This window comes from Ruegeria sp. BK1 (assembly GCF_056535645.1).
The window spans coordinates 340933-564031 of record NZ_JBQFIS010000001.1; the positions used below are offsets into that span (position 1 = coordinate 340933).

Annotated in this window: 221 protein-coding genes, 4 tRNA genes and 1 other RNA gene (2 of these 226 running past the window's edge); 145 read left to right on the top strand and 81 right to left on the bottom strand. The window is 59.1% G+C overall.

Translation table 11 applies throughout. From position 1 onward, the window contains the following. Window positions 1-605 carry the 5' portion of a metal-dependent hydrolase gene (locus tag ACR3E7_RS01650; RefSeq protein WP_480503235.1) on the bottom strand. It extends 88 nt beyond the left edge of the window, so the window shows 605 of its 693 coding nt (coding positions 1-605); its start codon is at window positions 603-605; its stop codon lies off the left edge, out of view. Between the two features lie 59 nt (window positions 606-664). Between ACR3E7_RS01650 and ACR3E7_RS01655 the strand changes: the two genes are divergently transcribed. Then, on the top strand, window positions 665-1315 hold the full coding sequence (locus tag ACR3E7_RS01655) for a ceramidase domain-containing protein (RefSeq protein WP_480503234.1): 651 nt from the start codon (window positions 665-667) through the stop codon (window positions 1313-1315). Here ACR3E7_RS01655 and ACR3E7_RS01660 read toward each other — a convergent pair. Both ACR3E7_RS01660 and ACR3E7_RS01665 read right to left on the bottom strand, forming a co-directional pair. After that, window positions 1312-1875, bottom strand: a complete 564-nt coding sequence (locus tag ACR3E7_RS01660) for a DUF4202 domain-containing protein (protein ID WP_170769113.1) — start codon at window positions 1873-1875, stop codon at window positions 1312-1314. The genes ACR3E7_RS01655 and ACR3E7_RS01660 overlap by 4 nt on opposite strands. Window positions 1876-1998: 123 nt before the next feature. Continuing rightward, window positions 1999-2157 (bottom strand): hypothetical protein, encoded by a 159-nt coding sequence (locus tag ACR3E7_RS01665; RefSeq protein WP_170769114.1) that lies wholly within the window; start codon window positions 2155-2157, stop codon window positions 1999-2001. A gap of 226 nt (window positions 2158-2383) precedes the next feature. Here ACR3E7_RS01665 and gatC point away from each other — a divergent pair, with 226 nt between their 5' ends. The 5 genes from gatC (at window position 2384) to rnpB (ending at window position 6118) form a co-directional block, all read left to right on the top strand. Continuing rightward, window positions 2384-2671 carry an Asp-tRNA(Asn)/Glu-tRNA(Gln) amidotransferase subunit GatC gene (gene gatC, locus ACR3E7_RS01670; protein ID WP_170325838.1) on the top strand — a complete coding sequence of 96 codons (288 nt, stop codon included), beginning with the start codon at window positions 2384-2386 and terminating at the stop codon, window positions 2669-2671. A gap of 3 nt (window positions 2672-2674) precedes the next feature. After that, a complete protein-coding gene (gene gatA, locus ACR3E7_RS01675) occupies window positions 2675-4162 on the top strand; it encodes an Asp-tRNA(Asn)/Glu-tRNA(Gln) amidotransferase subunit GatA (protein ID WP_480503233.1) in 1488 nt (495 codons plus the stop codon). A 40-nt stretch (window positions 4163-4202) separates the two neighbouring features. Then, window positions 4203-4931: a hypothetical protein gene (locus tag ACR3E7_RS01680; protein ID WP_480503232.1), complete on the top strand. Its 729-nt coding sequence runs from the start codon at window positions 4203-4205 to the stop codon at window positions 4929-4931. Further along, window positions 4882-5598 carry an N-acetylmuramoyl-L-alanine amidase gene (locus ACR3E7_RS01685; RefSeq protein ID WP_480503231.1) on the top strand — a complete coding sequence of 239 codons (717 nt, stop codon included), beginning with the start codon at window positions 4882-4884 and terminating at the stop codon, window positions 5596-5598. The genes ACR3E7_RS01680 and ACR3E7_RS01685 overlap by 50 nt, the downstream gene beginning before the upstream one ends. 126 nt (window positions 5599-5724) lie before the next feature. Beyond that, an RNA gene (gene rnpB / locus ACR3E7_RS01690) (RNase P RNA component class A) lies at window positions 5725-6118 on the top strand. 8 nt (window positions 6119-6126) lie between these two features. On the opposite strand, the gene ACR3E7_RS01695 is transcribed toward rnpB, so the two are convergent. After that, complete coding sequence (locus tag ACR3E7_RS01695; RefSeq protein ID WP_480503229.1) at window positions 6127-6969, bottom strand: DUF2182 domain-containing protein; 843 nt, start codon at window positions 6967-6969, stop codon at window positions 6127-6129. Next, window positions 6970-7605, bottom strand: a complete 636-nt coding sequence (locus tag ACR3E7_RS01700; RefSeq protein WP_170769119.1) for a DUF1326 domain-containing protein — start codon at window positions 7603-7605, stop codon at window positions 6970-6972. It abuts the gene before it with no gap. A 294-nt stretch (window positions 7606-7899) separates the two neighbouring features. Here ACR3E7_RS01700 and rpmG point away from each other — a divergent pair, with 294 nt between their 5' ends. Further along, the gene (gene rpmG, locus ACR3E7_RS01705; RefSeq protein ID WP_010441901.1) at window positions 7900-8067 is read left to right on the top strand and encodes a 50S ribosomal protein L33; all 168 of its coding nucleotides are present in this window, start codon (window positions 7900-7902) and stop codon (window positions 8065-8067) included. A 205-nt stretch (window positions 8068-8272) separates the two neighbouring features. Continuing rightward, window positions 8273-8779 (top strand): hypothetical protein, encoded by a 507-nt coding sequence (locus tag ACR3E7_RS01710; RefSeq protein WP_170769120.1) that lies wholly within the window; start codon window positions 8273-8275, stop codon window positions 8777-8779. A gap of 139 nt (window positions 8780-8918) precedes the next feature. On the opposite strand, the gene ACR3E7_RS01715 is transcribed toward ACR3E7_RS01710, so the two are convergent. Both ACR3E7_RS01715 and ACR3E7_RS01720 read right to left on the bottom strand, forming a co-directional pair. Then, window positions 8919-9689 carry a Bax inhibitor-1/YccA family protein gene (locus tag ACR3E7_RS01715; RefSeq protein WP_170769121.1) on the bottom strand — a complete coding sequence of 257 codons (771 nt, stop codon included), beginning with the start codon at window positions 9687-9689 and terminating at the stop codon, window positions 8919-8921. A 181-nt stretch (window positions 9690-9870) separates the two neighbouring features. Next, window positions 9871-10080, bottom strand: a complete 210-nt coding sequence (locus ACR3E7_RS01720) for a DUF1127 domain-containing protein (RefSeq protein ID WP_480503228.1) — start codon at window positions 10078-10080, stop codon at window positions 9871-9873. 127 nt (window positions 10081-10207) lie between these two features. On the opposite strand from ACR3E7_RS01720, the gene ACR3E7_RS01725 reads away from it, so the two are divergent. Next, on the top strand, window positions 10208-11089 hold the full coding sequence (locus tag ACR3E7_RS01725) for a LysR family transcriptional regulator (protein ID WP_170769123.1): 882 nt from the start codon (window positions 10208-10210) through the stop codon (window positions 11087-11089). On the opposite strand, the gene ACR3E7_RS01730 is transcribed toward ACR3E7_RS01725, so the two are convergent. Continuing rightward, on the bottom strand, window positions 11086-12042 hold the full coding sequence (locus ACR3E7_RS01730) for an NADPH:quinone oxidoreductase family protein (RefSeq protein ID WP_170783976.1): 957 nt from the start codon (window positions 12040-12042) through the stop codon (window positions 11086-11088). The genes ACR3E7_RS01725 and ACR3E7_RS01730 overlap by 4 nt on opposite strands. 334 nt (window positions 12043-12376) lie before the next feature. On the opposite strand from ACR3E7_RS01730, the gene ACR3E7_RS01735 reads away from it, so the two are divergent. The 3 genes from ACR3E7_RS01735 to ACR3E7_RS01745 all read left to right on the top strand — a co-directional run bounded on the left by ACR3E7_RS01735 (window position 12377) and on the right by ACR3E7_RS01745 (window position 15036). Beyond that, entirely contained in the window at window positions 12377-12748 is a 372-nt protein-coding gene (locus ACR3E7_RS01735) for a helix-turn-helix domain-containing protein (RefSeq protein WP_170769125.1), read from the top strand. Window positions 12749-12792: 44 nt separating this feature from the next. Next, a complete protein-coding gene (gene hisN, locus ACR3E7_RS01740) occupies window positions 12793-13584 on the top strand; it encodes a histidinol-phosphatase (RefSeq protein ID WP_170788252.1) in 792 nt (263 codons plus the stop codon). A gap of 117 nt (window positions 13585-13701) precedes the next feature. Next, the gene (locus tag ACR3E7_RS01745; RefSeq protein ID WP_480503227.1) at window positions 13702-15036 is read left to right on the top strand and encodes an 8-oxoguanine deaminase; all 1335 of its coding nucleotides are present in this window, start codon (window positions 13702-13704) and stop codon (window positions 15034-15036) included. 59 nt (window positions 15037-15095) lie between these two features. Here ACR3E7_RS01745 and guaD read toward each other — a convergent pair whose 3' ends face one another. Beyond that, a complete protein-coding gene (gene guaD / locus ACR3E7_RS01750; RefSeq protein ID WP_480503226.1) occupies window positions 15096-16382 on the bottom strand; it encodes a guanine deaminase in 1287 nt (428 codons plus the stop codon). A gap of 141 nt (window positions 16383-16523) precedes the next feature. Here guaD and mgtE point away from each other — a divergent pair, with 141 nt between their 5' ends. Further along, complete coding sequence (gene mgtE, locus ACR3E7_RS01755) at window positions 16524-17918, top strand: magnesium transporter (protein ID WP_480503225.1); 1395 nt, start codon at window positions 16524-16526, stop codon at window positions 17916-17918. Continuing rightward, window positions 17915-18472, top strand: coding sequence for a 5-formyltetrahydrofolate cyclo-ligase (locus ACR3E7_RS01760; protein WP_170783987.1), 558 nt, complete (start codon window positions 17915-17917; stop codon window positions 18470-18472). The genes mgtE and ACR3E7_RS01760 overlap by 4 nt, the downstream gene beginning before the upstream one ends. Before the next feature lie 6 nt (window positions 18473-18478). Here ACR3E7_RS01760 and ACR3E7_RS01765 read toward each other — a convergent pair whose 3' ends face one another. Then, complete coding sequence (locus ACR3E7_RS01765) at window positions 18479-18706, bottom strand: putative hemolysin (protein ID WP_170788257.1); 228 nt, start codon at window positions 18704-18706, stop codon at window positions 18479-18481. Between the two features lie 86 nt (window positions 18707-18792). Here ACR3E7_RS01765 and ACR3E7_RS01770 point away from each other — a divergent pair, with 86 nt between their 5' ends. From ACR3E7_RS01770 to ACR3E7_RS01780, 3 genes are all read left to right on the top strand, one after another. Then, window positions 18793-19608, top strand: a complete 816-nt coding sequence (locus tag ACR3E7_RS01770) for a TIGR00282 family metallophosphoesterase (RefSeq protein ID WP_480503224.1) — start codon at window positions 18793-18795, stop codon at window positions 19606-19608. 79 nt (window positions 19609-19687) lie between these two features. Further along, window positions 19688-21466 carry an SLC13 family permease gene (locus ACR3E7_RS01775; protein WP_480503223.1) on the top strand — a complete coding sequence of 593 codons (1779 nt, stop codon included), beginning with the start codon at window positions 19688-19690 and terminating at the stop codon, window positions 21464-21466. 96 nt (window positions 21467-21562) lie between these two features. Next, window positions 21563-22309 carry a YbaY family lipoprotein gene (locus ACR3E7_RS01780; RefSeq protein ID WP_480503222.1) on the top strand — a complete coding sequence of 249 codons (747 nt, stop codon included), beginning with the start codon at window positions 21563-21565 and terminating at the stop codon, window positions 22307-22309. On the opposite strand, the gene ACR3E7_RS01785 is transcribed toward ACR3E7_RS01780, so the two are convergent. The 4 genes from ACR3E7_RS01785 to ACR3E7_RS01800 all read right to left on the bottom strand — a co-directional run bounded on the left by ACR3E7_RS01785 (window position 22310) and on the right by ACR3E7_RS01800 (window position 27436). Then, on the bottom strand, window positions 22310-23971 hold the full coding sequence (locus ACR3E7_RS01785; RefSeq protein ID WP_480503221.1) for an FAD-binding dehydrogenase: 1662 nt from the start codon (window positions 23969-23971) through the stop codon (window positions 22310-22312). It lies immediately after the preceding gene. Window positions 23972-23982: 11 nt separating this feature from the next. Next, on the bottom strand, window positions 23983-24840 hold the full coding sequence (locus tag ACR3E7_RS01790; RefSeq protein WP_480503220.1) for a bile acid:sodium symporter family protein: 858 nt from the start codon (window positions 24838-24840) through the stop codon (window positions 23983-23985). Between the two features lie 72 nt (window positions 24841-24912). Continuing rightward, window positions 24913-25647 (bottom strand): glutamine amidotransferase, encoded by a 735-nt coding sequence (locus ACR3E7_RS01795; RefSeq protein WP_170784001.1) that lies wholly within the window; start codon window positions 25645-25647, stop codon window positions 24913-24915. Between the two features lie 16 nt (window positions 25648-25663). Beyond that, on the bottom strand, window positions 25664-27436 hold the full coding sequence (locus ACR3E7_RS01800; RefSeq protein WP_480503219.1) for an SLC13 family permease: 1773 nt from the start codon (window positions 27434-27436) through the stop codon (window positions 25664-25666). A gap of 110 nt (window positions 27437-27546) precedes the next feature. On the opposite strand from ACR3E7_RS01800, the gene ACR3E7_RS01805 reads away from it, so the two are divergent. Both ACR3E7_RS01805 and ACR3E7_RS01810 read left to right on the top strand, forming a co-directional pair. After that, on the top strand, window positions 27547-28287 hold the full coding sequence (locus tag ACR3E7_RS01805; protein WP_170352472.1) for a YebC/PmpR family DNA-binding transcriptional regulator: 741 nt from the start codon (window positions 27547-27549) through the stop codon (window positions 28285-28287). Between the two features lie 121 nt (window positions 28288-28408). Further along, the gene (locus ACR3E7_RS01810) at window positions 28409-29683 is read left to right on the top strand and encodes an MFS transporter (RefSeq protein ID WP_480503218.1); all 1275 of its coding nucleotides are present in this window, start codon (window positions 28409-28411) and stop codon (window positions 29681-29683) included. A 1-nt stretch (window position 29684) separates the two neighbouring features. Here ACR3E7_RS01810 and ACR3E7_RS01815 read toward each other — a convergent pair whose 3' ends face one another. Beyond that, window positions 29685-30569 (bottom strand): LysR family transcriptional regulator ArgP, encoded by an 885-nt coding sequence (locus ACR3E7_RS01815; protein ID WP_170784005.1) that lies wholly within the window; start codon window positions 30567-30569, stop codon window positions 29685-29687. A gap of 87 nt (window positions 30570-30656) precedes the next feature. On the opposite strand from ACR3E7_RS01815, the gene ACR3E7_RS01820 reads away from it, so the two are divergent. The 6 genes from ACR3E7_RS01820 to ACR3E7_RS01845 all read left to right on the top strand — a co-directional run bounded on the left by ACR3E7_RS01820 (window position 30657) and on the right by ACR3E7_RS01845 (window position 36439). Further along, complete coding sequence (locus tag ACR3E7_RS01820) at window positions 30657-31256, top strand: LysE/ArgO family amino acid transporter (protein ID WP_170784007.1); 600 nt, start codon at window positions 30657-30659, stop codon at window positions 31254-31256. Window positions 31257-31297: 41 nt separating this feature from the next. After that, the gene (locus tag ACR3E7_RS01825) at window positions 31298-32206 is read left to right on the top strand and encodes a DMT family transporter (RefSeq protein ID WP_480503217.1); all 909 of its coding nucleotides are present in this window, start codon (window positions 31298-31300) and stop codon (window positions 32204-32206) included. A 90-nt stretch (window positions 32207-32296) separates the two neighbouring features. Next, on the top strand, window positions 32297-32869 hold the full coding sequence (betI, locus tag ACR3E7_RS01830; protein WP_480503216.1) for a choline-binding transcriptional repressor BetI: 573 nt from the start codon (window positions 32297-32299) through the stop codon (window positions 32867-32869). Further along, on the top strand, window positions 32866-34374 hold the full coding sequence (gene betC, locus ACR3E7_RS01835; RefSeq protein WP_480503215.1) for a choline-sulfatase: 1509 nt from the start codon (window positions 32866-32868) through the stop codon (window positions 34372-34374). Before betI ends, betC begins: the two co-directional genes overlap by 4 nt. Before the next feature lie 88 nt (window positions 34375-34462). Next, complete coding sequence (gene betA, locus ACR3E7_RS01840; protein ID WP_480503214.1) at window positions 34463-36121, top strand: choline dehydrogenase; 1659 nt, start codon at window positions 34463-34465, stop codon at window positions 36119-36121. A 78-nt stretch (window positions 36122-36199) separates the two neighbouring features. Next, window positions 36200-36439: an HP1242/YdcH family protein gene (locus ACR3E7_RS01845; RefSeq protein ID WP_170769146.1), complete on the top strand. Its 240-nt coding sequence runs from the start codon at window positions 36200-36202 to the stop codon at window positions 36437-36439. A 70-nt stretch (window positions 36440-36509) separates the two neighbouring features. Here ACR3E7_RS01845 and ACR3E7_RS01850 read toward each other — a convergent pair whose 3' ends face one another. Further along, window positions 36510-37910, bottom strand: a complete 1401-nt coding sequence (locus ACR3E7_RS01850; RefSeq protein WP_480503213.1) for a helix-turn-helix domain-containing protein — start codon at window positions 37908-37910, stop codon at window positions 36510-36512. Between the two features lie 65 nt (window positions 37911-37975). Continuing rightward, a complete protein-coding gene (locus ACR3E7_RS01855) occupies window positions 37976-39181 on the bottom strand; it encodes a multidrug effflux MFS transporter (protein ID WP_480503212.1) in 1206 nt (401 codons plus the stop codon). A 183-nt stretch (window positions 39182-39364) separates the two neighbouring features. Here ACR3E7_RS01855 and ACR3E7_RS01860 point away from each other — a divergent pair, with 183 nt between their 5' ends. From ACR3E7_RS01860 to ACR3E7_RS01870, 3 genes are all read left to right on the top strand, one after another. Next, window positions 39365-40897 (top strand): acyl-CoA carboxylase subunit beta, encoded by a 1533-nt coding sequence (locus tag ACR3E7_RS01860; RefSeq protein WP_480503211.1) that lies wholly within the window; start codon window positions 39365-39367, stop codon window positions 40895-40897. 238 nt (window positions 40898-41135) lie between these two features. Beyond that, the gene (locus tag ACR3E7_RS01865) at window positions 41136-41495 is read left to right on the top strand and encodes a DUF6497 family protein (RefSeq protein WP_174819314.1); all 360 of its coding nucleotides are present in this window, start codon (window positions 41136-41138) and stop codon (window positions 41493-41495) included. A gap of 136 nt (window positions 41496-41631) precedes the next feature. Beyond that, on the top strand, window positions 41632-41985 hold the full coding sequence (locus ACR3E7_RS01870) for a hypothetical protein (protein WP_170769150.1): 354 nt from the start codon (window positions 41632-41634) through the stop codon (window positions 41983-41985). An 89-nt stretch (window positions 41986-42074) separates the two neighbouring features. On the opposite strand, the gene ACR3E7_RS01875 is transcribed toward ACR3E7_RS01870, so the two are convergent. Further along, entirely contained in the window at window positions 42075-43232 is a 1158-nt protein-coding gene (locus tag ACR3E7_RS01875) for a DcaP family trimeric outer membrane transporter (protein ID WP_170769151.1), read from the bottom strand. A 650-nt stretch (window positions 43233-43882) separates the two neighbouring features. Between ACR3E7_RS01875 and ACR3E7_RS01880 the strand changes: the two genes are divergently transcribed. Together ACR3E7_RS01880 and ACR3E7_RS01885 are read left to right on the top strand one after the other, a co-directional pair. Further along, window positions 43883-44086, top strand: a complete 204-nt coding sequence (locus tag ACR3E7_RS01880; protein ID WP_170769152.1) for a hypothetical protein — start codon at window positions 43883-43885, stop codon at window positions 44084-44086. Between the two features lie 114 nt (window positions 44087-44200). Then, window positions 44201-46246: an acetyl-CoA carboxylase biotin carboxylase subunit gene (locus ACR3E7_RS01885; RefSeq protein WP_480503210.1), complete on the top strand. Its 2046-nt coding sequence runs from the start codon at window positions 44201-44203 to the stop codon at window positions 46244-46246. Window positions 46247-46322: 76 nt separating this feature from the next. Here ACR3E7_RS01885 and ACR3E7_RS01890 read toward each other — a convergent pair whose 3' ends face one another. After that, window positions 46323-46769: a DUF4174 domain-containing protein gene (locus tag ACR3E7_RS01890; protein ID WP_170769154.1), complete on the bottom strand. Its 447-nt coding sequence runs from the start codon at window positions 46767-46769 to the stop codon at window positions 46323-46325. 168 nt (window positions 46770-46937) lie between these two features. Here ACR3E7_RS01890 and scpA point away from each other — a divergent pair, with 168 nt between their 5' ends. The 6 genes from scpA (at window position 46938) to ACR3E7_RS01920 (ending at window position 52352) form a co-directional block, all read left to right on the top strand. Next, window positions 46938-49064, top strand: a complete 2127-nt coding sequence (gene scpA, locus ACR3E7_RS01895) for a methylmalonyl-CoA mutase (RefSeq protein WP_170788276.1) — start codon at window positions 46938-46940, stop codon at window positions 49062-49064. A 70-nt stretch (window positions 49065-49134) separates the two neighbouring features. Continuing rightward, on the top strand, window positions 49135-49737 hold the full coding sequence (locus tag ACR3E7_RS01900) for a VOC family protein (protein ID WP_480503208.1): 603 nt from the start codon (window positions 49135-49137) through the stop codon (window positions 49735-49737). Beyond that, window positions 49734-50222 carry an N-acetyltransferase family protein gene (locus tag ACR3E7_RS01905; protein ID WP_480503207.1) on the top strand — a complete coding sequence of 163 codons (489 nt, stop codon included), beginning with the start codon at window positions 49734-49736 and terminating at the stop codon, window positions 50220-50222. Before ACR3E7_RS01900 ends, ACR3E7_RS01905 begins: the two co-directional genes overlap by 4 nt. Before the next feature lie 45 nt (window positions 50223-50267). After that, window positions 50268-50948, top strand: a complete 681-nt coding sequence (locus tag ACR3E7_RS01910) for a molecular chaperone DjiA (protein WP_170769158.1) — start codon at window positions 50268-50270, stop codon at window positions 50946-50948. 5 nt (window positions 50949-50953) lie between these two features. Then, window positions 50954-51943: an endonuclease/exonuclease/phosphatase family protein gene (locus tag ACR3E7_RS01915; RefSeq protein ID WP_480503206.1), complete on the top strand. Its 990-nt coding sequence runs from the start codon at window positions 50954-50956 to the stop codon at window positions 51941-51943. A 37-nt stretch (window positions 51944-51980) separates the two neighbouring features. Beyond that, window positions 51981-52352, top strand: a complete 372-nt coding sequence (locus ACR3E7_RS01920) for a hypothetical protein (RefSeq protein WP_170788281.1) — start codon at window positions 51981-51983, stop codon at window positions 52350-52352. 3 nt (window positions 52353-52355) lie between these two features. Here the strand turns inward: ACR3E7_RS01920 and ACR3E7_RS01925 are convergent, their stop codons facing one another. The 5 genes from ACR3E7_RS01925 to ACR3E7_RS01945 all read right to left on the bottom strand — a co-directional run bounded on the left by ACR3E7_RS01925 (window position 52356) and on the right by ACR3E7_RS01945 (window position 58142). Continuing rightward, on the bottom strand, window positions 52356-53900 hold the full coding sequence (locus tag ACR3E7_RS01925; protein ID WP_480503205.1) for a Ppx/GppA family phosphatase: 1545 nt from the start codon (window positions 53898-53900) through the stop codon (window positions 52356-52358). A gap of 49 nt (window positions 53901-53949) precedes the next feature. Continuing rightward, window positions 53950-54639: a P-loop NTPase family protein gene (locus tag ACR3E7_RS01930; protein ID WP_170784037.1), complete on the bottom strand. Its 690-nt coding sequence runs from the start codon at window positions 54637-54639 to the stop codon at window positions 53950-53952. Continuing rightward, window positions 54640-55713: an AI-2E family transporter gene (locus ACR3E7_RS01935; protein WP_480503204.1), complete on the bottom strand. Its 1074-nt coding sequence runs from the start codon at window positions 55711-55713 to the stop codon at window positions 54640-54642. 90 nt (window positions 55714-55803) lie between these two features. Then, entirely contained in the window at window positions 55804-56778 is a 975-nt protein-coding gene (locus tag ACR3E7_RS01940; protein WP_480503203.1) for an isopenicillin N synthase family dioxygenase, read from the bottom strand. Continuing rightward, entirely contained in the window at window positions 56778-58142 is a 1365-nt protein-coding gene (locus tag ACR3E7_RS01945; RefSeq protein WP_480503201.1) for an FAD-dependent oxidoreductase, read from the bottom strand. Before ACR3E7_RS01945 ends, ACR3E7_RS01940 begins: the two co-directional genes overlap by 1 nt. 167 nt (window positions 58143-58309) lie before the next feature. Between ACR3E7_RS01945 and proS the strand changes: the two genes are divergently transcribed. Beyond that, complete coding sequence (proS, locus tag ACR3E7_RS01950) at window positions 58310-59650, top strand: proline--tRNA ligase (protein WP_480503200.1); 1341 nt, start codon at window positions 58310-58312, stop codon at window positions 59648-59650. After that, window positions 59634-60524: a glycosyltransferase family 2 protein gene (locus ACR3E7_RS01955; RefSeq protein WP_480503199.1), complete on the top strand. Its 891-nt coding sequence runs from the start codon at window positions 59634-59636 to the stop codon at window positions 60522-60524. Before proS ends, ACR3E7_RS01955 begins: the two co-directional genes overlap by 17 nt. Here the strand turns inward: ACR3E7_RS01955 and ACR3E7_RS01960 are convergent. After that, window positions 60521-60877 carry a hypothetical protein gene (locus ACR3E7_RS01960; RefSeq protein ID WP_170769168.1) on the bottom strand — a complete coding sequence of 119 codons (357 nt, stop codon included), beginning with the start codon at window positions 60875-60877 and terminating at the stop codon, window positions 60521-60523. The genes ACR3E7_RS01955 and ACR3E7_RS01960 overlap by 4 nt on opposite strands. 324 nt (window positions 60878-61201) lie before the next feature. Between ACR3E7_RS01960 and ACR3E7_RS01965 the strand changes: the two genes are divergently transcribed. The 3 genes from ACR3E7_RS01965 (at window position 61202) to ACR3E7_RS01975 (ending at window position 64228) form a co-directional block, all read left to right on the top strand. Beyond that, entirely contained in the window at window positions 61202-62188 is a 987-nt protein-coding gene (locus tag ACR3E7_RS01965) for a DUF6492 family protein (RefSeq protein ID WP_480503198.1), read from the top strand. A 65-nt stretch (window positions 62189-62253) separates the two neighbouring features. Continuing rightward, window positions 62254-63549 carry a lipoprotein-releasing ABC transporter permease subunit gene (locus tag ACR3E7_RS01970; protein ID WP_480503197.1) on the top strand — a complete coding sequence of 432 codons (1296 nt, stop codon included), beginning with the start codon at window positions 62254-62256 and terminating at the stop codon, window positions 63547-63549. Then, window positions 63542-64228, top strand: coding sequence for an ABC transporter ATP-binding protein (locus tag ACR3E7_RS01975; RefSeq protein WP_480503196.1), 687 nt, complete (start codon window positions 63542-63544; stop codon window positions 64226-64228). The genes ACR3E7_RS01970 and ACR3E7_RS01975 overlap by 8 nt, the downstream gene beginning before the upstream one ends. On the opposite strand, the gene ACR3E7_RS01980 is transcribed toward ACR3E7_RS01975, so the two are convergent. Further along, window positions 64212-64649, bottom strand: coding sequence for a DMT family transporter (locus tag ACR3E7_RS01980; RefSeq protein ID WP_480503195.1), 438 nt, complete (start codon window positions 64647-64649; stop codon window positions 64212-64214). The two genes, ACR3E7_RS01975 and ACR3E7_RS01980, sit on opposite strands and share 17 nt — an antisense overlap. 92 nt (window positions 64650-64741) lie before the next feature. Between ACR3E7_RS01980 and ACR3E7_RS01985 the strand changes: the two genes are divergently transcribed. Then, window positions 64742-65146 (top strand): c-type cytochrome, encoded by a 405-nt coding sequence (locus tag ACR3E7_RS01985; protein ID WP_480503194.1) that lies wholly within the window; start codon window positions 64742-64744, stop codon window positions 65144-65146. A gap of 2 nt (window positions 65147-65148) precedes the next feature. Here ACR3E7_RS01985 and ACR3E7_RS01990 read toward each other — a convergent pair whose 3' ends face one another. Then, on the bottom strand, window positions 65149-65835 hold the full coding sequence (locus ACR3E7_RS01990) for a hypothetical protein (protein ID WP_480503193.1): 687 nt from the start codon (window positions 65833-65835) through the stop codon (window positions 65149-65151). A gap of 41 nt (window positions 65836-65876) precedes the next feature. Continuing rightward, the gene (locus tag ACR3E7_RS01995) at window positions 65877-66539 is read right to left on the bottom strand and encodes a DNA-3-methyladenine glycosylase I (protein ID WP_480503192.1); all 663 of its coding nucleotides are present in this window, start codon (window positions 66537-66539) and stop codon (window positions 65877-65879) included. A gap of 388 nt (window positions 66540-66927) precedes the next feature. On the opposite strand from ACR3E7_RS01995, the gene ACR3E7_RS02000 reads away from it, so the two are divergent. From ACR3E7_RS02000 to ACR3E7_RS02020, 5 genes are all read left to right on the top strand, one after another. Then, a complete protein-coding gene (locus ACR3E7_RS02000; protein ID WP_480503190.1) occupies window positions 66928-67878 on the top strand; it encodes an ABC transporter substrate-binding protein in 951 nt (316 codons plus the stop codon). A 10-nt stretch (window positions 67879-67888) separates the two neighbouring features. After that, the gene (locus tag ACR3E7_RS02005; RefSeq protein ID WP_480503189.1) at window positions 67889-68938 is read left to right on the top strand and encodes a quaternary amine ABC transporter ATP-binding protein; all 1050 of its coding nucleotides are present in this window, start codon (window positions 67889-67891) and stop codon (window positions 68936-68938) included. Further along, on the top strand, window positions 68935-70995 hold the full coding sequence (locus tag ACR3E7_RS02010; RefSeq protein ID WP_480503188.1) for an ABC transporter permease: 2061 nt from the start codon (window positions 68935-68937) through the stop codon (window positions 70993-70995). Before ACR3E7_RS02005 ends, ACR3E7_RS02010 begins: the two co-directional genes overlap by 4 nt. Before the next feature lie 105 nt (window positions 70996-71100). Further along, entirely contained in the window at window positions 71101-71766 is a 666-nt protein-coding gene (locus ACR3E7_RS02015) for an NnrU family protein (RefSeq protein ID WP_480503187.1), read from the top strand. A gap of 71 nt (window positions 71767-71837) precedes the next feature. Beyond that, window positions 71838-72359 (top strand): DUF2478 domain-containing protein, encoded by a 522-nt coding sequence (locus ACR3E7_RS02020; RefSeq protein WP_170784067.1) that lies wholly within the window; start codon window positions 71838-71840, stop codon window positions 72357-72359. 137 nt (window positions 72360-72496) lie between these two features. On the opposite strand, the gene ACR3E7_RS02025 is transcribed toward ACR3E7_RS02020, so the two are convergent. After that, window positions 72497-72580, bottom strand: a tRNA-Tyr gene (locus ACR3E7_RS02025). 116 nt (window positions 72581-72696) lie between these two features. Here ACR3E7_RS02025 and rlmB point away from each other — a divergent pair. The 4 genes from rlmB to ACR3E7_RS02045 all read left to right on the top strand — a co-directional run bounded on the left by rlmB (window position 72697) and on the right by ACR3E7_RS02045 (window position 74980). Then, on the top strand, window positions 72697-73470 hold the full coding sequence (gene rlmB / locus ACR3E7_RS02030) for a 23S rRNA (guanosine(2251)-2'-O)-methyltransferase RlmB (protein WP_480503186.1): 774 nt from the start codon (window positions 72697-72699) through the stop codon (window positions 73468-73470). Further along, window positions 73451-73753 carry a hypothetical protein gene (locus tag ACR3E7_RS02035; RefSeq protein ID WP_480503185.1) on the top strand — a complete coding sequence of 101 codons (303 nt, stop codon included), beginning with the start codon at window positions 73451-73453 and terminating at the stop codon, window positions 73751-73753. Before rlmB ends, ACR3E7_RS02035 begins: the two co-directional genes overlap by 20 nt. Window positions 73754-73860: 107 nt before the next feature. Beyond that, on the top strand, window positions 73861-74310 hold the full coding sequence (locus tag ACR3E7_RS02040) for a YHS domain-containing (seleno)protein (RefSeq protein ID WP_480503184.1): 450 nt from the start codon (window positions 73861-73863) through the stop codon (window positions 74308-74310). 199 nt (window positions 74311-74509) lie between these two features. Further along, complete coding sequence (locus ACR3E7_RS02045) at window positions 74510-74980, top strand: CoA-binding protein (protein ID WP_480503183.1); 471 nt, start codon at window positions 74510-74512, stop codon at window positions 74978-74980. Window position 74981: 1 nt separating this feature from the next. On the opposite strand, the gene ACR3E7_RS02050 is transcribed toward ACR3E7_RS02045, so the two are convergent. From ACR3E7_RS02050 to hisF, 3 genes are read right to left on the bottom strand one after another with little or no spacing between them, the layout of a single operon-like run. Further along, window positions 74982-75575 (bottom strand): hypothetical protein, encoded by a 594-nt coding sequence (locus ACR3E7_RS02050; protein WP_237217130.1) that lies wholly within the window; start codon window positions 75573-75575, stop codon window positions 74982-74984. Window positions 75576-75607: 32 nt separating this feature from the next. Next, a complete protein-coding gene (locus ACR3E7_RS02055) occupies window positions 75608-75925 on the bottom strand; it encodes a phosphoribosyl-ATP diphosphatase (protein ID WP_170788310.1) in 318 nt (105 codons plus the stop codon). Then, window positions 75922-76683, bottom strand: a complete 762-nt coding sequence (gene hisF / locus ACR3E7_RS02060; protein WP_170784078.1) for an imidazole glycerol phosphate synthase subunit HisF — start codon at window positions 76681-76683, stop codon at window positions 75922-75924. The genes ACR3E7_RS02055 and hisF overlap by 4 nt, the downstream gene beginning before the upstream one ends. A gap of 174 nt (window positions 76684-76857) precedes the next feature. On the opposite strand from hisF, the gene ACR3E7_RS02065 reads away from it, so the two are divergent. Further along, window positions 76858-77250, top strand: coding sequence for a DUF302 domain-containing protein (locus tag ACR3E7_RS02065; protein WP_170769827.1), 393 nt, complete (start codon window positions 76858-76860; stop codon window positions 77248-77250). Window position 77251: 1 nt separating this feature from the next. Here the strand turns inward: ACR3E7_RS02065 and hisA are convergent, their stop codons facing one another. Next, window positions 77252-77971 carry a 1-(5-phosphoribosyl)-5-[(5-phosphoribosylamino)methylideneamino]imidazole-4-carboxamide isomerase gene (hisA, locus tag ACR3E7_RS02070; RefSeq protein ID WP_480503182.1) on the bottom strand — a complete coding sequence of 240 codons (720 nt, stop codon included), beginning with the start codon at window positions 77969-77971 and terminating at the stop codon, window positions 77252-77254. Window positions 77972-78103: 132 nt separating this feature from the next. Here hisA and ACR3E7_RS02075 point away from each other — a divergent pair, with 132 nt between their 5' ends. Next, the gene (locus ACR3E7_RS02075) at window positions 78104-78502 is read left to right on the top strand and encodes a DUF2147 domain-containing protein (protein WP_480503181.1); all 399 of its coding nucleotides are present in this window, start codon (window positions 78104-78106) and stop codon (window positions 78500-78502) included. A gap of 4 nt (window positions 78503-78506) precedes the next feature. Here the strand turns inward: ACR3E7_RS02075 and hisH are convergent, their stop codons facing one another. Continuing rightward, on the bottom strand, window positions 78507-79145 hold the full coding sequence (gene hisH, locus ACR3E7_RS02080; protein WP_480503180.1) for an imidazole glycerol phosphate synthase subunit HisH: 639 nt from the start codon (window positions 79143-79145) through the stop codon (window positions 78507-78509). Then, window positions 79146-79733 (bottom strand): imidazoleglycerol-phosphate dehydratase HisB, encoded by a 588-nt coding sequence (gene hisB / locus ACR3E7_RS02085; protein WP_170769190.1) that lies wholly within the window; start codon window positions 79731-79733, stop codon window positions 79146-79148. A gap of 155 nt (window positions 79734-79888) precedes the next feature. On the opposite strand from hisB, the gene ACR3E7_RS02090 reads away from it, so the two are divergent. Beyond that, window positions 79889-80128 (top strand): Lrp/AsnC family transcriptional regulator, encoded by a 240-nt coding sequence (locus tag ACR3E7_RS02090; protein ID WP_170769191.1) that lies wholly within the window; start codon window positions 79889-79891, stop codon window positions 80126-80128. Here the strand turns inward: ACR3E7_RS02090 and ACR3E7_RS02095 are convergent. The 3 genes from ACR3E7_RS02095 to ACR3E7_RS02105 all read right to left on the bottom strand — a co-directional run bounded on the left by ACR3E7_RS02095 (window position 80125) and on the right by ACR3E7_RS02105 (window position 81260). Beyond that, window positions 80125-80991, bottom strand: a complete 867-nt coding sequence (locus tag ACR3E7_RS02095; RefSeq protein WP_170784086.1) for a GNAT family N-acetyltransferase — start codon at window positions 80989-80991, stop codon at window positions 80125-80127. The two genes, ACR3E7_RS02090 and ACR3E7_RS02095, sit on opposite strands and share 4 nt — an antisense overlap. Before the next feature lie 83 nt (window positions 80992-81074). Beyond that, window positions 81075-81149: transfer RNA gene (locus ACR3E7_RS02100), tRNA-Gly, on the bottom strand. Between the two features lie 36 nt (window positions 81150-81185). Next, window positions 81186-81260: transfer RNA gene (locus tag ACR3E7_RS02105), tRNA-Gly, on the bottom strand. 4 nt (window positions 81261-81264) lie between these two features. Here ACR3E7_RS02105 and ACR3E7_RS02110 point away from each other — a divergent pair. Further along, window positions 81265-81561 carry a hypothetical protein gene (locus tag ACR3E7_RS02110; RefSeq protein WP_480503179.1) on the top strand — a complete coding sequence of 99 codons (297 nt, stop codon included), beginning with the start codon at window positions 81265-81267 and terminating at the stop codon, window positions 81559-81561. 15 nt (window positions 81562-81576) lie between these two features. On the opposite strand, the gene ACR3E7_RS02115 is transcribed toward ACR3E7_RS02110, so the two are convergent. From ACR3E7_RS02115 to ACR3E7_RS02130, 4 genes are all read right to left on the bottom strand, one after another. Then, window positions 81577-81960 carry an MAPEG family protein gene (locus ACR3E7_RS02115; protein WP_480503178.1) on the bottom strand — a complete coding sequence of 128 codons (384 nt, stop codon included), beginning with the start codon at window positions 81958-81960 and terminating at the stop codon, window positions 81577-81579. 76 nt (window positions 81961-82036) lie between these two features. After that, window positions 82037-85474 (bottom strand): pyruvate carboxylase, encoded by a 3438-nt coding sequence (locus ACR3E7_RS02120; protein WP_480503177.1) that lies wholly within the window; start codon window positions 85472-85474, stop codon window positions 82037-82039. Window positions 85475-85620: 146 nt separating this feature from the next. Further along, window positions 85621-86757, bottom strand: a complete 1137-nt coding sequence (locus tag ACR3E7_RS02125) for an alpha-hydroxy acid oxidase (RefSeq protein WP_170769196.1) — start codon at window positions 86755-86757, stop codon at window positions 85621-85623. Window positions 86758-86796: 39 nt separating this feature from the next. After that, entirely contained in the window at window positions 86797-88572 is a 1776-nt protein-coding gene (locus tag ACR3E7_RS02130; protein ID WP_480503175.1) for a sensor domain-containing diguanylate cyclase, read from the bottom strand. 180 nt (window positions 88573-88752) lie between these two features. Here ACR3E7_RS02130 and ACR3E7_RS02135 point away from each other — a divergent pair, with 180 nt between their 5' ends. Further along, window positions 88753-91278 carry an ATP-dependent helicase gene (locus tag ACR3E7_RS02135; protein ID WP_480503174.1) on the top strand — a complete coding sequence of 842 codons (2526 nt, stop codon included), beginning with the start codon at window positions 88753-88755 and terminating at the stop codon, window positions 91276-91278. A 3-nt stretch (window positions 91279-91281) separates the two neighbouring features. Here the strand turns inward: ACR3E7_RS02135 and ACR3E7_RS02140 are convergent, their stop codons facing one another. The 3 genes from ACR3E7_RS02140 to ACR3E7_RS02150 form a co-directional block, all read right to left on the bottom strand. Next, window positions 91282-91572 carry a DUF1330 domain-containing protein gene (locus ACR3E7_RS02140; protein ID WP_480503173.1) on the bottom strand — a complete coding sequence of 97 codons (291 nt, stop codon included), beginning with the start codon at window positions 91570-91572 and terminating at the stop codon, window positions 91282-91284. A 487-nt stretch (window positions 91573-92059) separates the two neighbouring features. Continuing rightward, window positions 92060-92287 (bottom strand): DUF1127 domain-containing protein, encoded by a 228-nt coding sequence (locus ACR3E7_RS02145; protein ID WP_170769200.1) that lies wholly within the window; start codon window positions 92285-92287, stop codon window positions 92060-92062. A gap of 304 nt (window positions 92288-92591) precedes the next feature. Next, window positions 92592-92927, bottom strand: a complete 336-nt coding sequence (locus tag ACR3E7_RS02150; RefSeq protein WP_480503172.1) for a hypothetical protein — start codon at window positions 92925-92927, stop codon at window positions 92592-92594. Between the two features lie 270 nt (window positions 92928-93197). On the opposite strand from ACR3E7_RS02150, the gene mraZ reads away from it, so the two are divergent. The 9 genes from mraZ (at window position 93198) to ACR3E7_RS02195 (ending at window position 102880) form a co-directional block, all read left to right on the top strand. Beyond that, on the top strand, window positions 93198-93701 hold the full coding sequence (gene mraZ, locus ACR3E7_RS02155) for a division/cell wall cluster transcriptional repressor MraZ (protein WP_170769201.1): 504 nt from the start codon (window positions 93198-93200) through the stop codon (window positions 93699-93701). Between the two features lie 4 nt (window positions 93702-93705). Next, window positions 93706-94698, top strand: a complete 993-nt coding sequence (rsmH, locus tag ACR3E7_RS02160) for a 16S rRNA (cytosine(1402)-N(4))-methyltransferase RsmH (protein ID WP_480503171.1) — start codon at window positions 93706-93708, stop codon at window positions 94696-94698. Continuing rightward, entirely contained in the window at window positions 94695-95063 is a 369-nt protein-coding gene (gene ftsL, locus ACR3E7_RS02165) for a cell division protein FtsL (protein WP_170769203.1), read from the top strand. Before rsmH ends, ftsL begins: the two co-directional genes overlap by 4 nt. Then, entirely contained in the window at window positions 95060-96847 is a 1788-nt protein-coding gene (locus ACR3E7_RS02170) for a peptidoglycan D,D-transpeptidase FtsI family protein (RefSeq protein WP_480503169.1), read from the top strand. Before ftsL ends, ACR3E7_RS02170 begins: the two co-directional genes overlap by 4 nt. Before the next feature lie 22 nt (window positions 96848-96869). Continuing rightward, on the top strand, window positions 96870-98351 hold the full coding sequence (locus ACR3E7_RS02175; RefSeq protein WP_480503168.1) for a UDP-N-acetylmuramoyl-L-alanyl-D-glutamate--2,6-diaminopimelate ligase: 1482 nt from the start codon (window positions 96870-96872) through the stop codon (window positions 98349-98351). Beyond that, entirely contained in the window at window positions 98348-99742 is a 1395-nt protein-coding gene (locus ACR3E7_RS02180; protein ID WP_480503167.1) for a UDP-N-acetylmuramoyl-tripeptide--D-alanyl-D-alanine ligase, read from the top strand. The genes ACR3E7_RS02175 and ACR3E7_RS02180 overlap by 4 nt, the downstream gene beginning before the upstream one ends. Window positions 99743-99766: 24 nt before the next feature. Continuing rightward, window positions 99767-100849, top strand: coding sequence for a phospho-N-acetylmuramoyl-pentapeptide-transferase (gene mraY, locus ACR3E7_RS02185; RefSeq protein WP_480503166.1), 1083 nt, complete (start codon window positions 99767-99769; stop codon window positions 100847-100849). Between the two features lie 150 nt (window positions 100850-100999). Further along, window positions 101000-102400 carry a UDP-N-acetylmuramoyl-L-alanine--D-glutamate ligase gene (murD, locus tag ACR3E7_RS02190; protein ID WP_480503165.1) on the top strand — a complete coding sequence of 467 codons (1401 nt, stop codon included), beginning with the start codon at window positions 101000-101002 and terminating at the stop codon, window positions 102398-102400. A 105-nt stretch (window positions 102401-102505) separates the two neighbouring features. Next, the gene (locus ACR3E7_RS02195; protein ID WP_170769209.1) at window positions 102506-102880 is read left to right on the top strand and encodes a glycine zipper family protein; all 375 of its coding nucleotides are present in this window, start codon (window positions 102506-102508) and stop codon (window positions 102878-102880) included. A 23-nt stretch (window positions 102881-102903) separates the two neighbouring features. On the opposite strand, the gene ACR3E7_RS02200 is transcribed toward ACR3E7_RS02195, so the two are convergent. Then, window positions 102904-104082, bottom strand: coding sequence for a BaiN/RdsA family NAD(P)/FAD-dependent oxidoreductase (locus tag ACR3E7_RS02200; RefSeq protein ID WP_170788326.1), 1179 nt, complete (start codon window positions 104080-104082; stop codon window positions 102904-102906). A gap of 137 nt (window positions 104083-104219) precedes the next feature. On the opposite strand from ACR3E7_RS02200, the gene ACR3E7_RS02205 reads away from it, so the two are divergent. The 16 genes from ACR3E7_RS02205 (at window position 104220) to ACR3E7_RS02280 (ending at window position 121199) form a co-directional block, all read left to right on the top strand. After that, a complete protein-coding gene (locus ACR3E7_RS02205) occupies window positions 104220-104576 on the top strand; it encodes a cupin domain-containing protein (RefSeq protein WP_170784119.1) in 357 nt (118 codons plus the stop codon). Between the two features lie 155 nt (window positions 104577-104731). Beyond that, window positions 104732-105895 carry a putative lipid II flippase FtsW gene (ftsW, locus tag ACR3E7_RS02210; protein ID WP_170788327.1) on the top strand — a complete coding sequence of 388 codons (1164 nt, stop codon included), beginning with the start codon at window positions 104732-104734 and terminating at the stop codon, window positions 105893-105895. Continuing rightward, window positions 105895-106986, top strand: coding sequence for a UDP-N-acetylglucosamine--N-acetylmuramyl-(pentapeptide) pyrophosphoryl-undecaprenol N-acetylglucosamine transferase (locus ACR3E7_RS02215; RefSeq protein ID WP_480503164.1), 1092 nt, complete (start codon window positions 105895-105897; stop codon window positions 106984-106986). The genes ftsW and ACR3E7_RS02215 overlap by 1 nt, the downstream gene beginning before the upstream one ends. Further along, window positions 106983-108392 carry a UDP-N-acetylmuramate--L-alanine ligase gene (gene murC / locus ACR3E7_RS02220; protein ID WP_480503163.1) on the top strand — a complete coding sequence of 470 codons (1410 nt, stop codon included), beginning with the start codon at window positions 106983-106985 and terminating at the stop codon, window positions 108390-108392. Before ACR3E7_RS02215 ends, murC begins: the two co-directional genes overlap by 4 nt. Window positions 108393-108464: 72 nt before the next feature. Continuing rightward, a complete protein-coding gene (locus ACR3E7_RS02225; protein WP_170769215.1) occupies window positions 108465-108713 on the top strand; it encodes a DUF2484 family protein in 249 nt (82 codons plus the stop codon). Continuing rightward, window positions 108710-108964: a DUF2484 family protein gene (locus tag ACR3E7_RS02230; protein ID WP_480503162.1), complete on the top strand. Its 255-nt coding sequence runs from the start codon at window positions 108710-108712 to the stop codon at window positions 108962-108964. The genes ACR3E7_RS02225 and ACR3E7_RS02230 overlap by 4 nt, the downstream gene beginning before the upstream one ends. Window positions 108965-109009: 45 nt before the next feature. After that, the gene (gene murB, locus ACR3E7_RS02235) at window positions 109010-109936 is read left to right on the top strand and encodes a UDP-N-acetylmuramate dehydrogenase (RefSeq protein WP_170788330.1); all 927 of its coding nucleotides are present in this window, start codon (window positions 109010-109012) and stop codon (window positions 109934-109936) included. 102 nt (window positions 109937-110038) lie between these two features. Next, the gene (locus ACR3E7_RS02240) at window positions 110039-110962 is read left to right on the top strand and encodes a D-alanine--D-alanine ligase (RefSeq protein WP_480503161.1); all 924 of its coding nucleotides are present in this window, start codon (window positions 110039-110041) and stop codon (window positions 110960-110962) included. Next, window positions 110950-111951 carry a cell division protein FtsQ/DivIB gene (locus tag ACR3E7_RS02245; RefSeq protein WP_480503160.1) on the top strand — a complete coding sequence of 334 codons (1002 nt, stop codon included), beginning with the start codon at window positions 110950-110952 and terminating at the stop codon, window positions 111949-111951. The genes ACR3E7_RS02240 and ACR3E7_RS02245 overlap by 13 nt, the downstream gene beginning before the upstream one ends. An 8-nt stretch (window positions 111952-111959) precedes the next feature. Beyond that, on the top strand, window positions 111960-113294 hold the full coding sequence (gene ftsA / locus ACR3E7_RS02250; RefSeq protein ID WP_170769828.1) for a cell division protein FtsA: 1335 nt from the start codon (window positions 111960-111962) through the stop codon (window positions 113292-113294). Beyond that, window positions 113281-113694 carry a hypothetical protein gene (locus ACR3E7_RS02255; RefSeq protein ID WP_331252066.1) on the top strand — a complete coding sequence of 138 codons (414 nt, stop codon included), beginning with the start codon at window positions 113281-113283 and terminating at the stop codon, window positions 113692-113694. The genes ftsA and ACR3E7_RS02255 overlap by 14 nt, the downstream gene beginning before the upstream one ends. A 350-nt stretch (window positions 113695-114044) precedes the next feature. Further along, complete coding sequence (ftsZ, locus tag ACR3E7_RS02260) at window positions 114045-115643, top strand: cell division protein FtsZ (RefSeq protein WP_480503158.1); 1599 nt, start codon at window positions 114045-114047, stop codon at window positions 115641-115643. 213 nt (window positions 115644-115856) lie between these two features. Next, window positions 115857-116777, top strand: a complete 921-nt coding sequence (lpxC, locus tag ACR3E7_RS02265; protein ID WP_170769222.1) for a UDP-3-O-acyl-N-acetylglucosamine deacetylase — start codon at window positions 115857-115859, stop codon at window positions 116775-116777. Window positions 116778-116904: 127 nt separating this feature from the next. Next, window positions 116905-117747, top strand: coding sequence for an outer membrane protein assembly factor BamD (locus ACR3E7_RS02270; RefSeq protein ID WP_170769223.1), 843 nt, complete (start codon window positions 116905-116907; stop codon window positions 117745-117747). A gap of 35 nt (window positions 117748-117782) precedes the next feature. Further along, window positions 117783-119432 (top strand): DNA repair protein RecN, encoded by a 1650-nt coding sequence (recN, locus tag ACR3E7_RS02275; protein ID WP_480503157.1) that lies wholly within the window; start codon window positions 117783-117785, stop codon window positions 119430-119432. A gap of 81 nt (window positions 119433-119513) precedes the next feature. Next, complete coding sequence (locus tag ACR3E7_RS02280; RefSeq protein ID WP_170788335.1) at window positions 119514-121199, top strand: chloride channel protein; 1686 nt, start codon at window positions 119514-119516, stop codon at window positions 121197-121199. On the opposite strand, the gene ACR3E7_RS02285 is transcribed toward ACR3E7_RS02280, so the two are convergent. Next, window positions 121196-122563 carry a DUF3179 domain-containing protein gene (locus ACR3E7_RS02285; protein ID WP_480503156.1) on the bottom strand — a complete coding sequence of 456 codons (1368 nt, stop codon included), beginning with the start codon at window positions 122561-122563 and terminating at the stop codon, window positions 121196-121198. The genes ACR3E7_RS02280 and ACR3E7_RS02285 overlap by 4 nt on opposite strands. A 501-nt stretch (window positions 122564-123064) precedes the next feature. On the opposite strand from ACR3E7_RS02285, the gene ACR3E7_RS02290 reads away from it, so the two are divergent. Further along, window positions 123065-124390 (top strand): hypothetical protein, encoded by a 1326-nt coding sequence (locus tag ACR3E7_RS02290; protein ID WP_480503154.1) that lies wholly within the window; start codon window positions 123065-123067, stop codon window positions 124388-124390. A gap of 10 nt (window positions 124391-124400) precedes the next feature. Here ACR3E7_RS02290 and ACR3E7_RS02295 read toward each other — a convergent pair whose 3' ends face one another. The 4 genes from ACR3E7_RS02295 to cobS form a co-directional block, all read right to left on the bottom strand. After that, complete coding sequence (locus ACR3E7_RS02295; protein ID WP_170784145.1) at window positions 124401-124742, bottom strand: DUF427 domain-containing protein; 342 nt, start codon at window positions 124740-124742, stop codon at window positions 124401-124403. A 65-nt stretch (window positions 124743-124807) separates the two neighbouring features. After that, window positions 124808-126589 carry an aminopeptidase P family protein gene (locus tag ACR3E7_RS02300; protein ID WP_480503153.1) on the bottom strand — a complete coding sequence of 594 codons (1782 nt, stop codon included), beginning with the start codon at window positions 126587-126589 and terminating at the stop codon, window positions 124808-124810. Window positions 126590-126653: 64 nt separating this feature from the next. After that, window positions 126654-128531 (bottom strand): cobaltochelatase subunit CobT, encoded by a 1878-nt coding sequence (cobT, locus tag ACR3E7_RS02305; protein ID WP_480503152.1) that lies wholly within the window; start codon window positions 128529-128531, stop codon window positions 126654-126656. A 120-nt stretch (window positions 128532-128651) separates the two neighbouring features. After that, window positions 128652-129635, bottom strand: coding sequence for a cobaltochelatase subunit CobS (gene cobS / locus ACR3E7_RS02310; protein ID WP_170769231.1), 984 nt, complete (start codon window positions 129633-129635; stop codon window positions 128652-128654). A gap of 343 nt (window positions 129636-129978) precedes the next feature. Between cobS and ACR3E7_RS02315 the strand changes: the two genes are divergently transcribed. Further along, on the top strand, window positions 129979-130884 hold the full coding sequence (locus ACR3E7_RS02315) for a Hint domain-containing protein (protein WP_480506594.1): 906 nt from the start codon (window positions 129979-129981) through the stop codon (window positions 130882-130884). Window positions 130885-130889: 5 nt separating this feature from the next. Here ACR3E7_RS02315 and ACR3E7_RS02320 read toward each other — a convergent pair whose 3' ends face one another. After that, window positions 130890-131516, bottom strand: coding sequence for a J domain-containing protein (locus ACR3E7_RS02320; RefSeq protein ID WP_170769233.1), 627 nt, complete (start codon window positions 131514-131516; stop codon window positions 130890-130892). 108 nt (window positions 131517-131624) lie between these two features. Between ACR3E7_RS02320 and ACR3E7_RS02325 the strand changes: the two genes are divergently transcribed. Together ACR3E7_RS02325 and ACR3E7_RS02330 are read left to right on the top strand one after the other, a co-directional pair. Further along, the gene (locus tag ACR3E7_RS02325; protein WP_170753030.1) at window positions 131625-131879 is read left to right on the top strand and encodes a BolA family protein; all 255 of its coding nucleotides are present in this window, start codon (window positions 131625-131627) and stop codon (window positions 131877-131879) included. A gap of 31 nt (window positions 131880-131910) precedes the next feature. Further along, entirely contained in the window at window positions 131911-132135 is a 225-nt protein-coding gene (locus tag ACR3E7_RS02330; RefSeq protein WP_214646773.1) for a GDCCVxC domain-containing (seleno)protein, read from the top strand. 7 nt (window positions 132136-132142) lie between these two features. Here the strand turns inward: ACR3E7_RS02330 and ACR3E7_RS02335 are convergent, their stop codons facing one another. From ACR3E7_RS02335 to pepN, 5 genes are all read right to left on the bottom strand, one after another. After that, entirely contained in the window at window positions 132143-132553 is a 411-nt protein-coding gene (locus ACR3E7_RS02335; protein WP_170784154.1) for a DUF4177 domain-containing protein, read from the bottom strand. 158 nt (window positions 132554-132711) lie between these two features. After that, window positions 132712-134223: an Asp-tRNA(Asn)/Glu-tRNA(Gln) amidotransferase subunit GatB gene (gene gatB, locus ACR3E7_RS02340; RefSeq protein WP_480503149.1), complete on the bottom strand. Its 1512-nt coding sequence runs from the start codon at window positions 134221-134223 to the stop codon at window positions 132712-132714. 71 nt (window positions 134224-134294) lie between these two features. After that, window positions 134295-135545, bottom strand: a complete 1251-nt coding sequence (locus ACR3E7_RS02345; protein ID WP_480503148.1) for a hypothetical protein — start codon at window positions 135543-135545, stop codon at window positions 134295-134297. 128 nt (window positions 135546-135673) lie between these two features. Continuing rightward, window positions 135674-136102, bottom strand: coding sequence for a hypothetical protein (locus ACR3E7_RS02350; RefSeq protein WP_170784158.1), 429 nt, complete (start codon window positions 136100-136102; stop codon window positions 135674-135676). After that, a complete protein-coding gene (gene pepN / locus ACR3E7_RS02355) occupies window positions 136099-138651 on the bottom strand; it encodes an aminopeptidase N (RefSeq protein WP_480503145.1) in 2553 nt (850 codons plus the stop codon). Before pepN ends, ACR3E7_RS02350 begins: the two co-directional genes overlap by 4 nt. 205 nt (window positions 138652-138856) lie before the next feature. Here pepN and ACR3E7_RS02360 point away from each other — a divergent pair, with 205 nt between their 5' ends. From ACR3E7_RS02360 to ACR3E7_RS02370, 3 genes are all read left to right on the top strand, one after another. After that, window positions 138857-140992: a malate synthase G gene (locus ACR3E7_RS02360; protein ID WP_480503144.1), complete on the top strand. Its 2136-nt coding sequence runs from the start codon at window positions 138857-138859 to the stop codon at window positions 140990-140992. A gap of 82 nt (window positions 140993-141074) precedes the next feature. After that, entirely contained in the window at window positions 141075-141500 is a 426-nt protein-coding gene (locus tag ACR3E7_RS02365; RefSeq protein WP_170410912.1) for a GlcG/HbpS family heme-binding protein, read from the top strand. A gap of 199 nt (window positions 141501-141699) precedes the next feature. Then, entirely contained in the window at window positions 141700-142479 is a 780-nt protein-coding gene (locus ACR3E7_RS02370) for a gamma-glutamyl-gamma-aminobutyrate hydrolase family protein (RefSeq protein WP_480503143.1), read from the top strand. A gap of 46 nt (window positions 142480-142525) precedes the next feature. Here ACR3E7_RS02370 and ACR3E7_RS02375 read toward each other — a convergent pair whose 3' ends face one another. Then, window positions 142526-144766, bottom strand: a complete 2241-nt coding sequence (locus ACR3E7_RS02375) for a xanthine dehydrogenase family protein molybdopterin-binding subunit (RefSeq protein ID WP_480503142.1) — start codon at window positions 144764-144766, stop codon at window positions 142526-142528. Window positions 144767-144769: 3 nt separating this feature from the next. Beyond that, the gene (locus ACR3E7_RS02380; protein ID WP_170784166.1) at window positions 144770-145234 is read right to left on the bottom strand and encodes a (2Fe-2S)-binding protein; all 465 of its coding nucleotides are present in this window, start codon (window positions 145232-145234) and stop codon (window positions 144770-144772) included. A gap of 88 nt (window positions 145235-145322) precedes the next feature. Between ACR3E7_RS02380 and ACR3E7_RS02385 the strand changes: the two genes are divergently transcribed. Then, on the top strand, window positions 145323-145916 hold the full coding sequence (locus tag ACR3E7_RS02385; RefSeq protein ID WP_480503141.1) for a TetR/AcrR family transcriptional regulator: 594 nt from the start codon (window positions 145323-145325) through the stop codon (window positions 145914-145916). Here the strand turns inward: ACR3E7_RS02385 and kynU are convergent. Then, on the bottom strand, window positions 145909-147102 hold the full coding sequence (gene kynU / locus ACR3E7_RS02390) for a kynureninase (RefSeq protein ID WP_480503140.1): 1194 nt from the start codon (window positions 147100-147102) through the stop codon (window positions 145909-145911). The genes ACR3E7_RS02385 and kynU overlap by 8 nt on opposite strands. 204 nt (window positions 147103-147306) lie before the next feature. Here kynU and ACR3E7_RS02395 point away from each other — a divergent pair, with 204 nt between their 5' ends. The 6 genes from ACR3E7_RS02395 (at window position 147307) to ACR3E7_RS02420 (ending at window position 154871) form a co-directional block, all read left to right on the top strand. Next, window positions 147307-147756, top strand: coding sequence for a methyltransferase family protein (locus ACR3E7_RS02395; protein ID WP_170784172.1), 450 nt, complete (start codon window positions 147307-147309; stop codon window positions 147754-147756). A gap of 132 nt (window positions 147757-147888) precedes the next feature. After that, window positions 147889-149460: a Re/Si-specific NAD(P)(+) transhydrogenase subunit alpha gene (locus ACR3E7_RS02400; protein ID WP_170769245.1), complete on the top strand. Its 1572-nt coding sequence runs from the start codon at window positions 147889-147891 to the stop codon at window positions 149458-149460. Between the two features lie 13 nt (window positions 149461-149473). Then, window positions 149474-150925, top strand: coding sequence for an NAD(P)(+) transhydrogenase (Re/Si-specific) subunit beta (locus ACR3E7_RS02405; RefSeq protein ID WP_480503139.1), 1452 nt, complete (start codon window positions 149474-149476; stop codon window positions 150923-150925). Between the two features lie 284 nt (window positions 150926-151209). After that, the gene (locus ACR3E7_RS02410; RefSeq protein ID WP_480503138.1) at window positions 151210-152487 is read left to right on the top strand and encodes a DUF3422 family protein; all 1278 of its coding nucleotides are present in this window, start codon (window positions 151210-151212) and stop codon (window positions 152485-152487) included. 68 nt (window positions 152488-152555) lie between these two features. Continuing rightward, window positions 152556-153692 (top strand): MFS transporter, encoded by a 1137-nt coding sequence (locus tag ACR3E7_RS02415; protein WP_480503137.1) that lies wholly within the window; start codon window positions 152556-152558, stop codon window positions 153690-153692. Window positions 153693-153707: 15 nt separating this feature from the next. Further along, window positions 153708-154871 (top strand): M20 aminoacylase family protein, encoded by a 1164-nt coding sequence (locus tag ACR3E7_RS02420; RefSeq protein ID WP_170788354.1) that lies wholly within the window; start codon window positions 153708-153710, stop codon window positions 154869-154871. Between the two features lie 46 nt (window positions 154872-154917). Here ACR3E7_RS02420 and ACR3E7_RS02425 read toward each other — a convergent pair whose 3' ends face one another. Continuing rightward, window positions 154918-156240, bottom strand: coding sequence for a 3-deoxy-D-manno-octulosonic acid transferase (locus ACR3E7_RS02425; RefSeq protein WP_480503136.1), 1323 nt, complete (start codon window positions 156238-156240; stop codon window positions 154918-154920). Window position 156241: 1 nt separating this feature from the next. After that, window positions 156242-157249, bottom strand: coding sequence for a GTP 3',8-cyclase MoaA (gene moaA / locus ACR3E7_RS02430; RefSeq protein ID WP_480503135.1), 1008 nt, complete (start codon window positions 157247-157249; stop codon window positions 156242-156244). Between the two features lie 90 nt (window positions 157250-157339). Here moaA and ACR3E7_RS02435 point away from each other — a divergent pair, with 90 nt between their 5' ends. Continuing rightward, window positions 157340-157762: a hypothetical protein gene (locus ACR3E7_RS02435; protein WP_170788357.1), complete on the top strand. Its 423-nt coding sequence runs from the start codon at window positions 157340-157342 to the stop codon at window positions 157760-157762. Here ACR3E7_RS02435 and ACR3E7_RS02440 read toward each other — a convergent pair. From ACR3E7_RS02440 to glmU, 3 genes are read right to left on the bottom strand one after another with little or no spacing between them, the layout of a single operon-like run. After that, window positions 157750-158442, bottom strand: coding sequence for a DNA alkylation repair protein (locus tag ACR3E7_RS02440; RefSeq protein WP_480503134.1), 693 nt, complete (start codon window positions 158440-158442; stop codon window positions 157750-157752). The genes ACR3E7_RS02435 and ACR3E7_RS02440 overlap by 13 nt on opposite strands. Next, a complete protein-coding gene (glmS, locus tag ACR3E7_RS02445; protein ID WP_480503133.1) occupies window positions 158439-160259 on the bottom strand; it encodes a glutamine--fructose-6-phosphate transaminase (isomerizing) in 1821 nt (606 codons plus the stop codon). Before glmS ends, ACR3E7_RS02440 begins: the two co-directional genes overlap by 4 nt. A 3-nt stretch (window positions 160260-160262) precedes the next feature. Beyond that, entirely contained in the window at window positions 160263-161615 is a 1353-nt protein-coding gene (gene glmU, locus ACR3E7_RS02450; protein ID WP_480503132.1) for a bifunctional UDP-N-acetylglucosamine diphosphorylase/glucosamine-1-phosphate N-acetyltransferase GlmU, read from the bottom strand. Window positions 161616-161749: 134 nt separating this feature from the next. Between glmU and ACR3E7_RS02455 the strand changes: the two genes are divergently transcribed. Then, window positions 161750-162421 (top strand): HAD-IA family hydrolase, encoded by a 672-nt coding sequence (locus ACR3E7_RS02455; RefSeq protein WP_170352600.1) that lies wholly within the window; start codon window positions 161750-161752, stop codon window positions 162419-162421. A gap of 39 nt (window positions 162422-162460) precedes the next feature. Then, the gene (locus ACR3E7_RS02460; RefSeq protein ID WP_170788361.1) at window positions 162461-163651 is read left to right on the top strand and encodes a DegT/DnrJ/EryC1/StrS family aminotransferase; all 1191 of its coding nucleotides are present in this window, start codon (window positions 162461-162463) and stop codon (window positions 163649-163651) included. A gap of 6 nt (window positions 163652-163657) precedes the next feature. Here the strand turns inward: ACR3E7_RS02460 and ACR3E7_RS02465 are convergent, their stop codons facing one another. Then, window positions 163658-164725 carry a Hint domain-containing protein gene (locus ACR3E7_RS02465; protein ID WP_480503131.1) on the bottom strand — a complete coding sequence of 356 codons (1068 nt, stop codon included), beginning with the start codon at window positions 164723-164725 and terminating at the stop codon, window positions 163658-163660. A 207-nt stretch (window positions 164726-164932) separates the two neighbouring features. Between ACR3E7_RS02465 and ACR3E7_RS02470 the strand changes: the two genes are divergently transcribed. Beyond that, window positions 164933-166096 (top strand): isovaleryl-CoA dehydrogenase, encoded by a 1164-nt coding sequence (locus ACR3E7_RS02470; RefSeq protein WP_170769257.1) that lies wholly within the window; start codon window positions 164933-164935, stop codon window positions 166094-166096. 44 nt (window positions 166097-166140) lie between these two features. Here ACR3E7_RS02470 and ACR3E7_RS02475 read toward each other — a convergent pair whose 3' ends face one another. Next, window positions 166141-166746: an OmpW/AlkL family protein gene (locus ACR3E7_RS02475; protein WP_170769258.1), complete on the bottom strand. Its 606-nt coding sequence runs from the start codon at window positions 166744-166746 to the stop codon at window positions 166141-166143. Between the two features lie 137 nt (window positions 166747-166883). On the opposite strand from ACR3E7_RS02475, the gene ACR3E7_RS02480 reads away from it, so the two are divergent. The 32 genes from ACR3E7_RS02480 to ACR3E7_RS02635 all read left to right on the top strand — a co-directional run bounded on the left by ACR3E7_RS02480 (window position 166884) and on the right by ACR3E7_RS02635 (window position 195645). Further along, window positions 166884-168410, top strand: coding sequence for an AMP-binding protein (locus ACR3E7_RS02480; protein WP_480503130.1), 1527 nt, complete (start codon window positions 166884-166886; stop codon window positions 168408-168410). Further along, complete coding sequence (locus tag ACR3E7_RS02485) at window positions 168407-168883, top strand: hypothetical protein (RefSeq protein ID WP_480503129.1); 477 nt, start codon at window positions 168407-168409, stop codon at window positions 168881-168883. The genes ACR3E7_RS02480 and ACR3E7_RS02485 overlap by 4 nt, the downstream gene beginning before the upstream one ends. After that, entirely contained in the window at window positions 168880-170484 is a 1605-nt protein-coding gene (locus ACR3E7_RS02490) for a carboxyl transferase domain-containing protein (RefSeq protein WP_480503128.1), read from the top strand. The genes ACR3E7_RS02485 and ACR3E7_RS02490 overlap by 4 nt, the downstream gene beginning before the upstream one ends. A gap of 1 nt (window position 170485) precedes the next feature. After that, entirely contained in the window at window positions 170486-170908 is a 423-nt protein-coding gene (locus ACR3E7_RS02495) for an ASCH domain-containing protein (protein ID WP_480503127.1), read from the top strand. A gap of 3 nt (window positions 170909-170911) precedes the next feature. Beyond that, window positions 170912-172840, top strand: coding sequence for an acetyl/propionyl/methylcrotonyl-CoA carboxylase subunit alpha (locus ACR3E7_RS02500; RefSeq protein WP_480503126.1), 1929 nt, complete (start codon window positions 170912-170914; stop codon window positions 172838-172840). A gap of 59 nt (window positions 172841-172899) precedes the next feature. Beyond that, complete coding sequence (locus ACR3E7_RS02505; protein WP_480503124.1) at window positions 172900-173754, top strand: hydroxymethylglutaryl-CoA lyase; 855 nt, start codon at window positions 172900-172902, stop codon at window positions 173752-173754. A gap of 3 nt (window positions 173755-173757) precedes the next feature. Next, window positions 173758-174546, top strand: a complete 789-nt coding sequence (locus ACR3E7_RS02510; protein WP_480503123.1) for a crotonase/enoyl-CoA hydratase family protein — start codon at window positions 173758-173760, stop codon at window positions 174544-174546. Window positions 174547-174734: 188 nt separating this feature from the next. Next, on the top strand, window positions 174735-175100 hold the full coding sequence (locus ACR3E7_RS02515; protein ID WP_050602775.1) for an NADH-quinone oxidoreductase subunit A: 366 nt from the start codon (window positions 174735-174737) through the stop codon (window positions 175098-175100). Beyond that, the gene (locus tag ACR3E7_RS02520) at window positions 175091-175624 is read left to right on the top strand and encodes a NuoB/complex I 20 kDa subunit family protein (protein WP_037307875.1); all 534 of its coding nucleotides are present in this window, start codon (window positions 175091-175093) and stop codon (window positions 175622-175624) included. The genes ACR3E7_RS02515 and ACR3E7_RS02520 overlap by 10 nt, the downstream gene beginning before the upstream one ends. Then, on the top strand, window positions 175621-175947 hold the full coding sequence (locus tag ACR3E7_RS02525; RefSeq protein ID WP_480503121.1) for an antibiotic biosynthesis monooxygenase: 327 nt from the start codon (window positions 175621-175623) through the stop codon (window positions 175945-175947). Before ACR3E7_RS02520 ends, ACR3E7_RS02525 begins: the two co-directional genes overlap by 4 nt. Next, entirely contained in the window at window positions 175940-176539 is a 600-nt protein-coding gene (locus ACR3E7_RS02530) for an NADH-quinone oxidoreductase subunit C (protein ID WP_170769267.1), read from the top strand. Before ACR3E7_RS02525 ends, ACR3E7_RS02530 begins: the two co-directional genes overlap by 8 nt. Window positions 176540-176544: 5 nt before the next feature. Beyond that, window positions 176545-176721: a hypothetical protein gene (locus tag ACR3E7_RS02535; RefSeq protein WP_170784206.1), complete on the top strand. Its 177-nt coding sequence runs from the start codon at window positions 176545-176547 to the stop codon at window positions 176719-176721. A gap of 1 nt (window position 176722) precedes the next feature. After that, window positions 176723-176845, top strand: a complete 123-nt coding sequence (locus tag ACR3E7_RS02540; RefSeq protein WP_257599041.1) for a hypothetical protein — start codon at window positions 176723-176725, stop codon at window positions 176843-176845. Next, window positions 176845-178068, top strand: a complete 1224-nt coding sequence (locus tag ACR3E7_RS02545) for an NADH-quinone oxidoreductase subunit D (protein ID WP_170352614.1) — start codon at window positions 176845-176847, stop codon at window positions 178066-178068. Before ACR3E7_RS02540 ends, ACR3E7_RS02545 begins: the two co-directional genes overlap by 1 nt. Then, a complete protein-coding gene (gene nuoE / locus ACR3E7_RS02550; protein WP_480503120.1) occupies window positions 178068-179174 on the top strand; it encodes an NADH-quinone oxidoreductase subunit NuoE in 1107 nt (368 codons plus the stop codon). The genes ACR3E7_RS02545 and nuoE overlap by 1 nt, the downstream gene beginning before the upstream one ends. Window positions 179175-179204: 30 nt before the next feature. Further along, window positions 179205-179423, top strand: a complete 219-nt coding sequence (locus tag ACR3E7_RS02555) for a DUF5337 domain-containing protein (RefSeq protein ID WP_480503119.1) — start codon at window positions 179205-179207, stop codon at window positions 179421-179423. A 12-nt stretch (window positions 179424-179435) separates the two neighbouring features. Continuing rightward, window positions 179436-180734 (top strand): NADH-quinone oxidoreductase subunit NuoF, encoded by a 1299-nt coding sequence (gene nuoF, locus ACR3E7_RS02560; protein WP_480503118.1) that lies wholly within the window; start codon window positions 179436-179438, stop codon window positions 180732-180734. A gap of 2 nt (window positions 180735-180736) precedes the next feature. Further along, window positions 180737-181153: an MAPEG family protein gene (locus ACR3E7_RS02565; RefSeq protein ID WP_480503117.1), complete on the top strand. Its 417-nt coding sequence runs from the start codon at window positions 180737-180739 to the stop codon at window positions 181151-181153. Next, the gene (locus ACR3E7_RS02570) at window positions 181153-181536 is read left to right on the top strand and encodes a hypothetical protein (RefSeq protein WP_480503116.1); all 384 of its coding nucleotides are present in this window, start codon (window positions 181153-181155) and stop codon (window positions 181534-181536) included. Before ACR3E7_RS02565 ends, ACR3E7_RS02570 begins: the two co-directional genes overlap by 1 nt. A 98-nt stretch (window positions 181537-181634) precedes the next feature. Then, window positions 181635-182039, top strand: a complete 405-nt coding sequence (locus tag ACR3E7_RS02575; RefSeq protein ID WP_170769274.1) for a DUF5333 domain-containing protein — start codon at window positions 181635-181637, stop codon at window positions 182037-182039. A gap of 3 nt (window positions 182040-182042) precedes the next feature. Then, the gene (gene nuoG, locus ACR3E7_RS02580) at window positions 182043-184064 is read left to right on the top strand and encodes an NADH-quinone oxidoreductase subunit NuoG (protein WP_480503115.1); all 2022 of its coding nucleotides are present in this window, start codon (window positions 182043-182045) and stop codon (window positions 184062-184064) included. Window positions 184065-184268: 204 nt separating this feature from the next. Next, window positions 184269-185306 (top strand): NADH-quinone oxidoreductase subunit NuoH, encoded by a 1038-nt coding sequence (nuoH, locus tag ACR3E7_RS02585; RefSeq protein ID WP_170769277.1) that lies wholly within the window; start codon window positions 184269-184271, stop codon window positions 185304-185306. Window position 185307: 1 nt separating this feature from the next. Beyond that, window positions 185308-185802: an NADH-quinone oxidoreductase subunit NuoI gene (gene nuoI / locus ACR3E7_RS02590; RefSeq protein WP_170769278.1), complete on the top strand. Its 495-nt coding sequence runs from the start codon at window positions 185308-185310 to the stop codon at window positions 185800-185802. Further along, the gene (locus tag ACR3E7_RS02595; RefSeq protein WP_170769279.1) at window positions 185799-186209 is read left to right on the top strand and encodes a carboxymuconolactone decarboxylase family protein; all 411 of its coding nucleotides are present in this window, start codon (window positions 185799-185801) and stop codon (window positions 186207-186209) included. The genes nuoI and ACR3E7_RS02595 overlap by 4 nt, the downstream gene beginning before the upstream one ends. Beyond that, on the top strand, window positions 186206-186808 hold the full coding sequence (locus ACR3E7_RS02600; protein WP_170752153.1) for an NADH-quinone oxidoreductase subunit J: 603 nt from the start codon (window positions 186206-186208) through the stop codon (window positions 186806-186808). The genes ACR3E7_RS02595 and ACR3E7_RS02600 overlap by 4 nt, the downstream gene beginning before the upstream one ends. A gap of 123 nt (window positions 186809-186931) precedes the next feature. Further along, the gene (gene nuoK, locus ACR3E7_RS02605) at window positions 186932-187237 is read left to right on the top strand and encodes an NADH-quinone oxidoreductase subunit NuoK (RefSeq protein ID WP_005984024.1); all 306 of its coding nucleotides are present in this window, start codon (window positions 186932-186934) and stop codon (window positions 187235-187237) included. Between the two features lie 7 nt (window positions 187238-187244). Continuing rightward, window positions 187245-189386 carry an NADH-quinone oxidoreductase subunit L gene (gene nuoL / locus ACR3E7_RS02610; RefSeq protein ID WP_480503114.1) on the top strand — a complete coding sequence of 714 codons (2142 nt, stop codon included), beginning with the start codon at window positions 187245-187247 and terminating at the stop codon, window positions 189384-189386. Beyond that, window positions 189386-190930 carry an NADH-quinone oxidoreductase subunit M gene (locus tag ACR3E7_RS02615; protein ID WP_480503113.1) on the top strand — a complete coding sequence of 515 codons (1545 nt, stop codon included), beginning with the start codon at window positions 189386-189388 and terminating at the stop codon, window positions 190928-190930. The genes nuoL and ACR3E7_RS02615 overlap by 1 nt, the downstream gene beginning before the upstream one ends. 13 nt (window positions 190931-190943) lie before the next feature. Further along, window positions 190944-192386: an NADH-quinone oxidoreductase subunit NuoN gene (gene nuoN / locus ACR3E7_RS02620; RefSeq protein WP_480503112.1), complete on the top strand. Its 1443-nt coding sequence runs from the start codon at window positions 190944-190946 to the stop codon at window positions 192384-192386. A gap of 54 nt (window positions 192387-192440) precedes the next feature. Then, window positions 192441-193190, top strand: coding sequence for a biotin--[acetyl-CoA-carboxylase] ligase (locus tag ACR3E7_RS02625; RefSeq protein ID WP_480503111.1), 750 nt, complete (start codon window positions 192441-192443; stop codon window positions 193188-193190). A gap of 11 nt (window positions 193191-193201) precedes the next feature. Further along, window positions 193202-193981, top strand: coding sequence for a type III pantothenate kinase (locus tag ACR3E7_RS02630; protein WP_170769285.1), 780 nt, complete (start codon window positions 193202-193204; stop codon window positions 193979-193981). Then, on the top strand, window positions 193978-195645 hold the full coding sequence (locus tag ACR3E7_RS02635) for a ribonuclease J (protein ID WP_480503110.1): 1668 nt from the start codon (window positions 193978-193980) through the stop codon (window positions 195643-195645). Before ACR3E7_RS02630 ends, ACR3E7_RS02635 begins: the two co-directional genes overlap by 4 nt. Before the next feature lie 8 nt (window positions 195646-195653). On the opposite strand, the gene ACR3E7_RS02640 is transcribed toward ACR3E7_RS02635, so the two are convergent. Beyond that, entirely contained in the window at window positions 195654-196355 is a 702-nt protein-coding gene (locus ACR3E7_RS02640) for an NUDIX hydrolase (RefSeq protein ID WP_170788384.1), read from the bottom strand. Between the two features lie 28 nt (window positions 196356-196383). Continuing rightward, entirely contained in the window at window positions 196384-196779 is a 396-nt protein-coding gene (locus ACR3E7_RS02645) for a DUF983 domain-containing protein (protein WP_170769288.1), read from the bottom strand. A gap of 190 nt (window positions 196780-196969) precedes the next feature. On the opposite strand from ACR3E7_RS02645, the gene ACR3E7_RS02650 reads away from it, so the two are divergent. From ACR3E7_RS02650 to ACR3E7_RS02665, 4 genes are read left to right on the top strand one after another with little or no spacing between them, the layout of a single operon-like run. Further along, entirely contained in the window at window positions 196970-197437 is a 468-nt protein-coding gene (locus tag ACR3E7_RS02650) for an EF-hand domain-containing protein (protein WP_170784237.1), read from the top strand. 6 nt (window positions 197438-197443) lie between these two features. Next, window positions 197444-198058, top strand: coding sequence for an RNA polymerase sigma factor (locus tag ACR3E7_RS02655; RefSeq protein WP_480503109.1), 615 nt, complete (start codon window positions 197444-197446; stop codon window positions 198056-198058). Then, window positions 198051-198398 carry a hypothetical protein gene (locus ACR3E7_RS02660; protein ID WP_170788387.1) on the top strand — a complete coding sequence of 116 codons (348 nt, stop codon included), beginning with the start codon at window positions 198051-198053 and terminating at the stop codon, window positions 198396-198398. Before ACR3E7_RS02655 ends, ACR3E7_RS02660 begins: the two co-directional genes overlap by 8 nt. Continuing rightward, entirely contained in the window at window positions 198395-198868 is a 474-nt protein-coding gene (locus ACR3E7_RS02665; RefSeq protein ID WP_170788388.1) for a periplasmic heavy metal sensor, read from the top strand. The genes ACR3E7_RS02660 and ACR3E7_RS02665 overlap by 4 nt, the downstream gene beginning before the upstream one ends. Window positions 198869-198872: 4 nt before the next feature. Here the strand turns inward: ACR3E7_RS02665 and ACR3E7_RS02670 are convergent, their stop codons facing one another. Continuing rightward, window positions 198873-200258, bottom strand: coding sequence for a diguanylate cyclase (locus tag ACR3E7_RS02670; RefSeq protein WP_480503108.1), 1386 nt, complete (start codon window positions 200256-200258; stop codon window positions 198873-198875). Window positions 200259-200345: 87 nt separating this feature from the next. Here ACR3E7_RS02670 and ACR3E7_RS02675 point away from each other — a divergent pair, with 87 nt between their 5' ends. From ACR3E7_RS02675 to ACR3E7_RS02695, 5 genes are all read left to right on the top strand, one after another. Beyond that, complete coding sequence (locus ACR3E7_RS02675; RefSeq protein ID WP_480503107.1) at window positions 200346-200630, top strand: DUF3572 domain-containing protein; 285 nt, start codon at window positions 200346-200348, stop codon at window positions 200628-200630. Between the two features lie 18 nt (window positions 200631-200648). After that, the gene (locus ACR3E7_RS02680; RefSeq protein ID WP_480503106.1) at window positions 200649-201341 is read left to right on the top strand and encodes an HAD family hydrolase; all 693 of its coding nucleotides are present in this window, start codon (window positions 200649-200651) and stop codon (window positions 201339-201341) included. 123 nt (window positions 201342-201464) lie between these two features. Beyond that, window positions 201465-203024 (top strand): trimethylamine methyltransferase family protein, encoded by a 1560-nt coding sequence (locus tag ACR3E7_RS02685; protein ID WP_480503104.1) that lies wholly within the window; start codon window positions 201465-201467, stop codon window positions 203022-203024. A gap of 122 nt (window positions 203025-203146) precedes the next feature. Continuing rightward, a complete protein-coding gene (locus ACR3E7_RS02690) occupies window positions 203147-203734 on the top strand; it encodes a heme NO-binding domain-containing protein (RefSeq protein WP_170784251.1) in 588 nt (195 codons plus the stop codon). Next, the gene (locus ACR3E7_RS02695; RefSeq protein WP_170788392.1) at window positions 203731-204732 is read left to right on the top strand and encodes a GGDEF domain-containing protein; all 1002 of its coding nucleotides are present in this window, start codon (window positions 203731-203733) and stop codon (window positions 204730-204732) included. The genes ACR3E7_RS02690 and ACR3E7_RS02695 overlap by 4 nt, the downstream gene beginning before the upstream one ends. A gap of 6 nt (window positions 204733-204738) precedes the next feature. Here the strand turns inward: ACR3E7_RS02695 and ACR3E7_RS02700 are convergent, their stop codons facing one another. The 8 genes from ACR3E7_RS02700 to ACR3E7_RS02735 all read right to left on the bottom strand — a co-directional run bounded on the left by ACR3E7_RS02700 (window position 204739) and on the right by ACR3E7_RS02735 (window position 212193). Continuing rightward, complete coding sequence (locus ACR3E7_RS02700) at window positions 204739-205437, bottom strand: CbiX/SirB N-terminal domain-containing protein (protein ID WP_170769299.1); 699 nt, start codon at window positions 205435-205437, stop codon at window positions 204739-204741. A 71-nt stretch (window positions 205438-205508) separates the two neighbouring features. After that, complete coding sequence (locus ACR3E7_RS02705; protein WP_170788393.1) at window positions 205509-206441, bottom strand: AEC family transporter; 933 nt, start codon at window positions 206439-206441, stop codon at window positions 205509-205511. 42 nt (window positions 206442-206483) lie between these two features. Next, window positions 206484-207281, bottom strand: a complete 798-nt coding sequence (locus tag ACR3E7_RS02710) for an MBL fold metallo-hydrolase (RefSeq protein WP_480503102.1) — start codon at window positions 207279-207281, stop codon at window positions 206484-206486. Next, window positions 207278-208084 (bottom strand): TatD family hydrolase, encoded by an 807-nt coding sequence (locus ACR3E7_RS02715; RefSeq protein WP_170784261.1) that lies wholly within the window; start codon window positions 208082-208084, stop codon window positions 207278-207280. The genes ACR3E7_RS02710 and ACR3E7_RS02715 overlap by 4 nt, the downstream gene beginning before the upstream one ends. Beyond that, window positions 208081-209202 carry a DNA polymerase III subunit delta' gene (locus tag ACR3E7_RS02720; protein WP_480503100.1) on the bottom strand — a complete coding sequence of 374 codons (1122 nt, stop codon included), beginning with the start codon at window positions 209200-209202 and terminating at the stop codon, window positions 208081-208083. The genes ACR3E7_RS02715 and ACR3E7_RS02720 overlap by 4 nt, the downstream gene beginning before the upstream one ends. Window positions 209203-209212: 10 nt before the next feature. Further along, complete coding sequence (gene tmk, locus ACR3E7_RS02725; RefSeq protein ID WP_480503099.1) at window positions 209213-209821, bottom strand: dTMP kinase; 609 nt, start codon at window positions 209819-209821, stop codon at window positions 209213-209215. A gap of 12 nt (window positions 209822-209833) precedes the next feature. Beyond that, a complete protein-coding gene (locus ACR3E7_RS02730) occupies window positions 209834-211000 on the bottom strand; it encodes a D-alanyl-D-alanine carboxypeptidase family protein (protein WP_480503097.1) in 1167 nt (388 codons plus the stop codon). A gap of 20 nt (window positions 211001-211020) precedes the next feature. Next, window positions 211021-212193, bottom strand: coding sequence for an SPOR domain-containing protein (locus ACR3E7_RS02735; RefSeq protein ID WP_480503096.1), 1173 nt, complete (start codon window positions 212191-212193; stop codon window positions 211021-211023). Between the two features lie 204 nt (window positions 212194-212397). Here ACR3E7_RS02735 and ACR3E7_RS02740 point away from each other — a divergent pair. Then, window positions 212398-212487, top strand: a tRNA-Ser gene (locus tag ACR3E7_RS02740). Between the two features lie 96 nt (window positions 212488-212583). Here the strand turns inward: ACR3E7_RS02740 and ACR3E7_RS02745 are convergent. Continuing rightward, window positions 212584-213525 (bottom strand): response regulator, encoded by a 942-nt coding sequence (locus ACR3E7_RS02745; RefSeq protein WP_480503094.1) that lies wholly within the window; start codon window positions 213523-213525, stop codon window positions 212584-212586. A 559-nt stretch (window positions 213526-214084) separates the two neighbouring features. On the opposite strand from ACR3E7_RS02745, the gene ACR3E7_RS02750 reads away from it, so the two are divergent. Continuing rightward, entirely contained in the window at window positions 214085-214834 is a 750-nt protein-coding gene (locus ACR3E7_RS02750; protein ID WP_170769308.1) for an acyl-homoserine-lactone synthase, read from the top strand. A gap of 209 nt (window positions 214835-215043) precedes the next feature. Beyond that, window positions 215044-216177 carry a response regulator gene (locus ACR3E7_RS02755; RefSeq protein WP_480503092.1) on the top strand — a complete coding sequence of 378 codons (1134 nt, stop codon included), beginning with the start codon at window positions 215044-215046 and terminating at the stop codon, window positions 216175-216177. 10 nt (window positions 216178-216187) lie between these two features. On the opposite strand, the gene ACR3E7_RS02760 is transcribed toward ACR3E7_RS02755, so the two are convergent. Continuing rightward, entirely contained in the window at window positions 216188-217546 is a 1359-nt protein-coding gene (locus ACR3E7_RS02760; protein ID WP_480503090.1) for a cytochrome P450, read from the bottom strand. A 271-nt stretch (window positions 217547-217817) separates the two neighbouring features. Here ACR3E7_RS02760 and ACR3E7_RS02765 point away from each other — a divergent pair, with 271 nt between their 5' ends. Next, window positions 217818-219245 carry a sensor histidine kinase gene (locus ACR3E7_RS02765; protein WP_170769311.1) on the top strand — a complete coding sequence of 476 codons (1428 nt, stop codon included), beginning with the start codon at window positions 217818-217820 and terminating at the stop codon, window positions 219243-219245. A 36-nt stretch (window positions 219246-219281) separates the two neighbouring features. On the opposite strand, the gene ACR3E7_RS02770 is transcribed toward ACR3E7_RS02765, so the two are convergent. Beyond that, a complete protein-coding gene (locus ACR3E7_RS02770) occupies window positions 219282-221783 on the bottom strand; it encodes a cadherin repeat domain-containing protein (protein WP_480503088.1) in 2502 nt (833 codons plus the stop codon). Window positions 221784-221963: 180 nt separating this feature from the next. On the opposite strand from ACR3E7_RS02770, the gene ACR3E7_RS02775 reads away from it, so the two are divergent. Continuing rightward, window positions 221964-223099 carry the 5' portion of an ABC transporter transmembrane domain-containing protein gene (locus ACR3E7_RS02775; protein WP_480503086.1) on the top strand. Its footprint extends 571 nt past the window's final position, so 1136 of the gene's 1707 nt are visible here — the first part of the coding sequence; it begins with the start codon at window positions 221964-221966; its stop codon lies off the right edge, out of view.

The window sequence follows — 223099 nt, forward strand, 5'->3', positions numbered from 1 at the left end:
ATCGGGAAGGTCTTGTAGTGGCAGGGAATCACGGTTTTGAAGTTGAAATACCGCTGCGCGGCATAAGCAGCGCCTTTCATATCCATAGTGAAATGCCCACCCGCTGACAGGATCCCAATATCGGGTTTATAATAATCGCCCATCCAGTCCATATCGGCCATGATGTCCGTGTCCCCCGACACATAGAGCATGTGACCATCGCCCGCGATCATGAACCCAACTTCGCTGCCACCGGTACGCAGGCCGTCGGGAGTGGAAAAGGTCGAGCTGTGTGAGGCCGGAACCATAGACACCATCACGCCGTTCAGGTTGACCGTGCCACCTTTGTTGAAGCCAACGGTCTCGATCTCTTCAGCTTCGCTCCAATACCCCATCAGATCGTATTGGCCGACTACCGGAATCTTGAGGCGCTTTGCCAGCGAGACAACATCAACCACATGGTCGAAATGCGTATGCGTCAGAAGGATATGTGTCGCACCATCCAGCGCCGCGTCGTGCTGGTCTTCGGGCAGAACCGGATTACCGGTCAGCCACGGGTCGATCAACAGCACTTGTCCTCCGGTTTCGATGCGGAAACTGCCGTGGCCCAGCCAAATGATATTCATGAATAATTCCTCCCAATCAGACTGTTGGCTTTACCCTAGCATCGGCTATGTAAAATTCTATGGACTGGTTTCAGGAAATTGACAGCTATTGCGAGCGCTTGTCGCCCGCCTATTGGGCCGAGCCCATAAACGCCGTGACCAACGCAGCCTTTCTGATTGCCGCTTTCATCATGTGGCGTCGGGTGCGTGGGCAGGGGATGGCGCTGGCAATGGTGCTGGTGGCGATTTTGGCGGCGATCGGCGTGGGTAGCTATCTGTTTCACACTCATGCGCAGGTCTGGGCCGCCATGGCGGACGTGCTGCCGATCGTGCTGTATATCCTGGTCTATATCTTTGCCATCAACCGTGATGTCTGGCAGATGCGACCTGCTTATGCCGGAGCCGTAACCGCGCTCTTTATTCCCTACGCTGCCGCGACGGTGCCACTGTTTCAACTGGTGCCGGGACTGGGCGCGTCATCGGCCTACGCACCGGTACCTTTACTGATTCTGATCTATGCTTATCTGCTGCGCGATCGCGCACCGGGTGCGGCCCAAGGGTTAGCGATTGGGGCGGTGATCCTGATCGCCTCGATCACGTTCCGCGCGCTGGATGAACCGATTTGCGGCCACCTGCCGTTGGGCACGCATTTCATGTGGCATATCCTGAACGCCACCATGCTGGGCTGGATGATCGAGGTCTACAGCAGGCACATGACCCGCACGGCTTAACCCCGAAAGGCGTCGGCAAGGTCAGCGGGCAGGTCGAATTCGCCCAATACCCGCGCGCGACCCTCAGCCGACATCTTGCGGGCAGTCTTTTCGACTATGCTCTGGATTTTCTCGGCAGAGTGTTTTTCGGCAAAAGGCGCGAAGTACCACTTTAGGAAGACGAAACAGATCACATCTTCCAGCGCTTGAACCTCGGCATCGCGCTTGATGCCTTGTTTGCGCAGCATCCGCCGGGCCGCGTCGATGTCGTCTGCACCATATTCGCTAAGCTCCATGAGACCGGCCACCACCTCGGCATGATGTTCGGCTTGTGCCTTGCGCCAGGTCAGATAACCCGTGCGCCCTTCAGGGTATTCACTGCGCGCCAGTTTCCACCGCTCGACATGCTGTCCACGCGCGGCGATCTGCAACGGGTCTGATGCGTCAGGGAACAGCCGGTCCAGCTCGGCGCTCATCCGCTGGCCATAAAGCAATGCGGCCGGCTGACCGTCTTCAAGGGTGGGGTCTTGGGTATTGGCCGCGTCGATTGCGTCCAGAACGGCTTGCTTGCGGGTGGTCATCGGGGGCTCCGTCGGATGAGACATCTTTCGAGCATCGTAACGCGTCATCACGCTAAGCGCAGCACATGATTGTAAAAACCCGGGTCGGGAGGAGGAGTTCCCGACCCGGACGAAGGGGTCATATCACTTACCAACCTTCGTTTTGTCTTGCGAGACAGGCTCTGCGACCGTTTCGGGGAAGTTCAGGTCGCGAGTCAGGCTGTCCATGGTCGGCCCGAATGCCTGTGCTTGGGCGGCCAGAACGGTCGAGGCCAGTACAAGGGCGGTCATGAACGTTTTCATCGTCTTTCTCCGATATTGCGTTTCCGTGTAAATGAAATGAACAGTACAGTTTAGTTTTTCAAGAGTAAAAATGAACTAATTGGTTTACTTTTATGCATGACAGCTATGCGGAATTGATGGCGCAAGGGCGCCGTCTGGACCGGGACAGGGGAAAACAGGCCTCTGCCGCTCTTGCGACCGGGGCATCAGACGGGTAAATGCCCCCTAACGCACAAGAGGTTTTCCGATGTCGATTGACCAAAGCACCGCCGCCAAGGTGGCCAAACTGGCCCGGATCAAGGTCGAGGATGACGCGCTGCCCGCGCTGGCGTCCGAGTTCAACACCATCCTTGGGTTCATCGAACAGTTGAACGAAGTGGATGTCGAAGGCGTCGAGCCCATGGTCTCGGTCGAGCCGATGCGCCTGAAACGGCGCGAAGATGTGGTCACCGACGGAAACCAGCAGGACAAGGTTCTGGCCAATGCCCCCGACGCGCGCGAGGGCTTTTTCGCAGTCCCCAAAGTGGTGGAGTAAGACATGAGCGATCTGAACAAACTGGGCCTGGCCGAGGCCCGCGACGCGCTGCGCAAGGGTGACGTAACCTCGGTCGAGCTGACCGAATCCTGCCTGAAAGCGATTGATGACGCCGACGCGCTGAACGCTTTTGTCCACAAAACGCCCGAGATCGCGCTGGAGCGCGCCAAGGCCGCGGACGCACGCATCAAGGAAGGCGACGCGCCTTCCATGTGTGGTCTGCCGATCGGCATCAAGGATCTGTTCTGCACCAAGGGCGTGCCCTCGCAGGCGGCCTCGAAGATTCTGGAAGGCTTCAAGCCGGAATACGAATCCACTGTGTCTCAGCAACTGGCCGATGCCGGTGCCGTGATGCTGGGCAAGCTGAACATGGACGAATTCGCCATGGGCTCGTCCAACGAAACCTCGGTCTACGGAAACGCGGTCAGCCCGTGGCGGCGCGGCAATGACGACGCGCAACTGACACCTGGCGGCTCGTCGGGAGGTTCGGCGTCTGCTGTGGCTGCCGACCTTTGTCTGGCGGCAACCGGCACCGATACCGGCGGCTCGATCCGTCAGCCTGCCGCTTTTGTTGGCATCACCGGCATCAAACCCACATATGGCCGCTGCTCGCGCTGGGGCATCGTGGCCTTTGCCTCCTCGCTGGATCAGGCCGGTCCGATGACCAAGAACGTGCGCGATGCGGCGATCATGCTGGAAACCATGTGTGGCCATGACCCCAAGGATTCAACCAGCGCCGAGCTGGCCGTACCCAACTTCGAAGCGATGCTGACCGGCGATATCAAAGGTAAAAAGATCGGTATTCCGAAAGAATACCGCATGGACGGAATGCCCGCCGAGATCGAAAAGCTTTGGGCCGATGGCGCCGAGATGCTCAAGGCCGCGGGGGCCGAGATCGCTGACATCTCGCTGCCGCACACGAAATACGCGCTGCCAGCCTATTACGTGATTGCTCCGGCCGAGGCGTCCTCGAACCTCGCCCGTTATGACGGTGTCCGCTATGGCCGCCGCGCGCATCTGGCGCAAGGCGATGGCATCACCGAGATGTACGAGAAAACCCGCGCCGAGGGTTTTGGCCACGAAGTACAGCGCCGCGTGATGATCGGCACTTATGTGCTGTCGGCTGGTTTCTACGACGCCTATTACAACCGCGCACGTCGTGTTCGCACCCTGATCAAGAAAGACTTTGAAGACGTCTTCGCCGCAGGTGTCGATGCGATCTTGACCCCAGCCACCCCTTCGGCCTCGTTTGGTCTTGGCGAGATGACCGAGGCCGATCCGGTCCAGATGTATCTGAACGACGTCTTCACCGTCACCGTGAATCTCGCCGGTCTTCCGGGTGTTTCAGTCCCCGCCGGACTGGATGCGCAAGGGTTGCCGCTGGGTCTGCAACTGATCGGTCGCCCTTGGGAAGAGGGTGATCTGCTTAATACGGCCTACGCGCTGGAAAACGCGGCAGGCTTTGTGGCCAAGCCGGGCAAATGGTGGTAGGTCTGGGCCAAGGCAAGACATCGCAACACGGAGCAGCAGGATGCGCATCACGCTTCTGATCCCCGCACTCGGGCTTGTAACCGCCTGCAATACGGTGGCCCCCATTCAGGGCGCCGGGTTCAACACACCCTCCTATCAAGCACAGCGCGAGGCCGCGCTGACGGGGCAGGGATATACGGGCAACCCGCTGACCGGTCCCGTAGATGTGTCTGAACAGGCTCTGGGAGCACCGGGCTCCGCGCTGCCCCCGATAGGTGAAAATGCCGACTTGGCCTCGGCCACGGCGGCAGCCTTGGCCAGTACGTCCAATGCGCAGCCAGTGGGCGGCTTTGATCCGGCCACGACGGCCCCGGTTCAAACCGCGATCCCAAGCAATAACACCATCTCTGACGAACAGGATTTCGCCGCTGTATCCGACCGACGCACGATCGAATCGGACGCGGCCCGGATCGAGCAAAACCGCCAGACCTACGAAGTGGTCGCCCCCACCGCGGTCCCGCAGCGTGGCACCGACGGACAGCCTAATATCGTCCAATATGCGCTGAATACATCCAACCCGGTCGGAACACAGCTCTACAGCCGGGCGGGGTTCAACCTGCAAGCCAAAGCGCAGCGCAACTGCGCCAAGTTCCCCTCGGCGGATCAAGCGCAGATCGAGTTCTTGGCCAACGGCGGCCCGCAACGCGACCGCAAGGGTCTGGACCCGGATGGGGATGGCTATGCATGCAGCTGGGACCCAAGCCCGTTCCGCAGTGCCGTCGCAAACTGAGCTGAGCCCGATCTGGCATCCGTCGCCCAACTTTGGTCCGCGACGGGATAGCCTGAAACCCAGCCTGATCGTCCTGCACTATACAGCGATGAGCAGCGCGCAAGCCGCGCTGACCCGCCTGTGCGATCCGCAATACGAGGTCTCGGCCCACTACCTGATCGGCGCAGACGGAACGCTCTGGCACATGGTGCAGGAAACAGACCGTGCGTGGCATGCGGGCGCGGGGGAGTGGATGGGGCAAAGCGACATAAACTCGCGCTCCATTGGGATCGAATTGGACAATCGCGGCGATCACCCTTTTTCCGATCCGCTGATGACCTCGCTTGAGGCCCTGTTACCTGCCATCATGACCCGCTGGAATATCCCCGAAACCGGCATTATTGGTCATTCCGACATGGCTCCGGGCCGCAAAATCGACCCCGGCCCCCGGTTCGACTGGCTAAGGTTGGAACGCCAAGCGCTTGCCGCCAGCCGCGGCAACAGCGCACCCCCGCAAGACACCTCGCCGGCGTCCTTTCGCGCCTGCGCGCAAGCGGCCGGATACACCGCAGACGCGGATGACAAAACTATCCTGTCAACAATCCGCCTCAGATACCGCCCCTGGGCGACCGGACCCCTGACCTCCGAAGACTTCATTCCGTTGATGCCGCCTGCCGCTAGCGCATGATCCGCCCTTCATCTGGCCAAAAATATCCCGGGGTTGAATTGGCCGCAGGCCAAGAAGGGGCTGGCCCCTTCTACCTACCGATCAACTCTTGACGCCGCTGGGCCCAACGCCTAACCCATCCCATGCGCGGAGGGCCGGATGGCCGCTGGGGCCCAAGGGCCCGAGAGGAAAGTCCGGACTCCACAAGACAGCGGTGCCGGGTAACGCCCGGGCGGGGCAACCCGACGGAAAGCGCCACAGAAATCAGACCGCCACACGCGTGTGGTAAGGGTGAAACGGTGGGGTAAGAGCCCACCGCGCCGCTGGCAACAGGGGCGGCACGGCAAGCCCCACCGGGAGCAATGCCAAATAGGGTCCCCGCGCGGGCCGGTCGGCGTCCGCCGATACCGCCGCTAAGCCTGTCTTGGCCCAGAGGGACCGGGTTGGCAGCTTGAGCCGCGCAGCAATGCACGGCCCAGAGGAATGGTCATCGAAGGGGGCAACCCCGGAACAAGATCCGGCTTACAGGCCCTCCGCGCATATTCCGCTCTAAGCAAGCGGCAAGACCCCACGCCCGATCACCCAGATACCGGCGACGATCAGCGCAACCCCGGTTGCCGGGACCAACCACCGCGCCTGGGGAAGTAGTTTCTCCAACCCGACATAAAGCGCGATACCGGCGATCCAATAGAGGTTCATCACGCCGCCAACGAACAGCAGCAGCATCAACGCCCAGCAACACCCCAGACAGTAAAGCCCATGCAACACGCCGACCCGAAACGCGCCATAGAGGCCTGGGCGGTTGTGGTCGGCCAGAAACCGCGCCGGACTGCGGCAATGGCGCAGACAGGCCGTCTTGAGGCTGGAAAGCTGATAGAGACCAGCGGCCAGCAAAACAGTACCTGCAAAGACCTCGGACCGGATCGTCATCATCGGCCCGTCCGACAGGTCGATCTGCTCCAACCCCCATTGGCTGCCGGTTGCGAGCATACTGAAGGCGGCCCATGCGACGAGATACCCACTTAGAAACAAAAGGCTCAGCCGGGTTGAGCGCGCCTGCTCAGATCCCATTCGTTTGATCGCCGTATACAGCAGCACCGTTGGTGCCGCGCTGGGTGTCATCATGGCAACCATCATGACCCACCACATCAGGAAGATCAGAATGCCATAGCTTAGGGACCAATGAACCTCGCCGCCCATTTGCATCGGAGTGCCGATCGGTCCGGCCATCGCGGTCATATCAACCGCTGTCATGTTCATGCCGATGCCCGCAACCGTATACCAACAGGCAAACAGCACGATCATCAGAACGCAGAACAGCACGATACTGCCGTCACGACGCAGCACTTGCTCGACCACCCCAGGCGTGGGTGCAGATGGATTGGGTTTCATCTAAGCGCCCAGAACGCCATGGCCCGAGATATTCAGATGCGCCAGATGGGCATGGGTCGCATCAAAGCTCAGGCTGATCTCACCCCCATGGGTGGTGGTCGTGCCCGAGGCTGATTCTGCGTGTCGGTATTCGAACCCGTTGGGCAGCTGGATCGCCGCACGGTGCGGTTGACCTGAAACGATATGGGGGATCGGCCTGACATTCAGGTCGAAAATACCTTTCACCTTAGCATAGCCTGTGCGGTCCTCACGCGACCAGTCCAGTTCGATGGGCAGATACAGCGTCTCATGTTTGGTCGGTGCCATGGCGCTGTAAACATACCAGAAGGTCGCCATTTCGTCCGTGTCTTGACCGGTCATGATGGCTTGTAAAGCCGCACGTTGCGCGTCGCTGGCGCTTTCGTCGATGATCAACTGCATCTGACCGTTGCCTTCGTGAATCGGGCCGGGCCAGTAGTACACGCCAGCGGCGCGGACCCCGGCAAGGTCAGTGTCGCCGTAATGGCCGGACTCAATGTCATAGACGACAACAGCTTCACAGTTGCCATGGGTGGGAAGAACGCTGAACTGGCACGGGCAGCCGAAATTGCAGTTGCAATTGGCCAGCTCTTCAGCCTGAATTGTCCATTCTGTCATGATTGCCCCCAAGTAAATTTGCACAAAAAAAGAACTACTCGGTCAGGGGTTGCCGTCAGATCTGTGCCTCAACTGTCGCGTCGATTTCCGACGTCTTGGTTTGACAAACTGGATGCACACTATCACGGAACCGTGATCTCGCCAAACGAGGGCAGGCTTGTTGTCGGAAACTCGATTGGAAAACTGCGCAAATCAGCCCGATTCCGGTTGACTCGGCTGCGCGACCGGGTAAAAGCGCACGCTCATAGGAATTCAACCGAAAGGCCCCTGCCTTTCCGGACGCAGGAGATAACCATGGCGAAGCCGACGACAATCAAGATCCGTCTGAACTCGACCGCGGGCACGGGCCACTTCTACGTGACCAAAAAGAACGCGCGCACCATGACCGAGAAAATGACCATTCGTAAATACGATCCGGTCGCTCGGAAGCATGTCGAGTACAAGGAAGGCAAGATCAAGTAATCTGCCGATCCGCTTGGACAGTTTAAAAGGGTTGCGCCACGGCGCAGCCCTTTTTCATGTTCGATCGGCATCCAGTTGCGCTGAGGTCAGCACCAGTCCGTTGCAGCGGCGCATCAGCCACCTGCGCATTCGAGTGAGGTGCGGGTTGCTTTTTGGGACACCTTGCCCATACGCTTCAGCTAACCGTTCCAAAATGTTGGCCGTCATGAAAAAAATCTTGTTATCCACAATCACCGTTCTGGCCCTTGCGGGCTGCGAAGATCTCTATAACCGTCAGGGCGTCGGCTTTGCTGGCCTTAGCGGAGAGCCCCGGACATCCTCGGACGTGCCGGGCACTGTCGCATTTGTTCCCGAGTCGCGGAACATCCCAGCTGATCTGGCGGAATTGACGCCGGTCTCGGTGTCGACAGGCGAGACCGAAGCCCAGAAAGTCGCGCGCGTCGCAATCGACAATGGCGGGCGCGGAGATAGCAACGCGGTTGTTCTGAATGGCTCGGGTACCAACTTGTTCCTAAGCACGGTCAATGTGAATGGCACGCCCTATGGCGTGCTGCGTACAGCTAACAACAGCACTCGCGTGGACAACGAAATCGGTGCCGCCTTTGGGCGGAACGCCGAACAGTTCACCGGATGCCTACCCGCCGGAGACGTATTCCGCAAAGGTTCGTCCTCGCGCAGCTCGGGCTTCGCGGTTGCGTTGAACTGTAGCTGATCCCGGTCTGAGAGAACTCCAAAGCCCTCGCCCATCTGGGTGGGGGCTTTTTCTTTTGCCCGATAGGCCTTGGATCTTCAGGCGCAAATGAAAAAGGGCGGGTCAATAACCCGCCCTTTGTTTGATGTGTATCGGTTGCTTATTCGCGGTTGCCGAACAGTTGCAGCAGGAACATGAACATATTGATGAAGTCCAGATACAGGCTCAGCGCGCCCATGATTGCGGCCTTGCCCAACCATTCCTGATCGCCCGAATGGGCCATTTGCAGGTAGGTTGTCTTGATGTTTTGCGTGTCATACGCGGTCAGGCCTGCGAAGATCAGGACACCCAGAACGGAAACTGCAAACGCGATGGCCGACGAGGCGATGAAGATGTTCACAACGGACGCAACGATCAGGCCGATCACGCCCATGATCAGGAATGTGCCCATGGCCGACAGGTCTTTTTTGGTCGTATAGCCATACAGCGACAGGCCGGCAAAGGCGATCGAGGTGATTAGGAAGACTTGGATGATCGACTGACCGGTGAAGACCAGGAAAATCCAGCTGATCGAAATACCCATCACTGCGGCGAAGGTGTAGAACACCAGCTGAGCCGCTGCTGCCGACAGACGGTTGATTGCTGCGCCAAAGCCGAACACAAAAGCCAGCGGGGCAAACATGATCACCCATTTCAGGGGCGATGTGAACAAGGTCGCGCCGAATTGGGTCAGATACGTGTTCGCGCTGATCTGGTATTCGGTCGGAACGCTGGATACAGCCATGCCGGCAATCGCCCATGCAGCAGCAAAAGTAATCAGCATGCCCACGGACATGGTGCCGTAGACTTTGTTCATATGGGCGCGCAGGCCCTCGTCAATCTGGGCAGCGCGCGCGCCGGCCGCCGTCCGGATCGTGTCAAATTGTGCCATAAAAGGGTCTCCCTTCGTTAATTCTTTGGTGCGTCTGCAAGCGAGACGCCTTCCCCGCAAATATCGGCAAGTGGGGGCTGTGTTTCAAGAGTTTAACGCTGGAAACTGGCTAAAACACGCAACAAAAATGGCGACCTGCTGACGCGGGTCGCCATTGATGAGAAAAAGATACATTCAGAAATCACTTTTGCCAGAAATCCGGCGCATCCCAAATGGGGCGAGCAGCCTCGGCTTCGGCTTGTTCGCGGGTGATACCGATGTCTTTCAATGCGCGGTCGTCCAATCGGGCCAGCTTGTGGCGCTGGCGATGCAGGGACAAGGCGTCCAACAGAGTCAAAACGGAATACCGGCGATGCGGTTTGCAGCGGGATGTCAGCGCAATCTGGGTCATAGGTATTGTCCTTTCTTTCGTTTCCGATGGTTTTTAGAATTTCCATCAACTTCCTTGATCTATATGTCCCGATATGACACATTTTAAAAATGAATATTTTTGACGGAATGCATAAGGGATCGTGAAGATGAGAAATCTGGACATCACCACTCTGCGCTCATTCGTGGCGGTTGCCGATCAAGGCGGCGTAACGCGGGCAGCCGGTTTTTTGCACCTGACGCAATCTGCGGTTTCGATGCAGTTGAAACGGCTGGAGGAACTGCTGGGGCTTGAGTTGCTGGACCGCAGCGGACGCACAATTGCGCTGACGGCATCGGGGGAGCAACTGCTGGCTTATGCACGCCGCATGATTGCGTTGAATGACGAGGTGATCTCGAAGCTCACCGATCAGGCGTTCGAGGGCGAGGTCGTTCTGGGTGTGCCGCACGACATCGTTTACCCCGCGATTCCAAGGGTTCTGAAGCGATTCAACGCTGATTTCCCACGCGTGAAGGTACAGTTGTTCTCGTCTTTTTCGATGCAGTTGAAAGAGATGTATAGGAAAGGCGAATGCGATCTGATCCTGACGACGGAATCAAACGCCGCGGAAGGGGCAGAAACGATTGCCGAATTGCCTCTGCGCTGGGTTGGCGCGCCGGGTGGGTCGGCATGGCGCAAGCGACCGATCCCCTTGGCTGAGGGGCGACGCTGTCTGTTTCGGCCCAAGGTCATCAGCGCACTGGACGGAGCCGATATTCCCTGGGAACTGGCCGTTGATTCCGAAGATGACCGCACCATCGAGGCCACGGTCAGCGCCGATCTGGCTGTCTCGGCCATGCTGGAAGGCACTGAGGCCGCCCATCTTGAGCTGATCGAATCGGGCGGCGCTCTTCCCGATCTACCGGTTCAAATGATCAACCTTTACGGCGGCGACTCGGGTCGCGGGGAAATCATCGAAGCCCTGGCGGCGCTGGTACGACAGAATTTCCGCATCATGGCGGGGACACCGTTGAAGGCTGTCGCGGGCTAGGGTGTGATGACGACCTTGCCTGTGGCCGCACGGTCCCTCAGCAGTTGCAGGCCTTGCGCGGCCTCGGTCAGGGGCAGGGTATGGCTGATATGGGGTTTGATTTTCCCCTCCGAATGCCAGCGAAATAGGGTGGCGAAGCTGTCCTGCACGATCTGAGGGCGGAATCTCAGATAGCCGCCGATGTAAAAGCCGATGACAGTCAAGTTCTTGACCAGAAGGTGATTGGCGGGGATTTGTGGCACGTCGCCGCCCGCGAACCCGATGGGCAGCAGACGGCCCTCGGGATTAGTGGCACGAAAGGCGGCCTGGAACACGTCGCCGCCGATGGCGTCATAGACCACATCGGCGCCACCCAATTCCTTCACGCGCGACCGAAGATCTTCGGAGGCGTCAATCAGGTGATCGGCTCCTGCGGTGCGCGCGACCTCCAGCTTTTCCGCCCCGCGCGCCTGCGCAATCACCGTGGCCCCCATCAACTTGCCGATTTCGACAGCCGTCAATCCGACGCCACCAGCAGCCCCTGTGACCAGCAAGGTTTCACCCGGCTGCAATCGGGCGCGGTGATCCAGCGCAATGTGACTGGTTCCATATGCAATTTGGATGGCGGCGGCGTCCTCAAAGCTCGTCGAAGCGGGTAGGGGGATCGCACGATCTGCGTCGAACACCCCAAATTCCGCCAAACCGCCCTGACCTGAATAGACAGCCACACGATCCCCTACGGACAAGGTTGTCACATCCGGGCCAAGCTGATCGACAACACCAGAAATTTCCATCCCTTGCGTGAAGGGGGCTGAGGGGGTGTCCTGATAGGTGCCCTTCTGCATCAGCAGATCCGCGAAGTTCAGACCGCAGGCCTTGATGGCGACGCGAATCTGCCCCGGACCGGGGTCAGGGAGCGCGATATCGCACAGCTGAGCGTCCGCGCCTTTCGATGAGATTCTGTAGGCCAGCATAAAGGTGCTCCGTGATTTTGGGCGGAGTAGATTCGTTTTCTGGTTGAATTGTCAATCAGTGACCTTGCGCGCAAAAAACTGGCACGAACGCTAATATATACATAATGCAATAAACATAGAGGTATTATGTGTGCGCATCGCACAACCACAAATCCTTACCCTTGAAATCTTACTCAACCTTCTTGAAAAAAAACGCAAATAGGGCAATAGTGCGCTATGGTGCTGATTTGGGGGCATGTTCCAACTTAGTGAGCGGTTAAGAACTGCTCGTTAGTTATGCGATGATGAAATATATCGCACGTCCCCGGTAGTTGTGTAGTAGAGGAGAATACCAATGACCCATCACGTCGATGTCCATGTGGGCAAGCGCGTCCGGCATCGCCGCTGGCTGATTGGAATGACCCAGCAGCAACTGGCGCAGCAAGTTGGTATCAAGTTCCAGCAGATTCAGAAATACGAAACGGGTGCGAACCGCATCAGTGCGTCGCGTTTGTGGGACATCGCCGAAGCGCTGGATGTTCCGGTCAGCTTTTTCTTCGAAGGTTTGGAAGAGGCTGAGAAGGAAACCTCAAGCAAGAAATCGGTGCCTGCTGATCTGATGGGAGACAAAGAGGCGTTGGATCTGGTTCGGTCCTACTATGCGATCCCGGAAAACCAGCGCCGTCGACTGTTCGAACTGGCGCGTGTTCTCAGCGACGTTGCCTGATTAAGCGGGTTGACTTTGATGCGTGTGCCCCGCACGGGTAGCGCATGACACAGCCTATTCTGACCGATCTGGACGTAGCAGAAGAAATGGCCGACGCAGCGCGCGCGGCCATTCTTCCGTTTTTCCGCCAAGCAAATCTGGAAACCTCGAACAAGCTGTCACAGGGGTTCGATCCGGTGACGATCGCCGATCGTGAGGCCGAGCGTGTAATGCGCGACATTCTGGCCAAACATCGCCCTGATGACGGGATTTTGGGGGAAGAATTCGGTCAGGTGCCGGGCAGCAGCGGCCGAACCTGGGTCTTGGACCCGATCGACGGCACGCGCGGGTTCATCAGCGGGACGCCCACATGGGGTGTTCTGATTGCGCTCAGCAGCGCTGACGGGCCGATCATGGGGGTCATTGATCAGCCATATATTGGTGAACGGTTCGTGGGCTCGGTCGATATTGCGCAGGTCAGCGGACCCACGGGAACCCGGCCTTTGGACACGCGGGCGACAACCTCGCTGGCTCAGGCCATCGTGTTTACCACTTTCCCCGAGGTCGGCACCCCGGAAGAACGCGCCGGGTTCGAGGCCGTGGCGCGGCACGCGCGCCTCACGCGATATGGCATGGATTGCTACGCCTATGCCTTGCTGGCCGCCGGGCAGGTGGATCTGGTGATCGAGGCCGGTTTGCAAGCCTATGACATCCAGGCACCCATAGCCGTGATCGAGGCGGCTGGCGGCATCGTCACCGACTGGCAGGGTGGTCCCGCCCACAACGGCGGTCGCGCTCTGGCAGCGGCCAATGCCGATCTGCACGCCGCTGCGCTGGATATCTTGCGCCAATACTGAATCCGGTTGCCCGGACCGGCCCGGTCGGTTATTTTCTGACCGGTTGGTTCTTACGCCCGTTTTCCGCCAGCCCGCATTCTCCAAGCATGAGACGGGTTGATGCGACGGAGGGGCGAGATGACCGAAATCCTTTTCAAACACGCAGATACCATCCTCACAATGGATGACACGCGACGCGAATTGCGCGGGGCCGATATTCTGATCCAAAATGGCCAGATTGCGCAGATCGGGCAGGGCCTGACCACGACCGGAGAAATCCATGACGCGACAGGATGCGTGGTGACACCTGGTTTGGTGAACACACATCACCATCTTTACCAAACCCTTACCCGCGCCGTACCCGGTGGGCAGGATGCGCTGCTCTTTGGTTGGCTGAAAACGCTCTACCCCATCTGGGCACGGTTCGGACCGGATGAAATGTTCACCTCAGCTCAGATTGGGCTGGCCGAATTGGCGCTGTCGGGCTGTACGCTTAGTTCGGATCACTTGTACCTCTACCCCAACGGCGCACGGCTGGACGACACCATCGCCGCCGCTGCCGAGGTCGGCCTGCGTTTCCACCCGACCCGTGGCGCGATGAGCATCGGTGAAAGCGATGGTGGCCTGCCCCCGGATGCGCTGGTTGAAACCGAGGATGCAATCCTCAACGATATGATCCGCGTCGTCGACGCCTTTCATGACGCGTCCGAGGGCGCAATGTGTCGGGTCGGCCTGGCTCCATGCTCTCCGTTTTCGGTTAGCCGTGACCTGATGCGCGACACAGCCGTACTGGCGCGAGACAAGGGCGTGATGCTGCACACTCATCTTGCCGAAAACGATGAGGATATCGCCTACTCCCAAGCGCAATTCGGCTGCCGCCCCGGTCAATACGCCGAAGATCTGGGCTGGACTGGCCCGGATGTGTGGCACGCTCATTGCGTCAAGCTGGACGGCGCCGAGATCGACCTCTTCGCCCGCACACAGACCGGCGTTGCCCATTGCCCCTGTTCGAACTGTCGGCTGGGCTCAGGGATCGCGCCGGTTCGGAAAATGCGCGATTGCGGCGTGCCAGTTGGGCTGGGCGCGGATGGCTCGGCCAGCAATGACAATGGCAGCCTGGTGCTCGAGGCGCGACAGGCCATGCTCCTCCAACGGGTCGCCAATGGCGCGGATGCGATGTCCTCCCGCGAGGCGCTTGAACTCGCAACCCGAGGCGGTGCTGATGTCCTCAACCGCCCCGATTGCGGCCGGTTAGCGCCGGGCAAGCGCGCAGATATTGCCATCTGGGACATAGGCGGTATCGAAAGCGCAGGCAGTTGGGACCCGGCGGCGCTGTTGCTATCCGGGCCGATGAAGGTGAAACATTTGTTCGTCGAAGGTCGCCAAATCGTGCGCGGCGGGGCTATCACCACTCTGGACCTGCCACGTGTGATCGAACGGCAGAACGCGCTGGCGCGAGCCCTGCAAAGCTGAAACTCTTCTTCTGTTCAATAATACCTCCGCCGGAGGCATGCGCCGCAAGGCGCATTCCCTCACGCGACAGCGGCCCCACCGATCCAAACCTCGGCAATGGCGCGATCATCCCCCATCATGATGGTCGGGAAGATCGCCTCCCATATATCATCCGCACAAGCCTCGCGCTGCGCGATGGCCGGGGTCGAGGCCAGATCAAGCACGACCAGATCCGCCTCCATCCCCAGTGCGATATTGCCAATCCGATCGTCCAACCGCAGCGACCGCGCCGATCCGACCGTGCCCAACCACAACAGTTGCGCCGCATGCAGAGGCGCGCCGCGCAGTTGTCCGATCTCATAGGCCGAGGCCATTGTATGCAGCATCGAGAAACTCGACCCGCCGCCCGTATCCGTGGCCAACCCGACCCGATGCCCGTCATGCATCAATCCGGTCATATCGAACAGGCCCGAGCCAATGAAGGTGTTCGAGGTCGGGCAATGGATCAGCGCCGCGTCCACCTCGCGCAGGCGGTCGCGCTCGCGCGCTTCCAGATGGATGACGTGGCCATAGACCCCATGCGAACCCAGAAGACCGAATTTCTCGTAAGTATCCAGATAGTCGCGCGCCTCGGGAAACAACTCGCGGACCCAGGCGATTTCATCCGTTTGTTCACTCAGATGGGTCTGCATTAGACAATGAGGGTGCTCGGCCCACAGCGCGCCCATCGCCTCAAGCTGTTCAGGCGTGGATGTCGGTGAAAACCGCGGTGTGATAGCATAGGTTAAACGGTCAACACGATGCCATTTCTCTAGCAATGCCTCCGATTGGTCATAGGCCGTTTTCGCAGTGTCCCGCAGCCCCTCGGGCGCGTTGCGGTCCATGCAGGTCTTGCCTGCCACCACACGCTGGTTGCGCGCTTGTGCAGCCGCAAAGAACGCATCGACGCTTTCGGGGTGAATGGTGCAAAAGCTGCACATCGTCGTGGTGCCATGGGCCGCTGTTAGGTCCAGATAGCGGTTTGCAATTTCGGCGGCGTAGGTCGGGTCGCCGAACTTCATCTCTTCGGGGAAGGTATAGGTGTTCAACCAGTCGATCAGACGTTTGCCCCAGCTGGCAATCATCGCGGTCTGTGGATAGTGCACATGCGCGTCCACAAATCCGGCCATGATCACGTGCTGGCCGTGATCGACCACCTGCGCGTCGGGATGCGCAGAGCGCAGCGTATCGGCATGACCCACCGCGGCGATATGGCCACCCTCGACCACCACTGCTTCGCTGAACTCAACGGCGTCGGTTGGCTCGCCCTCGAACGGGGAACCGGTAAAGCTGAGCACACGCCCTTTCAGCAGCGTTTTCTGCGCCATTTTCATTCATCTCCGCCTGTATGGGACCGTCAAATAGCATAGGCGCGGGAAACTTCTGGGTAAATCGGCGCATTGTCATTGTTTTCCGGTAGCTGCTTCTTCTATTTAAAGGGCAATGACCGAAGGATAGCGGGGGCAGACATGACCACAGGCATTGACGAACCCCAAGTCGAGTCGACCAGTGACGACGACGTTTATGCGCTGGACCCGAAGGCTATCACGGCAATTCTTTATGCTGTCGATGTGGATGACCGCGACAAGCTGGTTGAGCTTATGGAGCCGCTGCACGCCGCTGACATCGCCGACCTTCTGGAACAGATCAATCCGTACGACCGCGCCCAGCTGATCCGGCTGTATGACAAAGAGTTTGACGGCGACATCTTGTCCGAACTTGACGAGGCCGTGCGGGAAGAGATCATCGGCATTCTCAAGCCCGACGTTCTCGCCGACGCCGTGCGCGAGATGGAAAGCGACGATGTCGTCGACCTGCTGGAGGACCTCGAAGAGCCGCAGCAAGAGGCCATTCTGGACGCGCTGGAGGATTCCGAGCGGATCGCGGCAGAGCAAGCGCTGTCTTACCCCGAGAACTCGGCCGGTCGCCTCATGCAGCGCGAAGTGGTCATGTCGCCCGAACATTGGACGGTGGGTCAGGCCATCGATTTCATGCGCGCCAATGACGATCTGCCCGAGCAATTCTACTATGTCGTCATGGTCGATCCGCGCCTGAAACCTGTGGCGCAGGTGACACTGGGCAAGCTTATGGCGGCGCGCCGCGAAGTGCGGCTGGCCGATCTGGCCGATGAAGAGCTGCACATTATTCCGGTCGATCAGGATGAAGAGGACGTGGCCTATGCGTTCAACCAGTACCACCTGATCTCGGCCCCGGTGGTGGATGCTGATGGGCGGTTGGTTGGAGTCATTACCATCGACGACGCCATGGTGGTTCTGGATGAAGAGCACGAGGAAGATATCCTGCGTTTGGCTGGGGTTAGCGACGAAAGCTCAATCGCGGACAGTGTGGCGGATACCAGCAAGCGACGGCTGCCGTGGTTGGCGGTGAATCTGTGCACGGCGATCTGTGCCTCGCTGGTGATTTCGCAATTCGAGGCAGCAATTGATCAGCTGGTGGCGCTGGCGATCCTGATGCCGATCGTGGCTTCGATGGGGGGCAATGCAGGTACGCAGTCGCTTACAGTCGCGGTGCGAGCGCTGGCGACGCGCGACCTGACCAACGCCAACGTGATGAGGGTGATCCGGCGGGAATTGCTGGTGGGACTTCTGAACGGGCTGTGTTTTGCCATCGTGCTGGGCACGGTTGGGATGATGTGGTTTGATTCTCCGATGCTGGGTGTCGTGATCGGGTCGGCCTTGGTCGTGAACATGGTGATCGCGGGGTTTGCGGGTACGGTAGTACCGGTGGTGCTGGATCGTCTGGGCGTTGACCCGGCGCTGGCGTCGGGGACCTTTGTGACGACGACAACGGATGTCATGGGGTTTTTCATCTTTCTGGGACTTGCCAGCGTGGTGCTACTGTGACCGATCTGACCGAAATCAAAGCCGCCGCGCGCAAGGCGGCCTTTGCGCGTCGAAAGGCTGCCTTTGACGCGCGACTTCCCGGTGCGGCAGGGCGTTTGTCCGAAGTGTTGGCCGGGCACCGGGGCGTGCCGATCTCGGGCTACATGCCCATCCGCACCGAGATTGATCCGCTGCCCGCCATGGCCGAGGCTTCGGCCTATGGTCCGGTCGGCGTGCCCGTGATCCAAGCTGCCGCGCAGCCGCTGAAGTTTTCGCACTGGACCCCCGAAGGCGCTCTAAAAGACGGCCCTTTCGGGGCCAAGGTGCCGGAGGTCGACGATTATTTTGACCCGGAAATCCTGATCGTGCCGCTGGTGGCCTTTGATGCGCAGGGTGGACGGCTGGGCTATGGCGGTGGTTTCTATGACCGCACGCTGGAGGGACTGCGCGCCAAACGCCCGACACTGGCCATTGGTTTCGCCTTTGACGCACAAGAGGCCGAGGGCTTGCCGCTGGAGCCAACCGATCAGCCCTTGGACATGGTGATCACGGAAAGCCGGGTTCTGACGTTTTAACGCCGCTCACCCCGCATGGTTTTCGCGGAAATACTCCCACGCATCCAGATCGCGCCCATCGGGTAGGGTACACCGCCCTGTTTGGCCGTCGGCCCCGTCGACAATGCGATAATCGCCGCCGCTTTCGACACAGAACGTCGCCGCAGGGTTGGCGAGTTGTGCCGAGTTATCAGACGCAGGTTCGCATGCAGCGAGGGGGATCAGCAGAAGGGCAGGCAGGTATAGGCGGGTCATGAAACGCTCCGATGAATGGTATTGGCAGTTTATGACCTGAGTTTAACCACTTGTGCTTGGTCATTGCCACACTTAGGACGGTTCGTATGAGGATACTATTTCTGGGTGACGTCATGGGCCGCGCCGGGCGTGCGGCGATCCAACAACATCTGCCGCGTCTGCGCGACGAATGGCGGCTGGATTTTGTTGTGGTAAATGGCGAGAACGCCTCGAACGGGATGGGGCTGACCGGCGATCACGCCAAGCTGCTGCTGGATGCCGGCGCCGATTGCCTGACGCTGGGCGATCACGCGTTCGACCAGAAAGATATGCTTCAATTCGTCGAGAAAGAGTCCCGCATCGTGCGGCCGGTAAATTTCGCCAAAGGCGCGCCGGGGCGGGGGCATCGCCTGTATACCGCGCCGGGCGGGCGCAAGGTTCTGGTGGTGCAGGTGCTGGGGCAGGTCTTCATGAAACGGCCCTTTGATGATCCGTTCTCGGCCATCGAGCCGATCCTGAAATCCCACCCGCGCGGTGGTCAGGCGCAAGCAATCATTGTCGACATGCATTGTGAGGCCACATCCGAGAAGATGGCCATGGGTCATTATTGCGATAAACGCGCCAGCCTTGTGGTCGGCACGCATACCCATGTGCCAACGGCAGATGCGCAGATTCTGCCCAATGGAACCGCCTATCTGACCGATGCTGGGATGTGTGGCGATTACGACTCGGTCATCGGCATGGACAAGGTCGAACCGATGCGTCGCTTTATCACCGGAATGCCCAAAGCCCGATTTACCCCCGCCGATGGCGAGGCCACGCTCAGCGGCGTGTTTGTCGAGACTGATGACCGCACCGGAGAGGCAAAATCTGTGCAAATGGTGCGCGTTGGCGGGCGTTTGCAGCAAGCAGGGCCGCAGTAAAGCTTGCTCTGCCCATCCCAATGCGTGAAACTGCCTGACGAGCGCGCAGCTCGGGTCAGGGTTCGGACATAAACCAAGAATGCAACTCCTTCAGCTTTCAGAAACAGGCAGCGCGATACTGGCGCTCTTGGTTGTCGCGGGCATGTTCATCATGTTCCTGCGTGAGGTTTACCCGACCGAGGTAGTCGCCATCGGCGGCGTGGCCGTGATGCTGGTAACGGGCATTCTGCCCTATCAAAGCGCGCTGGCCGTGCTGTCCAACCCCGCACCTTGGACCATTGCCGCGATGTTCATCATCATGGGGGCTTTGGTGCGCACGGGTGCGCTGGATGCGTTCACCTCAACCGCGCAGAAACAGGCGCAGGTCAACCCAAGGATTGCCATTGGTCTGTTGATGGGGTTTGTGGTGCTGGCCTCGGCCGTGGTGTCGAATACGCCGGTTGTCGTTGTGATGATCCCGGTCTTTGTCCAGATCGCCCGCACGCTGAACGTGCCTGCGTCGAAATTGCTGATCCCGCTCAGCTATGCGGCGATTCTTGGGGGTACGCTGACGCTGATCGGCACCTCGACCAACCTGCTGGTGGACGGTGTAGCCCGGTCGCAGGGTATGGCTCCCTTCACCATTTTCGAGGTCACTCCGCTGGGTGTTGCGCTGGTGATCTATGGCATGGTCTACCTGCGGTTCATCGCGCCACGTCTGCTGCCGGATCGTGACAGTATGGCGACGCTTCTGTCCGACCGCTCAAAGATGAAATTCTTTACCGAGGCCGTCATCCCTCCCGAAAGCAACCTGATCGGGCGCGAAGTAACGGGCGTACAGCTCTTCAAACGCCCCGGCGTCCGACTGATCGACGTGATCCGAGGCGACGAGTCATTGCGCCGCAACCTTAAAGGCGTCGAGCTGAAACTGGGCGACCGCGTGGTTCTGCGCACCGAAATGACGGAACTGCTGAGTCTGCAAAGCAACAAGGAACTCAAGCGCGTCGACCAAGTTTCGGCGGTCGAGACCAAGACAGTCGAGGTTCTGATCACCCCCGGCTGCCGCATGGTTGGCCGGACACTGGGCGCAATGCGTCTGCGGCGGCGTTATGGTGTCTATGTGCTGGCGGTGCATCGCAGGAACCAGAATATCGGGCGCCAACTGGATGATCTGGTGGTGCGCGTAGGCGATACGCTGCTGCTGGAGGGCGCACCCGAAGACATCCAGAGGCTGGCCGCTGATATGGATATGGTCGACGTCTCACAGCCCTCAGCCCGCGCGTTCCGACGCAGTCATGCGCCGATTGCCATCGGTGCGCTGGTCGGGATCGTGGCTCTGGCCGCGCTGGGCGTTGCACCGATCCTTCTGCTTTCCATTCTGGCGGTCGCGGTGGTGCTGCTGACTCGCTGTATCGACGCGGATGAGGCGTTTTCCTTTGTCGAAGGTCGCCTGCTGGCGCTGATCTTCTCGATGCTGGCGATTGGCGCAGCGTTAGACAAATCCGGCGCAGTGTCGCTGATTGTCGAAGCGGTCGCACCGGGCCTCAGCGCCCTGCCGCCTTTCCTGATCATCTGGGCCGTGTATCTGTTGACCTCGGTGCTGACCGAGCTGGTCTCGAACAACGCGGTGGCCGTGGTGGTGACCCCGATTGCCATCGGGCTGGCGCAAGCGGTGGGCATCGACCCGCGTCCGTTGGTGGTGGCAGTTATGGTGGCGGCCTCGGCCTCATTTGCGACGCCCATCGGATACCAGACCAACATGATGGTTTATGGCCCCGGTGGGTACCGTTTCACCGATTTCCTTAAGGTCGGGGTGCCATTGAACCTGACAGTGGGCTTGCTGGCATCGCTGCTGATTCCGTTGATCTGGCCGCTTTAAAGACGGCGCGATTTTGCCGACAAGGGTTTGCGCCACTTGTAAATACAGTTACCGTAACAATCTTTTCATCAAATGCGAATGTGAAAGGATTGGATCATGCCTTTTCCAAAACTCGGCCAAGCCATCGTCGTAGGCGCAGTGGCGCTAACCATTTTAGGTAGTCAGAGCCATGCAGGTACCATCACAGGAACTGCAACCTACCGCGAGCGGATCGCGGTGACACCGGATGCGACGCTATATGTTGAGTTGCAAGATATTTCCCTCGCGGATGCCCCCGCTGTCACGCTGGCGTCGCAGCGCTATGCCTTGACAGGTGTACCGGCTGAATACGCGCTGAACTATGATGATGCGCTGATCCAGGACGGCAAGACTTATGCGGTCCGAGGTTCAATCTATCACGGCAACAAATTGCTGTTCACGACGGATACGGTGAACCCTGTCCTGACACGGGGTGGTGGAGATACCGCTGATCTTGTGCTGGTGAAGGTTTCTCCGAAAGCAACCGTCAGTCTGGACAACACCAACTGGACGGCAATCGGCATCAACGGTGATGTGGTCGAAGCGCAACGCCCGCCGCAAATCACCTTCGAACAAGACGGTGCATTCGGCGGTACAGGCGGGTGCAACAGATTTTCGGGTCAGGCTGAAATCAGCGGTGACAGCCTGAGCTTTCCCGACAACATGGCCGCCACCCTGATGGCATGCCCGCCCGAGCTTGAAGAAGTCGAAGATCAATTCTTGGCCGCTCTTCAGACCGTAACCCGCTATGCGGTCGCAGGGGACAGCCTGGTGATGCTGGATGCGGGCGGTGAGCCCGTTTTGAAATTCGTCCGGGCCGAGTAATCAGGCCACAGCGCGCGACCGTCCGGCATTGCGGCCCGAGAAGATGCAGCCGCCTAGAAACGTGCCTTCAAGCGCGTTGTAGCCGTGATAGCCGCCACCGCCAAAGCCTGCGACTTCTCCGGCCGCGAACAGGCCGGGAACGACCTGACCATCTGCCCCGATCATCTGGCTGTCGAGGTTGGTCTGCAACCCACCTAACGTCTTGCGCGTCAGAACGTGGAGCTTGACCGCGATTAAAGGACCGTTGTTCGGGTCAAGGAACTTGTGCGGCTTGGCCGTGCGGATCAGCCGGTCGCCACGATAGTTACGCGCGGCCAGAACGGCGGCCATCTGGGCATCTTTGGTGAAGGGGTTATCAACCTGTGAATCCCGCGCTTCTATCTGGGCGCGCAGATGAGCCTCATCGATCGGGGCGTCGCCCATCTGGTTCATGCCGCTGACCAGTTCGGTCAAAGTGTTGGCGACGATGAAGTCTTCACCATGCTGTTTGAACGCTTCGACCGGCGCGGTGGCCTTTGAACCGGTCAGCACGCGCCGAAACAGCACTTCGCGCCAACCACCTTCGGTCATGTCGGGGTTCTGTTCGGACCCTGACAGGGCGAATTCCTTTTTGATCACCTTCTGAGTGAGCACGAACCAGCTGTATTCATAGCCGGTTTTTAGGATTTCCTTTAGTGTGCCCAAGGTATCAAACCCCGGTAGGCAAGGCGGTTTCAACCGGTTGCCGCGCGCGTCAAACCACATCGAACTAGGGCCGGGCAGGATGCGAATGCCGTGCGAAGGCCAGATCGGATTCCAGTTCCGCACGCCTTCGGTGTAATGCCACATCCGGTCGCCATTGATCACATGACCGCCCGCCTTCTCGCTGATGGCAATCATACGGCCATCGACGTGAAAGGGGACACCTGCGACCATATCCTTGGGCGGCTCCCCCAGCCGATCACGTGGCCAGTTCTTGCGCACCATCTCGAAATTGCCACCAATGCCGCCAGAGCTGACAATGACCGACGGCGCGTAGACCTCAAACTCACCCACTTCGTCGCGGTTGGTCTTGGCCCCGTGCTGGGCGGTGTCGTCGGCCAGAACCTCGCCTGAGACCCCCTTGGCGCAGCCGTTCTGCATGATGATATGGCTGACCTGATGGCGGAATTTTAGCTCGACCAGTCCACTATCTACATGTTCGCGTACGCGGCGGATGAAATGTTCCAGCACGCCTGGCCCGGTGCCCCATGTGATGTGGAACCGAGGGACCGAGTTGCCGTGACCATCCGCATAGGACCCGCCGCGTTCAGCCCAGCCGACCACCGGAAACCAGCGCAGGCCCATGTCATGCAGCCAAGGACGCATCTCGCCAGCGGCGAATTCCACATAGGCCTCGGCCCATTTGCGCGGCCATGCGTCCTCATCCCGGTGGAACTGTGCACTGCCCATCCAGTCCCGCAAGGCCAGATCATGACTGTCGCGAATGCCCATGCGGCGCTGTTCTGGAGTGTCGATCATGAACAAGCCACCAAGGCTCCAAAATGCTTGCCCGCCCAAAAAATGCGCGGGTTCCTGATCGACGATAATCACCTTTTTGCCCCGGTCGCCCAACTCTGCAGCGGCAGCCAGCCCCGCCAGACCGGCCCCAACGACGATGGCATCTGCTGTGTTCTTGGTCATGTAGCGTCCTTTCAGCGGCGGCGGAACCAGAGGATGAAGGGCAGTGCCAACGCATACATGGTGATCCCGTAGACGGCGGAAGGCAGGGCCAATGGGCTGAACCCGCTTTCCGTCCCGGTGATCAGCGCAGCCAGCGTGATGCCCAGGGTCGAGTTCTGAATGCCAGTTTCGATTGAGACAGTCTTAGCCTCATTCCAAGACAGGTTCGCGACCCGCGCCAGCCCCAGCCCGATGAGCAGCAGGCCAAGGTTCAGAGTGATCAGCCCCGCCCCCATGGTCCCAAGGTTATCGACAAAGAGTTGCCAATTCCCTGCCAGCGCCGCGAGCACGACCAGAACAAACAGCGTGGTCGCCAGCTTGGACAATCCGGGTTCGATCCGATTGGCAAATTCGATTGCAAAATGGCGGATGCTGACGCCGATGGCGACGGGAAGGGTGGTGATCAGGAACATGGCGATGGCCAGGCCGGTGATCGAGACCTCGGGAGCGTCGTCGCCCATGAAGTAGTTGATCGACCATGCCGCTAGAAAGGGTACGGTCAGCATCGACAATAGGCTGATCACCGCCGTCAGGCTGACCGACAGCGCCACGTCGCCCTTGGCCAGTTTGGAGAGAATGTTGCTGGTCACTCCGCCGGGGCAGAAGCTGAGGATCATGAACCCCACGGCAATCTCGGGCGGCAGCGCGAACAGCGCAACGGTCGCAAAAGCCGCGACCGGCAGTAACACGACCTGACATAGCGCGCCGATGGCAAAGGGGTAGCCGCGCGTCAGGACGCGGCGGAAATCGGCGAACTCAAGCCCGATGCCCAACGACAGCATGATGATGGCCAGCGACAGGGGCAAGCCGACAGATATGAGTAGATCCAAGAACAACTCCTCCCAAAGCCGTTCTGGACAGCCTATGCGAGCGGTCCGCAATTGCGCAACCGCGCCGTTGGGTCAGCCATAGCGTTCCGCAAAACGGCGCAGGATCAGTGCCGGCTGGGTGACGTCGGCCGCGTGGCAAATGTCGATCAGGCGCTGGGCGTCTTCGGGCGGGAAATAGCCGTGATGCTTGTAGATGTTTATACGTTCCTCGAAGTCCTTTGCCTCGGCCTCGGGGTGGAACTGCGTGGCATAAACGTTGTGGCCAAAGCGGATCATCTGAAACGGGCAGGGGTCCGAGGCTAGCAGATGCACGCAGCCATCGGGCAAGGCCTGCACAGCCTCTTTATGGCCGACAAAGGCGTCGAACGTATCGGCCAACCCGTTGGTGAGCGGGTCCTGGGCGCCATCCTCAGTCATGTGACAGGTCGAGGGGCCAACGGGTTCGCCGTACTGCGCCTTGCTGACCGAACCGCCCAGATGCGCGGCCAGTATTCCCAGACCATAACAGCAGCCCATGAACGGATGGTCCTGTGCGGTAATCTGCGGCATCAGGCCCATGATCGCTGCTTCGACCCGCGCATCGACCGCCGATTTTGTTGCCGGATCATCGCTGACACATCCGGGACCACCGCCGACTATCACACCGGCATAGTCGGTCACGTCCAGCCCCTCGGGCAGGTTCTCGCAATCCAGCCGGATGCGGTGCGTTCGCTCGGGCGTCAATCCGGTTTTGTCCAGGATCGAGGCATATTCGGCATCCGAGGCATCGGTTTCGGGACGCAGTTGCAGGATCAGAAATCGTTTCATACGCAGCCTTTACCCGTCACAACGGCCAGAACACAAGGATCGAGGGGACCGAGACCGCGATGATCAAAATCTCAAGCGGCAGCCCCATGCGCCAGTAGTCGCCGAAATGATAGCCGCCGGGGCCCAGAACCAGCGTGTTGTTCTTGTGGCCAATCGGCGTCAGAAACGCAGCCGAGGCCGCAACCGCGACCGTCATCAGGAACGGATCCGGCGAGACCTCCAGCGTGCGGGCCATCTGGATGCCAACTGGGGCGGCGACAATGGCTGTGGCGGTGTTGTTCAGCACATCCGACAGGGTCATGGTGACGACCATCAACACAGTCAGGATCGCCCAGGCGGGCAGGCCATCGGTCAGTTGGATCAGCGCATTTGCGATCAATTCAGTCCCGCCAGAAGTCTCCAATGCACTGCCGAGTGGGATCATCGACCCCAGCAGTACCACGACGGGCCATTCGATATGGTTGTAGATCTCGCTAATAGGCATGATCTTGGTCAGCACATAGGCCACCACGACCAGACCCAGCGCAATCGGCAGGTAGATCAGCCCGATACTGGCCGCCAGCACGGCCGCCCCGAACAGACCAATCGCCAGCCAAGACTTGTCATTGGTGGTCACGTTGAGGCCGCGCTCGGCCAGAGGCAGACAGCCTAGCCACTCGGTCACGTCCACGCTGCGGTCACGCGGACAGAGCAGCAACAGGATATCGCCCGCCTCAACCTCGGTCTTGCGGACTTGCTGGGTGATCTGGCGGCCTTGGCGCGAGATGCCCATAAGCACTGTGCTTTGTCGCCATGCCAACCCCAACCCTTGGGCGGTGCGCCCGGTGATACGGGCGTTCTCGGTGGCGACGACCTCGATCACCTCTAGCCCGTCGCCCTCGGCGGTCAGCAATTCCTGCCGCCGCGTGTCCGAGAAATCGAGGTTCAGCGCCGCGCGGAATTCGTCCAGCGCCTCGGGTCTGGCCTCCAGCACCAGCGCGTCGCCCGCGTGCAGTGTGGCATGGGCGGACCGCCCATAGCGGCGCTTGCCGTCACGGATCAGGCCGATAATGGCGACGTCAGATTTCTCGGCGGTTTCGTATAATTCGCTGACACGCTTACCGATTTGGGGCGACTCGGGCGGGATGGTCAGTTCAGCGATATATTCGGCCAGCGCCTCGGTGCTTTCGGTCTGTAGGCCTCGATTTGGGATCAACCGCCAACCTATCAGAGCGACAAAGGCCAGACCGGCAATGGCCGCAATCCCGCCTACGGGGGCGAAATCGAACATTTGGAACGGCTCACCCAGCGTCTCTGCTCGGATCGAGGCGATGATAATGTTGGGCGGAGTCCCGATCAGCGTGACCATGCCACCCAGAATGGTAGCGAAACTCAGCGGCATGAGTGACAGGCCCACAGACCGTCCGGCCTTGCGCGCCGTCTGGATATCGACCGGCATCAAAAGCGCAAGTGCCGCCACGTTGTTCATGAAGGCCGATAGAACCGCGCCGATCCCGCCAATCAGCGCGATGTGCGCGCCAAGCCCGCGCGAGGCATCGACGAGCGAGCGCGTGATCAGAAACACCGCGCCCGAGCGGACCAGCCCGGCGGATACGACCAGAACCAGCGCCACGATGATGGTCGCGGGATGGCCAAACCCGGCGAATGCGTTGTCCACGGGCACGACGCCCAGCACAACACCAATCATCAGCGCCGAAAAGGCAACCAGATCATATCGGAACCGCCCCCATAGCAGCATTCCAAAAACCGTGGCGAAAAGGGCAAAAAGAATAATTTGATCACTTGTCATGTCGCCACCATACCTGCGACGGGATATCGGGCAAGCCGCTCTCTTGATCCTGCCCCCCGCAAACGTCTATATGAGCGCCGAACACGCAAACATGATGACGAGGACGCACTATGGCAGGCCACTCCAAATGGGCCAACATCCAGCACCGCAAGGGACGTCAGGACGCCGCGCGGTCCAAACTGTTTTCCAAACTGTCGAAAGAGATCACCGTGGCCGCCAAGATGGGCGACCCCGATCCAGACAAGAACCCGCGCCTGCGTCTGGCGGTGAAAGAGGCCAAGTCGAACTCGGTCCCCAAGGACGTGATCGACCGCGCGATCAAGAAATCGGTGGCTGGTGAAGGCGACGAATACGAAGAAATCCGGTACGAGGGCTATGGCCCCAACGGCGTGGCGGTGATCGTCGAGACGATGACCGACAACCGCAACCGGACTGCCTCGACCGTGCGGTCCACGTTCTCGAAGAATGGCGGCAATCTGGGCGAGACCGGCTCGGTCGGGTTCATGTTCGACCGAAAGGGAGAGGTTGTCTATCAGGCGGACGCGGGCGACGCGGACACGATCTTTGAAGCCGCAATCGAGGCAGGTGCCGAAGATGTCGAAAGCTCGGAAGACGGTCACATCATCTGGTGCGCCGATACCGATCTGAACGACGTATCCAACGCGCTGGAAGAGGCCTTGGGCGAGTCCGAATCCACCAAGCTGGTGTGGAAACCCACGACCACGACCGAGCTGGGTCTGGAAGATATGCAAAAGCTGATGAAGCTGGTCGATGCGCTGGAAGATGATGACGATGTGCAGCGCGTAACGACCAATTTCGAAGCGACGGATGAGGTCATGGCTCAGCTGTGATCCTGTCGTTAATCGATCAGGAAAACCCGGCCTCTGGCCGGGTTTTTTTTATGCGCCTTTTCAGTGTGCTTGGCGGAACACGTTAAACTCGGTAAGCTGTTCGCAAAACAGCAATGAGAGCATGACGGACAGTCCCCCGATCCCCGCAAAACGAAACCTGCCTGTGTTGACCGGGCAAAGCATCCTGTCGCAAATCGCTTGGACGCTTGGCAGCCCCTCTATCGTGCTGCCGTTTCTTGCTGTCTCGCTGGAATTGCCGATGTTCATAGCGGGCGCGCTGGTCTCGGTTCGCATGGTGGGCAGCGTGATTGCGGATGTGTTCTTGGCGCGTTCGATTTCGGCTCACGACCGCAAGAAACGCGGCATTGCGCTGACCGAAGTCGCGGTTGGCCTCTGCCTTCTGATCGCACTGGGGGTGGCGACGACGGGCTATGTGCCACTGATCGCGGCGGCGTTTGTCCTTGTTTTCTTCATCATCGGGTTGGTCGATGAGATGCAGATGCTGATGTATACGGATTTATTGGGCGATCACGTTCAACCCAAATCCCGCATGATCATGCGTTATCTGCAACTAGGCGTCGGGGGACTTGGCGCCATCGGTCTGGCGCTTTTGGTGCATGAGATCGTCAAAGAAAACCCGCCTTTCTCGCGCCATTCAGCAATCATCTTTGTGTCCGTAGGCTTTTTCGTCCTGTCTGGGCTGGCCATTCTGGCGATGTTCGAAGGCGCGCGCAGTGGTGAAAGCACCCGCGATACCGCGCCTGAGACGAAACGCAAGTTCATCACCTATTTCACCGACATCATCGCGATGTTCAACGAGCCGTGGTTCCGGCGTTACTTGATCATGCGATTGCCTCTGGTCGCGGCCACGCTTTCAGTGCCCTTTTTCGCCCTAATCGCGGCTGAGGCGCACCATGCCTCGGCCAAGGGTCTGACGGCCATGATCGTTTCCTCGGCGTCTGGCTATCTGGTTTCCGCGCCATTGTGGCAGGCGGTGAACATGAAGTCCCACCGGGCAGTCATGGTGACGGGGAACCTGATGGTCGCCATCACCGGGTCGGTGCTTTTGGTCTTTCATTTCTTGCACTTGGATCATGATGTTCATCTACACGCCATCGCGTTGTTCATCGTGACAGTGGCCGTGACCGGTATCAGCAGCGCACGAAAACTGTACTATCTGGACGTGGCCCCCAAGGATCAGCGCGTCAAGGGCGCGGCAGCGATCAAAAGCGTCAGCCGCCTAGTCGCAGTCATCCTTTCCGCCGCGCTGGCCGCGGTGGCGCACATGCACGAGGTCGCCTGGGCCATTGCCTTTATCGTTGTGGTGGCCGTTTTTGCGGCCTTTGCCTGCTATCGTCTTGTTTTGCCGATGCCGGAAAGCTCGGCTTCAGCCTGACCTATAGCGGCCGCAACGTGCGGCTTGCACTGCGTTTCACAGCTTGGGTCAACGGTTGCAGGGCCGGGGCCAGAATGCGCCCGACCTGCCATGTCAGTGGCACGTCAAACGGGGCATCGGGTTTTAGTACAGTCAGTCGGCCATCCTCCAGCGCTGATTTCGCCAGATTTTCCGGGTTCATACCCCATCCCAATCCGGCAATGGCCGCATCGACAAAGCCATGCGACGACGCGAGAAAATGCGACGGCGGTGAGATGCGTCGCCCGAATTCCTGAGCGATCCAAGCCTTTTGCAAGCCGTCCTTGCGGTTAAAGGTCAGGCAAGGCGCACGGCCAAGACTGGCGGTATCGACGCTATTTGAGAACCACTTTTGCATAAAGGCAGGGCTGGCCGTCGCGAGATAGCGAAACGACCCCAAAGCAAAGGCATCGCATCCCGCTACAGGTTGCCCGCCAATGGTGACAGCGGCGCTGACCTCGCCCCGGCGCAACCAGTCGGCGGAATGGTCTTGATCGTCCAGTACAAGGTCGAACAACAACCCATCCACCTGCGCCATGGCTTGAATGAACCATGTCGCCAGAACATCGGCGGGTACAGCGATGCGCACGCGGGTCAAGGGGGCCTCTCGGTCCAGCGTCAGTTCACGCGCCAGTTGGGCTTCAAGCAGTCCAATATCCTCGGCATGTTGCGCAATGCGCAGCCCGGCGGGGGTGGCCGTGCACGGGGTGCCGCGCAGGATCAAGGCTGCGCCGACCCGATCCTCCAGCGCTTTGATCCGCTGGGAAATGGCCGAAGGCGTGACGGACAACTCGGACGCGGCGGCCTCGAAACTGCCGTGGCGCAGAATGGCTGACAAAGCCGACAGGTGGTTGGGATCGAGCAGCATTAGCTTAGCTTAATCAAGATCAACATCTTTAATTTGATAGGGCGGCAGGATCGTCGTAGTCAACGGGGCATCGCGTAAGGAGGTCCCATGTCCACATCCCTGATCGCCGGTTTTGCGCTTGGCTTCAGCCTGATCCTTGCCATCGGGGCCCAGAATGCCTTTGTCCTGCGACAGGGGCTGCGGCGCGAGCATGTGTTTCCCCTGTGTCTGACCTGCGCCGTCTCGGACGCGATTCTGATTGCGGCGGGCGTGGCCGGGTTCGGAACGCTGGCGCAGGCGGTCCCGTGGTTTGAGACCGCGATGCGCTATGGTGGTGCGATTTTCCTGACATGGTACGGGTTACGCAGCCTGCGATCCGCGTGGCGCGGCGGCGCGGTGATGCATGTCACGGGCGGCCAGCGTGCCAGCCTGCGCTCGGTCCTGCTGACGGTGCTGGCTTTCACCTGGCTGAATCCGCATGTCTATCTGGATACCGTGGTTCTGATCGGATCAATCTCGGCGCAATATGAGGATCGTCTGGCATTTGCCGCCGGCGCAATGATTTCCAGCTTTGTCTTCTTTTTTTCGCTGGGCTACGGGGCTGGGGTCTTGTCCCCGATCTTCGCGCGCCCCAGGGCATGGCAGGTGCTGGACGCGATTATCGGTGTGGTGATGCTGTCGATTGCGGTCAAGCTTGTCTCACTCTGAGGGTCTTGCTCTTGGGCGGTATTCGGTGTTGAACCGTTAACATGACAACCCTCACCGCGCCCTCCCGGCCTGTCGCCGGCATGTTCTGGATGTTCTCGGCCGGGGTATCGTTCGTGGCCATGACGGCGCTGGTAAAGTCGCTGGGATCCAGTATGGACCCGATACAGGCCGCGTTTTTCCGGTTTGTGTTCGGGTTGGTCTTTCTGCTGCCTGCTTTGCGACTAATCGTGTCCACGCCGCTGACGCGCAAGCATCTGACCCTGTTCGGGATACGCGGGATAGTGCATGCGGTGTCGGTGATGTTCTGGTTCTATGCAATGACCCAGATCCCCTTGGCCGAGGTTACGGCGATGAACTACATGACCCCGGTCTATGTCACGCTTGGTGCGGCGCTGTTTCTGGGCGAACCGCTGGCGTTTCGGCGTATCGCGGCCATCGGCGTGGCCCTGATCGGGGTTGCCATAATCCTCAGGCCGGGGTTTCGAGAGGTTTCGCCAGGTCATATCGCCATGCTGATGACCTCGCTGACATTGGGGGCGTCTTATCTGCTGGCCAAGCGGCTGGTGCAGGACTTGCCGCCCTCGGTCGTGGTGGCGCATATGTCCATCTGGGTAACAATCGCGCTGATCCCCTTTGCGATTGCGGTCTGGACGCCGCCCAGTTGGTACGATCTGGGCATCCTGTTCCTGATCGCCAGCTTCGCCACGCTGGGGCACTATTTGATGACGCTGGCCTTGCAGGCAGCCCCTGTGGCCGTCACACAACCGGTGACCTTCCTGCAGCTGATCTGGGCGACGCTTATGGGGGCGTTGGTCTTTCATGAAAGCGTCGACTTTTGGGTTGTCGCCGGTGGCACACTGATTCTGGCCGCCGTCAGTTTCATCGCCTGGCGCGAGGCGGTTTTGAACCGCAGCAGCCTGACCACGCCCAGCATTGCCCCCAAGCTCTAGTCGATTTCCAGGTGGCAGAGGTGTTATTGATTGACGAGTCAATAAAAACACCCTAGCGTTTTTCCATCCTGCGCAGTGAAAGGGGGAGAGATGCCAAAACTCGGAATGGAGCCGATCCGTCGGGATGCGATCGTCAAGGCGACGATTGCCGAGCTTGGCGCAAAGAAATCCCTCGACGTCACTGTGAGTCAGATTGCCAAGCGAGCCGGTATGTCCAGCGCACTGGCGCATCATTATTTCGGGGGCAAGGATCAGATTTTCCTGGCGGCCATGCGCCGTATCCTGTCCGACTTCGGGGCTGAGGCCCGACAAGAGCTGAGCTCCGCCGCACCTGATGAACGCCCGCAGGCGATTATCCGGTCCTGCTTTGCGCCCTCGTGCTTTACGCCCGATGTGATCGCTGCATGGATGACCTTTTATGTGCTGGCACAAACCAACGAGGAGGCCCTGCGCCTTTGGAAAATATACCAGGCGCGCATCCGTTCTAATCTGATCAACGCGCTGCGCCCATTACTGTCGGACCCTGTCGAGGTCGCGGATGACATGGTGGCGCTGATTGACGGCCTTTATATCCACGCCGCCCTGAACGCCCCGGAGGAACCGGAACTGGCAGTTAACCACGCAATGCGCGTGCTCGACACGTTTCTTGAGGCTGAAAAATGATACAACCCAACATTCTGATCCTGATGGTGGATCAGTTGAACGGGACCCTTTTTCCGGATGGTCCCGCAGATTGGCTGCATGCACCGAACCTGAAAAAACTGGCCGCCCGGTCCACGCGGTTTGCCAATGCCTACACAGCCTCACCTTTGTGTGCGCCTGGCCGGGCCAGTTTCATGTCCGGGCAGTTGCCTTCGCGCACCGGCGTCTATGACAACGCGGCCGAGTTCCGCAGCGACATCCCCACCTATGCGCACCACTTGCGCCGGGCTGGGTACTATACCTGCTTGTCAGGCAAGATGCATTTCGTCGGCCCCGATCAATTGCACGGGTTCGAGGACCGCTTGACCACTGACATCTACCCCGCAGATTTCGGCTGGACGCCCGATTATCGCAAACCGGGCGAGCGGATCGACTGGTGGTATCACAACATGGGTTCGGTGACGGGTGCCGGCGTGGCCGAGATTTCCAACCAGATGGAATATGACGACGAGGTCGCATATAACACCAAGGCCAAGCTCTATGATCTGGCGCGCGGCAAGGACGATCGCCCATGGTGCGTGACCGTCAGCTTTACCCATCCGCATGATCCCTACGTGGCGCGTCGGAAATATTGGGATCTGTACGAGGATTGCGAGCATCTGCTGCCCGAAGTTTCGGACCTTGGCTATGACAATCAGGACGCGCATTCCAAACGGATTTTCGACGCGAATGACTGGCGTAGCTTTGACATCTCTGAGGACGATATCCGCAAGTCCCGCCGGGCCTATTTCGCCAATATCTCGTATCTGGACGATAAGATCGGCGAAATCCTCGAAGTGTTGGAAACCACGCGGCAAGAGGCAACCATCCTGTTTGTCTCGGACCACGGCGACATGCTGGGTGAGCGGGGCCTGTGGTTCAAGATGACCTTCTTCGAGGGCTCGTCGCGGGTGCCGCTGATGATCTCTTCGCCCGATTTACCAGCAGGTCGGATTGAGCCACCGGTCTCGACCATCGACGTCACGCCGACGCTTGGCGCGCTTGCAGGTGTCGACATGGCCGAAATCGCACCATGGACCGATGGCGAAGACCTCGTGCCGCTGGCTAAAGGCGCCGAGCGGACTGCGCCCGTGGCGATGGAATATGCGGCCGAGGCGTCATACGCGCCGCTGGTTTCGCTGCGGTATGGCAAGTGGAAATACAACCGTTGCGCGTTGGACCCCGACCAGTTGTTCGACCTTGAGGCCGATCCGCATGAGTTGGAAAATCTCGCCGAAAAACCTGAACATGCAGGCACCTTGCAAACCCTGCGTGCCAAGTCCGAGGCGCGTTGGGATCTAAACCGGTTCGACGAAGATGTACGTGCCAGTCAAGCCCGCAGATGGGTGGTGTATGAGGCGCTGCGGCAGGGGGGGTACTACCCTTGGGATTATCAGCCCCTGCAAAAGGCATCCGAGCGTTACATGCGCAACCACATGGACCTGAATGTCGTCGAGGAAAGCCAACGCTTTCCCCGCGGAGAATAACAGACTGATTTAGTAATACCCCCTTCGGTTCGGCCAAGGTTTTTCGATGGAAAATCTTGGTGCACCGGTGGGAAACGGAGACCCGAAAATGGAAGCAGATTTCGTCATCGTCGGCGCAGGTTCCGCAGGCTGCGCGATGGCATACCGGCTAAGCGAGGCGGGGGCCTCGGTTCTGGTGATCGAGCATGGCGGAACGGATGCTGGACCGTTCATCCAGATGCCGGCTGCACTGAGCTATCCGATGAATATGTCGCGCTACGACTGGGGCTATCATTCCGAGCCCGAGCCGCATCTGAACAACCGTCGTTTGGCCTGTCCACGCGGTAAGGTGATCGGAGGGTCTTCCTCGATCAACGGCATGGTCTATGTGCGCGGCCATGCGCGGGACTTTGATACCTGGGCCGAGATGGGGGCGGATGGGTGGTCCTATTCGGACGTGCTGCCCTATTACAAACGCATGGAGACCTGGCACGACGGTGGGCACGGGGGCGACACGGCGTGGCGCGGCACCGATGGTCCGCTGCATGTGTCGCGTGGGCCGCGCGAGAATCCGCTGTTCAAAGCGTTCGTCGATGCGGGCCAGCAGGCAGGGTACGAGGTCACGGGCGACTATAACGGCGAAAAACAGGAAGGCTTTGGCCCAATGGAGCAAACCGTCTGGAAGGGGCGGCGCTGGTCGGCGGCGAATGCGTATCTGAAGCCTGCGCTCAAGCGTGACAATTGCGATATTGTGCGGGGTCTGGCGTCGAAGGTCGTAATCGAGAATGGCCGTGCGACCGGAGTTGAACTTGTGCGCGGTGGCAAGACTGAGGTCATTCGCGCCCGGCGCGAGGTGGTGCTGGCGGCGTCGTCCATCAACTCGCCCAAACTGTTGATGTTGTCAGGGATTGGCCCGTCGGCGCATCTGGCCGAGCATGGGATTGAGGTGGTCGCCGATCGTCCGGGTGTGGGTGCGAACCTTCAGGACCATCTTGAGCTGTACATCCAGCAGGCATCGCTGCAGCCGATCACGCTGTATAAACACTGGAACCTGATCAGCAAGGGCTTGATCGGCGCGCAGTGGCTGTTTACCAAAACCGGGCTTGGCGCATCGAACCAGTTTGAAAGCGCGGCGTTCATTCGCTCGCAGCCGGGTGTCGAATATCCTGACATTCAGTACCACTTCCTACCGATTGCCGTACGCTATGACGGGCAGGCGGCGGCCGAGGGGCATGGGTTCCAGGCGCATGTTGGGCCGATGCGGTCGCCGTCGCGGGGTGCTGTGACATTGCGATCCAAAAGGGCCGAGGATGCCCCTGTGATCCAGTTCAACTACATGAGTCATGAGACGGATTGGGAAGACTTCCGCACCTGTATCCGCCTGACCCGCGAGATTTTCGGGCAGCAGGCGTTCAAACCTTATGCCGGCAAGGAAATTCAGCCCGGTGCTGACGTTCAAACAGATGATGAATTGAACGCTTTCATCGCCGAACATGCCGAAAGTGCCTATCACCCGTGTGGTACCTGCCGGATGGGGCGGGCGGAAGACAAACACGCTGTCGTGGACCCTGAAGGGCGCGTGATTGGTGTGGGCGGGTTGCGCGTCGCCGACAGCTCGATCTTTCCGCAGATTACCAATGGCAACCTCAATGCACCTTCGATCATGGTGGGCGAGAAGATGTCGGACCATCTGCTGGGGAAAGACGCCTTGCCCAAGGCCAATGATCGCCCGTGGATACATCCGCAATGGGCTACCGCGCAACGGTGATTTGATCCGCGTCAAAGCGGGTTTTGGAAGACATCTATAGACTTGACTCGCAACGATATATTTTAGGAGCGAACAGGAATGTCCCACACCCCGCATGAGCTGGCCGAAGAATTTCCGGACAAAGTTGAATTGATGAGCCAGCTCAAGCAATCAGACGCGCATTTTGCGCGGTTGGCGGATGAGTATCATGAAATCAACCGTGTCGTTCATCGCGCTGAAACCAATGTCGAGCCGATGGAAGATCTGGCTGAGGGCGAGCTGCGCAAGAAGCGTGCGGCGCTGAAGGACGAGATCTGGTCGATCTTATCCAAGGGTTGAACATCAGGGGCGGGGGCTCCGCCCCCGTCGCCTTCGGCGACTCCCCCGAGGTATTCTGAACAGAAGAAGGTCAGGTCACTTCGTAGGGGAGGGTGCCGCGTGTGTGCGCGTCAATCGTGAGGCGTCTTTCCAGAGGCGGGACTGAGCGTTGGTGGCAGTTTTGCCGCTCGCAGATTCGGCACGAGATGCCGATAGGCTCGTAAGCGCTGGCATTGTTGATATCGAGATTGTCGGCGTAGACCAACGCTTCAGCGTGACGGATTTCGCAACCCAGAGCGATGGCATAACGACGTACGGGGGCCCCGAATGAGCCGCCGGATTTCGAGACATCCCGCGCCAGCGAGATATATTGAATCCCGTCTGGTGTCTCCGCCAATTGGCGCAGGAAATGGCCCGGTGTTTCGAACGCGCGGTGGACGTTCCACAGGGGGCAGGCGCCTCCGAAACGGGCAAATTGCAGCCGCGTTGCAGAATGGCGCTTGGTGATGGTGCCCGCTTGATCGACGCGGACAAAGAAGAAAGGGATACCTTTGGCGCCGGGCCGCTGCATGGTAGACAATCGGTGCGCTACCTGTTCAATCGACGCCCCAAACCGGTTGCTGAGCAGCTCGAGATCGTGACGACAGTCCTGCGCCGCCTCCAAAAATGTGCCATAGGGCATTAGCGACGCACCCGCGAAATAGTTCGCCAGACCGATTTTCGCGATCGCGCGGGCCTCTTCCGTCTGGAACTTGGCAAAGTCCAATGTGGCCTCGAGCAGCTTGTTTTGCTGAATCAGCGCTACTTGCAGCAAGAGTTGGAAAACCTGCGTTTGCGGCGCAATGCGGGAGGACAGCAGAAGCGTTTTGCTGTCAGCGTCATATTTGCGCGTTTCTTCGATATCGGAAAACTGAACGCGTATGTCACGCTCAGCCAAGCTGTTGATCGCGGCGGCACGCACGCCGCCAGTGTCTTGTGCGCGGGTTGCGAATCGCTCGGCCGCGCGGTCGACGGCGTCGATATAGTTGTCGCAATAATGGAAGAAATCCCGAACCTCCTCCCAGGGGCTGGCTTGAATCTGCGCGTCTTCGCGCCCCAGCGCTTCGTCCAGTGAGGCCAGCCGTTCATGGGTTTGGCGGTAGGTTTGATGCAGTGCGATGAAGGCGCGGGCCAATGCCGGTGCGTTTGAGGCCGCCAGCCGCAGATCGGCAAGAGGTGGCGTGGCATCATCAAAGACGGGGTCGGCCAGGGCCTCGCGCATATCCGACACCAACCGTTCGCTGTCACCAGTGCTAAGCTCGGTCACGTCCATGCCGAATTCCTGCGCCAAGGCCAGAACCACGGTGGTGGAAATCGGACGGTTGTTGTTCTCCATCTGGTTCAAATAGGGCAGGGAAACCCCAAGTTTGGCAGCGAATTCTTTTTGCGTCAGGGTCAGGCGCGTGCGCATTTCGCGCAGTTTCGCACCGGCATAGAGTTTCTGGGTCGCCATAGCGGGCCTTTGCAACTTTTCTGTTGCGGCAAGCTAACTTTGCAAAAATAACTGTGCAAGTACCGCTATAGACTCAGCCGTCTTTCTCGCCGAATAACAGAGACTATCGCGCCTACGGCAAGCAGAGCGGTTATCAGCATCAGCCAAAGCAACGGCATCGCTCCTGTTTCATGGGTTAGCAGGAACCCGGCCAGTGCACTCAGACCAGCTCCGCCTGCCAGCATGATGGCACCACTTAGACCCGCCGCCGTTGCCGCCAGATGCGGGCGCACCGACAGGGCACCGGATGTGGCATTGGGAATTGTCATGCCATTTCCGATTCCCACAATCGTCATCAAGCCGAAAAAGCTGAGCGGTGTCCCAAGTCCAATCAGGAACAACAGTGCGGAAATCAGCACGCCGCACGCGTTCAGAATGCAGCCGCGCAGGACCATCCGGTTCACACCGAATTTGACGGAAAACCGCCCGCTGATGAAGTTCCCGGCAAAATAGCCCAGAGCGGGTGCACCGAAATAAACGCCGACCTCGGCTGCGGACATGCCGAAGATCTCGGTTCCGATGAAAGGCGCGCCGCCGAGATAGGCAAAAAACGCGCCGGATGACAGGGCGGACGACATCGAATAACCCCAGAAGCGGGGTGAGGTGAGGAGTTCGGGGTATTCGCGGAACTGTTGCAGCAGCGTCTTGCCGCTTTTGGCCGAGGTTTCACCGAAATCCTTGAAACACAGGATCAGTGTCAGAGTGCCCAATACGAAAGGCAGCCAGAAATTTGCCTTCCAGCCGAAGGATTCCTCCAACAGCCCTCCGATTGCCGGGGCGATCATCGGAACGACGGCCATGCCCATGGTCACATAGCCGATCATCGACGCCGCCTGATCCTGATCATACAGGTCTCTCACAGCTGCCCGGCTGAGAACCATACCTACGACAATAATCGCCTGCGACATGCGAAAAGCCAGAAAGACCTCGGCAGTAGGCGCGTAGATGCAGCCAAGTGTTACGATCAGGAACAGGGCCATGCCCCACAGCAAAACGGGTCTGCGACCGGCCTTGTCCGCAATCGGGCCGATGAGAATCTGCAAGATCGCACTGACCATCAGGTACAGAGCGATGGACAACTGCATAACCCTGTAGTCGGTTTGGAAATGCACGGCCATGTTGGGCAGGCTGGGCAAATAAAGATTCAGGCTGAGCGCCGACAGGCCCGATAAGAGTACCAGCGTGGCGATAGACGGAGGCGAACGCCGTGCGGGAGGTGGTCCGAACTGCATGGTTCAATGGTATAATCTGGGATTTCGGGAATGCCACCTACCATTTGACATGAGTATGTAACTTTTCAATTTTGCATTATTCTTTAGCTGTGTAGTCAAAACTTTGCAAATTTGCCGAAAGTTGCTTTGGAATGGCGCGTTGTCCGTATAGTGTCCCGCCAAATTACATAGGGGATTATCGTCATGAAAGACATCCTGACCGAGCTTGAAGACCGCCGCAACAATGCCCGCTTGGGGGGTGGTCAAAAGCGGATCGACGCGCAGCATGGGCGCGGCAAGCTGACTGCGCGCGAGCGCATAGAGCTGCTGCTCGACGAAGACAGCTTTGAAGAGTTCGACATGTTTGTCAGTCATCGCTGCACCGATTTCGGGATGGAAAGCCAAAAGCCTGCGGGCGATGGGGTGGTCACCGGTTGGGGCACGATCAATGGTCGTATGGTCTATGTGTTCAGCCAGGATTTTACCGTGTTTGGCGGGTCTTTGTCTGAAACCCATGCGCAGAAGATCTGCAAGATCATGGATATGGCGACTCAAAACGGTGCACCGGTGATCGGGATCAACGACTCGGGTGGGGCGCGTATTCAGGAAGGTGTCGCCTCGTTGGCGGGTTATGCCGAGGTGTTCCAGCGCAATGTTATGGCTTCGGGTGTGGTGCCGCAGATCAGTGTCATCATGGGTCCGTGCGCGGGTGGCGCAGTGTACAGCCCGGCGATGACCGACTTCATCTTTATGGTCAAAGACACGTCCTACATGTTCGTAACTGGCCCTGACGTGGTGAAGACTGTCACCAATGAGGTCGTTACCGCCGAAGAACTGGGCGGCGCATCGACCCACACCAAGAAATCCTCGGTCGCTGATGGAGCATTTGAAAACGACGTTGAGGCGCTGGCCGAAGTGCGCCGTCTGGTCGATTTCCTGCCGCTCAACAACCAGGAGAAACCTCCGGTCCGCCCGTTCTTTGATGAACCCGACCGGATCGAGACCTCGCTGGATACCTTGATCCCGGACAATCCGAACACGCCTTACGACATGAAGGAACTGATCACCAAGGTGGCGGATGAGGGCGACTTCTACGAAATTCAGGAAGACTACGCCAAAAACATCATCACCGGTTTCATTCGCCTCGAAGGGCAGACCGTAGGTGTAGTCGCCAACCAGCCGATGGTTCTGGCCGGGTGTCTGGACATCGACAGCTCGCGCAAGGCGGCGCGGTTCGTGCGGTTCTGCGATTGCTTTGAAATTCCGATCCTGACACTGGTCGATGTTCCGGGCTTCTTGCCGGGTACCAGCCAGGAATATGGTGGCGTGATTAAGCACGGTGCAAAGCTGTTGTTTGCCTATGGCGAGGCCACCGTTCCAAAAGTCACGGTGATTACCCGCAAAGCCTATGGCGGGGCCTATGACGTTATGGCATCCAAACACCTGCGCGGCGACTTCAACTATGCTTGGCCCACAGCCGAGATCGCGGTGATGGGTGCCAAGGGCGCGACCGAGATCATTCACCGCGCCGATCTGGGTGATGCCGAGAAAATCGCGCAACACACGCAGGATTACGAAGATCGTTTCGCCAATCCCTTTGTCGCAGCCGAGCGGGGCTTCATCGACGAGGTGATCATGCCGCAATCGACGCGACGTCGTGTTTCGCGCGCCTTTGCAAGCCTGCGGAACAAGAAGCTTAAGAACCCGTGGAAAAAGCACGACAATATCCCTCTGTAACAGAGGGCTGGTTTCGGTATGCGCGATGAATCGCAGAAATTCACGCGCTGCCGGCCAATGTCACATAACTTTTACAATGGGCCAAGTTTGACTCTGAGTGCAAAGCTGATACATGGATACCCTTATCAGAAATAGAAAAGCGCGGGCCAAAAGCCATGCGCGCGCAATCCCGGAGAGAGGAGCTCACCTTTGGTGGGTCCGGGATTGCGCCTTAACTCTGTTTTTCCTGAATATTACTTTGCCTGCGGTTGCTGAAACGCCCCCTCAGCTGCCCGTGCCGTCCGGTCAACCCGTTCATCTGACTCAAGTTCTGTTGGATGAAAATCCGGGCGAACTGTGGCTGCGCTTTCGCTTTGTGGCGCCCAAGATCGGATCAGATGTTGGTCGTATTGGGTATGACGTCGCCTCGGTGGACATGCAACATCTGTGCCAAACGCTGGCTGTCGCCTATGTCGCCGAATACGATTTGAATCCTGCGCGCGTGGTGATTTCGCTGTCGGACCGGCCGACCGAGTTTGGGCAGACCGAGCCCGATGCCACGCAGTTTTTCGAAGCCTACCGGTTGGAGCAATCGCAGTGTATCTGGGAGGGGCTCTGACCATGAATGCTGATTTTAAGACGGACAGAGCGTTTCTGACCAGCCATGCAGCTTTGGAGGCGTGCGATATGACCTCGTCCATCAACGGATGTGATTTTCTTTTCCCGGAAGGCACTAATGCCAGCGGGGTGGCGATATGCTGAAGCATCGCGGATTTCCGGGGCGCCTTGCCGGAACAGATTTTCAATTCACCATTCGCCGCGCCAACCCCAAGGGGGTAACGCCCCTGACCCGGCGCGAGCGCTTTCGGGATCGTAAACCAGCCGACCGGCGCGCCGATGCGGGTTTTATGGAGGCGCTATGGCAGCACTTCGGGGATCAACCATTTGAGCGTGGCAATCTGGATGCCGGCCGCCTGAGCTGGTTGTTCGAACGCGAGGTCGTTCCGGCCGAGGACCCGTTTGATCCTGCCAGCTATGATGCGCTTTTGGTGATTGATCTGGATGTGGCCAAGATGTCCTTTCCCGACATCTTTGACGGACTGCGCTAAGCGTGCTTGCTGAGGTCGCATATCCTTCACGGGTGTTTCCCAATGGGAAAACCCTGCCCCGCAGTGGGGGGCAGGGTCGTGATATGCGATCAGAAGTTCAACTGCGCCGCAACCTGAACGCGGCTACCGTCAAAGTCCTCACCCGAGATTACGTCGTTCCGCTCGCCGTAGATGTATTCAGCGCTCAGAGTCAGAGTCTCGGTTGCCTGATAGAATGCATTGACGTGGATCGTCTCCAGTTCGGTGAAGGCCAGATCGCCAGTCGAGGTGGCAAGGTCATAGTCTTCGTAACCGTAGGCGATACCAACGTTCCACTTGTCGTTGACTTGCTGACGCAGTTCAACGGTGAAACCGTCGACATCGTTGGCTTCACCGCCAACGACCGGATCACCCAAGCCGATCAGCCACGGACCCAGCGCCTGACCAGTCACGTAGTTGACCTGGAACAGACCGCCTTCCCACAAACGAGCAGAACCAGACAGGGTCACGCCCCACTGGTCGACTTCGTTGAGGCCGCCGCCGTCTTGCGCGCGACCGTAAAGGCCGGCAATGCGTCCGATGTATTTGCCGTCATTGTATTCAGCCGACGCGGTGAAGACCGGATCATCAGAATTCGATCCGCCGACGTTTTCTTCGATTGCGAAAGCGATATCGGTGTTTTCGACCGAGGTGACAGTATAACGGATCTGCGGAACACGGGCAAAGGCGATACCGACGGGACCGTTAAATTCGACCGAGGTCGGATAGGTGTCCAGCGGCTGGAAGTTGGTCCAGAACTGGCCAATCAACCATGCGTCACCAATGCGGATGTTGGCGTGACGCAGGCGCAGTTCAGCAGCACCGCCGCCTGCAAACAGGTCAAGTTCCAACTGCCCGCCAATGTCTCCAATGGCGCTGGGCGTGCTGGTCAGCAGTCCAATCCGCGACTGGCGAACAGTCGCACCAAAAGTGCCGCTGGTTGCCGTCGAAGGTTCACCGATGACGTTCACGAAAGCGGTGTCGCCTTGATCAAAGTCGAAGTCATAAAAGAAGTCGGCTTTGACATAGCCGTAGACGTCCAGCGTCGTATTCCCGATCCTGAATTCACCGGGGGTCGCGTTCGGTCCCTGAGATTCCAAGGCTTCGATCCGAAGGCGCAGTTCCTCCAGTTCGGCCTGCGTATTCGCATCCTGGGCATAAGCAAGCGTGCCAGTCACACTGAGCGCAGTGGCAGCGAGCAGAGATGCCGTTTTTCTCTTTGTAATCATTTGGATGTTTCCTTGTGTGCGAGTGTGCACGCGCAACCTTCCACGGCTGCGAAATTCTTGGAAATCACGAGATCGGGACTGCAGAGCGTAAATTTCTCAAGAAAAAGTGCTCCGAAAAACGCTCGATTTCACACGCGTGTGAAGCCTGTATTTAAAACGTCGAATACAAGGGGTTTTGACGTTCACATTGCGGTGGCGAAAAGTGATGCTGCACTTGCAAAGTATCTCATTTCGATAGTAAATCGTAACGAATTTGTGACGCTTTTGGGCCCAGTTCCTCATGAAGGCGTGAGAATCGGTATAGGCGCTTATTTGCGCGGCGTTTTCGGGAATGGGCAGATTCCAGCCGGAAACCGTGTGCCTCGTGGATCGCAGTTTTCACGTGCAACTTCACCGTGCATGTTGAGCGGGCCGTGCGGCTCTACTTTGCCTGCGTCGCACATGCACCTACTATTCCGTACCCCTTCCTACCGCGGGCAGGCTTGTGAGTTACACAAAACCCTGCCCGCGTTTTTCTTTGTCCATGAATCGGTTCTAGGACGGCAAAAAGCTGCGCATATTCTGCAATTTCCCCTGGTGTTATTGAATATCACTCCGCAAATCCGACATCAGCGTTCGAATGCAGTAATAATTCTGAAGGGGCAGACATCATGCAATTCTCGAAACTGGCACTGGCGCTGGCCGTCTGCGGGGGCCTGTCGGCCTGCGGCGACAACTTTGGCGAACAGGCGCTGTTCGGCGGCGGCGCGGGGGCGCTGGGTGCCGCCGTTCTCAACGCGGACCCCATCGTGGGCGCAGCCGTCGGGGCCGCTGGCAACGTATTGTATTGCAAAACGCAAAACAACTGTAGGTAAAGAAATCAACGGGGCGCGTGTCGCCTCGACCGTCATCGCGCGAAACGCCGTCGTGGGGTCTATGCCCCGCGGCGGCGTTTTGCGTTTCTCAAACATCAAGACAAAGGACGTTCCATGTTCAACAAGATCCTGATCGCCAACCGGGGCGAGATCGCATGTCGGGTCATCAAGACCGCGCGCAAAATGGGAATTGGCACCGTCGCCATCTACTCGGACGCGGACCGCAACGCGCTTCATGTGTCGATGGCGGATGAGGCCGTACATATCGGCCCGCCCCCCGCGAACCAGTCCTATATCGTGATTGACAAGGTGATGGACGCGATCCGTCAAAGCGGTGCTCAGGCGGTGCACCCCGGTTACGGCTTCCTGTCTGAAAACGCCAAGTTCGCCGAGGCGCTTGAGGCCGAGGGCGTAGCCTTTGTTGGCCCTCCGGTGGGTGCGATCGAAAGCATGGGCGACAAGATCACCTCGAAGAAGATTGCGCAGGACGCAGGCGTGTCGACGGTGCCGGGTTATATGGGCCTGATCGAGGACGCCGATGAGGCCGTGAAGATTTCCAACGACATAGGTTATCCAGTAATGATCAAGGCCAGCGCTGGGGGCGGCGGCAAAGGCATGCGCATCGCGTGGAATGATGAAGAAGCGCGTGAGGGTTTTCAATCGTCCAAGAACGAGGCCGCGAATTCCTTTGGCGATGACCGGATTTTCATTGAAAAATTCGTGACCCAGCCGCGGCATATCGAGATTCAGGTTCTGTGCGACAGCCACGGCAACGGTATCTACTTGGGCGAACGTGAATGCTCGATCCAACGCCGGAACCAGAAGGTTGTGGAAGAAGCTCCGTCGCCGTTCCTTGACCCGGAAACGCGTAAGGCGATGGGTGAACAAGCTGTCGCGCTGGCCAAGGCCGTGAACTATGCCAGCGCCGGAACCGTCGAGTTCATCGTGGATGGGGAAAAGAACTTCTACTTCCTGGAGATGAACACCCGCCTTCAGGTGGAACACCCTGTGACCGAGTTGATCACCGGCGTCGATCTGGTCGAACAGATGATCCGCGTGGCGGCAGGTGAAAAGCTGTCGATTACCCAAGATGACGTGACCCTGACCGGCTGGGCGATTGAAAACCGCCTTTATGCCGAGGACCCATATCGTGGGTTCCTGCCGTCGATTGGCCGTCTGACCCGCTATCGCCCACCACAGGAAACTGCGGCTGGTCCGATGTTGGTGAACGGTAAGTGGCAAGGCGACGCGCCTGAAGGACCCGCCGCTGTCCGCAACGATACCGGCGTCTATGAAGGTGGCGAGATCAGCATGTATTACGACCCGATGATCGCCAAACTGTGCACCTGGGCCCCGACTCGTGATCAAGCGATCGAGGCGATGCGTGTGGCGCTCGACAGTTTCGAGGTCGAGGGCATTGGTCACAACCTGCCATTCCTGTCAGCGGTGATGGATCATCCCAAATTCATCAGTGGCGACATGACCACCGCTTTCATCGCCGAAGAATATCCCGACGGTTTTGAAGGCGTCACCCTGCCAGAAAAAGACCTGCGCCGTATCGCAGCGTCTTGCGCGGCCATGTACCGTGTCGCTGAAATTCGTCGCACCCGCGTCTCGGGCCGTATGGACAACCACGAGCGCAAGGTCGGCGCGCATTGGAATGTTGCGCTGCAGGGTCAGGAGTTCGACGTCAGGATCGAAGCGGATAAAGAGGGCGCGACGGTTGCCTTCTCGGACGGCACGAGCCTGCGGATTGCCTCGGATTGGACACCGGGCGACCAACTGGCTGTTTTGGATGTCGACGGAGAGTCGCTGGTCATGAAGGTCGGCAAAATTTCGGGTGGGTTCCGTATCCGCAACCGGGGTGCAGACCTGAAGGTGCATATCCGCCGTCCGCGTCAGGCGGAACTGGCCAAGTTGATGCCCGAGAAACTGCCGCCAGATACTTCGAAAATGCTGCTCTGCCCGATGCCCGGCCTGATCGTGAAGATCGACGTCGAAGTGGGGCAAGAAGTACAGGAAGGTCAGGCGCTGTGCACCGTCGAGGCGATGAAGATGGAAAACATTCTGCGCGCCGAGAAAAAAGGCGTGGTCGCCAAGATCAACGCGGGCCCTGGTGACAGCCTTGCCGTGGACGATGTGATCATCGAGTTCGAATGATCATGAGCGTGCTATTGTCATATCCCTATGACGTCACGGCGTTCTGCGCCGGGAACTTGGGGCGTGGCGAAGGCGCTCAACCGCCCTCGCGCCGTTCGCGAATCTCGCGTTCGCGCAGGGGGGTTTTGTCGATGGATCGGCCAATCTCACGCACGCTCCAAGGGGACGGTTTGCGCAGTTTTACCACGCCGTCCTTGTCGACAAACACCATCTGGAACCCGCGCGGGCGCAATTGCGAGCGGATCGGGGAGCGGTCAGACGGGTCCGTGTCGGTGATGACAATCACATCGCGATCACGCATCGCGGCTTCGCCTTCGACCAGCATGTCGATCTGTTGCTGGAATCGCGGATCGGCGGGGGTATCGGCAAAGACGATGATGGGCCGGTTGACCCACAGAAACTCGGACAGTTCGCTGTCGCCTGCGGGTCGAACAAACTCATCTTCCGCAGGTGCGGACCCATCGGCCGCCATCGCAGCCAGCGGGATTAGTGCCGAGAAAACAAGGGCAAGCGTGCGTGTCATGGGGCCTCCTGTTCCATTGAATATAGCTGCTGCTTTGACGAATGCGACCGGCGATTTGCCCGGATCGCTCAAAATTTCGCGCTTTGACCGGGTTGGCGGGGCAGGGTGCAGCACAACACCGCGGTGGCCTCAGCCCGCCGTGATCCGAATTGACGAGAGGAAATCGACATGACCAACACCAAGGACTGGCAGGCGCTGGCGGAAAAAGAGCTGCGCGGACGGCCGTTGGATGATCTGACCAAAGAGACGCTGGAAGGCATCGACGTCAAACCGCTTTACACGGCTGAAGATACCGCAGATCTGCCGCATATGGGCAATTTGCCGGGGTTCGGCCCGTTCACGCGCGGGGTGAAGGCCACGATGTATGCGGGGCGCCCCTGGACGATCCGCCAATATGCCGGGTTTTCAACGGCTGAGGAATCGAACGCCTTTTACCGCCGCAATCTGGCCGCCGGGCAGCAGGGCGTGTCTGTGGCCTTCGATCTGGCCACGCACCGCGGCTATGACAGCGACCACCCGCGTGTTGTCGGCGATGTGGGTAAGGCTGGTGTAGCAATCGACTCTGTCGAGGACATGAAAATCCTGTTCGATGGCATCCCGTTGGACAAGGTCTCGGTCTCGATGACCATGAACGGCGCTGTGGTTCCGATTCTGGCCAGTTTCATCGTGGCAGGCGAAGAGCAGGGGCATGACAAATCCGTCCTGTCCGGCACCATTCAGAATGACATTCTGAAAGAGTTCATGGTGCGCAACACCTATATCTACCCGCCTGAGCCGTCGATGAAGATCATCTCGGATATCATCGACTACACCTCGAACGAGATGCCCAAGTTCAACTCGATTTCGATCTCGGGCTACCACATGCAGGAGGCCGGTGCGAACTTGGTGCAAGAGCTGGCCTATACGCTGGCCGATGGGCGCGAGTATGTGCGTGCGGCGACGCAAGCCGGGATGGATGTCGACAAGTTCGCAGGCCGTTTGTCGTTCTTCTTTGCGATTGGTATGAACTTCTTCATGGAAATCGCAAAACTGCGCGCTGCCCGCACCCTGTGGCACCGCGTGATGACCGATTTCGGGGCGAAATCAGAGCGGTCCAAGATGTTGCGCACTCACTGTCAGACCTCTGGCGTTTCGCTGCAGGAACAGGACCCATACAACAACGTGATCCGCACGGCGTATGAGGCGATGAGCGCGGTTCTGGGTGGAACGCAAAGCTTGCACACCAACGCGCTGGACGAGGCAATCGCGTTGCCCACTGATTTCTCAGCCCGCATCGCGCGCAACACACAGTTAGTGCTGCAGGAAGAGACCGGTGTAACCGATGTGGTCGATCCTCTGGCGGGCTCATATTATATCGAAAGCCTGACCAATGAGCTGGTCGAAAAAGCCTGGGCCCTGATGGAAGAGGTCGAAGAGATGGGCGGCATGACCAAGGCTGTTGCCTCGGGCATGCCCAAGCTGCGGATCGAGGAAAGCGCCGCGCGCCGTCAGGCGATGATCGACCGGGGCGAAGAGGTCATCGTCGGCGTCAACAAGTACCGCAAGGAGCAGGAAGACCCGATCGACATTCTGGACGTTGACAACGTCGCTGTGCGCGAAGCGCAGGTGGCGCGTTTGGAAAATATCCGGGCCACGCGCGATGAGGCCGCGTGCCAACAGGCGCTGGACGCCCTGACCAAAGCTGCCCAAGAGGGCGGAAACCTGCTGGCCGCCGCCGTTGAGGCCGCCCGCGCCCGTGCATCCGTAGGAGAGATCAGTATGGCTATGGAGAAAGAATTCGGTCGCCACCGCGCCGAGGTGAAAACGCTGGCCGGTGTCTATGGCGCGGCCTATGAAGGTGATGAAGGCTTCGCCGCCATTCAAAAATCCATCGAAGATTTTGCCGAGGCCGAAGGCCGCCGTCCGCGTTTGCTGGTGGTCAAGATGGGGCAGGACGGGCACGACCGGGGAGCCAAAGTGATCGCAACCGCTTTTGCCGACATCGGGTTTGACGTGGATGTGGGTCCTCTGTTCCAGACGCCGGCCGAAGCTGCGCAGGACGCGGTGGACAATGACGTTCATGTGGTCGGTATCTCGTCGCAGGCGGCAGGGCATAAGACGCTTGCACCGCAACTGGTCGAGGAACTGAAGAAAGCCGGGGCTGAGGACATCATCGTTATTTGTGGCGGCGTGATCCCGCAGCAGGACTATCAATTCCTCTATGACAACGGTGTTAAGGCGATCTTTGGCCCGGGCACGAATATCCCCGAGGCGGCGCAAGACATCTTGAGTCTGATCGGCGATACCCGTGCATAGTCTGAGATTCTTCGTCGAAAAATCTTATGCTAGAAAGTCTTCGACGAAGACTTTCTAGCAGGGGGCACCAATGCAACTGGATCATCTGGCCGTGGCGGGCGAGAATTTGGAAGAGGCCACGGCCCATATTGAACAGGCGCTTGGCGTCGCCTTGCAGGAAGGTGGCAAACACGAGGCGTTCGGAACGCATAACCGGCTACTAGGCTTGGCCGACGGGCTGTATCTGGAAGCAATCGCTATCGATCCCGATGCTCCCAACCTTGAACGTACACGTTGGTTCGATCTGGACCGGTTTCAGGGAACTCCGCGCCTGTCCAACTGGATTTGCCGCGTCCCCAATATCGCAGCGGCGCTGGATATGTTCCCCGATGGTGTCGGGCAACCCATTGATCTGGCCCGAGGCGCCCTGCGGTGGCAGATGGCGGTTCCGCCCAGCGGGCGTTTGCCGTTCGACAATCTGTTTCCTGCGCTTATCCAGTGGCAGGGAGACCTGCACCCAGCCCGGATGTTGCAACATAGCGGTTGTCAGCTAAGGCGGCTGGTGGTCACGCATCCCGAAGGGTTGGAACTGGCAAAGCTGGTGGGCCAAATGGATCACGTGGTGTTCGATACCGGCCCCGGCGCGCTGAGGGCCGAGTTTGAGACGCCGCATGGCCTGCGCGTGCTGGAATGATCATTCGCCCGGCGCAGGTTTTGGACGCACCGGCCATCGCTGACATCACCAATGCGATCATCCGAGACACTTTGATCACCTTCACAACAGATCAAAGGAACGTCGAGAGCATCACAGATGATATCTCCGCGCGTGGCCCTGCTTTCCTGGTGGCCGAGCAACACGACAAGGTGCTGGGTTTTGCCACTTACGCTCCGTTTCGGTCCGGTCCCGGATACGCGCAGTGCCGCGAGCATTCCATTCAACTGACCTCTGCCGCGCGCGGGCAGGGTGTCGGGCGCGCGCTGATGAATGCCTTGGAAAAGGTGGCAACGGCAGAACAGGTGCATGTTCTGGTCGCGGGGATTTCCTCGGCCAATCCTGATGCGATTGCATTCCATACGGCGATGGGGTTCGCCGAGACCGGTCGGATGCCCGAGGTGGGTTTCAAATGGGGAAAACGACTGGATCTTGTGCTGATGCAGAAAATTCTGACACCGCAGTGAATGGTCGCACCTGACACGGGCGAATTCAGAGGGTAGGGTGCCCTCATGTCAATCTGGACCCGCATATCCGACGCGCTCAGCGCGCTTGCCCAAGGCGAAAGCTTGACGGCTGTTTTCGAAAAGCTGCGCACGCCGCCAGAGCGTTCGGTCGCGTTTACGATCGCTGTTATCGCGCTCGGGGCCAAGATGGCCAAGGCTGATGGTCAGGTAACGCGGGATGAGGTCACGGCCTTTCGCGACGTCTTTCAAATCGCACGCGAGGACGAAGCCGACGCGGCCCGCGTTTTCGACATGGCCCGGACCGATGTTGCCGGCTATCAGGAATACGCCCGCAAGATCGCCGGGATGTTCGCCGATGACAGCACCACCTTCTGCGACCTGATGGAGGGACTGTTTCACATCGCCATGGCCGACGGGTTCTATCACCCCAACGAAAACGAGTTCCTGGAGGAGGTCAGCCGGATTTTCGGCCAGACCGAAGCTCAGTTTCTGGCCCTGCGCGCGCGGTTTGTGCCGGATGCGCCGAATGACCCTTACACGGTGCTGGGGGTGCCTCGGGATATGCCTTTGCCAGATATCCGCAAGATTTGGCGTCAATTGGTGCGCGAAACACATCCCGATGCAATGATGGCGCGCGGTGTCCCGGAAGAGGCGATCCGGTTGGCGGAGAAAAAGATGATCGACATCAACCGCGCCTGGGATGAGATCAACGGCGCGCGAGCCTGACCGCGATGCGGCTGGCGACCTACAATATCGAATGGTTCGCCAATCTGTTTGACCGCAAGGACAGGCTGATTGTTGATGACAGTTGGTCTGGCAGGCAAAATATTACCAAAGCTCAACAGGTCGAAGCCATCGCTAAGGTCCTGACTGCGGTCGACGCGGATGCGATGTTGATTGTCGAGGCGCCAAATACCGGCAAAACTCAGAACAGCGTGCGCGCCCTGCAAGGGTTTGCAGAGGCGTTTAATCTACGCACCAGCCATGCGGTGATGGGATTTGCCAACGATACGCATCAGGAACTGGCGCTGCTCTATGATCCTGCGGTGCTGACGGTTCGTCATGACCCAAAAGGGACCGGGTCAAATGATGCTCCTCGTTTTGATGGGGCGTTCCGAATTGATCTCGACATTGACGCCACCGAAGACCTTGTCGAGTTCTCAAAACCGCCGATGGAGCTTGCGGTGACGACGTCCGATGGAGCCAGTTTTCGCCTTATTGGCGCGCATCTCAAGTCCAAAGCCCCCCACGGAGCAAGTAGCCGGGACGAAGCGATCCGCATATCGATTGCCAACCGGCGCAAACAGCTGGCGCAGGCAGTGTGGCTGTCGCGGCGCGTTCGGGCGCATCTTGAGGCGAATGAGCCGGTCATTCTGTTGGGCGATCTCAACGACGGGCCGGGACTGGACGAATTCGAAAACCTATTCGGGCGATCCTCGGTCGAGATTCTGGTGCAAACGGGATTGTTCGATCCCCATGCGGTTTCGAGCCACACAGACACGCCACCGTCAACGGCCCGTTTCGCGCGTCCGGCCGATGGCGGCTATCTTGAGGCCCTGCTGGACTACATCATGATCTGCGATGGTTTGCGGGCGCTCAACCCGCGCTGGCGGATTTGGCATCCGTTCCATGACCCGGCATGTTTGGCCGCAAAGGAGTTACACGACGCGCTTCTTACGGCCTCTGACCACTTTCCGGTCACGTTGGATATCGACCTGTGACCTTACATGCGCGGTATTTTCGCCTTATATTCTCACCATGAGACATTTCATCACGATCTGCGCAATTTCCACGGCGCTCAGCACGCCTGTTCTTGCCGAGGACGAGCCCGGCCCATCACTGATGGAGCAGGGCGCTGAATTGTTCTTTGAGGGATTGCGGAAGGAAATGGAACCGGCGTTGGATGAATTGCTAGGGCTGGCCGACCAGTTTGGACCGGCAATGCAGTCCTTTATGGCCGAAATGGGTCCGGCTTTGGCCGATCTGGCTGCCGAGATTGAGGATTGGAGCGCCTATGAGGTGCCTGAAATCCTGCCCAATGGGGACATCATCATCCGCAAAAAACCGGAACCCCCGGAAGTTGCGCCGCAGACGCCACCCGAGGCACCCGAAGGTGAGATTGATATCTGAGGTTCAGCCTTTAAGCACGATCCGGGTTTCGGATTTCAACGCAGTTGCCAGAGAATTCAGCCGCGCCTCGGCCACTTCGCTGAACAAGGCGGCAGCAGTTTCGGGCAGGAACAGCTCAAGCTGGCGTTTCTTGGGGTAAAAGCGCAGCTTGCCCATGGTAGCGTCATTCTGCATCCACAACATTGCACCAAAGCGCATGGCTTTGCCCAGAATCTCGGCCTGTTTCTGGCCGTTTTCGTCCAGCAACTCGTATAGCGGCGCAAAGCGGGTGTCCTCGCGCTTGTTGCGATAGCGGTGCTGCAAAGCCAGCCCGATAAATACCCGTTCCGAGTGTTTCAGCCCGCCCAGATTGGCGCGGGTGACATAGTCGAAGCAGGTCTCCGCCCGGTAGTCGGGATGGGCGCGCCAGCTAACGTCATGCAGCAGACAGGCCGCCTTGATTAGCCGCACCCGCGCTGGCGGGGCAGATTTGAACAGGGGCATCACGAAGTCGAACAGGTGCTTGCCGAAACCGGGCAGGCGCGCATCCTTGGCCTCGGAAAACCGGCTGGCTTCGATCAGCGGATCACGGTCGCGCAGAATTTGAGGCATCTGTTCGTACAGTAGTCCCTCGCGGATACCGTAGCTTGAGATCGCAATATCCTTTGGCTTGAAGGTGCGCAGCAACCGCGCGAGCACGTCCATCGCGTAAGGGATCAGCGCCATGCGCGAGCTTGAGACGCCGGCGCGGTTGCGCAGTTTTTCGGGGTCGCTTTTTTCGATGAACTTGATCGTTTCATGTACCTGCTTGGTGGTCATGCGGTATTCATGCAAAACGTTCAGGGGATAGCCCCGACGCAACATGTCCAGACGTGCAAAGGCCCGCCAACTGCCGCCGACCAGAAACAAACGATCCCGCTGCGGACCAAGCCGGTCGCGCAGGTCCTCCATCGTTTCCTTGATATGCGCCTTGCGTGCCCGGCGACCACCTTTGATATCGCGCAGTTTCAGCGGACCAAGGGCTGATGTCAGGCGGCGGCCTACGTCTCCCTCCCCGATTTCGGCCAGTTCCATCGAGGACCCGCCGATGTCGCAGATCAACCCATAGGCACCGGGCCAGCCTAGCAGGACGCCTTGGGCAGACAGGCGCGCCTCTTCCCCGCCATCGATGACCGAGACGATCAGGCCGGTCTCGGCATGGACGTCCTTGCAGAAGGCTGGGCCATCCTTGGCTTCGCGCACGGCGGCGGTGGCGACTACGTGCAGGCCGGGCAGACCCAGATCATCTGCCAGTTGGGCAAAGCGGCGCAGGGCGGCCAGGGCGCGCTCTCGTCCGCGCGGATTGAGCCGCCCGGTCTCGGACAGACCTGCGCCCAGCTCACACATGACTTTTTCGTTGTAGAAATAGGCGGGCGAGCGCGCCGCGCCGTCAAAGATCACCATCCGGACCGAGTTCGACCCGACATCAACAACGCCGACGCGCGACAGAGCGCGGGCCTCGGGGTTGTCGAACAGCGGCTTTCCGAAAGGCCCCCAGTCGGGGATGTCGGTCTCGACGGTCTGATCCATGTCTCTTCCAGATATTCCGTGCTTAGAATGCGAAATCGTTCGTTGCGGGTCAATCGCCGGATGCGACTTCGGCGGGGTCCGAATTGAGAACCCGCACAGCCAACGCGCGGGTAATGTCGCGTTTCTCGGTCAGGGCCAGCATATCAAGCTGGGCGACCACGTCGGCAGCTGTTTCAAACCGACGGTCCATATGTTTGACGAGGTACGAGATCACCTCGGGGCCGGGGTTCAACTGCCGGTCCACGAATAGTTTGGCCAGTACCGCGCCCAGTAAGGCATCATCGGGCGGGTCCAGCGAAACGTGATGCGCGCCTTCGATCCTGCTTTGCAGATCGGGCAGGGGCAGTTCCCAGAATTTCGGAGCCAGACGCCCGGTCATAAGCAGGGCATTACCCTCGGCCAAAGTCAGGTTGTGCAGGTGAAACAGCGTTTTTTGTCGTTCGGCATCGTCGGCGATCATCGGCACATCTTCGATGGCAATCGGAGTTTGGGCCAGTGCGGGAACATCTTCGTGGCGCAGATCGGTGGCATGCAGAATACGCCCGCCGGTTTCCGCCGCCCAAACATGGGCCAGATGCGTCTTGCCTGAACCGGCGGGGCCGCTCAGGACCAGCTTGTTACCCGGCCAGGACGTTGCCGAGATCATGGCGACCGCCAGCGCGTTTGCGGGCGAGACGAAAAAATCCTCGCGCCCCAGCGCAGTTTTGGCTGGAAGATCGAAGTTCAGTTGGCGAGCCATTCAGTCGTCTTTCTGGTTCAAGCCTTCCAGGCCGGTATACAGTCGGCTGTCCAGATAGACCGAGGTGCAGAACCGTGCAAGAACCCCCAGCGCCGCTGCGACCGGAACTGCCACCAGCATTCCGACAAAGCCAAACAGCGCTCCAAACACTGACAGGGCCAACAACAGCCAGACCGGATGCAGCCCGACCGAGCTGCCGACCAGCTTTGGAGTCAGGAAATTGCCCTCGGTCACCTGACCGACCGCAAAAATACCCGCGACAAGCGCGATATGCGCCCAATCGCCCCAGAACTGGAACAGCGCCAGACCGATGGCCAGCGATCCTCCGATCAGGGCGCCCAGATAGGGGATGAACGTAACCAGCCCGGCGATGAACCCAACGATTAGTCCGAACTGCAGACCGACAGCCATCAGCGCGACCGCGTAGTAGGTGCCCAATATCAGGCAGACCGTGCCCATGCCGCGCACAAATGAGGCCAGAACATCGTCGATTTCACCCGCCAGCCGTTTGATGGTCGGGGCGTGGTCACGGGGCAGCAGCTCTCCGATCCGGGCGATCATGCGATCCCAGTCCAGCAGAAGGTAGACGGCCACAACGGGCACGATCACCAGCAGGACAACGACGTTGATCGCCGACCCGAGCGAGGCGGCGACGGATTGAAGAACATCCCCGGTTTTGGATTGCAACGTTTCACCCAGCGACACCAGGAACTGATGCGAACTGGATTGGGTATCAAGGAGGGAAGGGAATTTTTGTTCGACAAAGCCGCGCAGCTGTTTGACGAGGCTTGGCATGAACTCGATCAGATCAATCAGCTGCGTCACTAGCGCAGGAACCACCATCAGGATCAGCAGGACAAAACCCAAAATGCCAACCACGGTGATAAGCCCGGTGGCGGCCATCCGGGACAGGCCAAAGTTTTCAAGACGGTCGGCGACCGGATCAAGGAAATAGGCAATGGCCCCGCCGATCACAAATGGAAGCAAGTCATCGCCAAGGGCCCATAACATCAGCACAAATACGGCTGCGGCGATGCCCCAATACCTAAGCTGATCCTTCACCGGCAAAGCCATGGCTGTCCCCTTTTTGCGGCGCTTGCCATCGTTCTTGGCGTATGCAGCACGGTGATGCAAGTGCTTCATGCAAGGGATATTTTCAGCCTGTCAGTCTTGCAACGTTCCCAGTTCCGGCGTCGCCTCATCCGCAATTTCATCGGGCCAGTTGGTTCGCCATATTTCGGCCGACCAGTGACCGCAGTGAACAGCCGGGCGGTCAAAACCGGGTTGCGGCTCCAACAAGGGCGAGACAACAACGTTATGGCGTGGCACCGCGAAATAGGGAAACGAGTACCGTTCTTGTCCAGATCGGTTCACGACCCGGTGTGGCGTGGATTTCAAGCGCCCACCGGACCATAGTTCCAGCATGTCACCGATATTCACGACAAACCCGCCCGGCGGGCAGTCCGGCGTGATCCAGCCACCTTCGCGGTTCTGAACCTCTAGCCCTCCAACTGGGTCTGGGGCGATGATGGTCAGCGCGTCGGTGTCCTTGTGCGGGTGGATGCCATAGCCGCCTTCATCCGGAGCCTGCGGCGGGTAATGCAGCAGAGTCATGTTGGTCATTGGATCGACAAAGGTATCGCGAAGAGCGCACGCAGGCAGGGACAGGCCGACCTCTAGCGCGCCCAGCAGATGATCGGCCACCGCATCCAGTTTCGACCAATAGCCAAGTATCGTGTCGCGCGCGCTATCCACGCCCTTTGGCCAGAGGTTAGGGCCATAAAGTGCGCAGTCCTGCCGGATCGGTGCATCGGGGGCCACGTCATAGTGTAGCTTGTAGCCTTCGTATTTGTCGGCATTGCCTGATCCGTCATTGGGGGTGAAGAATCCCATGGGGATGTATCCACGATAATTCTCGCGCGTGATGGCCTGATCCCATTTGGTGCTTTCCTCGACCGCAAAGATATCGCGCACGCAGGCGCGCACGGCGTCTACCGTATCGGGGGAAATGCCGGTGCCGGTGATCGACAGAAAGCCGATCCCAGTGCAGGCGTCCATGATTTGCTGAACGGTTCGGGCATAGTCCGGGTGCGCAGGGTCACGCAGAGGCGAAATGTCGATGGTCGGGATATGCTGCATCAGTGAATCCGCACGCCCTGACGGTCGAGTTCTTTGTGGACGGGGGCGAGGTTCATCGTGTCGACCTCCTGATTGCTTTTTAACGATAGCGCAGCGGCGATGCCCGCGCCCTGTCCCATCACAGCACAGCACGCCATGTTGCGCGTGGCCGCATGGGCCACCTTGTCTGCGCCATGGGAACGACCCGCGACCAGCAAGCCCTTGATCCCTTTGGGCAACATCGAACGATAGGGCACCTGCATGTAACGCCCGGTAGTCGGCAGGATCAGGATGCCATAGCCGTCGATGAACTCGGGGTAGATGCCGATCGTATCCTCGAACCGGCCCTGATGTCGGGCGTCATCCTCGGTCATGTTGTAAATCGCGTCGATCTTGCGGGTGTCGCGGATGCCAATGGTCATGCCGAAATTCCGCAGCCGCGCGTTTTCGCACCCGGGCATGAAGCGCCGCAGTGCCTCGATGGCCAGCATCGATTGACGACGGCCCTCGATCTCGCCCTGTGTTAGGCTGTCGGGATCTGTTCCGTCGATTTCGGCCAGATGGATGAGGTTCATATAAGTCAGCTCACCAGTGTCATGCATCGCGCCCCACGTGCCAGCGATGGTGTTCAGGTGCGGCGGGATCATCCCTGCATCTATCGCCTGTTGGAAGGGTTTGTGAACGAAGGGCGAGAACATGTCGTCCTCTTTGCCTGAGGTCTCGATGTTCCATTCACCGCCGCCGCCCCAGTCCTTGTAGGTCTGCGGATCGGCCTTGACGCCTTCCATAAAGGCGCGCTTGTCGACACCGGCCAGATGGAACATGACCGAGGCCGCCATCATATCCTCGCGCGCGGTTTTGTGGGTGGGCGCACCGGCGCGGTGGGCGACATCGGCGTCGCCGGTGGCGTCGATCACTACGCGGGCCAGAATCGCCTCGCGACCCGCTTTGGATTCGGTGATGATGCCGGTGATCCGGTTGCCGTCCATGATCGGGGCCACGAACTGACGGTGCAGCATGGGATGCACGCCGACCTCTTCGACCAGCTTGTCGGCCACCAGCTTGAACCCTTCGCTGTCCAACTCATAGCTGAGCGATTGGCTTTCGGGCACCGCCGCGCCCATCTCTTTGGCGCGGGTCTCGAACTCCATCCCGATGCCGCCTGCCTCGACCGTTTGTTCATGGCGATACCAGGCGAACCCTTCGACCCCCACGGCGGTGATGTTGCCACCCATACAGCCGAAGCGATCGACCAGTGACACCTCGGCCCCGGCGCGTGCGGCGGCCAAAGCGGCGGCCAGCCCGGCGGGGCCAGAGCCCACGACCAGAACATCTGTCTGGTGAACAACAGGAATTTGACGGGCGGGTTCCGAGATTGTCTGCATCGAAGCCTCATGGTTTTACATTCCTGTTACACTTGAGGTTCCTGACTGGCGGGTCAATAAAAAATGCGACGGGCCGGGGGTCGCAAAAACGCCATTGCGTGATTGCCCCCGGCGAGGCTTTGGCATAATCACCTTGCAGCGAAATTTTCACCTTTGAAGGTCCTCCCATGCGCCTGAGCCGTTACTTTCTGCCCGTTCTCAAGGAAAACCCGTCTGAGGCCCAGATCGTCAGCCACCGGCTGATGCTGCGCGCGGGCATGATCAAACAGGCATCCGCCGGGATTTACTCGTGGCTGCCGATGGGCTTCAAAGTGCTGCGCAAGCTGGAAAACATCATCCATGAAGAGCAGGCGCGCGCGGGCCACATTGCGATCCAGATGCCGATCATCCAATCGGCGGACCTGTGGCGCGAATCCGGGCGCTATGATGACTACGGTCAGGAAATGCTGCGGATGAAGGACCGGCATGACCGGGATATGCTGTTCACGCCCACGGCTGAGGAACTGGTAACCGATATCTTCCGCGGCCACGTCAACAGCTACAAAGACCTGCCGCTGACCCTGTACCAGATCCAGTGGAAGTTCCGCGACGAAATCCGCCCGCGTTTCGGCGTTATGCGGGGGCGTGAGTTCTACATGAAGGACGGATACAATTTCGACCTGACCAAAGAGGAGGCGCTGCACGCTTATAACCGCCATCTGGTCAGCTACCTGCGCACCTATGAGCGTATGGGCCTGCAAGCCATCCCGATGCGCGCCGATTCCGGCCCCATCGGTGGCGATGACACGCATGAATTCCTTGTGCTGGCCGATACGGGTGAATCCGAGGTCTTCTATGACAGCGCCGTCACCGACCTGAGCTTTGGCGACCGTCAGATCGACTATGACGACCGCGCGCAATGTCAGGCGATCCTCGAGGAGTTTACTTCGAGATATGCCCGCACCGATGAAACTCATGACGAGGCGCTGTTCAATCAAGTGCCCGAGGATCGTCGCCGCGTGGCGCGCGGGATCGAAGTGGGGCAGATCTTCTATTTCGGTACCAAATATTCCGAGGCGATGGGCGCAACTGTCCAAGGCCCCGATGGCAAGCCGACGCCCGTGCATATGGGCAGCCACGGCATCGGCGTCAGCCGCCTGATCGGCGCCATCATAGAAGCCAGCCATGACGATAAGGGCATTATCTGGCCCGAAGGCGTAACCCCGTTCCATTGCGGCATCGTGAACCTGAAGCAGGGCGATGAAGAGGCAGATGCGGCCTGTGACAAGCTCTACGGTGCGCTGACCGCGCTGGGGCTGGAGCCGCTCTATGATGACCGCAACGAACGGGCCGGGGGCAAGTTCGCCACCATGGACCTGATCGGTCTGCCATGGCGCATCACCGTTGGCCCGCGCGGGTTGAAAAACGGTGTGGTTGAACTGACCTGCCGCCGCTCGGGCGAGAGCGAGGAACTCAGCCCCGAGGCCGCCGTCACCAAGATCGCCGAGATCTATGAGCAAATCGGCTGACACCGACGCGCCGCTGATCTCGGTCATCACGGCGACGCATAACCTGCTGTCCCAAGGGCGGCAGGATAGCTTTCGCGAAGTGATCACCTGTATGGCTCGCCAGAAATGTGGGCGGGCCGAACATGTCATTCAGGACGGGGCCTCGACCGACGGCACAGTTGCCTTTCTGCAGGATGTCACTGCAGACGCGCAGCGAACCCGCATGATCAGCGAACCGGACCGCAACCTCTATGACGCGATGAACAAGGGGGCAGGGGCCGCGCGCGGCCAGTATTTGCTGTTCCTGAACTCGGATGACTCGCTCGCTTCGGATGACATCCTGAACACAGTCGCTGACCGTTTGACCGCGACCCGGCCCGACTTCCTGTACGGGTCTACCCTACGTCGGTTCGAGGATGGGACAGAAAGCCGCGAAAAGCGCATGTCGCTGACTGCGATCCTGCAACGGATGCCGTTCTGCCATAACTCAGTCCTGATCCGGCGCGACGTGTTTGCGGCGCTGGGCGGCCATGATCCGCAATTCCGCGTGGCGGCCGACTATGACCTGATGCTGCGCATGATCACGGCCGGGTATCGGGGCGAACGGATGGATGAGCCGATCTCGATGTTTTGGGGGCGTGGGGCCAGCAGTGACACGGGTGTGACGGCCCGAGATTATGCGCGGGTTTGGATGAAGTATTACGACGGGCGTAAAGCCGCGCGTGACTTGACTGAGGAAGATTTCTGCCGGTTCTACCATCGCGGCCACATGCCCGCGAAACTGGTCCTTGGGCGCTTGATCGAACCGGGAACATGCGCCGGTATCAAAGCGGCGGCGCGCCACAGCCTGTGGAAGACCACGCGGCGTTCAGTCCAGTTCTGGCGCAGCTTCTAAGCGCCGTTCACCGAAGGTCGGGCGGCTAGCAGGTCTCCGGTTTCACTGTCGCGGGCAACAACGATGGGGCGTCCCATCCGTTGCACCAGATCGCGAAACTCCAACCCCAGAAACCGCAGCCCGCAAATCCGTTTTGCCGTGGCGATCTCGGTGACACACAGCCGACCCTGTCGGAAGGCCAGTTGATACCCCTTGTCTTTCAGAATATCGGTGAGGCTGTTCCAACTTGCAGCACTTGCAAATAAAGGTCGGATCGCGGCCCTCAGCAATGCGGCCGTTTCACAATCCAGTTCTGTTGATGCCTGCCGGGCTGAAATGACGCCCGCTTCTTCTTTGTTTAGTCGAATACTCATGAGCGACCCCCGCTCCTACAAATGTATTCCCCCACAGTCAGGGTGACAAAGTTTCGCAAAATAATCAAAAATCGAAATTTTGTTCCGCGCGATATGTTGCATTTTGAGTTCAGTCGATCACGCAAACCTAGCATTGACTACATAGCTGAAACAGTTGCGCGATGTCTGTGAACGGCGTCACAACCCTTGGTGTGTCTGACGGATGTCCACTTGCGCTCTGATTGATCGAGCCCTTCAGCAGGCAGAGCTGATTCGGGCGTTGGGTTGGTTGGAACCAAACGGGATTGCTGATAGAGGGGCGAAAACCTTGAAAGGGTCCACCTGGTGCTGAGTTTCGCGACGGTCGTATATTCCAAGGACTTCCCTCTGCTGGAACTTCAGGCGCGATCCTTCGCCCGGTTTGTTGATCCGGCGCAGATCGGGTCGATCCATGTGATCATGAACGACGTTGATGAAGATACGTTGCGGCAGCAGATCGAGCCGATCCTGCCTGCCTACGGAGCGCTGCAAGACAAGGTACGCGTCCTCAGTGGAGACGATGTTCTACTGGGGGAGGGTCATTGTGCGCGACGCCCGGTGCTTGATCGTGTGCTGATCGAGAACCGCTTTCGCATTCCGCTGATCCGCAAGGGCGGTTGGCGTGGCAACAATGGCTACCGCAATCAACAGGTTCTGAAACTGGGCGCGGCGCGGGTCGCGGCGTCCGAGAATATGGTAATTCTGGACACCAAGAACCTGTTTCTGCGCCAGTTTGATGAGGCAGAGTTCTTTGCGCCCGGCGGCGCGGCGCGCATCCCGTTCATAGACATTGAAAGCGATTTTCACCGGAACTGGCTGCTGCAAAGTCTGGATGCCCTTGATGCGTCTCGGCCTGATCCTGGGAAGACTAAGACGACGACCTTTGCCACGCCGTACCCGGTGCGCCGGTCACTTGCCCTGTCTCTGCTGGATGAAATCAACGCGCGCTACGGCTCGGTTCAGGCCTTGTTCGCGTCGCACAGGCGGCCGTCAGAGTTCATGCTGATGAACGCGTTTTGCCTGAAATCCCCCGACGGATACCCGCCCTGGTTCGAAGAGGCCGAGTCCACAGCCATCGGGCTCTGGCCCACCTATTCGACCGAGGTGTTAACGCAGTTGCTGGGACGGCTGGATGACCCGCGGAGTTTGACGCTTGGGTTGCACAACCGTGCCATCGCGAACCTGCCCCAGGATTTGCGCGACCGTGTCTTTCACGAGCTTGAGGCGCGCGGCATTTGTGACCGGAGCCGGGCCAAGGCCGTTTTGCAGCAAACCGCAGCCCTGTCGGGATAACGCGCGGCTTGACCATTCGGCCAAATGCCGAAAGGGTCACGTCCAACAAAAACACCGGAGCAGGCATGGCCAAGACACCCCCGCCCTTTGCACCTTTTGAATGGAAAATCGCCTGGCGATACCTACGCGCGCGCCGCGCCGAGGGGGGCGTCAGCGTGATGACCTGGATCTCGCTGATCGGGATCACCTTGGCCGTGTTCGCTCTGATCGCCACGTTGGCTGTTCGATCGGGTTTCCGTGCCGAGTTTGTCGGCACCATTCTGGGTGCCAACGCGCATGTGACTGTTTATTCGGCTGGGAATTTTGATGCGCAGGGGCGCGTAGATCGGACCATTGAAAACTTCGATCAGGTGGCTGACAGGATCGGGCAAGTGCCGGGCGTTCAACGGGCGGCACCTTTGGTCAAGGGGCAAGTGCTGATCACCAATCGCGACCGCAGCAGCGGTGTAGAAGTTTTTGGGATACAGCCGGACGACTTGTTGGACCTGCCGGGCATCGCTGAAAGCGATCAGGCGGTGGGGGATCTGTCGGAATTCCAGAACGAGGAATTCGTCATCGCCATCGGCTCAGGCGTGGCGCGCAGTATCGGCGCAACAGTAGGGGACACAGTCAAGCTGACCTCGCCCAATGGGGTAAAAACGGCCTTTGGCACTTCGCCCCGCGTCAGCGCCTATCGGGTGGTTTATGTGTTTTCAGCCGGGCGCTATGACATCGACCGCACCCGTGTCTACATGCCGTTCGAACAGGCGCAGACCTTCTTTAACCGTGAAGGCGTGGCCGATGAGATCGAGGTTATGGTGGATGATCCCGAGAATCTGACACCCATTCTGATCCCCATCCTGGAAGCAGCAGGCGAACGCAGTCAGATATGGACCTGGCAGGACGCCTCGGGCGGGTTCCTGCGCGCGCTTGAGGTCGAGGACAATGTGATGTTCATCATCCTGTCGATCCTTGTACTGATTGCGGCGATGAACATCGTCTCGGGTCTGATCATGCTGGTCAAGAACAAGGGGCGAGATATCGGCATCCTACGCACCATTGGCCTCAGCGAAGGCTCGGTCTTGCGCGTATTCTTCATTTGCGGGTCATTTACAGGCATTATCGGCACCACGATGGGTGTGGTGCTGGGTTGCCTGTTTGCGATCTATATTGACCCGATCTTCAGCTTTGTGAATTTTGTCATGGGCGGCGGGGTCTGGGATCCGTCGATCCGGGGCATCTATGCGTTGCCTGCTGAATTGCACCTGTCCGATGTGCTCAAGGCGGTCGGGCTGTCGCTGGGCCTGTCCTTCTTTGTCACCTATTTCCCGGCCCGTCGCGCGGCGCGGCTGAACCCGGTTGAGGCGCTGCGCTATGAGTGATGTGACATTGCGGCTGAACGGCCTGACCAAAACCTATCTGCAAGGCACACCGGGCGAGGTGCAGGTGCTGCGCGGCGTCGATCTGGACCTACGCGCGGGCGAGGCGGTGGCACTGGTGGCGCCCTCTGGGGCGGGCAAGTCGACGCTGCTGCATATTGCCGGTCTGCTGGATACGCCCGACAGCGGCACCGTTGAGATCGCGGGGCAGAGCATCGCAGGCAAAGGCGACCGCACCCGCACCGCGCTGCGGCGGCAGGATGTGGGCTTTGTCTATCAGTTCCACCATCTGCTGCCCGAGTTCACAGCGCTGGAGAACATCACCCTGCCGCAACTGGCCAATGGTGTCTCCGAGAAAGCCGCACAGGACAGGGCGATGGCGCTGCTGGATCGCGTCGGTGTTGCCGCGCGCGCGGATCACCGCCCCGCAGCCCTGTCTGGCGGCGAGCAACAGCGGGTCGCCTTTTGCCGCGCGCTGGCCAACGCGCCGCGCGTGTTGTTGGCGGATGAACCGACGGGCAATCTGGACCCCGAGACCTCGGATCAGGTGTTCGATGCGCTGATGGCATTGGTGCGGGACGAGGGGCTCTCGGCCCTGATCGCCACGCACAATATGGATCTGGCCGCGCGGATGGATCGCAAGCTGCGGTTGGATGGGGGCATTCTCAAGCCAGTTGCGTGATCGCCACCCCGGCGGCCATCACAGCGATGCCGCCTGCGCGGATCCATGTCAGCGGCGTGACCTGGGCACCGAACAGGCCGAAATGGTCAATGGCGGCGGCGCTGATCAACTGCCCGATCAGCACGAAGAACACTGCGTTGCCCACGCCAAAATGCGGGGCGACATGGGTGATCGACAGGACGTAGAAGGCGATTAGCACACCGGCCAGTAGCAGGTGTTTCGGGGCTTCGGCGATTTTGGACACGGCCCCAAAGCCGGGAAAAACCACCATGCCCGCTGCTGAGGCCGCAAAGGCGATGGCAAATAGAACCACCGCCGCAGTGGTGGGTGAGCCGATCATCTTGCCCAAAGCCGCGTTGAGCGCGGCTAGAATGGGCACTCCGACCCCGGCGGCCAACATGATGACTGCATATTGTGTCATGGCCCGTATCCTTTGGTTGCGTTGATCTGGATCATTGCGCCAAGCCGCGCCTCGGGCAAGCCTGCAAATGTCAATCGGGACAGGAGGATGCGATGATCAGAGCGATAGTTGGGGGTGTTTTCGTTGCGGCCGGGATGATGGCGTCGCAGGCCGGTGCGCAGGATGTCGAAGAGGGCGCAAAGCTCTACCAGCATTATTGCGCAACATGTCACGGGATCGATGCCACCGGGCATGGTCCGATGGCCGGAGTTTTAGTTATTCAACCCGCAGACCTGACAAGACTTGCCAGCGATGATGGCACGTTCCCGGTCGCTCGTGTCGTTTCACGGATCGACGGGCGCGACCCGCTGGTCAGCCATGGCAGCCCGATGCCGGTCTATGGGCCGTATTTCGACGGGCAGGACACCTCGATGAAAACGCCACAGGGGCAGCCGATCCTGACAAGCCAACCGATCGTGGATCTTGTGGCCTATCTTGAGACATTGCAGGGCAACTGAGCCTAGCGGCATATTCCTTCGATTTTGGCCTCGGACCACGGGATGACAACCGCCCGCTCGGCCCGCTCACTGGGCAGAGGGGCCAGATCGAAATGCGCGCCCAGCATTTCATGCAGTCGCTCGGTGCGGGGCGCAGTTGGGTCCAAGGCGCGGCAGCAGACATATTCCTCGACAATGGCACCTTGCTGTTCGAACCCGTAGGACAGGAAATCGGACGAGGTCGCCAGATCGAATAGGTAGGGGTCTTTGTTGCCGCCATGTTCCGCCGCTGCGCGCAGGGGATGGTAGCCCGTGGTCTTGCGGTTCTGCCACTGCCAGACATGGGTCAGTTCATGCGCCAGAAGCATGGCAGCGATCAGGTTCATCTCTTCGGGGAAATCGGACATGTAGTCCTCAAGATACCAATCCTGTGTGAAATAAACCTTGTTGAACAGGGCTACGGCGGCCGGTTTTGCCGTCACCACGCCTTCTTCCTGCGGGGGCAGGATACGCTCGCGACATGCCAATCGCGGACGTTCCTTGCGGTAAAAGGTGATCGGGGCAACCGGTGCCCCTTTGACCAGACGGACTGTGCCCACATCCAGCGTATCGCCCTGAATGGCGCTGGCGAATGCGACCTCCTGATCGGTCAAAGGACGACCGCATGAGGTCAAAAATAATGCAGACGTCATCAAAATAAGGCGCAACATGTTCGCAGCTTAGTCCTCAGCTTCTGCTCTGTAATCTGTTTTCAAACGCTCATTGCCAATACGCGGCTGATTTCGGTCAGCGACCGGCCTGATTGATCCATCCATGTGTTAAAAGCCTCTTGCACTGCTGCCATCGCTTTCTTCGAGGTGGGTGATTTGTCGATCACCCCTTCGGCAATCAGGCGCGCAGTGACGTCCTGCGACAGGATGAAACTGTCCCGCCCGGCAAATCGCATCGCATATTGTGCCGAGGCCCCGCCCAACCGCGATCCCCGTTTGGCCAACATCGCAAGCAACCCCACATAATCCGTCGAGGGCCACCCCCCAAGCACATGCCCGGCTCCGCCTTCCTGCCGAAGTTCCAGCAGAAACGCCGCGTTGTCCCGGACGGTTGCGATTTTGGTGCCGTTTCGGACGATTCGGGTGTCGGTCAGCAGGGCGTCGAATTTCTCATCATCCATGAAGGCGCATCTGCCCACGTCGAACCCGTCAAAGGCGGTCTCGAACCCGCCCCATTTGTTTTCAATGACTTTCCAGTTAAACCCGGCTTGAAAGATACACTTGGTGATCACTGCAAGCCAGCGGTCTTCGGCCGTCGCTTTCAGTTCCTCCAACGGCTTGGGCTTGGTGAGTTTTCCGCCCAGGGCGTGCGCGCCGCCATGACGGTCTGCGGCGATTTGAAAGAGTTCGTCGAAATGGCGCATCAGGGTCCTCCGACTCAAAGGTCGCGCTTTGATGGATGGGTTTCAAGCCCTCACAAACGCAGTGTGAAAACGGGCAAAGGCAAAAAAGTTGCGTTTGAGCAAAAGAAATACTCGACAAAGTGTTTGGATTGGGTTTGTGATTGACTGATCAATCAATATCCGGCTCGAAAAAGTGTGATAGACAGGAAGGGCGAGGGTATCCTGCACGTATCAGCAGGGGGGACAGGCAGATGGACCTTACGCGTGATTTCCGCGCCGGGCCCAACTGTTCGCTTCCCTTTTCCGGCTGATTTTGTGCATGTTGCGGCATGGCAATGTCGTGAATCAAACGCTCTGGCCCGTTTTCAGGTGCGGCCGGACGAACACAAAGAAGACAGGGAGAATGTCGATGAAGAAACTGAGTGTAAGCCTTTTGGCCATGACCGTCGCCGGATCGGCCTATGCCGCCGATATGGGCGCCGTGGATGAGCCGATCAAACTGGCCATCAACGAATGGACCGGTCAGCACGTGACGACGCATGTGGCCGGCGAGATGCTGAAAGCTGCAGGCTATAACGTTGAATACGTTACCGCGGGCATGATGAACCAGTTCCAGGCGCTGGCCGATGGCGATATCGACGCAACGCTAGAGATCTGGTCTTCGAACGTATCGGATGAATACGCCAAGAAAGTCTCCGAAGGCACCGTGGTTGAGATCGGTGATCTGGGTCTGGATGCCAAGGAAGGCATCGCATATCCTGCTCATGTGGCAGATTTGTGCCCCGGTTTGCCTGCATGGGAAGCTCTAAAAGACTGCGCGCAGGTCTTTGCGACGGCAGAAACACTGCCTGGTGGCCGTCTGGTAGACTATCCGGCTGATTGGGGTACGCCGGGTGCTGACCGCATGACCGGTTTGGAACTGCCGTTCAAAGCTGTTCCTGCCGGGTCGGAAGGCGCTTTGATTGCCGAACTGCGTGCCTCGACCGAGCGGAAATCGCCGTTGCTGATCACCTTCTGGCAACCGCATTGGGCGATGTCCGCCTATGACGTGCAATTCGTTGAGCTGCCTGCCGGTGAAGAAGCCTGTTTCAACGATCCCGCATGGGGTCCGAACCCCAACGCGGTGAATGATTGTGACTTCTCGCCCTCGCGTATCTTCAAGGCCAGCTGGAGCGGCATGGAAGACAAGTGGCCCGCAGCTTATGAAATTCTGACCAACTATCAGTTGGCAGTCGAAGATCAGCAGCCGATGATGGGCGCGATTGACGTCGACGGCGGTAAGGTCGAGGAAGTCGTCGCCGCATGGATGGCAGAAAACGAAGGCAAGTGGCGTCCGGTTGTTGACGCGGCAACTCAGTGAGCCTGCCTAAGTGACTGACGCACAAACACCAGCCATTGCCTGCCAGAATCTCTGGCAGGTCTTTGGCCCCGGTGCAGACAAGGCCCTGACCGACGCGCTGTCTCGGTCAGGGAATGACGCCGACAAAGCCGCCACAGACTTGCGCGAACGCGGGTTCATCCCCGCCGTGCAGGATGCCAATTTCGAGGTCAAAGAGGGCGAGCTTTTCGTTATCATGGGCCTGTCGGGCTCGGGCAAATCGACGCTGATCCGATGCATCTCGCAACTGCTACCCGGTACGGGCGGTGAAATCCGCGTGGATGGCGAGAACGTCATTGGAGCCTCCAAAAAGGTACTGACCGACCTGCGCCGTAAGAAGCTGGGCATGGTGTTCCAGCATTTTGGTCTTTTCCCCCATATGACCGTCGCCGAAAACGTGGCCTATCCGCTGCGCGTTCAGGGCGTCGGTAAAAAGGAACGTCTGGCCCGCGCGCAAGAGGTGATCTCATTGGTCGGTCTTGAGGGGCGCGAAGACAGCTTCCCACGGCAGCTATCGGGCGGTCAGAGGCAACGTGTGGGCATCGCCCGCAGTCTTGCCGTGAACCCCGACATTTGGTTTTTGGATGAGCCGTTCTCGGCCCTCGATCCCCTGATCCGTCGTCAGTTGCAGGACGAATTCCTGCGCATACAGGCGACGTTGAAGAAATCCATCGTCTTTATCACTCACGATATCCAAGAGGCGCTGAAACTGGCCGACCGCATCGCGATCATGCGCGATGGCAAGATCGTGCAGATCGGCACGCCCACCGATATCGTGCTGCGCCCGGTCGATGACTACGTGCGCGAATTCTCGAAAGACGTCGCCAAGGGCCAGCACGCCAAGGTCGCCTCAGTCATGCGCGACGACTCCGAGCGTGGCCCGGATGATCCCGGCTTGACGACCAGCATGACCCTGGACGCCGCATTGGCGCATTGTATGGAGCTGTATGAACCCGTGCCCGTGCGGGATGACGCGGGCAATATCGTCGGTACGGTTCACCCGTCCGATCTGGCTGCAGCGCTGCAGGTGGATGAGACATGACGGTGATCACGGACATCCCTGCGCAGGCACGCCTGACGATCGGGGCCAAAGCGGCACTGATCACCGTTATCGTCGGCGCGCTGTGTTTGGCGCTTGAGGGCATTGCCCCGTGGTTGGTCAAATGGCCCGCCGCTTGGGAGTTGCCGGCGACGCAGTGGGTCGGAGCCTTCCTGGACTGGTTCCTGAACGGCATCAAACCGGCGATGCGGTTGTTTTCCGACCTGATGACCTATCCGATGGACGCGGCCAATTTCGTACTTGCGAACACGCCATGGCCAATCCTGATCGGGCTTGTCACCGCGCTGGGCTGGTATCTGGGCGGGCTGCCAATGGCTGCGCTGGGGTTCTTTGGCCTCAGCTTCGTGCTGGCCTCGGGCTATTGGGCTGAAAGCATGAACACTCTGGCGCTGGTGGCCGTTTCGGTTCCCGTGGCGCTGGTTGTGGGTGGAGGGATCGGCATTCTGGCCAATGAGATCCCCCGCGTGAAAAACTTTGTTCAAGCCGTGCTGGACGTCATGCAGACCGTGCCGACCTTCGCTTATCTGACGCCTTTGCTGCTGCTCTTTGGTTTTGGCCCGGTGGTGGGTTTGATCGCGTCGGCCATCTACGCGGCACCGCCCATGGCGCGCAACGTGATGTTGGGCTTGGAACGGGTCGAGCCCGAGATCAAAGAGGCCGCCATCATGTCCGGTGGCACACGGTTCCAGCAGCTGTTTCAGGTGGAAATCCCGGCAGCGGCAACGCAGATCATGGTCGGTGTGAACCAATGCCTGATGGCGGCCTTGTCGATGGTGATCATCGCGGCCGTGATCGGTGGCTTCAACGATATCGGCTGGGAGGTTCTGCTGACCATGCGCAAGGCGCAGTTCGGCGAATCCTTGATGGCCGGTCTGGTTATCGTGGTGTTTGCCGTCGTCATTGACCGGATGAGCGGAACGCTGGCCACCGAGCGCAAACGCTATGACCAGCGAGTCGTCTGGGCGGTTCTGGGCTTTACTGTGCTGTTCACTGCGGCCTTCTGGCTGTGGCTGCCGAACCCCTCTGAACTCACCCTGCTGGACCCGCTAGCCGGGGCCATCGACAGTGGCTTGACCACCTTCACTCAGGCCAACGGCCCTTGGCTGGATGCGCTCAAGAACAACTCGCTGTTCTATGTGCTGCTGCCACTGCGGATTGGTCTCGACCAAGCGGTGCTGCCGTTCACATGGGGCTTTCAGTGGACACCGGGCATGAGCTACGGCCTGTTCGCTGCGGCTGCTGTCATCGCTGCGCTGATGGCGTGGCGTGGGCACCTGACCGGAGGGCTGGTTGTGCTGATCCTGATCGGCATGTTGGAAACCGGCATTGCGAACCTGCCATGGCCCTTTGTCCTAACCGGTGCCGCTGCCCTCAGCTATGTGGCGGGGGGCTGGCGACTGGCGGCGCTGTCCGTGGGGCTGCTTTGCACCATCCTTGTTTCGGGCCTTTGGGAGCGCGCCTTGCTGTCGCTTTACCTCAGCGGTGCGGCGGTGTTTTCCTGTGCCGTGGTCGGCGGGCTGATCGGTCTGGCCAGCGCGGTTTGGGAACCCGTTTGGAAAATCGTGCGTCCGATCTGTGACATGCTGCAGACGATCCCTCTGTTCGTGTTCCTGATCCCGGTGCTGATGGTGTTTCAGATCGGTGAGTTCTCTGCCTTTCTGGCGATCTGCGCTTATGCGATCGTGCCGATGATCCGCTACACGCGGCACGGCTTGGTCAACACCCCAGCCGAGATGATGGAGGCCGCCATTTCCAGCGGCGCGACCGAGTGGCAGATCATGCGCGATGTCCGCGCGCCCTATGCCGCGCCGACCATCCTGCTGGGGCTGAACCAGACCATCCTGTATGCCTTTGCGATGCTGGTGATCGCGGCGCTGATCGGCACCACCGGTCTTGGCCAATCTATCTATCTGGCACTGGGTCAAGCAGATGTGGGGCTTGGCATCTCGGCAGGCGCGGCCATGGCCATACTTGCGCTGATTGCAGACCGTATGGTGCAGGGCTTTGCCGAGGAACGCCGCAAGGCGCTGGGCCTGTAACAAAGGGCAGGCGGCGGCGCGACCGCCCCGCCTGCCACTTGATTTCGGACAAAGACGGCCCCATCCAACGGGGCTAAACCGGACGCAACAGGTTCGGAGCATCTTATGACCGGTTGGGTTCTTTTCCTTGCAGCGCTGATCACCTTTCTGCTGACACATGCCATCCCGGCGCGTCCCGCCGTACGCGGGCATTTGATCACGGCGCTGGGGCGCAAGGGGTACTTCGCGGCTTATTCTGTGCTGTCACTTCTGGTTTTGGGCTGGTTGATTATCGCTGCCGCCCGGGCGCCGTATGTCGAGGTAATCCCGCCTTGGGCGCTTTTCCGCTGGGTGCCTTTGCTGGTCATGCCGGTGGTTTGCTGGCTGGCCGTCTCCGGGATGGCGATCCAGAACCCGTTCTCGTTCGGCGGGCTGGGTCAGCGCGCGTTTGATCCGGAAAACCCGGGCATCCTGAGCAGCACGCGCCATCCGGTGCTGGTGGCGCTGATGCTTTGGGCACTGGCGCATCTGCTGGCCAATGGCAGCCTGTCGCATGTGATCTTGTTCGGTCTGTTTGGGGGCTTTGCCGCAATGGGTATGGCTCTGATCGACCAGCGCAAATCCCGCGAGATGGGCATCGAATGGATTCGCCTGTCCCGTAACACCGCGCGCTTTTCCCTACGCGCCCCGCATCCCTGGCCACCCCTTTGGGTCTGGCTAGCATCACTTGCCGCTTTTGCGGTTCTGCTTCACCTGCACGCAGCTGTGATCGGGCTTTCTCCGCTGCCGTAGCGCAGAAGAGTGGCCGGACCGTATCTTGCGTGCTATCTGGAATGTCACAGTTTTACGACGAGGGTCCCTGAATGTACCTGGCCTATGTAACCACCACCGATCGCGGCGCGACCGACCGCTTGTTAAGTGCGGCCGCAGAACAGCTTTTGAAATCCGGTGCCCGGCTGTCGGGTGTGGTGCAAACCAACACCGAATGCGCCGACAACACCAAGTGCGATATGGACGTGCGTGTCCTGCCCGAAGGTGAGACTATCCGCATCTCGCAATCGCTGGGAACGCAGTCTCGCGGCTGCCGTCTGGACCCTGCCGCGCTGGAGCAAGCCGTGGGCTATGTCACGGCCTCGCTAGAGGATGCGCCGCAGTTGCTGATCGTCAACAAATTCGGGAAGCACGAAGCCGACGGGCGCGGCTTTCGTCCCGTCATCGCCGAGGCACTGGCACAGGACATCCCGGTTCTGGTCGGCGTGAATGGCCTGAACAAAGAGAAATTTCAGGACTTTACCGGCGGTGCCGCGGAAGAAATTGCACCAGATCTGGATGCGATCATCGACTGGTTCAACCGCGTTTCCGCACAAAGGGCTGATGCTGCCTAAGCCAAGTCCTTCGCAGGTAAGTCGACAAAACGTCTTTGGTCCGCCAAGGGCTTTTTTTGCAAAAAGGCGATCGGGAAAGCCAGAAAACGCGACGCACCGAATGCAGCATGTTGCGCTTTGTCACCATCTGGGGAAGATGGTGGGCGACCCTGGAATCGAACCAGGCGTGCGTCTCCGCGAGGGAGTTACAGTCCCCTGCCACACCTTGCGGCCTGTCGCCCACTGTCAGGCGTTGCACCTGACGTGGAGGCGTGATTACTAGCGCCTTAAACGAGCGTCAACAGGAAAATACCGCTTTGGCGCAGGAAACCGAATTCCCGGCCCGGAGGCCCAAGAAATGAAGAAACCCAAGTGGGTCGTTGAAAAGGAACATGCGCGCAAGGCGGCGGCTTCTGAAACCGTGTGGCTGTTCGGCCTGCACGCTGTGCGCGATGCCCTGATGAACCCGAAACGACAGAAACTGCGCCTGATCGTAACCCGGAATGCCCGTGACAAGTTGAACGAAGCCATTGAATTTGCAGGGGTCGAGGCCGAAATGGTCGATCCGCGAAAATTTACGGCTCCAATCGATCTCGGCTCGGTACATCAGGGCGCGGCGCTTGAGGTCAAGCCGCTGGACTGGGGCGGATTGGCCGAGAACTGTATCGGGCGTGAACACCCGCGTGTCATCCTGCTGGACCGTGTAACCGACCCACATAACGTGGGGGCGATTCTGCGCTCGGCCGAGGTCCTGGGGGCCAGTGCGGTCATCGGCACGCGGCATCACTCGGCCCCGGAAACTGGCGCTTTGGCCAAAACGGCCAGCGGCGCGTTGGAGCGGCAACCTTACCTGCGCATGCGCAATTTGGCCGATACCATTGTCGAGTTGCAGAATATGGGTTTTCTGGTCCTGGGCATGGACGGAGAGGCCGAGCAAACAATTGAAGAGACGCTAGATGGCCGGTTCGACCAGCCGGTCGCCTTGGTGCTGGGGGCTGAGGGGCCGGGATTGCGGCAAAAGACCAAGGAAACCGTGGATCATCTGGTGAAAATCGACGCGGCGGGCGGTTTTGGGTCTCTGAACGTCTCAAATGCGGCGGCGATTGCCCTATATGCATCGAGACACAGATAGACAGGAGCGCGCCATTTCCACCCCTTCGAAAATTGCCACCTGCTGCTATTGCGGCACGCGGGCCGCATTGGTGCTGAAAGGCAAGCAGCGCCATGAGCTTAGTTGCTCAAGCTGCGGCGCCCCCTTGCACGACCTGAAAATGGTGCCCAAGCGTAAACTGTCCGAGCCCAAACCGGATCGCAGATACGAAAAGCCACGGAAAGCCAAAAAGAAGAAGAAAAAGGGCGTATTCTCGCGCGTGTTCGATGAGGCGTGGGATGTGATAGAGGATATTTTCGACTAACTCAGTTTATTCGGGCACGACCGTTCACATCCGCGTTAATTGGGGTTTCAGATGCGTTAAAGAATTGCATCTTGATACCCTGACTTTCTAATGAAAGCGCTATGATGATGAACCGACGTTTTCTCTTTGGTGCAATTTGTGCCGCTATGATTGCTCCTGCCGCGTTTGCGCAGGAATTGCCCGTTTTCTACAAAACGGACGGTGCAGCTCTGGCCGGCTATGATGTGGTGTCCTATTTCGGGGATGGTGCACCTGTTCGCGGTTTGCCAGAGTATTCGGTCGTGTGGAAAGGGGCTGAATGGCACTTTGCAAGCGCCGAAAACCAAGCCGCTTTTGAGATGAACCCACGGGCCTACGCCCCGCAATTCGGCGGCTATTGCGCCTATGCGATGGCACAGGGTGAGCTGGTCAGTACCGACCCAGCCCTGTGGCGTGTGATTGACGGGCGGCTCTATCTGACTCACTCGCGCGAGATTGAGCGTATTTGGATACAGGATACTGCCGGTTACATCGAAATGGCCGAGGCGCATTGGCCCGTTGTCCTTTACGAAAACTAGGCGAAGTTCCGCTTTTCGTGATCTGTCATCACAAAAATGCGTACCCCCTCTTTTTTTTAACCAAGACATGCTTAAATGTCACAGTGACCGCGGAACGGAACTGCCGCGGGTCATTTCACTGTCCCTCGTTCCAACACCTTGCGCCCAGGTCTTTACCTGGGCGCTTTTTTCTTTGGTCCTTGGCGCATAAGGTGGCCGCATGACCGACTATACCGATGCTTTCCTGACTGACATCCTGAAACGTACCAAGACAGTGGCCGTTGTTGGTGTGTCGATGAATCCTGTGCGCCCCAGCTACTACGTGGCGCGCTACCTTTCGTTGAAGGGCTACATGGTCATTCCGGTCAATCCCGGACATGCGGGTAAAGACTTGTTCGGCAATACGGTGCGGGCGTCCCTGTCTGAAATCGACGAACCGGTCGATATGGTCGATATCTTTCGCCGGTCCGAGGCGGTTCCCCCGATCGTCGACGCGGCGTTGGACGCCTTCCCGAACCTGCGCACGATCTGGATGCAGATCGGCGTAGAACATCCCGAAGCGGCCGCCAAGGCGCAGGCGCGCGGGGTTGATGTTGTGATGAACCGTTGCCCCAAGATCGAATACCAACGCCTGTTCGGAGAACTGCGTATGGGTGGGTTCGCCACCGGAGTGATCTCATCCAAGCTTTGAGCTATTCGCCTGCATAGGGCAGCAGTGCACCGTATTGTTCGGCGCGTCGTTTTTCCAGAACGGTCTCGCGCGGGACCCAGTCATATCGGGTGTCCTCGGGCAGGGGGGACCAAAACAGGACGCCACCATACCGCCAGGGGTCCAGAATCACGCCGTCATACATCGTCTCGCCCTTGCGGCTGATGATCGCTGTGCTGTGGTCGATTCGAAATGGGTTGTCGGCATTCGCAATGGCGCGGTGCATCTCAAGCGTTCGGAACTGTTCCTGATCCAGGCGGCGTTCGATGTCCTCGGCCCAGTGCCAGCACAGCCCGCGGGGACGCAGGCCCTTGTTGACCTTGGCATTATGGATCAACGGAGGATCGGTGATCTGATATTCCTGCGCCAACTGTGCGGTATAGGCATAGGCGATCTGGGCCGCCCGGTCAGCCTCTTCAGGGTCGATGCCCGGCCCGAGGCTTCGTATTTCAGTGGCCAAACGCTGCACATCCTCCGGCGTCGACCGAGGAGCGGTCGCGCAAGCGCCCAGTACAACAAGGGCCAGCATGAACAAAATCGGCCTGATCAACGCCAAGATTCCTAAGCGAAGGGTCATGCAGCCATCTTAAAGCGCGATTGTGACGGTCGTCACCCCTTTGAACGCGCAGCTTTTTCTGCGATGCCACTGATGCCTTGACGGCGAGCCAGTTCAGTCAGCACATCGTCTAGCGCCACGTCGCGGGCCGCCAGCATGACAAGCAGATGATACAGTACGTCCGCAGCCTCTGACGTCAACTTTTTCACGTCGCCTTTGGTGGCTTCGATAATCGCCTCGATGGCCTCTTCTCCGAACTTCTCGGCGCATTTTTCGGGGCCCTTCGCCAACAACTTGGCGGTCCAGCTGCTGTCGGGGTCAGCGTCTTTGCGGGACTCAATCGTGGCGGCCAGATCGTGCAGTATGCTCATGTCAGCCTCATCGGGATGCCTGCGGCGGCCATGTGTTCCTTGGCCTCGCGGATGGTGTATTCGCCGAAATGGAAGATCGAGGCTGCCAGGACGGCGCTGGCCCCGCCTTCGGTCACGCCTTCGACAAGATGGTCCAGATTGCCGACCCCGCCCGAGGCGATCACCGGCACGTCCACCGCATCGGAAATCGCGCGGGTCAGGGGCAGGTTGAACCCCGCCTTGGTGCCGTCGCGGTCCATCGAAGTCAGCAGAATCTCACCCGCGCCCTTGGCGACAACGGTTTTGGCAAACTCGACAGCGTCAATACCAGTGGGCTTGCGACCGCCATGCGTGAAAATCTCCCACTTGCCGGGGCTGACGGTTTTGGCGTCGATGGCGCAGACAATGCACTGGCTGCCGAACTGGTCCGCTGCTTCGGCGATGACAGCGGGGTTGGCCACGGCGGCCGAGTTGAAGCTGACCTTGTCCGCCCCCGCTAGCAGCAGCGCCCGAACGTCATCCTTGGTGCGCACGCCGCCGCCCACGGTCAGTGGGACAAAACACTGTTCCGCGGTGCGCTGCACTACATCGAACATGGTGCCTCGGTTTTCATGGGTGGCGTGGATGTCCAGAAAACAGATCTCATCCGCACCAGCCTCATCATAGGCTTTGGCCGATTCCACCGGATCGCCGGCATCGCGCAGACCCACGAAGTTTACGCCTTTGACTACGCGGCCATCAGCGACGTCCAGGCAGGGAATGATGCGGGTTTTCAGCATGGCGATGTCCTTTGTTGGCGCACCTGTAACGGCAAAGCCCCGCCGATGCCAGACTTGTGATTGTGATCTGCCGCGAAGCCGTGGAAATTAAGGATGAAATTCATGAAAAGGATTATCGAGATGCGACATCTTATTCTGGCTTCAATACTCACATTCGGAGGGGCACTGTCCGCCATGGCAGACGACATCATCAAAGTTGAAACAGACAAATCCGTGACCGAGGCGCTGGACGCGCTCGAGGCTGCCGTTGGCAATGCAGGCGCAACGGTCTTTGCCCGCGTTGACCACGCCGCAGGGGCCGAGAAGGTGGGCACGCCAATTCCAGCCAATCAGGTGCTGATCTTCGGCAACCCTGCGCTGGGCACGCCCGCCATGCAGATCGATCCGCGCGCCGGGCTGTTCCTGCCGCTGAAGGTTCAGGCTTATGAGGACGCCGAGGGGCAGGTCTGGCTGGCCTATGAGGACCCGAAAGAGACCTTGGACGATTTGAATGGCGTCTCTAACGCGCCCGTCGTCGAAAAGATGCGCGGCGCGCTGGCCAAGCTGACCGCCGCTGCCGCACAGTAAGTCACTTTAGAGCGCGAATGGCCTCGTTCAGGTCAATCGCGCCATCATAGAGTGCACGGCCCGAGATGGCGCCATTCAGCTCTACGCCACAATCGCGCAGGGCGATCAGATCGTCCAACGAACTGACACCACCCGAAGCGATCACCGGGATCGATACGGCGCGGGCGAGGGCGGCGGTGGCCTCGATATTCGGGCCCTGCATCGCGCCGTCGCGGTTGATATCGGTATAGATGATGGCCGCGACGCCTGCGTCTTCAAAACTGCGGGCAAGGTCTGTGACCTGCACGTCTGTTTCCTCGGCCCAACCTTTGGTGGCGACCACGCCGTTGCGTGCGTCGATTCCCACGGCGACCTTGCCGGGGAATTCGCGCGCCGCTTCGCGGACCAGATCGGGGTTTTCGACCGCCACGGTGCCCAGAATCACGCGAGCGAGCCCCTTGCTGATCCAGGTTTCGATCGTTTTCAGGTCACGAATCCCACCGCCCAGCTGCGCAGGAACTTTACAGGCGGCCAGAATCGCCTCGACCGGAGCAGCATTGACCGGCTCACCGGCAAAAGCACCGTTCAGATCAACCAGATGTAGCCATTCGCACCCGGCATCGACAAAGGCTTTAGCCTGCGCCGCGGGGTCGTCATTGAACACTGTTGCCTTGTCCATTTCACCGCGCAACAGGCGCACGGCCTGGCCGTCTTTGAGGTCGATGGCGGGGTAAAGGATCATATCGGGCCTTCTTTCACTGTCGTTGTGGCGGGATATCGCACAAGGCAGGTAGGGGATGCAACGCGACGCGGGGTCATAGTTGCTCACAGACCGATATTCGGGACAGACTATGGGGGTAAAAGGGAGATTTCTATGAAACACACGATCCTTGCGGCAGCAGCCCTGACGGCACTGGCAACCGCCGCGTCCGCCGATCCTGTAGATGGCATCTGGAAAACAGAGCCCGGTGATGACGGCGAATATCTGCACGTGTCGATTGCCGAGTGCGGCAGCGCAATCTGCGGCACCATCGATAGCGCTTTTGATGCGTCAGGCAACCAGGTATTGAACTACGAGCATGACGGCAAACAGATGATCTGGGACATGATTCCCGAAGGTGGCGGAGCCTATGACAACGGTAAGATCTGGGCACCGGACCGCGACAAGACGTATAACTCGAAAATGGCGCTGAGCGGCAACTCGTTGACCGTCAAAGGCTGTGTCGCGGGTGGTCTGATCTGCCGCGGCCAGACCTGGTCGCGCGTTCAGTAAGCCCTTATGGGGCCCAGGTTAGGAAGTTTCCGATCATGCGCAGCCCCACATCCTGACTTTTTTCAGGGTGGAACTGCATTCCAACCATTGTGTCACGGCCGATCACGGCCGTGACCTCCTGCCCATAGTCCACATAAGCCAGACGCTGCGCCGGGTCGGTGACCCTGAAGTGGTAGGAATGGACGAAATAGGTGTGATCGCCGGATTCCACTCCGTCAAACACCGGGTGATCGCTTTCCAGCACCAGATCGTTCCAGCCCATATGCGGCACTTTCAGCGCGCTGTCTGACGGCTCAATCCGCACAACATCGCCCGCAACCCAGCCCAGTCCGTCGGTGTCAGTGTATTCGTGGCCCGTTGACGCCATCAGCTGCATCCCGACGCAAATGCCCAGAAACGGGCGACCTTTTTGCTCCACCGCTTCAACCATAGCGTCGTGGATACCCTTGTGCCCACGCAGTTCGGCCGCACAGGCCGGAAAGGCTCCGTCACCGGGCAAGACTAACCTGTCGGCGCGCGCTACGACATCTGCATCCGAGGTCACAACAACCTCACCCGCATCCAATTCCCGCGCCATGCGCTGAAACGCCTTTTCGGCCGAGTGGAGGTTGCCGCTTTCGTAGTCGATGATCGCTGTCAGCATTTACAGCGCGCCTTTCGTGGACGGAATCGCATCCGCCTTACGCGGGTCGGTCTCGACCGCCAGGCGGAGGGCGCGGGCGACGGCCTTGAAGGCGGCCTCGGCGATGTGGTGGCTGTTGAAACCGTGCAGCTGGTCAATATGCAGCGTGACGCCGCCATGGGTGCTGAGCGCTTGAAAGAATTCGCGCACCAACTCGGTGTCGAACGTGCCGATCTTGGCTGTCGGCAGGTCCACGTTCCAGATCAGGAACGGACGGCCCGATAGATCCAGCGCGCAACGCACCTGTGCGTCATCCATAGGCAGATGGCATTCGCCGTACCGACGGATGCCTTTCTTGTCGCCCAGTGCTTGCGTCAGCGCCTGACCCAGCGCGATGCCGGTATCCTCGACCGTGTGGTGGTCGTCGATGTGATAGTCACCCTTGGCGCGGATGGTCATGTCGATCAGCGAGTGACGCGCCAGCTGATCCAGCATGTGATCGAAGAACCCCACACCGGTCTGATTGTCATAGGTGCCGGTGCCATCCAGATTGACCTCGACGGTGATCTCGGTCTCGGCGGTCTGACGGCTGATCTTTGCGCTGCGCATGGGCGAATTCCTTTTGCTACAGGCGCGCTTATAGACGGGGTAGGGCGGCCATATCCAGAGCGCATGCAGCATTCGCCGCAATCTGTTGCAGGGGATTGCACCCCGGCCCGCCCCGTGCCAGCTTGCGAGCAACTCAAACCAACAAGGTCCGGCCCATGTCCACCTGCGTTTTCATCCAGATCCGCTGCAAACCCGGCACCACTTACAAAGTGGCCGAAGAAATCGCTCTGCGCGAAATCCACTCCGAGCTGTACTCGACCAGCGGCGAATACGATCTGTTGCTGAAGCTTTACATCCCCGAGGCAGAGGATGTGGGCCATTTCATCAACGAAAATCTGCTGGTGATTCCCGGCATCGAACGATCACTGACTACAATGACGTTCAAGGCGTTCTAACCCAGTTCAAACGTTGTCACGCCGAAGATCCGGCTGAGGTCGATATCCGGTTCGTGATCGGAATACATCCGCGCGGTTTCGAACACTTTGTCCAATCCCAGTTGATCGGCCATGGCGAATGCTGCCACATTGGGTTGCGGCATGTCGACAAAGACATCGTGATCGCGATGATCCACGGGAATGGCTGCCAAGAGGCTTGCCAGCAGCGCCTGCGCTATTGCAGCGTCGTCGGCAAACAGCGGGCCAACCTTGTAGCCCGTCTTGCAGGGGCGCAGGGTGGCATAGCCCCTGATCTGGCCACTCTCGGTATAAACCCGAGAGATATGGCTGGTGGCTCCAAGCCAGCTTTGCAGGAAGTTGTCGCGCGCCGCTGGAAACAGTTGGCGGTCATAGGCTTTGAGAGCGTCGCTGGCGGTTGACAGCGAGGCTACACCATTGCCCAGAACTTGCCCCAGCTTGGGCAGCACATCCCGAACCCGCGCGCCGAAGCGGTAGTTGTTGTAGGCAAATGTGAAGCCGGATTTGCGATAGTTGTCCTGCTGTTCGACCACTCCATCCAGCCCCATATTGCGGCCTTCGCAATGGGCCAGCGCGTGGCCTGCGATTTCAAGCCCGTGACCATGGCTGCGATATTCCGGTCGGACAATGTAGAATCCCAGAAAGGAAAACGCATCGTCGTAATTCACGGCTGAGACCGAAGCGACCATCTCCCCATCCAGAAAACCGCCCATAAATCCGTCGGGGTCTGTGGGCCTGAAACACTCGGCATCGTGGACCCCGGGGTTCCAGCCTTCGCGGCCAGCCCAGTCCACGGCTTGTTTGACTTCCGCCTCGGTCAGAGGGCGGATGGTGTAGTTGGACATAATAACATCCTGCAATCGTTAACGACCTCAGAATGACGCAACATCCCGCAAGACACCAGTAAAGTTTGAAAAAATGCTGTATCTGGAGCGGGCGAGGCGATTCGAACGCCCGACCCTAACCTTGGCAAGGTTATGCTCTACCCCTGAGCTACGCCCGCATCAGATACATATGTTTTGGTCCGGAGACCTCTCAATGGAGCGGGCGAGGCGATTCGAACGCCCGACCCTAACCTTGGCAAGGTTATGCTCTACCCCTGAGCTACGCCCGCGCCGTTGAGTGAGGAGGGATGTATAAATTCCCACGCGGGGCTGCAAGCGGAAAAATACAAAAAAAAGGAAAAATCTTTCGACGGAAATGCCGGTCTGACGTGTTCAAGTCATAGAGCGTTGCAAAACCAACAGGATGGAGCAGAGGATATGACGCGTATAGCAGACATGAAAATGGCGTTGTTAGCCGCATTGATTGTTTTGACATCTGCATTTTGCGTGCAGGACGGTGACCGGTTGGGCGAGGCGGAACCGGAGCTTATGAAAGCTCCGAAGATTGAAACACGCGTTCTGATGGGATGATCCCGGCAACAGCGGCTAAAGCGCCAGAACAAGGTTCGCGAGAGCGGCGACCAGAAGAGCGGTGAATGTCAGCACCATACCAAGCTGTCGAAAGATAACGATCTGCGGGGTTTTGCCGAACCCATAGGCATGCAGGACGCGCCCGGCCAGCAAACTCAGCCCCAGCAGATTGACGAGCAGGCCGCTTGCGCCCTGAAGCTCGACCATGGCGATCAGCAGCAGCGCGAACGGGGTGTATTCGACGAAGTTGGAATGGGTTCGGATCGCCTTGAGCATCTCGCTATTGCCGGAATCACCGTAAGAGATCTTGTGGCCACGGCGTTTAGTGATGACCCAACCGCCGAGAGCGATGTAGATGAGCGCCAGGACGGCGGCGTAGATAGGTGTGATGGACAGCATGTTTTTCTCCCTGACGCATGAAAAGGGCCGTCCGGATTTCCGGGCGGCCCTCCAGTTGGAAGCTAAACTAGGTCGTTCATTCCAGTTCGACCAGTAGGTCCTTAGCGTCAATCTGACCGCCTGGCTGGACATGGACGGCCTTCACCACAGCGTCGCGTTCGGCATGGATGCCGGTTTCCATCTTCATCGCTTCGATGGTGAGCAGTAGATCGCCTTCTTTTACCTCCTGACCTGAAGTCACGCTGACAGTGGCCACAACACCGGGCATCGGAGCGCCCACGTGGTTTGGGTTGCCCGCTTCGGCCTTGGGGCGAGCCTGTGTGGACGCGGTCACCAATCGGTTTGGCACGCGGATGACGCGGGGTTGCCCGTTGAGTTCGAAGAAGACTTTGACCTCGCCGTTCTCATCTGTCTCGCCAATGGCCTGACACCGGATTTCCAGCGTCTTTCCGGGGTCGATCTCGGCTGTGATTTCTTCACCCGGATTCATACCATAGAAGAAGGTGCGGGTAGGCAGAGTACGGACTGGACCATATGTGCGGTGGCGGCCCATGTAATCCAGGAAGACCTTGGGATACATCAGGTAGCCGTTCAGGTCCTCGTCGTCGACCTCTTTGCCATCCAACTGCTTGGACAGATCTGCACGGGTGGCTTCCAGATCGACCGCAGGCACGTCCTTGCCGGGGCGCTGGGTGTTGGGCGATTCGTCCTTTAGCACCTTCTTGATGATCGTGTCCGGGAACCCGCCCGGAGGCTGGCCCAGATTGCCGCGCATCATGTCCACGACCGAGTCGGGGAAGGCCACATCCGTATCCGCGCTTTCCACGTCAGCACGGGTCAGGCCCTGGCTGACCATCATCAGCGCCATGTCGCCAACCACCTTGGACGAGGGCGTCACCTTGACGATATCGCCGAACATCTGGTTCACGTCGGCATACATTTGGGCGACCTCGTGCCAGCGTTCCTCCAGCCCCAAGCTGCGCGCCTGCGCTTTGAGGTTGGTGAACTGACCGCCGGGCATTTCGTGCAGGTAGACCTCGGAGGCTGGGGCCTGCAGGCTGGATTCGAAGGCGGCGTATTGGCCGCGCACCGCCTCGAAGTAATCGCTGATTTCGCGGATGGCTTTGATGTCCAGACCGGTATCACGCTCGGTATGGCGCAGCGCTTCGACCACGGTACCCAGCGTCGCTTGCGAGGTGTTGCCCGAGAAACTGTCCATCGCGCAATCCACCGCGTCCACGCCCGCCTCGGACGCGGCCAGAATGGTGGCGCTTGCGATGCCAGCAGTGTCGTGCGTGTGGAAGTGGATCGGCAGACCGACCTCTTCTTTCAGCGCGCGGATCAGGATTTTGGCCGAGGCCGGTTTCAGCAGACCCGCCATATCTTTCAGGCCAAGGATATGAGCACCTGCATCGCGCAGCTCTTTCGCCATGCCGACATAGTATTTCAGGTCATACTTCGAGCGATCCGGGTCTAGAATATCACCGGTATAACAAACGGTGCCCTCACAGATCTTTCCGTTCTCAACGACTGCATCCATCGCCACGCGCATATTCTCGACCCAGTTCAGCGAGTCGAACACGCGGAACACGTCGATATTCTGCGACGCCTGACGGACGAATTCCTGCACCACGTTGTCGGGGTAGTTGGTGTAGCCAACACCGTTCGCGCCGCGCAGCAGCATCTGGGTCATCAGGTTCGGCATCGCTTCGCGCAGGTCGCGCAAGCGCTGCCACGGGCATTCCTGCAAGAAGCGGTAGGCTACATCAAAGGTCGCACCGCCCCAGCATTCGACTGAGAACAACTGCGGCAGGTTCGCAGCATAGGTCGGGGCCACTTTGATCATATCGATCGAGCGCATCCGGGTGGCCAACAGCGACTGATGCCCGTCACGCATGGTGGTGTCGGTGATCAGCAGCTGGCGCTGCGCTTTCATCCAGTCGGCAACAGCCTGCGGACCTTTCTGTTCCAGCAGGTTGCGGGTGCCCATCTTGGGCTCACCCTTCAACGCAGGTGGGCGCGCGTCTTTCAGATCGGCGCGTGGCATTGGGCGGTCTTTGGTTTCGGGATGCCCGTTAACGGTGATATCCGCGATATAGGTCAGAACCTTGGTGCCCCGGTCACGGCGTTTCTTGAAGGTGAACAGGTCTGGTGTTTCGTCGATGAATTTGGTGGTGTATTCATTCGACAGGAAGGTCGGGTGTTTCAGCAGATTCTCGACAAACGCAATATTGGTCGAAACACCGCGCACCCGGAATTCGCGCAGCGCGCGGTCCATCCGCGCAATTGCTTTCTCGGGCGTTGGCGCCCAGGCAGTAACCTTGGTCAGCAGCGAGTCATAATACCGCGTGATCACCCCGCCCGCATAGGCCGTGCCGCCATCCAGCCGGATGCCCATACCAGTGGCCGAGCGATAGGCAGTGATGCGGCCATAATCCGGGATAAAGTTGTTCAGCGGATCTTCGGTCGTTACGCGCGTTTGCAGGGCGTGACCGTTCAGTTGTACCTCATCTTGGTTGGCTTTGCCGGTGGCTTCGGCCAGTGTCTTGCCCTCTGCGATCAGGATCTGAGCCTGGACGATGTCGATGCCGGTGACTTCTTCGGTGACAGTGTGTTCGACCTGTACGCGCGGATTCACCTCGATGAAGTAGAACTTGCCGGTATTCATATCCATCAGGAATTCAACCGTGCCCGCGCATTCATAGTTTACATGAGCGCAGATGCGGCGACCCAGCTCGCAGATTTCCGCACGTTGTTCTTCACTCAGATACGGGGCAGGGGCGCGTTCCACGACCTTCTGGTTGCGGCGCTGAACTGAACAGTCACGTTCGTATAGGTGATAAATCTCGCCATGCTTGTCGCCCAGTATCTGAACTTCGACGTGGCGGGCGCGGGTGATCATCTTTTCCAGATACCCCTCGCCATTGCCAAAGGCGGCTTCGGCTTCGCGGCGGCCTTCCAGAACCTTTTCTTCCAACTCGTCTTCCGAGTTGATGGGGCGCATCCCGCGTCCACCGCCGCCCCAGCTGGCTTTCAGCATCAACGGGTACCCGATCTCGGCGGCTTCGGCTTTGATCGCGGCCATATCGTCGCCCAGAACTTCCGTGGCGGGGATAACCGGCACGTCAGCGGCGATGGCAACCTTGCGGGCACTCGCTTTGTCACCAAGGGCGCGCATGGTTTCAGCCTTGGGGCCGATGAAAGTGATGCCGTTCTGCACGCAGGCATCCACGAAGTCCGGATTTTCCGACAGAAGCCCATAGCCGGGGTGGATCGCGTCTGCACCGCATTCCTTGGCAACGCGGATGATTTCGTCAATGCTGAGGTAAGCAGCAACCGGGCCCAGCCCCTCGCCAATGCGATAGGCCTCATCCGCCTTGAAGCGATGCAAGCCCAGCTTGTCTTCTTCTGCAAAGACGGCAACGGTGCGTTTGCCCATCTCATTGGCTGCGCGCATTACGCGAATGGCAATCTCGCCCCTGTTGGCAATCAGGATCTTTTTGAAGTCGGTCATTGTCTGTCCCGGTCTTTGTGGTTTGGCCGTGTTGATAGGCGGACAATACGTGCGCGTATATCAGTCGTTCTGGGTAGAACCGGCATGTTAACGCTCGCAAACGCCCTTTTGTGGCGCTTTCTTCATACACATGCTGCGGTGCAGCATCAATCCAACGTTAAAATTGGTGGGATTTCTTCCAGCGTTCGGGCTCCTAGTTGTCCCATATTGGCCTTCAGATCCTGTCGTAATATGTCGATGACATGCGCTGGTCCCGCAGCACCCAGCGCGGCCAGGGCATACATAAAGCCCCGTCCCAACATGACAAAATCCGCTCCGGAGGCGCGCGCACGCAAGATATCGAGGCCGCCTTCAACGCCGCTGTCGAAGATTAGCGGCAGGTCGGTTGCCGCGCGGATGGTGGGCAGCACGTCTATTCCGGCTGGCGCGCCATCAAATTGCCGCCCCCCGTGATTCGAGACCCACAACGCGTCCACCCCCGCTTGCTTCAACGGCTCGGCATCTTCGGGGCGCATCACGCCCTTGACGATCAGCGGCCCGTCCCACGCATCGCGCAGCCAGTGCACATATTCCATGTCCGGCGAAGTTCTGAGTAGGTAACCCACATGCGCCGTCGGAGGCAGGTTGCTTGAGTTGTCGGTATATTTGTCCAAAGTCCGCATACGCGGAGGCCCGCTGCGTGCCATGGCCATGGCCCAAGCCGGGCGTTGTGCGATCTGAGCCAGTAGCTTTGGTGTAAGCTTCGGCGGATTGGTCAGCCCGGAGCGTGTCTGCCGTTCGCGTCTGGACGCAACCGGAACATCTGCGGTCAGTACAAGGGTTGAGAACCCGGCTTGCCGAACCCGGTCCAACAGGTCGCGCCGGATATCCGGGTCTTTTGGCGGATACAGTTGAAACCACGCGTCATTGCCCAGATGCGGGGCGACATCCTCGGGGCTTTGGGCGGCGACATTCGACAGCGTGAAGGGCAGTCTGGCTGCTGCGGCTGCACGGGCCAGCAGCCCCTCGGCGTCCGGCCAGATCAATCCCGCCATCCCGATAGGCGCGACGCCAACAGGCATAGGATAGGTGCGACCCAGAAATTCCACCTGTGTGTCGCATTCGATTGGGCCGTGCAGGATCGAAGGTGCGAACCCCAGGCGATCTAATCCGACACGATTCCTGCGCAGGGTCGCTTCGACTCCCGTGCCACTGTCCAGATATTCCCATACGAAATGAGGGATACGACGCTGCGCACGGCGTTTCAGGTCGGCTATGCCGGGGTAGAGGCTGTGTAGATCCATGCCGTTTGATCTGACCAAACGGGCGATTCGGCAAGGATTTTAAGGTTTTGCTTTGCCCAAAGCGGTTTTCACGGGACGAAGAGCTTCTGGTGCGTTCTGCGCATCGCCGGCCACCTGCACCTGATTGCGCCCTTTGTCCTTGGCCGCATATAGGGCGTCGTCCGCCGCGCGCATCAGGTCCTGCGGCATTGCCCCATGGGCCGGATAATGGGCCACGCCAACCGAAATCGTGATGCGCGGCAACGCCTTTTCACCGTAGCGAACCGTGACCGCCTCGACCGCCTGACGCAAGTGTTCTGCGCGGGTTACCGCATCCTCTGGGCGATTGTCCGGCAGGATCAACATGAATTCCTCTCCTCCGATCCGGCAAGCGACCTCGTCCCGGTCGCATCCTTGCTCCAGCGCCGAGCCAACCGCCCGTAAAACCATGTCACCCGCATCATGCCCATGGGTGTCGTTAAACTTCTTGAAATGGTCCACATCCACTGCAATCAAGCTCAGCGGGGCACCGGTCTGTTGGCTGCGGTTGATGGACTTGCGCAAAGTCTCTGTCATGTGTCTGCGATTGAAAAGCCCGGTCAGCGGGTCGCGGACAGATTGGTCATGCAGTTGATCACGCATCCGCACGTTGGCAATCGCCATACTGATCTGTTCGGCGCAAAGTTGAGCCAGTTTTTTGCTGGAATGGAAGCAATCTTTACGCCCCTCCAACGCTCGCAAGTGCAGCAATCCGACAGTTTCGCCATGTGCGAGGATCGGAAAGCAGAAATACGGGCGACCATCATGCGGTTCGGCGTGCTCGCAGACGAAATCAATTTCGGACGCGCCGAACTCATAGGTGCGGCCGCGCCGCAGGCCCCAACAGCCTTCAGGATGAATATGCGCCTTATGCTCTGCCCCGTTCCAACTGGCGCAGCCATCCAGCACATCGCGGGAGTTCGAATAAACATAGACGCTCCCCTCGGCCTCGGGCAGGATATGCGTCATAAACCGTGAAACCATGTCGAAAAGCTCATCTAGAGACTGGCTGGATTGCAGCCACTCGTTCAATTCGCCCAGTAACCGAACTTCGCGGGCCAGGCGGAGTTGTTCATCCATCAATTGGCGCTCTTTCACCGCACGCCCGCGTAGGCTACGCATCTGTCGGCGGTTGCTGCGATAGACAACCAGCGTCACGATACTGAAGGCCAGAAGCGCAACGGCACTTAGAATGAAAAGCGACAAGCGAACGCGATCAATGAACAGATTTCGAACATCGGTGATGTCGGAATAGAATTCGATCGCGCCAAGAAACTCACCGTCGCGGATGATTGGCGTATAGATTTCGGCCACATGACGGGTTTCAGGACCAGAGGCGTGAATGGCCGTTCCTTCATAGTCGTCGACTTCGGTCAGAGGTTTTTCTTCGTGTTTGTAATAGATATTTCCCTGCCGGATAACAGATTGAAAATAGGGCTTGGAATTCACGGTTCCCACGTCCGCAGACCGGGTCGACCAGAACACGCCGCCATCCGCATTGAACAGTTTAAATCGGTAGATGTCCGAAGTCGCCGGCAACAGTTCCAGAAACTCCTGGTCATGAATTCCAATAGATCCCGTCTGGAACGTGGCTTCTACATCATTAAGATGAGAGGTGACTTGTTTGCCCAGTTGCGTTGCTTCTTTACGCAGGTCTGCTTCCAGCATCCGGTCTACGACCGGCGTTGGTACCGCATAGATTCCCCAGCCGGACACCGCAGTCAGAGCCATCAAAGTCAATATGATGGCGGCCATTTTCAAGCGGGATGCCCCGGTTGTTTCTGTATTGGTTTCCATTTTCGCGCTCCCACTTCTTTGGCTGGAAGCATCAGGTGCAAGCTTTGACGGAAGGTTAACTTTTGTCTGCGCAAATCAGAGGAGTTGATTAGAATTGATTGGAACCTTCTACAAAACTCTTTGCGAACAAGGGGTGAACAAACTCTTTCCCTCGGGACTGATCCGGCGTAGTTTGCGGGTATGAGCAGTTCCGACGAAATGGACGCCTTCGAGGGCGCATCCCTGTCCGCGCGCGCGATGGCTGCGCGACCTTCCCCCTATCTGGACGATTTGAACCCCGCGCAGCGCGAGGCGGTGGAGCGTTTGGACGGTCCAGTTCTGATGTTGGCCGGGGCGGGAACGGGTAAAACCAAAGCGCTGACAGCGCGGATCGCGCATCTGCTCAGCACCGGGCGAGCCCGCCCGAATGAGATTCTGTCGGTGACATTCACGAACAAGGCCGCGCGCGAAATGAAAAACCGTGTGGGTCGATTGTTGGGCCAGCCGGCCGAGGGAATGCCTTGGCTGGGTACCTTCCACTCAATTTGCGTCAAGCTGCTGCGCCGACATGCGGAATTGGTTGGAGATGGTCAGGTGCTTCCGGCCGCAGACAAATCTGATGGGCTTGTCGATCCATTGGGGATGCAAGAAGCCTCAAACTATGATGTTGGACCAGTTCCTCGTCCACAAGAGCAAGTTTCCGATCGAGCGCTTCACTTGAAATCGAACTTCACCATTCTGGACACCGACGACCAGTTGCGTCTTCTCAAGCAATTGATTCAGGCAGCCAATATTGACGACAAGCGCTGGCCGGCGCGTATGTTGGCCGGAATTATCGACGATTGGAAGAACCGCGCATTGACGCCCGACAAAGTGCCCGCTGCAGATGCCGGAGCGTATAACAACAAAGGCATTGAGCTCTACGCCGCGTATCAGCGCCGACTGCTGGAGCTGAACGCCGTCGACTTCGGCGACCTGTTGCTGCACATGGTCACGATCTTTCAGCAGCACGAGGATGTGTTGAAACAGTACCAACGCTGGTTCCGATACATCCTCGTGGACGAATATCAGGACACCAACGTCGCTCAATATCTGTGGCTACGACTGCTGGCCGGGGGGCACAAGAATATCTGTTGCGTGGGCGATGATGACCAGTCGATCTATGGCTGGCGCGGGGCCGAGGTGGGTAACATCTTGCGGTTCGAAAAGGACTTTCCCGGCGCGTTTGTGGTGCGGCTAGAGCAGAATTACCGCTCGACCCCGCATATTCTGGCTGCCGCCTCGAACGTCATTCGCGGCAATGAAAACCGTTTGGGTAAAGAGCTTTGGACGGATGCAGAAGACGGTCACAAGGTCAACCTGATCGGCCATTGGGATGGCGAGGAAGAGGCGCGCTGGATTGGTGAGGAAATCGACGCGCTGCAGGGTGGCACGCGTGGGATTCGTCCGATGAATCTGGATGAAATCGCCATCCTTGTTCGCGCCTCGCACCAGATGCGCGCGTTCGAGGATCGGTTTCTGACCATCGGGTTGCCTTACAAGGTGATCGGTGGCCCTCGGTTCTATGAGCGGATGGAGATACGCGATGCCATGGCCTATTTCCGGCTTGTGGTCAGCCCCGGCGACGATCTGGCGTTCGAGCGGATCGTGAACACGCCCAAACGTGGTTTGGGCGACAAGGCGCAGCAGACGATCCAGATGACCGCGCGCGAAAATGGCGTGTCGCTGGTCGATGGGGCGCGGATTGCGGTCGACAATGGGCTGATCAAGGGCAAAGGCGGCAAGGCGCTGCGCGAATTGATCGAGGGGCTGGCGCGTTGGAATGCGATGACGCGCGGGCCGCGGATCGAGGTCGAGGATGACTCGGTCATCGACGACGGTGCTCCGCTGCGGTTTGGTGAGCCCGAGGTCTCGCATATCGAACTGGCGCAGATCGTGTTGGACGAATCCGGCTATACGGCCCATTGGCAGAATGAAAAGACGCCCGAGGCACCGGGGCGGTTGGAAAACCTCAAGGAACTGGTCAACCAGTTGGACAATTTCGAGAACCTGCAGGGGTTCTTGGAGCATGTCAGTCTGGTCATGGACAATGAGCAGGACGGCGACGGGGCCAAAGTCTCGATCATGACGCTGCACGCGGCCAAGGGTTTGGAGTTTCCAGCCGTGTTCCTGCCGGGGTGGGAGGATGGTCTGTTCCCCTCGCAGCGATCGATGGACGAATCCGGCCTAAAGGGTTTGGAGGAAGAGCGACGTCTGGCCTATGTGGGCATCACGCGCGCTGAAGAGGTCTGTACGATTTCCTTCGCGGCCAATAGGCGGGTGTTCGGGCAGTGGCAGAATGCGATGCCATCGCGCTTCATCGACGAATTGCCCGAGGATCATGTGGAAGTGTTGACGCCTCCGGGGCTTTATGGCGGCGCTCAACCGGCGGCGACTATTGAAACCCGCGCGGTAAAGGCGGATGTCTACAACTCACCGGGGTGGAAGCGGATGCAGGCGCGTCAGGGGCAATATGGGATGTCTCAGCCCCGCGAAAGCCGAAATACGGTGATTGATGCGACCGCAGTGGCCAGTTTCACTCTGGGTGAGCGGGTTTTTCACCAGAAGTTCGGCTACGGCGCGGTGATCGGTATCGAGGGCGACAAGGTAGAGGTCGATTTCGACAAGGCAGGCGTCAAAAAGGTGGTTGCGCGTTTCCTGACCGCCAAGGACGACGTGCCGTTTTAGCGGTCACAATCCGTCAACCAGAACTAAATTGGCTGAGGCTGTATTCTGCCTGATTTTGGCCAGCTCGATATAGTCGGGGTCGTCTTTCCATGCCTTTGCGGCTTCGAGGCTGGGGAACTCCATCAGAACGATCCCATCTTTTTCCCAAACGCCTTCGATCACTTCGACCGGTTTTGACGAGACCGTCAGCAGGCGCCCTCCGTGTCGATCAAAGATGGGCGTGAAGCCTTCCAGATATTTCTGATACCCGTCGCGATCGTGGATCGATATCTGAGCGATGAAATACGCGGCCATGGAATGCTCCAGAACTAAGCCAACACTCCATCACCATACAAAATGGGCCGAAGAAAGAAAAACGGCGGTTCCCAGGGAGGAGGAGGGGAACCGCCGTTCTTTGCAACATCAGGGCAGGGAGGAGGAGAGCCCTGATGTATCTGAACCCGGGTCTGATCCCGGTATGTCTAAGTCGCGGCGACACCAGGGAGGAGGAGAGGTGTCGCCGCGCTCTTTCAACATCAGGGCAGGGAGGAGGAGAGCCCTGATGTATCTGAACCCGGGTCTGATCCCGGTATGTTTAAGTCGCGGCGACGTCAGGGAGGAAGAGAGACGTCGCCGCGCGCTTTCAACACCGGGAAAGGGAGGAGGAGAACCCGGTGTATCGCGTTCCGGCGTTCAGGGCCGGTATAATCTGCGGCGACATCAGGGAGGAGGAGAGATGCCGCCGCTGAAATACAGGTCCTAAAGGGAGGAGGAAGGACCTGATCTCGGTATATGGTTGCGCTTAAGTGCGCGCGAATTGCTCTTCGGCCGCTTGCAGCGCAAGGCGCCGGATCATCGAGCGGTGCAGGCCCAAATCAGCCAGCTCTCGGTTCGACAATTCGGACAGTTCATTCACTGTCCGACGGTAGACGCGATAGCGCGCGAACCGGATCTTTGCCGCGTCGATCAATGAAGCCATGCCGGTTGCCGGTGAACTTTTGAGCGCGGTTTGATGTGTTGCTGCGGCCATGAGTAAAACCTGTGTGTTTCCGTGTTGCCGGGCGTTCCGGCGTTTGCTTGAGATTGAAAATAGGCAAATGCTGCGATTGCACAATGGTTCGCGTCGTCAATGCCGCTATGCAGCAAATGCATGGATATCAACCGGTTGGCGTTTTAGGGAAGAAAGTGCCTTAAAAATAAAGGTTTTCAGCTTTTACACTTTTCGGAAGAAATGTCAGCTTGATCCTTGATGCGGGTTTTCTGCGAAATCTTTGTGCGGAGTTTCCGAAATTTGTGCATCCGTTTAGCGATGCTTTTGTAGTCGCGCTGCTGAACTATTGCCCCAGAAGGGCATGGGAATTCATGGGCGAAGCGTTGATTGCCCAACGGATCTTATGGAAAGCCTGCGATTCATCGCCATCGATTCGTCCCGAAAATCTGTTGCCTAAATGCCGATTTCCTTGAATTCCTGCTTGATAGGAAAGTTTTTTGGGAATTAATGGGAATTCAGGGAAATGCGCTGGAATGTATATATATTGGCGTTTCATGGGTAATTCTAACAACATATTGTGGTTACATCTTTTGTTTGATCTCGAATTTTGAGGTTTGACTTTAGAATCACCAATATTACAGAGAAATTTTTCATTGCTTTCCATAAATTCCCATGGCATCCCTTATTCATCCGATGAGGACGAGGCATATGGGGCACCAAACGACCCCGAACCAATAAAATACAGGTTTCATACAGGCATCTCGCTTTCATCATTCAAGAGATCCGGCGCGCGGGCGAGCAGACATCCCCCCAGGTGGCGCGCGCAGCTGGACTTCCCGCTCAGCGGGCCAATGCGGCGGGTTGATCAGTGGCAGCAGATCAACCCGCCGTTTTTCATCCGGGGGGGACGCGAAGTTCAAGTGGGGCGCAAGCGAAAGGGACAGTCGTCTTGGCGCGCAGGTTTAGAGGTGAAAGCCACCACAAGGTGGATACGAAAGGCAGGGTCTCGATCCCGGCCTCGTTTCGCCGCGTGCTTGAATCCTCTGATCCGAACTGGCAGCCCGGTGACACACCTGAACTGGTGATCGTCTACGGCGACCATCGCCGCAAATTTCTGGAATGCTATACAATGCAGGCGATCGACGAGGTCGATGCCAAGATCGACGCTTTGCCGCGCGGGTCGATGCAGCGGAAGATGTTGCAGCGCATGTTCCACGGGCAGTCCTTTCCAACAACCGTGGATGAAACCGGACGTCTGGTGCTGCCGGCCAAGCTGCGCAGCAAAATCGGTCTCGAGGGCGAGGCCTTCTTTATCGCCGCGGGCGATACATTCCAAATCTGGAAGCCGGAAACATACGAATCCGAGGAACTCGCCGCCGCCGAAGAGTGGTTGGATGATCAGCCGGACGATTTCGATCCGCTGGAATTCCTAGACGGCGCCGGGGACGCGTAACGGCATGGCCGGCGCTACTCCCTCGTCCGAGAAGCCTCATATCCCTGTTCTGTTGCGCCCATTGCTGGCGGCTGTGGCTCCTGTTTCGGGCGTCTGGCTGGATGGGACGTTCGGTGCGGGTGGCTATACGCGCGGTCTGCTGGACGCCGGGGCTGACAAGGTCATCGGCGTTGATCGTGATTCGCTGGCCTTTGAGATGGCAGCCGAATGGGCGGGCGACTATGGTGACCGGCTGGTGATGCAGGCCGGTGTATTCTCGCGCATGGACGAATATGCGCAGGATCTGGATGGCGTCGTGCTGGATTTGGGCGTGTCTTCCATGCAGTTGGATATGGCCGAGCGGGGCTTTTCCTTCATGAAGGACGGCCCTCTGGACATGCGGATGAGCCAGGAGGGCGAAAGCGCTGCAGATCTGGTCAATACCGCAACCGAAGCGCAACTGGCCGATATTCTGTTCCATTATGGCGAAGAACGCGCCAGCCGCCGCATTGCCAAGGCCATTGTCAAGGCGCGTACGGAGGAGGCGATCACGACGACCCTTCGTTTGGCCGAGATCATCGAATCCTGCCTGCCGCGCCCCAAACCGGGGCAGTCGCACCCGGCGACCCGCAGCTTTCAGGGGCTGCGGATCGCGGTGAATGCAGAATATGAGGAACTGTTTCAAGGCCTCATGGCTGCCGAGCGGGCGTTAAAGCCCGGCGGGCAACTGGCCGTGGTGACGTTTCACTCCATCGAAGATCGCATGGTCAAACGGTTCTTTCAGTCGCGGGCGGGTAAAACCGGGCGCGCCAACCGCTATGCGCCCGAGATGGAACAGGAGCTGCCGCAATTCACGCTGAAAACGCGCAAGGCGGTGGGGCCGGACGAGCAGGAATTGCAAGAAAATCCGCGCGCGCGCTCGGCCAAGCTGCGCGTGGCGGTACGGACTGAGGCTCCGGCGGGGGAAATTGAAGCCCGCGCCATTGGGATGCCGCAACTTGGGGGAAAGGCAAAATGAAAAGCATATTGTATGTATTGACCGCACTTTCGGTTTTTGGGCTGGCCTTGTGGGCATATCAGGAAAATTACCGCACCCAGCAGGTGGTGAAGGAAACGCAGAAATTGCAGCGTGAAATCGGTATGGCGCAGGTACGTCTGGCGGTGTTGAACGCCGAATGGGCCTATCTAAACCGTCCGGACCGCCTTCGCGAACTGGCTGACTTGAACTTTGAGCGCTTGGGCCTGTTGCCCTTGCGTGCCGAGCAGTTTGGGCGCGCCGACCAGGTTTCCTACGCCGAAGACCCGGACTTGCCGGGTGTTGATCCTTTTGAGTTGGAAGCGATCACCAATATTCAGGCGCTGGGCGAGGTGCAGATTCCATGACACGTACGCCCCTCCGTCCTCTGGCCCGTATTCTCGACGCCCGCGCCAAGGGTGAGAACCCCAAAGCCATCGAACGCGAGAATATCCGCCAGCGTCACGAAGACATGAAAGACCGCGCCCGTGCGCGGGCCGAAGGGCGCCTTTTGGTGCTGGGTCTGTTCTTTTTCTGCGCCTTTTCGGTCGTTGGTTTTCGCATGGGGATGCTCGCCACCTCCGAGGCGCAGGAACCGCTGGCCAGTGCCCCCGGTGCTGCAATTGCTATGCAGCGCGCCAATATCGTTGACCGTGAAGGGCGCATTCTGGCGACCAATCTGGACACCTATTCTGTCTATGCCCAGCCGCCTTTGATGATTGACCCGGTGGCGGCTGCGGACCAGTTAGTGGCGATTTTTCCTGATCTGGAAAAAGAACGCCTGATCAAGGACTTCACAGGCGACCGTAAATTCCTGTGGATTAAGAAACGGATCTCGCCCGAGCAGAAACAGGCTGTGCATGACATCGGCGATCCTGGTATCCTGTTCGGCCCGCGTGAGATGCGGCTTTATCCAAACGGTAAGCTGGCCGCGCATATTCTGGGTGGCTCGGGCTTTGGGCGCGAAGGCGTAAGCGCCGCCGAGGTGATCGGTGTGGCTGGTGTCGAGAAACAATTCGACGACTATCTGCGCAACCCTGCCAATGGCAACAAGCCGCTGCAACTGTCGCTGGACCTGACGGTACAGGCGGCGGTCGAACAGGTTCTGTATGGCGGCATGAAGATCATGAACGCCAAGGGCGCGTCCGCCGTTCTGATGAACGCTCATACGGGCGAGGTCGTCTCAGCTGCATCGCTACCGTCTTTTGATCCCAATGACCGACCGCGCCCGCCGACCTCGGGGTTCGATCCTTCGGACAGTCCGCTGTTCAACCGCTATGTGCAGGGCGTGTACGAACTGGGCTCGGTCTTCAAGATTTTCACGGCGGCTCAGGCGGTGCAGCTTGGCTTGGTGAATTCCAACACGATCATCGACACGTCCGGACCAATGCGGATCGGGCGGTTCCCGATTGGCGAGTTCAACGGCAAGAACTATGGGGAGATCAGCGTTGCGGATGTGATCGTCCACAGCTCGAACCGGGGCACGGGACGGCTGGCTTTGCAGATCGGCGCGCAGCGGCAGCAACAGTTCCTCAAGGCGCTGGGCATGTTCGAGCCCACCCCGTTTGAGATTGTCGAGGCCGCAGGTGGCGAACCGCTGAAACCCAAGAAATGGGGCGAACTTAGCACTGTGACCATTTCCTATGGCCACGGGTTGTCGACGAGCCCGATGCATCTGGCGGCGGGTTATGCGGCAATTGCCAATGGCGGGCACTATGTCAGCCCGACGATCTTGCGGCGCAATGGGCCTCAGTACGGTCCGCGCATTATGTCTGACAGTGCGGCGCGCCAGGCGCAGCAGATGTTGCGCAAGGTGGTCACAGATGGCACCGCCAGCTTTGGCGATGTGGCTGGTTATGACGTTGCGGGTAAGACAGGCACCGCCGATAAGCCCAAACCGCGCGGTGGGTACTACGATGACAAAGTGATCTCGACCTTTGCGACGATCTTTCCAGCTTATGATCCGAAATACGTGCTGATCGTCACGCTGGATGAACCTTCAATCGTGGCATACGGCGAGAAGCGCCGTACGGCAGGGTGGACAGCCGTTCCGGTTGCTGCGGAACTGATCGGACGTGTCGCCCCCTTGCTGGGCCTTCGTCCCCGGCTTGAGCCTGAGGCGCGCGCTGCTATAACGCTCACCTCAAATTAGACCGTCCGGCAAAGGGTAGGGCATGGGCACAAGAACAAAAACACTCAGCCAACTGGCCCTGACCGCACGCGGAGGCGCGAATCCCGAAATCACCGGTCTGGCCGTAGACAGCCGCGAGGTGCAGGAGGGCTTTCTGTTCGCTGCCTTGCCGGGCACGCGGGTCCATGGCGGAGAGTTCATCCAATACGCCCTGCGCATGGGCGCGGCAGCGATCCTGACGGATGCCGAAGGGGCCGAGATTGCAGCCGATGAACTGGCCCCATCAGATGCGGCTTTGGTTGTGGTTGAAGACCCGCGCCAGGCGCTGGCTGGATGTGCGGCGCTGTGGTTCGGCGCGCAGCCGCAGACCATTGTGGCCGTAACTGGAACCAATGGGAAAACCTCGGTCGCCACATTCGTGCGCCAAATCTGGATGGAACTGGGCCACGCCGCCGTCAACTTGGGCACCACCGGGGTCGAGGGCGCATGGACCGCCCCGCTAGCCCATACCACGCCCGAGCCGATCACCCTGCATCGCTGTCTAGCTGAGGCGGCCGCAAATGGCGTGACCCACGCCGCGATGGAGGCGTCCTCGCACGGGTTAGAACAGCGCCGTCTGGACGGAGTGCATCTAGTGGCTGCAGGGTTCTCGAACTTCACGCAGGACCATCTGGACTATCACGAAACGTTCGAGGCGTATTTCGCCGCCAAGGCTGGTCTCTTCGACCGGGTGCTGCCGCAAGACGGCACAGTCGTGATCAATATGAGTGACCCCAAGGGGGCCGAAGTTCGCAAGATCGCCAAGGCGCGCGGACAGGAGGTTCTGACCGTTGGGCTGGGCAATGCAGATCTGTGCCTGATGAACCAGCGTTTTGACGCGACCGGGCAGGATTTGCGGTTCTCATGGCAAGGCAAAGTGTTCCAAACTCGCTTGAACCTGATCGGAGGGTTCCAGGCTGAAAATATCCTGCTGGCCTGTGGTCTGGTGATCGCGGGCGGCGAGGACCCTGAGCGCGTTTTTGAAACTTTGCCGCATCTGACAACCGTGCGGGGCCGGATGCAACTTGCGGCGACACGCCACAATGGAGCGGCGGTGTTCGTCGACTATGCCCATACGCCTGACGCTGTGGCCACTGCGCTCAAGGCATTGCGCCCGCATGTGATGGGGCGGTTGATTGCCATCGTTGGCGCAGGCGGCGATCGCGATGCGACCAAGCGGCCTTTGATGGGGCAAGCGGCCGCAAACCATGCCGACGTGGTTTTTGTCACCGATGACAACCCCCGCAGCGAGGATCCGGCCACCGTACGCGCCGCCGTTTTGTTGGGCGCGCCTGAGGCGGCTGAGGTGGGCGACCGGGCCGAGGCAATTTTGCGCGGCGTAGACGCGTTGCAACCGGGGGATGCTTTGTTGATTGCGGGCAAAGGGCATGAAACCGGCCAGATTGTCGGCGATCAGGTTCTGCCCTTTGACGATGTGGAACAGGCCAGCATCAGCGTGGCCGCGCTGGACGGGAGGGTGGCATGACGCTCTGGACTGCGGCTGAGGCCGCTGATGCTACAGACGGGCGCGTCACCTGTGACTGGTCTGTGAACGGCGTGTCGATTGACACCCGAACCTTGCAACCCGGCGACCTGTTCGTGGCGCTAAAGGCGGCACGGGACGGGCATGACTTCGTGGCTCAGGCGTTGGAAAAGGGGGCAGGGGCGGCTTTGGTGTCCCGCATCCCCGATGGCGTGGCCGAGGATGCGCCGTTGCTGATCGTCGACGATGTACAGGCCGGGTTGGAGGCGTTGGGCCGGGCAGGCCGCGCACGCACCGATGCGCGCGTGGTGGGTGTGACGGGCAGTGTGGGCAAGACTTCGACCAAGGAAATGCTGGCCAATATTTTGGAAACGCAGGGCAAAACCCACGCCAGCGTCGCCAGCTACAACAACCATTGGGGCGTGCCGCTGACCTTGGCGCGGATGCCGCGCGACACCGAATTTGCAGTGATTGAGATCGGCATGAACCATCCCGGAGAGATTGCGCCTCTGGCCCAACAGGCCCGCCCGCATGTGGCGCTGGTGACGACCGTAGCGGCCGTGCATCTTGAAGCGTTCGACTCGGTGGCCGGTATCGCTCGTGAAAAAGCTGCGATCTTCGAAGGGCTGGAACCCGGTGGGGCGGCCATCGTGAATGCTGATATTGAACATGCGGGTATCTTGCGTGAGACAGCGCAAAGCTGTGGTGCCGGCATTGTGGAATTTGGGCGCGCGGCGGCAGACTACACTCTGAAGGATGTTGAGCAGAGCGCAGACTCCGTTCACGCGACGGCTCAGGTGGGCGGTGACGCCGTCCGTTTCGACGTGCAATCGGCGGGCACGCATTTTGCGATGAATGCCCTGGGTGCTCTGGCGGCCTGCGTCGAGATGGGGGTCGATCTGGACAAGGCGATTGCCGGTCTGCGCCGCTGGTCCCCAGTCAAAGGCCGTGGCGTGCGCGAGCAAATCGCGTTGGCTGGTGGTGGTCAGATTGAGCTGCTGGACGACAGCTACAACGCCAACCCGACCTCGATGGCAGCGGCGTTGGACGTTTTGGCAGCCGCCGAAGGTTCCCGCCGCATCGCGTTTCTGGGTGACATGAAAGAGCTGGGTGCGCAGGAATTGCCAATGCACGCGGCTATGGCAGATGTTGCGGCGATGGCCAAGGTCGATCAAGTGCATTGCATTGGTCCGCTGATGAAATCGTTGCACGACGCGCTGCCCGACGACAAGCGCGGGCTTTGGACGGAAACAAGCGCCGAGATGGCCAACAAGCTGCCTGACCTGATCCGGTCGGGGGATGTAGTTCTGGCCAAGGGCTCGCTGAGTATGGCATTGGCACGGATTGTTGACGGGCTGCGTGAAATGGGGCAAGGGAGCGCGCTTGAGCCATGATCGCCGCATCAGAAAGGTACTAGGATGCTCTATTGGTTGACCGGCCTATCGGATGGCGGGGATTTCTTTAACCTCTTTCGCTATATCACCTTCCGTGCGGGTGGTGCCTTTATGACAGCGCTGATCTTTGGGTTTATCTTCGGCAAACCGCTGATCAATGTGCTGCGGCGCAAGCAGGGCAAGGGTCAGCCGATCCGGGACGACGGCCCCGAGGGGCATTTTTCCAAGGCGGGTACGCCGACGATGGGGGGCTTGCTGATCGTGGGTGCTCTGGTCACGTCGACGCTGGTCTGGGCGCGGTGGGACAACCCCTATGTTTGGATGGTTTTGTTCGTGACTTTGGCATATGCGGTGATTGGCTTTGCGGATGATTACGCCAAGGTCTCCAAACAGAACACCAAGGGCGTATCAGGGAAGATGCGCTTGGCTTTGGGCGTGTTGATTGCAGTGCTGGCCTCGGTCTGGGCAACGCTGCACCACCCAGAGGCGTTACAGAACCAATTGGCGGTGCCGGTGTTCAAGGATACGCTGGTTAATCTGGGTATTTTCTATATCCCGTTTGCGATTGTTGTGATCGTGGGGGCTGCGAATGCGGTGAACCTAACCGACGGGCTGGACGGGTTGGCGATTATGCCTGCGATGATTGCAGCCTCGACTTTGGGTGTGATTGCCTATGCGGTTGGGCGGGTCGACTTTACCGAATATCTGGACGTGCATTATGTGCCGGGGACTGGCGAGATTTTTATCTTTACCTCGGCGCTCTTCGGCGCGGGACTTGGGTTCCTGTGGTACAATGCACCCCCGGCGGCGGTGTTCATGGGCGACACGGGGTCGTTGGCCTTGGGCGGTGCTTTGGGGGCGATAGCAGTGGCCACGAAGCACGAACTGGTGCTGGCTGTTGTTGGCGGCCTGTTCGTGGTCGAGGCGCTGAGTGTTATCATTCAGGTGCTGTATTTCAAACGGACTGGGCGACGGGTGTTCCTGATGGCGCCGATCCATCATCACTATGAGAAAAAAGGCTGGGCTGAGCCGACGATTGTGATCCGGTTCTGGATCATCTCGCTGATCCTGGCGATGATCGGGTTGGCGACGCTGAAGGTCCGGTAACGCTCCCGCCTGGTTCGGAGGGCCTGCGGCCCGCCTGCCACCAGTTGGGCCCGGCTCGCGCTGACGCGCGAGCCTTTTGCGTCTCTTGCCAATGCTGGTTTCTTCTGCGCAGTGTGGCGGCGCATTTGGCGGCAGAAGAAGGTGGGCGGCATGATCCCGGTCAAAGGGTGTTCAGGACAAAAAATTGCAGTTCTGGGGCTAGGGCGATCCGGGTTGGCGACCGCGCGGGCCCTGCTGGCCGGCAAGGCTGAACCGATCTGTTGGGATGACAACCCAGCAGCCCGAGAAAAGGCCGAAGCCGAGGGGTTCACTTGCGCTGATCTGCGGCGGCAAGGTGCGTTTGACGATATCGTGAGCCTGATCGTTTCCCCCGGCATTCCGCATCTCTACCCTGAGCCGAACCCGGTTGTTGCGGCGGCATTGGAGGCCGGAGTGCCGGTGGACAATGATATCGGTCTGTTTTTTCGGTCTTTCGCCGGGCCGGAGTGGAACAATTACGACATCCCTCCGCGGGTCATAGCGGTCACCGGGTCGAACGGTAAATCAACGACCGCCGCGCTGATCCATCATATTCTGACTGCGGCCGGGCGAGAAACGCAACTGGCGGGCAATATCGGGCGCGGTGTGCTGGATATCGAGCCGGGGGACGATGGCTCGGTCGTCGTGCTGGAACTGTCGAGCTATCAGACCGAACTGGCGCGTGCGCTGACGCCGGATGTGGCGGTTTTTACCAACCTGTCGCCCGATCATCTTGATCGGCATGGCGGGATGGGCGGCTATTTCGCGGCCAAGCGCCGCCTGTTCGCCGAAGGCGGGCCCGACCGCGCGGTGATCGGAGTGGATGAGAAAGAAGGTGCGTTTCTGGCAGGCCAACTGGCCGAGGGGCCCGCGGATGACCGGGTCATGCGGATTTCGGTCACGCGCAAGCTGACGGGGCCGGGGTGGCAGGTTTTTGCGCGCAAGGGGTTTCTTTCGGAATACCGCAAAGGCCGCCAAACCGGCGCGATTGACCTGCGTGAGATCAAGGGTCTGCCGGGTGCCCATAACCATCAAAACGCCTGTGCCGCCTATGCAGCGTGCCGCGCGTTGGGGCTGGCCCCGCGCGTGATCGAAGATGCGCTACACAGCTATCCGGGCTTGCCGCATCGTAGTCAGATCATCGCCGAAGCGAATGGTGTGACCTATGTGAACGACTCGAAGGCCACCAATGTGGACAGTGCGCTCAAGGCGTTGCGCGCGTTCAAGAAGATTCGCTGGATTTGCGGCGGGCTTGAGAAGGAGGGCGGGCTCGATGCCCTGAACGGCGCGAAAGACCATGTTGTCAAAGCCTACGTCATCGGGCGTGAGGCTGCTGGTTTTGCCATGCAGCTTGAGACTGTGGCGCAGGTTTGCACCACCATGGGCGCAGCCGTGGCGCAGGCCTTCGCCGATGCCCAACCGGGTGAGACGGTCTTGTTGGCCCCGGCGGCGGCCAGCTTCGACCAATATGACAATTTTGAACAACGAGGCGACGACTTCACGGCAGAGGTGCAGAAGCGGCTGGCGGACTAAGGATTTGCAATAGACCGCCGGTTGCGCCAAGCTGCGGTGCCATCTGCTTGACGCACCAGCATTTTTGGTTTTGCGTGCCACCAAATTCAATGTGAGGTTAAGATTATGTCCTACCGTAAAGTCTCTTTGATCCTGCCCGCTCTGCTTGTTGCGGGGGCCTGCACCAATGTGGGGGCCAATTACCAGCCCGTGGTCGATGGGCCTGTGGGTCCGAACTACAACGCGGATCTGGCCCAATGTCAGGCGTTGGCCCGGTCTCAGCCAGTAGTGGATGGTAACACGGCAGGGGCTGCGGCGATCGGTGCGGCGGGTGTCGCTGGCACCAAGGCTATCATCGACGACAGCGCCAGTGATCTTGGCCGCGCGGCAGTTGCTGGTGCCATTGTCGGTGCAGGGGCTAGTGCGATCAGCAATACTCAGAACCAGGAAGTCATCGTGCGCAACTGCATGCGTGGACGCGGGTACAACGTCGTCGGCTAGGGCCGCGCCATGGGATGTGTTGGCTAACGCGCCGCAATGGCGGTTCCGGCAGCATGGCCCGAGGACCACGCCCACTGGAAGTTATAGCCGCCCAGCCACCCCGTGACATCCACTGCTTCACCAATCGCATAGAGGCCGGGGACATCCCTGGCCTCCATCGTTTTGGACGACAGATCATCAGTGTCGATCCCGCCCAAAGTGACCTCGGCGGTGCGATAGCCTTCGGTGCCTGAGGGGGTCAATTGCCAGTCGGACAGAGCTGCTGATAGATCGGTCAGGGCGACGTCGGATTGATCGGCCAGATTTCCATTCATCGGAAGGTGGTGTTTCAGGTACTCCACCAATCGCGCGGGCAGGTGGCGTGCCAGTTCGGTGGTCAGGGCCTTGCGCCCTCCGACCTGACGCTGATCGCGTAGCAGGTCGAACAGGGGCAAGCCCGGGATCAGGTTGACGCAGATCGCCTCGCCTTCACGCCAATAGGACGACAGTTGCAGCACTGACGGTCCGCTGAGGCCACGATGGGTGAACAACAACGCCTCATCAAAGCTGGTGCGCACGTTCGACAGGCGCGCAGGTACGGACACGCCTGACAGCTCTTTGAACCGGCCATCCGAGAAGGTGAAGGGCACCAGCGCCGCGCGGGTATCCGTGACCCGCAGGCCGAATTGTCGCGCGATGTCATAGGCCAGCCCGGTCGCGCCCATCTTGGGGATGGACTTGCCACCGGTAGCCAGCACCAGATTGCGGCAGGTCAGGTCGTGACGCTGGCCTTCCCGCTCGACCTCCAACGCGAACCCAGCTTCGGTCTTGCGCAGATCGCGAAGACTAGTTTGCACCCACAGCTCGGCCCCGGCGCGCGCCATCTCATCCAGCAACATCTGGATGATCTGCTTCGACGAGCCGTCGCAAAACAACTGCCCCAGCGTTTTCTCGTGCCATGCGATGCCATGGCGACCAACCAGATCAACGAAATCCCACTGCGTGTACCGTGCCAGCGCGGATTTGCAGAAATGAGGGTTCTGCGACAGGAAATTGCCCGGCCCCGCATGCATATTGGTGAAATTGCATCGCCCACCGCCCGAGATGCGGATCTTCTCACCCGGCGCTTTGGCGTGGTCGATCACCAGAACCCGCCCGCCACAATTGGCCGCGCACATCATGCCAGCAGCACCGGCACCCAGGATGATCGTGTCATAGCTCATGCGCGGGGGATGGCTTGGATCAGGGCGAAAGACAAGGCCCCATACGCTGTGTTGATCCGTGCAGGCTTGCAAATCGCCTGCGAGTTCTCGAATGATATGGGATATTTCCCTGTCACCGCACACCCGATGGAACCGAAATGAACCCGATCAACCTGCAAGAAAAGCTGGCGCAATTCTCAACACATTGGGACCCGCATGTCGTCGCCGACTACAACCAGAATGACGTCATGGTGGTGAAATTTCAGGGCGAGTTTCCGTTCCACAAACATGACACCACCGATGATTTCTTTCTGGTGCTCGAGGGTGAGATGATCATGGATATCGAAGGCCAGCCCTCGCAAACCGTGCGGGCCGGAGAGATCTTTGTGGTTCCCACAGGTGTCGTGCACCGTCCGCGTGCAGAGCGCGAGGTCAAGGTGCTGCTGATCGAACCGAAGGGAGAGCCGAATTCGGGCGATTCCGACCAGCCCGCGGCACCCAAGCCAAGGCTGTGACACTGGTCGTTTTGCCGATCTGCTGGCGTCTCCGCGCTAAGCGGAGATTTTCCTATCTTTCCCTTATTTCCCTAGCCCAAACGGCAAAACCGCTGTAGAGTCTCAATCAGACCCCGAAAACGGGGCGTGAACGAGGCAGAGAGTGGCGGTATCTCATGACTGAGATGGTGTATGGCGCGGTCCAGGACACGCGCGGCGAACCGATTCTACCAAAGTGGTGGCGCACGATTGATCGCTGGACCATGTCCTGCGTTTTGATCCTGTTTGTCATTGGCTTGTTGCTGGGGCTGGCTTCATCGCCGCCGCTGGCTGGGCGCAACGGGTTCGATCCGTTCCACTATGTCGAACGGCAGGCGCTCTTTGGCGGGTTGGCGCTGGTGGCGATGCTGTTGACCTCGATGATGTCGCCCACACTGGTGCGACGTTTGGCGGTACTGGGTTTTCTGGGCGCGTTTGTGGCGCTGGCTTTCCTGCCGGTCTTCGGGACCGATTTCGGCAAGGGCGCGGTGCGCTGGTATTCGCTGGGATTTGCCTCGTTGCAACCTTCTGAGTTTCTGAAGCCCGGCTTCATCGTTGTCGCCGCGTGGCTGCTTGCGGCTTCGCAAGAGATTAACGGCCCTCCGGGGCGATTGTGGTCCTTTGCGCTCTGTATGGCGATTGTGGCTATGCTGGTGCTGCAACCGGATTTCGGGCAGGCCTGCCTTATCCTGTTTGGCTGGGGCGTGATGTATTTCGTCGCCGGTGCGCCGATGCTGTTGCTGGTCGGCATGGCGGGGGCCGTCGTGTTGGGCGGCATGTTCGCCTATTCGAATTCCGAACACTTTGCCCGCCGCATTGACGGTTTCCTGAACCAAGAGGTCGATCCGACCACGCAGCTTGGCTATGCCACCAACGCGATCCGCGAAGGCGGTCTGTTCGGCGTTGGCGTGGGGGAGGGGCAGGTGAAGTGGTCCTTGCCCGATGCGCATACCGATTTCATCATCGCTGTCGCGGCCGAGGAGTATGGGCTGATCCTGGTGCTGATCATCATCGCGCTTTATTCGCTGATCGTCGTGCGCTCGCTGCTGCGGTTGATGCGCGAGCGTGACATGTTCATCCGTCTGGCAGGCACCGGTCTGGCCTGCATGTTCGGCGTTCAGGCGATGATCAACATGGGCGTGGCGGTGCGCTTGTTGCCCGCCAAGGGCATGACGCTGCCGTTCGTCAGCTATGGCGGCTCGTCCCTGATTGCGGGCGGCATCGCCGTGGGCATGTTGCTGGCCTTCACCCGAACCCGCCCGCAGGGTGAGCTGGGTGACATTCTACGCGGTCGCGGCTGATGCCTTATCTTCTGATCGCGGCAGGCGGCACCGGGGGGCACATGTTCCCCGCGCAGGCGCTGGCCGAGGCGATGCTGCAGAAAGGCTGGCGCGTGCGCCTGTCCACTGATGCGCGCGGTGCGCGCTATACCGGCGGCTTTCCGCATTCGACCGAGATTGTTGAGGCGACTTCGGCCACTTTCGCGCGTGGCGGGCTGGCGGCCAAGGCGCTGGTCGGGCCAAAGATCGCGGGCGGCGTGACCAGCATGGCGATGCAAATGATGCGCGACCGCCCGGACGTGGTGGTTGGCTTCGGTGGCTATCCTTCGATCCCGGCGCTGGGGGCCGCGATGCTGCTGAACATTCCGCGCATGATCCATGAGCAGAACGGCGTGTTGGGTCGGGTGAACCAGCTGTTTGCCAAGCGCGTGGCGCAGGTGGCCTGCGGGGTCTGGCCCACGGATTTGCCCGACGGCGCAAAGGGCGTCCATACCGGCAACCCGGTGCGCGGCGCGGTGCTGGAACGTGCCGCGGCAGGCTATATCCCGCCCGGAGACTACCCGATGTCAGTTCTGGTGATGGGTGGCAGCCAGGGTGCGCGTATCCTCAGTGATGTGGTGCCCGGCGCGCTTGCGGCGCTGCCGGAAGACTTGCGTGCCTATATCCGCGTGGCGCATCAGGCCCGCGACGAAGACGGCGAACGCGTCACCGCGTTTTACGCCGACCACGGCATCCGGGCCGAGGTTCTGCCCTTTTTCGATGATGTACCTCGGCGCATGTCCGATGCGCAGCTGGTGATCAGCCGCTCGGGCGCGTCCAGTGTGGCCGATATCTCGGTCATCGGGAGACCCTCGATCCTTGTCCCCTTTGCCGCCGCTGCGGGCGACCATCAAACCGCCAATGCGCGCGGGCTGGTGCAGGCTGGTGGCGCGATCATGATCCCCGAAAACCTGCTTGACGTTGCCGCGCTGACCGAGCAAATCACCGCCGTTCTGACAAACCCCGAGGCCGCACAAAAGATGGCCCGTGCCGCCCTATCGACCGGAGCCCCGGACGCGACCGAGCGTCTGGTTCACCTTGTCGAAGAGCTGGCGCAGAAGGAGACCCCATGAACCCAGCCACCAAACTGCCGCAAGACGTAGGGCCGATCCACTTCGTTGGCATCGGCGGAATTGGGATGTCGGGCATTGCCGAGGTGCTGCTGAATCTGGGCTACCGGGTGCAAGGCTCGGACCTGAAAGCTTCCAAGATCACCGACCGTCTGGCCGGTTTGGGGGCCGAGATTTTCGTGGGCCAGCGCGCCGAAAACCTTGAAAACGCAGCCGTCGTTGTGGTCTCCACCGCGATCAAGCCGGGTAACCCTGAATTGGACGGCGCCCGCGCGCAGGGCCTGCCGGTGGTGCGCCGCGCCGATATGCTGGCCGAGTTGATGCGCCTGAAATCCAACATCGCCATCGCCGGAACTCATGGCAAGACCACCACGACCACCATGATGGCTGAGCTTATGGTGGCGGGCGATTTCGACCCCACCGTGATCAATGGCGGCATCATCCATGCCTACGGGTCCAACGCGCGGATGGGACAGGGTGAATGGATGGTGGTCGAGGCCGACGAATCCGACGGCTCGTTCAACCGCCTGCCTGCGACTATTGCCATCGTCACCAATATCGACCCCGAGCATATGGAGCATTGGGGTGATTTCGACCGGCTGCGGGACGGCTTTTACGAGTTCGTCTCGAACCTGCCCTTCTATGGTCTGGCTGTGTGCTGCACCGACCACGCCGAGGTGCAGACGCTGGTGGGCCGCATCAGCGACCGCCGGGTGCGCACCTATGGGTTCAACGCGCAGGCCGATGTGCGGGCCGTGAACCTGACCTATAAGGGCGGCGTCGCGCATTTTGATATCCAACTTCAATACGAAGACACGGTGATCGAGGGCTGCACACTGCCTATGCCCGGCGACCACAATGTCTCGAACGCTTTGTCCGCTGTGGCTGTGACCCGCCATCTGGGCATGAAAACCGCTGAAATCCGCGATGCGCTGGCCAATTTCGGTGGCGTCAATCGCCGCTTTACCAAGGTCGGCGAGGTCGATGGTGTTACCATCATCGACGACTATGGCCACCACCCGGTTGAGATTGCCGCCGTGCTGAAAGCCGCACGCCAAGCCAGTGATGGGCGTGTGATCGCCGTTCACCAACCGCACCGCTATTCGCGCCTGTCGAACCTGTTCGAGGATTTCTGCACCTGTTTCAACGACGCCGACGTGGTCGCAATCGCTGATATTTTCGCTGCGGGTGAAGACCCGATCGAGGGTGCATCCCGCGATGATCTGGTGCAGGGCCTGATCCGCCACGGTCACCGCCACGCCCGTGCTCTGCTGGATGAAAACGATCTGGAACGTTTGGTCCGCGAACAAGCCCGCCCCGGTGACATGGTCGTTTGCCTCGGGGCCGGGACAATCAGCGCCTGGGCCAACGGTTTGCCGGACCGTTTGCAACGTAAACAAGCTGTGTGACGCAGGGAACCAACTCGACGCTCGACTGATTTGAGCGTTTGCAGCCGCGAAACAACGTCCTCGGAGGGGCGCATGGTAAATTCAGTGGTGTTTGCGGGACTTTGGGTGATTGCCTCGACCATCGTGGCGATGTTGCCGTTGCGCCTGCAGTTTCCGCCGGGTGTTGTGCTGTTCGTCAGTGCCCCTGCGCTGATCGTCTGGTTGGGCCATGATTTCGGCTGGTTCGTTTCAGTGCTGGCCTTCGCGGGGTTTGCATCCATGTTCCGTAGACCGATCCGCCACTACTGGCACCGTTGGACCGGGCAGGAGGTTCAGGAATGAATTGGTCAATCGCTCTGGCTGCGTTGTGGGGAATCGCCGCGAATGTGCTGGCGATGATCCCCAGCAAAGACAACCACTGGACCCGCGCCTATGTCCTGATTGCGGTGGGGATTCCGATATTGGGCTATGTCACCTTGCAGAACGGCCCGTGGATCGGACTGTTGGTGCTGGCGATGGCTATGTCGGTGCTGCGTTGGCCGGTGATTTATCTGGGGCGCTGGATACGTCGGATGCTCGGTTCGGCTCAGTGACAGATACGGCTTGCGCGGAGGAAGTAAATCCGCGAAGGAACCCGAATGACATCTCTTCCAGAACCCCGTGGCAAGCTGACCCAGAACCGAGCGTTGAACGACCTGACATGGCTTCGTGTCGGCGGTCCAGCAGATTACTTGTTCCAACCTGCGGATATCGACGATCTGAAAGGGTTTCTGCGCGACCTGCCCGCAGATTTCGACGTGTTCCCCATGGGTGTTGGGTCAAACTTGATCGTCCGGGATGGCGGCTTGCGCGCCGTGGTGATCCGGCTAGGGCGCGGGTTCAACGGGATCGAGATCGCAGGTAACACCGTTACAGCAGGTGCCGCGGCGCTGGATGCGCATGTGGCGCGCAAAGCGGCAGATGCGGGGGTGGACCTCACGTTTTTGCGGACCATTCCGGGCTCGGTCGGTGGGGCGGTGCGGATGAACGCGGGCTGCTATGGCAGCTACACGGCGGATGTGCTGCGCAGAGCCACCATTGTCACGCGCCAGGGCGAGGTCGTGGACCTGACGCCGCAGGACCTGAACTTCCGCTATCGCCAGTCGGATTTGCCCGATGGGGCGGTGCTGATTTCGGCCACGTTCGAGGGACCCGCGGGTGATCCACAAGCGCTGCATGACCGGATGGCGGCGCAATTGCAAAAACGCGATGAGACCCAACCCACAAAAGACCGCAGCGCAGGTTCGACCTTTCGCAACCCAGCTGGGTTTTCCTCGACCGGACGGGCGGATGACGTGCATGATCTGAAGGCGTGGAAAGTGATCGACGATGCCGGAATGCGCGGGGCCACCAAAGGTGGCGCACAGATGAGCGAGAAGCACTCCAATTTCCTGATCAACGCTGGCGGTGCCACTGCCGCTGACCTTGAAGGTCTGGGCGAAGAGGTGCGAAAAAAGGTTTACGAAACAAGCGGCATCACGCTAGAGTGGGAAATCATGCGGGTCGGAGATCCGTTGAAAGAATAAAGCCCCAACCGTCAGACCAAAACACGCAAATTCAGGCGACGGATCAAAGGCATAAACGCAGTACGGACCACCACATAAGGTCCGGGGACATTGAGGCGCTAAGTGGGTAAGTCGAGCAGGACACACCCCAAAGTGGCGGTATTGATGGGCGGCCCCTCGGCGGAACGCGAGGTGTCTCTCAGCAGCGGGCGCGAATGCGCAGCCGCCCTAAGGGGAGAAGGCTTTGAAGTGGTCGAACTGGACGCGGGTCCCGACCTTTCTGCGCGCCTGTCGGAAATCAAGCCAGATGTGGTTTTCAACGCGCTGCATGGGCGCTGGGGCGAAGACGGCTGTGTGCAGGGCTTGTTGGAATGGATGCGCCTTCCGTACACGCATTCCGGGGTGCTGGCCTCGGCCTTGGCGATGGACAAACAACGCAGCAAAGAGATCTACCAGACCGAAGGTTTGCCGATCGTTCCCAGCGTGATCCTACCCAAGCAACAGGTCGCGGCATCCCACGCGATGGAGCCGCCCTATGTGGCCAAACCGAACAACGAAGGTTCCAGCGTTGGGATCTATATTGTCTCGGAAGGTGCGAATTGCCCGCCTCGTCTGTCCGACGACATGCCAGATCATGTGATGGTCGAGAAATACATCGCAGGGCGCGAGTTGACTGTTACCGTGATGGGTGACCGCGCCTTGACCGTGACCGAGATCATGACCGATGGCGGCTGGTATGACTATGACGCCAAGTACAAGCCCGGCGGCTCGTGGCATGTGCTGCCTGCCGACATCCCGCAGGACATCTTTGACCGCTGCATGGACTATGCACTGAAGGCTCATAATGCCTTGGGGTGTCGGGGTGTCAGCCGCACCGACTACCGCTGGGATGACAGCATGGGTGCGGACGGTCTGTTCCTGCTGGAAACCAACACCCAGCCGGGCATGACACCGACTTCGCTGGTGCCCGAACAGGCCGAGCATTGCGGTATGAGTTTCGGACAGCTTTGCGCCTGGATGGTGGAGGACGCCTCATGCGACCGCTAAGAGCCACCCGCGCCCCCGTTATTCGTCGGACCACGCAGCCGTCTGGCCCTGATGCTGATTTTGCATCGGGTGAACAGCACGATACGCAGCCCAAGCTGCGGCTGGGCGGGGTTAAGCTGTTTGGCCGTAAATCGCAGAGGTTCGATCCGGCCCCATCGCGGCTGAGTTACCGGATACAACGTTGGATGCTGACACCGGGTATTCGGCGCGGGTTGAAGTACGGCCTGCCGGTGTTTGCAATCTGCGCGGCCACTACGCTCTATTTTAGTGCTGAAGATCGGCGTGAGGCCGTTGTGGCCTATGTCAACGACATCAAGACCTCGATCCAGCAACGACCGGAATTCATGGTCAATCTTATGGCGATCGACGGGGCGGGCACCAACCTGTCCGAAGATATCCGCGAGGTCGTGCCGCTGGATTTTCCGATCAGTTCCTGGGACCTGGATGCCGAACAGATCCGCGACACGATTACCGGGCTTGATCCGGTTAAATCCGCCACCGTTCGGATCCGCCCCGGCGGTATCTTGCAGGTGGATGTGGTCGAGCGTCAGCCCGTCGTGGTTTGGCGCACCCGCAGCGGGACCGAGTTGCTGGACGAAACCGGCGCACATGTGGAACGAATCGCCTCGCGCAAGGATCATGCGCATCTGCCACTAATTGCAGGTAAAGGCGCGGATGGGCATGTCGACGAGGCACTGCAACTTCTGACAACCGCCCGCAGCCTTGGTGCGCGTGTGCGCGGGTTGGTACGCATAGGCGAGCGCCGCTGGGATTTGGTTCTGGATCGCGGCCAGCGCATCATGTTGCCCACCGAACGTCCCGTGCGTGCGCTGGAGCATGTGTTGGCGGTGAACGAAGTGCAGGACCTGTTGGAACGTGACGTGGCCGTTGTGGACATGCGCCTCGGCCAGCGTCCGACGATACGAATGACCAAAGCCGCCAGCGACGACTGGTGGGGTACTAAAACCGATGTGAGTAGCAGGCAGTAACGACCATGATGACCGATCTTTATCAGTCCCAACGGGCCATGCGGCAGATGCGCAGGCAGGCAATGCAGCGCGGTGTCGTGGCCATTCTGGATGTTGGCAGCTCGAAGATTTCCTGCCTTGTGCTGCGGTTCGACGGTGCTGGTCGTCTGCATGAAGATAGCGGGATCGGGTCACTGGCCGGCCAGACCGGGTTCCGGGTGATCGGCGCGGCGACGACTCGGTCGCGTGGGGTGCAATTCGGTGAAGTCACCGCGATGCAGGAAACCGAACGGGCCATTCGAACCGCCCTGCAAGCGGCGCAGAAAATGGCCGAAATTCGTGTCGATCATGTGATCGCCTGTTTCTCTGGCGCGAACCCTCGGTCCTACGGTCTGGATGCGCAGGTCGATCTGGAAGGGCAGGTGGTCAGCGAGGCCGAGGTCGGTCGGGTGCTGAACGCCTGCGATGTCCCTGACTATGGTGCCGGCCGCGAAGTGTTGCACGCGCAGCCTGTGAATTTTGCCTTGGACAACCGCTCGGGTTTGATTGATCCGCGTGGCCAGATGGGGCAGTCGCTGGCCGTCGATATGCATATGCTGACCGTGGATGCGGTTGCGATCCAGAACATCGTGCGCTGCATAAAGCGGTGTGACTTGGAACTGGCAGGGATCGCGAACTCGGCCTATGTGTCGGGGATTTCTGCGCTGGTCGAGGATGAGCAAGAGCTGGGCGCGGCCTGTATCGACATGGGCGGCGGCACGACCAGCGTGTCCATCTTCATGAAAAAGCACATGATTTTCGCCGATTGCGTGCGCATGGGTGGGGATCACGTGACCAGCGATATCTCGATGGGTCTTGGCGTACCTGCGAATGTGGCCGAACGGATCAAGACCTTCAACGGCGGCGTTCACGCGACCGGGGCAGATGACCGCGACCTGATCGACATCGGTGGCGATACCGGCGATTGGGAACATGACCGCCGCACCGTCAGCCGGGCCGAGTTGATCGGCATCATGCGTCCCCGAGTCGAAGAAATCCTCGAGGAAGTCCGCATTCGTCTAGACGCCGCTGGGTTCGACCATCTGCCCAGCCAACAGATCGTTCTGACCGGTGGCGGTAGTCAGATCATGGGGCTGGATGGGCTGGCAACTCGGATCCTGGGCCAGCGCGTGCGTTTGGGCCGCCCATTGCGCGTACATGGTTTGCCGCAATCGGCGACGGGGCCAGGATTCTCATCCGTGGTGGGGCTCAGCCTGTTTGCGGCGCATCCGCAGGATGAATGGTGGGATTTCGAGATTCCCGTCGATACCTATGCCGCACGCCCGTTCAAACGCGCCGTGCGCTGGTTCCGTGACAATTGGTAAACTCCTGATCGCGGCGCTGGTTGCCGCGATTCCGGCGTCTGTCCGCGCGCAGACCCTGATAACGCCCGAGGCGTTTCTGGATGCAGTGCAAGGCAAGACGGTCCGATTCCATCTTCTGCCCGGCGGTGGCCTGGTCGGCACCGAAGAGTTCCTGAGTCCGAGTCTCTCAGTCTGGCGGATGGAGGGTAGAGGTTGTGTCTACGGTCAGATTACCACCCCTGATGGTAAGGTTTGTTTCCTATATGACGACGATCCTGATGGCCTCCCCGTGTGTTGGTGGCCGTTTGTCTACAATGATCGTCTGATGGTGCGTTTGGCGGAAATTACGAACGGTGAAATTCAAGAGGTGCGTAGCATCTCGGACGACAGTCTGAATTGTCCAAGTACTCCTATTGGTTGAAGAATTCCCTTGCGGAGAGGCGTCGAATCCAGCAAGATATCCACAAGGCCCGTCAGAGGCCCTATGCGAGGACCCGAGCAGGTTTCCGCACCCTAAAAAAACGATTCAATCGCAGTCCGCGCAACCGCCTGCGGCCCTCGTGCAGGGGTATGTTTTGTGCTGGATTGAGTTCATTCCGCAACATCTGGCAAACAATACGAAATACCGGCGGGCAATGCCTTAATTCCTCCATATTTTGTGGAGTCTGACGATTTTTGGCGTGACCTTTGCGGTTTCGGTCGGTAGGATTGCTTAAGGATAGGTAAGAAAAACACCGCGTTGGCGGAGCATATAAACAGGCGGACAGAAGCATGACATTGAATCTTTCGATGCCCGGGCACGATGAACTGAAGCCTCGGATTACGGTATTTGGCGTAGGCGGCGCAGGTGGTAACGCCGTCAATAATATGATTGAAAAAGAGTTGGATGGCGTGGATTTCGTCGTCGCCAACACTGATGCGCAAGCATTGCAGCAAAGCCATTCCTCGGCGCGCGTGCAGCTTGGCGTGAAAGTCACCGAAGGTCTGGGAGCAGGGGCGCGCCCGACCGTTGGCGCAGCTGCCGCCGAAGAGAGCATCGAGCAGATCGTCGATCATCTGGCAGGCGCCCATATGTGCTTCATCACTGCCGGTATGGGAGGTGGCACCGGTACGGGTGCGGCTCCGATCATAGCGCAGGCCGCGCGTGAGCTGGGCGTTCTGACGGTGGGTGTTGTGACCAAACCCTTCCAGTTCGAAGGGGCCAAGCGGATGCGTCAGGCCGAAGACGGTGTTGAAGCGCTGCAAAAGGTTGTCGACACGCTGATCATTATCCCGAACCAGAACCTGTTCCGTCTGGCGAATGAAAAGACAACATTCACCGAGGCATTCTCGATGGCCGATGACGTTCTGTATCAGGGCGTTAAAGGCGTAACCGACCTGATGGTGCGTCCGGGCTTGATCAACCTCGATTTTGCCGATGTGCGCGCCGTGATGGACGAGATGGGCAAGGCAATGATGGGCACTGGCGAGGCCACTGGCGAAGATCGCGCGGTTCAAGCCGCCGAGAAGGCGATTGCCAACCCGCTGCTGGACGAGATCAGCCTCAGGGGTGCCAAAGGCGTGCTGATCAACATCACCGGCTCGCACGACCTGACCCTGTTCGAACTGGACGAAGCCGCCAACCGCATCCGCGAGGAAGTGGACCCCGAGGCCAACATCATCGTCGGCTCGACACTGGATACCGCAATGGAAGGTGGCATGCGCGTGTCGGTCGTGGCCACTGGCATCGACGCCACTGAGAAATCCGAGGACGTGCCGGTTGCGCGCCGTTCGATGTCGGCTCCGCTGACCCGCACGGTTTCAGCAGAAGAAGAAGCGGCTGAAGAAGAAGCCCCGGCAGCGGTTGCCGAACCGATTGAGGCCGAGCCCGTGCGTGAACCGTCGCTGTTCGAGGCGACAGAGGAGCCATCCGAGCCCCGTTTCCAACCTCAGGCTGAACAGGACGATGATGACCTGCCGCCTCCGGCTTATCAGCCACGTGTCGCCGAATTCGAGCCGACGCCCGAGCCGGTTGAGCCTGCTCCGGAAAGCTATGCGCCGCAGCCTCAGCCTGCAGCAGGCACTCCGTCGCCCGAAGCATTGCAGCGTCTGCAAGCCGCTGTACAGAACGTCCCAACGGGGGATCGCAGCCATATGGCATCGCGTCCGCAGCCCGCTCCAGCGCCGCAATCCGAGGTGGATCGCCCGCGGTTTGGCTTCAACCGTCTGATCGACCGGATGACCGGTCATGCGGCGGATACACCGGCCCAACCGCAGCGTCAGCAGCCCGTGATGCGCCAGTCTGACGCCACGGCTCCGGCCCATGATCAGGCCGATCCCGAGCAGGAACGGATCGAAATTCCGGCCTTCTTGCGCCGTCAAGCCAACTGACCGCGGTAACAAAATACGTAAAAAGGGTCGTCTAGTGGCGGCCCTTTTTCATTTCAAAACAACGGCATGCCCTGATGTAAGCAGGGTTTTGCCGATCTGTTACATTCATGTTTCATTCGGTTACAAAGAGTGAGTTGAGCCTTTCGCCTGCGTTCCTTAACTGAATGCCCAACACGGCTAAAGCAGGCCGGACACCACTCACCGAGGCCCACATTGCAACATACGCTCAAATCTCCGATCACGTTTACCGGTGTCGGGCTGCACAGCGGCAAGCCTGCAAACATGGTTCTCAAACCGGCAGCCGCCGGTCATGGCATTTGGTTCAAACGGACGGATATTGATCTGGGCAATGCGCTGATCCCTGCGATTTACGACGTGGTGGAGCGGACCCCGCTGTGTACGCGTCTGGTGAACGAGGCGGGTGTGTCGGTATCGACGGTCGAACATATCATGGCAGCGCTGGCGGGTTGTGGTGTTCACAACGCACTGATCGAGATTGACGGTCCCGAAGTGCCGATCATGGATGGGTCTTCGATCGAATTTGTACGCGGGATCATGACCAAAGGTGTGCGCCGTCAGGCCAGCCCGGTGTTGGCCTATGAGGTGCTCAAGCCCGTTACTGCCTCGCGTGAGGGGGCCAGTGCGTCGATTGCGCCTGCGGACGGTCTGATCATTGACTTCCACATCGACTTTGAAGATGGCGCCATTGGCCGTCAGACCAAAACGCTAGACATGCGCAACGGATCGTTTGCGCGGGAACTCAGCGATTGCCGCACCTTCTGCCGTCGCATAGATGTTGAAGCGATGCGCGAAAACGGTCTGGCTCTGGGTGGCACGCTAGAAAACGCCGTGGTGGTTCAGGGGAACGAGGTTCTGACGCCGGGCGGGTTCCGTCGCGCAGATGAGGCTGTGCGCCACAAGATGCTGGACGCGTTGGGGGATCTCTACCTCGCGGGCGGTCCGATTCTGGGTCGTTTCACCGGCGACAAGTCCGGCCACTCGTTGACCAACACATTGCTGCGCACCCTCTTCGAGACGCCAGGCGCAGTGCGACCGATCCTGTGCACGGCCGAACAAGCCGCGCGTTTGCCCGGTCAGGGCCTGATCTGGGACGAAATCCCGGCTGTCGCCTGATTGGATCAACTCTGCGTACAATTCCGGTGCTGGCTTTACTAAGGCGTTTTGCCCCGGAATTATATGTGCTAAACCAAGCCTAAATCCGGGGTTCGCTCCGACAAGTAATACAACAAGGATAGGCGGAATGGGTGGCACCAGGGCGGCGGTCAGATTCGCGGGCGCGATTCTTCTGACAGCAGTTTTGTCAGCATGTGGCGGCCAAGGGGCCGACCGCAGCCAGAACCTTGAGGGGTTTACCCCCGAGCAAATTTTCACACGCGGTGAGTTTGAGCTGTCGCAGAATCGCTCGGACGATGCGGCGTGGTATTTCTCGGAAGTCGAACGCCTTTATCCCTATTCGGATTGGGCCAAGCGCGCGCTGATCATGCAGGCGTTCTCGTATCACTCGGACAAGAACTACGAAGAAAGCCGCGCAGCTGCGCAGCGCTTCATCGACTTCTATCCGGCGGATGAAGATGCGGCCTATGCGCAGTACCTTCTGGCGCTTAGCTACTATGATCAGATTGACGAGGTCGGGCGCGATCAGGGTCTGACCTTTCAGGCATTGCAATCTCTGCGCACGGTGATCGAAGTCTATCCGGACAGCGAATACGCAACCTCTGCCGTTCTGAAATTCGATCTGGCTTTTGATCATCTGGCGGGCAAGGAGATGGAGATCGGGCGTTATTATCTGCGTCAGGATCATTATACGGCGGCAATCAACAGGTTCCGCGTTGTGGTCGAGGATTTCCAGACCACCTCTCATACCGCCGAGGCGCTTTATCGTCTGATCGAGTCCTACCTGTCCTTGGGGCTGGTGGATGAGGCGCAGTCGGCCGGTGCGATCCTTGGGTTCAACTACCGCTCGTCGGAATGGTATGATGCGGGCTACAAGCTGCTGACATCGCGTGGGCTGAAACCCAGAAGCCTGGGCAACAACTGGCTGAGCCAGATCTACCGCCAGACCGTCAAAGGTGAGTGGTTGTAATCGTCATGACGAACGGCGTGGGACGCTAAGACCCGATGCTGCGCGCCCTTGATATCCGCGACATGCTAATCATCGACCGGTTGGAACTGACCTTCCAACCGGGCCTGAACGCGTTGACCGGTGAAACCGGTGCGGGCAAGTCAATTCTTCTGGATTCGCTGGGCTTTGTGCTGGGCTGGCGCGGTCGCGCCGAATTGGTCCGTCAGGGTGCTGCGCAGGGCGAGGTTGTGGCCGAGTTCGAGCTATCGGACGATCATCCTGCCCACGCCATTCTGGCCGAGGCCGGATTGCCCAGCGGCGAGGAATTGATCCTGCGCCGCGTGAACACCGCCGAGGGGCGCAAGACCGCGTGGGTCAATGACCGCCGCTGCTCGGGCGAGGTGTTACGGACGTTGTCTGAGACATTGGTTGAGTTGCACGGTCAGCATGATGACCGAGGCCTGTTGAACCCGCGCGGGCATCGGGCGATGCTGGATGACTATGCCGGGGTCGCGGATGATCTGGCCTCGGTTCGTGCGGCCTGGAACGGGATGTCGCGCGCGCGGAAAGCGTTGGCCGAGACCGAGGCTGCCTTGGCCGCTATGCGCGCGGAAGAGGAATTCTTGCGTCACGCCGTGGCAGAGTTAGACAAGCTGGACCCACAACCGGGCGAAGACGCCGAACTGGACGCCCGCCGCCGCATGATGCAGGGAGCCGAGCGCATACGAGACGACGTGGCGCGGGCCTTTGACCTGCTGGGCGGAGACGGGGCTGAAGGCGCCATGTCCGACGCAGTCCGTTGGCTGGAAGGCGTATCCGACAACGCGGGCGGTCAGTTAGAGGAACCCATCGCCGCGCTTGGCCGCGCCCTGATCGAACTGGGCGAGGCGCAGGATGGCGTCAATGTCTGCCTACAAGCTTTGGACTTCAACCCCGCAGAATTGGAGCAGGCCGAGGAGCGTCTGTTCGCCATCCGCGCACTTGGCCGCAAACATGACGTGGCCCCCGATGATCTGGGCGCGTTTGCCGATACGCTACGTGAGCGTCTGCACAAACTGGACGCAGGTGATGCCGATCTGGCTGATCAGCGTGCTGCGGTTGAGGCTGCGCAGGCTGCCTATGACAGGGCTGCGACAGCGCTTAGTAATGCGCGCCGGCAGGCAGCGGGGCAGTTGGATGCGGCTGTGATGGCCGAGCTTGCGCCGCTCAAGATGGAACGAGCGGTGTTTCAGACCGAAATATCTTCCACTGATCCCGGCCCCGAGGGCGCCGACGCAGTGGCCTTTACCGTTGCCACCAACCCCGGCGCACCTTCGGGTCCGCTGAACAAGATCGCCTCGGGTGGAGAGCTCAGCCGCTTCCTGCTGGCGCTCAAGGTCTGTCTGACCGGCGAAGATAGCGCCCGCACGATGATCTTCGATGAAATCGACCGCGGTGTCGGCGGGGCAACTGCCGATGCGGTGGGCCGCCGTCTGGCCTCGCTTGCGCAGGGCGGGCAGGTTCTGGTCGTGACGCACTCGCCTCAAGTAGCTGCGCGTGCGGCACATCACTGGCGGGTTCAAAAACAAGTCACCGAGGGGCAAACTCTGTCAACCGTCATCCCGTTGGCCGACCCAGACCGGGTGGATGAGATCGCCCGCATGGTTGCAGGCGACACCATCACGGACGAGGCGCGCGCCGCCGCGCGTGCCCTGTTGGACGCATAGACCTTCTCACCTGCGCGATCCCGCTTTTATCCGTGCCGCCCGTAGCTTAGTAAGGGGTAGGTACTGATCCCCCGAGGGCACATGAGCCAATCAACCCGCACCGTTTTGCGCAACCAGCTGCATCAGGCTTTGGCCGCCATAAAGGATGCATGGCGGGTGATGCGGCGGCGCGGACCCAGCCAGTTTCAGTTCTGGCTTATCGCGCTTGTGATCGGGATCGCAGCCGGGTTCATGGCGCTTGGATTTCGCAAGGCGATCCGCGCGTTGCAAGCTTGGGTCTATGATACGGAAAACATCCTACTACTCCACAGCCACGCCGAGATGTTGCCTTGGTTCATGATCCTGATCACCCCCATTGTCGGGGGTCTAATCGTGGGGATCATCCTGCACAGGTTCACCGATGACGGGAGGGTGCGCTCGGTCGCGGACGTGATCGAAGGAGCGGCGCTGACCGATGGTCGGGTCGAGCGGAAGGCCGGAGTCGCGTCTCTGTTTGCCTCGCTGATCACGCTTAGCACTGGTGGCTCGTCAGGGCGAGAAGGGCCAGTTGTGCACATGGCCGGGGTGATCTCGACCTGGGTCAGTAATCGTATCCATGCCGACGGGATCACCGGTCGTGACCTGCTGGGCTGCGCAGTGGCGGCGGCGGTTTCAGCCAGCTTCAACTCACCCATCGCCGGCGCATTGTTTGCGCTCGAGGTCGTGCTGCGGCACTTTGCTGTGCATGCGTTTGCGCCCATCGTGATTGCTTCGGTTGCGGGGACGGTGATCAACCGGCTGGAATATGGCGACGTGACCGAGTTTACTTTGGACACGCCCGGAACGCTGCAATTCTATGTGGAACTGCCCGCCTTTTTGATCCTGGGCCTTGTGTGCGGGCTGGTGGCGTTGCTGCTGATGCGATCGATCTTTTTCGCTGAGGATATCGGCAACCATATCCAAAACCGCCTATCCCTTCCGGGATGGCTGCGCCCTGCGGTGTCTGGGGCGATGCTGGGTCTGATTGCGATCTGGTTTCCCCATATCATTGGCGTTGGATATGAGACCACGATCCGCGCTTTGGCCGGGGATCTGACTTTGTCTGCCGCGATCCTGTTTGCCGTTATCAAAACTGTCGCCTTGGCGATCACAATGGGCGGACGTATGGGTGGAGGGGTCTTTTCGCCCTCTTTGATGGTAGGAGCATTAACCGGGTTGGCCTTTGGCTGGATTGCTACGGGGGTGTTGCCGGATGTGTCGGGGACACCGTCGCTTTATGCTTTTGCCGGGATGGGCGCGGTGGCCGCTGCTGTGTTGGGCGCGCCGATCTCGACCACGTTGATTGTGTTTGAATTGACCGGTGAATGGCAGATCGGACTGGCGGTGATGGTCTCGGTCTCGATGTCCACCGCACTGGCCTCGCGCCTTGTGGACCGGTCATTCTTCCTGACACAGTTGGAACGCCGTGACGTGCATCTGGCCGCGGGGCCACAGGCCTATCTGCTGGCGATGCTGCGGGCGGGGGCGGTGATGCGCCCGATTGGCGATCCGCGCTCGATCACCAGGGAAGAGGCGCAGGCGCTGATCCAACAAGGCCTTTGTGTCAAGGCCAGCGCTACGCTTGAGGCGGCGATGCCCTATTTCGACCGGGACGACATTCCCTGTATCCCGGTCGTGATCATTGACGAAGACGGCTGCGAAAACCCGGTCGGCGCGCTGTTCCACATTGATGCGCTGAAAGCCTATAACCGCGCGCTGGCTGCCACGGCGGCCGAGGAACATTCCTAGCCGCGATAGACCGTCGCTGTGTCACCCAGATAATTGTCCCACGCAAACCAGTACGAGATATGTCCGGCCACGCGCGGCAATTCTGTGCCGTCTGGCCCGACCAGCGCCTCTTCGGTCAGGCGCCACTTTCCGCCCTTCTGGTCGACCAGCCCACCATCTGACGCGGTAAAGCGGTTGGACTTGCGCTCATAGGCGCGAACGGCGCGTTTGTCGGGGTTGCCGATCAGCACCAAGGGCCGGTTGGCAATCGCGTCATTGATCACCCGCGTGTTGCTGAACGCATCCAGCGGCCATGCGCGCGCCGCACCGAACTGGCGGATGGCGAAGACATAGTCCTTCTGCCGGTGCTGCGACTGATCGACCAGCGCCGGAAACATCAACTCGGACGAGGCGAAATAGTCGCGATATACCACACCCGACCCATAGTTGCGCCGGTGGCCGGTGCTGAGCGACAGAACCTGGGTCTTGGGATGCGACGTCTTCCAGCTTTGCCATGTGGTGATGACCACAGGGCGCTGTTTCAACTCGATCCCGCTGTCGACCAGAGGGCCGACGACCGGTTTGCCGGTGTATTGGTTCCACAACGAATGGGTCTCGCGGTCAAACATCAGCTTGTTCGAACGGTACAGGAAGCCCGATGAACCAAAGACAAAGGGCTTCCGCCGTCCTTCAACCTGAGTTTCAAACAAGATGCCCGACCCGCAGAGCGTACAATAGGCCAGTGCGACCGGGACGCCTCCGATCACTTCGTTGAACATTTCGTGCCAGCCCATGATGCGCAGCGGATAGGCGCGCTCATCCCCGTTGATCGAAACACCAAAGACCAGATCGCCGTCCTTCAGATAATCCGCATCCGAGGCAGAGATCAGCTTGGGATTGTCCAACGAAGGGATGCCGTCCTTTTGAACACCGCCCCATGTGATTTCTTCCAACCGGATCTTCATCTTGTCGCGTTGCAGATATTCGGGCCGCAGGAAATCGTCGAAATTCTGGTCGATGCCCAGCAACACTTCGCGCTTGAACGGGATAAGCGAGGGGTGAGGCACGACTTGCGGGTTCTTTTCCTGCCAGATCATCCAGTCGAACCAGTCGGTACCAATATCTTCGCCGGTGAGGGTGCGCATGACCTGGGTGATGTCATCGCTGCGGCGACGGCCATAGCGCATGGCGGTCAGCAGGGCGGGCACGACGTCAGGGCTGCCGCGCTCGACCAGAAATTTCATGCTTTTCTCGAAATCCGTGCGACTGCTGTAAAGCGTGGACCGAACCGCGTCCAGCACAGGGTCCGTTTGCGCAGACAGGGCACCGGGCATGGCTGTTGCGGCCCCAAGTAATCCTACAAAATTGCGGCGCGTTATTGACATTGCATCCTCCGGCTGATGATCGCGCGTATTCTGCCTTGCCGCGACCTAAAATGCATTCAACAGGCGCGTGAACCGGGCGTGAGCGGCCGCTTCCTTGATCGAAAACCGGTTTTGTCGGTAAGATTACGGAAAGCGACCCGGTTTCGATTTGAGAAATACAACCTGATTATTTCCGGGTTTTTGGTGAATTGACGACGCAGAAGTTTGCGCCACCTGATACGACTGATCTGATTTTGTGCCTAAACTCATATAGTTGGAGGCAATACGCGAGTGAATTTGAAGAACCTCTCTTTGCGGGTCCCCGTGGCCCCTAACGCACACGTGCGTTGGTTCCGCGATAGTGTGTGCAACCCCTGCTTGTTGTCCGGTCCCTTTGCTGGTGCGCGATGAGTAAGTCCACAGTGATCAGCCCCATCGGCAGAAATTTGCTTGTGATCTTGGGCGGTTGCCCGGTTTCTGTTCCGGGCTGTGATTGTGGTTTGCACCGCTGGGGGCAAGCAGATGCGCGTGTTTGATGTTGCCGTCATAGGGGCGGGACCCGCCGCCTACGCCGCGCTGACCGCAATGCGCGGGCAGGCTTTATCTATAGCGGTCATAACCGGAGCAACCAAACGCTCCAATGTCGAAGGTCCGCCCAAAATTGTTTCGGTCGCTTATGAGCGCCAACAACCTGCGCACCTGACGGAACGCACCGTTGTGTCCGAGGGAGCACCACCACTGTTTTCTTCAGCCGAGATTGGGGGATTGGCCAATTATTGGGGCAAGCAGTTGCAGCTCTATGACAGCGGTGATCCCTGGGGCGACGGCCCTTTTCTTGAAAGCTGGAAGGATTACAGCGCCGCCTGCGATACGGTGCAGGCCGACCTCGAAATAACTGGCGGTGTCCGGCGAGAGCGTTTGGACAACGGATTTGAAAAAAGCGCTCCACGGTTGTTGACCGGAACCGCGCAGGCACCGGGGTCCGGGCTTGATGCCATGGCCCTGGCATTCAAGGCGCGTCTGAATGAGCTTGAGCAAGCCGAACCTATTGATGGGCGGGTGCATCGGATTGAGGCCCGCGAGGGGCTGGTCTCAATAGAACTGGACGGAGGCAATGTGCTTCAGGCACGCTGTGTCTTTCTGGCGGCAGGTGTGTGGGGCACAGCCAGCTTGCTGATGCGCAGCGTATCGCAACTCAACCGACTAATGTTTCGCGACCACGCGCCCTATACGATCAACTGCTTTCGACTGGATCGCGCTTTGGGCTCGGCCCGCAGCTACGCGGATCGGGGGAATTTCAATGCGCTGACGTTGAAACACAAGGTGGATGGGCGCTGTGATATGTTCGCCTCAGTCTACGCGGTGTCACAAGCGCCGATCAGTTTGTTGACGGCCACTTTCGGACTGGGGCCGCATCTGAGGGGCAAGCGCATCGGTCGCCTGATCGACTTCGTCCAACCCGTTCGGATATGGACCCCCAGAACACAGGTTCAATTGCGCTATGATCTGCACCATACAACGGTCGAAGCTGTTCGACTACCTGACCCTGACGGTGACACGCAGCTGCAGCGCCTGTTGGATTGGCTGTCAGCGCATAGGGTGCGCCACACGCTTGGGACAACTGCACCGGGTCAAGGGTTCCACTACCACGACCTGACTTTCGGCCCGAAAGAAGACCCAGTCGATGATGTGGTGCGATCGGCATTTAGCGGTTTAGTTCGGGTTGTCGACGCCTCATGTTTGCAAAGGATCGGATGCCCTCCGCATACATTGACGTCGATGGCACAAGCTTTTGCACGGGTACGGCACGACCTTCAGGCAAACCAAGCAATGCGGAGGGCGATTTAGCCCGGTCGTCCTAAATTTGTTCGACCTTGACCGACTCGAGGCGATAGAACGCGATGTGATCCTTGATCTCGGCCACGGCTTGGATTGGGTCCTCATAGCTCCAAGCCGCGTTTTCTGTAGTTGAGGACTTATTGACGATCGAGAAATGCGTGGCGTCGCCCTTATGCGGGCAATGGGTGCTTTTGTCCGTGCGGTCCAGAAAGGCCATGGCGATATCGCTGCGGGGGAAGTAGATGACCGGTTCCAAATCACCTTCCAGCAGTTCAAGCGCATTGGTGGTTTCGCCCAAAATGGCACCGCCCGAACGTACGCTCCACTTGCCAGACGCTTTGCTGATGGTGATCTCGGTCATAGATATTCCTTCCCCTTAAGTTGTTTCGGGCCTCTCCTCTGCCCTGTGAGTGTGACAGTCTTGTGTCAGATCGGCGCGGTTGCGGCATCCAACCACAGTTGCGCGGCTGGGCCCAGCCTGGGTCGGATTTTTTCCGTAACGTCGCGGTGATAGGCGTTCAGCCAGTCGCGCTCAGCCGCGCTGAGCATTTCGACCACAATCAACCGACGGTCGATGGGCACAAATGTCAGCGTTCGCCAGTTCAACATCGCCCGCTCGTCGTCGCCACCGGGTAGGGCAGGGGCCTCTTGCACCACCACGAGGTTTTCGATGCGGATGCCAAAAGCCCCTTCGCGGTAATAGCCCGGCTCGTTTGACAGGATCATGCCCGGCTTCAACGGCACATGGCTGACGCGCGACAGGCGCTGAGGGCCCTCGTGCACGCTTAGATACGCGCCCACGCCGTGGCCGACGCCATGGTTGAAATCCTGCCCCGCCGCCCACAAGGGCGTTCGCGCCACGCATTCGATATCTCGTCCGGCCAAGCCCACGGGCCAGCGCAGCATCGACATGTCGATCATGCCTTTCAGAACGCGGGTAAAGCAGGCTTTCTCTTCGTTCCCAACCTCGCCAATGGCGATGGTCCGGGTGATATCGGTGGTGCCATCAAGATACTGACCGCCGCTGTCCAGAACCAGAATATGGCCGTTTTCCAGCAGGGTATCGGTTTCTTCGGTCACGCGGTAATGCATAATCGCTCCATTGGGACCGGTGCCCGCGATGGTGTCGAACGAGATATCCTGAAGCGCGTTGTCCTTGCGGCGGTTGTCCTCCAGCCGCGTCACCACCTGCGTTTCGGTCACACTGCCGGGGTGCTGCGTGTCCAGCCAGCACAATGTCTCGACCACGGCAACGGCATCGCGCAAATGCGCCTCGGCGCTGCCCGCGATCTCGGCTGGGTTCTTGCAGGCTTTGGGCAAGGCACAGGGATCGCCAGCATCTATGGCTTTGTCCTGCAATGTATCTGCCACGATCTGCGGCAGCGTTCCCAAATCGACCTGTACCGGCCCCTCCAGCGCGGCAACAGCGTCAAGAAACGCCTCGGGCGCGCGTAGCCGAACCTGAGGCTCCAAGGGCGCAGACAGTTTCTCTGCCGCCATGAACAGATCGACACCTCCATCTGCATGCAAAATGGCAAACCCATGGGCCACGGGGTTATATCCGATATCCGAGCCACGTACGTTCAGCAGCCACATGATCGAATCCGGTAAAGTGATCACGGCTGCCCCACATCCCGCGTCACGCAGTGCGGCGGCCAACCGAGCGATCTTGCTGTCCGAGGTCTCGCCCGCAAATTCAAGCGGGTGCTCCTTGACTGGGTTCATCGGCGGGGAAGGCTGATCGTCCCAAATGCTGTCAACCAGATTGGCAGAACGCACCAGCTCAATCCCGGTACCTGCCAGATCCTTTTGCGCGCTGGCGATCTGAGCCGCGGCGTGCAGCCAGGGATCGAACCCCACCTTGCCACCTTGGGGCAACTGATCCTTCAACCACGCGCTCAGGGTGGTTTCGGGCCAGTTGACCGGAGTATATTCCGGCGCGACCTGTGCCTTGACCTGCGTGCGATAGCGCCCATCGACGAACACCCCGGCGACATCGGTCAACGCAACACAAAACCCGGCCGATCCTGTGAAGCCTGTCAACCACGCCAAACGCTCATCCCGAGGGGCCACATATTCGCCCTGATGCGCATCCGAGCGAGGGACCAAAAACCCGTCCAATCCAGCCTGAGCCATCTCTGTGCGCAAAGCGGCCAACCGGGGTGGCCCTTGTTCGGGGCGCGCGGTTACAGCAAAGGATTGGAACATTTATTACCTCATCACTTCAGGGCCGTGCCCTTCGATTTATGACAACGACAGGCCAAAGCCGCGTTCAACCGACCTTGCGCATACCCATCACACGGGCGCGCGCCCTTGGGTCATTGTCGAAGAGGGCGGCAAGCTGTTCGGTCATTGCACCGGCAAGCTGTTCGACATCGGTAATCGTGACGGCACGGTCATAATACCGTGTCACGTCATGGCCGATCCCGATGGCCAGCAGTTCGACCATATTGCGCTTTTCCACCATGGCGATGACGTCGCGCAGATGCTTTTCCAGATAGTTCGCCGGGTTCACGCTGAGCGTTGAATCATCAACCGGCGCCCCGTCCGAGATCACCATCAGGATCTTGCGCTGTTCGCGCCGCATCATCATCCGGCGATGGGCCCATTCCAGCGCTTCGCCGTCGATGTTTTCCTTCAGAAGGCCTTCTTTCATCATCAGGCCCAGATTTGGGCGCGCTCGCCGCCAGGGCGCATCAGCCCCCTTGTAGATGATGTGGCGCAGATCGTTCAAACGCCCCGGCTGCTGCGGGCGACCGTCGTTCAACCACGCCTCACGTGCCTGCCCACCCTTCCATGCACGGGTGGTAAAGCCCAGAATCTCGACCTTGACGTTGCAGCGTTCCAGCGTCCGCGCCAGAACATCGGCACAGATCGCAGCGATTGAGATCGGACGCCCGCGCATCGAGCCGGAGTTATCCAGCAGCAACGTCACCACGGTGTCGCGGAACTCGGTGTCCTTTTCCATCTTGAAGCTCAGCGGCGTGGTCGGATTCGCCACCACCCGAGCCAAACGACTGGCGTCCAGAATGCCTTCTTCCAGATCGAATTCCCAACTGCGGTTCTGTTGCGCCTGAAGGCGGCGCTGCAACTTGTTGGCCAGCCGGCTCACTGCGCCCTTTAGCGGCTCTAGCTGTTGATCCAGATAAGCGCGCAACCGTTCCAACTCGGCCGGTTCGGCCAGATCTTCGGCCGCGATCTCCTCGTCATGGGTGTTCAGATAAACCTTATAATCCGGGTCCGCATCCGAAGCTGGCGGTGGCGCCGGGGGCTCCAGCGGAGCCTCCCCTTCGGGCATCTCAGCCTCGTCGCCCATCTCTTCATCAGCCATCTCATCCATCGAGACCTGGGCCTGCGACTGATCCTGCTGCTCTTCCTGGCTCTGTTCCGGCGTGGCGTCAGCGTCCTGCTCGTCTTGTTCATCCTGACCGGTGCTGTCGGGGTCAGGCTGCTCTTCAGCGTCCTTTTCGGCCTGATCTTCCTGCTCGTCATCCAACTCATCCGGGTCATCGCCCAGCTGGTCACCATAGCCCAGGTCTTTGATCACTTGACGCGCGAATTTGGCAAACTCGGCTTGATCCGAAAGAACCTCACCAATGTTCTCGAGAACGCCACCAGCCTGTTCCTCGATGAACCCGCGCCACAGGTTCATGATGTTTTCCGCCGCCGGAGGCAGATCGCGCCCCGTGGCCAGATGCCGGATCAGATACCCTGCCGCAACCGACAAGGGCGCATCGGCAGGTTGCTTGCATTGGTCATAGCCGCGCCGGATCGCCTCATGCGCGATCTTGACGTCGATATTGCTGGCGGTGCCGGGCATATCGCGCGCGCCCATTGCCTCGCACCGGGCGGTCTCCATTGCTTCGTACAGGTCCCGCGCCATATCCCCCGGAGGCGCATAGCGTGCGTGTGTCGCGTCGTCATGATACCGACGCTGCAAGGCCAAGGCATCCGCCGTGCCGCGTGCCAGCAAGACTTCTTCACGGGTCATGCGGCGGCTGACCTGCGGCAGGCGCATCGCTTCGCCCGACAAGCCCGAGGGGTCAACAGTGTAGGAAACGCTCAACTCCGGATCGTCGGCCATGACCTTGGTGGCCTCGGCCAAGGCCTTCTTGAACGGATCAGCAGGATTGTCGTTCTTCTGCACCATGTTCGGACGCCCTCTATTCTATGCAAACCCAGAGGCAAAAAGCGCAACGGGATCCACCTTCATATGGCCAAAAATATCCCCGCCGGAGGCATTGCGCCCGATATGGGCGCAATTCTCAGCTTATCCGACACTGGCAGACGCTGCGCTTTCAGGCAATTCCTCGTCAAAACAACGCTGGTAGAACTCAGCAACGGTCTGACGTTCCAATTCGTCACACTTGTTCAGGAACGAAAGGCGGAACGCGTAGCCAACATTGCGGAAAATCTCGGCGTTTTGGGCCCAGTTAATCACTGTCCGCGGGCTCATGACCGTGGACAGATCGCCATTCATGAAAGCGGTCCGGGTCAGGTCAGCCACAGTCACCATCTGGCTGACGATCTTGCGGCCTTCGGCGGTGTTGTAATGCGGAGCCTTGGACAAGACGATCATCGTCTCGGCGTCGTGGCTCAAGTAGTTCAGCGTTGCGACCAAAGACCAGCGGTCCATCTGCGCTTGGTTGATCTGTTGGGTGCCGTGGTAAAGACCGGTGGTGTCGCCCAGGCCAACGGTGTTGGCGGTGGCGAACATGCGGAAATAGCGGTGCGGTGTCAGAATCTCGTTCTGGTCCAACAAGGTGAGGCTTCCGTTTGCCTCAAGCACACGCTGAAGTACGAACATGACGTCGGCTCGCCCGGCATCGTATTCGTCGAAGACGATCGCAACCGGGTTGCGCAAAGCCCAGGGCAGGATGCCCTCGCTGAATTCGGTGATCTGAACGCCGTCGCGCAGTTTGATTGCGTCCTTGCCGATCAGGTCGATCCGGCTGATGTGACTGTCGAGGTTGACCCGCACTGCAGGCCAGTTCAGGCGTGCAGCGACCTGTTCAATATGGGTCGACTTACCTGTACCGTGATAGCCTTGGATCATCACCCGGCGGTTATGGGTAAAACCTGCCAAAATCGCGAGGGTCGTGTCGGGATCAAACTTGTAAGTCGAGTCAATCTCGGGAACCCGTTCGGTTGTTTCGTAAAAGCGTTTGACCTGCATATCGGTGTCGATGCCGAACACTTCGCGGACCGAAATCTCTTCTGAAGGATGTGCATTTGCGTCAATCGGCCAATCCATGCCTGTCGTCCTTATCTTGATACCTCAGCCTCGCGCGGGCTTTCGAACCTGTGTGTGGTGCAACATATTCCGTGGAAGGGCAAGGAAAAGCCGCTCGGTTCGTGTGTCCTGCTGGATTTTCCCCAAAAAACGTCGTGATACCCAAATGCACAGATTTCGATTCAAGCCCATGCAATAGGCTGAACGGCTGTTGGAATGCCGAAGATCGGGGCCTTACTCTCCAGTTTTTGTTTGCCTCAATTCGATGCAGGATCACATTGCTATGTTGTGATATGATTGGCATACTAACCTTATGTTTGGGCAAAACTTGTGTCCGTTGTTGTGTTTAGCGGTAAAGATCTAGATGGCGCTTTCGATAATCGGCCCTTCTTCGCTTTCGATTCCCAGTGGATCGTCCACTGTGATGCAGCAATATTTTGCGACGAAATCTGGAGCATCCTGGAGTGTGGTCGTTTCTGGGACCGGTGGATTAGACCCGATGGATTACACCGTTTCGATTTCATCAAGCGGAGTTTTGACTGTCGAGCTAACCGAAGGGGCCGTTATCCCACCGAACACGTCACTCACTCTTGAAATATTCGCTTCGACAGGACCCGGAAATGGAAACAACGACTCGCTCATTGTCACAGTTGCGCTGCCGGCAGGTACAGTTCCCTGTTTCGTAAAAGGCACTTTGATTGAGACCGAACATGGTCCTTGTCTCGTCGAAGACCTTGTTGTTGGGGACAAAGTCCGAACATCAAGCGGTGAACTATTGCCCATAGTATGGATTGGCCAAAAAACCCTTGGCGCAGAAGTATTGAAACGAACCCCCCATATGCGCCCGGTTTGCATTCAAGAAGGATCATTCGGAGACGGCTTACCGAACCGCGACTTGTACGTCTCACCACAGCATCGCATTGTTTTGGAGGGATGGCGTGCTGAACTGCTCTACGGAGAACCTCAGGTATTCGCAGCGGCCATTCATCTGGTCAACGACAAGACCATACGTCAGGTGCAATTGGATGAGCCTGTTACGTACTTTCACGTCGCATGTAGTCGCCACACGATCCTGACATCGAACGGTTTGCCAACAGAAAGCCTGTTTCTGGGCGAAATCGCTTTAATGTCATTCGATCGTGAAGACGTGCAGGAACTGGTGTCGCTGTTCCCAGAACTCCGTAGTGATGCTTTCGGATGGAAGCAAACGCGCATACGCTGCTTGAAACGTCAGGAAGCACAAGCGTTAAAGGCGTCTCTAAGTGCATAGAGGCGTTACTTGAAATTCCGGCTGTCCTTGATCTGATCCCAGGCCCAGACGACCTCTTGCAACTGTTCTTCCTGGCTGCGGTCACCACCGTTCATGTCGGGGTGCAGCACCTTGATCAGTTTCTTGTAGGCTTTACGCACTTCGGCCTTGGACCAGCTGTCATTGGCTTCAAGGATTTCAATCGCGCGGCGCTCGGTCGGGGGTAGGCGGCGGCCACCTGTGCCCGCCGTGCGGCCCTTGTTCTGCGTGCCATTTGCGCCCAGAACCTGATGCGGGTCTTCGATGCCCAGACGGGCCCAGGCACGCGCCTCGGGGTCGCCCATGGGTTTGGTTTCACGCTCCCAAACCTTGTCCTTCGAGCGTTGCGCGTTCATCTCGGCTTCAGTCGTGCCGTCGAAGAAATTCCATTTCTGGTTATATTCGCGCACGTGCTGCTGGCAGAACCAGAAGAAATCGTCCAGCACATCCGGCGCTTTGGGCGCGCGGAACTTGCCCGCCTCTTCACAGCCTTCATGATCGCAGATTCGCACCGATGTCTCAGACGCGCCCGACATCCCCCGACGCCCGCGCGGGTTCTTTTTCTTGGCGCTGGAGACGGACATATCGAATCCGAAAGGGTCTGATTTCGTCATGCTGTGATCCTTAAGAACGCATCTTCTCGACTCGGAGGCAGCAGTTTAGTCTAAGCAGCCGAAAGTAGAAGAGGGGAGGCGGTAAAATTTTTGCCGCTGAGCATAAAAATGACCGTGACCGACGAAATCCGCACCGCCTTGCAATCCGCCTTTGACCCGCATGAGCTGGAGGTGGTGGATGACAGCGAAAGCCACCGGGGCCATGCGGGCTTTCAGGAAGGCGGCGAGAGCCATTTCAACGTCCGCATCCGCGCCGCCGCGTTCGAAGGCCAATCCCGCGTCGCCCGCCACCGCGCCGTTCACAAGGCGCTGGGGGACATCGTGCCGCGTATCCATGCGCTGGCGCTGGATATCGGGGTGTGAAAGCGCCAAGATGGCGGAAACCGAGGTGAACATGGACGGATCGCAAACAAAAGTGACACTCGAATCCACTCTGACCTGCCCGTCTTGCGGGCATGTCGAAACGGAAACCATGCCCACAGATGCGTGCCAGTGGTTCTATGAATGCAAGTCCTGTCAAGCCGTGCTGAAACCGTTGGACGGAGACTGCTGCGTCTTTTGTTCTTACGCGACAGTGCCCTGCCCACCGATCCAAGAGGGCAATTCCTGCTGCGCGTAAGTGTGTCTCAGGGTTTTTCCTGCGGTTCTGGGGCGGCTTCCGAGCCTTTCAACGACAGCGGCGGCTCTTTCACCTCTTCCGCAATCGGGGCCGGGGCCACGACCATTTCGGGGCCCGGAACAGGCTGGGCCAAAGGTACGCCTTCGGGTGTTTCCGTCGGGCCGCGGGTAGAGACGAAACTTGGTTCGATTTCGCGCCGGAACACCAGAACATTGCGCCAGTTCACGGTTGAGCCAGTCAGACCCGTTCGTTCCTCGCTGGGCAGTAACTCCGCACGCTGATATTCCCAGCCGTCCTGCCCCATCTGGTTGAGCACCTGTTCGACCGAGGCCGCAAACCGGTCCTCGGCGGTTTTGGCCCCTTTGGCCTTGCCGCTTTTCTGCGGGGCGGGGACGACTTTGTATTCGTAGCGCGGCATCGGATCTTCCTACCTGTTCGTTCCCGGCAATCTAGCATTTTGAGGCCATTGGGAAAGTCTCCTTCGCGTGGTGCCCGGCTTGTGTTGCCCGGACACAGCGCAAAAGAAAGGCGGCAGTGGGTATGCCCTCTGCCGCCCTTTCATCAATTTCTGTAGATTTAACCGCCCAGCTTCTTGGCAACCAGCTCGTTCACGGCCTTGGGGTTGGCTTTGCCGCCGGTGGCTTTCATCACCTGACCAACGAACCAGCCCGCCAGTTTCGGGTTCACCTTGGCCTTTTCAACCTGCGCGGTGTTGGCGGCGATGATCTCGTCCAAAGCAGCCTCGATCGCACCGGTATCGGTGACTTGCTTCATACCGCGTTCTTCCACGATCTGCGCGGGGTCGCCGCCTTCGGTATAAACGATCTCGAAAAGATCCTTGGCGATCTTGCCCGAAATGGCATCCGATGAAATCAGATCAATGATCCCACCCAACTGCGCCGGAGACACCGGGCTGTCGGTGATGTCGTGATCTTCTTTTTTCAGGCGGCCAAACAGTTCGTTGATAACCCAGTTCGCGGCCAGCTTGCCGTTGCGGCCTTTTGCGACCTCTTCGAAATAGGCGGCGCTTTCCACTTCGGCGGTCAGGACAGAGGCGTCATAGTCGGTTAGGCCGAATGCCTCAATGAACCGCGCCTTTTTGGCGTCGGGCAGTTCGGGCAATTTGGCGGCAATGTCGTCGACCCAGCCTTGTTCAATTTCCAGTGGCAGCAGGTCGGGATCGGGGAAATAGCGGTAATCATGCGCCTCTTCCTTGGACCGCATCGAGCGTGTCTCACCCTTGTCCGGGTCATAGAGACGGGTCTCCTGCTCTACTTCCCCACCAGCTTCAACGATGGCGATCTGACGACGGGCTTCGACCTCAATCGCTTGCTGGATAAAACGCATAGAGTTCATGTTCTTGATCTCGCACCGCGTGCCCAGATGCGAGAAGTCCTGCGTTTCCTGATACTTCTCATACGCGCCCGGCAAACAGATCGAGACGTTCACGTCCGCCCGCAGGTTGCCGTTCTGCATGTTGCCGTCGCAGGTGCCCAGATAACGCATGATCTGGCGCAGCTTGGCGATATAGGCGGCGGCCTCTTCGGGGCCACGGATGTCGGGGCGCGACACGATCTCCATCAGGCAGACGCCCGTCCGGTTCAGATCGACAAAGGACATATGCGGGTCCATGTCATGGATGGATTTGCCCGCGTCCTGCTCCATATGGATGCGTTCGATGCGGACCTTTCGCGCGGTGCCGTCGCCCATTTCGACCAGCACTTCGCCTTCTCCCACGATGGGGTGGTACAGCTGGGAAATCTGGTAGCCCTGCGGCAGGTCGGGGTAGAAATAGTTCTTGCGGTCAAAGGCTGATTTCAGATTGATATCCGCCTTCAGACCCAGCCCGGTGCGCACCGCTTGTTCAACGCAATATTCGTTGATGACCGGCAGCATTCCAGGCATCGCCGCGTCCACGAAGGCCACGTTTGAATTGGGTTCGGCTCCGAATTGTGTCGATGCGCCCGAGAAAAGCTTGGCGTTGGATGAGACCTGAGCGTGCACCTCCATCCCGATGACCAGCTCCCAATCGTGCTTGGCCCCGGCAATAGTTTTGATTTTGGGCATTTCATATGTCAGGTCGAGCATGGCGCGCCTCTATTTCCGCAGAAGTCTAAGCCTGCGTATTAGGCGTGCCACGCCAAAGGGGCAAGGGGGAATCAGTGGCTGGACAGGCGCGGGCCCGAGGGGGTGAAGGTCACATCCATGCCCTTGCGCAGTTCTTCGCTGAACAGGTTGCCAATCGCACGCAGCGCGTCACGGTGGCCGCGTGCGGCAAACCGCTCGGTCGAGTTGATGCGCACAGCGTTGTTGAACCCGTTTGCGGCATGGGCCCAGACCAGCGGGTGCAGCTCGGTCAGGTGGTCAAGGATCAGCCAGTTCGCAGCCTCGTGGATTTGCGCGCGTACGGCGTCGGCTTGGGCGTTCTGGCCCAGACCTTTTTTGATCGTGATGGCGCAATAGGCGGCCAGCATGTTGACCATTTCCTGATCGGGGCTGTGGCGCAGAATGTCGCGAAGACCTTGCAGGAAATATTCGACATCCAACCGTGCACAGGCTTCGTCATCCAAGACGATGGCGTCGAATTGGGCCCAGGTATACCCGCCTGCGCCCCAGATATCATGGGTGCGGGCGGCATTGCGCAGGGCTTGCACCTCAAGCTCTTCGTAGCTGCCGAACCAGCGCGGCAGCAGATGCGTGCCCATAGCGCGCATGTGGCGCTGGTTATGCGGGTCCAGCGTGATCAGGCGTTCGTATTTGTCGGCCACGCGGACGCGCGTCTTGCGCTGTCCCGCCAGCAGAGCGCAATCGGCAGCTGCGACAAGGGGGCTGTCCGGCGCCGCTTCGCGACAAGCAGGCAGGATCGCCGCAGCCCGGTCGAAATGCGCAGCACAGCGCGATTGATGCAGCGGCGGCAGTTTGGCCTCGGTGGCCGTGCCACGCCACGCCCATGCGATGTCGATATGCGCCAGCGCAACCACCAGCGCGATCATCGGATCACCGGCGTTTTCGCGCATTTCGTCTTCCAACTCTGAGATACCGCCCAGCAGGTCATAGTCCCGCACTTCTTTCAGGTCGGACAGGGCATGTTCGACGGCCAGAACCACATCTGCCCGGGCCCCGAAGGCCAGCAGATCGGCAATCGGCATCCCGTCCGGGGCAGACGTGCGCGCCTCATCCGCTGCTTTCATTTCCTGCGACAAAACCGTCCACAGGCCCTGACGCGCCAGATGGCGGCCCCGCTCGATCGCATCGCGACCAGCGATGTCGTCCTCGCGGGCATCGGCCAGCGGGATGTTCACTTGCCCCCGATTCGGGAACACGGATGCGACATCTGCTGACAGATGCAAATCTGCTGACATTTCGGGGGCAAGGGCGCTGGGCGCAGTGGATCGGAAAAACCGCAACATGGTGAAACTCGGTAACTGTAAAAACTGGCAACTGCTGAACTGTCGCCGCGAATTGAATCAAATTCAAGATTTTGGGCCTGTTTTGCCCATAATTTGGGAACAATGAGGTCTTGAGATGGGGATTATGCCTAGAAAACCGTAAAGTGATGACGCTTTACCCGAAGCCCCGCTTGCTGCAAAAGCCGCTCGAATTCCCGGTGCGGAGGGGTCGATTCATCGGGCAGGCGAATCTTTTTCTCGGACCTAAGCACAAGTGAAACGCGCACGCTGAAGTCCCAGCGGGTGTCCATGCGCACGTGGTCGATATCGGCCAGATTGACCTCGGCCTGACGCGCGCCGGTGAACCAGCTGATCCGGTCCGGACCCAAGGTCAGACCGGCGCTGGTGCCGCGCGCAAAATCCCACAGCGCGGGCAGGGTGGTCAGCGCCAACAGCGCCATCAGCCACCACGCCGCATCAAACAGGATCACCAGGGCAATCAGTGCCCCATACACGCAGAGCAGGATCGCCAAAACGCTTGGCGTCCTGTTCTGACGTGTGAACGTGTAAGGCGTCATGCGCCCAGAATGCGCGAGACCATCTCGGTCGTGTCCCGCGACAGATCGGGTGTTTCTGCGATGCGGGTCAACTGCGCTCGGATCAGGGCCTGACGGTTGGTGTCATAGCGTTTCCACGTCTGGAAGGCCGAGCACATCCGTGCCGTGGTCTGCGGGTTCACCGGGTCCAGTTTGATCAACCAGTCCGCCAGCAAGGCATAGCCCGCCCCATCGGCCCGGTGGAATCCGGCATGGTTCATCGCCAATGCTCCCATGACGGCGCGGAAGCGGTTGGGGTTTTTCCAGTTGAAATCCGGATGCTCGGTCAGGTTGCGCGCCACATCCGCCGTCGCCTCTGGTGTCGCCATCGAGACTTGCAGTCCAAACCACTTGTCCATCACCAGCCGGTCATGTTGCCACTGGTCATAGAATGCGGCCAGCTCAGCCTGTCCCTTGCCTGCGCGCAGAAGGCAGGACAAGGCGGTCAGTTGCAGGGTCATATTGTCGGCGGCTTTGTATTCCTCGGCGGCCTTGGCACCGCCGTCCAGTCGTGAGGTCAACGCCAAAGCGGCCCCGCCCAAGGCGCGTTTGCCCGATTGATCGGCATCAGGGCTGTACGGAGCATCAATCACGGTCTCGCTGTGCAAACGCGGCAGCAGGTCCTGTACGTGCTGTGCAGTGACCTGCCGCAGCGTCTCGACGGCGGTCCAGATTGCCATTGGATCGGGTGTTAAGCCTTTCTCGTGCAACGCGGCAGCCAGTTCAGATTGTGTCGGAAGGCCCAACACCAAAGCGCGGTAGGCCGGGTCCAGATCACCATCGCGCAGCACAGCCAGAAGGCCATCCAGATAGTCCGCATCGGGGGCTGCATCGGACTGAATCATGTTTAACAGCGTGTCTTCGGCCAGCGAGCGCCCGGCTTGCCAGCGGTTGAACGCGTCTGCGTCATGGGCCAACAAAAAGGCGCGTTCGGCGTTGTCTTGATCCTGTTCCAGAATAACCGGGGCTGAGAAATCCCTCAGCACCGAGGCTGTCGGTTTGGCTGCCAGCCCGGTGAAGGTAAAGCTCTGGCTGGCTTCGGTCAGTTCCAGCACCTCAGTCGTGCGGACCTCATCGCCATTCGGGCCCAGAAGGCCAACGGCCACCGGGATCACCTGCGGCAGCTTTTCGTCCTGACCTGGCGTGGGTTCAGTGCGCTGCGACAGGGTCAGGGTGTAGGTGCCGTCCGCCCATTCTTCGGCCACCTTCACACGCGGAGTGCCGGATTGGCTGTACCAGCGCTTGAACTGGCTCAGATCGCGACCGGTCGTATCCTCGAATACCTTGATCCAGTCTTCGATCGTGCAGGCTTGCCCGTCATGCCGATCGAAATACAAGTCCAGCGCCTTGGCATAGGCTTCATCACCCACCAGCCGCTTCAGCATACCGATGATTTCGGCGCCTTTTTCGTAGACTGTGGCGGTGTAGAAATTGTTGATCTCTTGAAAGCTTTCGGGCCTGACAGGATGCGAGAGCGGCCCGTTATCCTCGGGGAATTGCCGCGCGCGCAGGTCGATGGCGTCGTGGATGCGTTTCACCGGGGCCGAGCGCATGTCTGAGGTGAACTGCGCATCACGGAACACGGTCAGACCTTCCTTCAGACACAGCTGGAACCAGTCACGGCAAGTGATGCGGTTGCCGGTCCAATTGTGAAAATACTCATGCGCGATGATCGCCTCGATCCGCTCAAAGTTCATATCGGTCGAGGTCTCGGGGCTGGCCAGCACGGCGGAGGAGTTGAAGATGTTCAGCCCCTTATTTTCCATCGCGCCCATGTTGAAATCATCCACGGCCACGATGTTGAACACGTCCAGATCGTATTCGCGGCCATAGACGTCCTCGTCCCATTTCATAGACTTTTTCAGAGCCTCCATGCCAAAGGCGCATTTGCCCTCATCTCCGGGGCGGACCCAGAGGTTCAACGCGACATCGCGCCCGGACATGGTGGTGAACTGGCCGGGATGCGCGATCAACTCGCCCGCGACCAGCGCGAACAGATAGGCAGGCTTGGGCCAAGGGTCGGTCCATTCCGCCCAGCCTTCGCCTTTGCCGCTTGGGTTGCCGTTGGACAGCAGCACGGGCAGATCGCCGTTGATGCGCACGGTGAAGGTGGACATCACATCGGGGCGGTCGGGGTAATAGGTGATCTTGCGGAACCCTTCCGCCTCGCACTGGGTGCAATACATGTCGTTCGACATATACAGCCCCTCAAGCGCGGTGTTGTTGCCGGGGTCAATCTCGACCTCGGCCTCCCAGACGAAAGGCGCGTCGGGGGCGGGGGCGGTCAGGCCCTTATCGGTCACCTCGGGCGTGATCTGCACCCCGTCAATGGAGGCGCGGATCAAGGTCAGCTCTTCGCCGTGCAGAAAAAAGGTGCGGTCTGTTGCATCAGGGTTGGGGCGGAAGGCGATGCGCGATGTAACGCGGGTGCAGTGGGCGGCAAGGTCAAAGGTTAGATGCACGCTGTCCACAAGATAGCCAAAGGGCGTGTAGTCTTTGAGATAGATCGTCGTAGGGGCAGCGTCGCGCATCGGGGCCTCGCATCGGTTGGAGTTTGAGGCGACGTTATGGTCTGTGGCAATGGGCTGCAAGCCGTGTCGCGGCAGAGGCTTATCCCAGGTAACGCGATTTTGGTAAGATTTTTTTACCAGAACGCAACGGCAGACGTTGCCTATCGGAAACTTACGCTCTAAATGCTGGCGGTATGCAGTGGCGTACATTGGCAGGAGGAACAACATGACCAGCAGACAGACACGCAGCGGGCTTCAAGTCGACCCAGTTCTGGCCGACTTCATCGAAGGTAGGGCTCTGCCGGGAACCGGTGTCACCGCTCAGACATTCTGGGATGGTCTGTCGCGGATGGTGTCCGAACTTGGGCCCAAGAACCGCGCGTTTCTTGCCAAGCGCGAACAGATTCAGGGCCAACTGGACGCATGGCATGTTGACCGTAAAGGTCAGGACCATGACGCCGAAGCCTATCAGGGGTTTCTGCGCGAGATCGGCTATTTGGTCGAAGAAGGTGATGACTTTCAAATCGAAACCGCCAATGTCGATCCTGAGATTGCTTCGATCCCCGGCCCGCAACTGGTCGTGCCGATAACCAATGCCCGGTTTGCGCTGAACGCCGCCAACGCGCGTTGGGGTAGTCTGTATGATGCTCTGTACGGCACGGACGCAATGGGCGATCTGCCCGCCGCGGGAGGGTATGACGAAGCACGCGGTGCGCGTGTGATTGCATGGGCCAAAAGCTTTTTGGATGACGCGGTGCCGCTGGCTGCAGGCTCGTGGGCCGATGTGTCCAATCTGCACGTCGAAGATGGTGCGCTGGTACCCGCGCTGGCCGACGCTTCGGCATTTGTTGGCTTTGGCGGTGAGGCCGGGAAGCCCGATTTCGTTCTGCTGAAGAACAACGGGCTGCATGTGAAAATCGTCGTCGATGCCTCTAGTAATATTGGCGCGACCGACCCGGCGGGGATTGCGGATGTACATATGGAATCGGCGCTGTCCACGATTATGGACTGCGAGGACTCGGTCGCCTGTGTGGATGGAGAAGACAAGGTCGTGGCCTATAGCAACTGGCTGGGCCTGATGAAAGGCGATCTGGCTGAGGAGGTGACCAAAGGAGGCACCACCTTTACCCGGAAACTGGCCGATGATCTGACCTATACCACCGCAGGCGGCGAACAGGACGTGCTGAAAGGCCGTTCGCTGATGCTGATCCGCAATGTGGGCCATTTGATGACTAACCCGGCCGTTCTGGATGGTGATGGCAATGAGATCGGTGAGGGCCTGCTGGATGCCCTCTGTACCACGCTGATTGCGATGCATGACCTGCAGCGCGAGGGCGGGAATTCGGTCAAGGGCTCGGTCTATGTGGTCAAGCCCAAGATGCACGGGCCAGCCGAAGTCGCGTTCGCGGTTGAGATTTTCGACATGGTCGAAGACATCCTCGGCCTGCCGCGCAACACCGTCAAGCTGGGTATCATGGATGAGGAACGCCGTACCTCGGTCAACCTCAAGGAATGCATCCGTGCTGCGAGATCGCGTGTGGCCTTTATCAACACTGGTTTCCTGGACCGTACGGGCGATGAGATCCATACCTCGATCGAGGCAGGACCGATGCTGCCCAAGGGTGACATGAAGGTGACACCGTGGATTGCGTCCTATGAGGACCGCAATGTCGATATCGGTCTGACCTGCGGTCTGAAAGGCAAGGCGCAGATCGGTAAGGGCATGTGGGCGATGCCTGACCGGATGGGGGATATGCTGGATCAGAAGATCGGACACCCGAAATCGGGCGCGACCTGCGCCTGGGTGCCGTCCCCAACCGCGGCGACGCTTCATGCAACGCATTACCACAAGGTCGATGTTCTGGCCCGTCAGGACGAACTGGCCGCAGGCGGTGCACGCGGTACACTGGATGATCTGCTGACCGTGCCGCTGCTGGGCGGCCGCAACCTGAGCGAGGACGAGATCTCCGTCGAGATCGAGAACAACGCGCAGGGTATTCTGGGCTATGTCGTGCGTTGGGTCGATCAGGGCGTAGGCTGTTCGAAAGTGCCGGATATCAACGATATCGGGTTGATGGAGGATCGGGCAACTTGCCGGATTTCATCTCAGGCGCTGGCCAACTGGCTGCATCATGATGTCGTCAGTGAAGAACAGGTGATGGCTGCGATGCAGAAAATGGCGGCCGTGGTGGATCGTCAAAATGAAGGCGACCCCAGCTACCGCCCGATGGCACCCGGCTTCGATGGTGTGGCGTTCCAAGCAGCTTGCGATCTGGTTTTCAAAGGTCGGGTTCAGCCTTCGGGTTACACCGAGCCGGTTCTGCACGCCCGCCGTTTGGAGTTGAAAACGAGCTTGGGTTGAACGGATAGGGTCGGAACGAGGGGGCTGTCTGCCCCCTCCCGCTCCCCCGAGGATATTGTTAGCCAGATGAAAGGGATCAGGCATGGCTGTTACATTGCGCAAGGCGCGTACGATTGTGCGCAAGGCTTTGGAAAAGGGCCGCGAATTGGAACTGAAACCTCTGTCGGTTGTTGTTCTGGACGCCGGTGGTCATGTGATCGCGTTTGAACGCGAAGATGGTGCCGCGCCCGGTCGTTTTGCGATTGCACAGGGCAAGGCCTATGGCTCGGTCATGCTGGGCATGGCCGGCACCGCGCAGATGGCGCGGGCCGAGGCGCAGGCCTATTTCATGGCTGCTGTTAACGGTGTCTATGGGGGTCAGGTTGTGCCGGTTCCGGGCGGCGTGTTGCTGCGCGACAAGAAAGGCGCCGTGATCGGTGCTGTAGGCGTGACCGGTGACACCTCGGACAATGATGCGATCGCGGCGATGGCCGGGATCGAGGCTGCTGGTCTGACCGGCGAGATCTGATGCATTGGTCAGAGAGTCTGCGGGCTCTCTGACCCTTTGGCGTGTGTGAAGCGCCTGACAAATGGGCATTTGTCCCCATCACAACACCCATGTGCATAGCTGAACAAGTGCCTGCGCTGATACACAGGGGTTGTGCCATTGCGCGCGGCGGGCGTGGCGGCTAGCTTTCCCTGAACACGGAACAAATCAGGAAAGCAGAATGTCTCGACCCATCGTCGGTATCATCGGCAACTCATATTTGATGAACGACCAATACCCGACCCATACGGGTGGGACGATGAATTCGGACGCAGTGGCCAATGTCTCGGACTGTCTGCCGATGCTAATTCCGGCGGACCCGCGCTATGTGTCGGTCGAGGAATTGCTGGAGGTGTGTGACGGGTTTCTGTTGACCGGCGCGCGTCCCAATGTTCACCCCGAGGAATACGGCGAAGCCGCGACGGATGCGCACGGAGAATTTGACCGGGCACGGGATGCAATTGCGCTGCCATTGGTGCGGGCCTGCGTAGAGCGGGGCCAACCGTTCTTTGGCATTTGCCGCGGCTTTCAGGAGGTCAATGTGGCGATGGGCGGGACGCTCTATCCAGAAATCCGCGATCTTCCGGGGCGTATGAATCACCGGATGCCGCCCGATGGCACGTTGGAAGAGAAGTTTGCCCTGCGCCACATCGTGACCCTGTCTGACGGTGGCGTATTTCACCGCCTGATGGGTGCACATGAAGTGATGACGAACTCGCTTCACGGGCAGGGGATCAAAACCGTAGGCCATCGCATCGTTGTTGATGGGTATGCGCCCGATGGTACGCCCGAAGCGATCTATGTGCAGGACGCGCCGGGGTTCACGCTGTCGGTGCAGTGGCATCCGGAGTGGGACGCGGAAAACGACCCGGTCTCGCGCCCGCTGTTCGAGGCGTTCGGGGCAGCCGTGCATGCATGGTCGGAAGGATCAGGTGCGCGGTCGGTTCAACAAAGCGCATAAAATGTACGCCGGTCCGGGAGAGAAGGACCAGACCGGCGCATCGTGATCAAACCAGCAAATTGAACTGATTGATCAGCGGTAGTGCGCGCGCACGCTCGCCCGTCAGGTCGAATAGGGCGTTGCCGAGCGCAGGCATTGAAGGGGGCGTTCCGGGCTCACCCACGCCGCCAAGGTGACGGTTGGTTTCCAGAATGCGCACCTCGGTCGCGGGCGCGTTGTGCATCCGCAGGGCGTCGTAGTCGGGGAAGTTGTATTGCTCGACCTCGCCCTCGGCAAAGGTGATCTCACCCATCACGGCGGCCGACAGACCATAGATCATGCCGCCGAACATCTGGGCCTCTACCGTGCCGGGGTCCAGCGCAAGGCCGACGTCACAGGCGATCCAGGCTTTGGCGATGCGGATGGTGCCGTCTTCGTCAACCACTTCGATCACCTGCGCGACTGGCGTGCCAAAGCTGTAAGTCATCGCGACACCACGCCCGACACCGTCGGGAGTTTTGCCGGTCCAACCCGACATCTCTTTGACCGCTTGTAGTACACCGGCCGAGGGGGCGTGCTCGTCATTCGCCAGTTCCAGCCTGAAATCCAGTGGGTCGCGACCGGCGGCGTGGGCCATTTCGTCCATGAATGTCTCGTGGAAAAACCCGTTATGGCTGTTGCCGACCGAGCGCCAGAACCCTACTGGCACGCTGAGATCCGCAATATGGCCACTGATGCGGTAGTTGGGGACGGCGTAGGGCTGGTTGAACAGTCCTTCGACCAGCACCTTGTCGGGTCCGGCACCGGGCAGGCCGGTATAACGCTCAACCGCCTGCTGGGTGCAGGACTGCGCGGCGACCTTGCCGTCGATCAGAACGGCCTGACCGTCCTTGACCGCGCCGCGCATTCGGGCAATCGCGCCGGGACGGTAGTAGTCATGGCGCATGTCTTCTTCGCGGCTCCAAGTGGTCTGGACCGGGACGCCGGGCATGGCCATCGCAACCTTGGTCGCGATTTCAGCAAAGTCCAGCTCTCCGCGCCGGCCAAAGCCGCCGCCCAAATAGGAGGTGTGGATCTCGACCGCGTCCTTGTCCAGGTTGGCGGTGTTTGCTGCATGCGCCAGCAGTAGGGTGGGAGCTTGATTGCCACACCACAGATCCAGCTTGGTGCCGGTGAACAGCGCAGTGGCGTTCATCGGTTCCATCGTGGAATGCGCCAGGTAGGGCACCGTGTATTCGGCGCTGATTTCCGTCGCACCTTCGGGCAGGACATCCACATCGCCATCATCGCGCATTGTCGAGTTCGGAGCGTCGTCGAACGCCTCGGCGATCTTGGCGAACAAACCGTCAGTTTCAGGCGGATAGGGCGCGTCGCCCCAATCCACATCAATGGCCTCGACCGCTTGAATGGCCAACCAGGTGTTGTTGGCGATGACGGCGACACCATTGCCCAGATCGACCACCTGTTCTACACCGGGCATGGTTTTGGCGGCGCTGTCGTCAAAGCCGTTCATCACGCCGCCCAGTTTCGGGTTCATCCGGACCGAGGCGAATTTCAAACCCTCAGGGCGCACGTCGATGCCGAACTCGGCGGTGCCGGTGGACTTGCCCAGCACATCAACGCGCGGCAGGTTTCGTCCTAACAGACGCCAATCCGACGGGTCGCGCAGACCGACATGGGGTGGCTCAATCTGCCCGGCAGCTTCGGCCAGTTCCGTATACGGCAGGCGCGTGCCGTCAGGCGCGATCACCGCACCATCTTCGGTCTTCAGCTGAGTGCGATCAACGCCCAACCGATCCGCCGCCGCCTGTTTCAGCGTTTCGCGCGCGGTGGCCCCGGCTTCGCGCATCCGCTCGAATCCGTCCTTCATCGAGGTCGATCCGCCCGTGACCTGCAGACTGAGGCTGCGGCCAATCACGCCCAAGGCCTCGCCCAGATTGTGCTGGAAATCCGAGATGTCATAGCCCTTGTTCGGCAGCCCTTCGCCCAGCAGAGCGTTGTTGTAATAGGCCGCTGCGGCCGGGCCGTGCAGAACGCGGATATCGTCCAGCTCCACATCCAGCTCTTCTGCGATCAAGGCGGCCCAAGTGGTCATCACGCCCTGTCCCATCTCGGCGCGCGGCGCGAACAGTGTCACCCCTTGCCGGTCGATCAGGACAAACGGGCTGAGCGCCGTTTCACCATCGCCGGGTTTCAGCGGGTTGGCGGCGGGGCGACACACGTAATAGGCACCAAAGGCCACGCCGCCAACAATAGCGGCTGATCCGATCAGGAAGGTGCGGCGCAGGATTTTACCAACAGATGCCATGGCTTACGCCTCCTTCAGTTTGGATGCAGCGTCGTGGATCGCGGCCCGAATGCGAGGATAGGTGCCGCACCGGCACAAATTGCCCTGCATCGCGTCGTCGATATCCGCATCGGTGGGCGAGGGGTTCTCGGCCAGCAGCGCCGCGGCTTGCATGATCTGGCCCGACTGGCAAAAACCGCATTGAGCGACCTGATGATCCACCCAGGATTGCTGTATGGTGGCCATCGCTTCGGGCGTTCCCAGGCCTTCGATTGTTGTGACGTCGCCCCAGACATCGGACAGGGCAACCTGGCAGGAGCGAACCGCCTCGCCGTCGATATGGACGGTGCATGCGCCACAGGCTGCCACGCCACATCCGTATTTGGTGCCGGTCATGCCCAATTCGTCGCGCAAAACCCACAAAAGGGGCACATCATCGGGCAGGTCCACCTGATGGGAAGTTCCGTTGATCGTCAGATTGGTCGCCATTGCGCTTCCTCTCGGCTTGTCGCTGCGTGGTTCTTCTGACATAAATAGGTGAAACTGTCAGATCGTCAACTGACAAAATGAGTTAAAAATGTCAGAAGCTGAATTAAAAGATATTGTTGCCGGAGAAAAGAGCCAGTCCATTCTGGAATCGGCCCTTCAGGCGTTTTCGGCCTATGGGTTCCGAAAAACCTCGATGGATGACATTGCCAAGGGTGCGGGAATGTCACGCCCTGCCGTGTACCAGTATTTCCCGAACAAAGAGACGATTCTGCGCAAGCTGACCCAGCGGTATTATGACCGCAAGATTGCCGCCGTCGCCGAGGCTTTGACAGCCGGGGGGGCAGTGCAACAGATCATCAGCGGCGCGATCGAGGCGCAGACCGATGGGATGGCCGAAATATTGGCGACACCGCACGGACTGGAGTTGCTGGATGTCAGCGTCTCGACCGCTGCTGATCTGGTGACCGAGGGCGAGGCGCAGCTTGTCGCGCTTTACGCGAATTGGCTCGGGCTAGAGGCGGCAAACGGGCGTGTGCGATTGTTTGATAAGCCGTCGGAGACAGCCAAAATGATCACCTCAGCCCTGCGCGGGATCAAGGTTTCGGCCACGGATACGCAGGACTTCACCCGGTCAAACGCCAACTTTGCGACCCTTCTTGGCGCAGGGCTGGCGATCACGTAACGCGCTGGCGCTGCTTGTATTCCGGCGTATCCCACAGGCGATTGGTCATGATGTCGGCCAGAATGTCCACGGCGCGCGCGACATCCTGTTCGTCGATGTAAAGCGGTGTGAAGCCAAAGCGCATGATGTCTGGCGCGCGGAAATCCCCGATCACGCCGCGGGCAATCAGTGCCTGCATAGCCGCATACCCTTCGATGAACCGGAACGAGACCTGGCTACCGCGTTGGTTCGGGTCACGCGGGCTGGCCAGCACCAGTTCGGGGCAGGTGGCCTCGACCTGCGCGATGAACAGTTCCGTCAGTTCCACCGATTTGGCGCGCACATCCGCCATGTCCGCCATATCCCAGATGTCCATCGCTGCCGAGAGCGCCGTCATCTGGACGATCGGAGGGGTACCGACCCGCATCCGCTCGATTCCGCCGCCGGGGCGGTAATCCAGATCAAAGGCAAAGGGCGCTTCGTGACCCAGCCAGCCCGACAGGGCTGGGCGCACTCGGTCGGCCAGCCGCGGGGCGACATAGATAAAGGCGGGCGCTCCGGGGCCGCCATTGAGATATTTATAGGTGCAGCCTACCGCAAAATCAGCATTGCAGCCTGACAGGTCTACGGGAATTGCTCCGGCGGAATGGGCCAGATCCCAAACCGCGATCGTTCCGTTGGCATGGGCCAGTTCGGTCAGCGCTTTCATGTCATGCATCCGCCCAGAGCGGTAATCGACCTCGGTCAGCATCAAGACGGCGACATCCTCGGTAAGGCTGTCGGCCACGTCCTCGGGTGCCACGACGCGCAATTCATAGTCCGGTCCTAACGAGCGTAGAAGACCATCCACCATATACAGATCCGATGGGAAATTGCCGCTATCGGACAGAACCACCTTGCGGTCCGGGCGCAGTTCCAACGCTGAAGCCACGGCTTGGTACACTTTGATGGACAGCGTGTCGCCTGTTACCACCGCGCCGGGTTCCGCGCCGATCAACCGTCCGATACGATCCCCAAGCGCCACGGGCAGCCCCATCCATCCAGCCTTGTTCCAGCCTGTGATCAGCATCTGACCCCATTCCTTGACCAGCATGTCGTTCACCCGGTCACCAGCGGCGCGCGGCAGCGGTCCCAGAGAGTTGCCGTCCAGATAGACAACGCCCTTAGGCAGATCGAACATGGCTTTGGTCGCTTTGAAATCGGTCATGGATGCTCCGGGCTGATGAAAATTCCGTTTCCTGAAGATGGCTAGCGGATGCGCACAGTGCTGTCCATCGGAAGAGGTTGTGAGTTAGGCGGCGTATTACACTGCTGCGACTATCTGGTATTTTGATATTCAGGTCAGAAAGCGATAGACCGTCGGTCGAAAACGACACTCTGGACCTGAGTGACAGCTGGAAAGACGCCGCGAATGCAGAAAATCGATATCCCTCCGATCTGGTTGCTAGCAGCTGCCGGTCTAGCGTGGCTGCAAGCGCAGTTCTTGCCCATGGGATTGTCCTTCAGTGGTTGGTTTACCGATCTTCTCAGTGGCCTTCTGATTGGCGGGGGTGTTATTCTGGCAGTGCTGGCTGTTGTCGAGTTTCGACGGCATAAAACAACGGTTCTTCCGCATCAGGTGCCGACCCAAATGGTGCAGACTGGCATTTTCAAGCGCAGTCGGAACCCAATCTATCTGGGGGATGTTTTGATCCTGACAGGATTGGTCCTGCGGTTCGATGCGGTGCTGTCCCTGGTGCTGATCCCGATTTTCACGTGGCTGTTGGAGCGCCGCTTTATCGTACCGGAAGAAGACCGGTTACGCCGAAAATTTCGTGCGGAATTCGCCCGTTACGAACAGCAGACCCGCCGCTGGGTCTGAGGATCGACGCGTTGTGACACAGCGTAAATTATGCTGCGCTTGCGAAATAATATTGCGCAGGATAGATCAATGTTTGATGAACCATACCGACCACCCGCTCGGGTCTGAGTGAAAATTAGGGGGATACAGCCGGTGAAGATAGGTACACCAAAGGAAATACTGGACGGTGAAAACCGGGTCGCCATGACTCCGGATTCTGCCGTGCAGTTGCAGAAACTGGGCTATGACTGCGCGATTGAGACCGGGGCGGGTGCCGCTGCCGGGTTCTCGGACGCGGTCTATGAGGCCGCAGGCGTTGAGATCGTCAAGACCGCAGCTGCGTTGTGGAAAGGGGTCGATATCGTCGCTAAGGTCCGCCAGCCCACTGAGACCGAGCTGAAGCGCCTTACCAAAGGCAAAACGCTGATCTCGTTCTTCAACCCTGCGGGCAACGAAGACGGGATGGAGCTGGCCAAATCCAAAGGCGCGAACGTGATCGCCATGGAAATGGTGCCGCGTATTTCCCGCGCGCAAAAGATGGACGCGCTGTCCTCGATGGCGAACATCGCTGGCTACCGTGCCGTGATTGAGGCGGGTAACAACTTCGGTCGTTTCTTCACCGGTCAGGTGACGGCTGCGGGTAAAGTACCTCCTGCGAAAGTTCTGATCGTGGGGGCCGGTGTGGCCGGTCTGGCCGCGATCGGGACGTCCACGTCGCTGGGCGCGATCACCTATGCCTTCGACGTGCGCCCCGAAGTGGCCGAGCAGGTCGAGTCGATGGGTGCAGAATTCGTCTATCTGGACTTTGAAGAGCAGCAGCAGGATGGCGCGGCCACTGGCGGGTATGCGTCGGTTCAGTCCGAAGAATTCCGCAACGCGCAGTTGGCCAAGTTCCGTGAACTTGCCCCCGAGATGGACATCGTGATCACCACCGCGCTGATCCCGAACCGCGAGGCTCCTGAGCTTTGGACCAAGGATATGGTCGAAAGCATGAAACCGGGCTCGGTCATCGTCGATCTCGCGGCGGAAAAGGGTGGTAACTGCAAGCTGACTGTCGCGGATGAGAAGATCGTGACCGACAATGGCGTGACCATCATCGGCTATACCGACTTCCCCAGCCGGATGGCGGCGCAGTCCTCGTCTCTGTACGCCACCAACATCCGTCACATGATGGCTGACCTGACGCCTGAAAAGGACGGTCAAATCAACCACGACATGGAAGATGACGTGATCCGCGGCTCGACCGTGACCTTTGAGGGTGAGATCACCTTCCCGCCGCCGCCGCCGAAAGTGCAGGCCATCGCAGCGCAGAAGAAGCCCGAGGTCAAGGAACTGACCCCGGAAGAGAAAAAGGCGCAGGAGATTGCGGCATTCAAGGCGCAGACCAAGCAGCAGTTCACCCTGCTGGGTGTGGGCGGCGCGCTAATGCTGTTGGTGGGTCTGGTCGCTCCGGCCAGCTTCATGCAGCACTTCATCGTGTTCGTGCTGGCCGTGTTCGTGGGCTTCCAGGTGATCTGGGGCGTGGCGCATAGCCTACACACCCCGCTGATGGCGATCACCAACGCGATCTCGTCGATCATCATTGTTGGGGCGCTTATGCAGATCGGATCGGGCTCGTTCCTGGTGATCCTGCTGGCGGCGCTGTCGGTCTTTATGGCCGGGATCAACATCTTCGGCGGCTTTCTTGTCACCCGGCGCATGCTCGCCATGTTCCAGAAATCTTAAGGAGGCCGGGTAGATGATTGGCTTCACCACTGCCGCTTATGTTGTTGCGGCTGTTCTGTTCATCTTGTCTCTGGGCGGGTTGTCGAACCAGGAAAGCGCCAAGCGCGCCGTCTGGTATGGCATTTTTGGTATGGCGCTGGCGGTGTTCGCCACGCTTGTGGGTCCCGGTTCGGGCCTGTGGCTGCTGTCGCTGCTGCTGATTGCAGGCGGCGGTCTGATTGGCTCTTACGTCGCCAAGCGCGTGCAGATGACCGAGATGCCGCAGCTTGTGGCCGCGATGCACAGCCTCGTGGGTCTGGCGGCTGTGTTTGTGGGCTTCAATGCGCATTTTGAGATCGGCAACGTCGCGCAGGTCATGGCGATTGCGGATGCGGCGAACCAAGCGGACCTGTCGGATCTGGGCGCCTTTGCCAAGCTGATCGCCAAGAAGACAGCTGCGGAACTGACCATTCTGCATGTGGAACTGTTCCTGGGCATCTTCATCGGTGCGATCACCTTTACCGGTTCTGTCGTGGCATATGGCAAGCTGGCGGGCAAAGTGACTTCGGCCGCTACCAAGCTGCCCGGCGGTCATGCGCTGAACGCGGCTGCGGCGGGTCTCTCGCTAATCTGTTTGATCTGGTACACCGCGTCGGGTGGTCTGTTCCCGCTGATCCTGATGACACTGGCGGCGCTGTTCATCGGCTATCACCTGATCATGGGCATCGGTGGCGCGGACATGCCGGTGGTTGTGTCGATGCTGAACTCGTATTCGGGTTGGGCCGCAGCGGCCATTGGCTTCAGCCTCGGCAACGACCTGCTGATCGTTGTGGGTGCGCTGGTTGGCTCGTCGGGTGCGATCCTGTCCTACATCATGTGTAAGGCGATGAACCGGCACTTTGTCAGCGTGATCCTGGGCGGCTTTGGCGGCACCTCGGGTCCGCAGATGGAAGTTGAGGGCGAGCAGGTGGCCATTGACGCCGATGGCGTTGCCGCAGCTCTGAACGACGCTGACAGCGTGATCATCATTCCGGGCTACGGTATGGCGGTTGCGCAGGCACAGCAGTCTGTTTCCGAACTGGTCCGCAAGCTGCGCGCCAAGGGCAAAGAGGTGCGCTTCGCGATCCACCCCGTTGCCGGCCGTCTGCCGGGTCATATGAACGTGCTGCTGGCTGAAGCCAAAGTGCCGTATGACATCGTGCTGGAGATGGACGAGATCAACGATGACTTCCCGGAAACGGATGTGGCCATCGTGATCGGGTCGAACGACATCGTGAACCCTGCGGCGCAGGAAGATCCCAACAGCCCAATCGCCGGGATGCCGGTTCTGGAATGCTGGAAGGCCAAGCAGGTGTTTGTGTCCAAGCGTGGTCAGGGCACCGGCTATTCGGGTATCGAAAACCCGCTTTTCTTCAAAGAGAACACCCGCATGTTCTATGGTGACGCCAAGCAGTCGCTGGACAAGCTGCTGCCGATGATCGACTGAGCATCCGGTTCAGAGAAATTGCAAAGGGCGCCTGCCGGCGCCCTTTTCTTTTTTTTGATGTTGGGGGGCTTTGCCCCCAAAGCCCCCCAGGATATTTTTTGGCCAGATGAAGCATGCGGGGTTTGCTTTTTTGGTGTTTGAGGCTGCTAGGTTTCAGGTTGGCAGTTATTTCAACAAGATAGCAGGAATGTATGCGAAGGTATTCTTGTAACTATAAGAAATAAAAAGAGAATTGATGAGAGGCCTGAACATCGTATAGTGCGACGGTGACTTCGGAGCCCGTTATGACCCCCATAGATGATCATCCTTTGCGCTATGCTCTGGCCAATGAATTGCATGCGCGCCCTTTTCCGGTGGCGTCCTCTCCTTGCACGGTAGTGTTTCTGGCGATCAAAAAGTCCGAGGCAGCGGTGGCGCGGGATCGGGATGAAGATATTGCGCATCTGATCAATCTGCTGGACCGCCATGGCGCACAGCATCCGCAGCCTGACGCCACGCATTATGCCGGACAGATCGGGCGCCATTGGTTGAAATGGGAGCAACATACGGAATTTGTCACTTACACAGCGATTACGCAAAATGTCAGTGATCGTGCCTTCAATCCAGCCGATTTCGAGGTGTTCCCCCCCGATTGGTTGATGGCCAGCCCCGGTCAGCGTGTGACCTCGGCCATGATCCGTGTGGTGCCTCGGGAAGGAGATGATCTGGTGCAGTCTGCGCTGGTGGATTGGTTTGAACCTGAAAGCTTGGCTGTGGCGCGGGTGCTGGACGACTCGGCCATATGCGCCAGTGACTTTCGCATCGACCCGGCTGGACACATGCGCTTTGCGCTGTTTGTCGACGAACAGACAGGGCGGCGCAGGACCGGGCGGATTATTCAACGCCTGTGCGAGATCGAAACCTACAAGGCCATGTCCATGTTAGGTTTTGCAAGGGTGAAGCAGCTGACGCCACGGATCAGTGAGTTGGACGCACAGCTGACCCGGTTGATGGGGCAGATGACTGACAATTCGGCGCACCCCGATGAGCTATTGCCAGATTTGTTGTCGACTTCGATCGAACTGGAGACACTGTCTGCCCGCTGTTCGTTCCGCTTCGGGGCCACGGGGGCATATGAAGCGATTGTCCATCAGCGGATCGAAGTGTTGCGCGAAGAACGGTTCGCGGGGCGGCAGAGTTTCGCGGACTTCATGATGCGCCGCTATGATCCGGCCATTCGGACTGTGAAATCCACCGAACGTCGGTTGCAAGCCTTGTCCGACCGGGCGATCCGCGCCGGAGAGTTGCTGCGAACGCGGGTGGATGTGGAGCGCAGCGCACAAAACCAGGCGTTGCTGGAGAGTATGGATCGCCGGTCCGATCTGGCGCTGCGGTTGCAGCATACGGTCGAAGGGCTGTCGGTGGTTGCGATCAGTTATTATGCAGTCTCGCTAGCCAGTTATTTGCTGTACCCCTTGACCAAGGCTGGGATCAGCAAAGGTATGCTGACCGCTATTGTTACGCTGCCGGTCGTGTTTTTGGTCTGGTACGGGATTCGTCAGATACGCAAGCGGTTGGAATAATCCGCATTTGCTAATCCCGGGAGCGTCTATAGAACGGAAACAGGCAGGGACGTGCGAAGGATTAGAGCGTGATCGGAATATTGGCCGCATGGCGGGCCGTGGCGGCCATGTTCATCTTGAATGGTGCGCTTTTCGGTATCTGGGCCTCGCGCATTCCGGCGGTCCGCGATCGGCTGGATCTGACGCATGAGGCCTTGGGATATGGTCTGCTGTTTATGGCGGCAGGTGCGGTGTGTTCTTTTCCGGTCACGGGGCGTTTGACCGACAGGTTTGGTGCTGTTGCGATTACGCGGGTCATTGCCGTCCTCTATACGTTTTCCCTGATCCTGCTGGCCTTTGCGGGCGGGTTCTGGGCGCTGGCGGCGTTTCTGTTTGTATTCGGGGCCTTTCATGGCTCGATGGATGTGGCGATGAACGCCTGGGCGGCCGAGGTCGAGCAGGCCTATGATAAACCAGTCATGTCCTCGTTTCACGCGATGTGGAGCCTTGGGGCAGGGCTGGGCGCGCTCAGCGGGTATGGCGCTGTGCAGTTGGGTTTGTCTGTCTTACAGCACTTCTTGCTGGCGGGCGGTGTTGTGGTCGCGCTGGCGTTGGCTTTTTCCTGGGTGCGATGGTCGTCGCGGCGGGTTGAGACGTCAGGTGGGGCGGTTTTCGCGTTGCCATCGGGGGCCTTGGTACTGGTGGGGTTCATCGCACTGTGCGGCGCTTTGGGCGAGGGCGCGGTCGCAGATTGGAGCGCGATTTTCCTGCGTGATATCACCGGAGCAGCAGAAAGCGTCGCTGCGTTGGGATATGCGGTGTTCTCCGTTACGATGGTGGCGTTCCGGCTGGCAGGCGGGTTTGTCATCGCTCGGTTTGGCGCGGTGCCTACGGCACGGTTCGGTGGGGTTTGTGCGGCTTTGGGCGTGATCGGGGTTGTTGCGGCCAACGCGCCGGGACCAGCGCTGGCTGGGTTTGCGTTGATGGGTGTCGGCTATGCGGTGATTATGCCGCTTGCGTTCAGCCGGGCTGCCAATGATGCGACGATCCCGCCGGGGCAGGCCATCGCCAGCGTGGCGACGTTGGGCTATGGCGGGTTGTTGATCGGACCTCCGCTTATTGGGTTTTTGGCTGAAATGCTTACATTGCGTTTGGCGTTCATGGCGCTGTTGCCGCTGGCTGTGTTCATTGTGCTGCTATCTGGTGCATTGAAGACAGACAGATAGATTTGGGAGAGAGATATGCCGATCAAAAACCGCTTTGCGGAGTTGCAGACGGAAATTACGGAATGGCGGCGTGACATTCACGAACATCCCGAAATTCTGTTCGAAACGCACCGGACCAGCGCTCTGGTCGCGGAAAAGTTGAAGGCGTTTGGGTGTGATGAGGTGGTGACGGGCATTGGCCGAACCGGAGTTGTTGGGATGATCAAAGGCAAGGCTGACACCAGCGGCAAGGTCATAGGGTTGCGGGCGGATATGGATGCGCTGCCGATCCTTGAGGCGACAGGGCTGGACTATGCCTCGAAAACTGAAGGGGCGATGCATGCGTGCGGCCATGACGGGCATACGGCAATGTTGCTGGGGGCGGCCAAATACCTGTCCGAGACGCGGAACTTCGATGGCACTGTTGTGGTGATCTTTCAACCGGCCGAAGAAGGCGGTGGCGGCGGCCGCGAGATGTGTGAAGACGGGATGATGGACCGATGGGGTATTCAAGAGGTCTATGGAATGCACAACTGGCCGGGTCATCCCGTTGGCAGTTTCGCCATCCGGCCCGGTGCGTTTTTCGCGGCCACCGATCAGTTTGATATCGTGTTTGAAGGCAAGGGCGGTCACGCGGCCAAGCCACATGAAACGGTGGATACGACAGTGATGGCCGCACAGGCTGTGTTGGCCTTGCAGACCATCGCCGCGCGGAATGCCGACCCGGTGGATCAGGTGGTGGTGTCAGTCACTTCGTTCGAGACCTCTTCCACTGCGTTCAACGTGATCCCTCAGACGGTCAAGATGCGCGGCACTGTGCGGACTATGAGCACCGCCATGCGCGACTTGGCCGAGAAGCGGATTGGCGAAATCTGCAACGGTGTTGCTGCGACCTTTGGCGGGCGCGTCGATGTCACCTATTACCGGGGCTATCCTGTGATGGTGAACAGCGAGGCGCAAACCGAGTTTGCAGCTGATGTGGCGCGGTCGGTGTCCGGTGCATGCGAAGAGGCACCTTTGGTCATGGGGGGTGAAGATTTTGCGTTTATGCTGGAGGAGCGGCCGGGCGCGTATATTTTGGTGGGCAACGGCGACACGGCAGCGGTGCATCACCCAGAGTATAATTTCAACGATGAAGCGATACCGGCCGGGTGTAGCTGGTGGGCTGAGATTGTTGAACAGAGGATGCCGGCGGCTTGAACGTGCGGGCCGGTGGGGGCTCTGCCCCCACGCCCCCGGGATATTTTTAGCCAGATGAAGTGGGATCCTGACGTTTCAGGTTAAGCTGGGCGCAAAGTGTTTCGACGATGTCGTCCAGTGCGTTTTTTTGAGAGTTTACGCAGGTTTTCGCAGCTTCGCGGGCTGCGTTCAGTTTGGTTGGATCAGACAGCCATTGGGTCACAGTCTTCGTTAACTCTGGTGCTGTTCGTACCTCGGTTACGCCACCTGTTTCGATCAGAGGGGCGAAGGTCTCGGCGAAGTTAAAATAGCCGGGACCGGTGATCACGGCTGCGCCAGCTTGGGCAGGTTCGAACGGATTATGGCCACCGATTTCCCTGAGGGACCCGCCGAGGAACACAATAGGGCAGAGCGCATACCAGGTGCCGGTTTCGCCCAGCGTGTCGGCGACATAGATTTGTGCATCCTGCGCAATGGGTTGCGACGCAGAGCGGAAGGCTGCCGTTAGGTGAGACTGTTGGATCAGCGCGGCGACGTCGCCTCGACGCTCGGGGTGGCGAGGGATCAAGAGGAGCAGCAGGTCGGGCCAGCGGTTCAGCAGTTCGGCATGGGCCGACAGTACGGTTTCCTCTTCTCCGGCGTGGGTCGAACTGGCGATCCAGATGGGGCGGTCACTGATTTGGGTTCGAATTTCCTCAAGTGTGGTGCGGTCCACCGGTAGCGGGTCGGACATCGCTTTGAGGTTCGTGCCCGGTTTCACGCGGGTTTCTGGGGCACCCATAGCAATCAGGTTGCGGGCGGTTTTGTCGTTTTGGGTCAGGAAAAGGGTGAATTGGTCCAGAAGGAAACGCGCTGTTTGGGGCCGTTTTTTCCACCCCTCAACCGATCGATCTGAAAGTCGTGCATTCAGCAGCGCCAGAGGTGTGTCGCGATTGTGGGTTTCGGTGATAAGCCGCGGCCAGATTTCGCTTTCGACAAAGATGGCGGCATCGGGTCGCCAGTGGTTCAGAAAGCGCCGGACCGGGCCAGCTGCGTCCAAGGGCGGGTATTGATGGCGCGTCCGGGGCGGCATACGCTTTTCGATGAGCGCCGCCGATGTGGGTGTTCCTGAGGTGATCAGGAAGCTGGCATCTGGCAGCCTTTCGCCCAGACGTTTGATCAGAGTGATGACCGACAGAGTCTCGCCCACACTGGCGGCGTGAAACCAGATGAGTTGGCCTTTGGGGCGCGGTTGGCTGGCGTGACCCAGTCGCTCATGTTGGCGCAGGGTTGGGACTTCTGCCGCCAGAAGTTTCTTGCGCACCGCGCGCCATACGAAAGGGGCCGCCACAGCAGTCAGGCCGCAATACAAATGGTAAAGCAGCGTCGGTCGGCCAGAAGGGGCGGCCATGTCAGCCGCCTGTGTGGCTCATGTGGCGGCTCATTTTGCCATCCACCGACTGGCGGGAATAGTCGAAATCATGCCCCCTGGGCTTGAGGTCGATTGCGGCTCGGATCGCCTCTTCCAGCGGTTGCTCGGTGTCGGGATGGTCGCGCAGCGCACCGCGCAGGTCTGCCATATCCTCTTGCCCGAGGCACATATACAGCTCACCGGTGCAGGTCAGGCGCACGCGATTGCAGCTTTCGCAGAAATTGTGCGACAGTGGCGTGATGAAGCCGATCTTTTGGTCTGTCTCTTCCAGACGGACATAGCGCGCGGGTCCACCGGTGCGTTCGGCCAGGTCGGACACTGTGTAGTGGTTTTCGTATTCCTTGCGCACATCTTTCAGTGACCAGTATTGGTCCAACCGGTCTTCGTTGCCGATATCCCCCATGGGCATCACCTCGATCCAGGTCAGGTCCATGTCGCGTTCGGCACACCATTTTGTGATCGTGGGGAGCTCTTCTTCGTTGAAGCCTTTCAACGCAACCGCATTGATTTTGATCCGCAACCCGGCCTTTTGCGCCGCATCAATTCCGTTCAGAACTTGCTTGAGACGTCCCCAGCGGGTGATCTGAGCGAATTTGTCCTCGTCCAGCGTATCCAGCGAGATATTCACCCGCCGTACGCCAGCGGCGTAGAGGTCATCGGCAAAGCGATGCAGTTGTGATCCGTTGGTGGTCAGCGTCAGCTCTTTCAACGCGCCGCTGTCCAGATGCCGGGTCATGGCGTTAAAAAACGTTATGATATTGCGGCGTACCAGCGGCTCGCCCCCGGTGATCCGTAACTTTTCTACGCCCATGTTCACAAAGGTCGAACACATGCGGTCCAATTCTTCCAGCGTCAGCAGGTCCTTTTTGGGCAGGAACTTCATGTCCTCGGACATGCAGTAGACACAGCGGAAATCGCAGCGGTCCGTGACGGAGACGCGGAGATAGGTGATGGCGCGAGCGAACGGGTCGATAAGTGGAGCAGTCATGCGACATAGGTAAAGCGCCACCCGCCCTGCGACAAGGGCGAACTGTGCTTTGCGCTGGTACAGATGCGCGCACGGCAGTAGGGTTTGGGCATGAGATATGCGCTTTTGCTATGCTGTATTCTGGTCGCGGGGTGCGATGCAGTCCGATCGACCACGGATCGAGTGTTCAACCGGGGTGAACCGGCTGCCGCACCCGAGCCCGAAGAGGCTGTGGTTGAAGAGGTTGCCGAACCCGAACCGGCCCCAGCAACCGCTGCCGGTTGGATTGGGGCCAAGACCACGATTGCCAGCTTGGGCGATCCGACGACGCCGGGGCGCTGGATGCAGACACCTCTGGTCGAGACGGAATTTACCGGGCGGGTGCTTGTACCCCGTACTGGCGCGCAGGCTTATATCACGCTGGTTCCCGCTCCGGGGCCCGAAGGCGGGGGGAGCCGCCTGTCGCTGGACGCGATGCGAGAGCTGTTGTTGCCCTTTGATGAACTGGTCGAGCTAGAAGTCTACTCCAACTGATCTTTCAGGTACTTGCCTGCTTCGCGGCGGGCAAAGGGTTTCATCGCCGAGCCATGCGTTTGCAAAAAGGCGATGACGCGCGGTGCGTCGTGCTTGGACAATTCGCGCAGCCACCACGCGATAGATTTCTGGATGAACCAATCACGGTCAGGCACATAGCCCGCAGCCCAGCCCAGAATCCGATCCCGGTGTTTCAGGTCGTCTGGTTTGGGATGGTTCTGTTTGGTCCAAGGCAGGGTAGCGACCAAAGCCGCGCGACGGGTCCACATGTGGTCGGATGTCGTCCAGCGTTCGACCTGATCCAACCGCGCAGGATCGGCGGACAGGCGTTTCTGCATTGCCATACAGGCGTGGTCGGCAACGGCCCAGGCGTCGAAATCGGGCAGCCAGCTTTGCAGCAGATCCCATGCCGCTTCATCTGGCCGGATGCGTGCCTGCGTCAGCAGCTTGGCGGAGGCGATGCGCGCCTCATGAATATTCGTCTGCCAAAGCGCACCTGACAGAGCAACGCGGTCCGGCACATCCAGCTCTTGCCGCCAGCTTTTGGTCAGATCATTCAGAACCGGATTGGGCACTCCCAGATAAGCGCGGTCCACCTTGTGATAGGCGGCGGCCTGCTGCGCGCGCTCGGCATCCGCGTGCGCCTTGATCTGGTCCAGATAGACGGCGGCTTGTATCATTCGACCGTGACGGATTTCGCCAGATTGCGCGGCTGATCCACATCGGTGCCCTTTGCGACCGCCGTGTGATAGGCCAGCAACTGCGCCGGAACCGAATAGAGGATCGGTGCAAGGCTGGGATGGATATGGGGCATGCGAATAGTGCTTTGAACCCCGTCCTTGGCCTCGGCGATGCCGTCGTCGTCGGAAACGAGGATCACCTTGCCTTTACGTGCCATCACCTCTTGCATGTTCGACACCGTCTTGTCGAAAACCGCATCGCGCGGAGCCATCACCACGACGGGCATATGCTTGTCGATCAGGGCGATGGGCCCATGTTTCAGCTCACCCGATGCATAACCTTCGGCGTGTATATAACTGATTTCTTTCAGTTTCAGCGCGCCTTCCATTGCCAGTGGAAACATGAGGCCGCGACCCAGAAACAAAACGTCGCGCGCCTCGGACAGGCGTTGGGCAGCGGCGCGGATGGCATCGTTTTGCTCCAGCGCTGTGTTCAGCACAGATGGCAGGCCACGCAAGGCGGCGGCGTGATCAGCCATTTGCTCGGGTGTCAGAGTGCCTCGGTCGGCAGCGGCCTTCAGCGCCAGCATCAGTAGCACGCTGAGCTGACAGGTGAAGGCTTTGGTCGAGGCAACGCCGATCTCGACCCCAGCGTGGATGGGCAGCGCGATGTCGCTTTCCCGCGCGATCGAGCTTTCGGGGACGTTGACGACCGAAACGATCTTGTCGGCCTTGCCCTCGCAATAGCGCAGCGCGGCCAGCGTGTCGGCTGTCTCGCCCGACTGGCTGACGAACAAGGCCGCCGTACGACCGGGAATGGGCGGTTCGCGGTAGCGAAACTCGCTGGCGATATCGACCTCGACAGGGATCTTGGCCAGTTGCTCGAACCAGTATTTCGCGGTCAGACAGGCATAAAAAGCGGTGCCGCAGGCGACCATAGTTAGGCGGTCCAGCTTGGTGAAATCCAAATTGCCGGGCAGGGTGATCTCATCCCCGCCCGTGCGCAGATAGGATCGGATCGCCTCGGCCACCACAACGGGTTGTTCGGCGATTTCTTTGGCCATGAAATGCTTGTGTCCGCCCTTGTCGGCGCGGGATTGGTCGATCTTGATCTGGCGGAGCTCACGATTGACCAACTCACCGGCTTCGTTACGGATCTCCAGCGAGGTGCGGGTTAGTACCGCGCGGTCACCCTCTTCTAGATAGGTGATGCGGTCGGTTAGCGGGGCCAGTGCGATGGCGTCCGAACCTACGTACATCTCGCCATCCCCGTGACCGACGGCCAGCGGAGAGCCCTTGCGCGCCGCCACGATCAAATCGTCCTGACCGTCGAAAAGGAACGCCAGCGCAAAAGCACCCTCAAGCCGGTCGATGGTTTTGAACGCGGCCTCAACCGGTGAGAGGCCAGACTTTAGGTAATGCTCAGCCATCAGAGCCACGGTTTCGGTGTCGGTTTCGGTTACGAAACCCACTCCATGCTCGGCCAGCTCAGCCCGTAGCTCGCGGTAATTTTCGACGATCCCATTGTGCACCACGGCCACAGGGCCCGCCTGATGCGGGTGCGCATTGGTCACCGAGGGCACGCCGTGTGTGGCCCAGCGGGTATGGCCGATACCAGATTTACCGGGCAGGGGGTCATGTACCAGCAAATCGCTGAGGTTCACCAGCTTGCCTACGGCCCGTCTGCGTCCTAACGCTCCGTTGTTCACGGTCGCAATCCCGGCGCTGTCATAGCCGCGATATTCAAGACGCTTCAGCGCCTCGACCAGAATGGGGGCAACCTCGTGTTCGCCCAAAACGCCTACGATACCACACATGGGTCAGGCTCCTTTGTCGCGGCGAGCCTTTTTCGCCTTGAGCATTTCAAAAAGTTTGCGCGCATAGCCGGGTTTGTTGTCCTGCTTGGCCCGTGCTACGGCCAGAGCGTCGGGCTCGACGTCGCGCGTGACCACCGTGCCGGTCGCCGTCATCGCGCCGTCACCCACGGTCACGGGGGCAACCAGCATGGTGTTTGATCCGATGAACACATTCTCACCAATCGTGGTCTTGTGCTTCATCACCCCGTCATAGTTGCAGGTGATCGTACCCGCTCCGATATTTGTTGCCGCACCAACAGAGGCATCCCCGATATAGCTGAGGTGGTTGACCTTAGCCCCTTCGGCGACCTCGGCATTCTTGATTTCGACGAAATTCCCGATGCGCGTGTTCTCGGCCAGTTCAGTGCCGGGGCGCAGGCGGGCATAGGGGCCGACGATAGCTCCGCGGCTGACATGGCAGCCTTCCAGATGCGAAAACGCCCGGATCGTCGCGCCACTTTCGACGGTAACGCCGGGGCCGAAGACCACGTTGGGTTCGATCACCGTGTCCCTTCCGATGATCGTATCGGCGGCCAGATAGACGGTTTCCGGAGCCATCAAGGTTACGCCCAGATCCAGCAGGTCTGCGCGGGCGCGAGCCTGGAATACCGCATCAGCAGCGGCCAGATCAGCGCGCGAGTTGACGCCTAGCGTCTGCGCCTCGTCACAGGCAACAGCGGTGACTTTCAGATCCCGGCTGCGGGCGATCTCGACCACGTCAGTCAGGTAGTATTCCTCGGACGCGTTGTCATTGCCTACCGCGTCGATCAACGAGAGCAAGGTTAGTGCGTCACAGGCCAAAAGCCCAGAGTTACAGAAACTTATCGCGCGTTCCTCATCCGAGGCGTCCTTGTATTCTACGATCCGTTCCAGCGTGTCTCCCTGCATGACCAGACGGCCATAGCGGGCGGGATCGGCAGCCTCGAACCCCAGAATGACCAAATCATTCTGTGCGCGTGCCTCGATCATCCGTTCCAGCGTGTCAGGCTGCAAAAACGGCGTGTCACCGTAAAGGACCACCACGTCGCCTTCGAACCCCTCCAGCGCGGCGCGGGCCTGGGCGACGGCATGGGCGGTGCCCAACTGTTCCTCTTGTACGGCAATCTGCGCGGTCTCATCCTCGGCTGTGGCGACCTTGGCAACGGCCTCGGAGCCGTGGCCGGTGATAATCACCGTGCGTTCGGGCGACAGCACGGCCCCGGCGCGCATGGCGTGGACCAGCATCGGAGCTTGCGCGATGGGATGCAGAACTTTGGGGATATCCGAATTCATCCGGGTGCCTTTTCCGGCGGCGAGGATGACAAGGGCGGTGCTCATGAATTCGTTTTCTCTTTGTGTTTTGTTGGCGACCGTTTTATCCGCTGGGGGCAAAGGCGCAAGCGGTTCGGGCATCAAACTAGATTGCCGTTTGCAACACGACGTGGCGAAAACCCGCCGAGGCAGGAGGCTTTATGCGTACCGTAATCTTCGATCTGGATGGAACTTTGGCGGATACATCCGGCGATCTGCTAGAGGCCGCGAACCATTGTTTTCGTCATATGGGCCATGGCGACGTGCTGATCCACGGGCAGGACGCGGGCGTCGCGCTGCGGGGTGGCCGGATGATGTTGACCCACGGGTTAAAGCGCGTTGGAGCATTCGAAGAGCAGACCATTTCGGACTATTACCCGATGTTGCTGGAGGCCTATGCGCAGGCCATCGACACCCATACCACCTTTTATCCCGGCGCGTTGGACGCGGTCGAGGCGCTGAAAGCGGCCGGTTACGGCGTGGGCATCTGCACCAACAAGCCCGAGGCGCTGGCGCATCAGTTGCTGTCACAGATGGGAGTGCGGGATCAGTTCGCCGCTCTGGTCGGGGCGGATACGTTGCCCGTGCGCAAACCCGACCCCGAACCGCTGCGCGAGGCTGCGCGGCGGGCAGGTGGTCATCCCGACCTGTGTGTTCTGATCGGCGACTCCGATACCGACCGGAACACGGCAAAGGCGGCGGGTGTGCCGTCGGTTCTGGTCACATTCGGCCCGTCTGGTGACGACATGGCCGCGCTGGAGCCCGAGGCGTTGCTGCATCATTTCGATGATCTGCCCCGCGTGGTCGAGGGGTTGATCGGTGCGGCGGCTTAGTCTCTTGACCCAAGCGGGCGTGAGGACCAGAACAGAGCCATGACCGAGATATTCACTGGCAGCTTCACCCAGCAGGAACCCATCCCCGAAGAGGCGGTCGAGGCCGCGCTCGCTGTACTGCGCCATGGGCGGTTGCACCGATATAACGTGGTGCCCGGAGAACTGGGCGAAACCGCGCTGCTGGAGCAGGAATTCGCGGCGCAGATGGGGGCGAAATACTGTCTGGCGGTATCCTCGGGCGGATATGCGCTGGCCACGGCCCTGCGCGCCGTTGGGGTGCAGCCGGGTGATCCGGTGCTGACCAATGCTTTCACGCTGGCGCCGGTGCCGGGGTCAATCGCCTCGGTCGGGGCGAGGCCTGTGTTCGTGGGCGTGACCGAAGGGTTGGTGGTTGATCTGGACGATCTTGAAGCCAAGCTGGATCAGGCGCGAGTGCTGATGCTCAGCCATATGCGCGGGCATCTGTGCGACATGGACCGGCTGATGCAGATGTGCGACGCCGCAGGAGTGATCGTGATCGAGGACTGCGCCCATACGATGGGGGCAGCGTGGCGCGGGCAATTGTCGGGGCGGCAGGGGGCCATTGGGTGTTATTCCTGCCAGACCTACAAGCATGTGAACTCGGGTGAGGGCGGCTTGCTGGTCACCGATGATGAGGAACTTGCAGCGAAGGCGACGATGTTGTCGGGCTCGTATATGCTGTACGAACGTCATCTGGCCGCACCGGGGCCAGAGGTGTTTGAGCGGATCAAATATAACACCCCCAATGTCTCGGGCAGGATGGATAACCTGCGGGCGGCGATCCTGCGGCCTCAACTGCGGGATCTGGACCAGCAGGTTTCGCGCTGGAACGAACGCTATGCTGAGATCGAAGATGGTCTGCGCGACACGCCCGGCCTAACTATTGTCGAACGGCCCGAAGGTGAGACCTATGTGGGCTCTTCCATTCAATTCCTCTTGCTGGATTGGTCGCCCGAGCGTATCGCCGAGGTGATCCACCGCTGTGCTGCGCGTGGGGTCGAGTTGAAGTGGTTCGGTGGGGCCGAGCCCACTGGTTTTACCTCGCGATACGACAGTTGGCGCTATGCGGATAGTGCGCCTTTGCCTGCCAGTGACCGGGTGCTGGCGGGGATCATGGATATGCGGGTGCCGCTGACATTCTCGCTGGAAGATTGCCGCCTTATTGCGCGGATCATCCGGGCCGAGGTTGGCGCGGTCTATCAATCCTGACCAGCGCTAATGCGCGCGCTGGTCCAGCGGGTGTTTGTTGTTTTTACCCAGACGCTCGACAAACCGTTTTTGCTGTTTGATCTGCGGGATGGTCTGCTGCGAGGTTGACGGGGTGACGGCTGTCAGGCCCGGGAACAGCAGGTGGAGCTCCTCCAACGCCTCGGCAGATAGGGCTGACAGAGACATCGGCGACAGCAACATGCTTTCACTGGGGGCGCCGTTCGCAAATACAATTTCATGGTCATCGAAAAGCAGATGGAAATAAGTCGTCGCACACGCCTGCGCCTCGACTTCTACCTCTGGCAGGGCGGTCAGCCGAATGGCTGAGATCAGAACTTCGCGCGCGCCAAACATACGTTCTGCCACGGGCGACGAGGCCTGCATCCGGTGCTGTCGTGACACCAACAAATCCGTATGCGGCATCCCTTGTCCAAGCGCACCTTTGGCAATGCGGATCGGAAGCAGCTTGGGTTCAGCCGTCATCTCGGCCTTGGAAACATGTCGCCGCCCGACCCATTTCAAAGCTTTGGCCCCCGATTGCGTCATCACCAGATCGCCGGCCTTCAACTGTTCGACGGGGATTTCACCATGTTCTGTGTCGATCAGCGTTCCCTGACAGAAACAGATCAGAAGCGAGATGTTGTCGACAATCGCGCCAAGGCTGTCATCGACGCCGATTTCGGTGAATCGCAGCGTGTAGTCACCCGCCTCGGGGAAATCGACGTCTATGGTGATTGTTGTGAAGCTGGCCTCAGTTGGCAGAACGGTCATGGTTGAAATCACGATGCCGTCGCTGTCCACGATTTCGACCGTGAACCCATCGGTGCCCGCGTTACCCAACGAGGCTGTGCGCAATGCTGTATCGAATTCCAAAATACCCGAATGCGCATCGTCCAGCGTAAACGTCTGTTCCAAAACGGTGGTGAAACCCGAGCGGCCATCCAATTCTGAAACCAGATTCCTTGAACCATTTCCAAGGAAGGCAAACTCGGGGTTGATTTCCACGTCGGTGCCCGACCAGTTCGAGCGGCCGCTGCTGAAATCTCCGTTAATAATCACATTCGTCGGGGCCATGGGGTCTGCTTTCTAAATGATTTTCGACTCAACGCATGTCGGCGAGACCCTATTGGCTCAGCGCCGGGACGACAATGTGTTGAAATCGTGAAGATACTCTGAATCCGAGGTTTTTTTGAGTGATTGCGCCAGGTTCTTGACGTCCGCGCTTGTCCGTGTCAAATTATTTGAACAAGTGTTCATTAATCCAGTTGGAGGAAGTCGGGGATGTTCACGGCCACAATGCAGTTCGATCTGGGTGAAGATGTGAATGCCCTGCGGGAGATGGTTCATCGCTGGGCGCAGGAGCGGGTCAAACCGAAGGCTGCCGAGGTCGACAAATCCAACGCCTTTCCCAATGACTTATGGCGCGAGATGGGTGATCTGGGGATGTTGGGTATTACCGTACCCGAGGAATATGGCGGAGCGGGGATGTCCTATCTGGCCCATACCGTCGCAGTTGAAGAGGTGGCGCGGGCTTCGGCCTCGGTTTCGTTGTCATATGGGGCGCATTCAAATCTATGCGTCAACCAGATCAAGCTGAATGGGACGGACGAACAGAAAGCAAAATACCTGCCGCGACTTGTCTCGGGTGAACATGTTGGCGCGCTGGCCATGTCCGAGGCCGGAGCCGGATCGGATGTTGTGTCAATGAAGCTGCGCGCCGAAAAACGCAACGACCATTACCGGCTGAATGGCAGCAAATACTGGATCACCAATGGGCCGGACGCGGATACTCTGGTCGTCTATGCCAAAACCGACCCGGAGGCGGGATCGCGCGGAATCACCGCTTTTTTGATCGAGAAAGAGATGACCGGGTTTTCGACATCCCCGCATTTCGACAAGCTAGGGATGCGTGGGTCAAACACGGCCGAGCTGATCTTTGAAGATGTCGAGGTTCCGTTCGAAAACGTGTTGGGCGAGGAGGGCAAGGGCGTCGCGGTTTTGATGTCGGGTCTGGATTATGAACGCGTGGTGCTGGCCGGGATCGGCACCGGTATCATGGCTGCCTGTCTTGATGAGATCATGCCCTATCTGGCCGAGCGCAAGCAATTCGGCAAACCTATCGGGTCGTTCCAGCTGATGCAGGGCAAGATCGCCGATATGTATACAGCGATGAACTCGGCGCGGGCCTATGTCTATGAGGTCGCCAAAGCCTGTGATCGGGGGGATGTGACACGGCAGGACGCGGCGGCATGTTGCCTCTATGCGTCCGAGGCGGCGATGACGCAGGCGCATCAGGCGGTGCAGGCGATGGGCGGGGCAGGGTTCCTGTCGGATTCTGCCGTCAGCCGGATTTTCCGCGATGCGAAGCTGATGGAGATCGGTGCAGGCACCAGCGAAATCCGCAGGATGCTGATTGGCCGTGAGTTGATGAGTGAGATGTCGTGACGAAAAACGCCCCGCAACAGGATGCGGGGCGCAGAAGTGTTGGATCAGAAACGATGGACGTAGGAAACGCCAATCAGCCAGGGGTCGATCTCGGCTTCGCCGATATCGGCACCATCAAGCGACACGTCCGAGTCGATGTCGAACCAGCGCACGTTCAGACGTACGGCACCTTGTTCAGTGATGGCGTAGTCCAGACCGGCTTGCAACGCGAGTCCGACCGAGTTGTCCAGCTCAAGATCGCCCAAGGCAGAGCTTTCATCAAAGAAGATCGTGTAGTTGATGCCGGCACCGACATAGGGTTTCCAGGCGGTGCCTGTGTCGAAGTGGTAGTTCAACGACAGGGTGGGCGGCAGATGCTTGAGGCTGCCTGCGTCGACGCTGCCCCCCAGCGTGACTTCATGGCTGAACGGGGTTGCAGCCAGCAGCTCGATGCCCAGATTGTCGCGGACAAAGTATTCAACGGTGAAGATTGCGCTGACGTCGGAATCGACTTCGGCGTCCAGACCGGCCAGCGTACCGTTATCGGATTTGGGCTCCAGATACCCCGCACCGATACCAACGGTCCAGTCACCCTGGTTCTGAGCAAGAACAGGAGAAGCAAGCGCCACAAGCGCAGTGGAAAGTGTCAAAGCGGCGAGTTTTTTGGTCATGTCATGGCCTCTGAATGTTTTGATGCTTCGGTTTTGCATCAACCGACCCCTGCCAACTCTGATCTGTGTCAAGTTTCTGTGACAGTTGGGGTGCGCGCGAAGAGGAAAAAATATCTTTGAATCAGGAGGTTCAAGCCATGTGTCCCGCTAGAAACATACCAGGTATGCTGGGTGTGGGTGGCTGGGATGTGCCAGACCGACTCAATATGGCGGCGCAATGTCTGGCGCAGCCGCATGATCAGGTTGCAGTCGTTGATCTGACACGCGATGCGCGAAAGGACATAACGTTCCGGGATCTTGCGCGGATGACGGATGGCATTGGGCAGGTGTTGCAACAACGGATCAGGCCCGGTGATCGGGTCGGTGTATTGCTTAGTCAGTCGTCTTGGTGTGCGGCGGCGCATCTGGCGATCTGGAAACTGGGCGCGATCTCGGTGCCTTTGTTCAAGCTGTTCCAACACGATGCGCTGGCGTCACGCGCGGGCGACGCCGGGGTGCAAGTTGCGCTGACGGATGCCGAGGGGCAGACGCTGCTGAGTGGGTTGGCGGATCCGCTGCGTGTCGACCAAATCGCGCCGTCGGATCAGACGCTACCCTTTGCCGATACCGGCCCCGAGGATCCGGCAGTGCTGATCTATACCTCGGGCACCACTGGCAGCCCCAAGGGCGCGCTGCACGGGCATCGGGTGCTGACCGGCCATCTGCCCGGCGTGTCGATCAGCCATAACCATCTGCGCGACGGCGATTGCCTGTGGACCCCCGCCGACTGGGCGTGGATCGGTGGGCTGTTTGACGTGCTGATGCCAGGTCTGGCGCTGGGCATTCCGGTGGTCGCTGCGCGGCTTGAGAAGTTCACGCCCGAGGCCTGCGCCGATGTGGTCGCGCGCGGCGGGGTGCGCAACGTTTTCTTTCCGCCCACCGCGCTGCGGATGTTGAAAGCGGCGGATCAGGCCATCCCCGGCCTGCGCTCGGTTGCCTCGGGCGGTGAGCCTCTGGGGGCCGAGATGCTGGCCTGGGGGCAAAAGGCATTCGGCCTGACGATCAACGAATTCTACGGGCAAACCGAATGCAACATGGTCGTGTCCTCCTGCGCGCAGGATTTCCCGGTGCGCCCCGGCTGTATCGGAAAACCGGTGCCGGGGCATGACGTGGCGGTGATCGACGAGACGGGGAACCCGACCAGTGAAGAGGGCGACGTTGCCATCCGGCGCGGCTCGGCCTCGATGCTGTTGGAGTATTGGAACCGGCCCGAGGAGACCGCGCAGAAGTTCCGCGGCGACTGGCTGATCACCGGAGATCGTGGCGTGTGGGAAGGCGACTACCTGCGTTTCGTGGGCCGCGATGATGACGTGATTACGTCCGCCGGATACCGTATCGGCCCGGCAGAGATCGAGGACTGCCTGCTAACCCACCCGGCGGTCGCAACAGTTGGCGTCGTCGGCAAACCCGACAAGCTGCGGACCGAGATCGTGAAGGCTTATGTGGTGCTGAAACCGGGGGTCGAGGTCTCGGGTGCGGAGTTGCAGGACTGGGTCAAGGACCGTCTGGCGCAGTATTCCTACCCGCGCGAGGTGGCGTTTCTGGAAGAATTGCCGATGACGGTGACGGGGAAGGTTATTCGGAAAAAGTTAAAGGCGCGAGCGGCGGGGGAGGTCGGAGAATGAAATATTTGATGTTTGTCCTTTCTCTTACCTTTGCAAATGTTTGCTCAGCGCAAGCAGACAGCTCGGGCAATCCGATCAGTGTTTTGGAATGGTTGGACGGTTGCGCGCTACTAACCCAACCTGACAATGGAATGACCATGGATACCAACTGTATCAGTATCGCCGTCGACTATTGTACAATTGGCCGCATCGTTGAAGAACGAGTTCAATGCATTGTCGAACTTTCCAAGCATGTCGACGCGCTTTCGACTGAAATTCAGAACACTGTGCCTAACAGTATTGGCGAGCCAGGCACAGCGGCGCGCATCTATGAGCGAAGATATTTCCAATTGGTCGAAGGGGTTTTCGATGTTTGCGACGCGTCTCCTAGTGAAGAAATTCCCCCAGACACATGGTGCGAAATGTACCTGAACGCTGGGGACTGGGTGCAATGGCGACACTTGCAAAGATTTGCAGAGGGGGCAGCTCAATGAAACTCACATCCAAAGCCATGCCCGCCTCAGAAGGCTTCAAAGCAAACCGAGCGGCCCATATCGACGCGTTGGCGCAAATCGCTGACGCCGCCGAAGCTGCCCGTATGGGCGGGGGTGAGAAATCTCGCGCGCGTCATGAATCCCGTGGCAAGATGCTGCCGCGTCGTCGGGTGGCGAACCTGCTGGATGCGGGGTCTCCGTTTCTGGAAATCGGCGCGACGGCGGCGCATGGGATGTATGGCGACGCTGCACCTTGTGCCGGTGTGATTGCGGGGATTGGTCGGGTGCAGGGGCGCGACGTGATGGTGGTGTGCAACGACGCCACCGTGAAGGGCGGCACCTACTATCCAATGAGCGTCAAGAAACACCTGCGGGCACAGGAGATTGCCGAGGAAAACCATCTGCCCTGCATCTATCTGGTCGATAGCGGCGGTGCGAACCTGCCCAATCAGGATGAGGTGTTCCCCGACCGCGATCACTTTGGCCGCATCTTCTATAATCAGGCTCGGATGAGCGCCAAGGGGATTGCCCAGATCGCGGTAGTGATGGGGTCGTGCACGGCAGGCGGGGCTTATGTGCCCGCGATGTCGGATGTGACGATCATCGTCAAGGAACAGGGCACGATCTTTCTGGCCGGTCCGCCTCTGGTCAAGGCCGCAACGGGCGAGGTGGTCAGCGCCGAGGATCTGGGCGGTGGTGACGTACATACGCGTCTGTCCGGCGTGGCGGACTATCTGGCCGAGGATGATGCGCATGCGCTGGCTTTGGCGCGCCGAGCCGTAGGGTCGCTGAACCTGCGCAAACCGCAGACGGTGGATTGGGCCAACCCTGAGGACCCGGCCTATGACCCAGAGGAAATCCTCGGGGTTGTGCCTGCCGATCTGCGCACGCCCTATGATATCCGCGAGGTGATTGCGCGGCTGGTCGATGGCTCGCGCTTCGATGAGTTCAAGCCGCGCTTCGGGGAAACGCTGGTAACCGGCTTTGCTCATGTTAAAGGCTGCCCCGTCGGGATCATCGCCAACAACGGCGTGCTGTTTTCCGAGGCAGCGCAAAAGGGTGCGCATTTTGTCGAGCTGTGTTCTCAGCGTCGCATCCCGCTGGTGTTCCTGCAGAACATCACCGGGTTCATGGTTGGCCGCAAATACGAAAACGAGGGCATCGCGCGGCACGGGGCCAAGATGGTGACGGCGGTGGCGACGACCTCGGTGCCGAAGGTCACAATGTTGGTGGGAGGCTCGTTCGGCGCGGGGAACTACGGCATGGCAGGGCGGGCGTATCAGCCGCGTTTTCTGTGGACCTGGCCGAATTCCCGGATTTCGGTGATGGGCGGCGAGCAGGCCGCAGGCGTTCTGGCCACCGTGAAACGCGACGGGATCGAGCGGCAGGGCGGTACCTGGTCGGCCGAGGAAGAGGCTGAATTCAAACGCCCGACCTTAGACATGTTCGAAGAGCAATCGCACCCGCTCTATGCCTCGGCGCGGCTCTGGGATGACGGCATCATCGACCCGCGCAAATCGCGCGATGTGTTGGCCTTGTCGCTGAGTGCGGCGTTGAATGCTCCGATCGAGGAGACACGCTTTGGCGTGTTCAGGATGTAAAATGGTCGATCTGGAAAAACTGAAATCACGCTACCCCGGCGCGCAGACCTTCAAGTTCGGAGACAATGCAACGCTAAGCGCCGAGTTGTTGGCGTTGGTGCGCGCAGGAAAGAAAACCGCGACCTGCGGCGCGTTGCGGGATTACCCCGAGGGCAGTGCGGACACGCCGGTTGTAGGGCGCAGGGACATCGCTTTGGAATGGGACGACCGACCGGCGCTGGTGATCGAAACGGTCGAAGTTTCGATCTGCCGCTATTGCAATGTGACCGAGGAGTTTGCGTTGGCCGAAGGCGAGAATGAGACGCTTGAGGGGTGGCGCGAAGATCACCGCCGGTACTTTGAACGAAATGGCGGGTTCGAGCCCGAGATGGAGCTGCTCTGCGAGCGGTTCCGGTTGGTCGAAGATCTGACGGTTGAGGGGTAAGTCATGTTCACCAAAATCCTGATTGCCAACCGGGGTGAGATTGCTTGTCGGGTGATCGAGACCGCCCAGAAGATGGGTGTGGCCTGCGTTGCGGTCTATTCTGATGTGGACGCCTCGGCCAAGCATGTGCAGATGGCGGACGAGGCAGTGCATATCGGTGGTGCGGCCCCGGCGGAGAGTTATCTGAAGGGCGACACGATCATTCAGGCGGCGCTCGACACCGGAGCGCAGGCGATCCATCCGGGCTACGGGTTTCTGTCTGAGAACCCGGATTTTGTGGATGCGGTCGAGGCGGCTGGGCTGACCTTTATCGGTCCCTCAGCCGAGGCGATCCGCAAGATGGGCCTCAAGGATGCTGCCAAAGTCTTGATGGAACAGGCGGGCGTGCCTGTGGTGCCCGGCTATCATGGCGACAATCAGGACCCGGAGCATTTGGCCGGTGCCGCGGACACAATCGGCTACCCTGTTCTCATCAAAGCTGTTGCAGGTGGCGGCGGAAAGGGTATGCGGCTGGTTGAACGTGCCGAAGATTTCGCAGACGCGCTGCACAGTGCGCGAGGCGAGGCGAGCACGGCCTTTGGCAACGACGCCGTTCTGGTCGAGAAATTCGTCTCCAAACCGCGCCATATCGAGGTGCAGGTTTTCGGCGACGGCACCCATGCGGTTCATCTGTTCGAACGCGATTGCTCGTTGCAGCGGCGCCACCAGAAGGTGATCGAAGAGGCTCCGGCACCCGGTATGACGGCTGAAATGCGCGAAGCGATGGGGCAGGCCGGTGTACGCGCCGCCGAGGCGATTGGCTATAAGGGCGCGGGTACGGTTGAATTCATCGTTGATGCCTCGGACGGGCTGCGGCCGGATCGGTTCTGGTTCATGGAGATGAATACCCGCCTGCAGGTGGAACATCCTGTGACCGAGGCGATTACCGGGGTTGATCTGGTGGAATGGCAGTTGCGCGTGGCCGCGGGCGAGACGCTGCCGAAACAGCAGGGTGACCTTTCTATCTCGGGTCACGCGTTCGAGGCGCGGCTGTATGCCGAGGACGTGCCCAAAGGCTTTCTGCCTGCGACAGGAACGTTGACGCATCTGCATTTCCCGGCGCTCTGCCGGGCGGACAGCGGTGTGCGGGCAGGAGATACGATCAGTCCGTGGTATGACCCAATGATCGCAAAAGTCATCGTCCACGGCCCTACGCGCGACATTGCGCTGGAACAGTTACACCGTGCTTTGCAGCAGACAGAGGTTGCGGGCACCGTGACAAACCTCGCCTTTCTGGGCGCGCTGACTCGGCATCAGGGGTTCGCATCCGGCGATGTGGACACCGGCCTGATCGGGCGTGATCTGGATGGGTTGGTTCAGACCTCGGCAACCTCAACGCGTGCCGCAGTTGCGGCGGCCATGACCGCTGCGGGTTTGGTGGGCACATCCGAGGATACAGGATTCTCCCTGTGGGCGCCTCTGCATCGTGCCGTTCAGCTTATGGCGGATGATGTGATTGATCTGGATGCGCAGGTCGAAGGACCGAACCGGCAGGTCTGGCACATCGGCGACGAGACGATTCTGGCCGAACGCACCGCGGGGAACTGGACTATCGGTGGTGCAGCTATGCCGCGCGTTTCAGTCGCTGGTTCCAAGATCACGGTATTCGAGGGTTATGGCCAGGTGTTCGAGATGATCGACCCGCTGGACCGCGATACCAGCGCCATTGGCAATACAAATGTGATCGAGGCTCCGATGCCCGGTCTGGTCAAGGCGGTCTTTGCGCAGTCTGGGCAGGCTGTGGCCGAGGGCGACCGGTTGGCCATCCTTGAGGCTATGAAGATGGAGCATTCGTTGCTGGCAGCCCGCGATGGCGTCGTGGCCGAAGTGCTGGTCGAGGCGGGCGCTCAGGTCGAGGCCGGGGCCGCACTGGTCCGGCTGGAGGAGGAATGACCTGTTCCTGCCGCCTTAGCCGTGGCACAGTTGGATCAACAGCTTAGCGGAGGAGTAAGATGGGCGATCGGGTCGAGATATTCGAAGTGGGGCCGCGGGACGGGCTGCAGAATGAACAGCGGGAAATCCCGGTAGCGGAAAAGATCGCTCTGGTGGATTGCCTCAGCCGCGCCGGGTTCAACCGGATCGAGGTGGCCAGCTTTGTCTCGCCCAAATGGGTGCCGCAGATGGCAGGTAGTGCCGAGGTGCTGGCCGGGATCAGCCGGGCCGATGGAATCCGCTATGCTGCGCTGACACCGAATATGCGTGGATATGAGGACGCGTTGGCCGCTAAAGCGGATGAGATTGCAGTGTTTGCCTCGGCGTCCGAGGGGTTCTCGAAGGCCAATATCAACGCGACGATTGCAGAATCCATCGAACGCTTCACCCCGATCCTTGAGGCCGCGCGCCATATCGACCTGCCGGTGCGGGGCTATGTGTCCTGCGTGACCGACTGCCCCTATGACGGTCCGACCTCGCCCGAAAAGGTGGCAGAGGTGGCCGACACATTGTTCGCGTTGGGCTGCTATGAGATCTCGCTGGGCGACACGATCGGGCAGGGGACGCCTGACACAATCGCTCATATGCTTCTGGCCGTGCGCGAACGGGTGCCTGTGACGCGTTTGTCGGGGCATTTTCATGACACCACGGGACGTGCCATCGACAATATCGACGCAGCTCTGGCGCTTGGTGTGCGGACATTCGATTCGGCGGTCGGCGGTCTGGGAGGGTGCCCTTATGCGCCGGGGGCGGCTGGCAATGTAGCGACCGAAGCGGTTGTCGCTCATCTGGAACGATTGGGGTATGAGACGGGCATTGACATGGCCACAGTAGAAGAAGCCGCGCAGATGGCGCGCGCCATGCGGGCGGAGTGAGGGATGTTCGAAACGATCTCGGTTACGTCGGATGCGCGTTGTGTTGCCACTCTGACGCTGAGCCGCCCAGAAAAACACAATGCCATGTCGGCGCAAATGATTTCCGAACTGACGCAGGCGGCTGCGCAGTTGGGGGCAGACGACGCAGTTCGGGTGGTCGTTCTGACCGGCGCGGGCAAAAGCTTCTGCGCCGGAGGTGATCTGGGCTGGATGCAGGCGCAGATGGCGGCTGACCCCGAAACCCGTTTCGTTGAAGCACGCAAACTGGCCGAGATGTTGCAGGCCTTGAACACGATGCCCAAACCGTTGATCGGGGCGGTGCAGGGAAACGCATTCGGAGGCGGGGTCGGACTGGCCTCGGTCTGCGATGTCGCCATTGGAGTTGATACGCTTAAGATGGGGCTGACCGAAACCCGGTTGGGTCTGATCCCGGCCACCATTGGCCCTTATGTAATCTCCCGTATGGGCGCGGCGCGCGCACGACGCGTCTTCATGTCGGCGCGCCTGTTCGATGCCGCCGAAGCCGTTCAGCTTGGGCTGTTGGCCAAGACCGCCTCGGTAGATGATCTGGCCGATGCGGTTGAGGCCGAAGTTGCCCCCTATCTGTCCTGTGCGCCTGGCGCGGTCGCCTCGGCCAAGGCGCTGGTGCGTGATCTGGGACCGCGGATTGACGACACCGTGATCGACCAGACCATCCGCGCCTTGGTGGACCGGTGGGAAACCGATGAAGCGCAGGAGGGAATCGCCGCCTTTTTCGAGAAACGAAAAGCTGCATGGATTGAAAAGGTTTAGCTGATAGTCCCAATCCAGCGGGGCGGGGAATCGCCGTGGTGAACCAACCCGTATTGGCAAGCGGATATTTCGCGCCCTGCGCGTTTGTGTTCGGTTGACCCTCTGACCCCGCAGGGATAGAGAATGTCCAGTCAACTCGCCAATTGACGGCGCACCCTTTGGGGGTATGCGCAGGAAAGGAGCTATTCGTGGAAGACCTGCTGCGGGAGTACCTCCCGATTCTGGTGTTTCTGGCCGTTGCCGTAGGCCTTGGGATCGTCCTGATTCTGGCCGCTGTGGTTTTGGCTGTCCGCAATCCCGACCCTGAAAAGGTCAGCGCATATGAATGTGGCTTCAACGCCTTTGACGATGCGCGGATGAAGTTCGATGTCCGGTTCTATCTGGTCTCGATTCTGTTCATCATCTTCGATCTGGAAATCGCCTTCCTGTTCCCTTGGGCCGTCGGCTTCAAAGACATCAGCGATGTGGGCTTCTGGTCCATGATGGTGTTTTTGGGCGTTCTGACCATTGGCTTTGCCTATGAATGGAAGAAAGGGGCCTTGGAATGGGAGTGATGACGGGCGCAAACACCGCCGGCGTCGATAAAGAAGTCGCCACCCAGGCCCTGAATGCGGAATTGCAGGACAAGGGTTTTCTGCTGACCTCGACCGAGGACATCATCAACTGGGCGCGTACCGGGTCTTTGCACTGGATGACATTCGGTTTGGCTTGCTGCGCGGTTGAGATGATGCATACCTCGATGCCGCGCTACGATGCGGAACGTTTTGGTATCGCGCCGCGCGCCTCCCCGCGTCAGTCCGACGTGATGATCGTGGCCGGGACGCTGACCAACAAGATGGCCCCCGCGCTGCGCAAGGTCTATGACCAGATGCCCGAGCCGCGTTATGTCATCTCGATGGGGTCCTGCGCCAATGGGGGCGGGTACTACCACTATTCCTATTCCGTTGTGCGCGGTTGCGACCGCATCGTTCCGGTGGATATCTACGTGCCCGGTTGCCCTCCGACCGCCGAGGCGCTGCTTTATGGTCTGATGCAATTGCAACGCAAAATCCGCCGAACGGGGACGATTGTCCGATGAGTGGTGCTGTCGTCAGGCGCTGGGAAGCCGTTGTCGCTCGGGAGGATGTTCCGGGCTGGGTTGAGACATTTCGTACCCGTGCTTTGCCCGGAATGCGCACCTTGAACGGGTTCCTGTCAGTTTCCTTCTTGGTCAGACGCGAGCAGGACCCTTGCCACATCGTCGTGCTGACAAAATGGCGCGATATGGCGGCTATTGTGGCTTACGCAGGCCAAAACGCCGAAAAGACGGTCATGCCTGATTTTATGGCGAAGTTTTTCAAGTCATACGATGCCGAAGCAACGTTTTATGACGAAGTTCTTCAGGAGGGACGCGATGAGTGAAGCTCTCAAAGAACTCGGCGCGCAGCTTGAGCTGAAGCGGGCCGATTGTGTTCTGTCCTGGGATGTGACCCATGGCGAACTGAACGTGGATGTGGCCCCGTCGAATCTTGTGGAATTCGTGGAGTTCCTGCGGACGGACCAGAACTGCAAATTCTCGTCTCTGGTTGATATCACCGGCGTCGATTACCCCGAACGGGCCAAGCGGTTCGATGTGGTTTATCACTTCTTGTCGATGTACCAGAACCAGCGCATTCGCCTGCGGGTTTCGGTGCGCGAAGAGGATATGGTGCCTTCGATCGTGGATGTTCACCCCTCGGCCAACTGGTTCGAACGTGAGGTGTTCGACATGTTCGGCATCCTGTTCTCGGGTCACCCCGACCTGCGGCGGATCCTGACTGACTATGGTTTCCGCGGCTATCCGCTGCGCAAGGATTTCCCGACGACGGGCTATACCGAGGTTCGCTATGACGAGGCTGAAAAGCGTGTCGTATACGAACCGGTTAGCCTAGTGCAGGAATACCGGCAATTCGATTTCATGTCCCCTTGGGAAGGTGCGAATTACATCCTACCAGGGGATGAAAAACAGGAGTAGCCATCATGTTTGAGTTCCTGATCTGGATAGTTCTGGTGGTCGTAACGATCGTACCGATGATCAAGCTGCTGCCGCATTTCGGGATCAACAAGAACTGGGCGTTTGCCTGCGTTATCTCTCCGGCTGTGATTGTCCTGTTGTGGATGATGGCCATGAAACTGCAAGAGATGGAGCGACGCTGACATGATGGGCGAACTGATCATTTTGGGCGCTTTGGGCGTCTTGCTTGCAGGGGCTGCAGCCAAGGCGGCTGAGGCCGAAAAGGTCCGCGTTCGGGCCGAGGCAAAGAAGAAACGAGGGCGTTGATGGACGGCTCAAGATACGATGACGGCAGCACGGACGCGCTGAGCGGAGAACAGAAGATCCGCAACTTCAACATTAACTTCGGTCCGCAACACCCAGCAGCGCACGGAGTTTTGCGCCTTGTGCTTGAGCTGGACGGCGAGATTGTCGAACGCTGCGACCCGCATATCGGTCTGCTGCACCGTGGCACCGAAAAGCTGATGGAAAGCCGGACGTATCTGCAAAACCTGCCGTATTTCGACCGTCTGGACTACGTGGCGCCGATGAACCAGGAACATGCCTGGTGTCTGGCCATTGAAAAACTAACCGGGGTTGAGGTGCCGCGCCGGGGTTCGCTGATCCGGGTTTTGTATTCCGAGATCGGGCGCATCCTGAACCACCTGCTGAACGTGACCACGCAGGCGATGGACGTTGGCGCGCTGACGCCGCCGCTCTGGGGGTTTGAAGAACGCGAAAAGCTGATGGTGTTCTATGAGCGCGCCTGTGGTGCCCGCTTGCACGCCGCCTATTTTCGACCCGGGGGCGTCCATCAGGACCTGCCGCCGGAATTGCTGGATGATATCGAGGCGTGGAGCCACGAATTCCCCGCCGTTTTGGACGACATCGACGGCCTGTTGACCGAAAACCGCATCTTCAAGCAGCGCAACGCCGATATTGGCGTGGTGACCGAGGATGACATTCAGAAATACGGTTTCTCGGGCGTGATGGTCCGTGGCTCGGGTCTGGCATGGGATTTGCGCCGCGCGCAGCCCTATGAATGCTATGATGAGTTCGAATTCCAGATCCCCGTCGGTAAGAATGGCGACTGCTACGACCGCTATCTGGTGCGCATGGAGGAAATGCGTCAGTCGCTGTTGATCATCCGTCAGGCCATCGCCAAAATCCGCGAATGCCCCGGTGACGTGCTGGCACGCGGAAAGATCACCCCGCCGAAACGCTCGGACATGAAGACCTCGATGGAGAGCCTGATCCATCACTTCAAGCTTTATACCGAGGGCTTCCACGTCCCTGCAGGCGAGGTCTATGCCGCCGTCGAAGCCCCTAAAGGTGAGTTCGGCGTCTATCTGGTGGCCGACGGCACCAACAAACCCTACCGCGCCAAACTGCGCGCGCCGGGCTTCCTGCACCTGCAAGCCATGGACCACGTCGCCGGAGGGCACCAACTGGCCGACGTCGCCGCCATCATCGGCACCATGGATGTCGTATTTGGAGAGATTGACCGCTAATGCTCCGCCGTCTTCACCCCGAACAACCCGATGCTTTCGCCTTCACTGCTGACAACCAGCAATGGGCCGAAGCACAGATCACCAAATACCCCGAGGGTCGCCAGGCCAGCGCGGTGATCCCGCTGCTGTGGCGCGCGCAAGAGCAGGAGGGGTGGCTGTCCCGTCCGGCGATTGAATCCGTCGCCGACATGCTGGGCATGGCCTATATCCGCGTGCTTGAGGTCGCCTCGTTCTATTTCATGTTCCAACTGCAACCGGTTGGATCGGTGGCGCATATCCAGGTGTGCGGCACGACGTCCTGCATGATCTGCGGGGCCGAGGACTTGATCACGGTCTGCAAGGAAAAGATCGCGGCCAAGCCGCACGCGCTGTCCGCCGATGGCAAGCTGAGCTGGGAAGAGGTTGAATGCCTCGGCTCTTGCACCAACGCGCCGATGGCGCAGATCGGCAAGGATTACTACGAAGACCTAACCGCCGAGAGCTTTGGTAAGATCATTGATGATCTGGCGGCGGGCAAGGTGCCGACACCGGGCCCACAGAACGGGCGTTACGCGGCTGAACCGCTCAGCGGCCTCAGCAGCCTGGTGGAATACGAGGCGGGCAAGCCTGAACACAATGCCAGTGTTGAACTGGCGACTGATTTGAGCGACACCGTCAAGCGCATCGACGGGACCGAAGTTCCGATCCTGACCCCGTGGTTGGGCAAGGATGGCAAGACGGCGGCAAGCAAATCGGCCCCGAAACCTCCGAAGGAAGGCGCGACGCCGAAACCTGCCGTGAAGCAGGCTGAAGAGGCGAAGGCCAAAGCGGCGGATGAGGACCAGCCCGAAACGCTAACCGCAGCGCGCGGTGGCAAGGCCGATGATCTGAAGATGCTGAAAGGTGTCGGGCCGAAGCTGGAAGAAAAGCTGAACGATCTGGGCGTCTACCACTATGACCAGATCGCGAATTGGACTGCTGGGAATATCGCTTGGGTCGACGCTCGGTTGAAGTTCAGGGGGCGGATTGAACGCGATGGCTGGGTTGCGCAGGCAACCAGTCTGGCTGCGGGAGAAGAGACCGATTTTGCCAAACGTGCCAAGGAAGACGGCACTTACGAGGATTAAGCGGGTGCCCATACGGGGCATCGGGATGAGATGGACAAAGACAAGGAACAGGCCATAGCCCGAAAGGGCCGTCACATCGGCATTGTCATCGCTGCGACGATGGTGCTGTGGCTTGCCATGTCTTTTGTCGGTCCGCAGTTGGGGCTGCCGGGCCGTTATGCGCTGCTGTTTGATTTTGCCGCTCTGGCAGGATTCATCTATGCGGGCATCAACATTTTTCAACTCTGGCGCATGCGCCAGGACAGCTGAAGGTAACACGCGATGCTGAAGGATCAGGACCGGATCTTTACCAACATCTACGGGATGCATGAGCGCACATTGCGGGGCGCACAGGCGCGCGGGCATTGGGACGGCACGGCGGGCCTGATCGATAAAGGCCGCGACTGGATCATCCAGACGATGAAGGACTCGGGCCTGCGGGGGCGTGGCGGGGCGGGCTTTCCGACAGGTCTGAAATGGTCGTTCATGCCCAAGGAAAGCGACGGTCGTCCGGCCTATCTGGTTGTGAATGCGGATGAATCCGAGCCCGGCACCTGCAAAGACCGAGAGATCATGCGCCATGATCCGCACACGCTGATCGAGGGTTGTCTGATCGCCTCTTTCGCGATGAATGCACATACTTGCTACATCTATCTGCGCGGCGAATACATTCGCGAGCGTGAGGCGCTGCAGGCGGCGATTGATGAAGCCTACGACGCTGGTCTGCTGGGCAAGAACGCCGCCGGTTCGGGCTGGGATTTCGACCTGTTCCTGCATCACGGGGCCGGGGCCTATATCTGTGGTGAGGAAACCGCCCTGATCGAAAGCCTTGAGGGCAAGAAGGGCATGCCGCGGATGAAACCTCCGTTCCCGGCGGGCGCAGGCCTCTATGGCTGCCCAACGACCGTGAACAATGTGGAATCGATTGCCGTTGTGCCGACGATCCTGCGCCGAGGCGCGGATTGGTTTGCGGGCTTTGGCCGTCAGAACAACGCGGGCACCAAGCTTTTTGCGATCTCGGGCCATGTGAACAACCCCTGCGTCGTCGAAGAGGCGATGTCGATCTCGTTCGAAGAGCTGATCGAGACCCATTGCGGCGGTATTCGCGGCGGCTGGGATAATTTGCTGGCGGTGATTCCGGGTGGCTCGTCTGTTCCTTGCGTGCGCGGTGAAAACATGCGCGACGCGATCATGGATTTCGATTACCTGCGCAACGACCTGGGCTCGGGCCTGGGAACGGCGGCGGTGATCGTGATGGACAAATCCACCGATATCATCAAGGCAATCTGGCGGCTGTCGAAGTTCTACAAGCACGAAAGCTGTGGCCAGTGTACGCCGTGCCGCGAAGGCACCGGCTGGATGATGCGCGTGATGGATCGTCTGGTGCGCGGTGAGGCTGAGCTGGAAGAGATCGACATTCTGTTCGATGTGACCAAACAGGTCGAAGGCCACACAATCTGCGCCTTGGGCGACGCGGCTGCTTGGCCGATCCAGGGTCTGATCCGCAATTTCCGCGAAGAGATCGAGGATCGCATCAAAGCGCAAAAATCCGGTCGCAGCGGCGCGATGGCGGCGGAATAACCATGGACGTCTTCGCAGAATACGACCACGCAATTGCCTCGGTAGTGGTTTTCACCCTGGTGGTGCTTTTCATGGCTCCGTTCACGGCACTGGCAAAGACGGCCAAGGGGCTGGCACCGGGGGCTACACCGTCGCAAGACTATGCAGATAAGGCCTATCGACTGAACCGAGCCTATTTGAACGGGACGGAAACCCTGCCTGCTTTTGCAGCGGTGGTTGTGGCAGCGGTTCTGATGGGGGTCAGCCCGCTCTGGGTGAACCTACTGGCGTCGATCGCACTGGTTGCGCGACTTGCGATGTTGGTCGTGCATATTCGTGGAATCGGAAAGCCAAACAGTGGGTTGCGTTCGGTTCTTTATGTGTTGGGGTGGGTCTGCATGTTCGTGACGGGCTTGATGGCACTGGTGGCGGCGTTCTGATGCAGCAGGTAGATTTTTCATCTGTAAGAAAACGCGCGCGCCCCTCCTTGGGTTTTGCGATCATCGCTTTGATGCTGGTGCCGGCCTGCGGCGTTATCACGCCGTCCTCACAGCGTGTGGCCTTTGACGGTCACTTCTTCAAAACCAAGGTCAAGCAGGTGGACAAAAAGGCCTCGCCTACGGATTTTACCGTCCTGGTAAACGACGTCTCGACCTCGCTGGATGGCGCGCGCGCGGCAGCACAGCATGAGGCTATCAAGTTCTGCATTGCCAATTTTGGCTCGTCCCGTATCGACTGGGCCGTGGGGCCGTTTACAGAGACGGAAAAACTGCGCATCAGCGATGACAAGATCACCTTTATCGGGCGGTGCCGTCGTCCATGACGCGATTTTCCGCATATCACGCAGGGTTGCGCGACTTGTTATTGCATAGCGCAGCGCACACCGGTCGTCTTGGGTTTCCCAAGACGAAAGGATCTGTGATGTCTGGAATGAAGATGCTGACCTTGGCCGCCGTGCTGACCCTGCCGGTCTCAGCGGATGCCAAACCGCCTTTGCGCGAGGTCAAAGAGATCGACGATCAGCTTTACTATATCGCGATCGCAAATGAGATTTCCGAGATTTGCCCCACCGTCAGTGGGCGACGGCTCAAGGCGATTGGCGTGTTGTGGGATCTTCGGTCGAAAGCGAACAAACTGGGGTACTCGGACAAGGAAATCCGGGCGTATATCGAATCCGATGCTGAAAAAGACCGGATGCGCGCCAAGGGCGAGGCGTATCTGGCGCAGCAGGGGGTGACGTATGACTCTCCTGAAACATTCTGCTCGTTGGGGCAGAAGGAAATCGAAAGAAACAGCGCCATTGGCGTTTATTTGAGGGCGAACTAGACCATGTCTGACCTCCGCAAGATCAATATCGACGGGCAGGAAATCGAAGTCGATGGTGCGATGACCCTGATTCAGGCGTGTGAAGAGGCCGGGGTCGAGGTGCCGCGTTTCTGCTACCACGAACGTCTGTCGATTGCCGGGAACTGCCGGATGTGTCTGGTTGAGGTTGTGGGCGGCCCGCCGAAACCCGCCGCGTCCTGCGCGATGCAGGTGCGCGACTTGCGGCCGGGGCCGGAAGGCCAGCCGCCGGTGGTCAAGACGAACTCTCCCATGGTCAAGAAGGCCCGCGAAGGGGTGATGGAGTTCCTGCTGATCAACCACCCTCTGGACTGCCCGATCTGTGATCAGGGCGGCGAGTGTGATCTGCAGGATCAAGCGATGGCCTATGGGTTGTCCGGCACGCGCTTCAAGGAAGCTAAGCGCGCGGTTGATGATCTGGATCTGGGGCCGTTGGTTGGAACGGCGATGACCCGTTGCATCAGCTGTACGCGTTGCGTGCGCTTCACGACCGAGGTCGCCGGGATTACTCAGATGGGCCAGACGGGGCGTGGCGAGGATGCCGAGATCACCTCGTACTTGAACCAGACGTTGGATTCGAACCTGCAGGGCAACGTTATCGACCTATGTCCGGTTGGGGCGCTGACCTCGAAGCCTTATGCCTTTACCGCGCGTCCGTGGGAGCTGACCAAGACCGAAAGCGTCGATGTCATGGATGCTCTGGGCTCGAACATTCGCGTAGACACCAAGGGACGCGAAGTGATGCGGTTCCTTCCGCGCAACCATGATGGCGTGAACGAGGAATGGATCAGCGACAAGACGCGGTTTGTCTGGGATGGGCTGCGTCGCCAGCGTCTTGACAAGCCTTACGTGCGCGAAAACGGCAAACTGCGCTCGGCCTCGTGGCCCGAGGCGCTGACCAAGGCCGCCGAGGCGCTTAAAGGCGCCGAGAAGCTGGCTGGGATCGTGGGTGATCTTGTTCCGGTTGAGGGCGCCTTTGCATTGAAACAGATGATCGAGGGGCAGGGCGGTGTTGTCGAATGCCGCACGGACGGGGCTAAGCTGCCGGCCGGCAACCGTGCGGCCTATGCTGGCACCGCTGCGATCGAGGATATCGACAGCGCCGAACGCATCCTGTTGATCGGCACCAACCCGCGCGACGAAGCTCCGGTTCTGAACGCCCGCATCCGCAAGGCGTGGGCGCATGGCGCTGAGGTTGCTCTGGTCGGGCCCGCCGTTGATCTGACCTATGAATATCACCATATGGGCGACGACCGCGCGGCGCTGCAAGCTGCGCTGGATATGGGCGGGGATGATGAGATCAAGGCCAAGCCGTCGCTGGTCATCGTCGGTCAAGGTGCTTTACAAGAGGCTGACGGGGCCGCTGTTCTGACCGCAGCGCAAACCATCGCTGCAAATACCGAAAGCGGCCTGATTGTTCTGCACACCGCTGCGTCTCGTGTAGGTGCGATGGATGTGGATGCCACCAACGACGGCGGCATGGATGCCGTCAGCGCGGCGGACGTGATCTATAACCTCGGCGCGGATGAGGTCGAAATCGGTGACGGTGCATTCGTCATCTATCAGGGCAGCCATGGCGACCGTGGCGCGCACCGCGCCGACGTGATCCTGCCGGGTGCGGCCTATACCGAAGAAAACGGGCTGTTCGTGAACACCGAAGGCCGCCCGCAACTGGCCATGCGTGCCGGGTTTGCGCCGGGCGAGGCCAAGGAAAACTGGGCAATCCTGCGGGCCTTGTCGGCCGAGTTGGGCGCGACACTGCCCTACGACTCGCTGGCGCAACTGCGCACTGCATTGATCGAGGCGGTCCCGCATCTGGCGCAGATCGACGAGGTCGTAGAGAACGAAGTTCAAGCGCTGGAATCGGGGAAATTGGGTGATGCCAGCTTCCGATATGCGATCAAGGATTTCTATCTGACTAACCCGATCGCACGTGCCTCGCAGCTAATGGGCGAGCTTTCGGCGCAGGCACAGGCCCGCAAATCCGAAAAGATTGCGGCGGAATGAACCAGACAGTTTTCATATCGCAGGCAGGGGCGAGTGCCGGGTGGCAGATCGCCGCGCCCGAATTGCGTGTGAAATTCAACAATAAGGGTGGCGCAATGCCGGCAGATGCTGTTTACACCAACGCGCCGACCCAGCCGCAAAATGCGCAGGCATCTGGCCTTCGTATCGCACGCGGAAAACGGAATACCCACGGTGTGAGGACCAATGGCTGAATTCTTTAACACCCCAGGCGGAATTGCCATCATCATTCTGGCGCAAGTGCTTGCAGTCGTTGCCTTTGTGATGATCTCGCTCTTGTTCCTCGTTTATGGCGACCGCAAGATCTGGGCCGCGGTCCAGATGCGTCGGGGCCCCAATGTGGTGGGCGTCTATGGCCTGCTGCAATCGGTGGCGGATGCGCTGAAATACGTGGTGAAAGAGGTTGTCATTCCGGCAGGTGCCGACCGCACGGTATTCATGCTGGCTCCGCTGACCTCCTTCGTGCTGGCGATGATCGCCTGGGCGGTGATCCCCTTCAACGATGGCTGGGTGTTGTCTGACCTGAACGTGGCGATCCTTTATGTCTTTGCCGTATCTTCGTTGGAAGTTTATGGCGTGATTATGGGCGGTTGGGCGTCGAACTCAAAGTACCCGTTCCTTGGATCACTGCGGTCTGCGGCGCAGATGATCTCGTACGAGGTCTCGCTGGGCCTGATCATTATAGGCGTGATCATCTCGACCGGGTCGATGAATTTTGGACACATCGTCGAGGCACAGGACGGTCGGTTCGGCTTCTTCAGCTGGTATTGGCTGCCGCATTTCCCGATGGTTTTCCTGTTCTTTATCTCGGCACTGGCCGAAACCAATCGTCCACCGTTTGACCTGCCGGAGGCGGAATCGGAACTGGTGGCAGGCTATCAGGTCGAATACTCGGCCACTCCTTTCCTGCTGTTCATGGCAGGCGAATACATCGCCATCTTCCTGATGTGCGCACTGATCTCGCTGCTGTTTTTTGGTGGCTGGCTGTCGCCGATCCCGGGCCTGCCGGATGGCGTTCTGTGGATGGTCGCGAAGATGGCGTTCTTCTTCTTCCTCTTCGCGATGGTCAAGGCAATCACACCCCGCTACCGCTATGACCAGCTGATGCGGTTGGGCTGGAAAGTGTTCCTGCCATTCTCGCTGGTATGGGTGGTTTTCGTGGCCTTCGCGGCGAAATTCGACTGGTTCTGGGGCGCGTTCGCCCGTTGGAGCGTTGGAGGCTGATATGACCCAAATCGACTATACCCGCGCCGCCAAATACTTCCTTCTGCAGGACTTCTGGGTCGGCATGAAGCTGGGGTTGAAGTACTTCTTCGCCCCCAAGGCCACCGTGAACTACCCGCATGAAAAGGGCCCTCTTTCCCCGCGCTTTCGCGGTGAACACGCCCTGCGCCGCTATCCCAATGGCGAGGAGCGCTGCATTGCCTGTAAACTGTGCGAGGCGATCTGCCCGGCCCAAGCCATAACCATCGACGCCGAACCGCGCGAAGATGGCAGCCGCCGCACCACGCGTTACGATATCGACATGACCAAGTGTATCTATTGCGGCTTCTGCCAAGAGGCCTGCCCGGTCGATGCTATCGTCGAAGGTCCGAATTTCGAATTCGCCACGGAAACCCGCGAAGAGCTTTTCTATGACAAGGAAAAACTCCTCTCGAATGGCGAACGCTGGGAGGCTGAAATCGCCCGTAATCTGGAAATGGACGCGCCGTACCGATGAACGACAAAAGCTCGAACCCGTTTGAACTGATGATGAAACAGGCGCAGGACATGGCGAAGGCGATGAATCCGGCGATGGAGAACTTTTCGCCCAAAGGGTTCGAAGCGCTTTGGCCGACGATGCCGAAAGAGGTCATGGAAATGATGTTCGGCAACACCGTCAACAAGGACGGGCTGGACGCCAAGACCCGCCTGTTGCTGACGTTGGCCGGGCTGACCATGCAGGGCGCGCAAGCGGATTCAGCGGTACGTCAGACCGTGCGCCACGCGTTGGAGGCCGGTGCCAAGAAACAAGAGATCGTCGAAACGATCGGGCAGATGTCGGTCTTTGCCGGCATCCCGGCCATGACCCGTGCGCTGGAACTGGCGCAAGAGGTTCTGGGCGACAACGAGGATAAGGATCAATGACCGTCTTTGCCTTCTATCTGTTTGCCATCAGCGCCATCACCGGCGGCCTGTTCACTGTGATCAGCCGCCAGCCTGTGCACTCAGTGTTGTGGCTGATCCTGTCCTTCCTGTCCTCAGCGGGTCTGTTCGTGCTGCTGGGTGCCGAGTTCGTGGCGATGCTGTTGATCATCGTCTATGTCGGTGCGGTCGCGGTTCTGTTCCTGTTCGTGGTGATGATGCTGGACGTGGACTTTGCCGAGCTCAAGGCCGAGATGGCGCGTTATATGCCGCTGGCCCTGCTGATCGGTCTGGTTATCCTGATGCAGTTCGTCATGGCCTTTGGCGCATGGGACAGCGCGCAAGGTGTTGAGGCCAATCTGGCCCAGCCGGTTCCGACCGACCGCCACAACACCGAGGCGCTGGGTGTCATCCTTTACGACCAATACTTCCTTCTGTTCCAACTGGCGGGTCTGATCCTGCTGGTGGCAATGATCGGTGCCATCGTGCTGACCCTACGCCACCGTCAGGACATCAAGCGTCAGGACATCATCGGCCAGATGATGCGCGACCCGGCTAAGGCGATGGAGCTGAAGGACGTGAAACCGGGGCAGGGGTTGTGACATTGCCGCTGGTACTTCCAATGGAGTACCGGCTGCTAAAAATACTAGTTGCGGTGCCTGTTGTACTTGGTTGGATCGGGTATAGGGCCGCGAAAAACAGGAAACGAATGGGACCGAAAGAAAATGATCGGACTTGAACATTACCTGACTGTGGCGGCGACGCTGTTCGTCATCGGCATCTTCGGTCTCTTTCTGAACCGTAAGAACGTCATCATCCTGCTGATGAGCATCGAACTGATGCTGCTGGCGGTGAATATCAACCTCGTGGCGTTTTCCAGTTTCCTGGGCGATCTGGTCGGACAGGTGTTTACGCTGTTTGTCCTGACAGTTGCGGCCGCCGAGGCGGCGATTGGTCTGGCCATTCTGGTCTGCTTCTTCCGCAACCGTGGCACCATCGCGGTTGAAGACGTCAATATGATGAAGGGCTAAGAGAACTATGGAAACCACCATCCTCTTTGCCCCGCTGGTGGGCGCATTGATCTGCGGCTTTGGCTGGCGGTTCATTGGTGAGAAAGCTGCCATGTGGACGGCCACGGGCCTGCTGTTTCTGGCCTGTCTGCTGTCGTGGATCGTGTTCTTTGCCTTCGACGGGGTGACGCAGCAGATCGAGATCATGCGCTGGATCGAGAGCGGATCGTTGTCGACAAGCTGGGCCATCCGTCTGGACCGTCTGACCGCGATCATGCTGATCGTGGTGACGACCGTCTCAGCGCTCGTGCACCTCTATTCCTTTGGTTATATGGATCACGACCCGCAGTGGCGTGAAGGCGAAAGCTATAAGCCGCGGTTCTTCGCCTATCTGTCCTTCTTCACCTTTGCGATGCTGATGCTGGTGACGGCGGACAATCTGGTGCAGATGTTCTTTGGCTGGGAGGGCGTGGGCGTCGCCTCGTACCTGCTGATCGGGTTCTATTACCGTAAGCCATCAGCCAATGCGGCGGCGATGAAAGCGTTTATTGTGAACCGCGTGGGCGACTTTGGCTTTGCGCTGGGGATTTTCGCGCTGTTCTTGCTGACCGACAGCATCAACTTCTCGGACATTTTCGCCTCGGCACCCGCCTTGGCCGAAGAAAAGCTGCACTTCCTGTGGGGCGAATGGACCGCTGTTGAGGTCATCTGCGTGCTGCTCTTTATCGGCGCGATGGGGAAATCGGCGCAGTTGATCTTGCACACATGGTTGCCCGACGCGATGGAAGGCCCGACGCCTGTGTCGGCCCTGATCCACGCCGCGACTATGGTGACGGCGGGTGTGTTCCTTGTCTGCCGCATGTCGCCGTTCATGGAGTTCGCACCGGGCGCGACCGGATTCATCACCGTGTTGGGTGCTACGACCGCCTTCTTCGCCGCGACCGTGGGACTGGTTCAGACCGACATCAAGCGTGTCATCGCCTATTCAACCTGTTCGCAGCTGGGTTACATGTTCGTGGCGGCAGGTGTTGGGATGTATTCGGCGGCGATGTTCCACCTGTTCACGCACGCCTTCTTCAAAGCGCTGCTGTTCCTTGGGGCAGGCTCGGTCATCCACGCGATGCACCACGAACAGGAAATGACCGAGTATGGCGGTCTGCGCAAAAAGATCCCCTATACCTTCTGGGCGATGATGATTGGCACGCTGGCCATCACAGGCGTTGGTATTCCGCTGACGACCTTCGGTTTCGCTGGCTTCCTGTCGAAAGACGCCATCATCGAGAGCGCCTATGCCGGTGGGTCTTCCTATGGCTTCTGGCTGCTGGTCGTAGCGGCGGCGTTTACGTCCTTCTACAGCTGGCGTTTGATCTTCCTGACCTTCTACGGCACGCCGCGCGGCGACAAGCATACGCACGACCATGCGCATGAAAGCCCGATGGTCATGCTGGTGCCGCTGGGCGTTCTCTCGCTGGGCGCGGTCTTTGCGGGCATGATTTGGTACGGCAATTTCTTCGGTCACGCGGACAAGGTGGGCAAGTTCTATGGCATCCCGGTGGCTGAGGCGTCGGAACATGCCGAGGCCGGTGATCACAGCAAAGCGGACGCGCATGGCGATGATAGCCACGCAGATGAAAGCCATGGTGATGACCACGCAGATGACGGTCATGGTGAAAAGGATGCTCATGGCGATCATCACTATGTTTTCGCAGGTGAGCCGGGCGAGGGCGCGCTGTACATGGCACCGGACAACCATGTGCTGGACGATGCGCATGCGGCGCCTAAGTGGGTCAAGGTTTCACCCTTTGTTGCGATGCTGCTGGGCTTTGCGATGGCCTATTGGTTCTACATCGTGAACCCATCGCTGCCGGGACGTCTGGCACAGAACCAGCGTCCGCTGTACCTGTTCCTGCTGAACAAATGGTACTTTGACGAGATCTACAACGTGATCTTCGTCAAACCCACCGTGGCGCTTGGCCGGTTCCTGTGGAAACGCGGTGATGGCAACACCATTGACGGCTTCTTGAACGGGATTGCCATGGGCGTTGTTCCCTTCTTCACCCGCCTCGCAGGCAAGGCGCAGACGGGCTACATCTTTACTTATGCCTTCTGGATGGTCTTGGGGATAGCAGCCCTTGTCACCTGGATGTCGATCGGCGGAGGCGCACACTAATGGATAATATCCTCTCGATCGTTACTTTCATCCCCGCAGTGGCAGCGGCCATTCTGGCCCTGTTCCTGCACGGAGATGACGACGCCGCGCAGCGCAACGCGAAATGGGTCGCGCTGGTGGCGACCACGGTGACGTTCCTTGTCTCGATTGGCATCTATACGGGCTTTGATCCATCCAACATCGGCTTTCAGATGGTGGAAGAGGGTGAGTGGCTGCTGGGCCTGAAATACAAGATGGGCGTGGACGGCATCAGCGTGCTGTTCGTGCTGCTGACCACCTTCATCATGCCGCTGACCATACTGGCCAGCTGGAACGTGACCGAGCGGGTCAAGGAATACATGATCGCCTTCCTGCTGCTGGAAACGCTGATGCTGGGCGTGTTCATGGCGCTGGATCTGGTGCTGTTCTACCTGTTCTTCGAGGCCGGTCTGATCCCGATGTTCCTGATCATCGGCATTTGGGGCGGCGCGAACCGCATCTATGCCAGCTTCAAGTTCTTCCTCTACACATTCCTCGGCTCGGTGCTGATGCTGGTGGCGATGGTGGCGATGTATGCGGATGCGGGCACGACGGATATTGAGGCGCTGATGAGCCATCACTTCTCATCCGAGAGCTTCAGAGTGATGGGCATTTATGTGGTCGGCGGGATGCAGACGCTGATGTTCCTGGCGTTCTTTGCCTCATTTGCCGTGAAAATGCCGATGTGGCCGGTTCATACCTGGCTGCCGGACGCGCACGTTCAGGCGCCGACGGCGGGTTCGGTCGTGCTGGCGGCGATCCTGCTGAAGATGGGCGGCTATGGCTTCCTGCGGTTCAGCCTGCCAATGTTCCCTGTGGGCTCGGCGGTGATGACCGATCTGGTGCTGTGGATGTCGGCCATCGCCGTTGTCTACACCTCGCTGGTGGCGCTGGTGCAGGAGGATATGAAAAAGCTGATCGCCTATTCCTCGGTCGCGCATATGGGTTTTGTGACCATGGGGATTTTTGCGGCGAATCAGCAGGGGATTGATGGCGCGATCTTCCAGATGCTGAGCCACGGGTTCATCTCGGCGGCGCTGTTCCTGTGTGTCGGCGTGATCTATGACCGGATGCACACCCGCGACATTGACGCATATGGCGGCTTGGTGATCCGGATGCCCGCTTATGCGCTGGTCTTCATGCTGTTCACCATGGCGAATGTCGGCCTGCCGGGCACGTCCGGGTTTATCGGCGAATTCCTGACCCTGATGGGGGCCTTCCAGGTTAACACATGGGTAACGGCGGTGGCTGCAACTGGCGTGATCTTCTCTGCCGGGTATGCGCTGTGGCTGTACCGTCGCGTGGTCTTTGGCGATCTGATCAAGGAAAGCCTCAAGGCCATGACTGACATGAGCTCGCGCGAGCGGCTGATCTTTGCACCGCTGATCATCATGACGATCCTGCTGGGCGTCTACCCATCGCTGGTGACCGATGTGATCGGCGACTCGACCGCCGCGCTGATTTCGAACTATGACACGGCTCTGGCCGCGGCTGAGGCCGTGATCCAGACAGCCGCTTCGCATTAAGGGAGCTTCGGAGATGATCCAAGCTGATCTGACAATCATCCTGCCAGAGATCGTTCTGGCCGTATATGCGATGGCGGCGCTGATCGGGGCTGTCTACACCACAAAAGACGGGCTGGCCCCGGTTCTGGTCTGGGCGACCTCGGGCCTGATGGCGCTGCTGGCGATTTGGATCGCCACCAATGGCGACGGCGCCAACGTGGCCTTCAATGGCATGTTCGTCGATGACGGTTTCTCGCGCTTTGCCAAGGTTGCGATCCTGCTATCTGCGGCAGCCGTTCTGTTGATGAGCCAGGATTACATGTCGCGTCGCGGGCTGTTGCGGTTCGAATACCCCTTGCTGGTGGCACTTGCCGCCGTGGGTATGATGATGATGGTCAGCGCGGGCGATCTGATGTCTCTCTATATGGGGTTGGAACTGCAATCGCTGGCACTCTACGTCGTGGCCGCCCTGCGCCGTGACAGTGCGAAATCCACCGAGGCTGGTCTGAAGTATTTCGTTCTGGGCGCGCTCAGCTCGGGCTTGCTGCTGTATGGTGCGTCACTGGTTTACGGATTCACGGGCACCACGCTGTTCTCGGGCATCGTCCAGACGGTACATCACGGCGACGTCTCGGTCGGGTTGCTGTTTGGCCTGATCTTCCTGATTTCGGGTCTGGCGTTCAAAGTATCCGCCGTACCGTTCCACATGTGGACGCCGGACGTGTACGAAGGCTCACCCACGCCGATCACCGCTTTCTTTGCCACTGCGCCCAAAGTGGCCGCGATGGCATTGTTTGCGCGATTGCTGCATGACGCGTTCGGCGGAGTTATCAAGGATTGGCAGCAGGTGATCGTTCTGCTCTCAGTCCTGTCGATGCTGTTGGGGGCTGTGGCTGCGATTGGTCAGCGCGACATCAAGCGACTGATGGCGTTTTCGTCGATTGCCCATATGGGCTATGCGCTGATCGGTTTGGCGGCGGGTACTGAAATGGGCGTCAAGGCGATGCTGATGTATCTGGCGATCTACGTGACCATGAATATCGGCACCTTTGCCTTCATCCTGATGATGGAGCGCGACGGCAAACCCGTCACCGATATTGATGCGCTGCGGCAATATTCTAAACGTGATCCGGGTAAGGCGCTGGCGGTTCTGATCCTGATGTTCAGCCTTGCGGGCGTCCCGCCAATGCTGGGCTTCTTCGCCAAGTTCGGCGTTTGGCAGGCCGGTGTCAGCGCGGGCCTGACCGGTCTGGTGATCGTGTCGGCCATCGCCTCGGTCATTGGTGCGTTCTACTACCTGCGGATCGTGTTCTACATGTATTTTGGCGAGGAGAACGAGGACCCGATCGAGACGCATTCCACGCCCGTTCTGTGGGTTGCGTTGATGGGGTCGGCTGCTCTGATGTTGGTAGGTATATTCTATCAGTTCGGTGTTGAGGGCGCAGCGGCAGCTGCGGCAGCGACGCTTGTTAACTGATCTCCAGCTCACTCAATCCAGGAGGGCTCGGTCGCTGGACCGGGCCTTTTTGCGATGACGCAGTGGCCGCAAGGATATGGGTTGCATGTGCTGCAAACGGTCGACAGCACGTTGAACGAAGCTGCGCGTATCGCCCCAACGGCGGTAGGGCCGGTCTGGATCATGGCATATAATCAAACCTCGGCGCGCGGGCGGCGGGGCAGGGCATGGGCAAATCCGGTTGGAAACCTCGCGGCTACGTTATTAATGCGTCCGCGGGGTGAGCCGGAACAGGCCGCATTGCGCAGCTTCGTCGCAGCGCTTGCACTGTACGATGCCTGTGTCGCTGTGACGGGGCGGTCTGACGGATTGTCACTGAAATGGCCCAACGACGTGCTGCTGAACGGCGGCAAGCTGGCTGGCATTCTTCTTGAAAGCACGGGCATGGGGCGCGAGCTGGGCCATTTGGCGATTGGCATAGGGGTCAACCTGTCGCAAGCCCCGCAGCCTGACGCGCTTGAGGAAGGAGCGGTACGCCCGGTTTCGCTTTTGTCCGAGACTGGGGCCGACGTCATGCCCGAGGATTTTCTGACCGAGCTGGCCGCCAACTATGCGCGCTACGAAAGCCAGTTCGTGACCTACGGGTTCGAACCGATCCGCACGGCATGGTTGGACCGGGCCGCGCGACTGGGGGAAGTGATCACGGCGCGGACCACAACGTCGGAAACGGTGGGCACGTTTGAAACGGTGGACGGGAATGGCAACCTTGTCCTAAACACCGCCAAAGGCCGCGCGGCCATACCTGCCGCGGATGTTTATTTCTAAAGGGGGCTGAAATGCTTCTTGCAATCGACTGCGGCAACACAAACACAGTGTTCTCGATCTGGGACGGCGCGCAATTTCTGTGCACCTTGCGCACCTCGACCCATCATTCCCGTACGGCGGATGCCTATTTCACATGGTATTCTACTCTGGTGAAACATTACGGGATCGAGGCGGATATCACTGATGTTGTGATCGCGTCGACCGTGCCACGCGTGGTGTTCAATCTACGCATCTTTGCAGACCGTTTCTTTGGCTGCCGTCCGCTGGTTGTGGGCAAGCCGGAATGCCTGTTGCCAGTCGCCCCACGCATCGACGAAGGCACCATTCCCGGACCGGACAGGCTGGCCAATGCGGTTGGAGCGTTTGATCGTCATGGTGGCGATGTGGTTGTGGTTGATTTCGGAACCGCCACGAATTTCGATGTTGTTGCATCGGACGGGGCTTACGTGGGCGGCATTATTGCACCGGGTGTGAACCTCAGCCTTGAAGCGCTGCACCAAGGCGCGGCGGCGTTGCCGCATATCGACATCACGCGCCCCGAAAAAGTGATTGGGACAAATACGGTTGGCTGTATCCAATCGGGCGTGTATTGGGGCTATTCCGGTTTGATCGAGGGGCTGATTGCCCGGATCAAGGCGGAATATGGAATGCCGATGAAAGTCGTTGGAACCGGGGGGCTTGCACCTCTGTTCGATCAGGCGGATGTGGGCTTTGACGTGATCGAGGATGATCTGACGATGCACGGTCTGACCGTGATCCATCGCTATAACAAGGAAAATGGCTCAACATGAGCAGTGAACGACTGATCTATCTGCCGCTGGGCGGTGCAGGCGAAATCGGCATGAACGCCTATGTCTATGGCTATGGCAAGCCGGGGCAGGAACGTCTGATCCTCGTCGATCTTGGGGTGACGTTCCCGGATATGGACACCACGCCGGGCGTCGATCTGATCCACGCGGATATCTCGTGGCTGCAGGAACGCGCTGATCGTCTTGACGCCATCTTCGTCACACACGCCCACGAAGACCACGTGGGGGCCGTAGCGCATTGCTTTGAGGCATTGGGCGCGCCGGTCTATGCCCGTGCCTTCACCGCCAATATCGCGCGCCGCAAGATGGATGAACATGGCCATCCCGAGGACGCCGTTCAAACCGTGTCGCCATGGCCCGAGCAGGTTCAGGTGGGGCCGTTCTCGGTCGGTTTCCTGCCGGTCTCGCATTCGATCCCGGAAAGTGCAGCCTTGGTCATCGACACGCCTGCGGGCCGGGTCGTGCATTCGGGTGACTTCAAGCTGGACACCAACCCCGTGGTCGGTGAGCCTTTTGACGCCGATTTGTGGGCCGAGATTGCCAAACCGGGCGTCAAGGCTCTGGTTTGTGACAGCACCAATGTGTTCTCGCCCCATGACGGGCGATCGGAATCCGAGGTCGGCCCCGAGATCACCAAACTGGTCGAAAGCGCCGAAGGGATGGTTGTCGCGACCACTTTCGCGTCCAACGTGGCACGGGTGAAAACCCTGGCCGAGGCGGGGCAGCGGGCCGGACGCTCGGTCGTGTTGCTGGGCCGCGCGATGCGCCGCATGATCGAAGCCGCGACCGAAACCGGCATCCTGTCGGATTTCCCCAAGGTTATCAGCGCGGAAGAGGCGGTGGATGTACCGCGTCAAAACCTGATGCTGATCGTGACCGGCAGCCAAGGTGAGCGCCGCGCCGCCAGTGCGCAACTGGCACGAGGCAAGTATCGCGGTCTGGAGTTGAAAGAGGGCGATCTGTTCCTGTTTTCGTCGAAAACCATTCCGGGCAATGAGCGGGGCGTGATCTTCATCATTAACCAGCTTAGTGAAAAAGGGGTGGATGTGGTCGACGACAGCTCGGGGCTGTATCACGTGTCGGGCCATGCCAACCGCCCTGATCTTGAGAGGGTACATGCTCTGATCGACCCTCAGATCGTGATCCCGATGCATGGTGAACATCGCCATCTGCGCGAGCACGCCAAGCTGGCCGAGGCTGGGGGACGCGCAGGAATTCTGGCCGTGAATGGCACGATGCTGGATCTGACTGGCAACGCACCGAAAGTGGTGGACTATGTCGAGACGGGCCGGACTTATCTGGACGGCACTGTCAAGGTTGGTGCGCTGGACGGCGTTGTGCGGGATCGTATCCGCATGGCTCTGAACGGTCATGTGACCGTCACGGTCATTCTGGACGAAGAGGATGAACCACTGGGTGAGCCGTGGTGCGATACGATGGGCCTGCCCGAGATTGGGTCCTCGCGCGCCGCATTGGTCGAGGTTTTGGAAGAGGATCTGAACCAATTCCTGAGGCGCGCCGACGCTAAAACGCTGCGCGACGACGACAAGCTGGAAGAGGCCATGCGCCGGATCGTTCGCCAGACCGCCAAGGCCGAGATCGGTAAAAAGCCCGAGGTCACGACGGTGATCAGCCGAATGAAATAGGCGCGACCTCAGTCCGTCAGAGGCATCGGATAGCCTTTGAGTTTCAGAAATAAGCTCTCCTCTTCCTGATTCAGCAGGAAGGGGACCGATGTCGGTGGTGTGGGGTCTGATACCCGCGCTGCAATCTCGGCCAGCACGACCTCGGTGATAAAGGGCAGGTCAAACTCGCGTGCGCGATCCAGAGGCACCCATTGCAGGTGAGACAGCTCATCCGAGGCGCGCGAGAAGTCGTCCAGGTCGCCCTGAACCGCCGAAGCATCAACAAGGAAAAACCGCGCATCGAACCGCCGGGGTCTTCCCGGAGGTGTCACCGCGCGAAATACGAATTGCAGCGCTTGGGCCGTGGGGCGAAAACCTAGCTGGGCAAACTCGGCCCAATCCTCCGGCGGTTGTCCGGGCCATGCGCCGGGTTGCCCCAGAACCAGGCCGGTCTCTTCCCACAACTCGCGGATTGCGGCGGCGGCAAGCGCATTTTGCAGACCCGCCTCCGCCCGCTCGGACAGGCGGTCATGGCACAACTCAGACAGGGCCGTGGCCAATTCGACATTGGCGTCTTCGGCGTCAACCGCGCCGCCCGGAAAGACAAACTTGTTGGGCATGAACGCGGCTTTCGCGCCCCGTTGCCCCATCAGGATCGACGGGTCTGACAAACGGTCACGTAGAACAATGACCGTTGCCGCGTTGCGGATGGCGGTCTTGTCCTGTGTCATGTGCGGATGAATCCGGTCGGAAATCGCATTACGCGTTCTCGAACCCGTGCATGCGACGTGCCCATTGATAGGCCACAACAGCCCCTTTCAGGCGCGGCAGCAAGAACAGCGACAACGCCGTACAACCGATCGCAAAAATCAGGAACATGGTCAGTGGTTCAGGCCGGAACTCGACATAAGTCACGTGCAGCGCAGGGGCCAGTAGGTGGCCGACCAGCAGGATCGTCAGATAGGCAGGGCCATCGTCGGCGCGGTGATGAAACAGCTCTTGCCCGCAATTCGAGCAGCTATCATTGACCTTGAGATAGCCGCTCAGCAGCTTGCCCTCACCACATTTCGGGCAGCGGCCGCGAAAGCCTTTCAGCAGTGCTGGCTTGGTGGCGCGATCCGCATCGGGCTGGGTGTCTATTGTTTGATCTGTCATTGCGAGACTCACGGGTTTCAATGGGCGGATATTGCGCATCTTTTGTGCAACTTAAAAGGGGGGTGCGTCGCTTTGCGCCCTGAAAGGTGACGGAAAAAAATTTCAATTTTTGCGACGGAACCCCGGTGAATCTGCGTTTGAACCTATGTAGGCAGCGACAAAAGCGCTGTGCAAACAAAGGGAAACCGACATGAAAAGCGCAAAAATCATACCTGCGATTATCCTTGGGGCCGTTGCGATCACGGCGACCTCCGCTCTGGCCGCAGGGCCACGCAATCACGAACCTGTGACGTTTCAGGAACTGGATGCCAATGGCGACGGGCAGGTGACGAAGGATGAAATGCAGGCCCACCGCGCCAAGCGCTTTACGGATGCAGATGCCAATGGCGACGGGCAATTGACCGTCGAAGAGATGCAGGCGGCGGGGCAGCAGAAGGTGAACGACCGTGTCGCCAAAATGTTCGAAAAGCACGATGCCAATCAGGACGGATTTCTGAGCGAGGATGAGTTGCCCAAACCGCGCCGGGCTGACAAGATGTTTGATCGTATCGACGCTGATAGCAACGGCTCGATCTCGGAACAGGAATTTGCCGATGCAAAGGACAGGATGGGCAAGCGTCACAAGAAACGCGCCAAATCGGATACCGACGATAGCTGATTTGGAATGCGGGACTTGAGGCCCTCAGGTCAGATCGTCCGCGGCGCTGACAGTGCCGCGGATGCGCCAGCGGATGACGTACTGCTGGCCATGTTCGCCGCAGGTGATGCGGCGGCTGCGCGTGTGCTGACCGACAGGCTGGGCCCGCGAAGCTATTCGGTGGCGCTGCGGATGCTGGGCAACCGGGCCGAGGCCGAGGATATGACCCAGGAGGCGATGATGCGGCTGTGGAAGGTCGCGCCGGACTGGGTGGCGGGGCATGCCAAGGTCTCGACCTGGCTGTACCGTGTGACGATGAACCTGTGTCTGGACCGACTGCGCAAACAGACGCCCGACCGTTTGTCGGATGTGCCAGAGCCTGAGGACGAATGTGCCAGCGCAGCGCAGAAGATGCAGGACGATGCCCGCCGGGACGCGTTGCAGGCGGCCTTGTCGAAACTTCCGGACCGGCAGCGACAGGCCGTGATACTGCGCCATATCGAGGAATTGCCCAACCCCGAGATTGCCGGGATCATGGAGCTTTCGGTCGATGCGGTGGAAAGTCTGACGGCGCGGGGCAAGCGGGCTCTGACAGCGATATTGGCGGGGCGACGGGACGAATTGGGGTATGACGATGACTGAAGATGACACGAGATTGGATCAGCTTTTTGCACAGGCTCGTCAGGATCGGCCGGCGCTGCCTGACGATTTGGCCGTTCGCATCCTGACCGATGCCGAAGCGGTGCGGCTGGACCTTGCCAAACCCAAGCGGTCTGCACCCCGATCCGTTTTTCGCCGCATGGTCGAAGGGATCGGTGGCTGGCAGGGCCTGAGCGGTCTGGCCGCCGCCAGTGTCGCCGGCCTGTGGATCGGGTTTGCTGCGCCGGATTTCCTGCCTGACGCGGCCACTTACCTCTACGGATCGGAGGCCACATTTGCACTTGCCGATCTGGACACATCATTCCTGGAGGACGCCGAATGAGCGACAATCCCAAGCCCAAACGCCGTTGGATGCCAATCTTGTTGGCGGTTTCCCTTGCCGTGAACTTGCTTATTGTAGGCGTAGCAGTCGGAACGGTTCTACGGGTCAAAGGCAGTGACCATGCAAAGGCGCCACCCGGTTTTGGCTCGGCTCTTTATCGCGCGTTGCCGAAAGAGGACCGCAAGGCGCTACGCGGGGATTTATCGAAACAGCACCGCAAAGGCTCAAAGCTGCGGGCCGAGGATTTCGCCATGCTCAGCGCAGCCCTGCGCGCCGATCCGTTCGACCCCGAATCCGTTCGGGCGATACTGGCTAATCAGAGCGCGTCGCTGGTGTCGTTGCAGATGTCCTTGCAGAATGAATGGCTGACGCGCGTCTCTGCAATGAGCGAAGAGGAACGTATGGACTATGCCGCGCGTTTGGATGAGGTCGTACGCCGCGGCCCTCATAAACGGGGCAAAAAGGACTGATCTGTCAGGCAGCGCATTGCCGAAAACTGACCTGATTGCGGCCCGCGCGCTTCGCGGCATAGAGCGCGGTGTCGGCTGATTGAATCAACGTCTCGACCGGAGCACCACTTGAGCGGGCCGGTTGCGCCGAAATCACGCCGATGCTGATCGTTACCGGTACTGGCGCGAAGGTGCCCGGCAGCTTGAAGGGTGTTTTGCAGATACAATCGCACAACGTGCGCGCCAGTTTCAGCGCATTGTCCTGAGTGGTATCGGGTACGCCAATCATGAATTCCTCTCCTCCGATCCGGGCCACGAACCCAGCTGCGCCGATGGCGCGCTGCATCCGGGTTGCGGTTTCGGTCAAGACACGGTCACCACACACATGGCCAAAGCGGTCATTGATGGATTTGAAATGATCCAGATCCGCCAACATTACCGCAAAGCCACGCTGGGTTTGGTTGGACTGAGTGACGATGCGGTCGATTGCGTGCATTGCATAACGCCTGTTGTGCAACCCAGTCAGCGGATCAATCCAGGATTCCGCAATCCCGCGGCGCAGCGATGCACGCATCTGGTCCAAGCGGGTCTTGCGCGCGATCAGGTTCTCCAAACGCAGCACGGTTTCGTTGGCACAGAACCCGTTCATGCAGACTGCATCTCCCCCCCGATCCAGAATTTCTGCTGCAATACCGGGGTCATTTTGCGTCAGAATGCCTATAACCGCCGTGTGGCGGGTGGCGCCGCGCGATTTAAGATCGTTCAAAACGGACAGACCAGACCGGTCGGCTCCGATCTCGATCAGGATGGCGTCGGGGGTGGGGCCGGATAACAGACACTGCAAGTTGGAGGACGTATGGGCCGTCAACCTGTGCTTCAACCGGTTAGCCAAAGCGTTTCGCCACTTCGCACCAATGCTTGATGTTTGGGTCAGCAGGGCAACATGGCCGGATTTCGGCGGAGTGATCAGCGCGGGTGCGGGTTCGGCAAATCCGATGGGCTGCGAGCCACCAAGACGCAGGTCCTGCGATTCGGCTCGGACGCGCATCAGGCTGCGGACCCGCGCCAAAAGCAGCGTGTCTTTGAAAGGATGCGCCAGAACATCATCCAGCCCGTCCGACAAAGCCTGAAGACGCGCGGCCTTGTCGTTTTGCGGTGCGATTGCGACAACCGGCACATCCGCCAGTTCGGGGTTGGCCATCACCAGCTTTTTCACATCGGCTGCGGTGCCATCTGGCAAGGTTTGTGCGGTCAGCACAAGGTCGGGCCGAGCCCGCCGCAACAGCCCGGCCAGCCCCTGAACCTTTTCGCCCTGCACAACGTGATACCACGCTGCCGTAAGCTGAACTTTCAGCATGATCCGATTGGTCGAGGTCCCGTCAAGGACAAGGATGGTGCCGTGAACGGACATATCTGCCACCGTTGATTGCATGTATGACCAAAGTGTTTATGAGTCTGGTTAACAAACCCTTTCCAAGAGCAGATTCAGGGACTCTTTATGTCGATAACCGCGCAATCCGCTGAAACGCTGGCGTTGAATGTGCTTGGCTGGCTGGTCGGAAATGACGAGCTCTTGCCGGTGTTTCTGGGCTCCACAGGCGCATCCGAAGGTGATCTGCGCGAAAGGGCGTCCGAACCCGAGTTTCTGGGCTCGGCGCTGGAGTTTCTGATGTTGGACGATTCGTGGGTTGTGGCGTTTTGCGATGCCAATTCCGTGCCTTACGATCTGCCTGCGCAAGCCAAGGCCGCGCTTTCCGGCGGCGCTGACATTCACTGGACCTGATCCTCACAGGAGAACACCATGCCAATCGACGCTATTCTGTTCGACAAGGACGGCACTCTGTTCGATTTTGCCGATACCTGGGGTGCCTTCGGACGCAATATGCTGTTGCATCTGACGGAGGGGGATCACGCCCGCGCTGCCACGCTGGGCAAGGTGATCGGCTTTGATCTTGAGACGCTGACTTATTCACCTGACAGCATCGTAATTGCGGGAACGGTGGAAGAAGTGGCCGAGGTTCTGGCGCCGCATTTTCCTGATCTGCCTAAGGCAGGGCTGGTCGACGTTCTGAACACCGAATCCGCAAATGCACCACAAGCCCCCGCGGTGCCACTTGCGCCGTTCCTAGATGGGCTGCGGCGGTCTGGTCTGAGGCTGGGCGTGGCGACGAATGATAGCGAGATGCCCGCGCTCGAGCATCTGAGCTCGGCCGGGATACGGGATCACTTTGACTTTGTGGCTGGCTATGACAGTGGGCACGGGTTCAAACCGGGTCCGGGTCAGCTTTTGGCCTTTGCTAAACATGTGGGCGTCACCCCGGATCGCGTTGCGATGGTTGGGGACAGCCTGCATGACCTTCAGGCCGGACGCGCGGCAGGGATGACAACGATCGGTGTTCTGACCGGTTTGGCCGAGGCCGAAGCGCTTACGCCTATGGCGGATGTGGTCTTGCCGGATATCGGGCACATCCCCGGCTGGCTGGCGGATCGCTGACCGAATCCGGCTCGATTTCGGCGGATCAGGTTCTAAATCCGACATAGCCTGTCGCAGACAGAGCGGCCAGTCTTCCCTGTTCGGGGCTTGCTTGAGGCAACGCGAACACAAGGGGACGGTCCGATGGCAGATACGACAAAGCGCAGACGCCGCAGTGGAGGGCGCGCGGGGGCTGCTGAACGCCGAGGCTCGGCCGTAATCGACCAGATGCCGTGGAACCCTCCGGTCAATACGGATGCACCGACCGAGCCGCTTGGTCCTGAGGGGATTGAAGCGATCCACGAGGGGGCGATGCGCATTCTCGAAGAGATCGGTATTGAATTCTACAACGAGGAAGCCATCGGCATACTGCGTCAGGCAGGCTGCACCATTGACGGCGACAATGTCCGCATGGGGCGCGATTTTGTGATGGAGATGGTGGGCAAGGCTCCGTCATCCTTTACCATCACGCCGCGTAATCCGGCACGCCAGATTGAAATCGGTGGGCGCAATCTGCTGTTCGGCAATGTCTCGTCCCCGCCCAACTATTGGGATATGGAGATCGGCACGAAAGTGCCCGGCAATCGCGAAATGTGTCGGAACCTTTTGAAACTGACGCAATATTTCAACTGCATTCACTTTGCGGGCGGTTATCCGGTGGAACCGGTCGACATCCACGCCAGCGTGCGCCATCTGGATGTGCTCTATGACAAGCTGACCCTGACCGACAAGGCGATGCACGCCTATTCACTGGGCAAGGAACGGGTCGAGGACGTGATGGAGATGGTGAGGATCGCAGGCGGTCTAAGCCATGAGGAATTCGAGGCGACGCCCCGGATGTATACCAACATCAACTCGACCTCGCCGTTGAAACATGACCACCCGATGATTGACGGCTGCCTACGTCTGGCACGGCGGGGGCAGGCGATTGTGGTGACGCCCTTTACGCTGGCTGGCGCGATGGCCCCGGTTACAATGGCGGGCGCGGTCGCGCAATCTCTGGCCGAGGCGCTCTGCGCGATTGCGCTGTTCCAATATGTCCGGCCCGGCATTCCCTGCGTGATCGGAACCTTTACCTCGAACGTGGATATGAAATCTGGCGCGCCGGCGTTCGGAACACCGGAATATATGCGCTCGACCCAGATGACCGGCCAGATGGCACGGTTTTACGGCCTGCCCTTGCGGTCCTCGGGCGTGTGTGCGGCAAACGTGCCAGATGGGCAATCGGTTTGGGAAACGTCGAACTCACTGTGGGCGGCGGTGCAGTCAGGGACCAATATAGTCTACCACGCCGCAGGTTGGCTTGAGGGAGGGCTGATCGCCAGCCCGGAAAAGTTCATTATGGATTGCGAAGTTTTGCAGCAAATCCAAAGGTATATGCAGCCCGAGATCACGGCGACCGGGCCGGATGAGATTGCGTTGGATGCGATCCGTGCGGTCGGCAATGACGGGCATTTCTTTGGCATCCAGCACACGCAGGACCGTTACACTACGGCATTCTACCAACCTTTCCTCAGCGACTGGAAGAATTTCGAAGGGTGGAACGTAGCGGGTGGTATCTGGACTGCAGAACGCGCCCATCACATATTCAAAGAGATCATCACCAGCTTTGAACCCCCACCGATGGACGAAGGTATCCGACAGGAACTGGCGGAATTCGTTGAACGCCGAAAGGCCGAGGGCGGAGCACCGACCGATTTCTAGCAGTTTAGAAAGAGATTCCAGTTTGATACTCGATTGGATTGTCCATATCCGAAGCTGCGTTTTGGCGATTTGTTAAGGATTCGTCGGTCAGACTACGTGTGAAACCAAGCTGGGGCTTTGACATGCATGGTCTGATCAATCGAGCGGTCCAATCCTTCGTTTGCGCGACATACGGGCAATCCTGCTGGCTGCACGTGACCGAAGTCGCAGAACTTGGCTTTTCCGAGTTTGAGGCGATGTTGGTCTATGACGATGACGTCAGCGCGCGCATGCTGGAGATATTGTGCGCTAAACTCGATCGCCCGCGCGCCGAACTGCTAGAGGATTTGGGGACCTACCTAGTCTCTCACCCCAACATGGAAGATCTACGACGCCTACTGCGGTTTGGCGGAGTGACGTATGTCGAATTTCTGCATTCACTTGATGACCTTTCTGATCGGGTTCGCCTTGCGGTCTCGGACCTGCGTTTGCCCGAACTGGAACTACGCGAGATGTCGCCAACCGAGTTCCAGCTTCTGTGTCATCCGGGTTTGCCCGGATATTCCAGCGTGATGGTGGGCGTGCTCCGCGCAGTTGCGGATGACTATGGCGCATTGGCCATTCTTACCCATGAGGGGCAAAGGGGGGACGCCGAAGTCATTTCGATCATCCTGGTTGAAAGCGCCTTTGCTCAAGGCCGACAGTTTGAGTTGGGGGCGCGAAAAGCATGATGAGCAATGTCGAATTGGCCGGGTTGCTGGACACGCTTTGCCCGATGTTCGTTCTCGTCGATCGAGACGGACGCATTCAGCGTGTGGGGCCGACCGTTCAAAAACTTCGGCCGGATACACCGATGCGTGGGCAGGCTTTCCTGGACGTTTTCGAACTGGTTCGACCCCGAAAGGTGACAACCTTGTCGGCCTTGCTTTCTCTGGCCGGGGCAAAACTGCACCTCAAGCTGCATGACAGGCCCCGCACGGCCCTTAAAGGCTTGGTCGCGCCCTTGCCGAACGATATGGGGGCGGTCGTGAACCTGTCCTTCGGAATTTCGATCCTGGATGCGGTACGGGATTATGCGCTGACCAGTGCCGATTTTTCCGGCACAGATCTTGCGATTGAACTGCTCTATCTGGTCGAAGCCAAATCCGCCGCGATGGAGGCGTCCCGTTCACTAAACCTGCGCCTGCAGGGCGCGATGCTTGCGGCCGAGGAGCAGGCCTATACCGATATGTTGACCGGCCTCAAGAACCGCCGTGCGATGGATGTGGTGTTGGGGCATCTGGTCTCGGGCAATGGACCATTTGCGCTAATGCATCTGGATCTGGACTATTTCAAATCAGTCAATGACCGGTTTGGCCATGCCGCTGGGGATTATGTTCTGAAACAGGCCGCGCGCATCATGATGGAAGAGACGCGTGCAGATGACACCGTCGCGCGCGTCGGGGGGGATGAATTCGTAATTATGTTCAAAGGCTTGGTCGATGAGGCTGTACTGTCCGCGATCGCGATCCGACTGATCGAGCGGTTGCAACATCCCATAAGTTTTGAAGGGTCAACCTGCTGCATATCGGCCAGTATCGGAACCGCGCTTTCCACGCAATTTCACTCCCCCAAACCTGCCGAGATTTTGAACGCCGCCGATCAGGCCTTGTACGAGGCCAAGCGAAAAGGCAGGTCTCGTCACTGCTTGTTCTCATCACTGGCGCACAAGGCGATGCCTCCGCAATAGCAGGCGTCAGGTAGAAAGAAACGCCTTGCTGAGGGTCGCGGCGATATGGCGTTGAATGCCGGGAAGCTCTCCGACGACGGGTAGGGTGTCGCCCTGAAAGGCAGCCTTTTCCAATTCTTGCGGGATGTCCTCTAGAACGTGTCCGCCAGTGCAGGCAAAAAACGGCAAACAAATTGCTTGCGCACCCGCTTTTGATGCGGCGTCAGATATGGAAGGGGGCTCTTCGACAAAACCGACGCGAAGAGATTTGAACGGTAAAGTTTGACCCAAAGCCTCGGCGAAGTGCAAAGCCACGGCAGAGGGGTTGCGGCTGCGGCCGGACCCGTGGGCGGCGAGAACAAAATCGGTCTCTGTGGCCTGCCACTGACGCTGCGCAAGAGCCTCGGTCAGAGCCTGTGCCACAAGGTTGGGCATTTCGGGGTCTACTCCCAGCGGGTCCAGAATACGAAGGGGGCGTTCGTCTAACCGCTTGGGCAACGCGCTGGTCACGAACCACCCCTTGGCCATGAAGAGCGGAAAGAGAACGGTATCGTCCGGTAGCTTTTGCAGGCAGGATTCGAACTGTCCCGGTGCGGCCAGCGTGGCGGAAACCACCGTGATATCCGGGCACAGCGCATCGACGCTACGGGCATAGTCTGCCAATGCGGCCTCGGCCGGTTCCGGGTCAGAGGGTTGGCCATGGGCGACGATGACGGCATGCGGCATAAGTACGATCCTTGTTGCGTGACCGGATAGGTGTGTTTGTACAACCCAAAGTCAACCGGAAACCAAATGCTCTATCCCAGCAGAGCAAGCCACAGCCATACCGTCAGGATCGACGAGGCAGTACCGATCAGCACCGATGAGGCCGCGACCCGTCGCGCGCGCCCATACATATTGGCAAAGATATAGGCGTTGAACCCCGGTGCCATGGCCGCGTTCAGCACGCCCGAGCGGAACAGATCCTGCGGCAGCCCGACGCTTGATCCGAATAGCCAGACCAGACTTGGATGCAGCAGCAGCGACACACCGCAAACATAGGCGATGGTGCGCAGATCGCCCTCGGGCCGATATTTGACAAGAACGCCGCCCAAGGCAAACAAGGCTCCGGGCAAGGCGGCGCGGGTGATCAGGCCAAGGGCGTCATCGACCACTCCGGGCACGCCAACCCCGGACAGGTTGATTATGAATCCCGATGCGATCCCCAGGATCAGCGCATTTCGGAACATCGCTGACAAGACCGAACGGAACATATGCGTGCCACCGTTGCCGCGACTGCGAATGACCTCCATCACTGTGATGCCGATGCCATAGCAAAACGGCGCATGGAAGGCGATGATAGCATAGTTCCCGGCCAGGTTTTCAGGGCCATAAGCGCGCTCGGTAATCGGCAGGCCCAGCAGGACCGAGTTTGAGAACAGGCAGCAGAAGCCGATGGCGACGCAATCTTCCCACTCGCGCCGGAAGATCAGGCGCGCGCCGAACAGGCCGGCACAGAAACATAGGCCCGCTGCGGTGTAGAAACTGAACAGCAGGCGCGGGTCGAAACTGGCGCTGAGGTCCAGATTGGCGATAGCCAGAAATAGCAGGCAGGGGATGGCGAACCCCTGGGTGAACTTCATCAGCCCGTCGATATGGACCTCTTTGAAATACCCCAACCGGGTCGAGGCATATCCCGCGCCGATCACCAGAAAAACCGGCAGGATGACGTCAATCAGGCTTTGCAGCATGGTGCTGTCCGGTGGGATATCGCCGCGGGCACCAACCGCAATTTACAGCGCCTGATGGATCACCATGCCATCATAGGCGGGGGTGATATGGTCGGCGGTTTCAGCCTCGACCGCGGCATAGTCCATGTCGATATGCATATTGGTCAGCACGGCGCGCTTGGGTTGTAGCTTTTCGATCCAGCCGAGCGTCTTTTCCAGATGCGCGTGAGTTGGGTGCGGCGTGCGGCGCAGCGCGTCGATGACCAAACAGTCCAGCCCTTGCAGCGCAGGCCACGCGTCGTCATAGATCTCGGCCACGTCTGGCAAATAGACCAGTCCGCCAATCCGAAAGCCCAACGCGTCGATCGAGCCGTGATTAACCTTGAACGGCTGCAACGGGATCGGGCCGCCGGGGCCGTCGATCTCAAACGGGCCACTGATGGTTTTCAGATCAAGGATCGGCGGGTAGGGCGAGCTGTCAGGCTGGATGAACGCATATCCGAACCGTCCCAGTAGGTCGTTTTGCGTGTCACCGTCCGCCCAGACAGGTACGCGGGTGCGCATGTTGAACACGATCATGCGCAGGTCATCTATGCCGTGGACGTGGTCGGCATGGCTGTGGGTGTAGACCACCCCATCCAGACGCCCGGTGCCGGTATCCAGCAACTGGCTGCGCATATCCGGCGTGGTGTCGATCAGGACCGAAGTTGTGCCTTCGGGCCCATCGCGCTCTACCAGCATGGAACAGCGACGGCGGATGTTCTTGGGGTTTTCGGGGTCGCAATCGCCCCAATGCCCGCCCAGTCGAGGTACGCCACCGGAGGAACCGCAGCCCAGAATGGTGCAGCGCAGCTGGGTCATGCAGCCGCCTTGTAGGTTGCGGCTTTGGTGAACAGCCGCTCGAAATTCAGCTGGGTCTGAGCGGCGAACTCGGCATAGTCCATACCGAACACCTCGGCCCCTTTGCGGGCGGTATGGGCGGTATAGGCGGGCTCGTTGCGTTTGCCGCGGAACGGGGGCGGGGCCAGATAGGGCGCGTCGGTTTCGACCAGAACGCGATCGACTGGGGCGGTGGCAAAGATATCGCGCAGCTCCTGGCTTTTGGGGAAGGCGGCGATGCCGGACATGGACAGGTAAAAACCCAGATCCAGCGCGGCTTTGGCCAGTTCTGCCGATGAGGAAAAGCAGTGCATCACGCAGGAATAGGGCGCGTTGCGATGTTCCTCGGCCAGAATGCGGGCCATGTCCTCGTCCGCCGCGCGGGCGTGAATAATCAGGGGTAGGCCGGTGCGCTGGGCCGCCTCGATATGGACACGCAGAGATTGTTTTTGCACTTCGGCGCTGTCGGCGGTGTAATGGTAATCCAGCCCGGTCTCACCAATACCGACGAATTTCGGGTGCTGGGACAGTGCGACCAGTTCGTCTACGGTTGCCATCTGCTCATCCGCAGCGCTCATGGGGTGGGTGCCGGCGGCGTAGAAGACGGGGGCGTGGGCCTCAGCTATCGCGCGGACGCTGGGTTCATTGCGCAGCTTGGTGCAGATTGTGACCATACGGGTTACGCCCGCGTCAATCGCATTGGCGACGATCTGGTCCAACTGGCCTTCGAAATCGGGGAAGTCCAGATGGCAATGGCTGTCGGTGATCTGGGGGGTGTCGCTCATCTGCTCTGACCGGCGGTTTCCTGTATCTTGAACACCGTATCTAGGACCAGAGCCGCAGGGTCAAGGTTCACCGCCTGACCATGGCGTGCGCGGGTTGTGATTGTCGCAGCCACCTCAGCCCATTTGCGGGCCTGATGGGGGGATTGGGATAGGCGCGACAGGATTTCGGCCTCATGCGGGGCGGCTTCGGGCAGGGGGGCTGCGCCGGTCGCTCCGGTCAGGGCAAGGCGCGACAGGGCCACGTCAATCAGGGTTAAAAGCAGCTCGAACCTCTCAGCCGCGCCGCGCTGGGCGGCGGCCTCGGCCAGTTTCAGGGCGCGTTGACGGTCCATGCGGGGCAGGGTGCCGAGGATGGCGATGAACTCGGCGTAAATCTCTAACCCGCCCAGGTTAATCAGGCGCACCGCGTCCCCGACAGAGCCAGCGGCGAGGGCGGCCAGATGATCTGGTTGCGTAGGCATTTCGGCTCCGGTTTGGGCCAGTGCGGACTGCATATCGTCAGCCCCTAATGGGGATAGGCGCAGGGTTCGACAGCGCGACCGGATTGTTGGCAACAGGCGCGAGGGCTGGTGCGAGATCAACAGCAGCGTCGTACGCGCGGGCGGTTCTTCCAGCATTTTCAACAGGGCGTTGGCGGCGCTGACATTCATCTCATCAGCCGCGTCTACGATGACCACGCGCCGCCCGCCATCGGCCGAGGACAGGCCGAAGAACTTGCCCAGCTTGCGGATGTCATCCACCACGATCTCACTCCGCAGCCGCCCTTGATCGTTCAGCGTTCGGGTAATGGCGGCCAGGCCGGGTTCGGCCCCGGCCTGAATGCGGTGGGCGACGGGGTGGTCGGGGTCGATCGCGAGCGTCTCTGGGGGCGGGGGCGCGCCGAACAGCCCGTCATCCTCAGCCGGAGGGGTCGCCAGCAGGAACCGCGCGATCTGCCACGCAAGCGTAGCTTTGCCCACCCCGCGCGGGCCGGTCAGCAGCCAGCCGTGGTGCAGACGGTCCGAGGTGTAGGCGTTCAGAAAGGCCTGTTCGGCCTCGGCCTGCCCGAACAAGGTCGCGGTTTCGCGCGGATGCGGGGCACCGGGGGCCTGATCCGGGGTCGGGGTGTCGTCGCTCATGGGTCGTCCGTCACAAGGATTGCAGGACGATATCTGTCACATCGCGGGCCACACTGTCCATGTCCCGGTTGCCATCGATCACGCGAAAACGGTCCGGGAACTCATCGGCCAGCGCCAAAAACCCTGCGCGCATCTTTTGCTGCAACTCCAGGCCGAAATCCTCGAACCGTTCCTCGGTGCCTTGCCGCCCCTTGGCGCGAGAAAGGCCGATTTCGGGGTCCATGTCGATCAGCAGTGTCAGGTCGGGTTCGCGCCCGATCATCAGCTTGTGCAACTGATCCACCACAGGGCGCAGATTGCCACGTGACATGCCCTGATACATGCGCGTGCTGTCGGCGAACCGGTCGCAGATCACGACTCTTCCAGCCGCCAGCGCGGGTTCAATGGTTCGTTCCAGATGGTCGCGGCGGGCGGCAGTGAACAGCAGCAGCTCTGTCTCGGCTGACCAGCGGTCGGGATCACCTTCCAATACCAGCCTGCGGATTTCCTCGGCCCCGGCTGAACCGCCGGGTTCGCGGGTCAGAACAACGTCGCGGCCCAATCCGCGCAAGTGATCGGCCAGCATACGCGCCTGCGAGGACTTGCCCGACCCATCAATGCCTTCAAATGTCAGAAACACGCGGTGCCCTTGTCAAAATGCGTCCAGAGGGTTGCCGATCACATCGGTCAGAACGATCCCTCCGACGGTCATCATCCGAACCAGAAAACCACCCGCGGCCACATCCTGTACCGCGACCAGAGGACGCCGAATTTCGGGCAGACCTTCAGGCTTGATGACCAGTTCGGCCAGTTTCTGACCCTTGGCAATCGGAGCGTTGATCGGGCCGTCATAGACGACCTCGGCAGCCACGTTTTCGTCGCCCAGAACCGGCAGTAGGATGTTTAGATCGTCTTCGGGTACAAGGCCAACCGTCCTTTGCGCCCCCATCCAAACTTCGGCCTCGGCTATCGGCGCGTCTTTGTTGGCAACTGTCCTCTCGACAAAATTTCGAAACGACCAGTTAACCACGGACTCAGCCTCCTCTGCGCGCGTGGCGGTGCTATCCAGACCGGTGAGCACGAAGATCACCCTGCGGTCCCCCTGTTTGGCCGAGCCGACAAGGCCATAGCCTGCCTCTTGCGTGTGGCCAGTCTTCAGGCCGTCCGCGCCTATCCCCAGTTTCAGTAGCGGATTGCGGTTGCGTTTGTTTGAGGGCGCGCGGCCATCGAATTCAAACTCTTCCTCGGCGAACAGAGGATAGTATTCAGGAAAATCACTGATCAGGCGATCTGCCAGAACGGCCAGATCGTGGACTGACATCATGTGACCGGCAGCGGGCCAGCCGTTGGAATTGGCAAAGGTAGAATTGTCCATGCCCAGCTGTTTCGCGCGCTGCGTCATGTGGCGGGCAAACCCGGCCTCGGTCCCGTCGGGGCTGAGCGCCTCGGCGATCACCACGCAGGCATCGTTGCCCGACAGCACGATGATACCGCGCAGCAAATCCTCGACTGTGACGCGATCCAATGTGTTCAGGAACATGGTCGAGCCACCATAGCTCATGGCGTGTTCGGAAACGGGTAGGGTCTCATCCAACGTCAGACGTCCGTCGCGCAGGGCCTCGAAGGCCACATACAGCGTCATGAGTTTGGACATCGACGCCGGGGGCAGGGGCTGATCGGCGTCTTTGGACAAAAGGACCGTGCCGGTCGTCTGATCCATCACATAGGCCGCCCTGGCCGTCGTATCGAAAGCCTGGGCGGGCAGAGCAAACATTACCAGTCCGAGGGTCAGAACAGTTGAGCGTAGTGAGGACAGCATAGCGGCACCTCCTTTCGGGTTCAGTTTTTGACGGTGAAGGCGTCTGAAAAGCCCAGATCCTTGACATCGCGATGAATGGCATTGCGCTCGGCCCGCGTGGACGCGGGGCCAACCACCACGCGCCAGACGATCTTGTCATCGGTCTTCAATTCTCGCACCTCGGCGCTCAGACCGTTCCTGCGGATCTTGTCGGCGGCGCTTTTGGCATTGGCTTCGACCCCGAACGTACCCACCTGCACATATGGTTTTGACAGCGGGCCGGAAGCTGGGGCTTCGGCCGCCACAGGAGTCGGGTCCGAGGCTTCAATCGCCGCTGCGGCGCCCTCAATCGGGTCCAAGGGCGTTTCGGTGATTTCATCGACCTCTTTCTTCTGCCACCACTTCCGTTTTGGTGCGGCATCGGCGGGAGGTGTCACTTCGGGGTCAGTCAGAGACGGCGCAGCCGCAGCGGCTGCAGCGACCTCGGCTGTGTCGGCGGCCGTTTCGGTCGCTGTATCAACCGCCGTATCTGCGGCATCGGCGGTTGCCGCGCCAGCAGCAGCGGCAGCCCCTGCGACGGCTGCGGTTTCCTTCTTTTGCCACCATTTGCGCTTGGGTTTGTCTTCAACCGCCGCCTCGCCATCGGCTTCGACGTCAACCGCCGCGCTTTCAACCACTTCCTGCTCGGGCTCGGCGGCGGGTTCTTCCGCAGCTTCGGGTTCAGGTTCGGCTGCGACAGGCTCTACCGGTTTGCGACGCAGAGCGACAACGTCCACTCGCGTGGGCGCGCCGGCCAAAATACCCAGCTTCTCGGCGGCAGCGGAAGAAAGCTGCAACGCGGGACCAGGAAGGTTGCGTTCGCGGCGGAACAGGGCGCCTGTGGTGGACTTGTTATTTGCGGTGTTTGTTATGCGTACACGTTCGGGCTGGGTAACATCCGGGTGCGCGACCCAGATACCGCCCAATGACGGGCGTCCATCCCACAACCCGGCTTCGGTGACGTTGAAAACCTCGGGGGCTTCGACATCCTCGCGTGTGTTTCCGGTCGCATCGGGAAACAGCTCTACCGAGTCACTGCCGCGCGGACTGCTGTCCGCGTCCGAAGAAGCCTCATCCGAAGACAGCGTTTCGTCGCAACCTACAAGAACTGTAAGCGCCACAGCAAAAACCACCAACGCCCGCGGTTTTGCGCGTGTCACAATCGCTCGATCCATTATCTCATCCCTTGCCTGAAAGGGCTTGGTTCACAATGCCCCACTGCCGTTTGCCGGTTCTCAAAGGCCAGCGTGTTTCGGTCTTTTCACCGTTGATCATAACCCGAGCAAAGGAGCATGGAAAGTCTGCTGGACAGGCTTGAGCAAGTTTTCCCTATTTGCACTTGCCACCGGTTTCGCTTGGCCTTAGACCCAGCCCCACGCGGGGAGGTGGCAGAGTGGTCGAATGCGGCGGTCTTGAAAACCGTTGGGCGTGAGAGCGTCCCCAGGGTTCGAATCCCTGTCTCCCCGCCACTCATGATACATCTTGGTCGAATTGAACGACGAAAAGCCGGGCAAACCTGTGGTCAGCCCGGCCTTGCGAGATTTTTCAGTTTCAGAAGAAAGGGTTCAGCCGAACCTGACCAAAGGGCCATCCTGAATTTCTGAAAGTTCAACAGCCTTGTCGATCAGGAACAGAGCTTCCATCTTCGACGAAGCATTCAGCGAGACGTCCTCACCGACGTGGTATGATATACCCGCATTAGCCAGAAGCTCTCCGGCGTCGGTGCCAGGCAGGCGTGACAGGCGCAAGCTCAGTTCTTGCGCGTTCAGGCCCTTTTTGCGGTCGTGAATCAGAAGGAACACACCATTGCCCCAATAGGTCGCGAAGTTGCGGCCATCCTTGGAGGATGTCAGTAGCGCCTCGCCTGCAACCGCCATGATCTCGCGGAATTCGGTTGATGTGCTGAGGCCGAAGATCTCTTCGACTTCGTTGACCTTGATGGCCAGCATTTTGGACGTTCTGGCGTGCATGGTTGCCAGTTGAACCACGTAATTTTCGAACTCGGCCAGACCTATGCAGCCAGGCAGATCGCCGAAATAGAGCGGATCGCTCAGGCGGAAATTCGGATTCACCTCGGAATCGTTTTGCGCGTAGACATCCGCCTCGAGCACTTCGATCGCGGCACGCCGTTCGGCAGCCAGTCGATACGCATCCGAAAGACGCTGTTTTAGGTCGGCAAACTCGAACGGTTTGGTGACGTAGTCCGTGGCGCCAACCTCGAACGCTTCGTCGATATACTGTTTCTGCACCATGGCGGTGACCATGATAATTGGGGTAAAGCGATAATCCGGCACTTTGCGCGCTTCTTCGCACAAAGTAATACCGTTCATCTCGGGCATTTGCACATCAAGCAGCAGACAGTCGAATACCTGATCCGTTTCGGACAGGACTTTAATCGCCTCTTGACCGCTGCGCGCGGTTACCACGTCTTCATAACCGAAGGCGCCCAATACACAGATCAACAGCTCAAGAATGCTTGGGTCGTCGTCTACGGCAAGTATACGCATAACAAATCACCAGGTTTTGCCACCGAACCATCCTTTTGCTTTGCAGACTTCCGGCAAAGGACGGCAGGCGAGTGGATTTTCAGGTGCGTTCAGGCTGTCCGAGAAAAACGGCAAAAGATTGACGGGTCAGAGGCGCCTATGTGTCCGATTAATCATTTTTTCATTAAGCGCGGATTTAATGAACATTAGGATCAACATGGAATTTGCCAATCATTTCGACCGCTCGGGTAGGAACTTTCTCACCCTGTTGCAACGAAGTTGACGTGTCGTGATCGCGAAAAATTCATGTTTGCCGCTCCAAGTTCCACCCAGTTAGTTGGAAAACCCAGAAAATTCTCTTGTGTTCAAAGAGTTGTGAGCGGCTAACTGTCTGCATCTGGCGCAGGAAATCCACAAAAAAATCAAACAAAATGGCGAATAAACTAAAATTTAGCAGCCAAAAATGAAGGGTGGAGGTGATTTGGCCACACATGGGCTTCAATCATAAGGCGAACAGCACTAAGTTGTAGACTTGGTGTTCGGCATCTTGGCATAAGTGTGTCAAAAATAAGAGCAAAATATGGATCGACCACTCCAGTACGAGCAGGCCTACCCGGCGTCCAAAGTTTTTCCGGACCTTGAGCCTGCCAATGACGCTGCGGCTGCGCCCAAGCCTGCGCCGCGGCGACGGTTGTTTTCGCTCAAGCGAAGCCAGCCGTCCCGTCAGGAAAAGCTGGGTGAGATTCGTGCGACGACGATGAGTTTTCGCAACATGCATGAATATGGCACGCTGCTGTCCAAGTATCTGGAAACCCGCAAGTCGATTTTCATCGACCGCCTGAACTGGCAGATCGGGCAGGTAGATGGCATGGAGTTCGATCAATACGACACACCCGCCTGTCGCTGGGTCGTTCTGCATGAATTCGGCGAGGTTCTGGGCGGCGTGCGCCTTTTGCCGACAACCGCGCGCTGCGGGATTTACTCCTATATGTTGCGGGATGCGCAGCAGGGGAATTTGCCGGGTATGCCAACGGATGTCCTTTTTTTCGAGGCTCCAGTTGCCCCCAATGTGTGGGAGGCATCGCGGTTTTTCATCACTGACAGCGTGCCGTCCTCACGTCGTATGGCCGTGCAACAAGAGTTGTTCTATCAAATGACTGTGACAGCCGCCGAGGGTGGGGCGACGCGTATTCTTGGAATTGTACCGTCAGTCTGGGCGCGCTGGTCGCGACGGCTTGGGGTAGGGGCCGCGCCGGTTGGGGCGAAGTTCTCGATCGAAGGGACCTATAGCCAGTCGGTCTTGTTCAATATCAATCGGCAATCGCCATAGAGCGCAGTTAAGGTGCTGGAAAGCATGTTAAACACGGGGTTGGCCTGCGTGTTCCTTGTCTCTTGATGCGAGGCCAGTGGCCGGTTTTGACAAAATAAGGCCCAGAAATGAACACGTTTCGCGGCGTTTTTTACCGTTTTCGCCGCGGTTTTGTCCTAGTCGTTCAATAGGTTGGGACCGTTAAACAAGTTGAAAACGGTTTACCAGTCATGAAACACTCCAACCCGGACAGTGAACAGTTCCAGCGGAAACTGGAAATCCGCGCGTTGCAACAGACCAAGCTGCGCGTCTTGGTGGTTGATGATGAACCCAGCATTCTGGAGCTGTTGCAGGCCGCGCTGGCCGAGTTTGAGAATTGTGATATTTCAGCTGCATCCTCGGCCACTGAAGCCCTGGCGCTGATCGAAGCCACCGGAACGCCGTTTGACTGTTTCCTGCTGGATATTCAAATGCCCGGTATTAACGGAATCGAATTGCTGCGGCGTATTCGACAAATGCCCGAACATGCCGATGCGCCGGCGATCATGCTGACCGCGATGAGCGATAGAAAACATGTGGAAGAAGCGTTTCTGGAAGGCGCGTTCGACTATGTTACCAAACCGTTTGATTTCTTCGAGCTGCGCAGCCGGATGAACGCGGCGCATCTTTTGATGCAAGAACGTATCAAGGCGCGCCGCAGCTCGGCCTCGGTGCAGAGCCTTCGGGCTGAACTTGACAGTACACAGCAGTTCAGCTTTGATGATCCATTGTCAATCGACGGGCTCGAACGGTGCCTACGATATGTTGAGTTCGACAATTACATCGAACAACTTTCGCGGGGATGTCTGTACGATTCATGGGTCGTTGCCGTCAAACTTCAGGATGCTGACTTCCGGTTCGATCTTAACGATTTCAGTGCGTTCCGCCGTGCGATTTCCGATTTGGGACGCTCCATCGAAAAGACGACCAAGCTATCGCAAGCAGTGTTCTCGTACCGGGGTAGCGGCGTGTTTCTCGTCGTCGTGCATGGCCGCGAGGCCGCATCCGACCTGCCTGCCGAAGAAGAATTGAACCAGCTTTTTGGCGCGATGCTGGCGGACCGAGGTGTCTCGGGGTCGGTTCGGGCTGTCAAAGGAGCCGCTATTGCCATGCGGTCTATTTCCAAGTCAGGGGCATTCTCAGCAATGAATAACGCGATCGAAAAGGTGCAGGAACGGGAAGTGGCCCTTCGCAAGGTCGAAGCGCCCGAGGCAGAACTGCCTAGCAAATCTAACGTGGTGAAGATGGACAGGCCACGTACCAGCCTGTTCGAGACCGTTTTGCAGGAGATGTACGGCAGCCAGACCTATCTGGCCCGCAAGTAAGGCTTGGGCCTCAGGCGCGGGCCGCGTTCAACATCATGGGACCGCTGGTGCGCATGGTGAACGTCAGGACCGGCTCGGGCATCGGAGCCGATGACATCGAGAAATGAATGTCTCGCAGAACCGACGCCATCAGAACCATAATCTCGGTCTCGGCATATTGCGCGCCAATACAGATGCGAGGGCCATCACCGAAGGGGATATATTGCCCACGCGGAGGCGGAGCACCCAAAAAGCGTTGGGGTCTGTACTGATCAGGCTCTTCCCACAGCTTTTCATTGCGGTGAAGTGAATAGACCGGAAAAAACAACGCGTCACCTGGTTCGATCTTGATCCCTTTGATCTCCACTGTTTCCTCAGCATCCCGCGCAAAAAACGCAGCCGAAGGGTACAGGCGCAACGTCTCTTTGATATGCGCGCGCAACAGCGGCATGTGTTCGAGATGCGAGAATTCGATTTTGTCTTCAGGGCAGGCTGTTCGAATCTCATCCCGGATTCTGTGCTGCATCTCGGGGTAGAGCGCCAGCAGGTAGTATCCCCAAGCCATCGCATTGGCCGAAGTCTCATGCCCCGCGACAACAAAGGTCAGCAGGTTGTCGACCGTGGTTTCCAGATCTTCGAAGTCTTCCTTAAGCGCGTTGATCATCAGGTCTAGGAAATCTTGCGGCTCCTCTCGGCCTTCGGCGCGGCGCTGCTCGATCACAGTGCGTGCCAAATCGCGCATCGTAGTGACGGGGGCGGTGCTGCGCAGCCATTTGCGGCGGGGCAGCCATTTGGGCAGGCCCATCAGGTCGAACAGAGAGATATCGGAAATATAGTTAAAATAGGCGATCAAACCCACGCGGATTTGTTCGGAGCTGACCTCTTCATTGCCGGAAAAGATCACACGAGAGATATTCGTCAGCGTCGAAGCCGGTGCGACCTGCGCTATGTCCACAGGACCTTCGTTCTCAGCTAACGACGCGGCGATCTCGGAGCCAGTTTCGGCAAAGTGGCGCGACAAGACAGGCAAGTTCCGGGCCGCGAAAAGCGGCGAGTAGCGCTGTCGTTGTTTGCGCCATTTCTCACCTTCGGACAGGATCAGACCATTGCCAACGGCGGAGCCGATGATGTCTTTGGTGAACTTGGCCTTTGGAAAACGGCGGCCTTTGCCAACAAGCAATTCGGTCACCATTTCGGGGTCGCATATATAATGGATGTTCAACGGACCACGCACATAGGTCTGCTGAATCGTCTCAATCGGGATAACCTCAAGCATGTTGCGCCCGGCTGATCGGGCGAATTGCAACAACGATACGGGCTTTTCTGCCAGTCGGGCCGAAACCGGTGTCACGTCGGCCTGCCTCATTTCCTGCATACCAATTGCGGTCATGCTGCTCATCCTTCAGGTTCATTGGCCCCTGGGCAGAAACATTTAGTGTCAAAACACGCAAAGAATCAATGAAATCGTTAACTTACCGCCATGTGTTTCCGGACTGTGTCATATTAGACTCCGTCACTGATGCTGATATGAGAACAGTGACTATTAACAATACACATCGCGTTTTGAGACTATTGCCAAACTGTGAACCAATTTCGGACCAACTGCGTCCTCATTGTGCCTGTAGTTCAAGGAGAACAGTGCCACAATTGAAGACGACGTGATGACGATCACAGAAACGACACCGCCGATCGAGCTCTCGGAAGAGCCTGTCGATCAGCTGCTACAGAACATCAAGGACTACACCGCCATGAGCTTTGCGCTGCTTTGGCAGCGGCAAGCGATTTTTCTGGCGACGACCATTCTGACGGGCTTCTTCTTCGACTCGCTCAACGCGATCCTGTTCTATGGCACGATCCTGATATGCGAAGCGCAAGACCTGTATCTTGCTAAACGTGTGGCGCGCCTGCGGCGCGATGAACGGCGCGCGATTGCGATGATGGTCGCGTGGATATTGCTGAACACGATCCTAAGCGCCGCTGCCATTTGCCTCTATGCGGTGTCAGTTGCGTTCAAACAGCCGTCGGGGGGGCACTTCACCCCCTTGTTCTTCCTGTTTGCGGCCGCGCTTTTTGCGGCGATGAACAACCATCAGTTCGTCTGGGCCATGATCGTGCGGCTGGCCATGTATGGCGTGTCGTTCATGGTGATCGTCGTTACCGATATCTGGATTGAACAACCCGACCTGTCGTCGGAACTTTGGCTGCATTTCTTCACGGTCGTCTTCGTGATGTACTTTTTGATCGACTGTTCACTGGTCTTTCTTAAGCTTTATCGAAAAAATCTAGAGCAGCTTGAAAAACTAAGGGAAGAGCACGAACGTACCAAGGCGGCCTATATCGCCAAGACACAGTTCATTTCTACGGTTAGTCACGAATTGCGCACGCCGCTGACCTCTATCAAGGGATCGCTGGACCTGATCAACACAGGCGCGATGGGCGAGGTGCCTGAAAAGATGCAAAAACTTGTTGATCTGGCTGCGCGCAACAGTGAGCGGCTGGCGTCGCTGATCAATGACGTACTTGATATTCAGAAGATGGAAGCGGGTGAGATGGTCTTTCGGCAAACTGCGATTGATGTTCGTCCTCTTGTGCAAGAAGCCATTGCGGCCAATCTGGGCTATGCCAGTGCCCATAACGTAGTGATTGAAGAGAATGTCGACGGCCAAGCCGATCTGCAAATACGCGGGGATACATCGCGCCTGATTCAGGTGCTGACCAATATGATTTCGAATGCTGCCAAGTTCTCTTTCGATGGTGGCTCGATCACCGTCGGCTACAAGCAGGTTGGCGGCCGCGTGCGGATTTTTGTAAAGGATCAGGGGATCGGTATCCCCGCGGGAAGCCGAGACAAAGTTTTCGACCGCTTTTCGCAGATTGATTCATCTGATGAACGCCACGCCGGAGGTACAGGTCTTGGAATGAACATTTCCAAGGAAATCGTGGAACAGTTTGGTGGCACGATCGACTACTACAGCACACTAGGCGTCGGAACCGAATTTTTCGTAGAGTTTCCCATCCTGGAACCGCGTAACAGGCCTGCAAAAGGACATGGACTTACTGATCTGCCGAAAATCATACGATCCAACTAGGCCGTCCATTTGGATCAGCCTTGGCCCAAAATTACTTCACCAGTCGAAACGCTCATAGACTTGTGTATCTAGTGCCGAAACTTGCGGGCTGTCAGGTAGTGTCACTGTCTCGGACAGGACATCTGCTTCTTGGGCTATATCCTGAGCCTCCGGTGCCATGTCCCAAGGTTGAGAGGCCATATCAGTTTCCGCCGCGTCGGCGAGTACAGATGCATCCATTCTTTCGGACTCCGCGCCCGCTGGTTCTGATCCTCCGACAGTGAGTTGAACGGGGATTTCTATTCTGTCCACTAAGTCGGGATCGTTGCGATCAGAGATTGCGAGTTCGAGGTTGATACTACCTTCGAATCCAGCGGGTGGGGAAATTTCCAAACTCGAAAGGTCCCAGCCATCCAAATTGACCACTTCTCCATCCGATAACAATGAGGCTTCGCCACTAACGAAGAGAGTGTTTTCGGGTGCGCCGTCCAACAAAATCGTCGCGCGCTCACTGGCTTCCGCTATGTCGATTTTTAGAGCTATAGTTCCACCTTCTTCGGCTGAGAGAATTCCGCTGACCTGAATTTCGGGCGCGTCTGAACTTTCTCCTTCCGGCCGGTTGTCTGGACCTGTTTCCAAAGCGGTGGTCGGCGCGCTTTCATCGAAAGAGCGTTGGACTTCCTGATCACGGTTTTTGGCTTTTGAGTAGCTTTGACTTGCGGAATTGTTTTTTGACGCCAGACTGCTGGCGATTGCAGCCTCGGGCATGTCGGCAACAGTGATCGAGATTGTCTCGGTTCGGCTTAAACCACCTGCGTCGATCACTGATACATCGATGTCAATCGAGGCTGCTACTTCATAGTCCAAGGCGACACCAGGCTTCAGTCGCAACTGGTTGCCGACCACTTCGAACCGATCATCCGAAACTTCGAACCGGTGTATGTCATTTGCATCGGGATCAGTGAAACTCGGATACCCAACGATGGCGCCTTCGGTATTTTCTGCGACCGAAAGCTGAGCCTCTGTCAGGGTGATGTTGTCGACCAGGGCGCCGTAGCTGTCATTTTGACTTTCTGGTTCACGGAGTTCCAGCGTGTCCTGGCCAGAGCCGACCACCTGAAGCTGGAACGTTTCCCAATCGGACGATTGTGGATCCAGTTCGCCGACCAACTGTCCGTTCCAATATACTTCGACCGTGTCGGTGCCACCGGATAGGCGCTCTCGCAGGTCAATGCCCAAATCGTAAAGCTGCCCGTCTTCAGTCTCAATCGTCTGGGAAATACTGTCGACGCCCCTTGCGTGGTCCAACTCCAACAATTGGTCCCCATGTGAAGCCTTGGTCCCCCATAGATTGTCCCAGATTTCAAGGCCATGAGCGTCGGTCCATCCCCCAGAGTCGTCATTGTCGAAGCCGCGCCATCTGCCACGGTCGAGGTCGAATTCTTCAAAGCTTCCGTTTGCGACCAGATTGTCTGTTGCATTGCCAATGGACAAGTCGACCGGGGCTTCGTTGATGTCTTGGATATCCACTACGAAGGTTTCAGAAACACTCAGCCCGCCGGCGTCGATAGCTGTCACCTCAAGCTCGATCTGTTGGGTGGTCTCAAAGTCAATGTCCACCTCAGGCTTGAGGCGTAACTTTCCATCAACAACTTCGAAACGGTCGTCCGAGACTTCGAAGCTGTGGCTGTCGCTCTTGTCCGGATCAATCACCGAAATCTCTCCAACCACGGCACCGGCTGCATTTTCTGCCACAGTTGAATTGCTGAGCGAAACGCCCTCGGGCCCTTCGTTCACATCCAGCACCTCGATGGTGAAGGTTTGCGTCAAGCTGAACCCATGCGCGTTTGTGGCCGTCACGTCCACTTCGATCTGGGCTGCATCTTCATGGTCCAGCGATACTTCGGGTTTTATTCGCAGCTCTCCATCTATAGTTTCAAACCGATCGTCCGAGACGGTAAGTTCATGCGCGTCGCTGCTATTTGGATCAATGACGGTGAGGGTGCCAATCGCTGCACCAGACGCATTCTCTGCGACGGTCGCCTTGTCCAGATTTAGCGCGTCAGGCGCAAGGTCAACCTCCTGTTCTGGAGGAGGCACTGCGCTGGGACCACTGGAAACCGGGGCAGCGATTCTTGGCGGAACATCCGGAATTTCTGGAACCGTCGGTGAGCCCTCCGTGTTTGAGGTGTTGAGCTTCGAAAAAGGCTCATTGGCGGATCCTGAAAAAGAAGAGGGTGCTTCAGGTGCATTTGGAGCAGCGCGCGTTTGCACAGTTTTCTGGCCATCAATGACGGCCTGTGCTTGAGGAAGCGAGCGTTCGGCGCTGATGAAGTCGTCGCGCGCAGAAGGCATGTCTGCTTTCTCAGGTGCACCGTTTTGATGCAGCCTTTCGTCTATCGTTCCTTCGACCCGTTCCCCTGTGTGCAAAGTGCTACGGGTCGGATCCTCTTGGATCGAAACGCCGCGCGTAACGTGAGAGACGATCTCGGCTTTGTCGTTCAGTTCGGTTTGTGCGGAATTAATCTGATGCTCAAGATATTGCCCGGCTTTTTGCATTGATCTGATCCCCGTTTGTTCCCCTGATTCCGGCCCATCAGTACCATAGGTTGTTACTGCGATTGCGACTTAAGTATTTAAAAATTAAACGGAATAATCCACAGTTCTCGATCGGAGTTTACACTTCTTCAATAGGTTCAGGCCAAACCGATTGGACGAGGCAACTGGGTGAGCAATAGGATGGGACCGAGCGAATTTATCGGACGAAAACTGACGCCACGGTTGGGTGTTCCGGTTTGGGTGGCTTCCCTGTCTTTGAACGTATTGTCACTTTTGATGCCGATCTCAATCCTGTTGATTTTCGACCGGATCATTCCATTCCAATCCATGGAAACTCTGCACGTTCTGACCGGCGTTCTGCTGTTCAGTGCGGGGTTTGAGCTTGTTTTGCGACATTGCCGATCCATTCTATTGTCGACCGCCGCAGAGGATGCGGCGCGCGCCAACTACAGCCTTTTTATGAGACAGGTTCTGACGGCAAATACCCTGACCTTCGCCAAAGAGCCACCCAGCAGTTATGCCGAGCGCTACGCTGCGATTGCGCAACTTCGGGATCATTATGCGGGGCAAGGGCAAACGCTTTCGATTGATCTGCCGTTTACGCTCATGTTTGCAATCTTGATCGGATTGATTGGCGGCTGGCTCGTTCTGGTTCCATTGGGTGCTTTTGGCATCGTCCTGATTTTTGCGGCCGTAATGAAACGTGCTCAATGGAACTTGTTCCGACAGCGTAAGACGCTGGACACCCGCAGATACGCCTTTTTGTCCGAGCTTTTGTCGAACATGAAGACAATCAAGGCTAACCGGATGGAGCCGCAAATGTCGCGGCGATTTGAGATGCTTGAGGATCAGACAGTCGACATCAGCGGCCGAATGATACGTTTCGCCGGCTTCGCACAGAGTTTTGGCACCGTTTTTGCTCAGGTATCGGTGGCCGCAATGGGCTTGTTGGGCGCTTATCTGGCGATCCGAAATCAGATTGGTATCGCGGAAATGGCGGCCTGTATGCTTCTGAATGGGCGGATCGTGCAGCCGCTGACCAAATTGATGGCAATGTGGGTCCAGGCTGAAAATATCACTGTCGCCTGGTCCAGATTGAAAGAGATGAATGAGCTTGAAACGCATCTGGTCGCGACGTCTGGCGACGGGAAGCTATCGGGTGTTGTTACGGCCTCGGACGTCTCGGTCAGGCGTTTGCATGGAAACGGTGCGTCATTTTCAACGGTCAGTTTTACAGCCAGCGCCGATAGAGGCGTTTTGATCGAAGCCGAGGAAAGCTGGATGGTCGACGCTTTTTTTGATGCGCTAACGGGACA

Excerpts from the sequence above, each read along its gene's own strand:
- hisH (WP_480503180.1), bottom strand. The coding sequence starts at position 79,145 with ATGCTGACAGCGATCATCGACTACGAAAGCGGCAACCTCCACTCGGCC.
- ACR3E7_RS02175 (WP_480503168.1), top strand. The coding sequence starts at position 96,870 with ATGGGCACAAGAACAAAAACACTCAGCCAACTGGCCCTGACCGCACGC.
- ACR3E7_RS01930 (WP_170784037.1), bottom strand. The coding sequence starts at position 54,639 with ATGGCTCGCCAACTGAACTTCGATCTTCCAGCCAAAACTGCGCTGGGG.
- moaA (WP_480503135.1), bottom strand. The coding sequence starts at position 157,249 with ATGACTGCTCCACTTATCGACCCGTTCGCTCGCGCCATCACCTATCTC.
- gatB (WP_480503149.1), bottom strand. The coding sequence starts at position 134,223 with ATGCTCGACCTGACATATGAAATGCCCAAAATCAAAACTATTGCCGGG.
- ACR3E7_RS02760 (WP_480503090.1), bottom strand. The coding sequence starts at position 217,546 with ATGACCGCAATTGGTATGCAGGAAATGAGGCAGGCCGACGTGACACCG.
- ACR3E7_RS01960 (WP_170769168.1), bottom strand. The coding sequence starts at position 60,877 with ATGAGTATTCGACTAAACAAAGAAGAAGCGGGCGTCATTTCAGCCCGG.
- ACR3E7_RS02020 (WP_170784067.1), top strand. The coding sequence starts at position 71,838 with ATGTACCTGGCCTATGTAACCACCACCGATCGCGGCGCGACCGACCGC.
- ACR3E7_RS02745 (WP_480503094.1), bottom strand. The coding sequence starts at position 213,525 with ATGCGTATACTTGCCGTAGACGACGACCCAAGCATTCTTGAGCTGTTG.
- ACR3E7_RS01845 (WP_170769146.1), top strand. The coding sequence starts at position 36,200 with ATGTCCCACACCCCGCATGAGCTGGCCGAAGAATTTCCGGACAAAGTT.
- ACR3E7_RS01860 (WP_480503211.1), top strand. The coding sequence starts at position 39,365 with ATGAAAGACATCCTGACCGAGCTTGAAGACCGCCGCAACAATGCCCGC.
- gatC (WP_170325838.1), top strand. The coding sequence starts at position 2,384 with ATGTCGATTGACCAAAGCACCGCCGCCAAGGTGGCCAAACTGGCCCGG.
- ACR3E7_RS01765 (WP_170788257.1), bottom strand. The coding sequence starts at position 18,706 with ATGACCCGCCTATACCTGCCTGCCCTTCTGCTGATCCCCCTCGCTGCA.
- ACR3E7_RS02125 (WP_170769196.1), bottom strand. The coding sequence starts at position 86,757 with ATGGATCTACACAGCCTCTACCCCGGCATAGCCGACCTGAAACGCCGT.
- ACR3E7_RS01945 (WP_480503201.1), bottom strand. The coding sequence starts at position 58,142 with ATGCAGACAATCTCGGAACCCGCCCGTCAAATTCCTGTTGTTCACCAG.
- ACR3E7_RS02425 (WP_480503136.1), bottom strand. The coding sequence starts at position 156,240 with ATGGCCGCCCCTTCTGGCCGACCGACGCTGCTTTACCATTTGTATTGC.
- ACR3E7_RS01770 (WP_480503224.1), top strand. The coding sequence starts at position 18,793 with ATGAGGATACTATTTCTGGGTGACGTCATGGGCCGCGCCGGGCGTGCG.
- hisB (WP_170769190.1), bottom strand. The coding sequence starts at position 79,733 with ATGCGCAGCGCAAAGATCAGCCGTCAGACCGCCGAGACCGAGATCACC.
- ACR3E7_RS01850 (WP_480503213.1), bottom strand. The coding sequence starts at position 37,910 with ATGGCGACCCAGAAACTCTATGCCGGTGCGAAACTGCGCGAAATGCGC.
- ACR3E7_RS02595 (WP_170769279.1), top strand. The coding sequence starts at position 185,799 with ATGAACGACAAAAGCTCGAACCCGTTTGAACTGATGATGAAACAGGCG.
- ACR3E7_RS02650 (WP_170784237.1), top strand. The coding sequence starts at position 196,970 with ATGAAAAGCGCAAAAATCATACCTGCGATTATCCTTGGGGCCGTTGCG.
- ACR3E7_RS02045 (WP_480503183.1), top strand. The coding sequence starts at position 74,510 with ATGACCGACTATACCGATGCTTTCCTGACTGACATCCTGAAACGTACC.
- ACR3E7_RS02015 (WP_480503187.1), top strand. The coding sequence starts at position 71,101 with ATGACCGGTTGGGTTCTTTTCCTTGCAGCGCTGATCACCTTTCTGCTG.
- ACR3E7_RS02525 (WP_480503121.1), top strand. The coding sequence starts at position 175,621 with ATGAGTGGTGCTGTCGTCAGGCGCTGGGAAGCCGTTGTCGCTCGGGAG.
- ACR3E7_RS01730 (WP_170783976.1), bottom strand. The coding sequence starts at position 12,042 with ATGCTGGCCTACAGAATCTCATCGAAAGGCGCGGACGCTCAGCTGTGC.
- ACR3E7_RS02090 (WP_170769191.1), top strand. The coding sequence starts at position 79,889 with ATGTCCACCTGCGTTTTCATCCAGATCCGCTGCAAACCCGGCACCACT.
- ACR3E7_RS01875 (WP_170769151.1), bottom strand. The coding sequence starts at position 43,232 with ATGATTACAAAGAGAAAAACGGCATCTCTGCTCGCTGCCACTGCGCTC.
- ACR3E7_RS01975 (WP_480503196.1), top strand. The coding sequence starts at position 63,542 with ATGAGTGATGTGACATTGCGGCTGAACGGCCTGACCAAAACCTATCTG.
- ACR3E7_RS02575 (WP_170769274.1), top strand. The coding sequence starts at position 181,635 with ATGTCTGGAATGAAGATGCTGACCTTGGCCGCCGTGCTGACCCTGCCG.
- ACR3E7_RS02570 (WP_480503116.1), top strand. The coding sequence starts at position 181,153 with ATGCAGCAGGTAGATTTTTCATCTGTAAGAAAACGCGCGCGCCCCTCC.
- ACR3E7_RS02135 (WP_480503174.1), top strand. The coding sequence starts at position 88,753 with ATGAGCAGTTCCGACGAAATGGACGCCTTCGAGGGCGCATCCCTGTCC.
- ACR3E7_RS01780 (WP_480503222.1), top strand. The coding sequence starts at position 21,563 with ATGCCTTTTCCAAAACTCGGCCAAGCCATCGTCGTAGGCGCAGTGGCG.
- ACR3E7_RS02335 (WP_170784154.1), bottom strand. The coding sequence starts at position 132,553 with ATGCCGCGCTACGAATACAAAGTCGTCCCCGCCCCGCAGAAAAGCGGC.
- ACR3E7_RS01910 (WP_170769158.1), top strand. The coding sequence starts at position 50,268 with ATGTCAATCTGGACCCGCATATCCGACGCGCTCAGCGCGCTTGCCCAA.
- rsmH (WP_480503171.1), top strand. The coding sequence starts at position 93,706 with ATGGCCGGCGCTACTCCCTCGTCCGAGAAGCCTCATATCCCTGTTCTG.
- rlmB (WP_480503186.1), top strand. The coding sequence starts at position 72,697 with ATGAAGAAACCCAAGTGGGTCGTTGAAAAGGAACATGCGCGCAAGGCG.
- ACR3E7_RS02535 (WP_170784206.1), top strand. The coding sequence starts at position 176,545 with ATGTTTGAGTTCCTGATCTGGATAGTTCTGGTGGTCGTAACGATCGTA.
- ACR3E7_RS02470 (WP_170769257.1), top strand. The coding sequence starts at position 164,933 with ATGTTCACGGCCACAATGCAGTTCGATCTGGGTGAAGATGTGAATGCC.
- kynU (WP_480503140.1), bottom strand. The coding sequence starts at position 147,102 with ATGACCGATTTCAAAGCGACCAAAGCCATGTTCGATCTGCCTAAGGGC.
- ACR3E7_RS02195 (WP_170769209.1), top strand. The coding sequence starts at position 102,506 with ATGTCCTACCGTAAAGTCTCTTTGATCCTGCCCGCTCTGCTTGTTGCG.
- nuoL (WP_480503114.1), top strand. The coding sequence starts at position 187,245 with ATGGAAACCACCATCCTCTTTGCCCCGCTGGTGGGCGCATTGATCTGC.
- guaD (WP_480503226.1), bottom strand. The coding sequence starts at position 16,382 with ATGGCGCAGAAAACGCTGCTGAAAGGGCGTGTGCTCAGCTTTACCGGT.
- ACR3E7_RS02205 (WP_170784119.1), top strand. The coding sequence starts at position 104,220 with ATGAACCCGATCAACCTGCAAGAAAAGCTGGCGCAATTCTCAACACAT.
- ftsL (WP_170769203.1), top strand. The coding sequence starts at position 94,695 with ATGAAAAGCATATTGTATGTATTGACCGCACTTTCGGTTTTTGGGCTG.
- betA (WP_480503214.1), top strand. The coding sequence starts at position 34,463 with ATGGAAGCAGATTTCGTCATCGTCGGCGCAGGTTCCGCAGGCTGCGCG.
- ACR3E7_RS02380 (WP_170784166.1), bottom strand. The coding sequence starts at position 145,234 with ATGGCGACCAATCTGACGATCAACGGAACTTCCCATCAGGTGGACCTG.
- ACR3E7_RS01695 (WP_480503229.1), bottom strand. The coding sequence starts at position 6,969 with ATGAAACCCAATCCATCTGCACCCACGCCTGGGGTGGTCGAGCAAGTG.
- ACR3E7_RS02770 (WP_480503088.1), bottom strand. The coding sequence starts at position 221,783 with ATGCAAAAAGCCGGGCAATATCTTGAGCATCAGATTAATTCCGCACAA.
- ACR3E7_RS02065 (WP_170769827.1), top strand. The coding sequence starts at position 76,858 with ATGGCAGACGACATCATCAAAGTTGAAACAGACAAATCCGTGACCGAG.
- betI (WP_480503216.1), top strand. The coding sequence starts at position 32,297 with ATGCCAAAACTCGGAATGGAGCCGATCCGTCGGGATGCGATCGTCAAG.
- ACR3E7_RS02295 (WP_170784145.1), bottom strand. The coding sequence starts at position 124,742 with ATGACCGAGATCACCATCAGCAAAGCGTCTGGCAAGTGGAGCGTACGT.
- ACR3E7_RS02710 (WP_480503102.1), bottom strand. The coding sequence starts at position 207,281 with ATGACCCAGCTGCGCTGCACCATTCTGGGCTGCGGTTCCTCCGGTGGC.
- ACR3E7_RS02225 (WP_170769215.1), top strand. The coding sequence starts at position 108,465 with ATGGTAAATTCAGTGGTGTTTGCGGGACTTTGGGTGATTGCCTCGACC.
- murC (WP_480503163.1), top strand. The coding sequence starts at position 106,983 with ATGAACCCAGCCACCAAACTGCCGCAAGACGTAGGGCCGATCCACTTC.
- ACR3E7_RS01905 (WP_480503207.1), top strand. The coding sequence starts at position 49,734 with ATGATCATTCGCCCGGCGCAGGTTTTGGACGCACCGGCCATCGCTGAC.
- mraY (WP_480503166.1), top strand. The coding sequence starts at position 99,767 with ATGCTCTATTGGTTGACCGGCCTATCGGATGGCGGGGATTTCTTTAAC.
- ACR3E7_RS02545 (WP_170352614.1), top strand. The coding sequence starts at position 176,845 with ATGGACGGCTCAAGATACGATGACGGCAGCACGGACGCGCTGAGCGGA.
- ACR3E7_RS02475 (WP_170769258.1), bottom strand. The coding sequence starts at position 166,746 with ATGACCAAAAAACTCGCCGCTTTGACACTTTCCACTGCGCTTGTGGCG.
- ACR3E7_RS01815 (WP_170784005.1), bottom strand. The coding sequence starts at position 30,569 with ATGCTGCTCGATCCCAACCACCTGTCGGCTTTGTCAGCCATTCTGCGC.
- ACR3E7_RS01940 (WP_480503203.1), bottom strand. The coding sequence starts at position 56,778 with ATGCAGCATATCCCGACCATCGACATTTCGCCTCTGCGTGACCCTGCG.
- ACR3E7_RS02055 (WP_170788310.1), bottom strand. The coding sequence starts at position 75,925 with ATGAGCATACTGCACGATCTGGCCGCCACGATTGAGTCCCGCAAAGAC.
- ACR3E7_RS02540 (WP_257599041.1), top strand. The coding sequence starts at position 176,723 with ATGATGGGCGAACTGATCATTTTGGGCGCTTTGGGCGTCTTGCTTGCA.
- ACR3E7_RS02215 (WP_480503164.1), top strand. The coding sequence starts at position 105,895 with ATGCCTTATCTTCTGATCGCGGCAGGCGGCACCGGGGGGCACATGTTC.
- ACR3E7_RS02410 (WP_480503138.1), top strand. The coding sequence starts at position 151,210 with ATGACCCCCATAGATGATCATCCTTTGCGCTATGCTCTGGCCAATGAA.
- ACR3E7_RS02505 (WP_480503124.1), top strand. The coding sequence starts at position 172,900 with ATGGGCGATCGGGTCGAGATATTCGAAGTGGGGCCGCGGGACGGGCTG.
- ACR3E7_RS02115 (WP_480503178.1), bottom strand. The coding sequence starts at position 81,960 with ATGCTGTCCATCACACCTATCTACGCCGCCGTCCTGGCGCTCATCTAC.
- ACR3E7_RS01685 (WP_480503231.1), top strand. The coding sequence starts at position 4,882 with ATGCATGCAGCTGGGACCCAAGCCCGTTCCGCAGTGCCGTCGCAAACT.
- glmS (WP_480503133.1), bottom strand. The coding sequence starts at position 160,259 with ATGTGTGGTATCGTAGGCGTTTTGGGCGAACACGAGGTTGCCCCCATT.
- hisA (WP_480503182.1), bottom strand. The coding sequence starts at position 77,971 with ATGATCCTTTACCCCGCCATCGACCTCAAAGACGGCCAGGCCGTGCGC.
- ACR3E7_RS02395 (WP_170784172.1), top strand. The coding sequence starts at position 147,307 with ATGCAGAAAATCGATATCCCTCCGATCTGGTTGCTAGCAGCTGCCGGT.
- ACR3E7_RS01970 (WP_480503197.1), top strand. The coding sequence starts at position 62,254 with ATGGCCAAGACACCCCCGCCCTTTGCACCTTTTGAATGGAAAATCGCC.
- ACR3E7_RS02490 (WP_480503128.1), top strand. The coding sequence starts at position 168,880 with ATGAAACTCACATCCAAAGCCATGCCCGCCTCAGAAGGCTTCAAAGCA.
- ACR3E7_RS02385 (WP_480503141.1), top strand. The coding sequence starts at position 145,323 with ATGTCAGAAGCTGAATTAAAAGATATTGTTGCCGGAGAAAAGAGCCAG.
- ACR3E7_RS01990 (WP_480503193.1), bottom strand. The coding sequence starts at position 65,835 with ATGTTGCGCCTTATTTTGATGACGTCTGCATTATTTTTGACCTCATGC.
- ACR3E7_RS01795 (WP_170784001.1), bottom strand. The coding sequence starts at position 25,647 with ATGAAACGATTTCTGATCCTGCAACTGCGTCCCGAAACCGATGCCTCG.
- ACR3E7_RS01885 (WP_480503210.1), top strand. The coding sequence starts at position 44,201 with ATGTTCAACAAGATCCTGATCGCCAACCGGGGCGAGATCGCATGTCGG.
- ACR3E7_RS02440 (WP_480503134.1), bottom strand. The coding sequence starts at position 158,442 with ATGATACAAGCCGCCGTCTATCTGGACCAGATCAAGGCGCACGCGGAT.
- ACR3E7_RS02640 (WP_170788384.1), bottom strand. The coding sequence starts at position 196,355 with ATGACACAGGACAAGACCGCCATCCGCAACGCGGCAACGGTCATTGTT.
- ACR3E7_RS02500 (WP_480503126.1), top strand. The coding sequence starts at position 170,912 with ATGTTCACCAAAATCCTGATTGCCAACCGGGGTGAGATTGCTTGTCGG.
- ACR3E7_RS01925 (WP_480503205.1), bottom strand. The coding sequence starts at position 53,900 with ATGGATCAGACCGTCGAGACCGACATCCCCGACTGGGGGCCTTTCGGA.
- ACR3E7_RS01745 (WP_480503227.1), top strand. The coding sequence starts at position 13,702 with ATGACCGAAATCCTTTTCAAACACGCAGATACCATCCTCACAATGGAT.
- ACR3E7_RS01700 (WP_170769119.1), bottom strand. The coding sequence starts at position 7,605 with ATGACAGAATGGACAATTCAGGCTGAAGAGCTGGCCAATTGCAACTGC.
- ACR3E7_RS02230 (WP_480503162.1), top strand. The coding sequence starts at position 108,710 with ATGAATTGGTCAATCGCTCTGGCTGCGTTGTGGGGAATCGCCGCGAAT.
- ACR3E7_RS02465 (WP_480503131.1), bottom strand. The coding sequence starts at position 164,725 with ATGGCCCCGACGAATGTGATTATTAACGGAGATTTCAGCAGCGGCCGC.
- ACR3E7_RS01890 (WP_170769154.1), bottom strand. The coding sequence starts at position 46,769 with ATGACACGCACGCTTGCCCTTGTTTTCTCGGCACTAATCCCGCTGGCT.
- ACR3E7_RS02690 (WP_170784251.1), top strand. The coding sequence starts at position 203,147 with ATGCATGGTCTGATCAATCGAGCGGTCCAATCCTTCGTTTGCGCGACA.
- ACR3E7_RS02720 (WP_480503100.1), bottom strand. The coding sequence starts at position 209,202 with ATGAGCGACGACACCCCGACCCCGGATCAGGCCCCCGGTGCCCCGCAT.
- ACR3E7_RS02555 (WP_480503119.1), top strand. The coding sequence starts at position 179,205 with ATGGACAAAGACAAGGAACAGGCCATAGCCCGAAAGGGCCGTCACATC.
- ACR3E7_RS02035 (WP_480503185.1), top strand. The coding sequence starts at position 73,451 with ATGCATCGAGACACAGATAGACAGGAGCGCGCCATTTCCACCCCTTCG.
- ACR3E7_RS02130 (WP_480503175.1), bottom strand. The coding sequence starts at position 88,572 with ATGGAAACCAATACAGAAACAACCGGGGCATCCCGCTTGAAAATGGCC.
- murB (WP_170788330.1), top strand. The coding sequence starts at position 109,010 with ATGACATCTCTTCCAGAACCCCGTGGCAAGCTGACCCAGAACCGAGCG.
- ACR3E7_RS02635 (WP_480503110.1), top strand. The coding sequence starts at position 193,978 with ATGAGCAGTGAACGACTGATCTATCTGCCGCTGGGCGGTGCAGGCGAA.
- ACR3E7_RS02330 (WP_214646773.1), top strand. The coding sequence starts at position 131,911 with ATGGACGGATCGCAAACAAAAGTGACACTCGAATCCACTCTGACCTGC.
- hisN (WP_170788252.1), top strand. The coding sequence starts at position 12,793 with ATGACACAGCCTATTCTGACCGATCTGGACGTAGCAGAAGAAATGGCC.
- ACR3E7_RS01825 (WP_480503217.1), top strand. The coding sequence starts at position 31,298 with ATGACAACCCTCACCGCGCCCTCCCGGCCTGTCGCCGGCATGTTCTGG.
- ACR3E7_RS01935 (WP_480503204.1), bottom strand. The coding sequence starts at position 55,713 with ATGGCTTTGCCGGTGAAGGATCAGCTTAGGTATTGGGGCATCGCCGCA.
- ACR3E7_RS02300 (WP_480503153.1), bottom strand. The coding sequence starts at position 126,589 with ATGTTCCAATCCTTTGCTGTAACCGCGCGCCCCGAACAAGGGCCACCC.
- ACR3E7_RS01985 (WP_480503194.1), top strand. The coding sequence starts at position 64,742 with ATGATCAGAGCGATAGTTGGGGGTGTTTTCGTTGCGGCCGGGATGATG.
- ACR3E7_RS02625 (WP_480503111.1), top strand. The coding sequence starts at position 192,441 with ATGACGCAGTGGCCGCAAGGATATGGGTTGCATGTGCTGCAAACGGTC.
- ACR3E7_RS02320 (WP_170769233.1), bottom strand. The coding sequence starts at position 131,516 with ATGACGAAATCAGACCCTTTCGGATTCGATATGTCCGTCTCCAGCGCC.
- ACR3E7_RS02150 (WP_480503172.1), bottom strand. The coding sequence starts at position 92,927 with ATGCCATGGGAATTTATGGAAAGCAATGAAAAATTTCTCTGTAATATT.
- nuoE (WP_480503120.1), top strand. The coding sequence starts at position 178,068 with ATGCTCCGCCGTCTTCACCCCGAACAACCCGATGCTTTCGCCTTCACT.
- ACR3E7_RS02050 (WP_237217130.1), bottom strand. The coding sequence starts at position 75,575 with ATGACCCTTCGCTTAGGAATCTTGGCGTTGATCAGGCCGATTTTGTTC.
- ACR3E7_RS02765 (WP_170769311.1), top strand. The coding sequence starts at position 217,818 with ATGACGATCACAGAAACGACACCGCCGATCGAGCTCTCGGAAGAGCCT.
- ACR3E7_RS02290 (WP_480503154.1), top strand. The coding sequence starts at position 123,065 with ATGCGCGTGTTTGATGTTGCCGTCATAGGGGCGGGACCCGCCGCCTAC.
- ACR3E7_RS02530 (WP_170769267.1), top strand. The coding sequence starts at position 175,940 with ATGAGTGAAGCTCTCAAAGAACTCGGCGCGCAGCTTGAGCTGAAGCGG.
- ACR3E7_RS01680 (WP_480503232.1), top strand. The coding sequence starts at position 4,203 with ATGCGCATCACGCTTCTGATCCCCGCACTCGGGCTTGTAACCGCCTGC.
- ACR3E7_RS01820 (WP_170784007.1), top strand. The coding sequence starts at position 30,657 with ATGTCCACATCCCTGATCGCCGGTTTTGCGCTTGGCTTCAGCCTGATC.
- cobS (WP_170769231.1), bottom strand. The coding sequence starts at position 129,635 with ATGGATTGGCCGATTGACGCAAATGCACATCCTTCAGAAGAGATTTCG.
- ACR3E7_RS02435 (WP_170788357.1), top strand. The coding sequence starts at position 157,340 with ATGAGATATGCGCTTTTGCTATGCTGTATTCTGGTCGCGGGGTGCGAT.
- ACR3E7_RS02280 (WP_170788335.1), top strand. The coding sequence starts at position 119,514 with ATGAGCCAATCAACCCGCACCGTTTTGCGCAACCAGCTGCATCAGGCT.
- ACR3E7_RS02095 (WP_170784086.1), bottom strand. The coding sequence starts at position 80,991 with ATGTCCAACTACACCATCCGCCCTCTGACCGAGGCGGAAGTCAAACAA.
- ACR3E7_RS01715 (WP_170769121.1), bottom strand. The coding sequence starts at position 9,689 with ATGGCACAATTTGACACGATCCGGACGGCGGCCGGCGCGCGCGCTGCC.
- ACR3E7_RS02120 (WP_480503177.1), bottom strand. The coding sequence starts at position 85,474 with ATGACCGACTTCAAAAAGATCCTGATTGCCAACAGGGGCGAGATTGCC.
- ACR3E7_RS01855 (WP_480503212.1), bottom strand. The coding sequence starts at position 39,181 with ATGCAGTTCGGACCACCTCCCGCACGGCGTTCGCCTCCGTCTATCGCC.
- ACR3E7_RS02510 (WP_480503123.1), top strand. The coding sequence starts at position 173,758 with ATGTTCGAAACGATCTCGGTTACGTCGGATGCGCGTTGTGTTGCCACT.
- ACR3E7_RS01920 (WP_170788281.1), top strand. The coding sequence starts at position 51,981 with ATGAGACATTTCATCACGATCTGCGCAATTTCCACGGCGCTCAGCACG.
- ACR3E7_RS01785 (WP_480503221.1), bottom strand. The coding sequence starts at position 23,971 with ATGACCAAGAACACAGCAGATGCCATCGTCGTTGGGGCCGGTCTGGCG.
- nuoK (WP_005984024.1), top strand. The coding sequence starts at position 186,932 with ATGATCGGACTTGAACATTACCTGACTGTGGCGGCGACGCTGTTCGTC.
- ACR3E7_RS02630 (WP_170769285.1), top strand. The coding sequence starts at position 193,202 with ATGCTTCTTGCAATCGACTGCGGCAACACAAACACAGTGTTCTCGATC.
- ACR3E7_RS02615 (WP_480503113.1), top strand. The coding sequence starts at position 189,386 with ATGGATAATATCCTCTCGATCGTTACTTTCATCCCCGCAGTGGCAGCG.
- recN (WP_480503157.1), top strand. The coding sequence starts at position 117,783 with ATGCTGCGCGCCCTTGATATCCGCGACATGCTAATCATCGACCGGTTG.
- ACR3E7_RS02460 (WP_170788361.1), top strand. The coding sequence starts at position 162,461 with ATGACCGAGATATTCACTGGCAGCTTCACCCAGCAGGAACCCATCCCC.
- ACR3E7_RS02040 (WP_480503184.1), top strand. The coding sequence starts at position 73,861 with ATGAACCGACGTTTTCTCTTTGGTGCAATTTGTGCCGCTATGATTGCT.
- ACR3E7_RS01980 (WP_480503195.1), bottom strand. The coding sequence starts at position 64,649 with ATGACACAATATGCAGTCATCATGTTGGCCGCCGGGGTCGGAGTGCCC.
- ACR3E7_RS02350 (WP_170784158.1), bottom strand. The coding sequence starts at position 136,102 with ATGACGCCTTACACGTTCACACGTCAGAACAGGACGCCAAGCGTTTTG.
- ftsW (WP_170788327.1), top strand. The coding sequence starts at position 104,732 with ATGACTGAGATGGTGTATGGCGCGGTCCAGGACACGCGCGGCGAACCG.
- ACR3E7_RS01900 (WP_480503208.1), top strand. The coding sequence starts at position 49,135 with ATGCAACTGGATCATCTGGCCGTGGCGGGCGAGAATTTGGAAGAGGCC.
- nuoN (WP_480503112.1), top strand. The coding sequence starts at position 190,944 with ATGATCCAAGCTGATCTGACAATCATCCTGCCAGAGATCGTTCTGGCC.
- ACR3E7_RS02180 (WP_480503167.1), top strand. The coding sequence starts at position 98,348 with ATGACGCTCTGGACTGCGGCTGAGGCCGCTGATGCTACAGACGGGCGC.
- nuoG (WP_480503115.1), top strand. The coding sequence starts at position 182,043 with ATGTCTGACCTCCGCAAGATCAATATCGACGGGCAGGAAATCGAAGTC.
- gatA (WP_480503233.1), top strand. The coding sequence starts at position 2,675 with ATGAGCGATCTGAACAAACTGGGCCTGGCCGAGGCCCGCGACGCGCTG.
- ACR3E7_RS02565 (WP_480503117.1), top strand. The coding sequence starts at position 180,737 with ATGGACGTCTTCGCAGAATACGACCACGCAATTGCCTCGGTAGTGGTT.
- ACR3E7_RS02010 (WP_480503188.1), top strand. The coding sequence starts at position 68,935 with ATGACGGTGATCACGGACATCCCTGCGCAGGCACGCCTGACGATCGGG.
- ACR3E7_RS01995 (WP_480503192.1), bottom strand. The coding sequence starts at position 66,539 with ATGCGCCATTTCGACGAACTCTTTCAAATCGCCGCAGACCGTCATGGC.
- ACR3E7_RS02420 (WP_170788354.1), top strand. The coding sequence starts at position 153,708 with ATGCCGATCAAAAACCGCTTTGCGGAGTTGCAGACGGAAATTACGGAA.
- ACR3E7_RS02600 (WP_170752153.1), top strand. The coding sequence starts at position 186,206 with ATGACCGTCTTTGCCTTCTATCTGTTTGCCATCAGCGCCATCACCGGC.
- ACR3E7_RS01870 (WP_170769150.1), top strand. The coding sequence starts at position 41,632 with ATGCTGAAGCATCGCGGATTTCCGGGGCGCCTTGCCGGAACAGATTTT.
- ACR3E7_RS01660 (WP_170769113.1), bottom strand. The coding sequence starts at position 1,875 with ATGACCACCCGCAAGCAAGCCGTTCTGGACGCAATCGACGCGGCCAAT.
- rpmG (WP_010441901.1), top strand. The coding sequence starts at position 7,900 with ATGGCGAAGCCGACGACAATCAAGATCCGTCTGAACTCGACCGCGGGC.
- ACR3E7_RS02245 (WP_480503160.1), top strand. The coding sequence starts at position 110,950 with ATGCGACCGCTAAGAGCCACCCGCGCCCCCGTTATTCGTCGGACCACG.
- ACR3E7_RS01955 (WP_480503199.1), top strand. The coding sequence starts at position 59,634 with ATGAGCAAATCGGCTGACACCGACGCGCCGCTGATCTCGGTCATCACG.
- glmU (WP_480503132.1), bottom strand. The coding sequence starts at position 161,615 with ATGAGCACCGCCCTTGTCATCCTCGCCGCCGGAAAAGGCACCCGGATG.
- ACR3E7_RS01725 (WP_170769123.1), top strand. The coding sequence starts at position 10,208 with ATGAGAAATCTGGACATCACCACTCTGCGCTCATTCGTGGCGGTTGCC.
- ACR3E7_RS02075 (WP_480503181.1), top strand. The coding sequence starts at position 78,104 with ATGAAACACACGATCCTTGCGGCAGCAGCCCTGACGGCACTGGCAACC.
- ACR3E7_RS02675 (WP_480503107.1), top strand. The coding sequence starts at position 200,346 with ATGTCGATAACCGCGCAATCCGCTGAAACGCTGGCGTTGAATGTGCTT.
- scpA (WP_170788276.1), top strand. The coding sequence starts at position 46,938 with ATGACCAACACCAAGGACTGGCAGGCGCTGGCGGAAAAAGAGCTGCGC.
- ACR3E7_RS02480 (WP_480503130.1), top strand. The coding sequence starts at position 166,884 with ATGTGTCCCGCTAGAAACATACCAGGTATGCTGGGTGTGGGTGGCTGG.
- ACR3E7_RS01800 (WP_480503219.1), bottom strand. The coding sequence starts at position 27,436 with ATGACAAGTGATCAAATTATTCTTTTTGCCCTTTTCGCCACGGTTTTT.
- ACR3E7_RS01665 (WP_170769114.1), bottom strand. The coding sequence starts at position 2,157 with ATGAAAACGTTCATGACCGCCCTTGTACTGGCCTCGACCGTTCTGGCC.
- ACR3E7_RS01880 (WP_170769152.1), top strand. The coding sequence starts at position 43,883 with ATGCAATTCTCGAAACTGGCACTGGCGCTGGCCGTCTGCGGGGGCCTG.
- ACR3E7_RS02735 (WP_480503096.1), bottom strand. The coding sequence starts at position 212,193 with ATGGATCGAGCGATTGTGACACGCGCAAAACCGCGGGCGTTGGTGGTT.
- ACR3E7_RS02405 (WP_480503139.1), top strand. The coding sequence starts at position 149,474 with ATGATTGGCTTCACCACTGCCGCTTATGTTGTTGCGGCTGTTCTGTTC.
- ACR3E7_RS02665 (WP_170788388.1), top strand. The coding sequence starts at position 198,395 with ATGAGCGACAATCCCAAGCCCAAACGCCGTTGGATGCCAATCTTGTTG.
- ACR3E7_RS02700 (WP_170769299.1), bottom strand. The coding sequence starts at position 205,437 with ATGCCGCATGCCGTCATCGTCGCCCATGGCCAACCCTCTGACCCGGAA.
- ftsZ (WP_480503158.1), top strand. The coding sequence starts at position 114,045 with ATGACATTGAATCTTTCGATGCCCGGGCACGATGAACTGAAGCCTCGG.
- ACR3E7_RS02270 (WP_170769223.1), top strand. The coding sequence starts at position 116,905 with ATGGGTGGCACCAGGGCGGCGGTCAGATTCGCGGGCGCGATTCTTCTG.
- ACR3E7_RS02705 (WP_170788393.1), bottom strand. The coding sequence starts at position 206,441 with ATGCTGCAAAGCCTGATTGACGTCATCCTGCCGGTTTTTCTGGTGATC.
- ACR3E7_RS02000 (WP_480503190.1), top strand. The coding sequence starts at position 66,928 with ATGAAGAAACTGAGTGTAAGCCTTTTGGCCATGACCGTCGCCGGATCG.
- ACR3E7_RS02360 (WP_480503144.1), top strand. The coding sequence starts at position 138,857 with ATGACCAGCAGACAGACACGCAGCGGGCTTCAAGTCGACCCAGTTCTG.
- ACR3E7_RS01655 (WP_480503234.1), top strand. The coding sequence starts at position 665 with ATGGACTGGTTTCAGGAAATTGACAGCTATTGCGAGCGCTTGTCGCCC.
- ACR3E7_RS02170 (WP_480503169.1), top strand. The coding sequence starts at position 95,060 with ATGACACGTACGCCCCTCCGTCCTCTGGCCCGTATTCTCGACGCCCGC.
- ACR3E7_RS02370 (WP_480503143.1), top strand. The coding sequence starts at position 141,700 with ATGTCTCGACCCATCGTCGGTATCATCGGCAACTCATATTTGATGAAC.
- ACR3E7_RS02345 (WP_480503148.1), bottom strand. The coding sequence starts at position 135,545 with ATGTTGCGGTTTTTCCGATCCACTGCGCCCAGCGCCCTTGCCCCCGAA.
- ACR3E7_RS01775 (WP_480503223.1), top strand. The coding sequence starts at position 19,688 with ATGCAACTCCTTCAGCTTTCAGAAACAGGCAGCGCGATACTGGCGCTC.
- ACR3E7_RS02145 (WP_170769200.1), bottom strand. The coding sequence starts at position 92,287 with ATGGCCGCAGCAACACATCAAACCGCGCTCAAAAGTTCACCGGCAACC.
- pepN (WP_480503145.1), bottom strand. The coding sequence starts at position 138,651 with ATGCGCGACGCTGCCCCTACGACGATCTATCTCAAAGACTACACGCCC.
- ACR3E7_RS02495 (WP_480503127.1), top strand. The coding sequence starts at position 170,486 with ATGGTCGATCTGGAAAAACTGAAATCACGCTACCCCGGCGCGCAGACC.
- ACR3E7_RS01720 (WP_480503228.1), bottom strand. The coding sequence starts at position 10,080 with ATGACCCAGATTGCGCTGACATCCCGCTGCAAACCGCATCGCCGGTAT.
- murD (WP_480503165.1), top strand. The coding sequence starts at position 101,000 with ATGATCCCGGTCAAAGGGTGTTCAGGACAAAAAATTGCAGTTCTGGGG.
- ACR3E7_RS02455 (WP_170352600.1), top strand. The coding sequence starts at position 161,750 with ATGCGTACCGTAATCTTCGATCTGGATGGAACTTTGGCGGATACATCC.
- ACR3E7_RS02200 (WP_170788326.1), bottom strand. The coding sequence starts at position 104,082 with ATGAGCTATGACACGATCATCCTGGGTGCCGGTGCTGCTGGCATGATG.
- hisF (WP_170784078.1), bottom strand. The coding sequence starts at position 76,683 with ATGCTGAAAACCCGCATCATTCCCTGCCTGGACGTCGCTGATGGCCGC.
- ACR3E7_RS02375 (WP_480503142.1), bottom strand. The coding sequence starts at position 144,766 with ATGGCATCTGTTGGTAAAATCCTGCGCCGCACCTTCCTGATCGGATCA.
- ACR3E7_RS02645 (WP_170769288.1), bottom strand. The coding sequence starts at position 196,779 with ATGACAGATCAAACAATAGACACCCAGCCCGATGCGGATCGCGCCACC.
- ACR3E7_RS02670 (WP_480503108.1), bottom strand. The coding sequence starts at position 200,258 with ATGTCCGTTCACGGCACCATCCTTGTCCTTGACGGGACCTCGACCAAT.
- ACR3E7_RS02685 (WP_480503104.1), top strand. The coding sequence starts at position 201,465 with ATGGCAGATACGACAAAGCGCAGACGCCGCAGTGGAGGGCGCGCGGGG.
- mgtE (WP_480503225.1), top strand. The coding sequence starts at position 16,524 with ATGACCACAGGCATTGACGAACCCCAAGTCGAGTCGACCAGTGACGAC.
- ACR3E7_RS02750 (WP_170769308.1), top strand. The coding sequence starts at position 214,085 with ATGGATCGACCACTCCAGTACGAGCAGGCCTACCCGGCGTCCAAAGTT.
- ACR3E7_RS02365 (WP_170410912.1), top strand. The coding sequence starts at position 141,075 with ATGGCTGTTACATTGCGCAAGGCGCGTACGATTGTGCGCAAGGCTTTG.
- betC (WP_480503215.1), top strand. The coding sequence starts at position 32,866 with ATGATACAACCCAACATTCTGATCCTGATGGTGGATCAGTTGAACGGG.
- ACR3E7_RS02325 (WP_170753030.1), top strand. The coding sequence starts at position 131,625 with ATGACCGTGACCGACGAAATCCGCACCGCCTTGCAATCCGCCTTTGAC.
- ACR3E7_RS02755 (WP_480503092.1), top strand. The coding sequence starts at position 215,044 with ATGAAACACTCCAACCCGGACAGTGAACAGTTCCAGCGGAAACTGGAA.
- ACR3E7_RS02485 (WP_480503129.1), top strand. The coding sequence starts at position 168,407 with ATGAAATATTTGATGTTTGTCCTTTCTCTTACCTTTGCAAATGTTTGC.
- ACR3E7_RS02520 (WP_037307875.1), top strand. The coding sequence starts at position 175,091 with ATGGGAGTGATGACGGGCGCAAACACCGCCGGCGTCGATAAAGAAGTC.
- ACR3E7_RS01915 (WP_480503206.1), top strand. The coding sequence starts at position 50,954 with ATGCGGCTGGCGACCTACAATATCGAATGGTTCGCCAATCTGTTTGAC.
- ftsA (WP_170769828.1), top strand. The coding sequence starts at position 111,960 with ATGACCGATCTTTATCAGTCCCAACGGGCCATGCGGCAGATGCGCAGG.
- nuoH (WP_170769277.1), top strand. The coding sequence starts at position 184,269 with ATGGCTGAATTCTTTAACACCCCAGGCGGAATTGCCATCATCATTCTG.
- ACR3E7_RS01735 (WP_170769125.1), top strand. The coding sequence starts at position 12,377 with ATGACCCATCACGTCGATGTCCATGTGGGCAAGCGCGTCCGGCATCGC.
- nuoF (WP_480503118.1), top strand. The coding sequence starts at position 179,436 with ATGCTGAAGGATCAGGACCGGATCTTTACCAACATCTACGGGATGCAT.
- ACR3E7_RS02730 (WP_480503097.1), bottom strand. The coding sequence starts at position 211,000 with ATGCTGTCCTCACTACGCTCAACTGTTCTGACCCTCGGACTGGTAATG.
- ACR3E7_RS02140 (WP_480503173.1), bottom strand. The coding sequence starts at position 91,572 with ATGGCCGCGTATTTCATCGCTCAGATATCGATCCACGATCGCGACGGG.
- ACR3E7_RS02660 (WP_170788387.1), top strand. The coding sequence starts at position 198,051 with ATGACTGAAGATGACACGAGATTGGATCAGCTTTTTGCACAGGCTCGT.
- ACR3E7_RS01710 (WP_170769120.1), top strand. The coding sequence starts at position 8,273 with ATGAAAAAAATCTTGTTATCCACAATCACCGTTCTGGCCCTTGCGGGC.
- ACR3E7_RS02695 (WP_170788392.1), top strand. The coding sequence starts at position 203,731 with ATGATGAGCAATGTCGAATTGGCCGGGTTGCTGGACACGCTTTGCCCG.
- ACR3E7_RS02680 (WP_480503106.1), top strand. The coding sequence starts at position 200,649 with ATGCCAATCGACGCTATTCTGTTCGACAAGGACGGCACTCTGTTCGAT.
- proS (WP_480503200.1), top strand. The coding sequence starts at position 58,310 with ATGCGCCTGAGCCGTTACTTTCTGCCCGTTCTCAAGGAAAACCCGTCT.
- ACR3E7_RS01810 (WP_480503218.1), top strand. The coding sequence starts at position 28,409 with ATGACGGACAGTCCCCCGATCCCCGCAAAACGAAACCTGCCTGTGTTG.
- cobT (WP_480503152.1), bottom strand. The coding sequence starts at position 128,531 with ATGGTGCAGAAGAACGACAATCCTGCTGATCCGTTCAAGAAGGCCTTG.
- ACR3E7_RS01805 (WP_170352472.1), top strand. The coding sequence starts at position 27,547 with ATGGCAGGCCACTCCAAATGGGCCAACATCCAGCACCGCAAGGGACGT.
- nuoI (WP_170769278.1), top strand. The coding sequence starts at position 185,308 with ATGACCCAAATCGACTATACCCGCGCCGCCAAATACTTCCTTCTGCAG.
- ACR3E7_RS02715 (WP_170784261.1), bottom strand. The coding sequence starts at position 208,084 with ATGAGCGACACCCCCCAGATCACCGACAGCCATTGCCATCTGGACTTC.
- ACR3E7_RS02655 (WP_480503109.1), top strand. The coding sequence starts at position 197,444 with ATGCGGGACTTGAGGCCCTCAGGTCAGATCGTCCGCGGCGCTGACAGT.
- ACR3E7_RS02315 (WP_480506594.1), top strand. The coding sequence starts at position 129,979 with ATGGCGCTTTCGATAATCGGCCCTTCTTCGCTTTCGATTCCCAGTGGA.
- ACR3E7_RS02285 (WP_480503156.1), bottom strand. The coding sequence starts at position 122,563 with ATGTCAATAACGCGCCGCAATTTTGTAGGATTACTTGGGGCCGCAACA.